Below are 230,686 nucleotides of genomic sequence, written 5' to 3'. Positions count from 1 at the left end.
ACGCGGAGCCGAACCTGGCCGTCCTCGGTCGAGCCCAGTGAAACCGTGATCGCCCCGTGAGCTGTAAACTTGACGGCGTTGCCAATGAGATTGGTGACTATTTGCGTGAACCGGTACCCGTCGCAAATCCACGTGCCGCGTAGCGCCGGGTCGATCAGGCAGAGAAGCCGCACGCCGTTTTTCTGCGCGTCAACCGCAAACGTCCGGCTGGCCTGCTCGACGAGTTGATCAATGTGTTGTGGCTGTTCCTGTAGCAGGAACTCGCCTGCCTCGATTCTGGACAGATCAAGCACGCCATTGATCAGCGAAAGGAGTGAGCCAAACGAGTCCTGCGCGATCAATAACCGCGAGCGCTGCTCCTGAGTCAATCCCATCCGCGAAAGCAATTCAAGATTCCCTAATGCCCCGTGCAACGGCGTCCTGATTTCATGGCTCATCGTCGCCAAAAACATTCCCTTCTCATGACTTTCGGCCTGAGCACGCGCTCGAGACTCTCGCAGTCGCCGTTCGATTTCCTTTCGCTTCGCCAAATCGACCATCCCGATCACGAAAACGTCGTCTCCGCGATACTTTGCCTGCGCATAGGCAACCTCGAGATCAGGCTCCATCTCAAACCGGCTTACCACGCCGGAGCGCTCAGCACTTCCCGCGTGAAATCTAACCAGTGCGCCAGCACGTGCAAGTACGTTGTCGGGGCTGGAGTCCTTTTCCCCTTGGTTGGCAAAGGCCATCTGGAGGCTCTGCGCTTCCGCATTCTGCAACAGGATGGCACCGGTCCTCCTGGCCACGACGGTCAAGCTCACTGGCGCGACCTGGATGATGGACCGACTGAACGCCTCGCCCTCTAAAAGGCTATGCAGGCGCTCCCTGGATGGCCGGATCACCTCACGATTCATCCAGAACGCGCCGCCAATGACCAGACCGCACCCGCTCAGCGCAGCGAGTACAACAAGCAGCAGTTGCTGTCTTATTGCGCCCAGAAGGTCGCTCCAGGTATATGCATATACCGCAACCCACTGCGGGCCCGGGACGCGCTGAATAACGAAGAAGCTGCCCTCCCGCCAGATGCGTTGGGGCCGTCCGTTCGCCACCCGATATACCCACGGGTTTCTCGATAGAATTTCCGCCCAATGTGCCTCTTGCGGATTCGTTTCGTCGATACCCAATAGCCGCTGCACCGCGCACGAGACGACAAAAAAATGCGGATCGCCTTCGTTGTGCAGAAAATACTGATTGAATCGATTACATGGAATTGACAATGCGATCGTCGCCTTGCGTTGCTCACCGTCGTAGACGGATGTCGCAAAATACGTGGTCGTCATGTCGTTGAGTGGATCCTTGGATCCGGTCACCCACACAACCTTGCCCTGAACTCCGTTCAAGGCATCGCGCTGCATCTCCCCTTCCACAGCCTCCATGCGTTTGCCAATGAAGTCTTCCGCAGCCTGTTCAGTATTCAGGCGAGCAATCTGGTCCGGTGCGAGCGGCGGAATCGTAGCCAGAAATCGCTTATCTGGCGTATAGATGAAGCCCTCCGATAGCGGAGGCGAGCGGTCCTGATGGGAAAGCGAAAATGTCGACGCATATCTTGCAAGATCGATCAAATTTGACTGGCGACCTGCGTCCATGGGTGAAGTCAGCGTTGACACGACCGAGAATGCACGGGTTGCCGCAGAACCGGGCACTGTCTGAGCTAATTGGTTCGTTCTGGGCAACAGAACCTTCCGCGCCTGCGAGTCACCTGACTCCAGGTATTCCTTTGCAATCTGGTACGTCACTACCAACTGCCGAATGCGGGCCTCGCGCCTGTCGACTTCCTCCTTCAATGCCTCTCGATGCGCCGAAAATTGCTGCGCAAATTCCTCGTGCTGATGTGATATCAGGAGTTCGGTCACGCCTGCGGCGCATACAACGATAAGGCACGTCAGCGTGATGGTCGAAACAATTAGCAGACGCCTTGAAAACGTCAACCTGAGCGGGACGTAAGCTTGGGCCGCCGGCACGATCCCGTCGTCGGCTCCACCCGAAGCTTCTTGTGCGTTGCCGCGCGACTGGCCCATCATCCGAAATGTTCCGCGTAGATGCGGTAAAGGTCTGCTTCGGACCTCGCCCCCAGCTTGTGCATGGCCCTCATCTTCTGGTGGCTGATCGTCTTGATGCTGCGATTCGTATGCATGGCGATTTCCGTAACCGACATCCCGCGCCCCAGCATTCGGAATATTTCGAGCTCGCGCTCGCTAAGCGATTCGATCGAGGTCTGCGCCGCCTGTCCGACCTCAAGCAGGTCGACAGCCACGGCCGGATCAACGAACGTCTGCCCTGCATGCACTCGGCGCACGATTGCAGCCAAGCGTGCGAAATCTTGGCTCGATTTTCTCAGGAAGCCTGCAACGCCCGTATTCATGACGCGAGAGACGAGCAGCGCGATATCTTGATGTGCGGTCAGCACGACGATCGCAACATGTGGATGATTACGCCTTAGCCGCTTGAACAGTGCCACCCCATCCGGCTGCTGATCGCCGCTGAATGAATAGTCGCAGATCAGGACATCGCAAGGCTGCTGTTGCAACAAAAGCAGCAACTCCGAAATTGTCGATGCAACACCGACGACATTGATATCCATCTCGGCCGTCAGGATCGCGGCGACGCCGGTAGAAACTACCGGATGATCATCGGCCACTACGACATTGATGCGACGACGCGCGTTGCCACTATCAGTGGATGCATTCATCAACGTTTTCCTAAAAAACAGCTGTCTGTCCTTTCGGCGCCTAGTTACAACCCTCGTGCTCGCCCTAAGGCCGTCTGTCAATATTAATCGACTTTCTATTCGGATACCGACCGAGTCAAAATACTTGAATATATCTCTTCGAACGTCGCGCCTGTGACCATTGGTATTCACGTTTCCTATGGTAGCTTGCGGAGCGACGGCGTACCGCCATGTGACGGCATTCGCCAGTCAACCTTCTCGGTGTCTCGCCCTAATCATGGAATTTTTGCAATGCACAATAGGCGTGAGTCGCTTTCACGTAGGATACTTGGTCCCAATTTTTACGGAAGTTCGTTCCAGGTACTGAAATCCGACGCAATCCATTGATCGTCACAGCATGTCTGTGACCAATGCCCGAATCAGCGATCGAGGTTCTGCGTGGAGCTCAGTTTGACGCTCCGGAACGTGTCAGTGCATACACATAAGTCGGAAGCCAATCACGTTCGTCGTGGCCTAGGACACCTTGCTCGCCTATTGCAGCCTACCGAAGCGCTCGTTGACCGCGGTCGACATTGCACACGCACTCGCGACGATTGCCAAGGAAAGCTCTTCACCCGATTACTCCTTAGCTGATTTCAGTCTCAAACACCAGGGGCACTGTGCCCGTGTACTTACCCGCCACCGGGACGGCCTTGATTTTGTCGCTCGCCTCCCCGGGCATAATCACCAGCTCGATCGGCGTGCCGCTCTTCGCCTCCTCCTTCGTCGCAACCTCGACAGGATCAGTGCCGATGTCCATGCCGCCGACCTTGGCACCCACCTTGAAGTAGGCTTCCGTGTCGGCTTCGTGGACGAGGCGCGGCCCCGCGGCGTCTGCAAACTTGACCCGCACCTTGCCCACCCCGCTTTTCGCGGTCACCTTCAGCTTCAGAGACTCGAACTTTTTCTGGTCGTCGCCCCACTTGATCGGCTGCTGTTTGGTAAGGTCCCAACCATCCGCCTTGATCTCGATGCTGCTTGCCACCGGTACCTCAGCGGTCAGCTTGATCTCCAATTCCTGCAGCATCAGCGGCGCTGCGTGCGCGGCACCGGCGGTTGCGACCGCACCCAGCAGAAACACGCGGATGATAGATTGATGCATACATATTCCGAGAGTGATTAATAGGGCAGCACATCAGACTGGTGCTGCCAACCACATTTTCGGCACCGAGCCAGTCTGACCCAATCAGACAACTCTTACTTGTGCACTCCCGATTAAGAAAGGGGCACTCATCGGGGTGATCGGTGCCACGCCTCGTGGAGTGCACGGCGGTCGTCGACCAACTGCCCTATCTCTCTGAGTACACCGCTCGCAAGTGGGTGGGTCAGGTCACCGCGCCCTTGCCGGCAACGTTGCGGGGGCATGGAAGATCCCCTTTACGCCCCTGACGCGGCTTGTCCGGCCTCGACATGCATCCTCGTTCGCTTTTCACCTTCGCGCAGTTCGAACTCGCAACGCGAGCCGGCTTCGCACGGCAGCTCCTTCGTTTTCCCCGGGCGGATGTAGTACGCCGTCGGTTCACCGCATGCACCGTTCTTCTCCTTGCACACGCGATAGGCCTCGAGCGTCACCATCGAACTTCCCTTGTTCTCGACGATGCTCTTGCCTCCCTCCGCTTTGAACTCCGTTTGATAGTGCTCATCGCCCGGACGCACGATCACCATGGCCCCGTATCCAGTGAGGACGTTGATGCCCGCGGACAACGATTCCTTGTATTGCTCGATTTCATCGTTGCTCAGCACAAAGTCGTCTTTCGCCTTCGGCACGACAGGTACAAAGCGCACGCGATAGTAGCGCTCCGCGTCGCGCTTGCCGCGATAGAGCAGACGCACCGATTGGGCGCCCTCGGCCGGCACGATCAGGCGAGAGGGACTCGCGATCAGCCCTTGGCCGTCTCGTTGGGTCAGCAGCGCGGAGTCGAGCGGCACCTCTTCCTGCTTGCCGTCTTCGTTGAACACCACCTCGCTCACCTCGACCCGTACGAATGCAGTCGCATCCCCCTTATTCCGGATCCGCTTGAGGATCGATGACTGCTTTCCGCCCATGTACTCAAACATGGGGCCAATGTTGATCGACGGCGTGCCCGCACTGACCGAAAGCGAGCACATGGCCAGTAGGCCAGCAAACATACACTTCGCGAGATTGACTTTCATTCGATACTCCTTTTATCGGCACTGAATGCGATCTCGCCCGATGCTTCCAGGGCCCGTCTTTCGCTCATTGCGTGTGTGCCAGTTCAAAAATATGCAGCGATTGCGTGGACCGGCTGCATGTCAGAGATTCCATTTTCCGCACTCCAGGTTGCGGCGAATATCGGAATAATCTGAAAGCGGCGGCCGCGGCCCTGCTCGCCGCGTCAGTCGGCAATCGCATCAAATACAACAGAGGCCCTTCCCGTATAGGTCGTCCCCGGATGCTGGCCCATCTCTGAGACCCCCTCGCCATCAATGGCGACATGGGCCGTTGCCACGGCATTGTCCAGATACCGGTCGACATCGAGCGAGGCGGGTGCCCGCGTGGTCAGTGGAATCCGACTGAATGGCGCTTTACGGTCAGTGGTCGCGCCGACCACCGTCAACGAAAGGTCTACCGGTACGACCGAGCCATGGGGGTTGCGCATTACGCAGCGGCCTGCTGCGTCTTCACCGTCCTCGCACCGCAGGCTTACCCGCAGCGGCTCGCCCGTAGACAGTCCGTACATGACGTCACGCTCGATCCTGGTTAAGGGCTTGCCTTCGGCTATCCAGTTCAACCAGCCCTGAGCAGGGGCGAGCTTGACATCGTTACCCGCGCCCGAGTCCGTGATCATGAATTTGTGGCGCACCTTCAGGACGAACGCGACATCAACGCTCGATCGCGCCACGTGACCATGCGCGCCGAAGTCGAAATCCTTTCCCGGCCCAACCGTGAAGGTGTGCACCCCTTGGTAAGTGCCGTTGGGCAGCGATACGGGATCCGGCGTGACGAGCTCGTAGGCCACGGCAAGTGAACTTCCATCGAGGACGACCGCGCCTGCGGGAAGCGACTGGCGAGGGGTCTTGAAACAGCCCCCGCCGTCGCGAGGCAACCGCCAGCCGAACCGGTAGGCATTTGCCGTGGCCATAGGCTGGACGGAGAGCGCCGTACATCCTGCCGGCGGCTGTAGCCAACTGCCTCCATTCCAAAGGGCCGCATGTGCCGTTTCAGCGCTTCCTGCCGGCGTACCGGTCAGTTGGTACACATCCGGCCGGAGCGTGTATTGCCCGATCATGCCCGCGACCCGGAAGGTGACTGCAGTGACCCGGTTCGTGCGTTCGTCCCTGAGTTCGACGCGAATCGGATTAGCCGGCGCCCGAAGATATACGCCGTCCTGCCCATTCGCACCGCTATCGAGTGCACCGTAGCTCACATCGCCCACCGGCAGGTCGACAGTCGTCACCCCTGCACAGCCACCGGGATCGGCCGCACAAAAGCCTGCCGGCCTCGTGATATTGCGAAAACCGTTTTCGCCTTGGGTCTGCGCCCCAGGCAGGTATTCAGCCTCGATCGACACATCGGCGGCACACGCGACAGTTGCGCCAGCTAGCACCAAAACCGAACCGGCCAGCCATCGCATGAGCACGATGAGCGCTCGGGCGGTGGATGCGCGCGCGCCTCGATTGGCGCTTCCCTTCTGATTACCCCTGTTCATCACGGCTTTCCCCTGAATCGGCATTGGTCTGCTCCTGTTCACACTCCAACTCCCCGACAATCAGAGAGTCACCTTCCATTTGATGGTCCTGCGGCTTCAGGTGAAGCGTGCAGAGCGGCTTGCCTCCTTGCTCGACCTTTACGACCGGCTTGGCATGACTTACTTCGAGCGCAAAAAATCCGTCGGTCTCGGTGACCGACCGACCCGCGGGGCTGGACAGGTGAGCTGCCCGTACCGGCTTGCCCGAATGGTCGACCAGTCGACCTATCACCGTCATCGTTTTCATGACGTGTACCTTCTCGTACCCGACGCCGCCCTTGTTCAGGTGGTAATGGGTCGCGGCCGGCTGCAGCGTCGCCGCCGGAGCCTGCGATCGATCGAAGAAATACTGGAGTCGACCCGCGCGATAAGCCGAGACGGGAACCAGATTGCGACCCGGGCGCAGTTCAATGCTGCCCCCCGCGGTGTCCTGGGCACGCACCTTGACGTCCTCGAAATCGGATGCCAGGTCCACAATCACCGCGGACTCGCCGTTGAAGGCGTTGCCTTTGCCGGATACGGCAGCGGACTTGCCGTTCGTGCCAACGGTACTGGACAGGTTCATCCCGCCGGCAATGCCACCTTCCTTGGACGAGCGCTGGAGGAACGCATCGCCGCGAGCCACCGAATGTTCGAACTGCGTGGTGGCCCCCATGCTCAGGCCATACCGGTCGACGGTTCCGTTCGCCCCCACCGACTTGAAGAAGCCACCGTCGAGCTCCTGCCGTACGCCCAGCGACGCATAATGATCACGTTGGCCATCCGTGCCGCTTCGCGTTCCGAGGTTCACGTTGTAACTGCGTTTTTCCTTACCGAGCGCAATACTCAAGCCAAGATCGACGCCTCTGTTGCGAGTTCTCGCTAACGTCCCGGTGGGACGATCGAAGCCGGACACACGCCAGGTGAGATCGTTGCCGAACAACCTATGTCGATGCGAAACCGACAGGTCGACACCGAGGCCGCTCGTCGCGCCGCTGGCGTATGAAGCGCGCGACATGATGCTCGTTTGCGGCGTGAAGCGATGGCTCCACGTAATCGCCGAGTCCTGCACCTTGCCGCTGCGCACGGCCGAGCGCACATTCCGATGGCGCCGGTCGCTGCGTTGCCAGCGCTGGCTGTGGCTCAGCGATACGCTCCCGTCCCGGTACGGCATCAGGATCTGCACATCGCCGCCCACTCCGTGTTTCGACGAGTGGTACACATTCCAATAAGTTCGCGCACGATCCGTAAACTGCCAATCAAGCGACGCGCCGAATACGTTTGCGTCGGCCACATGCTGCGCCGACGCACCGAGCACGACCCGAGGGTGCGCGAGGTAGTTGATCGCGCCGCCCGCGGTGAACGCGTGCGAGCGATCCTCGCCGATCAGGTTGCGTTCCTGTCCAGCAAAAAATACGTACTTCCACCGTTGTGTGGGATCGCTCCAAGCCGTGGGTTTGTAGACGAGCTCGTTCTGCGTGGACGTAACCTGACCATCTTCAACGAGCCGGACCTCCACTTCGTAAATGCCGCTGGGTAGCGGGCGCGTATCGACAACCTGCAGCCCCGGTTGCACCGATTGACTGTGGATCAACGCGCCATTGCGGTAGATTTCCACCATGCCCTGGCGATTCGCGGTCACATAAACGGGATAGAGGCTCGGGCGCGCGCCTTCGACCTCGCGTGCCTCGGAGGTACCAAACATCACTCCGAGCGTCGTCGCCGCGCCTCCGCCTGGCATGCGGGGAGGCCGGATACCCGTTGCCAGGTCCGGCGTAAAGAAGCCTGCGCGCGCGAATTTTCCCTCGAATTCGCGCTGCGCGTACAGGCGGGGCACCGAGTATTCAATCTCGCTGGCTCGCCGCATGCCGCGATTCTGCGTCGCCTGCAATCCGGTCGTGATGGACCAGTTTCCCACGCTGCCGACGGCGTCGAACGAATACCGCCCGCCGATTTCACGACCTTGGCCACCCGTGAGATTCAGGTAGTTGTATGTAATCAGGCCGGTGCTTCCACTGGCCGGCAGCGGGTGATACTTCTTCTGCTCACCATCCTGTTCCGCACGGCGCGTCACGATGGATAAAACGGAGTCCTGTAGGTTGTAGTGAAGTGCGAGCACACCGTCGCAGTTGGTCTCGCAGGCGCCGAGCGCACGCGGCTCCCGGAGAAATTTTTCGATCAGCTCGCGATCGGCCTGTTCGACGTCGTTGCGCCGCTCATCCGAGAGCGCAACCAACTGGACCTTTCCATCGCGACTCAACGTGATCGTGCCCTCTCCTGCCGACTGGCCATCAAAATCGATGCGCACAACCAGCGGCGAATCGAACAGTTGCTCGAGAAAATCCGCCGGAAGCTGCTCCGCCTGCTCGAACAGGTCCGTTCCCGAGCCGGCAACCTCCGCACGCGCGAACGCGCCCTGTTGGCACAGCGCACCAATGGCAAGAAAAATTGCAACGTTGATCTTGCTCATTTTTGGCATAGCTGCTCCAACATTGGTTAAATTTCGTTAAATGGATAACCCGGCAGATGCGCGAGACAACCGAAACCGGACACGCCGTATTGGCGAAATGCGCCACAAAGCCGCGCGAGCAAAATCACCCAGCGGACGCGGAGATCTATCGGTATGGACGACCTGGAAGCACAACGCCGACGGGATGCGGTCGGTGTCGACAGATGAAATTATGAGAAATTGAATGGTCGAAACGAATCAGAGAATTCTGATTTAGGAGGCCGGGACATCGATGAAGCAGCTTGAGAAAGCGGCGGATTATTAAATAATGAAAAGCGTCGCCGGCTTGCTTGGACAGGCTAGCGCCATACTGGTATGCAATGGCCATTGAACCGGCGCCTGCAGAAAGACGGATAGGCCTCTATTAAAGAGGCCTATCCATCGTCGTGCGCTGGCAGCGAGGGCAGCATACGCACGCGCGGAACCCCCCCCCTTAAGACGCGACTTCAGTCTCGAAAATCGCAGTCATCGTGCCAGTGTAGGCACCGCTACGCGGGACGCCGTTCGGAGCGTGAAGGCTCAATCGGACACCTGCCCAGTTGCCTTTGGCGGCCGCCTCGGCCGTCAAAGCAAGCTGCCCCTCGCTGCGATTCATCATCCCCCAACCAATCCATCCCCCAGTCGCCTTGGTCACATTCGCTCGGACCTCGATAAAGTCGTCGCCATTATCGTGTAAGAGCACTCCGCGAGTGTCCTTCGACGGGGTTTTCCCCTGCAGAGGAGACCGGAGCTTAATACGAACCGGTCCATAGGTACTCTTTACGTCCCACTGAACCTCCACCAGTGTAGGCGTCTCCTCGCCGCCCCAGGCGTCTGGCGCGGTCAACTTTACGTTGGCGCCATCCCAGTCGCCCCTGTGCTTTACTTCAAAGACATCTTGCGTCGGAACTTCACCAGCGATCTGGACCTTGAGCTCGATCGGGTCCAGGTTCGCCGCATACGCGGACATCGCGCACGCACTGGCAGCAATTGCCAAAATCAGCTTCTTCACCCCAACACTCCTTACTCGACTTCCGTCTCAAACATCAGCGGCACCGTACCCGCATAGTTGCCCGCCAGCACGTCCTTCTTGATCTTGTCGCTCGCAACCCCGGGCGTGATCACCAGATCGATCGACTTGCCGTTCTTCGCCTCGTCCTTCGTCACAACCTCGACGGGTTCAGTGCCGACGTCCTTATCGCCGACCTTGGCACCCACCTCGAAGTAGGCTTCCTCGTCGCCTGTGTGGACGAGGCGCGGCACATCGGCGTTGGAGAACTTGACCTGCACCTTGCCCACGCCGCTTTTCGCCGTCACCTTCAGCGTCAACGGGTTGAACTTCTTGTCGTCGTCGCTCCACGCGAGCTTCTGCTGCTCAGCATGGTTCCAGCCCTCCTCCGTGATCTCGAAGCCGCCCACCACCGGCACCTCGGCGCTCAGCTTGATATCAAAGGTCTTCTGCTTGACTTCCGCGTGCGCGGCACCGGCGATTGCAACCGCGCCCAGCAGACACGCACGAATGATAGATTGATGCATACATACTCCAAGAATGATTAATAGGGGCTGCGCAATAGAGTGCGCCCTGCCAACCACATTTTCAGCCCCTGGCCAGCCGGACCCAATCAGACAACTCTTATTTTGTGCACTGCCAGTAGGATAGGATTGCTAATAGATATTAACGAAGCCGCCCCTTGTGGATCTCACGACGGCCGTCGACTTGCGGCTACGCATATCGATTGACTGGCCAGTTCCCAGTCTCAACCCGAACTGCCGCCTAGAGCCGAGGTTAGTATTTATGCTTCGCGTCGTGTGCCAGCACGAATTGCGGAGGCGTCAGAAAGTAGCCTTGCCAGCGAGCAAGCTTTACACAAAATACTCAGGCGCACCGCAAATACAACACCCTTTAGGACAAGCCAGCGCCGTGCTGGTACGCAATGGCCATTGAACTGGGGCCTGCGGAAAGACGGATTCGCCTCGACTTATGGGGACGAATCCGTCGTCGTGTGCTAGCGGGGAGCGCCGCACAGGCACGTGCGAAAGCATCACCTGAACCCTAGACCCCGGTCTCGAAGATCGCAGTCATCGTGCCAATGCAGGTACCGCTACGCAGAGTGCCGCCAGGACCGCTAAGACGCAAACGAAGCCTGGCCTTCAACGCAAAGAACCACGAGTTTCATAGAAAATCCCTCTGCGCCACAAATTTGCGCCGAAGAATACGAGTCTAGCCCACGCCAAGGCACGGACCAAACTCACTCCTCAAACCCGGTCTCGAAGACCACGGGAAACGTTCCACTGTATGCTCCGGGCCGCGGCGCTTTAGGCGTTGCCCACAGTGACACCCTGGCCAGCCCCCCCGTCTTCGCTACCTCTGCATCAACAACGTTGCGCCACTCCCCCCGATAATAGGGGCCTACCATGCCCCCATTGTTGAGCATCGAGACGTTCCAGCCGACCTGCATAGCGTCGCCACTAGCGTTTTTAATATATACGCCCTCACCCAAATTACCGGCCAGCATGCGGACTGCACCATAGCTGCTGCGCACCTTCCAGCCCAGGGTCACCTTTGACGAGCTGCCCTTCGCCCACCCTTCCGAATGCGTAAAAACAACGTTATCCAAATCCCCGCTGTTCACCGTAACCTCAAAGAAATCCTGCGAGGGCACCTCGCCTTTGATCTCAACATTGAGATTGATCGGGCCCGGATTTCCCGCATACACTGCCACTGCATATGCGCTCGCAGCAATTGGCAAAATCAGCTTCTTCACCCCAACACTCCTTACTCGACCTCAGTCTCAAACATCAGCGGCACCGTACCCGCATAGTTGCCCGCCAGCACGTCCTTCTTGATCTTGTCGCTCGCAACCCCGGGCGTGATCACCAGATCGATCGACTTGCCGTTCTTCGCCTCGTCCTTCGTCACAACCTCGACGGGTTCAGTGCCGACGTTCTTATCGCCGACCTTGGCACCCACCTCGAAGTACGCGTCCACGTCCTGTTCGTGGACGAGGCGCGGCACATCGGCGTTCGAGAACTTGACCTGCACCTTGCCCACGCCGCTTTTCGCCGTCACCTTCAGCGTCAGCGGGTTGAACTTCTTGTCGTCGTCGCTCCACGCGAGCTTCTGCTGCTCAGCATGGTTCCAGCCCTCCTCCGTGATCTCGAAGCCGCCCACCACCGGCACCTCGGCGCTCAGCTTGATATCAAAGGTCTTCTGCTTGACTTCCGCGTGCGCGGCACCGGCGATTGCAACCGCGCCCAGCAGACACGCACGAATGATAGATTGATGCATACATACTCCAAGAATAATTAATAGGGGCTGCGCAATAGGATGCGCCCTGCCGACCACATTTTCAGCTCCCGGTCAGCCTGACCCAATCAGACAACTCTTATTTTGTGCACTGCCAGAAGGATAGGATGGCTAATGGAGATCATCGAAGCCGTGCCCAACCGAGCGCCGGTGTTCGCCGACTAACGGCTACGCATTGCAATTGATCACCAGGACGTCGAGCGAGCGTCACCGCCTGGGGTACGGCCCGACGCCTAGCGTCATCGAGACAAAAGATCAGTGCAATCGCGCAATGCGGCCGGTGTCTTTAGTGCATCGTCGCCGTTCGCGATGGCAGACGCCACGAGAGAGGCACTCAACATCACAAACTCCGAGGTGCCGTAGCCCAACCTCTCTGCGGCCCGCTCGACATGATGATAGTCACCGGGATGGACCTCCAAAACGACTACCTTGTTTTCGCATCGATTGTTATTCACCGAAGCCCTCTCCTTTCATTTCCAGTGGGCAAGTTTTTGAACCCTGTCGGCGGAGTCCAATGAGGAAGATGATGGTACCGACAGTGGCAAGCCAGATCGATCAGAAATGTCTCAAAAGAGCGTCGGATTGGTGTCGGCGCAGGCTTCGAGCCAGCGGCGTTGAAGAACTGTCGGGATGACGTGAGCAGCCCGGCGACCGTCATCGATGAGCGCCGCCCCGGTGCCAGGCCGCTCGGTTCCAACTTCTGCCGGAGGTATCCGGAATTCCGTGTGTGAGGCGCGTTGAGATTCGGGCCCCAATGTTGAATTATTCAGGGTAGAGCAGCGCGAAATAGGTCATCGCGCTCTTCCAATCGGGCCGGGAATCCGCGGGGCCGCGCTGGCGGCCGCCGTGGCGATTTCTAACCTGGATGTGCGGATGGCACTCGGAGTGACCAGGCCGCGGCCGCTGAATGTCTACCACTGCGAGGTACGGGTGGCGATCGACGACCTGATTGCCAAGTGAGCACTGCGTGGTATCGCAATCTGGAAGCGTAACCACTTGCTCGCCGGCTCGGACCCTCGCGTCGAACGCGGCAACAATGGATAGTCTGATTGGCACGGCGCCATTGAGCGACCTCGATCCCGGGACCGACTTCACATACGTGCCTGCCCGCGTCGGACCTATCCGGCAGCACCGCGGAAATATCGATACGAGGTCCCACGGCGACTGAGATCGAGCAACTGCTCCTGCTGCTCGATCACGTCGATGATTGTCGTCGTTAAGGTCAAGCACGAGATGAGGCAAACCTCAAGCCTTTCCTCGCCTCACACCGTCAATGCCTAAGTAGTGCTTCGACTCTCCCGCGGCTCAGACCAAACAACGTCGACGTGACGACGGACAGCACTTTGAAGTCTGCCGACTCAGCCAGCGCATCCGATACCGACTGAATGTCCGTCGCCGCCTGCGCGACTGCGGGCCCGTCCTTGCCGCCTTGCAGGGCTTGTCCCGCGGTATCGAGTTGTGCGCGTAGCGTGCGGTCCGCTTGCGTCAGCCCGTCGAGCGCGTGCACCACGTCGCGCAATGCCGCGCGCTGCGACACGCGGTCGGTAACTTTCCAGCGCGCTGGATCAACGACTTCCGGCGCCGCGTCGACTTGCGCGCGGCTGGGACGGCCTCCGGGGAACCGCCGGCCCTCACCCTGCACCATAAGGTGATCGCGCACGGTGGGCCAGCGCAATTCCGCCACCGTGAAATCGATCTGGCCGTCGACTGCCAGCGTTGCGCGAACACCCGTGCACGCCAGTGCATGGTCCAGCTTGCGCGACAAGGCGGCTGCGTCGAGCGGCGCATCTCCAAAGCTGACCGATACCGGCTGCTTGCCCAAGCCGGCCGGGTGGAAAACGAGCGTTTCCGCGCCGCCGCTTCGCCATTGCTCGACATCGAGCGCGCGCATGCGGAACGTACATACTGCATCGGCAGCCGGACGCACCACCAACTGCGCATCCAGTACGCCGCCCGCCCGCACCGCGCGGTCGCGCCAGAGCGCACCGAATTTCGCGATAAGCGCTGCAGCACCGTCGCCTCTGTTTTCCGCACCGCTCAAGGCCACGCTGATCGCCCGCTTCAACCCGCGCAACTGCCCAGCGGCCGTCTCGACAAACGCCAGCGCGCGCTGCGCGACAGTCACGTCGGCGTTCAGTTGCGCGTGGTGCGCGGTGAAGGCGGCCGACACGTCCTGGAAGCGCGGTGCCACGGCGGAAATGCCCGAGGTCGGTAGGTGGACAATCGGAACCGCAGTAGCTGCGGCCGCTTCCTTCGCATGAGCACCACGCTGCGCGCGGCTGGCCCCATGCACATCGTCACGCCGGGAAACCCGCTGACCGCGAACGGGTGTGGTAGACCCCATCTTCATGAACGAGGCCTCATATTGCGTCGAACAGCGACAACTGCGTCATGCGCGTGTAAATCGCGTACGAACCTTTCACGGCTGCGACGTAGTTGTTCAACTGGTCGATCGCCTCGGCAAAGTCCAGTTCTCCTACCAGACTAACGGCTTGCCCGTTGGCGACAAGCTGCGCTGAATGATTCTCGCTCATCAGATCCAGCGTGTTCTGGGCACCGCCTAGATCAGTAATCTTTACGCTCAATGCATCGATACCGTTGCGCTTGACCGCGTCCAATGCCGCCGTCACGACGCCTCGCACCGCCGGTGCACTCGGATTGACTTCAGGATCCTCCATCGCCTCAATCGCCGCTTCCAGCTTGTTCATCACATCGGCCAGAGGCTCGACCGTGACGTTGGCGCGCTGCGTGACACCGTGGCCGATCACCACTTGCTGCAGTTCACCATTGCCGGCGTATGAGTAGCGGCTACCGACAGGCGCGGTCGCGTCATACGCTATCGGCGCCGTATTTGTTTGCGAGCCGGAGAAAAGAAAGTTGCCATCGCCATCCTTGGCATTGGCGGCCTGCTTGAGATTGTTGAGCCGCATGCGCAGCGGCCCGGCGAGCGCATTCAGATCGGCCGCGCTGCGACTCCCGTCGGCGGCAGACAGCAATGAATCGTGTACGGCCATCACTGTGTCAAGCATGCCGTCGAGATGCACCTCATTCTTTTGCAAGCGCACCGACAGCGTGTCGATGTTCTTTTGATAACGCTGAAGCATCGAGGTGTCGCGCTCAATCAGCAGCAACCGCGCGGCCGCAATCGGATCGTCCGATGCGCGCTGCACTCGCTGGCCCGTTGATATCTTGGACGTGAGATCGGCGGCTTTGCTGTTCGACGCGCGCAGCGTCGCGAGCATGGTGTTGCCGAAGTGTTGACTGGCGATACGCATGGTGCTCTGTTCAGAACGAATCCCGACTGCAATAGCTTTCCTGTGATCGCACCTAGGCTCCGATCAAACGGTCTACGCGCGACGGCCTCCCGATAGAATGCGCCGACTCGCACCTGTTTCTCCGAACGAACCCGAAACCCGTAGCACCATTCAGATTGAGTGAATCCGGAGCTACCCAGCCTTCAACCACATGCGATTACTTTGCAATCTTTCGACGTTCTCCCTGTGTTAAATGTTAGTCATCGACGCGCCGTGCCGCCGCTTGCGCCGACTTCACGGTCACGCAGCCATTCCGGCATGGGCGACCACACGCCGTCATGCCGATCGCACCGGATTCCCCCAATGCAGCGACAATTGCGATCGCCGAACCGGGGCCTTTGACGCCGCTCGCCTTAGAGAGAACGGCTTCCTAGCGACCCTTCATGGCTCGCACCGCTCGCAGGTGCGAGCCATCCATACCATTCCTCTTAGAAAGCGCGCATCGTCGCGTCGAACAGTTCCTTTGCGACGGAAATCACTTTCATGTTGGCCGAGTAAACCTGAAGGGCCTCGGAAAAATTGACGGCTTCCTCGTCCATGCTGACCCCGGACAGCGACTGCCACGCTTCTTCCGCTCGCTGCCGGACACTAACGGCAATTGCCAAGCTAGACTGGTTCTGCTCACTCTGCGCACCGAGCTTCCCGACCAGCAGCACGTACGCGTCGCCCAACGAGGCCTCCCCGAAGCCCGGCAGGTCGACACGGCGGGAACGCAGTTCGATCAGCTTGAGAAGATTGTCACTGTTGCCAGGGGCCTTTGGATCGCCCGAAAAGCCGAGTTCCTCGGGCTTCATCTCGTTAGCTGTAAGGTGGCCCGTTACCGGATTGAACGTGAACAGCGCCTTGCCCGGCGAACCTCCCATGCCGAAGCCTGCGGTGACCTGCTCGTTAAAGCTGCCTGCAAGTTCGGCCGCCAGCGAGCGAATAGCCTCCATCTGTGGCAGCAGCGTGTCCTTTGCAAAAGACGACAGGCCACCCAGCTCACCGCCGACCTTCGCACCGTCCACCGGATACTGCGTGCCGGCCAGTTCCAGCTTGAGCTCGAACGTGCCGCCGGACAGCGTTTCCACCCTCATCTTTGCGACCTGATGGCCCGCAATTAGCGGTGTACCGCCCACAAGACTCACGTCGACGGTGCCGTCGGGCTGACGAACGGTGCGGATATCGACCAGCGCCGACAACTGGTCGATGGCCTGGTCGCGCTGATCGATGAGCTCGGATGGTGCGCGACCGTTGGCTTCCGCTTCGGCTACGAGACGGTTCAGCTCGGCGGCAGTTCGGGAAAGACCGTTGATCTGCTCCACGGTGGCCGCGCTCTGTTGGCGCAGCGTATCGAGCTGGCCACGCATCATCTGCTGCACACCGTTGAAACTCTTCGCCATGCCACCGGCGGCCAGTAGCACCTGCTGCCGCAGCGCAGAGTTAGCCACATCGGCGCTGGCCGCATCCAGCGCGCCAAAAAACTTGCCCATCGAGACTTTGATGCTGCCGTCTTTGAGCCCCATCACTTCCTCGAGCTGACGGAAGTACGATTCCACCGCACGGTGCTCGCCGACCGATCCGTGCGAGGCCCACTTCTGTTGAGTGTTGGTGTGATCGCCGAACCGGATCACCGAACTCGCATCGACACCGCCACTCACGCGCGGGGTTCGCAGCACACCCTGGCGCGTGTATCCGGCGGTCTGCTGGTTTGCCGTGTTGCGTGCCGATCTATCCATTGCTGCTCGCGCTCCGAGCGCGCCTGACAAGCCAATTCCGGTAATGTTCATAGTGAGGTAAGTGCAAAATGTGTGGCTGCGAACGTGTCAATGCGTCAGTCTTTCGACGGCATCGCGTCAGGCGGAAGCATCTGCGCAACCAGCGTGTCCGCGATGCCAAAGCCACGTTGCTTCGCGATAGCATCGGCCACCGCACGGTTCGCATAGTCAATCATTGCTTCGCTGGAATGGTCGGCAAAGCCATTGTCTGCCTTGAGCTGGTCGGTCGCCTTCTTCATTTCGCTCAACATCTGTGCGATGAAAAGGCCTTCGAATTTCACGGCCGCATCTTCCACGCGCGCGCAGTAATCTGCATCCGTTGCCTTGACAGCCGCGGTCTCGATCGAAGCGTACTGGGCGTGTGGCAGGTATCTGGGTTCAAGCGTCATAGTCGTATCCTTCGTCAGATCACCACTAGGTCCCCCGTCAGCGCGCCAGCTTCGGAGAGGGCTTGTAGGATCGCCATTAGGTCATCTGGCGTGGCACCGGTGCGGGTGATCGTGTCGACGATCGCTTGCAGGCTAGCGCCCGATGTCCACTGAAACGCATTGCCGCCCGCCTGCGTCACCCCGATCTCGCTAACGGGCGCCGTCACGGTGCTGCCGTTGGCGAATGCGTTCGGCTGGCTGACCATCGTGCCTTCGGCGATCGTTACCTTCAGCGAACCGTGCGAGACGACCGCCGGTTTGACCGTCACTCCCTGACTGATAACGACCGTACCGGTGCGCGAGTTAAAGACAACGCGCGGCACCTCTGCGCCTTTACTCACCTTCAGCGCGTTCAGGCGGGCAACGAACGCCACGCGCTGGCTCGGCACCTGGGGGGCAACGACATCCACCGAGGTAGCGTCCACGGTGCTGGCGACTTCGCTGCCGAGTGCGTTGTTGATTACTTCGGCGATACTGGAGGCTGTCTGGAAATCCGGACGTTTCAGGTTCAAGCGTACGGTAGGCGTATCGGCGAAATCGGTGGCAATCTCCCGCTCGATCGTTGCGCCCTTAGGAATCCGGCCCGCGGTGGGCGTATTGATGGTGACACTAGTGCCGCTGCGCCCTTGCACATTCAGACCTGGAATCACCAGGTTGCCCTGTGCTAGCGCATAAACGTCGCCGTCCGCTGCACGCATGGGGGTCATCAGCAGTGTTCCGCCGCGCAAGCTCTTCGCATCACCGAGCGATGAAACAGTCACGTCCACTTTCTGGCCGCGGCGATAGCCAGGCGGGAAAGTCGCACTCACTATCACCGCGGCCGCGTTGCGCGAACGCAGGTTGATATTTTCCGGCAGTCGCGTGCCAAATTGCTTGAGCATATTCGTCAGCGATTGGGCGGTGTACTTGGCTTGCGTGCCGTCACCCGATCCGGCCAAGCCCACCACGATACCGTAGCCGACAAGCGCATTCTCACGCACCCCCTCTACGTCGACCAGGTTACCGACGGTCTGAGCGTGCGCTTCAATTGTGCTACTTAGCGCGATGCCGATTACGATAGCCAGGGCGGCGGCACGGATTGCTAGTCGGGTTGGTTTCATCGTTTCATCCTGTGGTCGATCGCGCGTCGACCTGGTTCGGTCCGTTCGTCGTCGCCGACTCAGAACGGCATCCACGGGCTATTGAAGAATCGGGTCAAAATGCCGGGCTGGCTCGCATCCGCCAGCGACCCACGGCCCGCGTAGGTGATGCGCGCATTCGCCACGCGTTGAGATGACACACGATTGTTCGAATCGATGTCGGCAGCACGCACGTACCCAGCCAAACGTACGTTCTCTTCACCCTGGTTCAGCACGAGGCGCTTCTCGCCCCGCACTTGCAGCAGGCCGTTGGGCATCACGCGCTGCACCACCACCGTCACCGAGCCGCGCAGTGTGTTTTGCTGCGAGCTGGAACCCGCGCCGTTGAACCCGCTCTTCGTGCCTAGTTCGGCCTCGACTGGCAGCGCCTTGCCGAACAGCGACGGCTTTTTTGCACTGAGACTACTGTCCTTGCCGACCTGCGTGCCACTCTTCTTGCTCGCCTGGGTCGACTCTTCGAGCTCCACCGTCAACACGTCGCCGGCGCGGAAAGCGCGCACGTCAGACGTGAGCGACCACGCCTGATCAGGAACCAGCACGCCACCCGCCGTGCCTCGACGGACATCGAAAGCGGTATCGGGCATGCTGTCGTCGAAGTCCGGCAGCAAACGATCGAACGGGCCGGTCGCACAACCACCCAGCAAGGCCAGCACACCGCCCATGGCAACGAAGCGCGTAACCGTCATCAGCGTGCAGCCTGCGACAGGTACTGCATCATGTTGTCGGCAGCCGACAGCACCTTGGTGTTCATCTCGTAGGTGCGTTGGGCAGCGATCATTTCGACCATTTCTTCCACGGCCAATACGTTGGAACCCTCGAGTGCACCTTGCTTGATCGTTCCAATCCCATTCTGACCGGGCTCGCTTTCGGTGGGCGCACCGCTGGCAACGGTTTCTGCATACAGGTTGCCACCCAATGCGAGTAGGCCAGCCGGATTCACGAATTGGACAAGCTGAAGTTGGCCGACTTCGGCCAGCATCTTGCCTGCGCCCGTCGAAACCGATACCGTCCCGTTATCGCTGATAGTGATACCCACCGCCTCAGGCGGAATGTCGATACCCGGCACGAGGGGCAGGCCCTGTGCATTGGTCAGACGGCCCTGGTCGTTCAGACGCAACTGCCCGGCGCGCGTGTAGCCCACTTCGCCGTTCGGCATTTCCACCTGCAAAAAGCCATTGCCGACAATGGCCACGTCAAGCGGCTGGCCGGTCTCCTGGAGCGCGCCAGTGGTGAACACCTTTTGCGTACCGGCAATCCGCGTGCCGTTGCCCAGTTGCACACCCGGCCCCGTTGCGTTGTCCGATACCTGAGCGCCGGGCTGGCGCTCGGCACGGTAGAACAGGTCTTCGAAAACGGCACGATCGCGCTTGAAGCCGACCGTGTTGACGTTCGCAAGGTTGTTGGCAATCGCCTGCAGCTTCGCGTCCTGGGCCTGGATGCCCGTCTTGCTGATCCACATTGCGTGATTCATCGTTGCCCTTTAGTGTTGGTTGATTCGTTTGACGCAGGCCCACCCGACCGCTTACCCGCGGATAAGCCGGTTGCCGGCATCGGCCATTTCATCGGCCACCTTGTATAGCTTCATCTGCATCTCGAATGAGCGCGTAAGCGACATCGTTTGCATCATTTCTTCGACGGCCGACACGTTACTGGCTTCCAAATGACCGCCCTTGACGGCCACACTGTCGTCGGCCGCATAGTCGGTACCGGTGCTCGAGACGATGAGGCCCTGCGCGTTCTTCACCAAGTCAGTCGGCTCCGGGTTCACCAGCAGCAGGCGACCCGCGTCCTGGATATCCTTCTCGCCTGCCGTCACTACGGAGATCGTGCCGTCCGCGCCGATCGTCAACGCGTCGTGCTCGGGCAGCACGATCGGGCCGCCTTCCCCCAATACGGCGTTACCGTTCAGCGTAAGTGCGCCGTCACCGTCGAGCGTGAGCGCGCCAGCTCGCGTGTATGCCACGCCCTGAGCGGTTTCCACCGCAAGATAGCCGGCTCCGTCGATGGCCACGTCCAGCGTGCGACCCGTTTCGCTGATCTTGCCCGGCTCGTGATTCACATGCGTTGATGTGAGCGTTGCGTGGTAACGCGAGTCGTAGCCATAACCCCTGGCCGCCTGACTCGTCACACTGGCCAGATCGGCGCGAAAGCCACTGGTCTGCGCGTTGGCAAGGTTGTTGGCTCGCACGTCGAGCGCGCGCAGCGAATGCTCAGCGCCCGTCATCGCGGTGTAGAGGAAATTGTCCATCGCGTTACAGCGCCTGCATCAACGCGCGCATCATTTCGTTTTCGGTCGACAGCACCTTCGAGTTGGCCTGGTAGTTCTGCTGCGCGCCCATCAGGCTCACGAGCTCCGCGGTCATGTCGACGTTCGACTGCTCGACTGCGCGCACGGCGAGCTTACCGGCCATGCCGGTGCCCGGCTTGCCGACCAGCGGTTCACCGGTAGAAGAACTGGCCTGCCAGCCGGAACCGTCCACCGGAACCAAGCCGTTTTCGTTCTGGAACGTCGCGATGGCCAATTGGCCGGCCGACAGCTTCTTGCCGTTGCTGTACTGCACCTCGATCGAGCCGTCCTCGGCCAGCGACACACCGGTCACGGCGCCTGCCTTGTAGCCGTCCACACGATTCTTGTCGGTGGTCTGTTTGCCGCCAAACATCGTCGTGCCGGCGTAGTTGATTGCAATCGACATCGGTGCGGCATCGGTGGGCGTGCCGAGGTCAAGTTGAACGGTGGCAGTCGGCGTTACCAACTTGCCCGTGTTGTCGAAGCTCAGCTCCGCGGGGTTGCCGACATTCTGACCGTCCATCGCGTAATAGACCTGCATCTTGTTGCCCGCATCCTTCACGAAATACTGGGTGACGGTGTGCTCGCGACCGAGAGAATCCGTCACAGTGGCGGCCGATATGCCGTTGTACGACTTCGGATCGTCCTTGTTGAATGGCGAAACCGTCGGCTTGGTCCAATCGGCAGACATATTGCCGACGTATTCCAGCGAACTGCTCGCCTGTGCGGGAATCGAGCCCGTTGGAATCGTCAGGCTGCCCAGGGCCCCGTCAGCACCGTACCCCTGCACGACGCGGCTCATGAAATCGGTCACGTTGCCGTTCTTATCAATGTTGAACACACCGGCGCGTGAATACACCATCGAGCCGTCGGTGTCGCGAGAGATGAAGAACCCTTTGCCTGCGATCGCGGCGTCCAGGCCGCGACCCGTCGCGGAGAAATTCCCGGTGACGTCCATCGACTGCGAGGTCGAACCGATCGATACCCCGGACGGCATCGCATTGATGTAACTCGACGCGAAGTTGGCACGGCCCGATTTAAAGCCCAGCGTGCCACTGTTGGCGATGTTGTTACTGATTTGGTTGAGCTGCCCGTTGATGGCGTTGATGCCGGCGAGCGCGATGTTGAAACTCATGACTGGAACCTCTTTGAAATGGGGAGACTCTGGGGAGGCGCGGTTTCCGAAGACATACGCTGCGGGTTTGAGCGGCCGAGAAAGCGGGTGATATCAGCGGCCTCCGCATCACCAATGCCCGCGATCGTCAAGATCACGCGGCCATCCGTTCCGAGACGCACGCTTTGCAGATCGCCATTGAGTTCGACGGGAGGCTTCTCGCCGGAGTCGGAAACCACACGGAGCTTGTAATTGCCTGGTGGCAGGCCATGCTCTGCGGGGTCGATGTTGAAGTCGACGTCGCCCGCCTGTTTTGCGCCGAGCGAAACCGTGTACTCGGTGCCGCCCCCATCGGTCAGGATCACGTCGACCTCCGACGCCGATGATTCGAGCTTGAAGCTCCCTTTGACCACCGCCTCGCCCAACTCGACTTTTTCCGATCTCACACGCACTTGTGATCCGACTTGTGACCCGAGCGTCACGACCAGCATGCTTTCCTGCGTCCTGGCGGTGGCGGCGCTGAGGTTGGCAAGCGTCCGCATCGCTTCCACCTGGCTCATCTGCGCGAACTGCGTCACGAACTGGTTGGCTTCCATTGGCGCCAGCGGATCCTGATTCTTGACCTGCGCCACCAACAGCCGGGTGAACAGGTCCGACACATCGCCTCCGCCATTGCTCGCGGTCGGCGTGGCGACCGAGCCGCCTATGCCAGTTACGTTGTTGACATTGCTCTGGAGATCCACCGTGTTCAGCCCTCACCCATGCGCAGCAGGTCATGCTGCATACCCTTGATGCGCGTGAGCACCTCTACGTTGGTGGAAAAAGCGCGCGATGCGGCCATCATGTCGGCCATTTCTTCGACGGCGCTGACGTTCGAGTAAAACACCATGCCGTTTTCATCTGCCAGCGGATGGCCCGGCTCATGTCGAGCAGCGAGCGCATCGTCGGTGGCAATCACATCCAGCACCTGCACGCGCGCACCACCGTTCTGGAACACCGACGCGAATACCGGTTTGCGCGCGCGGTACGCGGTTTCCTCGGTGCCGGAAGTACCTGCATTGGCAAGGTTGCTGGCAATGGTGTTGAGTCGCACGGTTTGTGCGAACAACGCCGAACCCGCGATCTGCGAAATTTCCTTGAAGCTCATCAGATATTCCCCGTGATGGCGGATCTCAGACCCTTGATTTTCATGTTGACGAACGTCAGGCTAGCCTGGAAATCCGCCGCGTTTTGTGAAAACGCCGCCTGTTCAACACCCAGTTCGACGGTGTTGCCATCTTGCGAGGGACTGCTGGGCACGCGGTACATCGGTTCATCGCCATCGAATTGCAGCGCGGCACCGAACGCATCGTTGCCGAGCACATAGCCGAGGCTCGTACGGAAGTCCAGATCGCGTGCCCGGTAGCCCGGCGTCGATTCGTTGGCCAAGTTCGATGCAAGGAGCTTGGTGCGTTCGGCGCGCACTTTGAGCGCAGCCGAATGTACGCCAAGTGCTTGTTCGAGATTCAATCCCATAGTGGCGGCTTGCCTCCGGAAAGTGCCACGCGGTTGATACCGGGCAGCGGTTGAGTCATAGACCGGGTGGAGGTTACGGGCTAGCGAACGTTGCAACGAAGAGGTTTTACAGAACTTGAACACGGCGCTCGAGAGTTCGCTACAGCCGCGCGGCACCCTATAATCGAGCGACATTCAGTTCAAGAAAAGGATGCGATGCCTCCGACACACTCCCTCAGGCAGCCGATCGAGCATGTGGTGCTGGCAGCAGTAATCGCAGGGTTGGCGATGCCGCTTGCGGCAATTGCGCAGGCGCCGACTCCCGCCACGGCGCACCGAGGCGATCCGGCCGTCCCGCAGGTCGAGAAAGCGGCCCTGACGTGGCTTGCGCGCTATGTTGCCAATCACGCATTGACCGCCCCCCATGTTTCAGTCGCCGTGTCGTCCCCGCGCCGACCCGCCCCGCCGTGCAGCGAGCCCTATGAAATCGCCGCGACCGACACCAAGGCGCTGACGCGCATGCGTTTTTCCGTGCGCTGCAAGGGGGAACCGCGCGCCACGACCTATCTGGTGAAGGCTCGCATCGACACGCCAGTGCTGGTAGCGGCAACAGCGTTGCGCTCCGGCCACACGCTCAACGAAGCGGATTTCAAGCAGGATGTCCGTGACTTTGCACTCACCCCCGATGCGTTGACCGTTCCCGCCCTTGCTGTTGGGCGCGTGCTGCGTCGCACGGTAAAGGCCGGTCAGGTGATCCAGGCGCGGCTACTGAATGGCGCGGAAACCATCCGCCGCGGCCAAACGGTACAAATAGAGGCTAATTCCGGGCCGATACGAGTGTCCGTGCCCGGCACCGCCATGCAGAATGGTGCGGTCGACGAGGTTATCCGCGTGAAAAACGCGAGCACTGGCAAGGTGATCTTCGCGCGGGTGACCGGTGCCGCCACTGTCGAGCCGGTCGGCGTTACGAAGTAGAGGTAATTCGGCCGCCGGCACCCGGCCACGAGGAACGTCAGCGAACCATCCGCTTGACCTGCCCTACCATTTCCACAAGCTTGGTCGCGTAGGCAGGATCGGTCGCGTAACCACCGCGCTTGAGTGCGCTGGCGAATGTGCTTGCGTCGTCGCCTACGTTGCGCACGCCGGCATAGCGGGGCGAATCGCGCAGCAGCTTGGCGTAATCGTGGAACGCGCCGCTATAGCTCTCGTACGCGCGGAAGTGGTCGACCATCTTCACAGCCGAACCGTTCACATACTCGGTGGTGACGGCAGGAGCCGACTCGCCCACCCATCCGCCAGCCGATTTGATACCGAACAGGTTATGCGTGGTCTCGCCGCGTACGTTCTTCAGCGGTTTGCTGCCCCAGCCGGATTCAAGCGCTGCGTGCGCGGCAATCAGTTCCGGTGCCGCACCAATCATCGCACCTGCACGACGAGCGTGCGGCATGATCTCGGCCAGAAAGGCCTGCTGATCCGACTCGGCGAAGTTCGGCCCCGTCGCAGGAGCGCCGTCTCTCAAGACACCCTGCTGCGGCTTCGCGAGCGCTTCCGCGCGGGCTCGCATCATATTGGTCCACGTTGCCGCCTGCGACGAAAGGTGCGGCTCGATCGAGCGGCCAAAACCGTTGCGGATATTGCCGCAGATATCGCGATTCAGCGACGCGTACAACGAACCAAAGCCCGCCGCAGTCTCGTGTGCGGACGCAACGGGGGAGGGAGTGCGGGCAATCGGTCCCGGCGCGGCGGGCACGAATGCGACGTTAGGTCGGAACATAGTTGTGGCGTTCTCCGTACATCAGGCGCTGCATCACCTCATACTGCGCGACCAAGAGGCCGCTGTTGCGCCGAGTGAGGGCTTGGCAGCGCGCAGCAAGCAGCTTCACTTCCTCACACCGCTCGACGAACGATGCCCGTTGCATTGCGTGCCTGTCGTCGGCCAATAGCCGCCCGCCAAGTGCCAGCACCGCACCCCGCACCTGGCCGAGCCGCTCAATGCGGTAGCGATGCCGCATGTCGATCGCATCGGCCTCCGCTGCGATCACACCAGCGAGCACGCCAAGCCTCACGGTATCGAGTTGCAGCGCCGCCGCAAACTGATCCTCCAGAAGTTGCACAAGCCTGCGGTAGCCGACGCAGTCGGCGATAACATCCACGAGCAGTTGGTGAAGGGAACCCGTTCCCGTCATTCACCACCTCCGTGATAGCGTTGAATCGTCCCCGCAAGCTTGCAGGCATCGAACCGAATTTTTCCGGCAGCCAGTGCGGCCCGAACGCGAGTCACGCGAGCCAGATCGATTTCCGGCGTCTCGTCCAGCGCGGCGCGTGCTGCGTCCAGCACCATCCGATCACGGGTCTTTTCGTGCACCAACTCAGTTGACGCCACAGTACGCTTGTGGCGCGCCCCCTCGGAACGCTGTACGCTTTCCGCTCCATTGACTGCGGCGTGTGCCGCCAGATTAGCAATTCGCATGATGTCACCCTAGGGCCGCGCGGCCCTGAAAATTGTTACCATCCTCACTCCTTCAGAACGAGCAAGCGGATCGATCTGTTAAGTCCTTTTTTTGTCGAGCTTGACACCGACTTCCGCACCGACTCGGCCCGCGTCAGGATCGCCGGCCGACGTGGCGTTAATGCCCGGCGTCAGCGGTACTACTTGGCCGGTTGGGCCGAACATTGCGCAGATAGCGCGGGCGCGCTCCGGTGTCAGCACCAAAAATTCAATTCGTCGATTGATCGCGGCGCGAGGATTGTTCACCAGCGGCGCCCGGTCGGCCATGCCGATCACTTGCATCACTTGCTCGGAGTTCACGCCTCCCTGCAACACCCACGACCGCGCGGACATCGCGCGATCCACCGACAGATCCCAGTTCGAACGCGAGCCGGAGTCCGAGTTGCGATACGGCACCGAATCAGTGTGCCCCATTACGAACAGCGGATTGCCGATCGAGCCCATGAGCGCACCCAGCTTGATCAGCATCGGCCGAAACGGCTCGGAAGGTACCGCACCACCGGTGACGAACACGCCGCGCTCTTCGGTATCGTGCAGCATGACCCGGAGGCCCATTGGCGTAACAATCGCTTGAACGTTGTCGAGCACCCCTGCGTCCTTGCCGAGCTTGCGCACACGCTCGGCAAGCGCGGCCATCGCCTCGCGGCTGTCCGCCATCGGCTGGTCGCGCTTTACGTCGCTGGACCCCTCGTCCGCGATGTGCGAAGCCAAAGTGTCCTGCGACACGCGAGTATTCAGTCCCAACGGAGCACCGGCCGACATGTCCGAGTCGTCGTCGTACAGCGCACTGTCGACCATTGCGTCCATTTTTCGGCGCGTCTCCTCGTCGCGCGCACTGAGCGCCCACAACAACATGAACACACACAGCAGTGCGAGGCAGAAATCAGCGAACGCGACTTTCCAGCCACCGCCATGATCGTCGTCATAGTCGCGCCGCAGCGGGCGTTTGACGACCAAGTCGACCGGGGCCGTGCGGCGTTCACCTCGCTTGGCAGGATTAGCCGTCGCGGGGGCGACGGGCGCGTCTTCAGTTGGGACGCTTACGTGGGTGCTATCAAAGCTCATTCACGCCCCGCGTCCAATTGCCCGATCCAGCCCTCGAGCTGCGCGAAGCTTGGCTTGCAGGCCGGTTGCATCATGCGACGGCCTGCATCGATCGCCAGCAGCGGTGGCTTGCCGCCAGCAAAGGCCACCAGTATCACTTTCATGCATTCCATTTCCGACATCTCAGCCTTCATCGCCTGCTTGATCAGGTTCGACAGCGGATCCAAAACGCCATAACAGAAGAAAATGCCGATAAGAGTCCCAATCATGGCGGCTGCGACATTCTCGGCCAGTTCGGCCGCGCTGGCGCCATCTCCAAGTCTGCCCATGGCAATCACCACGCCCAGTACTGCAGCCACAATGCCAAAGCCGGGCATGGCTTCCGAAATCTTTTTGAGCGAGCGCGATGGCAACTCAATGTTCTCTTGAATGGCAACCAGCTCCTGCTCGAGCACACTTTCCAGCTCGTGTGAGCTGATCTTCCCCATCGCCATCAAGCGAAGGTTGTCGACGATAAAGGTAAGCAGCTCGGGGCCCTGTAGCACCAGCGGGTAGCGCTGGAACAGCCGGCTTTCGTGCGGGTTCTCAACGTGGTTGTCGAGCGCCTTGAGGTCTCTGCCAATGTTCAATAGCTCATACATCAGCAGCAGCTGCTGGCGCTGGAGTTCCTTGTTGGCCGTGCGCTTGCGCCTGCCCATTACCTTGCGCAATTGCTTGCCCATCTCGACTAGCACGTGGCGCGAATTGCCAAGCACCAACGCACCAACCGCCGAGCCGACGACGATCAACAATTCGACAGGCTGCCAGAGCTTGCGGAAATCGCCCCCCATGAATATGAAGCCGCCGAATACGCAGCCAAGCACGATCAAAATTCCAAATATCTGTTGCATGATTCCTTCCCGACCTGGGCGCCGTCCGATGGGAGCGGCACAATATTCTTCAATGTCAATGCTGAGCGAGGCGCTTGCGCATCTTGACCAGAGCGCTCTTGTTGATCTGACAGACTCGAGCCCGCGTCAGGCCCAGCACCGCCCCGATCTCCGCTTGACTCAGATCGAATTCGTAATAAAGCTGGATAATCTGCTGCTCGCGCGCATCGAGCACGCCTAGCGCCTGTTCAAGCGAGTGGCGCAGCATGGCCCGGTGTTCAAGGCCGTCGCTGCCGCCGCACTCGTACCGTTCCGCGTCTTCTTCCAGCAAGGCGTCAAAACTGACAAACTCTTGTGCGCAGTCGTCCAGTTGCAACTGTTCGTATTCGTCGTCGCCGATTTTCAGCGCGTTGCACACTTCTTCTTTCGTAGGATCGCGGCGCAGTTCCCGGCGTAGTGCGCGCTCAGTGCTGCGCAGACGGTGAGCACCTTGGCGTGCTGAGCGCGGCCGCCAGTCCTGGCGCCGCAGTTCGTCCAGAATCGCGCCCCGCACGCGAAATAGAGCAAAATGCTCGAATTCATCATCGGGCTCACCATAGCGACGCAGCGCTTCGAGCAGGCCCATCAGCCCGAGTTGCTCAAGGTCGCAGGCCTCCATCGCCCCGCCTGCCTGCGACGCGAGCTTGCGCACGATGCGCTTCACCAGCGGCGCATACTGCGTCATCCAGCGCGCCTCATCAGCGGGGGACAACGTCTGGTTTTCGCGCTGTACACTTTGGTATTCGGTGTAGATCGTTGCAGTCATCGTATTCGGTCCATCATGACCCTCGTTACTGTCACGTTACGAGAGCGTGCGATCGGTGCCGCAGCCCAATGCTCGTATTCCCAATTGAGCAATGCCGCTGATTCGAGCAATTCCATGCGTTGCACATCGACCTGCGTTCGCGGGGCCGATACGCTTCGGACCGTCGCGCACAGCGCCGGAAAGAATTCGCGCGACTTGCGTCGCGTCGCTGGCCGAAAGCTGTAGATCCGGCATCAGATTGGACGGCCGCGTATTGCTCTCGTTGCCGTGCATTCCGGTTCATGTCGTCACCCTCGTCAAGTACGCTCATTCGCGATCCGCCAATTCGAATGACGAATCGCCGCCTGCGGAAGCCAACCCGCCACCAGGCCCTCGCGTGGACACATCGTCACCTGGGTGACGCTCGCGGCCGCCCGAGCCGCTCGCCTCCCCATAGCCTTGCCGACCCGCCGAGACCTGCACGGTCACTTCGCCACCATGTCGCGCGCAGAGATCCTGGCGCAAGCTTTCTCCGATCGCCTGCAACTGGAAAACGACCTCGGGATGAGTGGCTGACAAGTGAACTGCCATGCCGTTGGCGGCCTGGCGTAATTCGATGCGTATCGATCCGTTCGAACCCGGCTCGAGTCGGATCACGGCTTGGCGCATGCCCTGAGCCATTTGCACGCTCAGGCGCTCTCCCAGCGCGTCGATCAGCCTCTGCTGAGGCGCGGTCGGCGTACCCGTTGCCGGTACCGATGCCGCTTCCGTCAATCGTTCGGCTTGGGTTGCGCCGGTGGCTACCTCGAAGTCGAGCGTGACCGCAGATGGCCCGGTTGGAGCGGTTGCGTCGCCGTCCGCGAGCAGGCCGAAGATCTGCGAAACGTGTGTCGTCGAGAGATTCATGCATTGGTTCAACAGCGCCCCAGGTACCGCACTCGACCGCCGGTCGAACAGACGCGCGGCCAGCATGGGCGCGATCGGCTCCTTCGCATCAACTTGCCGCAAAGGCACCTGCTCGACCGCACCACGCCGGTACAAGTCCGTTGGCTTCAACATCCTATGCGTATGTGCCGGCAACGAAACGATCGTGGAAAGGCGTTGCATTACCATGATGGCAACCGGTGTGTCGCTTGTGGTCGGGTCCGGTGCGACAGCGTCGACTGCACGTGCGTCCAGCGCCTGCATAAGGTCAGGTGCGGCCGCCGCGCCCTCCCGCACCGACGTCATGTCGCTAGCCGGCAGTTCGAATTCAGGCGCTCGCGCCAGTGCCGACCCCGCATTCAGCACCGCCACCGGCTCCGCCGCGGCGTCTGTGCCGTCGTCCAATCCGGAGCCCTCCACCAGCAAGGACTCGAATTCATCCGCTAACACGGGACGCTGCACGCTGAGCGCTGAAGCCAGCACGGCACTACCGTCGGTTGCTGCTGCAGGTGCAAGGTCGGCTATTGCCGAAAGACCTCTCATCATGGCTGGCTCCCTTGAGCGGCATAGGCCTGCCAGACTCCGCGGCGATCATTCAGATCGTTCATCGCCTCGATCAGCCGTTCAGATTCAATTTCCAATAACGAAATTGCGACGCGATGCGCAATCGTCAGAAGTCGCAGTGCTTCCAGCTCAGCAACGGTCAACGCGGCTCCGGTTGCCATGTTGCTCACGATATCGTGTACTTCAACGTTCAAGCACACCAGCGCGTCGAAATCGCACTTCGCAATCGCTTGTCGTACGCGCATCGCAAGTCGTAGCACATAGTCGCTCTGGTCCATGGTCTATCATCCGAATCGTTGATCGACGCCTTCCCAAGCCGCACGCAGCGTGCGGATCAGCATCGCGACTTCATCGATGAGGCGTGGATTTAGAGAGAGGCCGGCTTCATTCAAGCGTACCGTGCAGTACTCGTACAGTCGGGCAAGGTTGGCGACGACCTCGCTGCCGGCGTCGAAATCGAGTGCACTGGTCAGACCATGCAGCATGCCGATGCACTTATTCAGGCTGTTACCCTTCTCTTCGTAGCGTTCAGCTTCGATATGGGCGCGCGCGCGCGCCATCTCGTCGAGCAGGCCATCCATCAGCACAATCACCAACCGCACCGGCGACGCACTTGCCGCCTCGCTCGCCAGGTTCGTCGTCTGATAATCGCCATAACCATGTCGAGTCATCATTTCTTGTTTCCGCTAAGGAGGTCGTCAAGCAACTGCTTCGTGTATTCCATCCGCTTCTGCAGTTCCGCCACGCGCGTGAACTGGGTCAGATACCGGCCATATACCTGACGGTATTGGACTTCGAGCGAGCGCTCCTTTTTCTTTAACGATTGCTCAATATGCTCAGCGGACTCCTGACGGCGCTTGACCTGACCATCGACGGACGAGGTCCATGTCTTCAGATAGGCATCCATGCGCGCAACGACACCCTTCTCAGCATCGGCAAACAGAGCGTCGAGGCCGTTTGGATTCTTGGCCACCGCGGCGTTCAGCTTGCCCGTATCGAGCGACAGCTTGCCGGCACGGTCCGCTGAGATGCCATAGTCCAACATCCGACTCTCGCCCACTGTGGAGCGCAACAGGGCGTTCATCCGCTGCTGGAGGTTGCGCACACCGGCATCGCCGACGAACGGCCCTGCGCTGGACGGATCGTCAGGGTTGACCTTCGTCAACTCGGCCAGTACGCCCATTGCTTTGTTGTATGCATCGACAAACGCCTGCACGGCGTCGGTCGTGCCGCCCTGATCAAGCTTGATATCGACCAACAATGGTGCATCGCCTTGGGCCATCGACTGCTTGAACGTGACGGACACGCCCTGAATGCCGGTGAAAGTGTTGCCGGATTGCTTGATGTCGACGCCGCTCTCCCCGCCAAGCTTAAATATGGCGTCTCGTGCAATCGACAGTTCGTCCGGCGGACCCGCCAGGACAGCGGACAGCGCTGAATCTCTGATGCCGCTCGTGTCGAGTGAAATAGCACCGGCCTCGCCGGTCCCGCCTGAGGTAAGTACGAGACGCTGCTCGCCTTCGATCGTTACGATCGACGCGGATACCTTGCCCTTGTTGTCGACGGCCTGATTGATCGCACGAGCCAGTTCGGCCGGCGACACGTTGCCGCTCGCGTCGGCGTTCGCCGCCGATAGGTCAATCCTGAACGATTCGCCGTTCGCAAGTGCTATCCCGAGTGTGCCCGCGTCCTTGGCACCGTATGACGAGAGACCCTTGAAGGCCACCTGATGCGCAGACGCGAGCTGCTTGACGAAGAACGTGTAACGACCGGGCTGCGCACTAGCCGCCGCTGTGGCTTCGCCCAGCGCCGAGTTCGACAGCAAGGCCTTTTGTTTGACGATGCCATCAACACCGGACAAGCCCTTCAACGCGGTCTGAAACGAACTCAATGCGCCTTGTAACCGGGTGAGCCCCGCCTGGGCAATCGCGTTGCCCGCTTTCTGGCTCTTCAGGCGCTGAACTGCATTCAGCATGTACTTTTCGGTAAGCTCCTTGGCGCTTACCACTGGGTCTCCAATACTGCCGAACATGGCGTCCTCGCTTGATCAGAATGGGTTGAATATCGAACGTCGCTGCGACAGCCGCCTGCGCAGCCATGCCTGGGACGCCTGTTGGTCTTCGAGTTTGCGATCGCGTGCGCGCTTCTCAAGTTCGAGCCCATCGAGCTTCTTGCTGCGAACCCGATCGATCTGCTCGTACCGCAGGCGTGCGCGGCACAGATCCGCGCGCAGGCCCGCGAGCAATGCTTCGTGCTTTGCCAATTGATGCTGATGTAGACGAATCAGATTCGCGATCGCGGAGCGATAGCGCGCACCGTTCATTGCGTGCTCGGGATGTACTTGCGTACCGGTGTCAACGCTTTGCATCAGCAAAGTCATCTGCGAAATATGATGGCGATAGCGAGCGCCTTCCGCGTCGCGTGCGGCGACATCGACTTTCAGCCGATCCACTTCCTTCGCGCGCATCGAAACGAGGTGCGATAGTCCGGCAACGACATGGCGGGCGTTCATGCGGCAATCTCCGTCAGAATATCCAGCGTCGCCTGGCGCGATGCGGCCTCGTCCTGCGCCTGACACAGGAAAGCTTCGATCCGGTCGTGCATCTTCACGGCGTGATCGGTAACAAGATCCGCGCCGGCAACGTAGCCCCCCAGCGGGATCAGCTCACGAACATTGGCGTAGCGCGACATCATTTGCTTCACCTTGCGTACCGCATCGATCTGCTCGCGCGGCGCCACGAGTGACATGCAGCGACTGACCGAGCGCAGCACGTCGATCGCCGGGTAATGGCCCTCGGAGGCGAGGTCGCGCGATAGCATGATGTGGCCATCAAGAATCGCACGCGCCGTGTCGACCACCGGATCCTGCTCGTCGTCGCCTTCAGCCAACACGGTGTAGATGGCACTCATGCTGCCTGCACCTTCGCCGTTGCCCGCGCGCTCCACCAAGCGCGGCAACATGCCGAACACCGAGGGCGGATAGCCACGTGTGGCAGGCGGCTCGCCCAGCGCCAGCGCGATTTCTCGCTGCGCCATCGCGTAACGGGTGAGGGAATCGATCATCAGCAGCACATCATTACCGGCATCGCGAAAGTGTGCGGCAATGGCGTGACACAGCTCCGTCGCCATCAAACGCATCAGCGGGGATTCGTCCGCCGGTGCGACCACGACGATGGCTTTGGACAAGCCTTCGGGGCCAAGCGAGTGCTCGATAAACTCCCGCACCTCGCGGCCACGCTCGCCGATCATGCCAACCACCACCACATCGGCCGCGGTCTGACGCGCGATCATGCCCAGTAGCACGCTCTTGCCAACGCCACTGCCAGCAAAAAGGCCAACGCGCTGCCCTCGGCCCAACGTCAGCATGCCGTCAATCGCGCGCACGCCTACGTCCATTACGCCCTCCACCGGCTGCTTGCGCAGCGGGTTCACGCGCGGGGCAGCCAGATCGAGCACGGCGTCGCCGACGAGCGGCCCGCGGTCATCGATCGGTTCTCCTAGACCATCGACGATGCGGCCCCGCCATGCAGCGCCGATCGACAGCATGCGCGCGCCGTTATCGCCAAACACGCGCGCGCCCGCAGCCAAACCCTCCGCGGGCCTGAAGGGCATCAGATACGACACGCCTTCCCGAAAGCCGACCACTCGGGCGTCGAGCCAGTCATTCGAAGCGGTTTCGATACGTGCTAGCTGACCGGTTTCGAATGCATAGCCGGTCACTTCAAGCAAGAGGCCAGAGACGGCGGACAAGCGTCCTACCGGCCTTGCGACGGGCACATCGCCAAGGTCGAGCTTGCCGAGTACGGAATTGTTCATGCTGGCGCTCCGTCCGATTCCTCGGCATGGGCATACGCGAGCTGCGAGGCAATCCGTTCGATGCAGGCGACAAGGCGCTGACCGCAGCCCGCGTCCATTTCGATGTCATCGGCCCGCACGCGGCATTCGCCAGGCTCGAGCCGGTCGTCCGGCACCAGTTGCCAGCCATGCACTCGGTCCGGTGCCGCTTGAGCCAGGCGCGCGTAATCGGCCGGGTTCAGCCGCACGCTGACGGATTCGGGCGATTTAGTCAGCGTGCCGACGGCCTCATCCACAAACGCGAGGATCCGCTCGGGACGGGTTTCAAGCTCCGCACGCACGACCTGACGGGCAACATCGCCAACAAGCTCAGCCACTTCGCTGCGCACCTTGGCTCGATACGCTTGCTGCACACGCTGGAAGCCACGCACCAGCGCGTCGACCGGTGCTACCAGCGCATCGAACCCGGAACGGACATCGCGGCGTGCGCCTTCGGCGCCGACTCGTTCGCCCGCGGCAAAGCCGTCCGCATAGCCCGCTTGTCGAGCTTCGTCGAGCAACTCTCCGGTCGGAGGCGCGTGCAGTTGCTCAGAGAGCAGGTCTACCTCTTCGGGTGCGGCGAATTCGCCGCACCGCTCGCTTGCCGCGCGGATGCGCGCTAACGAGGGAAATGCATAGCGTCGGTACGTCCTCATCGAAGTTCTTCCTCCGCCACGAGCCGAAGTTCGATGGCGCCGTCGTCGGCGAGTCCTCGGATGATGTCCATGATTTCGCGGCGAGCCGATTCAACTTTGCTCGGGAGTGCGGGTTCCGTCCGGCGCAACATTTCCTCGAAAGCCTGCACTGCACGCCGCGGCATCGAGCGCAACAATGCGTCGCGCACAGCTGGGTCGGCGCCCTTAAGCGCCACCCCCCACAGCGCCGTGTCGACATGTTCGAGAATGACGGAGATCACCTCGTCATTCTGGTTCGCGATTACCGCAAAATCGTAGATGAGGTCTTCCACCGCAGCCACCAACTCCGGGTCTCGAGCACGCAGGATTTCAACCATCTGAGTGCGGTCCCTCGGCATACGGTTAATGATGTCGGCGGCCTGCCGCACACCTTCGACGGCCGTGCTCTGTGTACCAAGGTTGGCGACGCAAGAGTCGACCACGTCTTCCAGGTCTCGCAGCAGGTCATGATCAATCTCGGTCAGACGCGCGATATCGAGCAAGACTTGCTCGCGCCGCGCTTCGGGCAATGCCTGAATCACCCGGCTCGCCTGCTCAGGCGGCAAGAAGGCAAGGAACATGGCTTGCATGCGTACGTGCTCATCGCGCAGGCGGTCGGCAAGCCATTGCGGCTGTGCCCACTGCAGGCGCGCCATTTTTGGGCCTATCGCGTCACCGTAAATCTTGTTGAGCACGCTGTTAGCCACCACACCGCCGAGCGCCATCTCCAGGGAGCGCTGCAAGAACGAGCGCGAAGCACCGCGTACGCCGCTCTGCTCGCGAAAATTTGCGAAAAAGCGCTCGATGGTGTTCTGCACAGCGTCCACCTTGACGCCCTGCATACGTGACATGGCGAGTGTCACGTCCAGCAACTCCTCGCGCGACAGGCATCGCAGCACGCCTGCCGCAGCTTCCTCGCCGATGCTGAGCAGGATGATGGCAGCACGCTCCACCGCCGCAAGACTCTGGGCTGGCGGGTCTCCCGTTATGGCGGTGTCCACGGTCGCTGGTACGTCAATTGGTGTGCTCATCGTCTCGAATCCAGGGTTTGATGACTTCGGCAACGCGCTCAGGATCCTGAGCTGCCAGATGCTTCAGGTGTGCGATCAGCACGTCCGCGCCGGAGCCAATCGGCGGGAGATTCGCGTCGGCCAGCAGCAGGGGCTGCGTGTCGGCGGCTGCCTCAAGAGCCGGTGCTTCCGGGCCGCCAGATATAGTGTTGGCGCCCTGTGACTGCGGATCGCGCCCGCCGTTAGCCCAAATGCGAAGCACCTTAAGCAACGGTCGAAAGATGAATACGAACGCGAGCAGCGCACCCACTGCCCATGCTGCCCAAGTACCAATCGTCGCGAGGTTGTCGGGCTGCTTCCACCACGGCTGCAATTCGGTCACCCGCGTGCCGCGGAAGTCCAGCGACGATACCGTCAGCGCATCGTCCCGGTCGGCATCGATGCCCAAGCCGTTGCGCAGGATTGTGTCCACCTGCGCAAGTTGCGCTGGTGCCCACGCTTTTCCACCTCCGGGCGCGGCGGCATTGTTCAGAACCACCGCAACGTTCAGGCGCTTGACGCGCACGGGACTGCGCTTGATCTGCACGACATTGCGGTCGTAAGCGTATTGGCGTGTCTGCGCGTTCTTGGCCGAGTGTGGCGCTTCGGGCATGCTGGCAGTCGACGGCGGTGCCGGGCGGTTCGACAACGAACCTGGTACACCTAACGCGGCCTGACCGATGTCCTTCTCGTCGCGAATCGCTTCCTGTGTAACCTTCGGGGCCTCGCCGTATTGCTCGCGGGTTTCTTCCACGCGATCGTGGTCCAACTCGACAGCAACGCTCGCGCGAAAGTTGCCGTCACCCAACACAGGCGTGAGCAACTCGCGAATATTGCGCAATACCTGTTCACGCATTTGCGCACCCAATTCGCTGTCGAGTGTGGAATGTCCCAACACGGCATCGATTTGCGCGGACAGATGATTGCCGGACTGGTCTATCACCGTCACGCGGGCCGCGTCTAGGTTTGCCACGCTGCCCGCTACCAGCGCGACTATCGAGGCAATCTGCTCCTTATTCAGCTTACGGTTGGGTTTGAGCGTGAGCACTACCGATGCCGAACTCTTGTCGCCATCGCCAAGAATGAACGAAGCCGACTTGGCAATCGACAGATGCACACGAGCCGACGACACCGGCTCAAGCGCCATAATGCTCTGCGTCAGTTCGCCCTCGAGGCCACGCCGAAAGCGGACGTCCTGCACGAACTGACTGACGCCCAGCGGATCGCTCTTGTCCACCTGCTCCAGCCCCTCCGGCAATTTGCCTACCACGCCCTTGGCGGCCAGCATCATGCGCGCAGCACCGAGCTTCTGCTCCGGCACCAGCACCTGGCCACTGTCCGGGTGGATACGGTACGGAATGCCTTCGGCGTCCAGCGCGGCCATCATGTCGGCGGCAAGCACTGCTTCTTGGGAGCCAAAAAGCGGTTTGTAGCGCGAGTCCTGACGATGCATCAGCATCATGGTCAGCGCGGCCAAGCTAATCGCCAGGATGACGATAGGCGCCAGTTTGGAAAGCGCCGCGGGGGACGGCAACCGGAAATGGCCACGAGGCGCGAAGCGCGCAATGTGAGCCTTGACTTGAGCAAGCACGTTTGCGGTCCTCATCAAACCTGCATCTTGATGATGTCGTCAAACGCACTCATGACCTTGTTGCGCACCTGGATCATCGTGGAGAAGGACAGGCTTGCCTGCTGGCTGGCAAGCATCGCACCTACGAGGTCATCGCTGAGGCCCGTCTCCACGGCGGTGACAAGGTCGTCGGCATGATGTTGTTGCGCATCCGTGCTACGCACGGCCCGCTTGAGTAAATCGGCGAAGCCTCCTGCGATGTCGGAAGAGGGGGCTTCGTTTATCGGGTCATCGTTGTTTGGGATGGCGGATTGGCGAATCGAATCGAGCATCGCGCTCGAGAGGTCGACATTCATGACGGCTCCAGATTGGCTATGGGCGCAGATTCTGGGACGTCATCCGTCGTAGAACGAGAATGTTCAACGAAACATTGATTGGCCCGCTAACGGCGGCCTGTCACTGCTGCTCACGCTCAACGGGACCGAGAACGCCCATACCGCAAATGAGCAGGTACAAAATGTAGGAACGTGGTTCGCGGCGAGCCCGCGCCCGTGCGCCCGCGCCGTCGGCTGTCAGGCCCTTGCAGTCAAAAATATGACGCGCGGCTCACGTGCGCCCCAGGCGTCGGGCTATATCGCGAACCGGCAGTCACGCGCTGGCGCTGCAGTCATCGCCAGCGCCGCAGGTCGGGTTACGTCGACCATTTCCGTCATTCGAGCGCCTCCCTCCTTCGCCGAGATGCAAGGCAGGATCAGCTCGAACACGGTACCGCTCCCAGGTGCACTGTGCACGGCAACCGTGCCGCCGTGTCTTTCGATCACGGCCTTGACGAAAGGTAACCCCAACCCGACGCTGGCGCTGCCGTCGGCCTTGCGCTCGGCCTGAAAGAACGGCTCGAACAGGCGACGAACCGTGTCGTCAGTCATCCCGACCCCGCTGTCGGTCACCTTCAGTACCAGTTCGCCGTTGCCGGCCGAGCCAACGGTGAGCGACACTACGGCACCGGGCGGCGAATACTTGATCGCGTTGTCCAACACGTTGACGACCGCACGCATGAGCATGTCACCATTTCCGCTAACGAGGGTGTCTTCGACCAAGAATACCGGTGCGCGCAACACGACACCCTTTTGCTCGGCTGCGAGCCAGTTCTGGTCGATCGCCTCCTCGACCACCTCGCTCAACGCCACTGGCTCGAATTCGGTCCGATCGAGTCGCTCGGCGCGGCTCAACTGCATGAAGTCCTTCGCGATACGCAACGAGTATGAAGCCTGCTGCCGTAGATCGCTCAGGAAAGCGCGATCCGACTCCACGTCCGGATTGCTGCCAACGGACGCGCCCCGGCGGTCGATCAACGACAGGATGGCCGTCAGTGGACTGCGCAGGTCATGGGCGATATGGCGCAATGTCCACTTGTCGTGCGAGACAAATCCCTTCAGATCGCAAAGGTCGATCAGACAAACCAGGTGGGACATCTGCGTGTCGCCGTCGGAAGGATTGTCCACGCTCAGCCCACTCGACAACCGCTCACACATCAGCATATAGGTGCGCCCGCCCCATTCGATTTCACGACTGGCGTCTCCGCTCCCGCATACGCTCTCGGCCACGAGCCGCTCGACTTGCATGAATGGCAATCGTGCGTCAGCCAGGCCACCTGCGGAGTCCTCGCGCATTAAAGTGGCAGCCTTCGCGTTCCACACGGCAACGTGGCCACCCATCGTGAGAAAGACCGGATACGGAAACTGGTTGACCATGTCAACGTAGAGCTTTTGCCAGCCACGTACCTGCAGCAACGCTGCTTTGATGCCGACCAACTCATCGGACCGCTCGGAGGGAGAAGCGAGCGCGGCTGCACCCTCCCGTGGTTGGATGGCGGCCGCGATCGCTTCCCATTCGCGTAATTCGCCTCGCAACATCGAGAGCACGCGGGCGTGTCGCTCCCACGCAAAAAAGCCATAGATCAGCAGGCAAACAACCGGAAGCAACCCCAGCGGCAACCAGATATGGAAGACCAACATTCCCAGTGGAACGGCGAAGATCAACGCACCCCAGCCGAGCGCCGCCAGATGCACCGCCCGACCGGGCACAAACACGCAGATCAGCACGACGCCGAACGCGAGGACCAGATAGATCGACACCCCGACGGCCGTGGGTGCTTTGCGCGCAAGATTGCCTGAAGCCACGGCGTCAGCCATGAGCGCGTCGAGGTGTGAGCGCGTGACCTCGTGCGAATTGAGCGACGAGATTTGGAACATCCCTCCGGCGCCCCACGCCTGGCTACCGACGAATACCACCTTCCCATCGAACGCATCCGCGGGTACGCGTTGCTGCAGCACGTCAGTATCCGAATACCGTGCCAGGTGCATCGATGCCGGCAGCATTGTCATCACCGCCGGCGTGCGTGCGACCCCAATGGACTGCGCGTACGGCCTGACGAAATCAACGACCGGCAACGGCGGTTCGATGCCCGCCACCCGCAGCGCGTCGAGCGCAACGTGCGCATAACGGACGCCCGCAGACTGACGGTAAGGTACGAAACCACTCACCACACCGTAGTGGCCCATCGTAACGACTCGCTGGCTGTGCGCGGCAGCAAGCGAACTGAGCGCCGGCGGCAGCAAGCTTGAGCAGCTTCCTGCCTGCCCATTGAGGCTTGGCTCGACCAACACGGTATGCGAACACGCTCGCATGCCGGCGCGCAGACTCGAATAATCGAACCCGGGCCACAGCGGCAAATCGAGCGTGACGCTGCGCGCCTTACCAAGCGCGCCGAGCAATTGCGCCAAATATGCGTCCATGCTATGCGGGTCCAGTTGCGCGACCACCTCTTCATCGATGTCGACGACCACCACCTGTCGCGTCGACCGATGCGCAACCAACTGCGCCATCATATCGAACAGCACACGATCCAACGCGCCCGACACCATGCCGCTGCCGGGGTTCCCGCTCAACGCAGCCAGTGCCAGCATCGCAAGGACTACAAGGCCGCGCAAGGGACCGATCGCCATCAAGCGGGAAATGAGTTTACGCATAGAGCCGTCAGCTTGCTGCAAACTCAATCCAAGTCGTTGTCGGCACCACCCGCCAACCGCTCGAGGCGATACCCGTAGCGATACACGCTCGATATTCCGAGCCCGTTCGGTCGCAACCGAAGGCCGGTTCGCACCCGTGTGATATAGGTTGCCAACGTGCCGACATTCGACGAATCTGCAGCCCCCCAAACCTGCTTGAGCAGCACCTCGCGACTCACCACGCGTCCGGCGTGCGCGAACAGGTACAGCGCAATGGAAAATTCGCGCCCAGGCAGCACGACTTGCTCGCCGTCGGGCAACGTCGCCGTGCGCGTGGTCTCGTCCAGTATGAAGCCAGAGAATTTGATTTGCTTATTGCGCTGAACCCCTGGGTACCATTTGCGCAACTGTGCGATAACGCGAGCAATCAACATTCGCTCGCTGATAGGTTTGATCAGATAGTCATCTGCACCACAGCTCAAGCCGTGCAGGATATCGCGCTCGTCGTCATGCTGAGTGAGCAACACAATGGGAATCAGATAGTCGACCCGCTTGCGCATGTCTATCAGTACGTCGATGCCGGTCATGCCGGGCACATCCCAATCGAGTAAAAGCAAATCGACCTTCTCTCGTGCGACGCGGTCGATAAAGCGGTTTCCGTCGTACTCGACAATAGCATCGTAGCCCGCCGCCTCCAGCCAGTGTCGAACGGTTCGCGCATGTGCGACGTTGTCTTCTAGGAGCGCAATGCGCGGCTTTTTTGCATCTTCGGGCGGGACTGTCGACATGATTTCGAGACTGATGAGGATTTTGGGAGGCACCCACTGTCGCGTCCTGTCAATAAGAGATCGAACAGAATTCGTGGAGCCCACGTTAAGCGGCTGAGTTTCCCGTGCGAGTGTGGACAGAATGCTTTCACTAAATTTCGTAATCCTAGATACTAGAAAATATTGCGAGGTCGTAGGACATTTCAGCCGCATCACTGGGCTGCCATCCTTGCAATAAGCGATCACGATAGTTAGCCATGCGGCCATTCCGATGTGCCGCGGAGCGGAGCCGAAACGCTCGACACCGCATCATCAGCCCGCGCATGCGCATGGCACGAGAAAAGGGCCAGAGATTGAAGATCAGACATCAGTCACACGGCAACTCGTACGCTTCTCAACTTGCGTTATGCGTAACGCTCGCCACAGGCGGCGAATCGCCAGCAACCTAACGGACTGGCAACTCAAGTTCGAACCAGCATCAAGGGAAAATGCCGAGTCTGAAGTTCGCACGGCGAGACTCGAAGCCCACACCAGCTCCTTTTTGACCAGAGATACAGATCCCAATGTAGAGCTAAAGTGTGATCGAAATCAGTTGCGCCCAATATCAGACAACTCTTATTTTCCAGAGTTGCCACGTTAGACGAGCCAGATCGACGGCATGTCGCTACGTGCAGGAATGCCAGCACATCTGCAATCACTGACGCCCCCTCCCGTGATGGTCTTGCCCACTGAACGCACGAACAAACGCGAGATCAGCTCGCTGCACAAAGCCGCGGCCAGTTCGCTCTGACGCTCTTGCAGTTGTTCATAGCGCCATCGCCCAGCACCGTTGAGATGGCAAGAATTCTCTCGTCAGTGGAGAAGCAATCTTGACGTTTGCACATCCGCCGAACCGCATCTCCAGTGTGGCCGACTCGATTCGATTTAACGTCTTCGGATCGCCTGCCGTCTTGAACAGGCGTCGCCCCCTGACGAGTGGGACGCGACTAAAAAACACTTCCCACCCTCGCTTAGACTTAAGGAATACATACCATGCTGAGCCTGCACACCAACGCCGCCGCCATGAACATCAAGAAGGCCATCGGCAGCACAAGCAACAGCCTTAACACCACGATGACCCGTCTGGGCACCGGCTTGCGCATCAACTCCGCGAAGGACGACGCCGCCGGCCTGCAGATCGCCGTGCGCCTGCAAGCGCAGACTCGCGGCATGGGTATGGCCATGCAGAACACGCAGAATGCGTCGTCGATGCTCCAAACTGCGGACGGCGCGATGAAGGAAGTCACCAACATTCTGTACCGCATGAAGGATCTGGCTACACAAGCCGCTGATGGATCGTCCTCGGCAAACGAAAAGACTGCCATGCAGGCCGAGTACGATGCATTGGGTAAGGAACTGTCGAACATCATGAAAAACACGTCGTATGGCGGCGCCAAGCTTCTGCAGAAGGAAGTCAAAAATAAGGATGACGGCAAGGTAGTGAGCGAGGGCGGACGCCTGACGAAGGAAATCACCTTCCAGATCGGCGCCACCAAGGACGAAACGATGGCAGCCGATTTCTCCAAGCACGTCGCCAACGCCCACGACAAGTTCGAAGGCCTGTCGGCGAGTTACACGGGCACGGAAGCAGGCAAGACTGAAGAGGCCGGCAAGGAGCTGACTGACAACGCCAACGCGACGATCGATCTGATCAACAACGTACTTGACGACGTGGGCGCGTTGCGCTCGGCCATCGGTGCAGCAGAAAACCGCCTCGCGCACACCCACAACAACCTGGCAAACATGTCGACGAACACGGCTGACGCCGAAGGCCGCATCATGGACGCCGACATGGCATCGGAATCTGCCAAGATGAGCTCGCAGCAAGTACTTCTGCAAGCCAGTATGTCGATGCTCAAGCAAACCAGCAGCATGAACCAGATGGTCTTGTCGCTGCTCCAGTAAGCACTGCCACGCGATTCAGTTGAGTCCAAAAGCGGCCCGCCACAAGCGGGTCGTTTTTTTTGGAAGGTGTTCAAACTCTGTTCAACTTTCTCCGCTCCGTGCCGCACGCTACAGACAATGGCGCCAATTCTTCTTCCAAACGACCCTTTGACCGTGTCAGCATCTCCCCCCCACTCCCGCATCAGCCGAGCCGCATCGCCGGTGGTGCTTGATCCGTGCACACTAGGGCGTCCATACCATTTGCTTGAGGATGTTCTACAAGATATCAAGCGCAGAATCGACCACTCCCTGCATGAACGATTCAATTTGCGCCGAGGCACGAGCTTCGTCGTCACTGAGATCTCTATCGCCGCGATGCGGTCGCGCCATGCGGCCGTCTGGCGCACTTATGCCTGCAACCATGGACAGATTTCAGTGCGCTGCGACCGCGAGCTACTGCTGGCGCTGCTGGCCTGTCATTACGGCACTTCGCTTGACGAGGCCGTGCCGGCCGCCCCGGCGCGAGAAACGGGGGCGGAACGGCGCTTTTCGACACAACAACACACCGCGCTGCTAACCGCGTTTGCCTCAGCGATGCTCGGTGACCAGGCAGAGCCCTTTTCGCCAAATGGGGACATACTGCCCGGTCCGGGAGTCCGCGTCCTCCGCATGACGATCTCGGACCGCTTGCGCAAAGTTGGTGGGGACGTCGAATTCGCATTGGACGACATGTGGCTCGACCACTTGTTTGCGCGCCTCGATGCTCAGTACCTGCGTCCTGCCCCCGATAGCGCTCCGGCCAACTTGAGCATCCCCGTCACGATGTCGGTGCACGTCCTGTCCAAGAACATGCGCCTAGACGAACTGCTTCGTATGCAGCCGGGCGACGTGCTTCCTGTTCGCTTGCCCGATGCCGTCGACGTGCTCGTCAACAACGTTCACCTCTACCGCGCGGCCTTAGCCGAACATCAAGGCGCGCTGTGGATTACTTCTTTCGAACCCGTGGAGTAACCCCCAACATGACCTCGACCACCGACCTTGATCTCTCCGCGTTGGGTGACCTGGATCTGGGAGACGATCCGAAATCCATCACCGAAACCACTTCGGCGCGCGACCCGATGCGTATGCTGCGCCGCATTCCCGTGCGTTTGACGTTGGAGGTAGGGGAGGCCACCGTACCGCTAGCCGATCTGCTGTCGTACGAAACCGGATCGACGGTAGAGCTCAATCGCCTTGCCGGCGAACCCCTGATCATCAAGGTAAATGGTACGCCGGTGGGCTTGGGCGAAGTCGTCGTCTCTGGAGAACACTATGGCCTCCGCATCATCGAACTCGACGACCTCAACGCTCTTACGCCATGAAGAATCGCGACCTCCTGTCCCCCCTGTGTGTAGCGTTAGCAGCTTTCGCTACGCCCGTGCTCGTGCAAGCCGACACGCTGACGCTCGCGTCCGATGCCGTCGGCGGCCAAGGCTTCACAGTCAAAACGCAGATCCTCGTTCTAATGACGCTGCTCGGGCTACTGCCCGCGCTACTGATGACGATGACGAGCTTCCTGCGCTATGTGATCGTACTCTCGCTGGTCAAGCAGGCGCTAGGCCTGCAGCAAGGATTGCCAGGGCGCATCGTTACTGGTGTCGCGTTGGTGCTGACCATGCTTACGATGCGCCCGGTCGGTGAGGAAATCTGGCAAAAGGCCTTCGTGCCGTACGACCAAGGCAAGATCAGCATGCAAGCCGCACTCGCGACATCAGAACAACCGCTGGGGCGCTATATGCTTGCGCAGACGAACAAGGCCACGCTCGCGCAGATGGCCAAACTCTCCGGCACCGAGAAAGTCACGGATCCGGAGAAGCAACCGTTTCTGGTTAAATTGTCGGCGTTCGTGCTGAGCGAACTGAAGACTGCATTCCAGATGGGCGCCACGCTGTTCATCCCGTTCCTGATCGTCGACATCATAGTCGCGTCCGTACTGATGGCAATGGGAATGATGATGCTGTCGCCACTAGTCATCTCGCTGCCGCTGAAGCTGCTCCTGTTCGTACTCGTGGACGGATGGTCACTCACCGTCAACACCCTCATTACCAGCGTAAAGGCCTATTGATGCTGACTCCCGATCTGGCCGCCAGCTTCGCCGTCGATGCGTTGCGTCTGGTGCTCGTCATCATTCTCGTGCTGATTACACCAGGCCTGATAACCGGTTTGCTGGTCGCCATATTCCAGGCCGCGACACAAATCAATGAGCAGACGATGAGCTTTCTTCCGCGCCTGCTCACGACGCTGGTCGCACTCGCGCTGGCTGGCCCATGGATGACCGGGCGCGTAATGCACTACACGGTTGAGATCTTCAGCCGCGCCGCACAATTGACCGGGTGATTCGGCAATGGAAATTTTCCTTGCCCAGCTCCTGCCGCTCGCGAACACAATTTTCTGGCCTTTCTGCCGAATCGCTGCCGCTTTGGCCGCATCACCGATCTTGGGTGAAGTGATGGTTCCCGTGCGCCTTCGGCTGCTGGTCGCCCTCTTCCTCGCATTAGCCATACAGCCCGGTATTCCTACGATGCCAGTGATCGACCTGCTGCAGCTCGAAGGTGTAGCTGCCATGGCCGAACAGGTACTGATAGGCGGCCTGCTCGGCTTCGTGTTCCACCTTGTGCTGTGCGCGCTACAGATTTTCAGTACCATCGCGTCGTCGCAATTGGGCCTGTCAATGGCGCAGATCAATGACCCGATGAATGGTCAAATGGCCGACGTGCTCACCAGCGTTATGTATGTGGTGTTCATCCTGCTGTTCTTCGCAGTTGACGGCCACCTGATCCTCACGAGTGTCATCGCACGCAGCTTTGCAGTTTGGCCGGTCGGTCAATTTGCCTTCGACCTCGACGCGCTCAAGCATCTCGCATTCGCAGTAGGCTGGATCTTCTCCGCCGCCGTGGCGTTGGCACTCCCCGTGATGTTCGCCACGCTGGTAGTACAAGTCGGCCTAGGCCTCCTCAATCGCGTAGCCCCAACACTGAATATCTTCGCGTTGGGCTTTTCGATTACGACCATGTTCGGTCTGTTACTGCTGACGCTGCTGTTGCCGTCACTGCCGGATCACTATGGCCGCATGGTGGAGCACGTTCTAGAACTCTACGACCGACTCGCGACGCGGCCCATCGGCAACGGGGGAATGCAATGAGCGAGCAACAAACCGGCGACAAGACCGAAAAGGCCACCCCGCAAAAACTTCGCAAAGCCAGAATGGAAGGCCAAGTTGCACGTTCGCGAGACATCGGCACGTGTGTGGGAATTCTGGTTGCTCTCAAGCTCATCGTCGTACTCACGCCGGCGTGGCTGGTTGAACTCAAGCACATTTTCGCGCTGTCGTTTGCCGACCTATCCGGCGACGACAGGATCTGCAATGCGATCTCGATGCTATTTCCTGCAGTGGTGCAGCTACTGTGCAAGATGCTTGCCCCGCTGGCCGCAGTGCCCGCCGGTATCATCGTCGCGTCGCTGGTACCCGGAGGCTGGACCATAAGCCACAAGAACGTCATGCCAAAGCTGAACCGCTTGAACCCGATTTCAGGGCTCAAGCGGCTGGTGTCAGGCAAGCATTACGTGCAGTTCGGTACGACTGTGCTCAAGGCCCTCATATTGATGGCTACGCTCTTCATCGTCTGCCGCGCTAACTTGAGCGGCTTCATCCGCCTGCAAGGCGCGCCGTTAGCGAACGCACTGATCGGTGGGACGAACCTGTTTCTATCCTCTGCCCTCACGCTGTCGTGCATCATCACCGTGTTCGCACTAGCCGACATACCGGTGCAACAAATCATCTTCAAGCGCGGCCAGCGGATGAGCAAGCGTGACATCAAAGAGGAGATGAAGCAGTCCGAAGGAAGGCCCGAGGTCAAGAGCCGCATCCGCCAAATTCAGCGCCAGCTCGCGCGCCAGGGGATCCGCAAGACCGTTCCAACCGCCGATCTGGTGGTGATGAACCCGACCCACTACGCAGTCGCACTCAAGTACGACGTAACGCGTGCACAAGCGCCGTACGTAGTAGCCAAGGGGGTCGATGAGGTTGCGCTGTTCATTCGCGACGTCGCCCGAGGGCACAACGTCGAGGTGCTCGAGCTGCCGCCGCTGGCCCGTGCGATCTACCACACCAGCCAAGTCAACCAGCAAATTCCGGCAGAGCTGTATCGCGCGGTAGCGCAGGTGCTGTCCTACGTGCTCCAGATTAAGGCATTCCGAAGCGGCAAGCGCGACGTTTCTCCATCGCTGCCCACTGGCATCACCATTCCCGAACACTTGCAAAAATCACAGTCCCGATGAACGTGATCGACCTACTCAAGCGCCTGAAGTTTGCAGCCCCTCTCGCCCTGTTCACCATCTTGGCGATGGTAATTCTGCCGCTTCCACCGGCCGCATTGGACGTCATGTTCACGTTCAACATCGTGCTATCCATTGTGGTGGTAATGGTGGCGGTGACCGTTAGGCGACCGCTTGACTTCTCGGCCTTCCCGACCATTATCCTGGCCGCCACGCTGATGCGCTTGACGTTGAACGTCGCATCAACACGCGTAGTTTTGCTTAACGGCTATACGGGCGCGAGCGCAGCCGGCCAAGTGATCGAATCGTTCGCCAATGTAGTGATCGGCAGTAATTTCGTGGTCGGCCTGGTCGTCTTCGTGATCCTTATGATCATCAACTTCGTAGTGGTCACCAAGGGCGCGGAACGCATTTCGGAAGTGTCCGCGCGGTTCACGCTCGACGCGCTGCCCGGCAAGCAGATGGCCATCGACGCCGATCTGAATGCTGGCGTCATCACGCAGACACAAGCCCAGCAACGCCGCAAAGACGTTACGACCGAAGCTGACTTTTACGGCGCCATGGATGGCGCATCGAAGTTTGTGCGCGGCGACGCCATCGCCGGCATTCTGATTCTCATCACCAACTTGATTGGCGGTGTGATCATCGGTGTAATCATGCACGGCTTGCCTGCAAGCGAGGCATTCCACAAGTATGCGCTACTGGCCATCGGGGACGGCCTGGTCGCGCAAATACCCGCCCTACTGCTGTCCGCCGCCGCCGCGGTAATTGTCACCCGCATCGACGACGCACGCGACTTCGAGGAACAGGTCGGCCAGCAGTTGCTGGCCTCGCCGATGGTGCTGTTCAGCGCCGCTGCATTGATGGCCGCATTGGGCCTGATCCCGGGCATGCCGACGTTGGTGTTTCTGTGCTTTGCCGCAGTACTCGTTTACGTCGGCTATCGGATGACGCGGCGTACTTCGCCCTCCGCTGCTGTCGAGGCGGAAGAAACCGCACGCGTCATGCAAGCCGCGCTAGCCGCGCCCGGCAACGAATCACTCGACTGGAGCAGCCTACCGTATGTGGACGCGCTTTCGGTATCCCTCGGCTACAAGCTGGTGGAGATGTTGGATCGCGCTCAAGGCGCGCCCCTGGTGCGCCGCCTGCACGGCACCAGACAAACCCTTTCAGAACAACTAGGCTTCCTGCTACCGCCAATCGGCGCGCGCGACGACATGAGTCTGCCCCCTTCCGGTTACACCGTCATCCTCAACGGCACCGCGCTGGCCCAGGCCCAAGTGCAACCAGGTAAGCTGATGGCCATTCCGTCACCTACCGTCTACGGCGAATTGGATGGCACACCAGACATCGACCCTGCCTACGGCATGCCGGTCACGTGGATCGAGCCCGACCAGAAGGCCCAGGCACTCGGCCTCGGCTACCAGGTGGTAGATTGCGCGACGGTAATCGCCACGCATACGGCCAAGTTAATTCGCGAAACGATCCCCGAGCTGTTCAGCTACGATAATGTAAGCGCCATCATCGAACGCCTGACGGTCATTGCGCCAGTGCTGGCCGATGCGCTGGGGAAATGCCTCACGCACAGTCAGTTGCGCAAGGTATTCCGTACGTTGTTGGCCGAGAACGTGTCAATCAAGGACATCGAAACCGTGTCCGCCACCCTGGTCGAGGCCGCAGAAACCACCAAGGACCCGCTACTGCTCGTGGCCGAAGTCCGCTGCGCACTGCGTCGCCAGATCGTGGCAGGACTTGGCGCCCAGCACGAGGCGCTCAAGGGTTTCAGCCTTACAGTGGAACTTGAGAACATTCTGCTGAATGCCCTAAGTCTCGCGGAGCAATCGGGCACGCGTGTGCCGCTGGACAACTTCCCAGTCGAACCGAACGTCCTATCACAGTTGCAGACCCATATGCCCGCGGTGGTCGAACAATTGAAACAAATGGGTGTCGCCCCGGTACTGATCGTCGTGCCACGCATTCGCCCGATGCTCGCGCGGTACGCCAAACTGTTCTCACCGGACCTAACCGTCCTGTCATACAACGAAGTTCCCGACAATACGGAAGTCAGCATTGTCGGCACGCTCGGATGACGCCCGGGAGAGGGCTCAACTGAATCGACGATATAGACGCTGATAGGAGGAATGGAGAGCTACTTATGACGAGTGCTGATCGTAGCGGCATCCCAAAATAAGGAGAGCACAAACGCAGCATCTGCCACGATCGCTACGACAACCTTCCCGGCTCTTCTATTCCAACCTGTGACAGGCAATCTATTTTTAGTCGTTTGACCCAACCTCGTCACGCTTTTCGTTTTAACCACCACCTGAAGGACTCGAAATTTTCATGTTTCTTCCTTTTCTGTTGTCACTAGCATCGTTCGTCTCAATAATATACTGCAAACGTTCGCGTACGACGACCTACTTTTTCATCGCCGCGCTGATCTCGACTCTTTTCTCATTCGCTCATCATGCGACGGATTCGCTCAATCTATATCTCTAAATGACATCGCGATAATGAAAATGAAGACCCTTCGAAACGAGATCAACGGCAACGCCGCGACAAACAATACGCTAGATATTCTTGCATTAATTTCAATTAGTGCAGCATTGCTCGTCGCATTCTATTATCAACTTGTATTCAATGAGCTGCCCTGTCCATTTTGCTTACTACAGCGCGTCGGATTGATTCTCGCCGGGATCGGATTCGCAATGAACATCAGATACGGTGTACGTGGCACACATTATTGCTGCGTGCTCGTCAGCGCTGTCGCAACCGGAGTCATCGCAGGTCGTCAGGTACTGCTACACATTTCACCTGATTCAGGAGCGTATGGTTCGACTCTGTGGGGACTGCATTTCTACACATGGTGCTTTATCGCGTCGGTATTGATCATTTTGTATGTTTCCTTGCTGCTCGCTGTCCGCCGCACAAGTGACTCTATGCAACCTCCGTCGATGAGTACCAACGGACGAATCGCGATGGCAGTCTTCGGGCTTATGATCATCGCCAATCTCGTATCGACGTTACTCGAATGCGGTGGTGGTCAGTGCGCGAGCGATCCGGTCGAGTACGAACTGCTCGAACGTTTACGCAATCACTGAGCATCCCGTAAACGGGCAGTATTTCAATTATAAAAGATATAATTTTTAAACAAGCGATAGCGCACGCGATATGCATGGCCAAACACCTGAGGAACTCCGGCACACCCACCCATTCGATCCCGTGCATTTGAAATTTCGGTCAGTAACTTGCTCAAAGTAAGTGAAGTGGCATCGAAATCGATGCCACACATACCGGCCGTGCGGCGCAACGCGTGCGGGGTGTCGAGTCCTGGTGTAGGTTGACAGTATCGAGTCGCTAGAACGCCTGATGCACTGCGTCGGGCGTTTGTATTTCAGGGTTGCATGTGGTCGTTCATGGTTGTAGAGGGTAAGCGGCCAGCCAGCGGCTACCGCTATGGGCCCGGAATCTCGACCCTACCCCGCGTCATCGTTAATACCATCACCAACAAAGCATTGGATCCCAAAGCCGCGCCGTAGCAATCAAAATTCGAATTGCCACCGCCCTCACAAATCTTCAGTACGAAAATTACAAAACGCCAGGTGCGATCAAACAGCAATACAAAGTGATGCACGCAATTGAGAAATCAGATAATTCTGATATTTACGCGAGACGCACAGGCGTAATCTGGTTTTCTTTGGTTGACGAACATCGATCCCATATCATTTGACAAACTCGATCGATACTCATTAATGGGGATTCTGGAATGGCATGCCGCGTTGTACTCGCAGACGACCATCCGATCATGCTGCTCGGCTGCCGCATTCTGATCGAGCAGAACGGCCTGGAGGTCGTGGGGGAAGCTCGCGACTCCAGGGAATTGATGTCGATTTTGGCACGCGTCGCGTGCGATGTCGTGATTACGGATTTCTCGATGCCTAACACTGGACGTGTCGACGGCTTGCCTATGCTGTCGTCGATTCGACGAGAACACGTAGCTTTACCGATCATCGTGCTTACAAACATGGCAAATGCCGGGCTGTTACGTGCGATGTTGAACGAAGGTGTCCTGGGTATCGTTGAGAAAGGAGCGGAAAGGAACGAACTGTTCGCTGCCGTCCGTTCCGCCCTAAGAGGTGCAGTCTACATCAGCGCCAAGTTGCAGCTCGAACTGTCGAAGCTTGGGCTGACAGAAACAGAAAGCCGGCGTGCCGCTAATTTGACTCCTCGAGAGCTCGAAGTATTGCGCCTTCTCGGCAGTGGCAAATCACCGGCCGAAGTCAGCCAAGTTCTCCATCGGACAATTAAAACGGTCAGTTGGGCCAAAACATCGGCAAAACGCAAGCTCGGTCTCAAAAGCGATGCCGAACTCTACGAGTACGTCACCAATCTCGGGCTCAACGGTTGACGCTGTCCTCCTCATTGCGAGTGCTATTGGACGTCACGGCCCTCTCGGCTCGGGCTCCAGGCCTCAAAGCGATGAGGTGCAAGGCGAATTGAAACGCTGTATACGGCGCACATTGCAACGTACTCCACATAATCCGTTACTTTGAAGAATACCTTTTGGGTAAGTGTCCGGTTGAGCAGCATCATGGCCATAGTCGTCCTGACTATGAATCCGATCGATTCGGCAACGGTTGAAAATCTCGAAACATCAGCGCTTCGGTTGACGCAACCTTCGCCGACAAACCCGGTGTTGCCGCCGCAGATTCCTAACGAGGCCCATGGTTTGGCGCTCACGGCAGACGAGCGACGCTGGCTGGCTTCGCTGCCTCCGATCAAGCTTGGCGTCGATCCTGACTGGGCGCCGATCGCCTACATTGATGCCAGTGGTCGCCCGAGCGGCATCGTCGCCGACTATCTGACGTATATCTCGGAATCCCTTGGCATCAGCTTTATACTGGTGAAAACGAATTCGTGGTCAGAAACCTTGTCCTTGGCGCAATCAGGTCACGTGGATGTGGCAGCGCCTGTCAATTCGCCGACCGGGCACGGCGAAGACTTGCTCTACAGTACGCCGTTTATTACCCTTCCCGACGTCATCGTTACCCGTCCCCACGCGCTGCCGCAAGGCATCGTCGATCTCGCGGGTCGTCGAATAGTTATTTCGGATCCAAGCGAGCTTCCCGCAAAGGTATTGCGCCAACTGCCAGACGCTGAAATTGCCGTGGCCACCAACGCCTATCACGCGATGCAAGAGGTAGCGGAGGGGCGTGCCGACGCTTATCTCGGCAACGCAGCGATCGTCGATTTCAACATCAGGAGCTATTTCCCGGGTGCTCTCAAGATTGCATCGCCAGCCAATATAGAGAGTCGGTTGAGTATTTCGATACACCGCCGCTATGAAAGACTGTTGCCCCTAATCAATAACGCGATTGCCGCGATGCCAAAAATGGAGCAACAACGGATTCGAAGCCGATGGCTTTGGCCCCGCTATTCAGCCGGGCTGCCATGGAAAACCTTCGAGCTTACGTTACTAGGCGCTGCGATCATATTGGCGACCGTTATCATCGCGTACGTCCGGCTTCGTCACGAGGTCCGTCAGCGACTGGCGGCCGAACACGAGTTGGCAGACCAGCTTAGCTTTCGTGAAGCGCTAATGGAGTCACTCCCGTATCCGCTGGCTGCCAAAGATAGTTCGAACCGATATATCGCGCTCAACCATGCCTATGAAACCGCATTCTCGGTGAAGCGTGAGGACCTGATAGGTAGAACAACGCTGGAAGCTTTACCGGTGGAACCCGCATGGAGTATGCAAATCCACACGATGAGCGAGCAAGTCCAAGATCAGAATCGAGCCCATCATGCCGAGATCAACCTGATGGACGGCGACCATAAGTTGCGATCCTGGTTGTACTGGATGCATCCATTTCAATTACCAAGCGGAAAGCCAGGCGGCCTTCTGGTGACGTTGGTCGATGTGTCGACCATTCGCGACGCGGAACAACGTGCGCGTGCTTTGGATCAACGTTTAAGACGCGTGACTTCTCACCTTCCAGTCGTCGTCTTCGAATTTCGTCGTACACCGGATGGCGCACTAAGGTTTCCTTATGTAGGTGGCGATACGCGGGCCATGTGGGATCTGGACGCGCTGACGATGGAAGCCGATGCGCTTACGGCGCTCTCGCGGGTCCATCCCGATGACAGGCCTCTCATTAAATCGGCCGTCAAGTACTCGGCGCTTACCATGACGCCGATCTCCATCGATTTTCGATGTGTGTCACATGGCCGCGAGCGATGGATCCACACCGAAGCGACGCCACAAACGGAGCTAAATGGGACGATGTTCTGGAGCGGAGTCTGGTCGGACGTCACTCACGCCAAGGCGCAGGCGGAAGAGCTCGCCCGCGCGAAAGAAGCGGCTGAAATTGCGGCAGCATCAAAGTCTCGATTTCTCGCCACCATGAGCCACGAGATCCGCACGCCAATGAACGGGATCATAGGGATGTTGGAACTATTGCGCCACGAATCGTTGAGCACAAGGCAGCAACGGATGCTTCACATGGTCGGGGATGCTGCGATGACCTTGATGCAGATTCTTGACGACGTTCTGGATTTCTCGAAGATAGATGCCGGACACCTGGAGATCCTGACGGAGCCGACTGATCTACGCGCGCTCGTGGACGGCGTCAGCGCCATAGCCGCTACATTGGCTCACGACAAGGGCCTTGTCGTTCGCAATGCCGTCAGTAACCAACTTGCCGCCGAATTGAAAGTCGACGGCCTGCGCCTTCGCCAAATTCTCATTAATCTGATAAGCAACGCAATCAAGTTCACGGAAAACGGCGAGGTCGGCATCAGCATCTCCGTCTTCGACCAACGGGAAGCGTGCCAACGTGTGCACTTTACGGTACATGACACGGGCATCGGCATCGCGCCCGCGCAACTGCAATGCCTGTTCGCGCCTTTCACGCAGGCCGACACTTCGATCGTACGCCGCTTCGGCGGCACTGGATTGGGTTTGGCCATTTGCAAACGCCTGGTCGAGCTGATGCATGGATCCATTCACGTTGACAGCACTCCGGGTTTAGGCACTCGGATCACGGTTGAACTAGACCTGGACGTACAGCTCCAGATCCGTTCCACGCCGCTAGCGGGAAAGCATGCATATATCGCGTCGTCCGACTCGGCGCTAGCCGCAGCGTTACGCGAGCTCTTGATACCGCTCGGTATCATCCCCATGGGAGCTGCCTCACAGGCGGACATACACTTTGTCGACGAAAGTCGACTCGAGGAAATTGATAACGACAGGCCAGCTATCGGACTAACGGTCGACCCGATTCCAACGGGCTACGAGATCTCGGCTGAGGGCACGTGTCGGCTCAGCCACAATCCGTTGATGTACTCCGCGGTCGAAGCACTTTGCCTACATGTCGTCGGTGCAACTCGATCTGCCGAGACCGATATCCAGCATCTGCATGTTGAATATCAAACTTCGGGGCTTCAGATTCTTGTCGTCGACGACCATCCGGTCAATCGCCTTGTCACCAAGGCGCAACTTGAACGACTCGGTTATACCGCTGTTGCGGTATCCAACGGCTTGGACGCGCTCCGAGTACTGGATAATTCCGATTTCGCATTGATACTCAGCGATTGCGCGATGCCGGAGATGGACGGCTATGAATTGACGAGACGCATCCGCTCCCGGGAACATCAATCACGGGATACCCCCATTCTCGCCTTAACTGCAAACGCATTGCCCGACGAAGCAATTCGATGCGCGGAAGCCGGCATGGACGGCTTGCTCGTCAAACCGACCACCTTAGCCGTGCTGCGTGACCAACTCGCGCATTGGATCGGGATTTCGCGGTGCCGGACACGGACAGACTCCATGAGCAGTCTCGTCGGGCATCGCTTGCCCGAAGAAGGCGCATACCCGACGATATTGATTCAAGGATTCGTGACGGAGACCTTGAAGGATATTGCTTTCCTTCATGCAGCAGTAGGCGACAAAAACGCGGCAGCCGCTGCCGATCGCATCCATCGGATAGCTGGCGCAAGCAAATTATTCGGCTCAGGTGTTTTGGGCGATTATGGTGAAAAATTGGCCACCCAACTTCGGCTGGGTGGCCTCTCGGGTCAAGAGGCGGCATTGGCGGTCTTTTGCACCAAGGTCGAACAACTCATCACACGGCTCAACACATTGATGAAGGGAACCACGTGACTTGTGAGTAGCACTGACCTGCGGCGGAGTTCTTTGACCAATCAAGCAGTGAGTCTCGCGTCGATATTATCGGAATCCAGCCAGGCTCGGCGGACCGTGGCCGGAGGTTGGTAGCGATGAGCACCGTGGCCTCGGCGCGGCTACTGAACCATTCGCAGTTTGGCAATTCGTCTCGCAGTTTGCGATTGAAGCTTTCGACGAGTCGGCTTTGCCATGGATTACCACGCGCGGTGAAGGACAAACGTCTCAGGTCAAGGTCAGCTCATTGCACATATGTGCTGAATTCGAATGCGCACACGTGTGCGCCTCGGGCGGCGAGCTCGAGCACGACATACACATATGGTGCAGCTCGATCGCGTGCCAGATGCACGCATCGGTGGCGGATGATCCGCCGTGTCGAAAAATGCCGGATTTCCAGATCATTTGCATCGCTGCGACGAGCACGAGCAGCAGGACGACCTTCCTGAAAATTTCGGGGGACATCTGGTCCCGCAGCGGACGAACCAGCCACATGCCGGCAATCGCTGGCAGCGTGGCGGCCGTCGAGATCACGAGATCCGCACCGCTCGCCTGCGCCGCACCGCTGAGCGTAGTGAGCAGCGTAACGACCGATACCACGAGGATGATCGCGATCTGCTTCGTAAACGCCCGGCCACTCGCTCCGGACGAAATCAAGTAAGTGGCGAGCAATGGGCCGGGAACCGATGCAATGCTTTCCGTCACTGCCGCACCGAAGCCGAGCACGAAACCAACAGGTTTGCGCCATGCGGGTGCCAAATTGAGCTTCGGTGCCGCGAGCATCAGCGTCGCGACCACAATCAGTAGTGCGCCAGAGGCTGCTTGTGCGTGACCCGAGTTCAACGAAAGCAGGATCGCCACGCCGGCGATATTACCGAACACCGTCCCCGCGATCGGCGCGGCGATCTTCCGCGCCGTTGCAAGCACCTGACCACCTTCCAGCGCCTGCGGAATGTTGCCGAGAATGATCGGCATGGACAGCAGCAATACTGCATCTCGAATCGGCATGAACTGGCTGACGATCGGCATCGCAACCAGCGGCACACCAATGCCAGTGATGCCCTTGGCCATTCCGCCCAGTACAAGCGCAGCAACGATCCAGATTAGATCGAATGTCGTAAGCACCTGCAGGCTGGAAGCCAGCCCCCCTTCCGTAACGTTGAGTTGCATCATTGAATGGTATGTCTCGGCACATCTGTCAACAATTGATGTCGATCGCACTGTGACGATCAACCACGCCCCCGGCTGCCACGAAATAACAGGTTAATTCCGCCGTCCGGATGAGCGAACCGAGCACGACTCAAAATCTCGCCTCAGCACGGTCAAATCAGTCTTGATGCTCCAATACCGCATCACACGCAAGCCAAAGGTCTGCGCAACGTCATCGCTCAACAAATCATCTCGTCGGATATATTGCCACGCATACGATCTGTCATCCAACTCAATCACATACAACAAAACACCATCACCCCCGCGAACCACAAAATCGAAAATCTTTTTATCATATAATCCTAAAATAAATTTATCGTTACCCTCATAATTAACCATATCTTTCAAAGCAACCTTCTGGAAAATGTTCGCCTCCGGCAATGCAGTGCACAATCGATCATAAAACTCCGACTTCTCTGCAGCGGTAAGTGCCAAATGTCCAGAAGGAGCTGCGCTCGCAAGCAAAGACTTCGGCTCGCCTTTTACTAATGGACCGCACCTCGCGGTGAGCTTATCCGCGCAGTCTGGATGGCTTCCGACATCGGGCGCTGCCGTTCCGGTCGCTCGCCCACGCTCCGCAAGCAACTCGCCCTCGTACTGTGCGCGCCCCTGCGCTAGCGCCCCCCCCTTCGCAAGACTTTGACCCTCGGCTCCCGAACCACTATCTGATTGCCGTCTATATTTTCGCGAATGCCTTACCCCGTTCACACCAAGAGTGACAAAAGCCATACCAACAATCGTAAGAAAAATCATCGACGGAACCATCATGGTTTTAATTATATTTTGAAGGTATGAATTTTCTTCAAACCTCGAAAACCGATCAAGCCTCCCGTGACAACCTACAACACTTCACCACGAATTTCCTTAATTAGATTATTCCAGTTGCAAAAACAAGGGTTGCGTTGCCATTCGCGCGGGAGCATGGCTTATAACAAAAATCAATATTTCAGTTACGCAATATCCCCTTATTTCCTGATGTCGGAGAAAAAATAACCGTTTGATCCCCTCCCGCGCTTAGCACGGTGACGGTTTAGAGTCCGTCCCAGAGAGGATCGGCAATGGAAACCCGTTCATGCAGCGCTTCCGTCTGAATCAGAGCGCTACTTAGCCCGTTGGCCTCTACGAATTCCGTCCGACCTCACATGCAGCGCGTACATAAAAAAGACCCGCGCGAGGCGGGTCCGGAAATGCTGGAGCGGGTTTCCCCGCGCCGTCAGTCAGGCAGTTACCACTGATACGATGCGCCCAAGCCGACAGTGTTGCCACCGCTCGACAAGCCCACACCGGCCTTCATTTTCAGGTTCTTGTTAATGCGGGCTTCGCCGCCAAACGCAACCGCCTGATAGCCCTTGTAGCTCGCACTGCCGATACCGAACGACAGCGTCTTGCCAGGGTCGACCCCCGGGATCATCGTCAACGCCGTTGCCGCCGCGATGCCCGAATAGGCGTTGCGCGATACGCCGTTGATCTGGCCTTGCAGCCCGCCAACTGCCCGGTCGAGCTGCCCCTTGGTCGCCGCATCCGACGCATTCACGCCGTCCGCGATATTGACGATCCGGCGCTTGCCCTGGTCGGAGCCGTCACCGAACGAGACCGTGTTGTCCTCGTTCGCGACGGAGCCCGCACCAATCGCAACGCTGTTGTCGCCGCGGGCTTTCGAACCCTGACCGATCGCCGTGCTGTTCTCGCCGCGAGCCGACGAGTCCTGCCCGATCGCGGTGCTATTGGCCGCGTGTGCATCAGCACCCGCGCCGATCGCCGTGCCGCCCGCGGCGCGAACCGTCGAGTTCGCGCCGACTGCCGTGGCGTTGCCAATGTCGTCACTGATCGTCGAGCCCGAGCCGATCGCAACGTTGTTGCTGCCGTTGCCCGATTTGGCCGCCGTCACTGTCTGGCCCGCGTCACCCGAACCGCTGATCAGGTCATCGCTGACCGTACGGCGAGCATCACCGCCCGAACCACCGCCAGTGGTTTCGATCTTGCTGACGCGATCATCCATCGAGCCCAGGCGGTTTTCGAAGTCGCTTTGCAGCGACGACAGCTGGCCGTAGTTCACTGCGTCGTACTGGCTCTTGCCATCTGCAACGTTGGTCAGCATCACCGGCGCCGCCGCAGGCCCGCCCAGCGTCACCGAGCCGTAGTTCGGGTCGCCGTGTGAATCGACGTCGTAGCGCACCGCCAGAGAATCCGTGGCGCCATATGCAGCAGCAGCCTGCACGGCCTGCGAGATCGTCGCGTACTTGTGACCGCCCACTTCGATCGAGTTAACTGCAACCTGCCCGTTTTCGTCGACCGTCGTGTCGCCTCCAATCGCGTTAGCAACGCTTGTAGCCATGCCATGCAGTTGCGAGCCGTTCACCGCATCGGTGCTCGTCGCGCTTACCGCTCCGGTCGCTACGTTGTGCAGGCCGACAGCTGTATCGGCATCTCCTAGCGTGACCGACGCACGATTCGGCGAACCGTCTTCGTTGCGATCGTAGCGCACCGCTGCGACCGCGTGCCCGGTTGTCGGATCGATCAGACCGCTGTTCGCGATCGTATCCTTCAAGGTCGAGATGTCGCCTGTGTTGGCCGTCACTCGCCCGTCGAGATTTCCGATCGCCGCACCGACACTGTTCACCGTCGTCGTGCCACCCGCTAGCGAATAGCTGGGTGCTGAGACTGTGCCGTCGGTGCCTGCCTCCGAGCCACCGCCGAGTGCAGCGGCCAGACTCTGCGACGCACTGTACAGTTGCGAGCCGTTCACCGCTTCCATGCTCGTCGCATTCACCGCGCCGGCTGCAACGTTCTTCAGCGTTGAGCCCTTCTCGCCAGACAGCGTGATCGTGCTCTTGGTCGCATCGTCGTACGCCACCGCGTTCGCATCCGTACCGCCGCCACCGCCACTCTCCGCCGCGGCCGCAATCGCGTCACCGACGTTGCCGTAGGTCTTGTCGCCCACGTGATACTTCGGTGCCGTCACACTGCCGTCAGCACCGATGCCCGCACCGCCGCCCAGCGCCGTCGCTACACCGCTCAGCTGTGCCACGTTCACCGCGTCGGTGCCTTGCGTACCCGCCGCAACGTTCACGATCTGGCGCTCGCTTCCGGCGCTACCCACCGAAATGGTATTGGCGCGCGTCGCCTTGGAGCCTGCGCCCAGCGCCACGGCTCCGTTCGCTTTGTCGTCCACGATGGAATTGGCACCCAACGCCATCGCGTCCGTTACGTTCGGCTCAACGCTCGCACCCGTACCCAGCGCAATGCCATTGGTCGCTCCTACAGAAGCTTCTGCTGCATTGCCGATCGCAATCGAGCTTGCTCCGATCGCCTTGATACCGTTACTGCCGACCGCAACCGCGTACTCGCCGTTCGCTTTCGCGTGCGAGCCGATCGCCAGCGCATGCGCGCCATTGGTCGTCACCCATGAGCCGATGGCCACCGAGAACGGTTGGTCCGAACCTGTTTGCGCCATATTACCGATCGCAACCGCTTCGTTCGACAGCGCCCCGGTATTCAGACCGAGCGCGATCGCATTCGCCCCCGCCGCATGAGCCTCCACGCCAATCGCGGCGGCTGTCGTGGTCTCCGGATCACCTCCGCTGAGGCTCGCCGTGTTTGTCCCTCCCAGACCTTCGACTACAACCAAGGAGTTCTGCTCGCCGGAATCAGCAAGCGCATTGACTCGAGACAGCAGGTGAGACTGCTCAGCTGCGACGCGCGATTTCAATTGGCCGAGCGCGTCAAACAACTGCGACCCGTTGATTGCATCCGTACTCTTGGCCGTGACATCCCCTGCTTTCACGTGGATGATCTTGCGTTCTGTCCCGTCATCACCAACGGACACCGTCATCGGCTCGGTAGCGATGGAATTGGAACCCAGCGCTACCGAGCCATTCCCCAGCGCACGCGCGCCGGCACCCAGCGCCAACGAATTCGGACCACCTGCCAGGGCCTTTGAACCGATCGCGACAGACTGAGCGCCAGTGGCGGTCGCGGGCGCGCCGTCGGCCCGGACCTTGATGTACTTCAGGTCGATATTGCCTTCAGCCAGCTCGCGCTTCATATCGGACAAACCGGTGTTCAACTGGCCGACGTTTACCGCGTCAGTATCATCCACGCCTGCTGCAACGTTCTTCAGCGCCACCGGCGCTGTTGCGCCCGCACCACCCAGCGTCACCGAACCGCGATCCGCCGTGCCGTCTGCCTTACGGTCGTACGTCACCGCCGCAATCACCTTACCCGTGTCTTTGTCCACCAGACCGGATTCGGTAACATCGTCTTGTAACTTCTCGACGTTCGTTGCGTTCGTCGTCACACGGCCATCCAGATCCGACACCGCGTCGCCAACGTTGTGCGCAGTCGTCTTGCCGCCGTCCAGCGTGTATGCCGGTGCCGTCAGCTTACCCGCTGCGTCCACCGTCGAACTGCCGCCCAGCGCGCTTGCCACACTTTGCGACGTGCCGTACAGCTGCGAACCATTCACCGCTTCCATGCTCGTCGCATTCACGGCGCCCGCTGCAACGTTCTTCAGCGTCGTGCCCTTCTCGCCAGCCAGCGTGACCGCACTCTTGGCTTCATCGTCGTATGCAACAGCGTTCGGATCCGTCCCGCCGCCGGTTTCCCCCGCGGCCGTAATCGCATCACCGACGTTACCGTAGGTCTTGTCGCCGACGTGGTACTTCGGTGCCGTCACCTTGCCGGCTGCGTCCACCGTCGAACCTCCGCCCAGCGCGCTTGCCACGCTTTGCGACGTGCCGTACAGCTGCGAGCCGTTCACCGCTTCCGTGCTCGTCGCGTTCACCGCGCCGGCTGCAACGTTCTTCAACGCCACCGGCGTTGCTGCACCTGCACCGCCCAACGTCACCGAACCGCGATCCGCCGTGCCGTCTGCCTTACGGTCGTACGTCACCGCCGCAATCACCTTACCCGTGTCTTTGTCCACCAGACCGGATTCGGTAATATCGTCTTGTAACTTCTCGACGTTCGTTGCGTTCGTCGTCACACGGCCATCCAGATCCGACACCGCGTCGCCAACGTTGTGCGCAGTCGTCTTGCCGCCGTCCAGCGTGTATGCCGGTGCCGTCAGCTTACCCGCTGCGTCCACCGTCGAACTGCCGCCCAGCGCGCTTGCCACACTTTGCGACGTGCCGTACAGCTGCGAACCATTCACCGCTTCCATGCTCGTCGCATTCACGGCGCCCGCTGCAACGTTCTTCAGCGTCGTGCCCTTCTCGCCAGCCAGCGTGACCGCACTCTTGGCTTCATCGTCGTATGCAACCGCATTCGGATCCGTACTGCTACCCATCTCCGCCGCAGCCGTAATCGCGTCACCGACGTTGCCGTAGGTCTTGTCGCCCACGTGATACTTCGGGGCCGTCACGCTACCGTCAGCACCGATGCCCGCACCGCCGCCCAGCACAGTCGTTACCCCGCTCAGCTGTGCCACGTTCACGGCGTCGGTGCCTTGCGTACCTGCCGCAACGTTCACGATCTGGCGCTCGCTTCCGGCGCTACCCACCGAAATGGTATTGGCGCGCGTCGCCTTGGAGCCTGCACCCAGCGCCACGGCTCCGTTCGCTTTGTCGTCCACGATGGAATTGGCACCCAACGCCATCGCGTCCGTTACGTTCGGCTCAACGCTCGCACCCGTACCCAGCGCAATGCCATTGGTCGCTCCTACTGAGGCTTCTGCTGCATTGCCGATCGCAATCGAGCTTGCTCCGATTGCCTTGATACCGTTGCTGCCGACCGCGACCGCGTTCTCGCCGTTCGCCTTCACGTGCGAGCCGATCGCCAGCGCATACGCGCCATTGGTCGTCGCCCATGAACCGATCGCAACCGAGAACGGTTGGTCCGAACCTGTTTGCGCCATATTGCCGATCGCAACCGCTTCGTTCGACAACGCCCCGGTATTCAGACCGAGCGCAATCGCGTTCGCCCCCGCCGCATGAGCATCGACACCGATCGCGGCGGCTGTCGTGGTCTCCGGATCGCCCGTCGTGATGCTCGCGGTGTTGAACCGACTACCGTCCGAGCCCATTCCGTCGATCGTGACAAAGCTCAGGCCTTTACCGCCACCACCGCTACCGCTGGCTGCCGCGGCCGTAATCGCGTCACTGACGTTACCGTAGGTCTTGTTGCCGACGTGGAACGTCGGCGCCGTCACCTTGCCGGCCGCGTCCACCGTCGAACCACCGCCCAGCGCATTCGCCACACTTTGCGACGTACCGTACAGCTGCGAACCGTTCATCGCTTCCATGCTCGTCGCATTCACGGCGCCGGCTGCAACGTTCTTCAACGTCGTGCCTTTCTCGCCGTACAGCGTGAGCGTGCTCTTCGTCGCATCGTCGTATGCGACCGTGTTCGGATTCGTACCGCCACCGCCGCCGCTTTCCGCCGCGGCCGTGATCGCGTCACCGACGTTGCCGTAGGTCTTGTCGCCGACGTGGTACTTCGGGGCCGTCACGCTACCGTCGGCGCCGATGCCCGCACCGCCGCCCAGCGCCGTGGTAATGCCTTTCACCTGACCCACGTTCGCCGCATCGGTGTCACCAATGCCCATGGCAACGTTCTTCAATGCCACCGGCGCTGCTGCGCCTGCACCGCCCAGCGTCACCGAGCCGCGATCCGCCGTGCCGTCTGCCTTGCGATCGTACGTCACCGCCGCAGTCACCTTGCCCGTGTCCATGTCCACCAGACCCGAATCGGCAATATCGCCTTGCAGTTTCTCGACGTTCGTCGCGTTCGTCGTTACACGGCCGTCCAGGTTCGACACCGCGTCGCCAACGTTTTTCGCTATGGTCTTGCCACCGTCCAACGTGTACGTCGGCGCCGTCATCGTACCGCCTGCGTCCACAGTCGAATCACCGCCCAGCGCACTCGCCACACTCTGCGACGCGCCGTACAGCTGCGAGCCGTTCAGCGCATCCGTGCTCGCCTGGGTCACCGCGCCATCTGCAACGTTCTTCAACGCTACCGGCGCTGCCGCGCCCGTGCCGCCCAGCGTCACCGAGCTGCCATGCACCGTGCCGTCGTTACGGTCGTACGTCACCGCCGCGATTACCTTGCCCGTGTCCTTGTCCACCAGACCCGAATCGGCAATATCGCCTTGCAGTTTCTCCACGTTCGTCGCAACCGTCGTCACGCGGCCGTCCAGGTTCGAGAATGCGTCGCCAGCGTTGTGCGCGGTGTTTTTGCCCCCGTCCAGCGTGTACGTCGGCGCCGTCAGCTTGCCTGCTGCATCCACCGTCGAACCGCCGCCCAACGCGCTTGCCACGCTCTGCGACGCGCCGTACAACTGCGCACCGTTCATCGCTTCCATGCTCGTCGCGTTCACGGCGCCCGCTGCAACGTTCTTCAGCGTCGTGCCTTGCTCGCCAGCCAGCGTGAGCGTGCTCTTCGTCGCATCGTCGTATGCGACCGCGTTCGGATTCGTACCACCCCCGCCGCCACTTTCCGCGGCGGCCGTAATCGCGTCACCAACGTTACCGTAGGTCTTGTCGCCGACGTGATACTTCGGTGCCGTCACGCTGCCATCGACGCCAATGCCGGCGCCGCCACCCAGCGCCGTCGTGACGCCGCTCAGCTGCGCCACGTTCACCGCGTCGGTGCCTTGCGTACCTGCCGCAACGTTTACGATCTGGCGCTCCGTACCGGTGTTACCCACCGACACTGTATTGGCTCGAGTTGCTTTGGAACCTGTACCCAGTGCCACGGCACCATTGGCGCCTTTTTCAACGCTGGTTTTTGCGCCCAGCGCCATCGAATCTGCCACGCTCCGCGCAACGTTCGCACCCGCGCCCAGCGCAATACCGTTGGTCGTACCTGCCGCGGAGACGGCCTTGTTACCGATCGCGATAGAATCCTCGCCGACTGCCATCACGTTGTTATTACCCAGCGCGATCGCGTTGTCACCGTTTGCCTTCGCCTGCGAACCAACAGCAAGTGCACTTGCTCCGTTGGTCGTCACATTCGACCCGATCGCTACCGAGTTCGGTTGGCTGGCACCCGTTTGAGCCATATTACCGATGGCCACTGCTCCGTCAGAGTTCGCGTAGCTGCGCACACCGATTGCGACCGTATTTGCGCCCGAGGCAATCGTGCCCACACCGATCGCGGCGGCCGTGTCGCTACCCGGATCGCCTCCGACGATGTTCGCGGTATTCTCCTGACTCCCGTCCGCACCCGCACCGGCAACCTGCAAGAACTTCGACGGATCCACCGATGACGAGTCTGTCTTGGCAGCGAGGACGTTAGCCATCAACGAGCTATGTCCCGACTTGAGTTCCGACGACAGCTTGTCGGTCCGGGCGGACATCTTTTCGATCGCTTCAGTCAGTTGATTCACGTTGACTGCGTCGGTATCTTCCGTGCCGTCCGCCACGTTGGAAATGCGACGTTCGCTCCCGATGTCGCCAACCGATACTTGGTTCGCATCCGTCGCGACCGAATTGAAACCGATCGCGACCGAGTTGAGCCCATTCGCGCGTGAACCGGTACCCAAGGCCAGCGAGCCATTTCCGGTCGCGTTGGCGCCCGCACCGATCGCGACGGTGTTGGTTCCCATCGCGTTTGCGGCTTGCCCTGTTGCCTTGACCTTGATGTAGCGCATCGACAGGCTGCCGTCCGAGAGCGAATCGCGAATCGACTTCGTTGCATCCGACAATTGGCCGACGTTCACGGCGTCGGTCTCAGCAACGCCGGCTGCGACGTTCTTCAGCGTCGTGCCTTTTTCGCCGGACAGCGTGATCGCCTCTTTGGTCTTGTCGTCGTATGAGACCGCGTTCGGATTCGTACCGCCACCGCCGCCGGTTTCCGCCGCGGCCGTGATCGCGTCACCAACGTTACCGTAGGTCTTGTCACCGACGTGGTACTTCGGTGCCGTCACGCTGCCATCGGCACCGATGCCCGCACCGCCGCCCAGTGCCGTGGTAATGCCTTTCACCTGGCCCACGTTCACTGCATCGGTGTCACCAATGCCCGTCGCAACGTTCTTCAACGTCACCGGCGCTGCCGCACCCGCACCGCCCAGCGTCACCGAGCCGCGGTCCGCCGTGCCGTCTTCCTTGCGGTCGTACGTCACCGCCGCGATCGACTGGTTCTTGTCCTTGTCGAACAGACCGGATTCAACAAGGTTGTCTTGCAGTTTCTCCACGTTCGTCGCGTTCGTCGTCACGCGGCCGTCCAGGTTCGACACCGCTTCGCCTACGTTATTCGCCGTGGTCTTGCCACCGTCCAGCGTGTACGTCGGCGCCGTCAGCTTGCCTTCCGCGTCAACGGTCGAACCACCGCCCAGCGCGCTCGCCACGCTCTGCGACGCACCGTACAGTTGCGAACCGTTCACCGCGTCGGTGCTATCCGAACTCACCGCGCCGGCCGCAACGTTCTTCAGCGTCGTGCCTTGCTCGCCAGCCAGCGTGATCGTGCTCTTCGTCGCATCGTCGTATGCAACCGCGTTCGGATCCGTACCGCCACCGGTTTCCGCCGCGGCCGTAATCGCGTCGCCGACGTTACCGTAGGTCTTGTCGCCGACGTGGTACTTCGGGGCCGTCACGCTGCCATCGGCACCGATGCCCGCACCGCCGCCCAGCGCCGTGGCAATGCCTTTCACCTGGCCCACGTTCACGGCGTCAGTGTCACCGATGCCCATCGCAACGTTCTTCAACGCTACCGGCGCTGCCGCGCCCGCACCGCCCAGCGTCACCGAGCCGTGATCGGCCGTGCCGTCCTCCTTTCGGTCGTACGTCACCGCCGCGATCGACTGGCTCTTGTCCTTATCAAACAGACCGGATTCAGCAAGGTTGTCTTGCAGTTTCTCGACGTTCGTCGCGTTCGTCGTTACGCGGCCGTCGAGATTCGACACCGCGTCGCCAACATTGTGCGCAGCGGTTTTGCCGCCATCCAGCGTGTACGTCGGCGCCGTCAGCTTGCCTTCGGCGTCAACGGTCGAACCGCCGCCCAGCGTGCTCGCCACGCTCTGCGACGCACCGTGCAGCTGCGAGCCGTTCATCGCTTCCATGCTCATCGCGTTCACCGCGCCGGCCGCAACGTTCTTCAGCGTCGTGCCCTTCTCGCCGGACAGCGTGACCGCGGTCTTGGCTGCATCGTCGTACAACACCGCATTTGAATCTGTACCGCCGCCGCCACTCGCTGCCGCAGCTGCGAGCGCGTCGCCGACGGTACCGTAGGTTTTGTCACCGATGTGATACTTCGGTGCCGTCACACTGCCGTCGGCGCCGATGCCCGCACCACCGCCCAGCGCAGTCGTGACGCCCTTCAACTGCGTCACGTTCACGACATCGGTGTCCTGCGTACCCGCTGCAACGTTCACGATCTGACGCTGGGATGCGGCGTTCCCCACCGAGACCGTATCGGCTCGATCGGCTGACGAGCCGGTTCCAAGCGCCACGGCCCACGTGGCATCCGCGCCTACGCTGGCTTGATGCCCTAACGCGACCCCATTACCTGGACTGGACTGAGCGTCGGGTCCAATGGCAACAGAAACCCCTTGCGCCTGCGCGCCCGCTCCGATTGCTACTGGACGCAGATAGCCGCCTTGCGTGCCATCGACCGCGCGTGCACCGTAGCCAATCGCAATAGCACCCGAATACCCGGGCCGACCGGCTGCTGCCCCCTCGCCAATAGCAATCACGCCCGTTCCCGCTCCCCCGGTATCCGCCTTCGCGCCCATGCCTACCGCGATATTGTTACCGGTCGCGTACGCATCCTGCCCGATCGTGACCCGACCGGCATCGAGCCGGTCACTACTGGCCTTCGCTACCGCAGCATTCAACTGGTCCGACGTCACAGCCGCAGTCACTTTGCCGGTTTTCGCGTCCAGCAGGCCAGTATCAGCAAAGTTGCCTTGCAGTTTCTCGACGTTCGTCGCGTTCGTCGTCATGCGGCCGTCCAGATTCGACAACGCTTCGCCGACGTTTGTCGCACTGGTCTTACCGCCGTCCAGCGTGTACGCCGGTGCCTTTACGCTGCCATCTGCAGCGATGCCTGCACCGCCGCCCAGAGCCGTTGCTACGCCATTTAGTTGCCCGACGTTCACAACGTCGGTGTCTTGCGTACCGGCTGCCACGTTCACTATCTGGCGCTGAAGCGGCCCCCATTTTCCGCCCCCGACCGAAACGGTATTGACACGGTCAGCCTTCGCCTCGCCGCCGATAGCCACCGAACCACTCACTGCCTTTGCTCCAGCGCCGATAGCTACACCATCGTCCTGAGCCTCCGCTGACGACCCGATAGCCACAGCAGACTCGTGTGCGCTCGCGTAAGGCCCAACCGCCACCCCGTATTGGTCTGCCCCATTTGCATGCAAGCCGATTGCAACAGCGTAGTCTTCCGAAGCACTCGCCCCATCGCCAATTACGACTTGGGAGAATCTCCCGGCAACCGCATTCAGTCCGATCGCAACACTGCGAACCGCATAACCGTTGTACTTGTCAGCACGCGCGCCCTTACCAATCACGACACTCTCATCGTCGAGTTGCGCCGCGAGCGCCGCATTCATCTGTTTGACGTTCACTGCATCGGCACCTGCCCCCCCTGCTGCGACAGAGGTAACCTTCGAGTTAGCAACGTCAATGCCATTAGCCAACGACGACGCTACTTTTTTTCCATAAATATCGTCGCCACTGTCACATTCCGTTGACTTACCATTCTCCGATTGGCAATACTGGCCACCCTCAACGTTGGACGCATAAGCATGGCCTGCCCCCCCGGCCATCCCAACCCCTATAGCGGTTGCCAACATAACAGGAGTTTTTCGCAAAACATCTTTCGACGATGCCCCGCGGGAATGAGATTTCGCAGTTTCAGAAACCGCTGCCCATGTGCCGTTGGATGCGTTCCAAACCACCTTATACGATTTATTCATAAAACACTCTCTATCTCAACACAAATTAGCGACCATTCATCGGCGTGGAGAGTCACTACAATCGAACGCCAAACCGCCAAAATCCACGCTCCGCATAGCTTTAACTGTGGATGCAACGCTCACGAAAACTCACAACCGCGTCAACCGCCTTGCGCTTATGAAGCGTCGCAACTACCCAGTTCCAAAACCCATCGAATTATCCGCCCGGCCAATTCCGAGAAATATAGGAGCTGGCGCGAAATACACTCCCCCGCGTCTTATTTTTTATAGAAAATTTAGGCCGCGGCCTATGTCTAGCCGGATAACCATTTCGATACAAATCGATTTTTAATATCCATTTCAAATATCGACAGTGTGGATATATAAATTCGATCTTCGCGGGTACCCGACATGCTGCTTCGAGTCCTAGAGTCGACGTCAGAAGTGGCTTCGCAAAATCGGACGGCTGGATAAGTGGGAATCCCGGGTCTGAGCCAGCGGTGATGCAGGCAAAGGAACCGGGAAATGACGACGAGAATCCGACGGACGCACTCAGCGGCGTTCCAAGCGAAGGTGGCGCTGGCCCCAGTCAAGGGCGAGCGGACGCGTGCCGAATTGGCGCAGTAATACGACGTCCATCCGAATCAGTTCACGGAATGGAAGCGGCAATTGCAGGAGCGCGCGGCCGATGTGTTCGGTACGGCTGGGTCGCCGTCAACGGCGCCGCGGTGGACGTAAAAACGCTGCATGCGAAGATCGGCCAGTTGACGCTGGAGGATGATTTTTTGTCTGGAGCGCTCGGCAAGGCCGGACTGCTAAGCGTAAAGCGATGATCGACCGTGCGCATGCGCTGCCGGTTTCACGACAGACGAAACTGCTCGGCATCGCGAGATCGAGCACGTATTACCTGACTCAACCGGTCAGCCACGCCGACCAACTGCTGATGCGCCGCATCGACGAACTACACATGGAGTTTCTATCTGCCGAGGCACGGATGCGGGCGCGCCCGCTGCGTCGGGACACCGATCACGGAAGCCAGGGCGGATTCAACCGGTCGTCGCGTGCGGCTGTCGACGGACGGCACGAGTGCCTGGCGTGCCAACGTATTCGTGGAACGGGTCTGACGCAACATCAAATATGAGGAAGCCTACGTAAAAGCATACGAGTCGGTCAGCCGTGCCCGACGCTCCATCAGCGACTACATTGAGTTGTATAACCGGAAACGGCCCCATTCAAACGTGGCTAATCGCAAGGCAGATGAGGCATATTTCGCGTCGCTGCCTGCGATCAAACCGGCAACATGATCCCCGGACGTTTCACTTAAAAATCTCAGAATACTGTCCGAGCGAGCGAGGCCACCTCTCCCTGGGGGCTGGCAATCAAACTACACGCCAAAACGCGACATCTGAACCTGTGATCTACACACGTCGGTCATATCGATACGAGATCATGGATGGACCGATTTGCCTTTAATTTGATCGCAGCGCTAGCCGAGTTCGAGCGCACCTCGATATTCGAACGCCCAAGAGCAGACGTGGCCATCGCCAGACGGCAAGGTCACTTACTGGAACGTCTGCTGGCACTCAACCATGCCCAAACCATACAAGCACGCGTGCTATTGCAGACCAGATCGTTTGCCACAGTTGCCCGCTTGCTCAACTTCAGCGTTCGACACGTCGGCATCTACGGCAACTCGATCACACATGATTGGACAGAAAGTAGATGATTGCGTTGCTCTCCGCTATCGAAGCGATGGCATGCTGCGACGCCGAGCATCTCTGACGGTAACAACATAAGCGGGCACCCTCTCATCATCCGAACGCCACCTCAATGGCGTTCCGCTGCGATCGCGAATCGCTCCCTTCGCTTTCCCTTGATCCACGAAGGCTCACGACCGCGGCCGGACCAAGTCGCCCCAGTCTTGGGATCCCGATATTTAGGCGCGACGGCATCGCCCAAACGTCGCCCCTGCGCGCGCCGCTTGCGCCCAAAAATCTGCTCCGCGGTCAAACCGTATTCGGCCACACGTGCGCGCACCTCTGCCAACACCGTTTCGAGTTCAGCCTCGCGCGCTGCTTCGGCTTGACGAAGCAGATCCTCGGCCTTCGCTTTCAATTCTTGATACGTTGCCATACTTATCCTCCCAAAAATTGCATAGTATACCGAAGTCTAGAGTCTTCGCAATTTACAAGACACGCCGAACATGATTCACAAAAATAATCTCAAATGTTTCAATTTCAACAAATAACTTTAAAAGATATGATTCTTAGATAGAATTTTCTCAACCCCAACACAACACCAAGAAACCACCAATATCACACTCACGAAAGCGGAAGCGGAAGCGATTTAATTGCCGAAGACGGATGCCAAAATATCCAGCGCATCAATCGCATCCCAGCATTGCATTCTTGCAAGTGCACACTCGCCCCCAACACACCGAAAGTCGACGGCATGCTATCACCGTCAATTCGACTCAACCAATAATTTAACTCCCGCACCTCCGCGTCAATCTGCCATATCGCAGCAGCATCCAACGCACCGATAACAGACGCATCGACCTCCCAAGTATAATTACCCAATAGATCATTTAATCGCTCAAAATATTCCTCTCGATTTGCCGCTCGATCGCTTTTTAATTTAACAAGTTTGAAATCACGAAGATCTTGAGCGATAGCAATGAGCCTACCAATCTCTTGCTTTACACGACGCTCCCCATCAACTTCTCGCCAATTCCCCCATCGCCCGTCCAGCTCTGCAAGCGCGATTTCGTAAGGACATCGCTCCCCGATTTTTCGCCCACTCGAACCACAAATTCGCCACGAAATCCGGCCATTAGCTGAAGTCTCGCCAACCCATTTACAACGACATATCTCGTGCTCATTTCGTAATTTTCTTACCGCATCCCTATACCGCACAACAAACATCGGCGGAGTCGGCGACAACGCCTGAGTTCTTACATAAAAATCGAATAATATTGACAACACCGTTCTTGTATAATCTTTCGAGCATTTAAAAAACAACGGGTTCGAAAGCATCGTATATTCCCTACTCCACTCGCCCTCCACATTCTTCATATACGCTTTTACTGCAACCGAGGGCGGACTAATTTCACAGAGTTGCCCTAGTCGCCTCAAAAATGAGGAACGATTGTAGGACGCGTTATAATTAAAAACAAAAAAGTCCATTTCAGAAAATCTCCGCCCCGCTGCATTTGTGCACTCGGCCCAGTCCAGAATGGATTTGGCGATATTGTCATTTCCGCGATCAATCGGTCCAGCCGTAACAAGCGGCCAATTTGCACAGTGTGCTCGCATAACGCGCCGTATCGCCGAAATTCTCATATCTAGAATTCGACCATAGTCAGTAGGCGGGGCAACTTGCAATGGCATGGCATGAAATGGGCACATCTCCAGCCATGCGGCTTCATGAAAAACGCTATGGTAGCCACACCTTGCACACTCAGGACAAAAACGAATAACTTCCTTTAATTTCTCTTTCAAATTAAAAGTTATACTGTAGCCTCCGGCGCAACCCAAATTGAGACATGGGAGAAACATTGTGCGAACAACAGAAATTGGCTCATCCAATACGCCAGCCAGGCGCTCCGCCTCTTCGTCCGGCGATCGATACGGCTGATGCGGGCGAATCGGCAAAATGCCTTCAGCACGCTTAACGCTTATGCGGTTGAGCTCGCAAAACCGCAGAAACACACTGAGCGAAGACTCGTAGCGTCTCACGCATCCACGCCACCAGTTGAATGTGGGGTACTCCATATCACGATGGCGGGCAAATGATGCGCATGTGATCTGAGAAATTTGTTCTGGCCAGGCGCTTCAACCAGTTTTCGTACGTCGTCACTTCATTCCAGTCTCCGCCTCGCGCCAGCTCAAATAGTGTTGCCTCTACCGTTCTGGCCACATGCTGCATAGGAAACTCGCAAAATCGGCGAACATTAGCGGGCGAGAGTTCTTCTAGCGCCCTCCAGAGATCGGCGTCGCAGTCGGCCAGTCGCTTGCCGTGTGCAAACCACTCCGGGGCAAAGTATTCGAGGAATGAAACATCGCTGTCCTCCGGCCATCGTGAGTCGATATCGTAGCCGTTCAAAACATAGTTCAACTCATCTATCGTCCTCAAGCCGTGACATTGTTCGTGTGCAGCCATGAATCTGGCAGACACATGGGCATTCCCTGTGTTAGCAAAGTAGTCGAATTTGTAATTCAGTTGATGAGAACCGATGGAAAAGACGCTCAGCAGATAGCCCATTTCATCGAGATCATTCTGCAATCCCATCAGCCACTGCCATTCGAGTAGCGTCATGCTCTGCGCTTCATCAATCAGCAAGATCACATAATTTCGTCCCGCCCACTCGGCGATCGCAACAAATCGCTGCAAACACAAATGCCGCCCGATGTCCCGCTTCACAGACTTCGTCGGATCGACTAAGGCAAATCGTGAAGCATGCAATAGCTTCTGCCAAAAGCCCGCTTCGCTGACGTGACTGTTCGCCGGGCGGATCCATACAATCAGAGGAAGGTCGATTTCGAATCGCTCGCGCAACACGCGAGCAAGGAAGTATCTGACGCATCGCGTCTTTCCCAGCCGGGAAGCGCCCCAGAGGTAGCCGCCTGGTCGCTGCTGGTCGATCCAGTCACCGATATGGGCAATCATCTCGCTCATCGGTGGCGTATAAACCGCGTACTGCTGCGTCACGACGCAGTGTCGTGGATCAATGCGCTTGGGGAGCGAAAACGTCATCACGACCTCGTGGAGGCAATTCTGCGTGGTGGGAGCGGCATGGAGGAGCGGGGTGGCTTCGTGTCGTTCGGTTTGGCGGCGGCTCGGCCTTTATATTGATGCGAATCACCTGGCAGATCGACAACTTCGCTTGCATGGACAAGGGCCGTTTCCAGCATCGCATCACCGACTGATTGCGCCGCGGCCGCTGTCAGGATTCGGCGAGCGGCCAGATAGGCGGGATGAACAGGGAGCTTTTTATCCGCTTGCGATTCGGAATAGTGCACCAGCGCTTCGACCGGATCCGCCCCCGGAGGAATCTGGAATTTTCCAATCCTGTTGGCCTGACAAATGGCCGTGCGAACGGCCACGCTATGCGGCAATCCATTCCACGGCGGAGCCGCCCTCAGGACGCCCAATGGCGCACCGCCCATCGTGACGCCCATTGCAGTCCTGGCATCATCTTCATGGTGGGCGATGACCCAAATTTTCGATCCGACGAGGTCGTGCCGTACGCCGAGCGTTTCGTTTGAATAGCTCGCGTTGAAAAATGCGACATAAGGTCGGCGCCCGGAACTGGCGCCGCCTCTGACGGTACATAGTTTCCGGACACTGAACATGGAATCGACCATCGTGGAGTCGACATGCCGAAGTGCCGACGCCATATGGCGATACAGGAATTTCGCATACTCGAGCGGCGTGCGGTTGCCGATGCCGCTGTGGGGCTGAACGTTGTAGTTTGCGATCAGAGCATCGAGCAGTTCTTCCGCATATTCGTACTGAAAGCGGCTCGTCAACGCTATGGCCTCGGGATCCCTGCCCTTGCGCCCCTCGGGCTTCGAGCCAGTCGTGTTGGATAGCCGCTGGAAACCCTTTCCGCCCAAATTCCGAAAGAAGGTCTCAATAAAGGGCCTGTCGTCCTTGCTGCGCCGCTTCGAGAATGAGTTCGTCGGCTCAAGAAGCTTCGCACCCACGACATCTTGGAGCGCACCTCGAACCTGGAGGCATGTCCCGGCAAGTGCGCCATCCACACTGGTTTCATCCCAGCACAGACCGATATATTCAGGGCCCAATGATGACAAAAGCCCGGCACCAGGCAGGTACGCTTCGTCGCAAAACGTCACCGGCTTCGGCTCCCAGGGAGTCAGCGCGCACTTAATTGCCCGCAATACGTCTTCCTTGGATACTTCTCGTGCAAGGCTCACGTAGTAGCCGATCACTGCTCGAGAAACCACCTCCAGCAACACGACGACCCAGAGCCGGTGAACGATCTTCTCCAGAAAGCCACCGCCAATCTGCGGAAGCAATACACAAAACCGGCCATCGGTCTTGTGTGCGTCCATCTCCACACGCTGCATAAACCGTGAAACCGGACGGTTGGTCCCATCACCGGTCGCCAGTTTCTTGACCAGGTCCGGACCGCCGGCTTCGTGCGCCATGGCCTTGGGATTCGCCAACAATACCTTCTCGACGTACCGTCTGATCGAGAAATACCCGCGGCTAACTGTATTGAAAGGCCATTCCTCTCGCACTTCATAGCCGAGAACGCGAAGCTGGTCGAGAAACCAGCTTTGATGGCGTGTTCTCGCACGCTTGATTTCGGTGAGGTGGCCGGCGCGCGGAATCGTCAGAATTCGGGCATCGAACGCCGCCCTGAGCTCTGGATGCGCATCGAGAAGAGTCTGCATCGCCCCAACTGCGCCCCCACCATAATTGTCTACCCGAATCCGATGGATCCGGCGGTACGGTTTCATTCGCTCGTAGGGAATCAAACCTCGCCAACCGAACTCGCGCCCATCCTCATGTGTCTCCAGGCAACGCTCGCTGATCAGGCGATACGCTTGCTTGGCGCTCAGCGCTGTCGCTTGCTTGATCGACTCTGACGAAGCGTTGGACAGATACATCTCTACTGCTCGCTTTCTTGCGAAGTAGAGTGCTCGACGCGAGTCCGTCATCGCACCGACATCAGGCGTTGCCCATTGAGACACATCAATCGACCGTCCTCGCACGATGCGCTCTGAAAACAGCGGGTGCTCAGCTGATTCCTCATCTGCCATTTTGCTCTCCAGCCTGTCGAGGTAACGATGTATTCGGTGGACCGGCGACCATCGTTGTCACATCTGTTGCAAGACTAATTGATCGTAGGAGGAAGGGGATGATTTTTCAAAAATTTCAAACCCGAAATCGTGTCGATACCAAATAATCCCGAATAACGCTGAATTTCGATATACGACCTTTTCGGTCGATTCGACCAATAACGGTCGATCGCCACAAATCCGCATGAACTCGGCGCGTGCCCGCTATCACATCAACTTGATGTTGATAAAGACCACCACTCTTCTTCAGAAATATTAATTTTATTGAATACAATGCTCCGCACCTTCTCCGGGTCATTTTATGAAATCGATGCCGAATGGCATCGCTATCACCCGTCGATTGGAGTCTCTCGATCTATGTCGCCGACATCGAAGCCGATCGCCATTTCGTCCGCTCTTGCCGCCCAAATTAGACAGGCAACGTCTCGCTGAATACGGTTACCCGTTCGAGGACAACAGGATCGGAGCATAAAAGTCTGGAATAGTTACAAAATTGCCAAGATTGCTTGGAAAAAGCACAATTTCTTGCAAAACCTCCTTCTGCGAATTTGTTCTCAAAATCCTGGAATCGCCCTATTGACGGGGCAGCGGCAAGAACAAATTTATGCAACCCAACGGGCGGCGTCGGGTTGCATGAATGTGCTCCTTGCCTGATACGTCCGCCCATGTTCGCGTCGAGCCGATCGGCCCGTATCGGCGAGTGTCATTCGGGCCGCTCTCCCGGGCGAAGGCGAAAGCCGGGAGAACAACCGCTGGCAGGACATGCCCGCGTGCGATCCCTGGCGTAGCCATTGACACACGCTTCTGGCGCCGTCAGGTTGCTCCGATATGCTCGACGGCGCGCCAGGGGTGCGGGTACCGCGTATCTCCTTGCCGCACGCTTGCCCCGCTTTTCCGATGCTTTGAAAATTCCGCTCGCGAGCATTAAGATCCCTGGGTGCTCGAGGCCGGGCTATTCCGTTCTTGTTAACCTTTCGTCATCGGTTATGTATTCCGCTCGACTTGCCGTTTCGGCGCTCGCCGGTATCTGCGCGCTTTTCTCTGCGAACGCCCTGGCGGAGGCCACTCTGCATCTTGAAGTCGAGGCAGTTCACGTCGACGAAAATTCGCCGCGCGTGTCCTTGCTTGTGAAGATGACGGACACCGACGCCGACAAGGACAGCTACGGTCGAGTGACCAGGACGTCGCTACCTGCTCCCGGCAGTTGCGTTGCGCGGTTCGACGGTGACGAACAGCACGTGGTAGGGCCTTGTGCCGCGTTTCATGTCTGGGAAAACGGAAGCCCGGTAAAGGCGGTCAAAGTGCGCATTCTGGATACGCGTGGAGATCATGACTGGGTGGTATTGACGTGGAATTCCATATTCGTACTTCCACCTTCGCAGCGATCGGTCAAAATGCTCGCGGGAGTCGCCAACGGTTGGTTCTCCAACAACCCGGACGAAATTTTCACGCTCGCCGACCCTCCTTCATTTGATCCCGCGCGCCCCTACAACTGGCTCTATCAGCGCGCCGATCGGGCTCTCAACGATAACTACCGGCGCATTCTCTCCCGCTACGCAAAAAATAACGATGAGAATCGGGCTCGGGGTTTGCGTATCGAGGAGCGAGTTTGGGTCGACCACAAGGTGAGCGAGTGTCGCGACTCGGGCGAGCCCGAGCGATGCCGCTGGCTTACGACTGAAGAACGTCTGGACACGATTCTCGAAGTCAACGACAACTAGAAATCTCGCCGCCACACAAAGACGTCCACTCGCGACCCAGGGGAGATTCCCAGGTCTCCCGGAGGCTGTCGCGAAATCGATCGGGCGGCGCCTTGCATTGTTTCCAGCCAATCACGCGGCACGCGAGCGGGACGAACGCCTGATGCACGTGTGCGTGCCGTTCATCGCGAATCTCGAGACAGGGAATCGCGCCGGGCTGCCCGGCGCGGCACGATGTAAAACGGCCGGCAACAGAGGTGCCGGCCGCTGGTGTGAAACGCATGATTCCCGCATTGCGCGGCCGCCATCCTCGCAGACGGCGCACCGCCACGGGATGCCTTCCTACGACTGCCGCTCGGCTGCCACGACCGGCTCTGCCCGGCTTTCGCGCGCGCCGCTCGCCGCCGCCGGCTTCTCCCAGAACGTCGCGTTCGCGATCCCGAGCGCGGCGGGATCGAACGACGGCTCGCGTCCTGCGCGCTTCTGCGCTTCGTAGTCGCGCAGCGCCTTGAGCGCCGGTTTCTGCAGCAGCAGGATCGCGACGATGTTGAGCCACGCCATCAACCCGACGCCGATGTCGCCCAGCGCCCACGCGACGCTCGCGCTCTTCACCGCGCCGTACAGCGTCGCGAGCAGGATCACCGCGCGCAGCACGAACGTGCCGGCGGCGCTGCTGCGCGCGCGGCTCAGGTACGCGACGTTGGTTTCCGCGATGTAGTAATACGCGAGGATCGTGGTGAACGCGAAGAAGAACAGCGCCATCGCGACGAACGCCGCGCCGAAACCGGGCAGCACCGATTCGACGGCCATCTGCGTGTAGCCGGGGCCGGCCTCGACGCCGGCCGCGCCCGAGAACAGCGTACGGCCGCCCGGCGCGACCACGTTGTACGCGCCGGTGATCAGGATCATGAAGCCCGTCGCCGAGCAGACGAACAGCGTATCGACGTAGACGGAGAACGCCTGCACGAGCCCCTGCTGCGCCGGGTGCGTGACTTCGGCGGCAGCCGACGCGTGCGGGCCCGTGCCCTGCCCCGCTTCGTTCGAATAGACGCCGCGCTTCACGCCCCACTGGATCGCCATGCCGAGCACCGCGCCGAAGCCGGCCTCGAAGCCGAACGCACTTTCGAACACCAGCTTGACGACGCCCGGCAGGCGCTCGATGTCGAGTGCGATCACGACGCACGCGATCAGGATGTAGCCGAGCGCCATGAACGGCACGACGATTTCCGCGACGCGCGCGATCCGCTTCACGCCACCGAAGATGATGAGCCCGAGCAGCAGCACGAGCACCGCGCCCGTGACGGGCTTCGCGATGCCGAAGGAATTCTCGATCGCGGACGAGATCCCGTTCGCCTGCACGCCCGGGAGCAGCAGCCCGCACGCGAGCACGGTGGCAATCGCGAACGCCACCGCATACCAGCGGACGCCGAGCCCCTTCTCGATGTAATACGCGGGGCCGCCGCGATACTGCCCTTCGCGCCGCACCTTGTAGATCTGCGACAGCGTCGATTCGACGAACGCGGTGCTCGCGCCGAGGAACGCGACGAGCCACATCCAGAACATCGCCCCGGGCCCGCCGAACGTGATGGCCGTCGCGACGCCCGCGATGTTGCCCGTGCCGACGCGCCCCGACAGCGACATCGCCAGCGCCTGGAACGACGACACGCCTTCCGCCGAAGCCTTGCTGCCGCGCATCAGGCGCAGCATCTCGACGAAATGGCGAACCTGCGCGAAGCGCGTGCGCAGCGAAAAGTACAGCCCCGCGGCAAGGCAGAGAAAGATGAGCGCGGGGCTCCAGATGACACCGTTGAGCGATTCGACGAGTTGTTCCATGAGGCGATTCTGTTGAAGGCGAGGATGGCGCGCGGCGGAGGGTCGGATCCGTTGCGTGACCGCGCGGCGTCACGACTACAGACAAATCCGAATTTATCTTTCATTTATATTACATGTCTTACGATCAGCTTCGGCATTGGGGTGTCCCCCAAGTAGCGCGTGACGAACCCGGGCGGCGTTGCAACGACGGGATCGGCAATCGGGCGGCGCGGCGTGCGCCGGGCGCCGCGAATCTCACGGCGCGGCATGGCCCCGCGCCCGAACCGCCTTGATCCCGGCCCGCGCGCACCGTACAGTGATCGCCTGCCTCGATACCGGAACCGCCATGCCGATCGGATTTCAGAAAATGCACGCGAACGGCGACGACTTCGCAATCGTCGACCTGCGCGGTCAGGATCGAGCGCACGCGATCGATGGCGACCTCGTGCGGCGCATGGGCGACCGCCATCGCGGCATCGGCTTCAACCAGCTCGCGGTCGTGTCGGACTGCGACGACGCAGCGGCCCGCGTCGCGTTCTGGAACGCCGACGGCTCGCCGCTCGACACCTGCGGCAGCGCGACACGCGGCGTCGCGTGGCGATTGATGCGGGAAACCGGCCTGTCGTCGCTCGTGCTGCGGACTCCCCGCGGGTATCTCGTGTGCTCGACGGAGGCGAGCGGCCTCATCACCGTCGAGATGGGCAGGCCGCTCACCGGCTGGCGGGACGTGCCGCTCGCCGAGGCGCTCGACACCCTCGCGCTGCCGCTGCCCGGCGCACCGGCCGCGTGCAACATGGGCAATCCGCATTGCACGTTCTTCGTCGACGACCTCCGCGCGATCGATGTCGCGGCGCTCGGCCCGGCCATCGAAACGCATTCGCTGTTTCCGCGGCAGACCAACGTGCATTTCGTTCAGGTCATCGATCGCACGCACATTCGCCTGCGCATCTGGGAGCGCGGCGGCGGCGTGCCGCTCGGTTCGGGATCGTGTTCGTGCGGGGCGGTGGTCAACGGCATCCGGCGCGGGCTGCTCGACGAAATCGTGCGGGTCGAGTGCGACGGCGGCGACGTCACCGTTCAATGGGACGGCACTGACAGCGTGTTCCTGAGCGGGCCGGTCGCGTTCGGGTTCGACGGGTTGTGGGTGGGCGGGGAGGTGACGGCAAGCTGATCGCAGGCATTCGCGGTGCGGCGTGAATCACGATACCGATTCGCGCCGGATGCGCAGCGGCAATGCAGCCACATCGTCATCGATCGTCAACGTAGTCCGTTCGCCGCCATGATGTGGCGCCCGGCCTCCAACGATCGCGCCGACGCGCGGGCCATTCATCGCCCGCGGTCGGCGTGGCCCGGCACGTGCCGGGCCGCATGCATCAGTGCTTGTCGTCGAGCTTCTTCGGCTTCGGCGGCGACGGCACCTTCGCGTACTGGAACGCGGGCGTCGCCTTGAGCGCATCCTTCGTCGCGCCCGGCAGGTAGATGTTGCCGTTGCGCACGTCGAGCGACGCGATCGGCACCGCGACGTCGTGCGCGGCCACGCCGAGGAAGCCGCCGGCCGACACGATCGCCGCCGACACCGAGCCGTCCGGTGCGACGATCAGGTCGCGCACGGTACCGACCTTCTGGTTGTCGTCGTTGTAGACGGCCTTGCCGAGCACGCTCTTCTTCACGCTCCAGCCTTCGAGCAGCGCCTGCGATTGCTCGACGGTCACGCTGATCGGCTGCGCACCCGCGATCTGCGCGTGCGCGCTGACGCTCGATGCGAGGACGGTTGCTGCGATGAGGGTCTTGTAGAAAGCCATGCTGTCATGTACTCCGGTGAATTGTTGTCGGTGTCGGCGGCCGGCCAAGCCGCCTCCATGCCTGCGCCGCGTGAAGCACGGCGCATCGCACCGGCCCATGTTAGCGCCACTCGCGCAACGCTGCATCGGACGCGATGACGCAGCCCCCGCCACGCGCGCCGCGCGACGGCGACATTACGGACACCGCAACGAATCGCGAACGCGGTCAAACTCCGGCAGGTAACGCGCGTAGTTTTCCTCGCGCGCGGTGTAGATCAGCGCACAGGTCTTCGTGTCGCCGGACGTCACCACGGCCGCCTGGTGCACGATTTCATCGTTGAACGCCCCCTTGTGCTCGCACGTCATTGCGGGCCGGCCCGCTATCGTGCCGTTCTCCGCGTGCGACCATTCGATCGCGCTGCCACCGTCCTTGACCGCATCGACCATCTCGTCGCAGAAGCTCGACAGCGTATCGTCGCTCCTGTCGCCGATGACGAACTCGATCCCCGCCGACATCAGCCCGAACCTGAAACGCCGGATCCGGTAGGTCGCGTCGCCGCGATCCTCCGGCTGGTTCGCGACCCGCCATCCTGCCGGCAGATGCAGCTCCGCCGGCGCCGGATAGTCGCGCACGAGCCGCAGGTCGTTGTCGAAGTTCAACACGCCCGCGATACCCAGCGCCACGATCGCCACGGCAATCGACAGCCAGACGCCGAGCAGCGTCAGCAGGCCGATGCCCGCCGCACGCCAGTTCGATTGCAGCGCGCCGCCGGCGGCCCGGTGCGCGTCCACGGCCGCGCGTTGCGCGTGCCGTGCATGGAAAATCGTCCCGGCGAGACCGGCAACGACGACCGCATGCACGAGCGCGTGCGGCACCACCGAGGTTTCCGGTATCGCCACCGCCGCGTACAGCACGATCGACACGAGCGTGACGAGTGCCGTGACGAGAATCTGCCGCCGTGCGAGCGCGCGGTGGCCGAGACGCCGCGCGTTCGCCGCGAGCAGGATGCCGCCGGCGAGCGGCGAGCCGAGCAATGCCGCCCAGCCGACGCCCGCCATCGTGTACAGCTTGCCGGGCGGTACCGGTGCCGTCGATGCCGTCATACCGGAAGCAGCGGGTTCGCCCGGAATGGCCGGTGCGTCGTCGGACGGGAAATCGCTCATGTCGGCATCGCCTGCGTCACGCGTTGCACGACCGCGCGCGCCGTTGCCGCACGGCGTCGGCCAGCACGTCGAGCACCGGTTCCGTCTGGGTCCAGCTCAGGCATGCATCCGTGATCGATACGCCGTACTTCAGCGGCACGCCCGGCTTCAGGTCCTGGCGCCCGGCCTCGAGATGGCTCTCGACCATCACGCCGACGATTCGCTGCTCGCCCTGCGACAGTTGCCGCGCGAGATCCTGCGCAACGTCGATCTGACGATCGTGCGACTTGTTCGAGTTCGCATGCGAGCAGTCGACCATCACCTGCTCGCGCAAGCCGGCCTTGCGCAGCACCGCGCAGCTCGCCTCGACATGTTCGGCGTCGTAGTTCGGGCCGTTCTTGCCGCCGCGCAGGATCACGTGCGCGTCGTCGTTGCCGCGCGTCTCGAAGATCGCGGCCATCCCCATCTTCGTCATCCCCATGAACGCATGGCTCGCCGCCGCGGCGACGATCGCGTCGGACGCGACCTGCACGCCGCCGTCGGTGCCGTTCTTGAAGCCGATCGGGCAGCTCAGGCCCGACGCGAGCTGGCGATGGCTCTGGCTCTCGGTCGTGCGCGCGCCGATCGCACCCCACGCGATCAGGTCGGCGATGTATTGCGGGCTCAGCAGGTCGAGGAATTCGGTCGACGCCGGCAGGCCCAGCGCGTTGATGTCGAGCAGCAATTGCCGCGCGGCGCGCAGCCCTTCGTTGATGCGGAAGCTGTCGTCGAGACGCGGATCGTTGATGTAGCCCTTCCAGCCGACCGTCGTGCGCGGCTTCTCGAAGTAGACGCGCATCGTGATCAGCAGGTCGTCCTTCAGCGCATCGGCGGCGATCTTCAGGCGGCGCGCATAGTCGAGCGCCTGGTCGTGATCGTGGATCGAGCACGGGCCGACGACAAGCAGCAGCCGGTCATCGCGGCCGTGCAGGATGTCGCCGATTGCGCGGCGCGTATCCTCGACGAGCGTCTGCGTGGCGGGCGGCACCGGCAGCTCGTCCAGCAGCAGCGCCGGCGAGATCAGCGGGCGCACGGCGCCGATGCGGACGTCGTCGATGCGCGTGGTGTCCTGCGTCGCGTCGGCGCTGCCTACCTCGCGATCGTGGGAAGGATTGTCGAGGTTCTGCATGGTGATTCTCCGGGGACGTCTGGAATGATGGGCAGGCTCGATTATGGCACCCGGGCGGGACGACGGCGGGTTGCGGCGGGGGAGCGAGCGCGGCTGCATGACGGCCGCGCGACGGAGATCAAAAGGCGAAAGAAAAAAGCGACCCGCGCAGGGTCGCCCGGCCATGCGCCGCGTCGCATGCGGCGCTCCTTGCTTCTTGCACTGCAGCCTGCAAGGCTCGTTCGCAAGCCCGTTATCGGCGTGAACAGGCCCTAATGCAGCGTTTCGGGCGCCAGCGAATTGCTCGGCAGCAGCGACGTCAGCCAGCAATTGCTCGGCGCGGCTTTCCCGTTGAAACGGTCGTAGAGCCACGGCAGCATGCCGGCCACCCACGGCACGATCGCACCCGCATGTTCGAGCGGATACTCGTTGTACGTGACCGGCGTGCCGCTCGCGCAGAACTTCTGCGCCAGTGCGCGCACGTCGTACGCCATCATCACGCCGTCGCCCACCTGGCTGCTGAACGTGCCATCCAGCGCGCCTGCCGTGCCCTGGCCGATGAACATAGGGATCGTCGGCGATGCAGCCAGCCCCGCATTCACCTTGTTCGCATACGTCACGTACACGGGAATGCTGTTGATGTCGTTCGCGTATTGCGGCTTGAACAGCGTGCCCCAGTGCAGCCCCGTGTACTTCGGCAGGATGTACGCGAGCGACTGGCTCTGGATGTCCTTGAACACGGCGACGCCGGTATCGCTGAGATAGGGCGTCAGGTCGAAGCCGTAGCCGCGCGACAGCCCGGCCAGCGCGGCCGCGGCTACGCCGCCCCAGACGATGCTGCCGTCGACGTAGCGCAGGTTGTGAGCGGGATCGACCAGCACGCCGCCTTCCGCCGCGCCGACGAGCTGCCGGTTGATCTCGGGCGCATAGCTCGGTGCGAGCTGCGCGGCCCAGTTCGTCGCGATCGCACCGCCGGAATAGCCGATCATCGCCACCTTGCTAGACGGGGTCAGGCCGGTCGACGGCGTATTGAGCGCCGCGCGAATCGAATCGAGCGTGGTCATCCCGTATTCGGGGCCGGCGGCGAAGTCGGCGGTCTGGCCTTCCGTATCGGGCACGATGATGTTGTAGCCGAGTAGCAGCAGCGTCGACAGCGGAATCGATTCCGCGCTGTAGAGCAGCGTGCCGACGTTGATGACCTTCGTGACGTCGCGGTCGCCGGCGATCACCTGCGACGGCTCGTCGTACGGGTTCAGCGAATCGTAGGCCGACTGGTACGAGATCGCCTGGCCGTTGCTGACCTGGCTCCGGATCACGGACGTCACGTTGACGACCGGCTGGTTCAGCGCGTTTTGGGTGCGGTACAGCAACTGCTGCGCGGTCAGCGCGGTGGGGATGCCGGCCACGTGATAGGTGACGCTGCGCGTCTTGAGCACCGTGCCCGGTGGAATCGATGCCAACGGCGTGGCGCCGGTGTACGTGTAGAACGGGTCGGACACGGTCTGCGCGGCGGCGCTGGCCGGCGGTGCGGCGACGGCCAGCGCGGCGGACACGGCCGCCGCGGCCATCATGAAACGTCTGGAGGACATGGTTGGAGCCCCTGGGATAACCTGCTTGCATCGAAGGAAGTTCGGCGGTGTTGCAGACCATCATGCGTACCGCTTCAAGACCGTTTCCGAGCCATCGACTGTCTCCTGTGAATGAGTAATCCGGCTTGTTCTGAATCTGTCGTTTTAGTAGGAGTACAAACCGCATCAATTGAAGCACAACGCGCACGTACTCGATGGGCGTTTTCCCTTGTTTGAAGGTAAACGTCTAGACCCGCCGCCCCGCGATGCGGGGCGCGCCGGCCGTTCGGCCGACTGTCCGTGTCTTGTCGAAGTGCCGTACGATCACGGCTGTCCGGTACCGAAGGCCGCGCCGTGCACCGCTTGCCTGTAACCGATCGCTCCCTGCCCAACCGACACGCCACGATGACCGTCTCCGAACTGCTCCGCGCCATCCGCCAACCGTATGCCGACCTGCTCGCGAAAGCCGCTGCACAACCGGCCGTGATCGTCGAACCGGCCTACCGGCGTGCCGACGGTACGCTCGCCGCCGAAGGGCCGCTCGCGTTGCCGTGCCGGGCCGACATCATCGCGACCGAAGGCGAATCGGCCGGCCATCCGGCGAGGGTCGATTCCGCCACGCAGCTGGCGTTCGAGCCGTTGGCATTCGACCTCGAAACAGCGGCCGTGTCGATTCGCCCGTTCGTGTGGGACTGGGCCGCGATCGAGGCCGGCGGTCTCGACGAAGGCGCGGCCGTCGACGCGTTCAAGACGTGGTTCTTTGCGTGGTTCGATGGCGACGACGAAAACACGCCGGCCGAAGATGGCCTGCACGGGATCGTTCACTACCTGTCGGAACCGGTTCGCACGGAACAGGGGTGGCGCGTCGATACGGATCTCGGCTCCGCGCCCGAGACGGCCGTCGAAGATCTGCTGTTCCGGCTCGTCGATGCGGGCGCCACGCGGATCGTGCTCGGATAATGCCGTACTTCATTCTTCACCGGCCCATCATGAAAAAAACCTTTGCCGCCCTGCTGCTCTGCGCGTCGCTGCCCGCGTTCGCCACGGTCTCCACCGAGGTGTACTGCTTCAAATCGGACGGCGACAAACCCGTGCGCTTCGAGATGCGCACCTACTACGACGACGCCGTCAATTGGTCGGGTGGCATGGTCCGCTATGCGAAAGCAAAAACGGCCCTGCCGCTGGTGGTCGAGCACGTGGACGAGGAAGTGCTCGCCGAGGACCGACCGCACCAGTTCACGACGACCTGGGTCGAGATGGTCGACGGCAGGATCAATGGGCGGTACGAGATGATGTCGCAGGGCGCGATGATCTATTCGATGACCTATACCAGCGCGCGTACCGGCAAGCAGACCGCGTTCGGCAGGGCACTGGACGTCGACGCCTCCGAACAAACCGGGTGCCGCTGGTGATGCACCCGCTGATCAGGATGGTGCTGGCGCTGATCGCGCTGCGCGCGGGCTTCGCGGACGCCGCGCCGCGCACGGTCTACGAAGGAACGCTGCAAGGCGCCGGCGCCGTCGTGATGGAACTCGACGATCGCCCGGCTGCGGATGGTTCAATCTCGGGCCGCTACTTCTATGCGCAGTACGGCGTCGATATTCCACTGCACGGCACGCCCGCGGAATTGATCGAACCGCTCGTGCGAACGCAGTTGCCGGACGATGCGCGCGTTCCATTGGGATTCAGCGAGCAAGCCAATTTCGATCATGCCGCCGCCACCTGGCAGGGTACGCGGGACAAGGCCGGCTATCGCGGCCGTTGGACCGACGCGCGCACCGGCAAGACGCGCAATTTCGCGCTGCGGCGCATCGCCGAATACGATCCCGGCGCGGTTGCGCCCGGCTCCGTCGAAGCGATCACCAACCGCATCGCCGGCGGCGTCGGCAGCGGCATCGCAAGCGGCGTGGCCATCGACATGCGGCAGGCGCCCTATGCAACGCTGAAGCTCGCCGGGCACGCGCAGCCGGCCGGCCCCGAGGTCGGAGACGGCACCGTCGCGTACCGGATGTGGCGCGATCCGCGCACGGAGCTCATGTATCCGCGTCTGAGCCGTCATCCCGATCCGGCGGTCATGGCGCGAGTCAACCGCCTGCTCGAGCAGCAGCACTGGCAGAAGAATCTCGCCGCGCTCGAATGCGCGTCGACCCGCTATACCGACGACGAGCCGGCGGCCGGTTCGCTCGGCGGCTACGACGACGAACAGGTGACGGTCACGTGGCTGTCGCCTGCGGTACTCGGCATCGTGGAATCGGGCAGTACGTACTGCGGCGGCGCCCATCCGAACAATCACTACGATCCGGTCACGTTCGACCTGCTGCGCGGCACGTACCTCGACTGGAATCGCGTGATCGACGCGACTACGGCAGGCAAGGATGGCGACCCGGCAACGAGCCCCGCACTGGTGAGTTTCATCACGCGGCTGCGCGATAAGGGCGAATCCGGCACTCGCGCGACGGATGGAAGCGGCGATTCGATCGCGTGCGCCGACGTGTTCCCGGAATATCTGGCGTTCGAGTTCGATGCGCCCGGCAAGCTGTCGTTCAGCGTCTCCGGCATCGGGCACGCGATGGGTGCGTGCCTCGGGCCGCAACTCGACGCTTCGTTTGCGGCGCTCGCGCCGATCCTGAAGCCGGGCGGTTCGCGCTATCTCGTACCGGGCGTCAAGCTGAAGTAACGCGGGGGTGCGTGCGATATCCGCATCGCGCCCCGGCCCGGCCGCGTGGCGGCGGGGCCGGGCAATGCTCACGCACCGCAACCGCTCATGTCAGGACGCGTCGCGTTGCGCGTCGACGTCGATGCCCAGCTCGCTGGCCATCCGCTGAACCAGCGCACTTAGCCGCGCCACTTCATCCGCGAGGCGCTTCTGTTCGGCCTTCAGCGCTTCGAATTCCGAAGGCGGCACGGAATCGGCGCCGCCGGCATCCGCGCTCGCGAAGTCGGCCATGTTCACTTCGCCGCACATCAGGTGCATCCAGCGGTTCTCGCGCGCCCCCGGCGCACGCGGCAGCCGGACGACGAGCGGCTGCGCGCGTGCCGCGAGCTCGTCGAGGAACGCCTCGACCGACGAAATATCCGCGAAACCGTGCAGGCGCGCGCTGTTCAGGCGCAGTTCGGCGGCCGTCTGCGGGCCGCGCAGCAGCAGGATCGTCAGCAGCGCGATCGCCTGGCTCGGGATGCCGAGCACGCGGTTCATGTTGTGCTCGAAACGCGGCACACGGCTGCTGCTGCCTTCCATCACGAGGCTCAGGTGCTTCAGCCCGTCGAGCGCGGTCGTGACTTCATCCTCGCTGACGTTCATCACCGGCGCGCGCGCGGTTTTCTGGTTGCAGCCCGCGGTCAGCGCATTCAGCGACAGCGGATAGGTGTCCGGCACCGTGTGCTGTTTCTCGACGAGCACACCGAGAATGCGGGCCTCGAGGGGCGTGAGTTCGCGAAGGGCGCGTGGCGTGGGCATATCCGGCGTGGTGTTCATGAGTGGCGTCGCAGCGTGCAGCAGGTGAAGGGAAACGGTCGCGGCCCGTCCGGCATCGCGCACGGGCGAGCCATATGATAGCTCGCGTCGCGTAGCCGGCGCCGCGCAGCGTGCGGGCGCGCGCACTTGCCGCAGCAGGCGTTCGTCCAACCTATCGGCCGGCCTGTGCCGTGCGGCGGATTCCGCTTCCCTGCACGCGGCGGCGTTTGCGCGACGCGCAGGCGGGCGCTACGATATGCGTCACCCTGACGCCCGCGGCGGCGCGCGAGCGCATTCGCACGCCACACCACGCATCGCTTGTCCCGCACGCGTTGCCGCCACGCCTGTGCACCGCTCGTCGACGCCGCTCATCCCGTTCACCCCTTCGAACCACTCACCGCCATGACCGCATCCTCTTCCGCTCCGCACGTGCGCGCCATCGTCACCGGACACACGCGCGGCCTCGGCGCGTCGCTCGCCGAACAACTGCTGCTGGAAGGCGTCGCCGTGCTCGGCGTGTCGCGCAGCCGCCATCCATCGCTCGGATCGCAAGCGGGCGACCGGTTCGCCGAAATCGAACTCGACCTGTCGGACACGTCGTCCGTCGCGGCCTGGCTGGCGGGCGACACGCTACGCCGCTTCGTCGACGGCGCGTCGCTCGTGCTGCTGTTCAACAACGCGGGCATCGTCGATCCGATCGGCCCGCTCGCTGCGCAAGACCCGGCAATCGTCGCGCGCGCGGTCGGCGTGAACGTCGCGGCACCGCTGATGCTGTCGGCCGCGCTCACGCAAGCGGCATCGGCCACGACGGAATGCCGGATCCTGCATGTGTCGAGCGGCGCGGCACGCAATGCGTACGCGGGCTGGAGCATCTATTGCGCAACCAAGGCGGCACTCGATCACCATGCGCGCGCCGTCGCGCTCGACGCGAACCGCGCGCTGCGGATCTGCAGCGTGGCGCCGGGCGTCGTCGATACGGACATGCAGGCGACGATCCGCTCGACCAGCGAAGACAACTTCCCGATGCGCGAGAAATTCGACCAGCTGAAGTCGAGCGGCGCACTCGCGACGCCCGAGGCGGCCGCGCGACAACTGATCGGCTATGCGCTGAGCGATGCGTTCGGCTCGGCGCCGACGGCGGACGTGCGGGAACTGCCGAGCCACTGAGCCAAGGCCTGTTCACGCTGAAAACGGGCTTGGGCTGTCCCTGGCCGCCACGCGGCCCGTCAACGCCCTTCGAGCCGCTTCGTCCAGTCTTCGACCTGCCGCTCCGCCCGGCGCTTGTCGAGCATCTTGCGCCAGCCGGGCGGCAGTATCGGCACGTCGCACAGCGCATCGAGCGCGGCCATGTCGAGCGTGCGCCGGTACAGCACGTCGAGCACGGTCGACAGCGGCCATTGCGGATAGCCGCGCCGATGCAACGCCAGCACGTCGCCCGGCGCCACCCAGCCTTCCTGCAGCACGCGGTAGTACCAGCCCGTCCGGCCGCTCTGCTGCACGAGCGCGGCCATCCGCGGATGATCGAAACGCGTGTTCAGTTTCCAGCACGGTTGCCGCGACTGCGACACCTGAAGCACGGCGCCGCCCAGCGTGAATTCGTCGCCGAGACACACGTCGCGCTCTGTCACGCCGTGCGTCGACAGGTTCTCGCCGAACGCGCCCGGTTGCGCAAACACGTCGCGCGCGCCGATCTGTGCCGACCACCACGCATAGTGATCGTGCGCATAGTGGTGGACCGCCTTGTCGGGGCCGCCGTGGTGCCGCGCATCGGCCTGGTCGTCGCCGGCAAAGCCGAGCGTGCCCAGCCACACACGCGAGGCGACCGGCTGCTTGTCGATCGCGCTGGCGTGCGGCGTGCCGGCCAGCGGCCGGCTCTTGCCGATCCGCACCGCGCCGATGGCGGCCGAGATCGTCGGCCGTGCCGCATCGGTCATGTCGTCACCCCGTCGGGCAGCGCTGCGAGCAAGCGTTCGAGTTCACGCGTGCGCGCGTCGCCGAGCGGCATCAGCGGCTTCCTCGGTTCGCCCGCATCGAAGCCGCGCAGGCGCAACCCGGCCTTCACGGTCACCGGCAACCCGCCGTTCACGATGAACTGCAGCAGCGGCAGCTGCGCATGAAAGACCGTCCTGGCGCGCGCCAGGTCGCCCACGCGCATTGCGTCGAACAGCGCCAGCGGCAACGCCGCGTTCAGGTTCGGCGCGGCCGTGCACCATCCGGCTGCGCCCGCTGCAAGCGCGGCGAGCGCCATCGGATTGCTGCCGTTGTAGAACGGAATCGCGCCGTCGCTCAGCTGCGCGAGCCGGTGCATCCGCCCGATGTCGCCGGTGCTCTCCTTCACCATCGTCACGTTGTCGACGCTCCGGCAGATCGTCGCGATCAGGTCCGGCGACATGTCGACGCCGCTGGTCGCGGGGTTGTTGTACAGCATGATCGGGATGCCGATGGCGTCGCCGATCGCGCGATAGTGCGCGACGATCTCGTCGTTGGCGAGCTTCCAGTACGACACCGGCAGCACCATCACCGCATCGGCGCCGGCCTGTTCGGCGAAGCGCGCGCGGCGCACCGCGCCCGCCGTGGTGAGATCGGAAATGCCGACGACGGTCGGCACGCGCCGGCGCACCGCACGAATCGACGCGGTGGCGACGGCCTCCCATTCGGCATCGGACAGGTACGCGCTTTCGCCGGTACTGCCCAGCGGCGCGATCGCGTGGACGCCGTCGGCAATCAGGCGCTCGATCAGCGCTTCGAGCGTTTTCAGGTCGATGGCGCCGTCGGCGGAGAACGGTGTAACCGGGTAGGCAATGATGCCTTTCAACAGGATGGACACGATAGGTATTCCTCAATGATGATCTGACATGACCGTGGCGAATCGCCCGCTCATTCGATGCAGTCCTGGTGCGTACGCAACGCCCTGCGCGCGTAGTAGTCGAACGTCACCGCATCGCGCTTCGGCTTCGAAATCCAGTCGTGCGCTTCGCGCGCCAGCGCCGGCGGCACCGGCTTGATCTCGCCGGCCGACATCGCGAGCAACTGCAGCTTCGCGGCCCGCTCGATCAGCAGCGCGAGAATGCATGCTTCCTCGATCGTCTTGCCGACCACGAGCTGGCCGTGGTGCGACAGCAGGATCGCGCGCTTGCCGCCGAGCGCCTTCGAAATGATCTCGCCCTCCTCGTTGCCGACCGGCACACCGGGCCAGTCCTTCAGGAACGCGCAATCGTCGTACAGCGGGCAGGTATCCATGTGCGACACGACGAGCGGCTGCTCGAGCATCGAGAGCGCCGCGACGTGCGCCGGATGCGTATGGATGATGCAGTTCACGTCCGGGCGCTCGCGGTAGATCCACGTATGGAACCGGTTGGCCGGATTCGGAATGCCTTCGCCATCGACGACGTCGAGATCCTCGTTCACGCGCAGCAGGTTCGCCGCCGAAATCTCGTCGAAACCGAGCCCGAGCCGCTGCGTGTAGTACGTGCCGGCGTCACCCGCGCGGCAGGTGATCTGCCCGGCCAGGCCCGAATCGTGGCCGGCGTCGAACAGGATCCGGCACGTGAGCGCGAGCTTCTGCCGCGCGGACCAGCCGCTGTCGCCCACCGCGTTGTCCAGGCGCCGCTCCGCCAGCGCGACCAGTGCCTCCTTCGTCAGATTCAGCGTTTCCGCCATGTTCACCTCCTGATTGGATCGGGTCGGTCGCGCCGTCCGCGGCCGCTTTCCCGGAGAAACATGACACACAATACACCACATGACACTGTGTGTCATGCGCTACAATCGGTTTTTCGAAGGACACCTGGCGCCCCATGACGATTCGCCTGAAACTGCTCAGAAAACAGAAGGGCTGGACACTCGACGTGCTGGCCGACGAGACGGGCCTCACCAAGAGCTACCTGTCGAAGGTCGAGCGCGGCCTGAGCGTGCCGTCGATCGCGGTCGCGCTGAAGCTGTCGAAAGCGCTGAACGTCGACGTCGAGCAGCTGTTCTCGGAAAGCCACAACCGCGAGCTGATCACGGTCACGCGCGCGGGCGAGCGCACGGCGATGGGCGCGGCAGCGGACAGCCACGCACATCGCTTCGAGAGCATCGCGGCCGGCGTCGCGCCGAAGAAGATGCTGCCGTTCGTCGTGCATCCGCCGCACGCATTCGTCGCGTCGACGTTCCGCGAGCACGAAGGCGAGGAGTTCCTGTTCGTGCACAAGGGGCGCGTCGAAATCGAATTCCCGAACGAGACGGTGCAACTCAAGACCGGCGATTCAGTCTATTTCAACGCACTCATCCCGCACCGCACGCGCAGCCTCGGCACCGCGCAGGCGGAGATCCTGGTCATCGTCAGTCACGACGACTAGCATCGTCACCTTTTCGCGCAAGGATCCCCGATGGTCACGAAGGCCACCGCACCGTTCCAGCAGATCAAGACACTCGTTCGCCAGAACGTCGAATCGGGCGACTGGCGCCCCGGCGATCGCATCCCGTCCGAGCTCGATCTCGCCGCGCAGTTCGGCGTCGCACGCATGACGGTCAACCGCGCGCTGCGCGAGCTGACCGAGGAAGGCGTGCTGAAGCGCATCGCGGGCGTCGGCACCTTCGTCGCCGAGGTGAAGCCGCAGTCGAACCTGCTGATGATCGCGCACATCCGCGACGAAATCCGCGCGCGCGGGCACGAATATCGCTGCCGCGTGTTGAGCCGGTCGAGCGAACCCGCGTCTTTCGACGTCGCGGCCGCGTTCGGCCTGCCGGTCAACACGCCGGTGTTTCATGTGGTGTGCGTGCATGAGGAAAACGGCCGCCCGATCCAGCTCGAGGATCGCTACGTGAACCCGGCCGCCGCACCCGGCTTCATCGACCAGGATTTCCAGGTCGAGCCGCCGTCCGAGTACCTGTACAACAACGTGTCGCACGACGAACTGGAGATCGAGCACGTGGTCGATGCGTCGTTGCCGACCGGCGAACAGGCGCGGCTGCTCGACATGCGCGCCGACGAGCCGTGCCTCACGCTCACGCGCCGCACCTGGACGAACGGGCAACCCGTCACGTTCGTGCACTTCCTGCATCCGGGCAACCGCTACCGGCTCGGCTCGCGCTTCAAGCCGGGCGCCGGACGCCACCCGACCTGATCCTGTTCCCACGCATGCAAACACCCGGCGGCCGTTTCGTCAGCAAACGGCCGCCGCGCCCGTCATGCACGCCCGCCGGCGTCAGATCGCGCCGGCCTGCCCCGCGCCACGCGACCATACGACCGGAAACAGCGGGTGATCGAGCGGCGCGCCGTCGGGCAACTGCTCGGCGAGCCCCGGGAAATCGGGCGACGTCTTCCAGCGGCGCGGCGCATGACGGATATCGTCGCCGACGAACCTGATCGAGAACGCGCGGCGGCGGTTCTGCGTACCGCCCGACGCATGCAGCGTGAGCATCCGGAAGCACACCATGTCGCCGGGCTCGAGCGCCCAGCGACGGATAGGAAATGCCGCGCGATCGCCTTCGATGTCCGGCAGATCCGCGAGGCTGCCTTCCGGGAACCACTTCGCTTCCTTGTCCATGAACGTGCGCGGCATCAGCCACGGGCCGAGATGCGAGCCCGCGACGAATTCCAGCGTCGATTCGAGCGGCACCGGATCGACCGGAATCCACATGCTGACGTTGTCGTCGCCTTCGATGTTGTAGTACGGCTGGTCCTGATGCCACGGCGTGCGCTGCCGCGTGCCGGGCTCCTTCACGAGCAGGTGGTCGTGATGGAGCCGCACGTGTTCGGTGCCCATCAGCGCGGCGGCCACCGACGGCGCCGGTGAGCGCACGATGAAGTCGCGATACGCGTCGTTGTGCTGCCAGTTGCAGAAATCCTCGAAGAACCAGCCCGGATCGTCGGGCCGGCTCGCGACTTTCGCTCGCGTGCTCGGCCGTGCGAGATTCGCGTCGATGCCGGCGCGCAGCACGCCGACTTCGTCGGGCGAGAAGATGCCCTTGATGCAGACCGCCCCTTCCTCGCGGAACGCGGCGATCAGGTCGGGGGTCACGGCTTGCGCGACGCGGTCCTGGATACTCGTCATGGTGTGCCTGTCGATTGAATGAATCACGGGATCACGGAATCACGGTGCGGAAGTCAGCTGCTGCTTCGCGCCGTAGATGTCGAAGTCGAAATATTTCGCGGCGATCTTCTGGTACGTGCCGTTCGCGCGGATCGCGACGATCGCGTCGTTCAGCCGCTTCTTCATCGCTTCATCGCCCTTGCGCACGCCCATTGCGACGCCGTAGCCGGTGATCCGCACGTCGGTCACGTCGGGGCCCGCGAACGCGTAGCCCTTGCCGCGCGGCGTCTTCAGGAACGAGTAGCCGGCCTGCGTCTTGTCCTGGAAGGTCGCGTCGAGGCGACCGTTGACGAGATCCTGGTACACCTGGTCCTGGTTCTGGTACGAGACGATCGTCACGCCCTTGGTCGCCCATTCGGCCTTCGCGTACGCCTCCTGCGTCGTGCCCTGGTCGATCCCGACGCGCTTGCCCGCGAGCGATGCGGCGTTCGGCAGCAGCTTCGAGCCAACCGGCGCGACGAGCGCGCCCGGCGACGCATACAGCTTGTTCGAGAAGTCGATCTGCTTGAGCCGCTCGTCGGTGGCCGTCATCGCGGACATGATCACGTCGAACTTGCGCGCGCGCAGCGCCGGAATCATCCCGTCGAAGCCCTGCTCGACCCACACGCACTTCGCATGCAGTTGCTCGCAGATCGCGTTGCGCAGGTCGATGTCGAAGCCGGCGAGCGAACCGTCGGGCTGCTTCGCCTCGAACGGCGGATACGTGGGGTCGATGCCCCAGCGGATCGTCGACGTGTCCTGCGCGAACGACACGAGCGGCGCGAACGCCAGCGCGGTAACGAGGAGCTTTGCAGTGCGGTTCATGGCGTGTCCTTGAAGGTCTCGACGCGGCGGGCAAGCGCCGGCGTCCGGTGGGGGGCGGTGCGCCGGAACGCGCGGCGCGGTGCGCGAAAGACGGGGACTTCGATGGAACTGCGATGCAGTCTAGACCGCTCAATTTCTGAGCGCAAGCGGGAACACGCGGGGACGAGGTGGAGTGAGGCCGGGGGGGCGAAAAGGAAGGGATGGTGTTTGAAATACGGCCACGTGGCAGGATTTTCGTGGTTTTTCGGTGTTTACCCTGCGCGACGCACGCCTGACACAGAGCGTGTTTTTCAGATATCCGCGGTGTAACGACCCTATACAGGCGATCGATGGAGAGTCTCCTCCGACGCGGCTTCGGCGGTATTGTCCATGCGACCTATACCGCATAAGCAATGACTCGGAGCCAATAGCTCATCCTGAAATGTAAGATATACTTTACATCAAAGGGCGCTAAACGTGCGCCGGGAGGTCGACATGCAACTCTATGAAATCGGTCAGGCCGTTGCAAAACGAAGGGCGGAACTCGACCTCACACAGGCCCAGCTTGCCAAGCTCGCCGGGCTGTCTCGGTTCACCGTCAACCAGCTCGAAGCCGGCAAGGTCAAGGATCTCGGGATCAACAAGCTGATCCCGTTGCTCAGCGTGCTCGGCATCGAACTCCTGGCGCTGCCGCGACAGGCTCACAACGGCCTCCACAAAGCCGTTGTGAGCGCGAACGTCAGCTACAAGGGCGAATTGACCGAGCGCTTGCTGGCCGACGCGTTGACCACCGGACACATTCCGGCAGGATACGAATCGCAGTTCTCCGTCATCCTCGACGAGGTGCCGCTGCCTGTCGTGGTGAAGGCGGCCGAGGAAGCCGCCGAACGCTCGGGCACCCCGCTCCGGACCATCTGGAAAAACCTCGCGGCTTGGTCGAAGGATCTTCACCTGTATCGGGAGGTATGGGCATGACCGCACCATCCGCCTTGCCCGACGGCCCGTGGCAAGGCCTTTTTCGTCACGCGCTGACGCTGGTCGACGAGATACGGAAGCACGGCACGTCGAAGCCGTTCTGGACGTTCGGGGGAGGCACGGTTCTCATGCTGCGCCACGGCCATCGCGTCAGCAAGGACGTCGACATCTTCGTACCCGACCCGCAGTATCTCGGGTACGTGAACCCCCGCATCAGCGACGCAGCATCCGACATCACGACGGACTATGAGGAACACGCCGGTTTCGTGAAGCTGGTGCTGCCCGACGGCGAAATCGACTTCGTGGTCTCCCGAAATCTGACGTCTCCCGGCTACGACGAATGGATGCTGATGGATCACGTCGTCAAGGTCGAGACTTCAGCGGAAATCGTCGCCAAGAAAATGTGGCACCGTGGCGATCGCCCGACAGCGCGAGACCTGTTCGATCTGTGTCTGGTCATCGAGCGAGAACCGGAGAGCCTGAAGGAAGCAGGTGCGTTCCTCGTTCGGCATCGCGATACGTTTTTGCGTCTGCTCAACGAGCATCGTGCCTTCGTACAGCCGCGCTTCGACGACATCCGGACACTCGGCTACACGCCGTCGTTCGACTACTGTGTGGCACTGGCCGACGCGTTTCTCCGGCAGCTTCCCGACAGTACCCCCGAACGCAAATCGCGCCCACGCTGAAACCTGCCGCGCCCCCCGCCGCCGCCAGCACTCGCTCGATCTGCCCATACCCGCATCGCCACGATCGGCCGCGCTGCGCAACCGGCCTTCGCGCGCGCCGCCGTCGGCGGCCGCCACCGCCGACGCGAGCGAGGTCAACGCAAACGAGCCGATGATCGCGATCCGTTTGAACAACATCGCGTTTCCTCCTTGCGTGCCGCGCGCGCCGAAGCGCGGCCGATGCAATGCGTCCGGCACCCCGTGGCGCCGCAAAACGCCGCGCCGCGTCCGGCGAAACCGCGATTGCCCGCGGCCTCCGGCCATGTTAAAAGTCGTCGCACGCATTTGGAAATGAAATGCTCGAATCCACAGAAGTGCAGAAATGAATAGACCCCTGTTCGACCTCGACCTGCTGCGTGCGCTCGTGATGGTCGCCGACTGCGGCAGCTTCACGACGGCGTCCGCGCGCCTGCATTCGACGCAGTCGACGGTCAGCCAGAAGGTGCGCCGGCTCGAGGAAATCGCCGGGCACCGCCTGCTCGACCGCGGCACGCGCGACGTGCGGCCGACCGACGCGGGCGTGACGGTGCTCAGCTACGCGCGGCGCATGATCGCGCTGAACGACGAGATGCTGGAGGCGCTGTCGGGCGCCACGGTCGCGTTGACGATCCGGCTCGGCGTGCCCGACGATTTCGCGGCAGGCCGCACGACGCATGCGCTCGCGGCATTCAAGCGCGCGCATCCGCAGGTGAAGCTCGAAGTGACGTGCGGGCTGAGCCGCGACGTCAGCGCCGCGTACGACCGTGGCGAGCTCGACCTCGTGCTGATCAAGCAGCGTCGCGACAGCCGCGAGGCCGTCGTGCGCTGGCCCGAGAAACTGCGCTGGATCGACAGCGCAAAGCATCCGTCGATCGGTCTCGACCCGGTGCCGATCGTCGTGTTTCCGCCGCGCGGGCTCTATCGCGACGACATGATCAAGACGATCGAGGAGCGCGGCCGCCGCTGGCGGATCAGCTTCACGACGTCGAGCCTGAGCGGCATCCAGGCCGCCGTCGCGGACGGGCTCGGCATCAGCGTGCTGCCCGCGCGCGTGGTGACGGACGAGCACGTCGTGCTGACCGCGAAACAGGGCTTCGCGCCGATCGAGCACATGGACATCGCGATCCTGCATCGGCCGACGGCCGACCCGATGGTCAGCGAACTGACGAAGGCACTCGCGACGATGCTGGAACACGAGGAGTAGCAAGCAGGCCGGATGCGGCGGCACTGCGAAGGACGCCGCGGCACCGCCGGCACCGCCGATGCGGCGCGATCGCGGGCGCATCGAAACGCCGGCGCCCCCCATCCCCGTCAGAACATCGTGTTCCCGTTCGCGGCCTGCTCGGGCACGGGTTGATTGACGTCCCAGTGCTCGACGATCTTGCCGTTCTCGAGCTTGAAGATGTCCACGATCGCGCTGCCGCGTGTGCCGGGTTCGCGCACCGCATGCACGTGCAGGATCACGTAGTCGCCGTCGACGAACGAGCGCTTGATCTCGCTGTGCGACCGCGGATATTTGTCACGCAGGAATGCAACGAATTGGCGGAAGCCGTCGCGGCCGTCGGCCGCGTTCGGGTTGTGCTGCACGTAGCGATCGCCGACGTACGCGAGCGCGGCGTCCGCATCTTTCTCGTTCAGGCCTCTTTCGTAGAACGCGAGCACCGTCCGCCGGTTGGCTTCCTGCTGCGCGTCGGTCGGCCCGGCCGCCACCGCATGCGCGGCGTTCACGGCGAACAGGCCCGCCGCCATCCATCGTGCGGCCCGTGCCGCTGTCGTGCGTCGCATCGTCGTCTCCCGGGAAATCCGGCTGAAAACCGGATCATACCGGGCGACGCCGCGCTCACGCTTCGATCAGGGCAGCGCGCCGTTGCGCGCGACGATCTTCCCCGACGACACGACGAGCCGCCGCAGCGGCCGCGAGACGACAGCCTCGGCGAACGTCAGTGCATCGACGAGCACGACGTCCGCGCGGCTGCCCGGCCGCAGCCCGTAGTCGGCGAAACCGCACCCGCGCGCCGCGCTGTGCGTCACGCAGTCGAGCGCGACTTCCAGCGCATCGTCGCGACGGAAATCGTTGCGCATGCCGATCAGCATCGCGCGTTCGAGCATGTCGGGCGACCCGTATGGGGTCCACGTATCGCGCACGCCGTCGTTGCCGCCGATGACCGTCACGCCCGCCGCGCGGCACGCGGCCACCGGCGGCACGGGCACCGCCGCCGGCGCGGTCGTGACGAGCCCGACGCCGAGTTCGGCCATCCGCGCGAGCAGCGCATCGCGCTCGCGTTCGGCGATATCGCCGAGACAGAACCCGTGGCTGATCGTCACCTTGCCCTGCATGCCGTGCGTGGCCGTGCGCTGCAGGATCAGGTCGAGCGAGTACGCGCCCATCGATCCGCGCTCGTGCAGATGAAGGTCGAGCCCGCGGCCGTGGCGCTCGGCGATCGCGAACAGCGCGTCCACCGCCTCGACCGGATCGCCTTCGATCGCGCACGGGTCTAGCCCGCCGAGCAGATCGGCGCCGGCGGCGAGGGCTTCGGACAACAGCACATCGGTGCCCGGCCGCTTGAGCACGCCCGACTGCGGAAACGCGACGATCTGGATTTCAACTTCCCCGCGCAGCGTCTCGCGCGTCGCGAGCACGCCGTGCAGATGCCGCAGCCCGGCTTCGGTATCGATGTCGACGTGCGTGCGGATGCGCGTCGTGCCGGCCGCGAGGAACGCGCGCGCCAGCGCGAGCGACGCGGCGCCGGCGTCATGCCCGCTCGTCGCGCGATAGTGGCGTTCGTTCTCGATCCGGTCGACGAGGCGCGGCCCGACCTGGTTGCGATACCACGGCATTCCCCAGTGCGTCTTGTCGAGGTGCGTGTGGCCTTCGACGAGGCCGGGCAGCGCGAGCGCGCCCGCGCCGTCCTCGATCGCGCAGCCGGCGGGCGCGTCGAGCGACGGGCCGATGCGCGCGATCCGGTCGCCTTCGATCAGGATGTCGAGCGCGGCGTCGGCGCTCGGGCGGACGTTGCGGATCAGCAGGTTCGTCATGTCGGTTCCGGTGTGGTCGGTTGGTGCGGTCAGTGCAGTCAGTGCGAGGAGGGCACGGCGCGTACCGTGCCGCCGGTCGGGTGAGTCAGCGCGCCACGCGCAGCGCGGGCGCGAACGGCGCGCCCGTGTCGCTTTCGCCACGCCGGAACACCCAGCGCTCGGCGGGCACGCCCGCGACGGCCGCCGCCGCGTTCGGCGCACGCACCGCGACGAACGTCGCATCGCAGCCGACCGCGATTCCGTAGTTGTCCTTTCCGATCGCGCGCGCGCCGGCGTGCGTCGCCATGTCCAGCGCGATACCGAGCGCTTCATCGGTGTAGCAGCCTGACCGATAGCCGACCATCATCGCGCGCTGCAGCATGTCGCCGTTACCGTACGGCCACCATGCGTCACGGATGTTGTCGTTGCCCGCGAACACGTGCACGCCTGCATCGCGCAGCGGCAGCACCGGCGGAAACGCGCAGTCGCCGGGCGCATTCGTCAGGATCGACACGCCGGCTTCGGCCAGCGCCGCCGCGGTGCGTTGCACGTCGTCGTCGCCCACCTGGCCGAGCGCGTAAGCGTGGCTCACGTTCACGCGACCGCCGAGCCCCGCCGCGCGCGTGCGCGCCGCGATCCGCAGCAGCTGCGCGATGCCCGTTTCACCGGGCTCGTGCAGGTGAATGTCGATCTTCGCGCCGCGCTTCTCGGCGATGCCGAACACGATGTCGAGCTGGCCGTCCGCATCGCCGTCGAGCGTCGTCGGGTCGATCCCGCCGACCACGTCCGCGCCTTCGCGCACGGCTGCGTCGAGGATCCCGGCGGTGCCGGGGCACGACACGACGCCCGCCTGCGGGAACGCAACCAGTTCGATATCGACGATGCCGCGCCATTGCTCGCGCGCGGCCATCACGGCCTGCAGGTTCGACAGGCCCGTGGTCGCATCGACGTCGACGTGACTGCGCATCGCGACCGTACCGAATGCCGCGGCCTGCGCGATCAGCGCATTCGCGCGCTCGACGATCGGCCGCGCCGCCGCGAGCTGGCGCTTCTCGACCGCGAGCCGCTCGCGCAGCGTGCCGACCGGTTCGTGCGGCACCCAGCGATCGCCGACGAAGCTCTTGTCGAGGTGGAGGTGGCCGTCGACGAAGCCGGGCAGCACGACGCGGCCGTCGAGGTCGATCGTTTCCGCGCCGGGCGCGGCGGCGCAATCGGCGCCGATCGCGGCAAAGCGGCCGTCACGGACGACGAGGTTGATGGGCTGGCCGCCGGCATCGACAGCGTTGATGAAGAGACGATCGGTCATGGCTCGGAATGTGGGGCGGTCGCGGCGCGACACCGGCGCGGACAGGGGAAGGAACCGCAGCCGGCGCGGCGCGACCGTTGGCAGGGAATCGGGCCACGATATCGGACGCCGCCGCCCGAGGCCAATTAAATGTCGCGATGCCGCGCATTCGATTTCGCGATGCGCGTCGCGCGAGACCGCCGGGCCGGGCCTGGCGATGGGGCGGGATCGCGGTGAAGACCGCGGAAAAGCCGATGGCCGCGCAGCGGCGGCCTCACCGGAAAGCGGGCGTCCGGAAGCCGCGTCGCGCCCTTGTCGGGCGTCGCTTCGGCGCCCCGCCGGGACGGCGATTTACGCGGCAACAGACTTTACACGTTGTTACCCGGCCGCACCGGACGCGCTTCCCCCCCATTCCTTATACTCACGCCGAGTTCGCCACCCGTCCCAGCATTCGTCGGCGAACCCGTTGCCGATGCAGGAAACACCATGATGCGCATGCCTTCCACGAAGACCGTTCTGTTCGCCTCGCTCGTCGCCGTCGCGGCGCTTCCGCTGACCGCCTGCGTCGCACCGGGTTACTACGGCGCGCAGCCGGGCTATCCGCAGCAGCAATACGCGACGCCCGGCTACGCGCAGCCCGCATATTCGCAACCGGGCTACGTGCAGCAGCAACAACCCTATCCGAACCAGGCGCCGCAGCCGTACGACCAGTACGACAACCCGCAGCAATACGGGTCGCAGCAGCCGTATGACCAGTACGGGAATCAGCAGCAATACGGCAACGGCTACGGCACGCAGTACGGCACGGTCGCGAACATCCAGCCGGTCAACGGCTCGGTCGGCCCGTCGGGCGTGGCCGGCACCGTCGTCGGCGCGCTGGTCGGCGGCCTGGTGGGCAACCAGTTCGGCCGCGGCCACGGCCGCGATGCGGCGACCGTGATCGGTGCGCTCGGCGGTGCGGTGGCCGGCAACCAGATCGGCCAGCAGATGGGCGCCGCGCAAGGCCCGAGCAGCTACCGGATCGACGTGCAGGTCAGCGACGGCACGATGCGTTCGTTCGACGTGCAATCGCCGGGCAATCTGCGGCCGGGCGATCGCGTGCAGATCAACGGCAATCAGCTGGCGCGGTATTGATGCCGATACGGCGCGCCTGACCTGATCGGGCGCATCGTCGCGCGTTTGGCGTCGTGCGCCGGTTCGGCGCGACGATACGCCTGCTTCACGTCATCCTCATCCTTTGTGCCGACGCGACGCGCATGACGCGCCGCCGGTACCTCCGCAGTCCCTCCACCTTCGAGTCAGCCTCCAGCGCGACGCGTCGCACGGCCGTTTCGCCGCTCGTCTGCACGGACCGAGCGCGTTGCCGTCACACGCGACGCGCACCGAGCGCGATGCGCGTCGACCGCGCGGCCGCCCGCGGATGCCCCGAACGCCGCCACGCGTCATCCGGATTCCGATTAGCATAGGTACGATGCAATCCGCAGCCGCAGCAGCCTGCGCCGACGTGCACAACCCTCTACCAGAATCCCCTCGATGACGATCACGACCCGCCTGCTCGATGCGGCCGACGCCGCCCGTTTCCAGACCGTCCGCCTGCGTGCAGTCGATACCGCGCCCACCTCGTTCCTGCCGACGCTCGACGAAGAATCGCAGGTGCCCGTCGACGAATTCGCGACGCGCATCACGCCGACCCACGAACGTGCCGTGTTCGGCGCGTTCGACGGCGATACGCTCGTCGGCATCACCGGCGTGCGCCGCGATGCGCGCATGAAGATCGCGCACAAGGCGACGATCTGGGGCGTGTTCGTCGATCCCGCGTATCGCGGGCAAGGCATCGCGCAGACGCTGCTCGAAAGCGCGACCGCGCACGCGGCGCAGGCGTGGGGCTGCAAGCAGCTGATGCTGTGCGTGAACGAGGTCAACGGCACCGCCGAGCGGCTGTATGCGTCGCAGGGGTTCGTCCGGTTCGGCACGGAACCGCGCTCGCTGTTCGTCGACGGCCGCTTCTACGACGAGCATCACATGGTCAAGACGCTGGCGTAACGCGTTCAATCAGGTTGGCGCTCGCGCGCATCGACCAACCGCGCCCTTCACCTTCACCTTCACCTTCACCTCACGTCCCCGCTAGTCGGTGATCGTCGTATTGACGGCCTGCCCGGCGATCGTCACGTTCATCAGCGTCGTCGCGCTCACGTTGAACGCATGGATTGGCCCCGGCGACGTGACCGTCGGCGTGCCCGACGCGACCGGCGTGCCGACGTCGCAGTTGCCGATCGTCACGCCGGCAATCGGCTGCACGGCCGGCACGGGCGGCGCGCGCCGCCCGTGCGTCACGTCGACATCGCGCCCGCGCAGCGCGAGCCGCGACACGTACGCGAGCGACGCGGCGATGCGCGCAACCGCGCCATGCTCGCCCCAGACGAGGTCGACCGCCGACGCATTGGGCATGTGGCCTCCCGCGAAGGCGCGGGTCGCCGCGAGCGATCCGCCGAGCACGGCGCCGCCGGCGAGCGCGCCGGTCCAGCCGATGAAAGCGCGACGCAACGCGCGCTTCGCCGAGAGCGATCGGGCAGGCGAAGACGAACGGAGGTTGTTTGCGGCCGTGGGAGCTCCTTCAGTGCATGGGTATCGACGCGCCTGACGGCGGATCGCTATTTGTACGTTGTCGTATCACAATGCGCAGTCCGAACGCGACCGCAGCCGAGCCGGTATTTGTCGCATATCCTTTTTAACCGGGATAATGCCTCGAATGTATGTGCTCACTCACATCGCAAAAGAGTAATTTCAGAGATGTGTTGTCGTACATTTATGCGCACAAACTTCAACTGAAACGCCCCGACCGACACCGTCCGCCGGGGCAACGACCTACTCGCCAGCAGCCGCTACCGCACCCGTTGCCGGCTCGCGTCCCGCCGAAGCGGCCGGTTCGAACATCAGCACCAGATCGCCGTGGTAACTCCCATTGGTCGAGGTCGCGCCACTGACGGCCGGCGCATGGGCGCTGACTGTCAGGTTGCGCGTTTCGTCGTAGCCGTCAAAGCCGTCGTGACCGGGCTTGACCAGCGTGATCGTGCGAGCGGCGCCGGATGCGATTTCCGCGTCGCCCGCCTTGCCCATCAGCACGACCTTCGCGTTGGCCATGTCGTCGCGACCGTTCGTCAGCCGCAGCGGCTGCAACAGCGCGACGTTGATATCGGGGTTCGTCGTGCGCACGCGGATCGGCAGCGTCGCGGCGAACGCCTGCTGCGCACGGTCCGTCGCGTTCAGTTCGACTACGTCGTACCACGCGGAATTGTCCGGCTTCGACACGAACAGGCTGTCGCCGATATGCGCCGTCAGCGTGATCTTCTTGACGACCGCTTGCGGCGACGTCGGGCCTGCATGAGCGATGCCGGCCAATGCGCCGCACACGGCGAGTGCGGCAAGCTGTTTTCCGATCTTCATTGTGTTGCCCCGCATTCTGGATGGATGGATGAAATCCGATCGCCGAAAAGCCGGCCCGCTTCGAGCCCACGATCCCGCCATTTCCGGAAAATCCGGTATTCCATTATCTCGAAATTAACATGCAAATCCCCGCGGAATTCGAAATGCCAGGCCGCATGCACGAGCGATCGAATCGTCCGGATGCATTCGTAACCGCGTATCGGATTCCCCCGTCAGCCAGCAACGAAAGACTCGGACGAATACCTCACACCACGGCGTGCATTAACGATAGGCCACGAGAACCCGAATAAATATCCATGGAAACCTTCACGGTTTTTTCGGTTTCCATTCACCAGTGCTATCCCCAAATCAAATAAAACATGCACGGGAAACACCTGCCCTCACGCTCGACAACGTCATCGTCAATCGCAACGGATATTCGCGCGCCGCCATTCGCTTCGGTAATTCCGCCCCTGTTCAGCCCCCCGCCGCCCGCGCTATCGTTTCCCCATCTTCACAGCCCAGGAGCCCCTCTTGTCTTCCCGCCACGGAGTCGACCTCATCCGCGCCCGCGCGCTGTTCGATCGCGAGCGCCGCGCATTCACCGAAGCCATGCCGGTCTCCCGCGCCCTGTCCGCGGAAGCATCCGAGCATCTGCTGTTCGGCGTGCCGTTGCACTGGATGCAGGACTGGTCGACGCCGTTCTCGCTGTACGTGAAGGAAGCGCGCGGCGCGACGTTCACCGACGTCGACGGCCATCGCTACGTGGACTTCTGCCTCGGCGACACCGGCGCGATGTTCGGCCATGCGCCCGAACCGGTCGCGCGCGCGCTCGCCGAGCAGGCCACGCGCGGCTACACGACGATGCTGCCGAGCGAGGACGCCGCGTGGGTCGCACGCGAACTCGCGCGCCGCTTCAGGCTGCCGGTCTGGCAGTTCGCGCTGAGCGCGAGCGACGCGAACCGCTTCGTGCTGCGCTGGGCGCGCGCGGCCACCGGCCACAATACGATCGTGGTGTTCAACGGCTGCTATCACGGCACGGTCGACGACGTGTTCGTCGATCTCGTCGATGGCCGCCCCGTGCAGCGCGACAGCCTGCTCGGGCAGTCCTACGACCTGCTCGCGAACACGCGCGTCGTCGAATTCAACGATCTGGCTGCACTCGAAGCGGCGCTGAAAAGCGGTGATGTCGCCTGCGTGCTCGCCGAGCCCGCGATGACGAACATCGGGATGGTGCTGCCCGATCCGGGCTTCTGGGAGGCGGCACGCGAACTGACGCGCCGCTACGGCACGCTGCTCGTGATCGACGAAACGCACACGATCAGCAGCGGCCCGGGCGGCTACGCGGTCGCGCACGATCTCGAGCCGGACATGCTGGTGGTCGGCAAGCCGATCGCGGGCGGCGTGCCGTGCGCGGTGTACGGGTTCAGCGCGGAATTTGCCGAACGCGCGAAGCAGGCGAAGCTGAACGCGCCGCCCGGCCATTCGGGGATCGGCACGACACTCACCGCGAACATGCTCGCGATGCATGCGATGCGTGCGACGCTGGCCGAGGTCGCGACCGACGCGGCCTATGCGCATATGTTCGAACTCGCCGCGCGGCTGGCGACGGGGCTCGAACAGGCGATCGCGAAGCACGGGCTGCCGTGGTGCGTCACGCGCATCGGCGCGCGTACCGAATTCCAGTTCGCGCCCGTGCCGCCACGTAACGGCACGCTCGCCGGCGCGCACCTCGACAGCGAACTCGAACACATCGTGCACCTGTACCTGCTGAATCGCGGCGTGCTGATCACGCCGTTCCACAACATGATGCTCGTGTGCCCGCAGACGACGGCCGACGATGTCGACCGGCTCGTGACGCAGTTCGACGCGTGTCTCGGCGAGCTGGTTTGATGCAGCGACATTCGCGGCAGGCAACGCATCGCGCGCGTGCGGCCGCGATGCGTTGCCTGCGGCGTCGCTCGTGTCGCCCGTGTGGCCTGACAGTGAAACGGACCGCCGCACGGCGAGCCGTTTCCCGTCGCATACGCATCACGCAGCGGCGCGCTACGCCGCCTTCAACGCCCGCCGCGCCACTTCCGCGAAATACCGCGCCCCCACCGGCAGGATCTCGTCGTTGAAATCGTAGCCCGCGTTATGCAGCGGCACGCCGCCGCGCCCGGCCGCCTCGCCGTTGCCGATGAACATGAAATTGCCGGGCACGGCCTGCAGGAATGCGCCGAAATCCTCCGAGATCATCATCGGCTGCACGTCGGCGTTCACCGCATCCACGCCCGCGACCTGCGCCGCCGCCTGCACCGCCGTATCGACCCACTCCGGCGAATTCACCGTCGGCGCGAACTCGTGCGTGTACTCGAACGTGCAGGTCGCGCCGTGCATGCGGCAAACCCCTTCGCCGATCTCGCGCATTCTCGTTTCGAGCAGCGCCTGCACGTCGCGCGAATAGCTGCGCGTGTCGCCCTTGATCGTCACGGTCGACGGCAGCACGTTGCGCAGCCCGTCGGTGATGAACTCCGTGCACGAGATCACGGCCTGCTGGCCCGGATCGAGATTGCGCGACACGATCGTCTGCAGCGCGAGCACGACCTGCGCGCCGATCACGATCGGATCGATGCCCATGTGCGGGCGCGCCGCATGCGTGCCGCGTCCGTCGATCCGGATCACGAAGTTGTCTTCGCTCGCCATGATGCCGCCCGCACGCGTCGAGAACGTGCCCGCGCGCATGCCCGGCATGTTGTGCACGCCGAAGATCGCGTCGACCGGAAAGCGCTCGAGCAGCCCGTCGGCCATCATCGCCTTCGCGCCGCGCCCATGCTCCTCGGCCGGCTGAAAAATGAAACGCACGGTGCCGTCGAAATCCTTGCGCTCGGCCAGCAGTTGCGCGGCGCCGAGCACCATCGACATGTGGCCGTCGTGCCCGCACGCATGCATCTTGCCGGGCGTGCGCGACGCATGTTCGCGGCCCGGCGCGTGCTCGGCGATGTTCAGCGCGTCCATGTCCGCGCGGATGCCGATCGCGCGACGGCCGGTGCCTGCCGTCAGGTTCGCGACGAGCCCCGTGCCGCCGATCCCGCGATGCACGTCGAGCCCGAGCGTCGTCAGGATGCGCGCGACGTAGTCCGACGTATTCACTTCTTCGAAACCCGTTTCCGGGTGCTGGTGCAGATGGTGGCGCCAGGTCTTCAGTTGTCCCTGCAGCGTGCGTTCTTCGGTTGCGTCCATGGTGTTGGCCTCGTCAGTCGGAGTCGATCGGGATCGGTCGTGATGTCGTTCAGGCCGCCACTGCCGCGCGGTCCAGCCAGTCGCGCTGCCGCGCGAGCACGGCGTCGGCCGCCTCGCCCACGCAGCTCCGGTACACGGACGGCGCCGTCGCGCCTTCGGTATTGATCGCCAGCACGCGCGAATCCGCATCCAGCCCCACCTGTCGCACGAGCGCGGGGTCGCGCATCAGCACTGCCAGCCCCGCGACGCCGGCCGCGCCCGATTCGCCGGCCACGAGCGGCGCATCGCGTTCGCTGCCGGCCGCGAGGCCGCGCATCGCCTGCACCGCGTCCTCGTCGTCGATCAGCATGAAGTGGTCGATGCACAGCTCGAGGAAATCCCATGCGAGCGGCGACGCCTCGCCGCACGCCAGGCCGGCCATCACGGAATCGACGCTGCCGGTCGCCTTCGCCGCCCGCCCCGCGAGCGCGCTCTGGTACAGGCAGTCCGCCTGGCGCGGCTCGACCACGATGAAATGCGGCCGCTGCGCGCCATCGCGCTCCCACAGGTAACTCGCCACGCCCGCGGCGAGGCCGCCCACGCCGCCCTGCAGCAACACATGCGTGAACGGCCGCCCGTCGTCCTGCGCTGCCTGCGCGGCCGCCTCGGCGGCGATCACGCCATAGCCCTGCATCACGTCGCGCGGAATCGCCTCGTAGCCGTCGTACGACGTATCCGACACGACATACCAGCCGTTCGCCTGCGCAAGCTGCGCCGCGCAGACGACCGACTCGTCGTAGTTCCCCGCGATGCGCACGATCCGTGCGCCGTACGCCGAGATCGCGCGTTCGCGCTCGGCGTCGACGTTCGCATGCAGCACGATCACGCACCCGCAGCCGATCGCACGCGCGGCGGCGGCGAGCGCGCGGCCGTGATTGCCATCGGTCGCGCTGATCACCGTCAGGTCGGCCAGCTCCGCCGCGTAGCGGCCGGTGACGAGCCCTTGCGGATCGAGATCCTGCGTGCGCCGCAGGCGCTTCACGAGCCGCACCAGTGCGATCGGCGCACCGAGCGCCTTGAAGCTGCCGAGCGGCGAGCGGCACGACTCGTCCTTCACGCTGACGCTCGCGACGCCAAGCCGCGCGGCGAGATCCGGCAGCGCGCGCAGCGGCGTGCGCGCGTGGCCGACGAGCGGCCAGTGCGACAGCCACGCGCCGCTTTCGTCGGCCGACGCGATGTTCATCACGCGGCGCAGCGCGTTCGGATAGGCGGCGCGCGACGCGCGGGGGTTGGCGATCAGCATGGGGAAAGGCTCCGGTGCGGGACCGCGCAGGCGGTCCGTCGGGTGGTTCGGATCGGGCAAGCGCGGGTTGCGTTCGCCGTCGGTCCGAAAAATAATATTGCGCATGCCGGTCAACAAAATCGCCAAATCGGTTGCCTGGACGCAAAAATTTCTCATTCTTTCGAGGTTTCGCGCACCATCATGACGACCCCACTCGATGCGTTCGATCGCAAGCTGTTGATGGAAGTGCAGCGCGACGCGCAGACGCCGCAAAGCGAACTCGGCGCACGCGTGAACCTGTCGACGGCGGCGGTGAACCGGCGTTTGAAGCGTCTCGCGGAAAGCGGGGTGATCGAGCGCTACACCGCCGTCGTCGCGCCGGACAAGGTCGATCATCCGCTGACGATCGTCGTCAACGTCGAGGTCGAAAGCGAGCAGATCGACCAGCTCGACGCGATGAAGCGCACCTTCGAGCGCTGCCCGCAGATCCAGCAGTGCTACTACGTGACCGGGGAATGGGATTTCGTGCTGATCCTGGCCGTGCGCAACATGGATCAGTACAACGCGCTCACGCGCGAGCTGTTCTTCGCGAACAACAACGTGAAGCGCTTCAAGACGCTGGTGAGCATGAGCCGCGTGAAGGTCGGGCTCGAGGTGCCGGTGGCTCTGGACACGTAGCGCTTAATCCAGGATATCAAAAGCAGCTAATCCACGTTATTGTGAATAAATTCACTCACGCGCTCCATCAATTCCGAGCATGGGTTGCTTCGGAAGATCCGTGTCGCCATATTCACTGGATCGCCGAAGAAGAATCGCTCGTAGAGGACCTGACGACCAGCGAATGCAGAAATTGAAGCGTCCCACGCTAGTCGGTACAGATCAATCTTGTCTGCCGCCTCCAGTCTCATGCCTTGAAAATATTTATCGATCTCGCTGCGCATCGGCCCATCCAAATCCTGGCTCGTCGGCAATGCCACTAAACCGCTAGCACCAATCTGCTGCACGACTTCCACGATCCGGGGGTATATGCGAGGAAACAAGAACCGAGCAGCCTCTAGCGGCTCCCAATCAGGAACCAGAACACCAAAATCGTTTGGCCTTGCCCCGGCCTCGGAAGCTGCCTTGAACGCCTTCATAGTTTGCCAGCCAGCCCAGACATCGGCCATCTTATCGTGAATATGCTGAAATAACTCAAGCCCGGAACCGCGAATCATCAGGGAAATAAGTCCGAGAAAGAACTCCAATTTGACAATATTCTTGCACACCACTTGATAGGTGATGTGTGCGGTTGCTCCAGTCGCGTCGTAGAAACGATTGCATATATCTATATCACGATAACAAAATACCCTCTCCCATGGAACGAATACGTTGTCAAACAGTGCTACGGCATCCATTTCCTCGTATCGTGCACCAAGAGGATGATTTTTGCGTCCCATCCCATAATCAAGGGACTCGCGACAGATGAACTTTAATCCTGGGGTACAGGTCGGCAGAACGAACGCAAATGCATACGCTTTCGACGCATCCGAGACGTCCAGCAACCTTGCCGGAAAGACCGCAATCTCATCGGCAAAAGGAAGTGTAGCAATCAACCTAGCACCTGTTATATAGATGCCAGCATCTGTTTCTCTTGTAACATGGGCGGATACAGTCGGATCATCTTGAAATGCCGGGCCGACGCGACGATTTGCTCGCGGATTCAAGAGGGTGTGTGTGAGAGCAAGATCATTGTCCCGCACAAACCGAAAATACTCCCTGACATTACCGGAAAATCCCCGCCCCCCGATGTCAAAAAAATCCGCGCATCCTGCGAACGAAGCAATTGATCTATTTAGGTAAGCCGGATCACGGCCGAGCATACCTTGACTAAACTCAGCGCCAGTAAGCAGCGCCTTACCAACGGCCAACAAATCACTTCGACTCTTCGTGATGGAAAAGGACCTGCTTACCCTCCTACCATCAATAGTCTCCAACATAAATTCGCTGTGATCCCATTGGTAGTCGTAGAGCGCAGCGAGTGTCTCCACGCCATTTCTGAGCCCTGCGGTATCTCGAATGCTTGTGACCCGCTCACCCTGATACCAAAGCTCTGGAGGATAGTTCTCGAGACGCCGCAAGAAATTCACCCCTTTTCTTGCACCTTGGTATTCATCGTCAAAAGCGAGCGACATGGACATAGTTTCCTTATTTCTACAAGCATCGATCATCATCAAGACTCCTGCTTATGATCGATATCTTCAATGCACAGCTTTGCGATCTGCCAACGATTGTCGACGACCAACCACAATTCAAAGAAATAAAATTGACTGGCTATCGCGCCATTTTTTTTGATTTTCATCGAACCGGATACTGTGCCCCAGTACTTACGCTCCTGCACCTGGTCGACCACTTCGGTATATTCGACATTATCCGCGCGTCTGTTTGGAAATTTTCTTCGACTTCGCTCTATGAACTCAATTTCTTCAGACTTCGATATGCTCCGCCCATTTCTAATCACGAAAAATAAAGGAATCTCAAGATAGTCAAGCCAATCCACCTCTCCATGCAGGTAAGCATTAATCCAAACCTCCCGAATCTGCATTATCGAGTATTTATTTTTCACACCAAAAACAATATAGAAATCCTAATTGATACTGATCGACCCGCTCGTTCGCGCGCGCTTTGCGTCACACATGCGCTCGCCTTCAATCTGGGTAAGCACCAATTTCTATAGCTTCTCTACAAGCGGCACCCGCGGTTGCCGACCGAAACACGTATTCATCATCCAATACATCGCTGCCATGAGGCATAGCGTAATCCGACCTTCATTATCGTTGTACGTGATGCACGCATCAAAGCGTCGGAAAATTAAACTCGGCTTTTCTTTCGCGCCACTGCCCACGCAACTCGTCAAGTAACATTTCCATATCCAGCTCTCCTATCGCATCGACTATCCTCTCCTTCAGCTCACGCGCCTCGGCTGTAGTCGTCGAATAGTTCACCTTGTCGCGAAAAAAGCGATTCTTAGCCAGCTCGTCGATGAATAGCTTCAGCACGTCCGCCCTTCTGACGAAATCGAGACCAATTGTTACGTGCATCGAAATATCGCTAATAGCCTCGACGTCGTGCCAATATCCGAAAGGCAAGTACAAGCCATCACCCGTGGATAGCGTGTATTCTTTAAGTGGCTCCCCCTTAGGGAGCGGAAAATGAAAACTCTTATCCCCTCGATTCGGCGAGTGGTATGTAGGTGCATATACTACCCATCGTTTGACACCATGAATCTGTATGGCAAAAACATCATGATCATCGAAGTGACAACCAAATCCGCCTGGCCCCTTGGGTGAAACATACAAGTTGGCCCACGTTCGGCAGCAAAACGAATCGCTGATTTCCTCTGTCAGCGCACTAACACCCGGGAAGAATGCTTCACAGTTGTCAATGATGATTGCGCAACCATCGGTCAGTACCTTGCGCAGCACGCCAGGAACCACTCTTGGTCGTCGCTCCCCCCGTTCCGAGATCGAATAGCGTAGGAATCCGTTATAGCCGCGGCTGTAGTCATTGCCTGCAGCAGCAATCCGGATCCTCGGATAATCGATCAGCCCACTCGATAAGAGCGAATTGACTTCATCCCAAGTGGCGATTCGATCGACGTTTATCGAGTCGAATGCATAGGGCCGCAAATTAAGCCCCTCAGACAAGAAATCTCCGGAACTAAGCATGCTACCTCCCACGCTTAATATGAATCTCGCCGCCAAACTCCTCCATGACGTGCGAGTTAATCGTTGAACTAGAATTAAAAACTGCCTCTGGACGCTGATGCATAATCACGAACATGACGGTGCTATCCGCGAGGCGCACTATAGTACCTGCAAGATCGGAGGCTCTCTTTTCGTCCAACCCAGAAAATGGCTCGTCAAGTATCAAGATGTCACATTCTTGCAGCAATCCCCTGGCGATAACCAGTCTCTGGCGCTCCCCGCCAGAAAGTCGACCACCCTTTTCGCCCACGACATATTCGAGATCGCCCGTAAATTTGTGAAGCCCAACCTTTGTAAGCGCATCGATGATTTCTTCTAGCGTAGCACTGGGTTTACCATAGCGAAGATTTTCGACGATAGACTCATTGAAGATGATATTGTCTTGAGAAACATAACCCATCTTTTTCAACAACAAATCCGAATCCAGACTAATTACATCAGTATCATTTATAAGCAATTGCTCTGCCGAAGAGCGAATTTCTCCACGCATTGCACGTGCAACAGTACTTTTTCCAATTCCACTTGGGCCACGCAGTATGTTCAATGAACCCAGTTCGATCGTGATATCCCCGTTGATTGGCGGCATGTTTCTGTTCGATGAGTCTGCCATTCTGAAATCTCGAAAGGAAAATTTATATCGGCCTCCATCCAACACCGGACAACCCGCATCACAATTTAAATCCCCCTCAATTCTCAATCCTTCCGAAATCCTCAATATATCAATCTTCGCACCGAGAACATTACGATAATTAAATCCAAGCGCATTGATCTGAGAAATCAATTGCGCCAACCCGGTCGCAAGCATGACAACGACTCCAATCGAATCCCCCCCCTGTCTGTAGTACAGCATGAGACTCGCGAAACACACCACCAGACATATAACAGAGGAAACAAGACTGTCAACAAATAGCCTATTGGAATTCCCATCCTTTCTAATTTCCAGCTTTGCCAGCAATGCATGGTGGCGATTTATTCTTTCCACCATAACAGCGGGGGAAATGAAATCAGAATTGATAAAGCTGTCGTGCATGAATGCCGAACATTCAGCATCCAATTTTACGATATCCCTCATCAACGGCACTCGCCTCTTCGTGACATAGATGACAAAAGCAGAGTAAACCACCGCAAACGAAATCAAAATCGCGCCCGCTCGCCACCCCACAAGCCAAACCGAAAATAGCGTGACGGACACAATTTCAAGCGCGATCGAAAGTAGTGATCTTAAAGTGTTATTTAGCAGAGCTCGTACTGAAGCAACCGCCTCCTGGATTTTCTTTTGATATTCTCCGGAATTCTTATGCCTAGCACTACGGTAATCCATTCGCACAACGTGCTCATACCACCTGTCGCGAACGTCGCTTTCGATTCGATTCGCGAGTTTATTCGAAACCAATGTCCCGCCAGCACCCGCGATTGGGAGCAAGAATCTTTGCAATGAAAATAGTGCAATGAAATAAAAAATCACATCCTGCCTTCCGTGTTGCAGGCCGTCCGTCAACCACTTCAACATCGCGCCAAACGACGTATTTAGCACCGCACTCAAACACGCAAGGACCAGCACGGCACTAAAATACCACCTATAAAGGACCAGCAATTTATAAATATACTTAGACACACGCCACCCTTTATTTCATTTCACCCAAACTGCTGCCCCAAGCTTGATTGCGCACACCATTCATTCAGGGCAGCTGATCTTATAGGTCACTCAACATCATGCATAAAGATCACGTGAAGAGTTGCAGGTGCAATACATACCGCATCCTCGTCTACCACAGCCCATCGTAATTTCCGATTTTTTAACGATTTCCGATATTAATTCACCACTTGTCATTCCCAAGATCGACTGCAAATTCATTGACACCCCTGATTTATCAGGCGCACCATGATTGATCGATCTTTTCAATACATTCATTTTCTTTAACGAATATTTCTCCCCGTACTCCACATACCACTTCCTGAGCGTCTCATCTCCAAATGTTGAGCCAATGAAATTGAGCTGCTGCTCCAGACGAGCTCGATTATGATCCTTCAGAGTTGTGCCACTCTGAACTAGCTTCTTTATTTTCTGGGCCAAATGCGCCGAACAGAATGGTATGTGATGAAGCGTCTTACCAAAAAAATGATGGCAAAATTTCTCATAGTCCTTTGTGAAAAGAATAAAGTGATGCCACATCTTATCTATCATCAGAATCGGCTCATCAACCTCAAACTCAACGCATTGCTTTTGCGCATACTCCGATACAAAAAGAAATTTCTTTGTTTCAGAGAAGATATCGATCGCCTCCACTTCCTCGACATCCCACTCATCTCTGAATTTCCCAATCACACCCTCATGCTCGTATCGAGCCAATGCTTCCGGATACAAAAAATCGACAACGTTATAATTGCAATCCACGACGGCACTCATAGGTTCTCCAATCTAAATAATCATCCGAATAGATACGAAGCCACAATTACCACAACGTCACAATGCATTCTTGCGAGAGTGCCGCCTCGAAAAACACAAGTCCATAAGACAAGTTCGAAATCCTCATTAATAATTTCCAAATTTAATTAAAAATGGAATTATTGGTTGAATTATTCAAGAACAGTAAATATATGGCTTGACTGGCCGGTGTGTCAGGGCTATGAGTTCGTTCGGAGGAAAGCCGGCGCAGTAACCTATCTATCGTGCAACACGAACAACATACGTTGGAGAAACGTCGGGATGCGCAATTGATCGATATTCGCTGCACGATTTGTGCAAATCCCTGAATATAGAAACCCTGTCAAGCGCCGCCGGACGGTTGTACGCCGCTATTGCCTCCTGCTCTGAGACGTTAAGAGCAGAACCGCGCGCGTAGTTCAATCGTGAGAGTTAGCCCGGCGGATATCTCTTCCCGGCATAGATGGGTCAATTGAGTACGTTGCCGAACGCGGTACTGTGAGGAATGAGGTCAAACCACTCACACACGACTCGGCGTGCGATTTCCTCGGGGGACCGATCACTATCGGTCAATGATAGGAAGCGCTGACGCTAGATTGACGAACGCCTCTTTGGGCTAGATAGCGACTCGATGCTGGCACTCGAGCAGAATCATCAGCAGAATTGAGTTGGATTCTTCGTGTTCGACGCAATTGGACGTATTCTGGCTTCAGACCGGACTACGCCATCGAGCATGAGCCGCGTGAAAGTCGGGCTCGAGGTGCCGGTCGAACCCGGCGAATGAGTGCGGCAACGAAGCGGCCGGCGCGCAACCGCGCACGCCGGCCGCCTCCCATCGACGGCTACGTCAGCGGCAACTGAAGCTCGCCGCCGAATTCACGTCGCCGGAGCCGTTGTAGCGCGCCACCTGCGGATACGGGCACAGCGGCCGCGTACGCCCCGCCCCCCACGATGCGGGCACGTCCGCATTCGGCACTACGTTCGTCGCATCGCGCGCAGTGGCCACCACCGCACCGGGCGCTTGCCCCTGCTCGACCCACGCGACGAGCGGCGTCAGCAGGTCGAACTGGTCGGCCGCCGGCCCGCCCGAGCAGTGATTCATCCCCGGCACCGGATAGAAGCGCGCGAAATCCGACGCATCGCCGCCGTTCGCCTGCGCGACCCGCGCATACCAGTCGCGCGTGTCGTCGAACGAGAACACCGGGTCGCCCGTGCCGTGATAGACCAGCAGCTTCGCACCGCGCGCCTTCAGCGCGGACAGGTTGGTCTCGTCGGGCGGCGTCATGAACGACCACGCGGATTGCGTGTACACGCCGCTCGTCGCGAAAATGGCCGGCGCGTCGTTGTCCATGTCGAAACCGAGTGCGAAGCCGGGCACGTTCGCGAGCACCGCCGCGGTTTTCGGCGGCGACATGAACGTGAACGCCATCGCGACCGGATCGAGCGCGATCGAATTCGACTGCTTCCACGCGGCCCAGCCGCTGCCGGCGATGCCCGGATCGTACGGAAAGCCCGCGTAGAGCGCCGTGCCCGCGCTGTTGCGTGCGCCCGTGAACACGTTCTCGAGCGCGGTCTTCTGCGCGGGCGTCAGGCACGCGCCCGTGCGTGTGCCGTTCGCACAGGTCGGGATATCCGCATCGACGCTGAAATGCGCCTGGCACGCGGCGACGTCCTGCACCATCCCGTCGGCCGCGCCGTCGAGCGCATCGCATTTCTCGAGGATCTTCGCGCCGACGAACTGCCGCTCCGCATCGGTGAAGCCGCTGCGGATATCCGGCAGCCCGTTCGATCCGGTCGCCGAGGCGATCTTCGCGAACTGCTGCGCGCCATACATCTCGCCGATCGCCGCCTTCGGCAGGTGAAAGCCCGGATCGCCCGCGATGATGCCGTCGTAGTCGGCCGGGTTGCGCACCGCCGTGACCATCGCGTGACGGCCGCCGTTCGAGCAGCCGCCGAAATAGCTGCGGTCGGGCGCCTTGCCGTACGCGAGACGGATCACCTGCTTCGCCATCGGCGTCAGCGCGTCGACCGCGCCGTAGCCGTAGTCGATGCGTGCCTGCGGATCGAGGCCGAACAGCGGGTTCTGCGCGCCGCTGTGCCCGGAATCCGAGCTGATCACCGCGAAGCCCTGGTTCAGCGCATCGGTCAGCGGCCCGCCGCCGCCGATCTCGCCCGTTGCCGTCACGACATTGCCGTCGAGCCCGCCGTTCGCCTGGTAGAAGAAGCGGCCGTTCCACGCCTTCGGCAAGCGCATTTCGAAGCCGATCGCATAGGTGTTGCCGTCCACCGCGCTCACGCGCTCGTTCATCTTCCCTTCGATCACGCAGTGCTCGGCAATCGGCTTGCCGGCCACCGTGAGCGCGCCGGCGGCTGCGGTCGCAACCGACGTGAACGACGTGTTCGCATACGCCAGCTTCGCGGCGAGCGCGTCGCAGGTCTGCGCCATCGCGGCCGGTGTCGCGGCGCTCAGGTGCGTCGGCACGGAATTCACCGAATCGTCGCCGCCGCAACCGGCGAGCATCGCGGCGGTGAGCGGCGCAATGCAGAGGAATGCAGATTGTCTGTTCAAGATAGCTCCCGTTCGTCAGACTGCCGGATCAGAACATGTGCCGGACGCCGACCATCGCGCCGAGCTGCCCCATCCCTTCGCCGGGCGTCGTGCCCGGGCCGCCGCCGCTGACCGCGTAGCGCGCATGCGCGCTGTTCCACAGGTACGACGATTGCGCGTAGACGGCCGTGCGCTTGGTCAGCAGATAGGTCGCGCGCAGCGTCGCCATCGTCGCGCGCGTGTCGTGCGCGCTGTTGACGATCCGGTAGCCTTCGCCGTCGACGACGAAATCGGGCTTCACCGCGTACGACGCACCGACGAAGAACAGGTCCGAATGCGCGCCGGGCGCGGCCGGCGAACCGGTCGACACGCTCCGGCCGATCCAACCCGCGCCGATCTTCGCGCCCGCCGCCTGCGCGTAGGCGCTCACGTGCGTGCGCGCGTCCTTGCCGCCGCTGCTCGTGAAGGCGACCGGCGCGACGCCGTCGAAGAAATTCGCGGCCGCGCCGGTGCCGCCGCGCTGCTCCTCGTACGACGCCGCCGCGCCGAAATACGCGCTGTCGTACTTGAGCATCACCGACCAGTTGCGGCACTGGAGCGCATCGCCCGGCACCTGCCCCGCGCACGTGCCCTGCCCCGGCGAGTTGCCGGTGCCCGCGCCGTCGCGGCCGAACGAATACGCGGCGCCGAGCGTCACGCCGCGGTACGTGCCGATGTAGGTCGCCGCGTTGTCGGCGCGCCCGTTCGGCACGTATGCGTCGAACGAGCCGAGCCCGTAGATGTCGGGGCCGATGATGTCCGCGCCCTGCAGCGCGAGGTAGGTCATCGTGTACTGGCGGCCGAACGCGAGCGTGCCGAAGCCGCCCTTCAGCCCGACGAACGCCTGCCGCCCGAACAGCCGGCCGCCCTGCCCGAGGTCGCCGCCGCGCACGTTGAAGCCGCTCTCGAGCGTGAAGACCGCCTGGTAGCCGCCGCCGAGATCCTCCGCGCCGCGCAGCCCCCAGCGCGACGGCAGTTCGCCGGTCACGGCCGGCATCCGCACCACGTGGTCGCCGGCCGCGTTCGCGTGCGACACGAACTCGACGCCCGTGTCGATGATCCCGTACAGCGTCACGCTCGATTGCGCGTGCGCGCCGGTCGAGGCCAGCGCGCATGCGCCGGCCGCCAGCAAGGCTTTGGTGTGCTTCATTGTTAGTGTCTCCAGACCTGTGTCGATATCGCGCTCTGCCGGCGCTCGTGGGTGAAAGTAAAGAAACTCAGTCGTGTGCCTGCGGCCTGCGGATCAGCACCAGCGCCGCGACGGCGGCGACCAGCGTGACGGGGATGCTCGCGCCGATCACGACCGACGCGCTGCGGCCCATCGCGAGCAGCTCGGCGGCCGCGAGCGGGCCGACCACGGAGCCGAGCCGGCCCACCGCGACCGCCGAGCCGACGCCGGTGCCGCGCATCGCGGTCGGGTAGTAGATCGCGGCGAGCGCATACAGCACCGACTGGCCGCCGACGACGAACATCCCGGCCGCGAACGCGGCGGCGGACAGCCATACGAGGCCCGGCGCGATGGCGAGCGCGGCGAGCGACAGCACGATCCCCGCGTACATGCCGCCGACGACCCGCGACGGCCGCATCCGGTCCATCGACATGCCGATGCCGAGCACGCCGAGGCCGCTGCCGATGTTGAAGAAGATCTGCACGATGCCCGCCTGGCTGCGTGCGAGCCCCTTCGCGGCCATCAGCGACGGCAGCCAGTTCAGCAGGAAATACAGCACGATCAGCGTGCAGAAATAGCTGAGCCAGAGCGCCAGCGTCGTGCCGGTGCGCGAGCCGCCGAACAGCGTGTGCGCGACGCCCGGACGCGCGCCGCCCGATGCGCTGACGTCGAGGAACGCGCGCGATTCCGGCAGCAGCGCGAGCAGCAGCGGGGCAAGCAGCAGCGGCCCGATGCCGCCGACGTAGAAGATGTGCCGCCACTCGGTGTCGCCGGCCAGCAGCACGCCGATCAACGACGCGATCACGCCGCCGAACGGAATCCCGCAGTACATCACGGCCACCGCGCTGCTGCGCGAGCGCGAGTCGACCGCTTCGGACGACAGCGCAATGAGGTTCGGCATCGCACCGCCGAGGCCGAGGCCGGTCAGCGCGCGCACGGCGACCAGCATCGCGAAGCTCGACACCTGCGCGGTCGCGATCGACAGCAGCCCGAACAGGCAGACCGACGCGATCAGCACGTGCTTGCGGCCGATCCGGTCGGCGAGCCAGCCGCCGAGCATCGCGCCCGGCAGCAGGCCGAACGTGCCGGCGCTGAACGCGAGCCCCATCTGCGAAACCGTGAGGCCGAACTCGTGAGCCATGCGCGGCGCGGCAACGCCGACCGACTGCAGGTCGAGCCCCTCGAGCAGCGCGATCGCGAAACACAAACCGAGCGTCGTCGCGACGGCCGGCCTCTCGGCAACGGAAGTGTCCATGTCGTCTCCAAACCTTGTACTGCGCGTCATGCCGGGACGCATGCGCGGCGTCTTTGTCGTGATCGGACCATGCATCAGCAATTATCAGGTAGCCTGATTCATTGTCCGAAATAAAATCCGCTCGACCAGCCGGTCATGCGGACCGTCATCCCATCGAAGGACGGGACGATTTAATAACAGGTAACCTGATATTTCAAGTGTGCGGTGCGCCGGTGTTAACCCGCAACGCGCGCGGAAGCCGCGCCGGGCAAGGCCGTGCGGAACGACGAAGGAAGCGAACGTGCGGTTCAGTCGCGCAGGTTGCGCACGAACAGTTCGAGCGTGCGCTGGACCTGCGCGGCGTCGGCGGCGGTGAGGTCGTCGCCGAGCATCCGGCGCTCGAGCGGCCGCAGCACCCGTTCGCATTCGCGCAGGATCGCCGAACCTTCGTCGGTCAGGCGCAGCAGGATCACGCGGCCATGGTTCGGATCGGCCTCGCGCGTGACGAAACCTCGCGCCGCCATCGCGACCATCACCTCGTTGGCGGATTGCGGCGTGATGAACGAGCGCACCGCGAGCTGCGCATTGGACAGCGCGCCGCGCGCCTCGAGCACCGACAGCGCCGTGTATTGCGCGAGCGTCACGCCGAGCGGGGCGAGCGCATCGCTCATCTGGCGGCGCAGCAGCCGATCGAGATTGCCGATCAGGTAGGTCAGCCGCTGCTGGGCACGCATGGGCGGCCTGGCCTCGGTGGTACGGGCAGCGCGTTTCGCGCCGGCCGGTTTGACGGGAGTCGAACTCATGAAGGTGTCGGGAGGAATATCGCGGGCCATCTTACCTCACGCGGCCCGCATGGCGGACAGGCTCGCATCGCCCGCTTCGTGGCGGCCGGCGCACTGTATACAACATGAGTCCGACCAACCGGTTTCGCTCGTGGTTTACCCGCTGATCTGCACGATTCCGCTTGAACGCACGGCAGCAATGTATACAATTTTATCAAGTAACCTGATAACCACGCACGCCTGCCCCGGCAATGCGGCACCGCCCCCCGATATCCGCCATGACCGACCTCGACGCTCCGACTTCCGACACCCGCGCCGCTTCCCCGTCGCAAACGGTCCGCACGCTGCTCGGCCTGCGCGAACTCATCGTCGGCGGAGAACTCGCGCCCGGCGCACGCATTTCCGAACTGTGGGTCGTCGAGCGGCTCGGCGTATCGCGCACGCCGGTTCGTGCGGCGCTGATCCGGCTCCAGGAGGAAGGGCTGGTCGAGCCGATTTCGACCGGCGGGTTTGCGGTGCGCGCGTTTTCGGCGCGCGAGATCGGCGACGCGATCGAACTGCGCGGCACGCTCGAAGGGCTCGCCGCGCGGTTCGCGGCCGAACGCGGCGTGCCGCCGTCGATGCTGCACGGCCTGCACGCGTGCGCCGACGAGATCGACGTGCTGCTCGCCGGCCCGCTGACCGACGACACGTTCTCGCGCTATGTCGACGCGAATGCCCGCTTTCACGGGCTGCTCGCGGCCGCGGCCGGCAGCGACGTCGTCGCGCGGCAGATCGACAAGGTCGCGACGTTGCCGTTCGCGTCCGCGAGTGCGTTCGTCGTCGTGCAGTCGCTCGATCCGCGTGCGCGCGAAACGCTGATCGTCGCGCAAGCCCAGCATCGCGCGGTGCTCGACGCGATCGAACGCCGCCAGGGCGCGCGCGCCGAAGCGCTGATGCGCGAACACGCGCAGATCGCGCACGACAACCTGCGGCGCGTGCTCGACAGCCAGCGCGCGATGACGAAGCTCAAGGGCGGCAACCTGATTCGCCGCGACGCCGGCTGACCGGCGCGCGGCACCTTCGCGCGGCGCACGACGCGCCGCTCATCCGACGATCGACACGGCGTGAGGACACGCCATGGAGGAGACGCATGTTCCTGAAAAACGCGTGGTATGTAGCCTGCACGCCGGACGAATTCGCCGGCAAGCCGCTGGGGCGGCAGATTTGCGGCGAACGCATGGTGTTCTTTCGCGACGCGGACGGCGCGGTCGCCGCGCTCGAGGATTTCTGCCCGCACCGCGGCGCGCCGCTGTCGCTCGGCACCGTGCGCGACGGCCGGCTCGTATGCGGCTATCACGGGCTGACGATGGGCGCGGACGGCAAGTGCACGAGCATGCCGTGCCAGCGCGTCGGCGGCATTCCGGCGATCCGCCGCTATCCGGCCGTCGAGCGGCACGGCTTCGTGTGGGTGTGGCCGGGCGACCCGGCCCAGGCCGATCCGGCGACGATCCACCCGCTCCACTGGGCCGACGATCCGGGCTGGGCGTATGGCGGCGGTCTCTATCACATCGACTGCGATTACCGGCTGATGATCGACAACCTGATGGACCTCACGCACGAGACCTACGTGCATGCATCGAGCATCGGGCAGCCGGAGATCGAGGAAGCGCCGCCCGCGACCAAGGTGAACGGCGACACGGTCACGACCAGCCGCTTCATGGAAGGCATCGTGCCGCCGCCGTTCTGGGCCGCCGCGCTGCGCGGCAACGGGCTCGCCGACGACGTGCGCTGCGATCGCTGGCAGATCTGCCATTTCACGCCGCCGAGCCACGTGATGATCGAAGTGGGCGTCGCGCATGCGGGCAAGGGCGGCTATCACGCGGACCCGCGCGACAAGGTGTCGAGCATCGTCGTCGATTTCATCACGCCGGAAACCGAGACGTCGATCTGGTACTTCTGGGGGATGGCGCGCAGCTTCGCGGTGGACGACCGCGCGTTGACGGACACGATCCGCAACGGACAGGGCGCGATCTTCGCCGAGGATCTCGACATGCTCGAAGCGCAGCAGCGCAACCTGCTGCGCTGGCCGGACCGGCCGCTGCTGAAGCTGAACATCGACGCCGGCGGCGTGCAGTCGCGACGCGTGCTCGACCGGCTGATCGACCAGGAGCGCGCCGCCGCGCTGCCGTGCTGACCGCATGCCGCACCGCCGCCGCATGGCGGCGCGGCACGCCTACTTCGCCCTTCCCCATGAAAGTCACGCTCATCCGCAAGCTTCCCGTCGCGACCGACATCTGCGCGTTCGAACTCGCGCCCGCAGACGGCACGGCGCTGCCGCCATTTACGGCCGGCGCGCATATCGACGTCCACGTCGGCGGCTTCGTCCGCCAGTATTCGCTGTGCAACAGCCCGTCGGAGACGGGCGTCTACCGGCTCGGCGTGCTGCGCGAGCCCGCATCGCGCGGCGGCTCGCTCGCGATGCACGCATGCGAGCCCGGCACGACGCTCGACATCAGCGCGCCGCGCAACCACTTCCCGCTCGACCCGCGTGCCGCGCACACCGTGCTGCTCGCGGGCGGCATCGGGATCACGCCGCTGCTCAGCATGGCCGCGCACCTGATCGAGACCGGCCAGTCGTTCGAACTGCATTACTGCGCGCGCGAGCCGGCGCGCGCAGCGTTCCTCGACCGGCTCGACGCGCCCGGGCTCAAGGCCCGCACGCGGCTCTGGTTCGACGACGCGCCGGACGGCCGGCGCATCGATTTCGCGCAGGTGCTCGCGAAGCCCGATGCGGGGACGCACCTGTACGTGTGCGGCCCCGGCGGGTTCATCGGCGCCGTGCTCGCGGCGGCCGCGCAGGCCGGCTGGGATTCGTCGAACGTGCATCGGGAGTATTTCGGCGCGGCCGGCTTAGGTGCGGCCGGCGTAGGCACGGCCGGGACAGGTGCAGTCGGCGTGGACGCCGCAGCCGCCCCGGGCGAAGACGGAGGCGACCGCGCGTTCCAGGTATCGCTCGCGCAATCGGGCCGCGTCGTCGACGTGCCTGCCGGCACGACGATCGTCGAAGCGCTGCGCGGCTGCGGAATCGAGGTGCCGGTGTCGTGCGAGCAAGGCGTGTGCGGCACCTGTCTCACGCGCGTGCTGTCCGGCACGCCCGATCATCGCGACGTCTACCTGACCGACGACGAGCGCGCGGCCAACGATCAGATGCTGCCGTGCTGTTCGCGTGCGGCCACGCCGCTGCTGGTGCTGGATCTGTGAAAGTGCGTGCGGCGCGATGGACGCGCCGCACGCCGCCCGTTCACGCCGGTTGCCGGCTTTGAGCCCCGGCAACCGGCAACGACGCCCGGCACCCGGCCTCGACGAGCGCGAGCCGATGCGCGAACGACGCCAGCGGATAGTCGAAGAAGGAAGCGCCGACCGTGCGCTTGTCCGTGCGGAACGGATCGTCGCACGGCGCGTCGCCACTGTCGAACCGGCAGCCGTCGAGATCGCCGCTCGCGTCGAGCGGCGCGACGCGCCCGGTCACGAAGCGCGTGGCCTCGTCGAGCACCTGTTGCGCGATCGACGCATCGAGGTCCGTCCATTCGGGCACACGGCGCCACAGCGCCGGTGCGTCGAGCCATTCGTCGATCACGAACAGCATGTCGCGCAGCGGCGCGCGATATCCGGTACTCATCGTGCGCGCCTTACGCGCCGCGCCCCGCGCCGGCGACGATCACGCCCGAGTCGGCCGCATCGTGCGCATACATCGCTTCGACCACCGCCGCGCGCTGCGTCAGCACCGCGCGCTGGTTGATCGACCCCTTGTCGGTGATTTCGCCGAGATCGAGCGACGGCGGCGTGTCGAGCAGGCACAGCCGCGTGATGAATGTCGCGCTGCCGGTCGCATCGCGGTTCAACCGCTGCAACAGGTCCGCAAAGAACGCGCGCACGGCCGGCGCCCGCAGCACGGCGCGCACGTCGGCGTCCGGCCCCGCGCCCGCGAGGCGGCGGCAATCGTCGACGCGCGGGAAGATCATCGCGCCGACGTCGTCGCGGTTCATCCCGGTCACGACCGCGTCCTGCACGTACGGCGCGCCGTTCGACACGATCCGCGCGCGCATCGGCCCGACGCTCACGAAGGTCCCCGTCGACAGCTTGAAATCCTCGGCGATCCGGCCGTCGAACATCAGCCCGATCTCCGGACGCTGCGGGTCGACGAAGCGCACCGCGTCGCCGCTGCGGTAGTAGCCTTCGTCGTCGAACACCTCGCGCGCGTCGTCGCCGCTCGCGCGCCAGTAGCCGGCCATCACGTTCGGGCCGCGAAAGCGCGCCTCGAGCTTGCCGTCGACCGGCACCAGCTTCGCGTCGCAGCCGGGCGCGGGCAGGCCGATGTAGCCGGCGCCCGACATCGGCCCGGTGGTGAACATGCACGACGGCGCGGCCTCGGTCATCCCGAGGCCCGCCATGATCCGGATGCGCTCGCCGCAGTGCGCGAGCGTCACGCGCTCGAGCCGGTCCCACGCGGCCTGCGACAGCCCCGCGCCCGCGAAGAAATACATCTTCACCCGCGAGAAGAAGGTCGCGCGCAGCGCCGCGTCCGTTTCGAGCGCGACGGTCAGCTCCTCCCAGCCTTTCGGCACGTTGAAATACACCGTCGGCGCGATCTCGCGCAGGTTGCGCAGCGTCTCGTCGAACTTGCCGGCGACCGGCTTGCCGTCGTCGATGTACAGCGTGCCGCCGTTGTACAGCGCAATCCCGACGTTGTGGCTGCCGCCGAACGTGTGGTTCCACGGCAGCCAGTCGACCAGTACCGGCGGCTCGATGCCGAATTGCGGAAACGTCTCGAGCAGCATCTGCTGGTTGCTGCACAGCATCCGGTGCGTGGTCGGCACCGCCTTCGGCAGCCGCGTCGACCCGGACGTGAACAGGAACTTGGCGATCGTATCGCCCGTGATCGCCTCGTGCGCGGCATCGACGCTGCCCGGCACGGTGTCGAGCAGCGACGCGAAGCGCGTGACGCCGCGCATCCCGTCCGGCGCCGACACGACCACGCGCTCGACGTCGGGCGGCACCGTCGCATCGAGCGCGGCGCGGAACGCCTCGCCATCGGTGGCGAACACGAGCCCCGGCGTCAGCAGCGCCAGCGCGTGGCGCAGCTTGCCGTAGTCGCTCGACACGAGCGAATACGCGGGCGACAGCGGCGCATACGGAATGCCGGCCCACATCGCGCCGAACGCAACCTGCAGGTGTTCGAGATCGTTGCCGGACAGGATCGCGACCGGCCGCTCGGCCGACAGCCCGCGATCGAGCAGCGCCTGGCCGATCGCGCGCGCGCGTTCGAGCATCTGCGCATAGCTGATGCCGATCCACGCGCCGTCGGGGCCGCGCCGCGCGACGAGCCAGCGGTCCGGGTGCGCTTGCGCACCGCTGACGAGCCGGTCGGTCAGCCGGCGCGGATACGCGCCGAGCGCGGTCGATGCGCGCAGGGTCCAGCAGCCGTCGCGTTGCGCGATGTCGGGCGGTGCCGCACCGATCGCGACGGGGCGGTAGCCGGCGGGGGCGGGCTGCACGGCGGCAGCGCCGTGCAGTTGGGTCGGATCCGCATCCAAGGTCTGTCTCCAGTCGGTTCCGCCGGCGCGCTGGCGGCGCGCGGCGGGAACTTCGTTATGTCGTTGTCGGTGCCGCGGCGCGGCTGCCCGCTCAGATCGGGTAGTGGCGCGGCGCGGTCTGCACGGTGATCCAGCGCAGGTCGGTGAATTCGGCAATCGACGCCTTGCTGCCGAACCGGCCGTAGCCGCTCGCCTTCACGCCGCCGAACGGCATCTGCGCCTCGTCGTGCACGGTCGGGCCGTTGATGTGGCAGATGCCCGACTCGATCCGTTTCGCGACCTGCATCGCGCGTGCGATGTCGCGGCTGAACACCGCGGCCGACAGCCCGTATTCGCTGTCGTTCGCGGCCGCAAGCGCCGCTTCGTCGCCGTCGACGCGCTGCACGGTCACGACCGGCCCGAACGATTCGTCCGCGTAGAGCTTCATGTCGCGCGTGACGCCGTCGACGATCGTCGGCTGCATCACCGCGCCGTCGACTTCGCAGCCGAGCGGCAACGCCGCGCCGTGCGCGCGCGCGTCGGCGACCAGCGCCGCGATGCGCTGCGCGGCCGCCGCGCTTTCCAGCGTACCGAGCACGACACCCGGTGCGGCCGGGTTGCCCGCCTTCAGCGTACGCGCCTTCGCCACGAGCCGTTCGACGAATGCATCGGCGACTGTCCGGTCGACGATCACGCGCTCGGTCGACATGCAGATCTGGCCCTGGTTGAAGAACGCGCCGAACGCGACCGCGTCGACCGCCGCATCGAGATCCGCGTCGTCGAGCACGAGCACCGGCGCCTTGCCGCCGAGTTCGAGCAGCGCCGGCTTCAGGTGCTGCGCGGCGAGCGTCGCGACGATCCGGCCGACGCGCGTCGACCCGGTAAAGTTGACGCGCCGCACCGCCGGGTTCGCAATCAACCGTTCGACGATCGCGGGGGCGTCCTGCGGCGCATGCGTGATCACGTTGACGACACCGTCGCCGAGCCCCGCGTCATGCAGCACGCTGCCGATCAGCCGGTGCACGCCCGGGCAGCCCTCGGACGCCTTCAGCACGACCGTGTTGCCGCACGCGAGCGGCATCGCGAGCGCGCGGGTTGCAAGAATCACCGGTGCGTTCCACGGCGCGATGCCGAGCACGACGCCGCACGGCTGGCGCACCGCCATCGCGAGGCTGCCCGGCACGTCGGACGGGATCACCGCGCCGTCGATCTGCGTCGTCATCGCGGCGGCCTCGCGCAGCATGTTGGCCGCGAGCATCACGTTGAAGCCGTACCAGTTCGCCATCGCGCCGGTTTCGGCACGGCCGATCTCGATGAATTCGCCGGCGCGCGCATCCATCCGGTCGGCCGCCGCGAGCAGCCGCCGGCGGCGCTCGGTCGGCGCGAGCGCCGCCCATGCGGGAAACGCGCGCGCGGCCGCCGCGACCGCGGCATCCGCATCGGCGAGCGTCGCCGCGGCGGCGCGCGACGCCACCTGTCCCGTCGCCGGATCGATCCGGTCGAACGTACCGCCATCCGACGCGCCGCGCGACACGCCGTCGATCAACAAACTCACTTCGTGCATTTCGCTGTCTCCGCTCAGTCCGGTTGCGTGCCGCGTCGCGCGTCAGCGCTTGTATGCCTGCAGGCCCGGCTTGATGCTCTTGTCGTCAAGGAACTGCTTGAGGCCCTGCTCGCGGCCGCCTTCCGGATCGCGATAGTTCGCCTGGTCGAGCTTCGCGTACAGGTAGTCCTCGTTCTGCTCCCACGTCAGTTCGCGGCAGCGCTTGAAGCCGTGCTTCGCGTTGCGGATCACGACCGGATTCTTGTCGAGCAGCTTCGCGGCGAGCGCCAGCACTTCATCGCGCAGTTGCGCACGCGGCACGCTCTTGTTGACGAGCCCCATCTTCGCGGCCTGCTGCCCGGTGAAGGTATCGCCGGTCATGATGTAGTACAGCGCCTCGCGATGCCCGACGGTATCCGCCATCGCCTTGCTGACGAGGTTGCCCGGCGGGATGCCCCAGTTGATCTCCGACAGCCCGAACACGGCTTCGTCGGCCGCGATCGCGAGATCGCACGCGACGAGCGGCGAGAAACCGCCGCCGAAACACCAGCCGTTGACCATCGCGATCGTCGGCTTCGCATACATGCGCAGCAGCTGCCACTGCCAGCGGCTCGCGTCGCGGCGGATCTTTTCCTGCAGGATTTCCGGGCCCGCGTCCACTTCGCGGAAATACTCCTTCAGGTCCATCCCGGCCGTCCAGGCATCGCCCTCGCCGGTCAGCACGAGCACCTGCGCCTCGGCGTCGAGTTCGACCGCTTCCAGCACGTCGATCATCTCCGTGTTCAGCGTCGGGCTCATCGCGTTGCGCTTGTCCGGGCGATTCAGCGACACCCACGCGATCCCGCCTTCGACCGTAACTTTCACCGTTTTCCAGCGACCTTCGTAACTCATCTTCGTTCTCCAATAACCGTGCCGCCCCGTGCGACTCGACGCCAATTTACTATCAGGTAACCTGATATGTAAAGTAGAATGGAAGCGGCTCGGGACAAACCCCTAAACGGGCACGAACGCACGGTTTCGCGCCGCGCGGCGCCTGCCCTTCACGACATGAGGAGACACGCTTGGACGTCCGCAACCTGATCGCCATCGACACGCACGTGCATGCCGAAGTGTCGTGCTGCCAGCCGCCCGACCTGTTCGCGAAGGCATTCGACGACGCGGCCGACAAGTACTTCGGCACGGTGCTGAAGCAGGGCCGCCGGCCGACGATTCCGGAGACAATCGCGTACTACCGCGAGCGCCGCATCGGCTTCGTGATGTTCACCGTCGACTGCGAGACGAACATCGGCCGGCGCCGCATTCCGAACGAGGAAATTGCACAGTTCGCGCAGGAGAACGCCGACGTGATGATCGCGTTCGCGAGCATCGACCCGCACAAGGGCCGCTTCGGCGCGCGCGAGGCGCGCCGCCTGATCGAAGAACACGGCGTGAAGGGTTTCAAGTTCCACCCGACGATGCAGGGGTGCTTTCCGAACGACCGGCTCGCGTATCCGATCTACGAGGTGATCGCCGAATACGGGCTGCCGGCCGTGTTTCACAGCGGCCATTCGGGGATGGGGTCGGGCATGCGCGGCGGCGGCGGGCTGCGTCTGAAGTACTCCGAACCGATCCATCTCGACGACATCGCCGCCGACTTTCCGGACATGAAGATCGTGATCGCGCACCCGTCGTGGCCGTGGCAGGAGCAGGCGCTGTCGATCGCGCTGCACAAGCCGAACGTCTACATCGATCTGTCGGGATGGTCGCCGAAGTATTTCTCGCCGGAGCTGGTCAAGTATGCAAACACGCTGCTCAAGCACAAGGTGCTGTTCGCGTCGGATTTTCCGCTGATCCGGCCGGATCGCTGGCTGGAGGATTTCCACGGCGCCGGGTTCCGGCCCGACGTGCATCCGCTGATCCTGAAGGACAACGCGGTGGCGTTGCTGGGGTTGGGGCTCGACGCGCCGCACGAGTGACGCGCCGAGTGGCGAATGCGCCGATCGTGGCGCGGCGGCAGGCGCGGCTGGCGCGGTCGTGCGACGATGCCGCGCCCGCCGGTCGCTGGCCGCGCCGTGGCGCTCAGGTGGCGCGCTTCGGCGTGAACCGCGCGGTCGGCAGCCCCGCGTGCCGCGTCTGCGCGACGAACACGCCGCCCGCATGCGCATCGCTTGCCAGCGCGTCGTCGCTCAACCCGACGCGCGCGCTCGTCACGTACAGGCGGCCTTCGCCATCGAGCGCCGCGCAACTCGGCTGCGCGGTCGGCACGTCGACGCGCGCCGTCTCGATGCCGTCCGGCCCGTAGCGCACGACCCGCCGCCCGCCCCACTGCGCGTTCCACAGGCCGCCGTCGCGATCGATCGTCGAGCCGTCGGGGTCGCCGTCCGGGTCGGTCAGGCGCGCGAACGGCCGCACGTTCGCGACGTCGCCGCCCGCGCGGTAGTCGCAGACGAAAATCTCGCGCACGAGCGAATCGCAGAAATACATCCTCGAACCGTCCGGCGAGAACGCGATGCTGTTCGCGATCGCCGCCGGCGGCAGCGCGAGCCGTTCGAGCGTGAGATCCGGATTGAGCCGGTAGAACCCGCCGACCGCGCGCGGCGGCTCGCCGCCTTCGTCCTTCATCCCGAACACGAACGCGCCGAACGGGTCGCAGCGCCCGTCGTTCAGCCGCGTCGGCAGATCGGGTTCGACGTCGACGATCCGCGTAAACGCGCCGCTGCGCAGGTCGAAGAACGCGAGGTGCGTCGCGAGCCCGACGAGCAGCACGTCCGGATCGTCGGTCAGCGCGAAACACGCGAGCCGCTCGGGCATCGGCCACGGCGTCAGGCCGGAACCGTCCGCGCGGCATCGCCACAACTGCGCGCCTTCGATGTCCGTCCAGTACAGCGCGTGCGTCGCATCGCACCACGTCGCGCCTTCGCCGAGCGTGTTGCGGCTGTCGGCCAGCAGCATTGCCTGCCCGGTCGGATGAATCTGTTGCATGCCGTCTCCCGATATCTGTCGTGTCCGCAGGCGGCCGCGCTGTCGTCAGATCTTCATCGCGCGCCGCTGGTTGCGACGATACTGGTCGAACAGCACCGCGAGCAACAGAATTCCGCCGCGTATCAGATATTGGTAAAACGTCGGCACGTTCAGCAGGCTCATCGCGTCCTGCACCGCGCCCATGATCAGCACGCCGACCAGCACGCCGGAAATCGTCGCGACGCCGCCCGTCAGCGACACGCCGCCGAGCACGCACGCGGAGATCACGCCGAGTTCGAGCCCGACCGACGTCTTCGGATCGCCGAGGCTCATCCGCGACGCGAGCATCACGCCGGCGAAACCCGTCACGAGCCCCTGCAGCACGAACACGGTGATCTTGATGCGCATCACCGGCAGCCCCGCGAGCAGCGCGGCCTCGCCGTTGCCGCCGACGGCGAGCACGTTCTTGCCGAACACCGTCTTGCGCAGCAGGAAACCGAACACGACGAAGCCGACGATGTTGCTCCAGATCGGATACGAGATGCCGAGGAACGAGCCGGCGCCGAGGTCGAAGAAGCGTTCCTCGGAGATCATCACCGCGTCGCCGTTCGACGTGATGAACGCGAGCCCGCGCACGACTTCCATCATCGCGAGCGTGACGATCAGCGAATTGATCCGGTAGCGCGCGATCAGCACGCCGTTCACGAGCCCGACCGCGCCGCCCGCGAGCACGCCGGCCGCGGCGCCGAACAGCACGCTGTGCGTCGCGGTGATCAGCGTCGACGCGACGACGCCCGAGAACGCGACAATCGACGCGACCGACAGGTCGACCTCGCCGAGCGCGAGCACGAACATCATCGTCACCGCGATCGAGCCGATCAGCGTGACCGACAGCAGCAGGCCCTGGATGTTGCGCGGCGTGAGGAAGTCCGGCACCGTCAGCGACAGCGTCGCGAACAGCACGAGGAACACCATCACGATGCCGGAGCGGTTGATCAGTTGCCACACGCCGCCGCGCGCCCTCATGGGCGCGGCGGCGGCATCGGGGGACGCAGAGGTACGTTGGGGTTGCATTGCCTGGCTCATGTCATTTGCATTCCGGTTGATCGTTGCGGGGCGCTAGCGCGGCAGCGCGAGCTTGATCAGCGCGTCGGGCGTCGCCTGCGCCTTCGCCACCTCGCCCGCGATCCGTCCTTCCTTCATCACGATGATCCGGTCCGACACGCCGATCACCTCGGCGAGGTCGCTTGACACGAGGATCACCGTGCGGCCCGCTTCCGCGAGTTCGTAGAACAGGTTGTAGATTTCCGCACGCGCGCCGACGTCGATGCCGCGCGTCGGCTCGTCCATCAGGAACACGTCGATGCGTTCGGCCAGCCAGCGCGCGAGCACGACCTTCTGCTGGTTGCCGCCCGACAGCGCGCCGATCGGCGTGTCGCCGTCGCGGGTCTTGATCGCGAGCCGCTCGATGTAGCGTTGCGCGAGCTCGCGTTCGCGCCGCGTGTCGAGCAGCATCCGCGCCGGGCTGAAATGCCGGCGCGCGCTGATATTCAGGTTGTCGGCCACCGACGCGATCGCGACGATGCCCTCCTGCTTGCGGTCTTCCGGACACAGCGCGAGGCCGGCGCGTACCGCGTCGCGCGGGCTCCCGAACGCCACCCGCTTCCCGTTCAGCTCGACATGCCCCGCGCTCGGACGCGCGGCGCCGTACAGCAGCTTCATCAGCTCCGAGCGGCCCGCGCCGACGAGCCCGAAGAAGCCGACGATCTCGCCGCGCCGCGCGGTGAACGACACGGGCTCGGACAACCCGGGCCCCGCCAGCCCCTTCGCCTCGATCAGCACATCGCCGGCCGCGCGCGGCCGGTAGCCGTACACGTCCTCGATCGAGCGGCCGACCATGCAGCCGATCAAGCGGTCGCGGTCGAGATCGGCGACCGAATCGAACGTGTCGATGCGGCGGCCGTCGCGAAACACGGTCACGCGGTCGCACAGTTCGTAGACTTCCTCCATCCGGTGCGTGACGTAGATGATCGCGCGGCCTTCGGCGCGCAGCGCGCGGATGATCCGAAACAGCTGCGTGGTCTCGCGCGCCGACAGCGAGCTCGTCGGCTCGTCGAACGCGATCACGCGCGCGTCGCGCATCAACGCCTTGCCGATCTCGATCATCTGGCGCTGGCCGATCGACAGATACTTCACCGGGGTGCCCGGATCGATGTGCTCGCCGAGCCGCTCCAGCGCATCGAGTGCGCGCGCGGCGAGCGTGCGTTCGTCGACCACGCCGAGCCGGCTCGGCAGTTGCCCGAGCATCAGATTCTCCGCGACCGTCAGCTCCGGCACCAGATGCAGCTCCTGGTAGATGATCGCGATGCCGGCCTCGAGCGCCGCACGCGTCGACGCGAAACGCTGCACCGTGCCGTTCAGCGTCAGCGTGCCGGCCTGCGGCTGGTTTACGCCGGACAGCACCTTCAGCAGCGTCGATTTCCCCGCGCCGTTCTCGCCCATCAGCCCGTGCACTTCGCCTGCACGCACCGACAGCGACACGGCGTCGAGCGCGCGCACGCCCGGGAACGTCACCGTGATGCCGTCGAGCGCGAGCAGCGGGGCGCCGCCCGGTGGCGGGGCGTGGGCACCGGCGTCGGCGTTTGCGTGCGTGACGGCCGTCATCGTCTGCATCGTCATCGTTTCCTCGCTCGGCGCCCGCTCAGATGCCAAGCTCGGCGCGCACCGCCTGCCAGTTCGCGCGCGTCATCAGCTTGCCGCTCGTCTGCGTGTCGGGCGGCGGCGTCTTGCCGTTGCGGATCCAGTCGATGAGGTTCTGCGTGCTGTCCTTGCCGTGGTTCGTCGAGCTGACGGCGATCGTCCCGTAGAAGCCGGTCGGCTCCTTCTTCTGGAATTCGGCGAACGCCTCGCCCGCGCCGTTGATGCCGACGCCGATCACGTCCGCCGCCGGGATGTGCAGCTGCTCCGTCGCGCGCACCGCGCCGAGCACGGTTTCCTCGTTCAGCGCGTAGACCACCCACTTCTTCACGTTCGGATGGCGCGCGAGCACGGGTGCTGCCGCGCTGAAGCCGCCTTCGTCGTCGGTCGTCTTCTGCGGCGCATCGAAGATGTTCTCCTTGCGGAAGCCGTTCGCGAGCAGCGCCTGCGTCGCGCCGTCGGTGCGCAGCTTCGCGGTCGGCAGCTCGTAGTTCGTGATCCGCAGCGCGCCGACTTCCTCGGGCTTCCAGCCGCGCCGCTTCATCTCGTCGGCAATGGCCTGGCCGACCTGGTTGCCGATCTTGGTCGCCGACATCCCGAGGTGCGGCACGTTCGGCAGCGGCTTGCCGGTCGAATCGACGAGCTGGTCGTCGACGGTCACGAACTTCATGTTGTAGCGCTTCGCGCGTGCGGCGATCGCCGGGCCGAGGCGCACGTCGGGCGCGCAGATCACGAAGCCCTGTGCGCCTTGCGAGCCGAGGTTGTCGATCGCGGCCAGCACCTTCTCGCCGTCGGGCGTGCCGATCTTCACGACCGAGAAATTCTCCTTCTGGCCGAGCGCGGACGCCGCGTTCTGCTCGTTGATGAACCAGGCCTGCTCGGGCATCTTCACCAGGAAGCCGATCTTCAGCGGCGCGTCGGCGCGCGCGGCGCCCTGCATGCCGAGCGGCGCGATGCAAAGCGCGGCCAGCAGCGCGCGCAGGGTATGGCGGCGAATCGTGCGATTCATGTCGTGTCTCCTTGTATCGACTGGGGTCTTCATCATTCGTCGTGCGCGGCCGCGGCGAAGCGCGCCGGCACGTTCATCGGCCGAACGCGTCGGTCTGGACGCGCCGCCCGAACAGAAACGCATCGGCGACGAGCCGCAGCGGCCGCACGTCGACATCGCTTGCACCGCGCGCGATCAGCGCGCGGAAGTGCGCGTACAGCGCCGGATACTCGCGTTCCGGCCCGAGCTCGACCGGCTCGCCCGCGATCGACAATTGCGCGCCGCCGCGGCTGATCGCGAGCACGCCGTCGGCCGTATCGACCGCGATCTCCCATTGCTCGACCGGGCCGTGCCGCCAGTCGAATTCCGCGCGCACCGGCACGCCGTCGGTATCCGCGCAATCGAGTTCGGCCGCGATCGGCGTCTGCACGTCGCTCGGCACGATGAGCGTCGCCTCGCGCAGCACGAGCTCGCGCGGCAGGATCCGCGTAACGATCGACAGCGCGTTGATGCCCGGATCGAACACGCCGAGGCCGCCCGGCTCCCAGATCCACTGCTGCCCCGGATGCCAGCGCCGCACGTCCTCTTTCCAGCGCACCTGCACCGCGCGGATCGTGCGCGTCGCGAGCCACGCGCGGGCGGGCTCCACCGCGCTCGCGCAGCGCGAATGCCAGGTCGCGAACAGCGTGAGGCCGCGTTCGTGCGCGAGCGCCTCCAGCGCGGCCACTTCGCCGAGCGTCGCGCCGGGCGGCTTCTCGAGCATCACGTGCTTGCCGGCTTCGAGTGCGGCACGCGCCTGCGCGTAGCGCACCTGCGGCGGCGCGCACAGCGACACGGCGTCGAGCTCGCGCTCGGCGGCCAGCAACGCGCGGAGGTCGCGATAGTTGCGCACGCCGGTGACTTCCGCATGGCGGCTCGCGCAGGCCGTCAACGCGAAGCCCGGTTCGGCGGCGATCGCCGGAAGATGCTGGTCGCGCGCGATCTTGCCGATCCCGACGACGCCCAGCGAAACCTGATCATTCATCGTGCATGTCTCCTTCGCGTATCGCTCAGTGCGCCCAGCGCAGCACGAGCGGATCGAGCCGGCGCGCGATCGCGAGCAGCTCCGCGCGCGTGTCCGGATGCAGTTCCGGCATCGGATGCCGCGGCCGCTCGCACGCGATCACGCCGCCTGCGCGCATCAGCGCCTTCGCGGTGAGGATCCCGGACTGGCGGTTCTCGTGATTGATCAGCGGCAGCCATGCCTGGTAGCGCGCGTACGCATCGTCGTGGCGCCCGTCGCGCCATGCTTCGAGGATCGGCCGGATGCCGTCCGGATACGCGCCGCCCGTCATCGCGCCGGTCGCGCCCGCATGGAGGTCGGCGAGCAGCGTGATCGCCTCCTCGCCGTCCCACGGCCCCTCGATCGCGTCGCCGCCGAGCCGGATCAGCTCGCGCAGCTTGTTCGCGGCGCCGGGCGTCTCGATCTTGAAGTACGCGACCTGCTCGATCTCGCGCGCCATCCGCGCGAGGAACGGCGCGGCGAGCGCGGTGCCGCTCGCGGGGGCGTCCTGGATCATGATCGGGATGGCGATCGCGTCGGACACGCGCGCGTAGAACTCGAAGATCTGCGCTTCGGGCACGCGGAACGTCGCGCCGTGATACGGCGGCATCGCCATCACCATCGCCGCGCCGAGCTGCTGCGCGCGCAGGCTGCGCGCCGCGCACACCTGCGTGCTGTAGTGCGACGTCGTGACGATCACCGGCACGCGGCCCGCCACGTGTTCGAGAATCGTGCGCGTGAGCATGTCGCGTTCGTCGTCGGTGATCGCGAACTGCTCGGAGAAGTTCGCGAGGAGGCACAGCCCGTCCGAGCCCGCGTCGATCATGAAATCGACCGCGCGCTTCTGGCTCGCGAGGTCGAGCTCGCCGGTGTCGGTAAACGTCGTCGGGACGACGGGGAAGATGCCGCGATAGCGCGGCGTGCTGCTCGAGGTCATGGTTCGGTCCTGCGTCGGTCGATGCGGCATTCAGCCGGAAAACAATGCGTTCAGGATTCGCGGGCGAGCGCGCCCGCGGCCGGCTGCGGCGCGCGCAGCGTCGCGCGGACCACGAACGTGATCAGCACCGCGAACAAAAGCGTCGCCGCGAGGAAATACAGGCCGGCCGCGAGGCTGCCGGTCGCCTGCTTGATCAGGCCGATGCCGTACGGCCCGACATAGCCGCCGAGATTCGCGAGCGAATTGATCGCGGCGATGCCGACCGCCGCGCTCGTCCCGGTCAGGAACTCGCCGGGCAGCGCCCAGACGACGGCCTGGATCGAGTAAAGCGAGAACGCGGTGAGGCAGATGAACAGGAACTGCAGCGCGGGCTGACGCGCCCATGCGCTGGCGGCCATCGTCAGCGCCGCGGCGGCCGACACGACGACGATGTGCCAGTAGCGTTCGCGCGTGCGATCCGAATGACGCGGCACGACCAGCAGCCCGACCACCGCGAACAGGTACGGCACGGCGGACAGCAGGCCGGTGGCCGTGTCGCCCGCGCCGAACGCGTGAATGATCGTCGGCAGCCACAGCGACAGCCCGTAGATGCACAGCGGGAACGGCAGGAACAGCGCCGCGAGCAGCAGCACGCGCCGGTCGGCCAGCGTGGCGAGCGGGTTGCGGTGCGCGTCGGGGCGGTACGTGTCGCGATCGGCGGCGAGCTGGCGCGCGATCCAGCGCCGCTCGTCATCGTTCAGCCAGCGCGCGCGATCCGGCGATTCGGGCAGCAGCCGCAGCGTCGGCCACACGAGCAGCACGGCCGGCAGGCCGCTGGCGACGAACAGCGCCTGCCAGTTCGACAGCCCGAACAGCCCGTGCGTCGACAGCAGCCAGCCCGCGAGCGGCCCCGTCACGATGCCGGCGATCGGCTGCGCGAGCACCAGCAGCCCGATCACGCGCGCGCGGCCGCGCATCGGAAACCACTGCGTGAGGAAATACAGGATGCCCGGATACAGGCCGGCTTCGGCCGCGCCGAGCAGGAAGCGCAGCACGTAGAAGCTGGCCGGCCCCTGCACGAGCGCCATCGCCATCGTGATCACGCCCCACGTCGCGAGAATCCGCGCGAACCACACGCGCGCGCCGAAGCGGCCGAGCGCGAGATTGCTCGGCACCTCGCACAGGAAATAGCCGATGAAGAACAGCCCCGCGCCGAACCCGTACGCCGCGTCGCCCAGGCCGACGGCCGCATTCATGTGCAGCTTCGCGAAGCCGACGACCGTGCGGTCGACGTAGGCCACCACGTAGATCAGCGCGAGAAACGGCACCAGCCTGCGCGTGAGCGTGCGCATCAACCGCCGTTCGTCGACGGCGGCCGACGGGCCGGATTGAGCCGCGGCCGGTGTCGCGGACGGGTGCTGCGTCGTCGTCATCGTGTCTCCATGGGTGGGCTGTGCCGGCGTCGTCGCCGGTCTGTCCTGCTTCACCTGTGCCGCGTTTCGCGCACGCCGCTCAATGCGAGTGGCTCGGCACGTCCGCGCCGCGCGTGCCGACCAGGAAGTCGAGGTCGCACCCCTCGTCGGCCTGCAGCACGTGATCGACATACAGCCGCGCGTAGCCGCCCTTGCCGAGCTGGCCGGCCACGCCCGGCGCCGCGTTTGGATCGACGTCCGACAGGCGGCGCTGCAGTTCGTCATCCGTGATGTCGAGATGCAGCGTGCCGGCCTCGCAGTCGAGCTCGATCCAGTCGCCGTTGCGCACGGCCGCGAGCGGCCCGCCGGCGGCGGCCTCCGGCGCGACGTGCAGCACGACCGTGCCGTATGCGGTGCCGCTCATCCGCGCGTCGGAAATCCGCACCATGTCCTTCACGCCCTGGCGCAGCAGCTTCGGCGGCAGCCCCATGTTGCCGACCTCGGCCATCCCCGGATAACCGCGCGGCCCGCAGTTCTTCAGCACGAGCACCGAGCTTGCGTCGACGTCGAGCGCCTCGTCGTTGATCGTCGCCTTGTAGTGGTCGAAGTTCTCGAACACCACCGCGCGGCCGCGATGCCTCAACAGCTCGGGGCTCGCCGCCGACGGCTTCAGCACCGCGCCGCGCGGCGCGAGATTGCCGCGCAGGATGCGGATGCCGCCGTCCGCGATCAGCGGCCGGTCGAGCGGGCGGATCACCTCGTCGTCGTAGTTCGGCGCTTCGCGCACGTTGTCCCACAGCGACTTGCCGTTCACCGTCAGCGCATCCGGGTTCGGCAGCAGCCCGGCTTCGCCGAGCCGGCGCAGCACCGCCGGCAGCCCGCCCGCGTAATAGAACTCTTCCATCAGGAAGCGGCCCGACGGCATCAGGTCGACGATCGTCGGCGTGTCGCGGCCGATGCGCATCCAGTCTTCCAGTTCGAGCGGCACGCCGATGCGGCCCGCGATCGCCTTCAGGTGGATCACCGCATTCGTCGAACCACCGATCGCCGCGTTCGCGCGGATCGCGTTCTCGAACGCGGCGCGCGTCAGGATCTTCGACAGCACGAGCCCTTCGAGCGCCATCTCGACGATGCGGATGCCGGACATGTGCGCGAGCACGTAGCGGCGCGAATCGACGGCCGGAATCGCCGCGTTGTGCGGCAGCGTGACGCCGAGCGCCTCGGCCATGCAGGCCATCGTCGACGCGGTGCCCATCGTGTTGCAGGTGCCGGCCGAGCGCGACATCCCGGCTTCCGCCGACAGGAAGTGATGCAGGTCGATCTCGCCGGCCTTCAGCGCTTCGTGCAGCTGCCACACGGCCGTGCCCGAGCCGATGTTCTTGCCTTCGAGCTTGCCGTTCAGCATCGGGCCGCCCGACACGACGATCGCCGGCACGTCGCAGCTTGCCGCGCCCATCAACAGCGCGGGCGTGGTCTTGTCACAGCCGGCGAGCAGCACGACCGCGTCGATCGGGTTGCCGCGGATCGCTTCCTCGACGTCCATCGACGCGAGGTTGCGCGTGAGCATCGCCGACGGCCGCAGGTTCGATTCGCCGTTCGAGAACACCGGGAACTCGACCGGGAAACCGCCCGCCTCGAAGATCCCGCGCTTCACGTGCTCGGCGAGCTTGCGGAAGTGCGCGTTGCACGGCGTCAGTTCGGACCACGTATTGCAGATGCCGATGATCGGCCGGCCATCGAACTCGTGATCGGGGATGCCCTGGTTCTTCATCCAGCTCCGATACATGAAGCCGTTCTTGTCGTTCGTGCCGAACCATTGGGCGGAGCGCAGCCTGGGTTTTGTTGCCGACATCGTCAGTCCTGTGGTGACGGGATACCGGCGCAGTCTAGGCAGAATTTTGATAACTCGCTAATGACGTTTTGGTCGATTACGATATCCAATTCGATATCGATATAAACCCGTACGATGCCCGAAGCCAGCCCGTGGGGAAACCGTGGCCGCCTGAAGACGCGCCAGCTTCTGCTGGTCGTCGCGCTTGCCGACGAAGGCAGCATTCACCGCGCGGCGGCCGCGCTGAACATGACGCAGCCGGCCGCGTCGAAGCTGCTGCGCGAACTCGAGGAATCGATCGGCGCGGTGCTGTTCGAACGCCTGCCGCGCGGGATGCGGCCGACGCTGTACGGCGACGCGCTGATCCGCCACGCACGCGCGGCGCTCGGCAGCCTCGACCAGGCGCACGAGGAACTGGCCGCGCTGAAGGCCGGCCATCTCGGCCATGTGGCGGTGGGCGCGATCACGTCGCCGGGCCTGCGGCTCGTGCCGCCGGCCGTCGCCGCGGTGAAGGACACGCACGCGAACGTGCGCGTGTCCGTCGCGATCGACACGAGCAATGCGCTGCTCGAACACCTCGCACAGGACAAGCTCGACATCGTGCTCGGCCGGCTGTCAGCCGAACACGACAAGCTGCACCTGCGCTACGAGCCGCTGACCGGCGAGCCGGTCGCGGCCGTCGTGCGGCCCGGCCATCCGCTGCTCGCGCAAGCGCCGCTGTCGCTCGCCGACGTGCAGCGCGCCGCGTGGGTCATGCCGCCGGCCGGCAGCGTGCTGCGCCACCGCTTCGAGCTGGTGTTCCAGCGCGCGAGCCTCGCGCCGCCCGCGAACGTCGTCGAGACGGCCGCGCTGCTGTTCATCACGCAGGTGCTCGAACAGAGCGACATGATCGCGGTGCTCGCGGAGGACGTCGCGCTGTACTACGCGCGACATGGCATCGTGTCGGTGCTGCCGCTGGAAATGGATTGCCGGATGGACGATTTCGGGATCATCACCCGCACCGACCGGCTGCATTCACCGGCCGTCGTGGTGATGGCCGACGCGATCCGCGCGGCCGCGCGGGAGGTGTACGGGATCGCGTTGTAACGTCACGCGGCCGCGCACTCGACGCGCGGCTCGCACCGGATCGGAAAGTTCACGGAGTTCGCGATATAGCACTTCGCATGCGCATCGTGATGCAGCCGCTCGGCCAGCGCGCGATCGTCGCCCGCGCGGATCGTCACGCGCGGGTGCAGCACGATTTCGGTGAAGCGCCCCTGCTCCGGGGTGTCGAGCATCGTCCCTTCGGCGTCGTCGACGTACGCGAGCACGCGGATGCCGGCTTCCGAGCAAAGATGCAGATACCACAGCTTGTGGCACGCCGAGGCCGACGCGAGTAGCAGGTCCTCCGGATTCCAGCGTGCCGCGTCGCCGCGAAACGCCGCGTCCGACGAGCCCGGGATGTCCGGCTTCGAACCGGCGCGGATCACATAATCGCGGCCATATTCGCGATACCCCGACGTGCCGGTTCCGCGGTTGCCGGTCCACTCGACTGCCACGCGGTACGTGTGTTCGCCATGCGCCATCTCGGTCTCCTTCGGTATCGGAACGTGAGGTCGTCATTGTGGCATCGGAAACCTGTTTGGTATACCATTATTCCAAAATGGGGAATCACGGAATGGAAGCCAGACTCGATTCGACGGCGGACGCGGTAGCCGCATCGCTGCGGGAAATGATCGTCAACGGCGAGCTGCAGGCCGGCGAGCGGCTCGTTGAACGCGACCTCGCCGAGCGCTTCGGGATCAGCCGGATTCCGATGCGCGAAGCCATCCAGCGGCTGGAGCGCGAAGGGCTGCTGGAGATCTTCCGCAATCGCGGTGCGGTCGTGCGGATGCTGAGCGCGTCCGACGTGCAGGAGATCTACGACATGCGTGCGCTGCTCGAAGGCGACGCGATCCATCGCAGCGTGAAGCGGCTCGACGACGAGACGCTCGCTCGCGCCGAACTCGTGCATCGGCTGCTCGGCGAATCGAACGTGCCGCGCCGGCAAGGCGAGTTGAACCGTGAATTCCATGCGTTGCTGTATTCGTGCTGCGGCAACGAGCGGCAGTTGAAGGCGATCGCGGAGCTGCGCAGCCAGGTCGAACGATATGAGCGCCTGCAAGCCACGCTGCTCGCGGACACGCCGTCGTTCCAGGTCGAGCACGAAGAGATCCTGCAAGCGTGCCGCGAGCGCAATGCGCGCGGCGCCCGGGCGATGACCGTCGCGCATCTCGAGTCGGCCCGGCGCATCGTGTTGCGGCTCGTCGAAGGCGGGTGACGCCGGCACGTGTTCGGGCACGGTCATGCGCGCAATCGCGCCGACCGGTGCGGGCAGCCCGGTTTTTCGCACGTCCGGGGCGTGGTGCGCCCGCATGAACGGCGCAGCGCGCGTGTCCACCGCTACCGTGAATCGCGCCAGTCGGTGAGCCGTCATTCGGCTTTCCACCCATCGTTGCCGAATTCGCACGGCGCAAACAATAGCCGCCGGCGACTTCCCCGAATCCCATCGCTGTCCCGAGGCTCCCCGACAAATCCGACCGTCCCGCCGCTCCCTCCGACGCCCTTTGGCACCCAAGCAACAAGGTCAGCTTACGATTGCAAATAACTCTCATTTGCATTAGATTTCGGCGCGCAAATGAACTGTTTGGAACACGGATGCCGGCGCAAGACGGCCCGCGGTGCCCGAACGCGGACCAATCTCTGAAGGACGGGGTATGAGCAAAAAGAACTGGGCGGCCGCACCGCTGGCCATCGTCGTCGGCACGGCCGGCCTGGGCGCCGCCGACGCTCAGGAACTGTCGCTGCCCGCGATCGAAGTCTCCGGGCAGCGCACGACGGCGCCGTTTCGCGCGCCGGAATCGACGAGCGCGACGCGCACCGAGACGGACGTGATGGAGATTCCGTTCGCGGTCAGCAGCGTCGACAAGAAACTGATCCAGACCGTGGCCGCCACACGCGGCGAAGACCTGTACGACTGGGTCGCCGGCGTCGCGCGGCAAAACAACTTCGGCGGGCTGTGGGACAACTACGCGGTGCGCGGCTTCGCCGGCGACGGCAACACATCCGGCACCGACTACCTCGTCAACGGCTTCTCGTGGAATCGCGGCATCGGCGTGCCGCGCGACACCGCCACGCTCGAGCGCATGGAAGTCCTCAAGGGGCCCGCGTCCGCGCTGTACGGCCGCGGCGACCCCGGCGGCCTCATCAGCTACACGACGAAGCAGCCGCAGTTCGCGCGCTCGAACACCGTCGGCGTGTCGGCCGGCAGTTACGGCGCGCTGCGCGAGACGCTCGATTCGACCGGCCCCGTCACGCAGTCGCTCGCGTACCGCTTCGTCGCGATGAACGAGAACAACGGCAGCTTCCGCGATACCGTGTCGAGCAAGCGCTACCTGTTCGCGCCGTCGTTCACGTGGGACATCGGCGCGGACACGACGCTGCACTATGAATTCGAGACCGTCCGGCAGCGCGCGCCGCTCGATCGCGGCGTGGTCGCGGTCAACGGGCAGCTCGGTGCGGTGCCGGCGTCGAGGTTCCTGGGCGAGCCGCGCGACGGCGACTTCGACGTGCGCAACTCGGGCCACCAGTTCACGCTCGAACACCGCTTCAATGCCGACTGGTCGGTCAACGCCGGCTTCGCGCAGCGCGACACCGACCTGTCCGGCCGCTCGTCCGAGGCGTTCGCGCTGCAGCCGGACGGGCGCACGCTATGGCGCCGCTACCGGCAGGTCGCGTTTCATTCGAACGACGTGCAAGGGCGTGTCGAGGTGGCCGGCAAGGCCCGCACCGCCGGCATCGGCCACACGTTCGTGATGGGCGTCGACGCCTATCGCTTCAACTACGACCAGTTCGTCGCGCGCTCGACGCCGACGGCCGCGGCGCCGTATGCGATCGACATCTTCGATCCGGTTTACGGCCAGCCGGCGCCCGTGCCGCGCACCGCGACGAACCTGCTCGAGCGCGACGACGGCCAAGGCCTGTACGCGCAGGACACGCTCGCGTTCGGGCCGCACTGGAAAGTGCTCGCCGGGCTGCGCTGGGACCGCTTTCACCAGTCGGTCGAGAATCGCCTGACGGGTGTGACCACGACCCAGCTGCAAACGGCGCTGAGCCCGAGGCTCGGCATCGTGTACGAAGCCAGCCCCGCGCTGTCGCTCTACGCGAACACCGCGTATTCGTTCCGGCCGAACAACGGCGCCGACGCGAACGGCCGCGCGTTCGATCCGGAGAAGGGGCGCGGCTACGAGGCCGGTGTGAAATGGGCCGGCACGCGCTGGCTCGCGACCGTCGCCGCGTTCTACGTGAACAAGCGCAACGTGCTGACCGCCGATCCGGCGAATGCCGGGTTCTCGCGTGCGGCCGGCGAAGTACGCAGCCGCGGCGTCGAATTCGAATGGAACGGCGAACTGGGCCACGGGTTGCGCGGCCTCGTCAATCTCGCCTACGTCGATGCGCAGGTCACGCACGACAGCGTGCTGACGCCCGGCGCACGCCTCGTCGACATTCCGCGGCTGAGCGGGAGCGCGCTGCTGATGTACGAGACCGCGCTGCCGCTCGTCGACAAGGCCGGCGCGGGCGCGGGCGTGATCTACGTCGGACGCCGCGCGGGCAACACGGCGAACACGCAGGACGGCTTCGACCTGCCCGCTTACGCGACCGTGCAGCTCAACGGCTACGTGCAGGTCAACAAGCATCTGCGCGCGTCGGTCGTGCTGAACAACCTGTTCAATCGCACGTACTACGTCAGCTCGTACAACAGCCTGTGGGTCACGCCGGGCGCGCCGCGCAGCCTGTTCGCCTCCCTCGCGTACTCGTTCTAGAACGGCCGGCCGACGTGCATCGCGCGCCGGACGCAAACCGTGCGTGCGGTGCGCGACAAGCAATCACATCGCAGACGTCACGGGCCTCTCCACCCATTGCCCGCAACGTGAAAACGCCGCGCACGTCGCCCCCCGCTACATGGCGGCGCGTCGCCCGGACACCGCCGCCGTCGTACCGCGCACCACCAACCGCGGCAACGACGCGATCCGCACGCGCGACGCATCGTCGATCCGGCCGCCCGCCTCGCGCAGCGCGTTGAGCAGTTCGACCGCGAGCCCGGCGGCCTCGGCGGTCGGGATCGCCACCGTCGTCAACGTGGGACGCGTGTCGCTCGCCAGATGAATATCGGTAATGCCGACGATCGACAGGTCGTCGGGCACGCGTCGGCCGCGATCCGCCGCCGCGTGCAGGGCGCCGATCGCGGGCAGGTCGTTGGTCGCGACCAGCGCGGTCAGCCCGGAATGTGCGTCGAGCAACCGCCCCGCCGCGCGCACGCCGCCTTCGATCGAATCGGGCTCCGCCGCGACAATCGTCGCATCGAGCCCCGCTTCGCGCATCACGTCGACGAAGCCGTCGTAGCGCGCCGCCTGCACGCCGCTCGCCGATCCGCCGACGATCACGCCGATCGTCCGGTGCCCGAGTTCGAGCAGATGCCGCGTCGCAATCCGCCCGGCTTCGCGGAAATCCACCGCCACGCACGGCAACCCTTCGGGCGGCGCATCGGGCCGCTCCCACAGACACAGCACGACCGGCACGCCGCGCGCCGCCACATCGAGCAGATCCGGCAGATGCAGGTTCGCGTTGGTCACGAGAATGCCTTCGGAGATCGTGCCGGCGATCTGGTCGAGATACGCTCGGCCCTGCAACGGATCTTCGTTCGTATTGCAGACGATCAGGAACTGCCCGTTGCGGCGCACCGCGCGCTCGACCGCCAGCGCGAACTCCGGATAGAACGGGTTCGCGATGCTCGACACCATCAGCGCGACCGTTGGCGCGCGCCCTTCCGCCAGCGCCCGCGCGGCGAGATGCGGCCGGTACCCGAGCGCCTCCACGGCTTCCAGCACCCGCGCACGCGTCGCCTCGCCCACCCGGCCGCGGTCGCGCAGCACGTTCGAGACCGTCGCGGCCGTCACGCCGGCGCGGCGCGCCACTTCATCCAGGGTTGCCATCGCTTGCCCACTATATGAGATGTCTATCCAGTATTTGCTTCGCTCACCGAAGCGGCGCACTATCGCCGCACACCCTGCCGCCCGACCGACGGGCGCGACTCGGCCGCGATCGCATCGCCTCTTTTTTTGATCGCGATGATTAAGCGCTTAATCACCGATGAAAGCGCATTAGAACATGGAGCGGAGACAATGGCGAGCATCTCGATGCGGCGCGTGCAGAAAGCCTACGGCGATCACGCGCCGGTCATTCGCGACGTCGATCTGGAGATCGGCGCGCACGAGTTCTGCGTGTTCCTCGGGCCGTCCGGATGCGGCAAGTCGACGTTGCTGCGCATGATCGCCGGGCTCGAGGACCTGAGCGCGGGCGAGCTGTCGATCGACGGCCGCCGCGTCGACGACGTGCCGGCCGCCGAGCGCGGTGTCGCGATGGTGTTCCAGAGCTACGCGCTGTTTCCGCACATGACGGTCTACGAGAACATGGCGTTCGGGCTGAAGCTCGCGCGCGTGCCGAAGGCCGAGATCGACCGGAAAGTGCGCGATGCCGCGCGCATCCTGCAGCTCGACACGCTGCTCGATCGCAAGCCGAAGGCGCTGTCGGGCGGCCAGCGCCAGCGCGTCGCGATCGGCCGCGCAATCGTGCGCGAGCCCGGCGTGTTCCTGTTCGACGAACCGCTGTCCAATCTCGACGCGGCGCTGCGCGGCCAGACCCGCATCGAGATCGCGAAGCTGCACCGGCAGTTCGAACGCGCGAGCGTCGTCTACGTGACGCACGACCAGACCGAAGCGATGACGCTCGCCGACAAGATCGTGCTGCTGCACGCCGGCGCCGATACCGCGCAGCACGGCAGCATCGCGCAGGTCGGCGCGCCGCTCGACCTCTACCACCACCCGGCCAGCCGCTTCGTCGCGGGCTTCATCGGTTCGCCGCGCATGAACTTCCTGCCGGCCGTCGTGACCGCCTGCGATGCGCATCGCACGGCCGTCACGCTCACGCCGTCCGGCGAAACCTTCGTGCTGCCGCGCAACGGCGCGGCGCTTGGTGCGGGCGCCGCCGTGACGCTCGGCATTCGCCCCGAACACCTGACGCTCGGCGCCGCGCACGACGCGACGGCACTCGCCCGCGACGTCGCGCTCGTCGAACGCCTGGGCGAGCAGACCTACGTGCATCTCGACCAGCCCGGCGGCCACTCGCTCATCGCGAAGGTGCCCGGCGACGCGCAGGTGCGCAGCGGCGAACGCGTGCTCGTGCATGCGCCGGCCGCGGCCTGCCATCTCTTCACCGAAGACGGCCGCGCGGTGCCCGCGTGCGCCGATGTCCACGTTCACCACTACGCATAAGGATCGGGCATGCGCCTCGGAGTCTGTTACTACCCGGAACACTGGCCGGAAACGATGTGGGCCGACGATGCCCGCCGGATGAAAGCGCTCGGCATCGAGCAGGTGCGGATCGCCGAATTCGCGTGGAGCCGCATCGAGCCGTCGCCGGGCGAATACGACTGGGGCTGGCTCGATCGCGCGGTCGACGTGCTCGGCGCAGCGGGCCTCGAGATCGTGATGTGCACGCCGACGGCCACGCCACCGAAATGGCTGGTCGATCGTCATCCCGACATCCTCGCGATCGGCGCGGACGGCCGGCCGCGCGCGTTCGGCTCGCGCCGCCACTACGACTTCTCGTCGCCGACCTATCTCGAAGCGTCGCGCCAGATCTGCACGGCGGTCGCCGAGCGCTACGGTCGCCACCCGGCCGTGCGCTACTGGCAGACCGACAACGAGCTGGGTTGCCACCAGACCGTCGTCAGCTACTCGCCGGCCGCGCTCGTGCGCTTCCGTGCGTGGCTGAAGGCGCGCTACGGCACGATCGACGCGCTGAACCGCGCGTGGGGCACCGTGTTCTGGAGCATGGAGTATCGCCACTTCGACGAGGTCGACGCGCCCGTCGGCACCGTGACCGAGGCCCACCCGTCGCATCGCCTCGACTATCGGCGCTTCGCGTCGGACGAAGTCGCGCGCTATCACCGGATGCAGGTCGACGTGATTCGCGCACATTCGCCGGGCCGCCCGGTCGCGCACAATTTCATGCAGCTGTTCACCGAGTTCGACCATTACGAGGTGGCGCGCGACCTCGACATCGCGACCTGGGACAGCTATCCGCTCGGCGCGCTCGAGGAGCAATGGTTCGCGCCTCACGTGAAGGCGCGCTGGCTGCGCACCGGCCACCCCGACTTCGCGTCGTTCAATCACGACCTCTATCGCGGCATGTCGAAGCTGCCGTTCTGGGTGATGGAGCAGCAGCCGGGCCCCGTGAACTGGGCGCAGTGGAACCCCGCGCCGCTGCCGGGCATGGTGCGCCTGTGGAGCTGGGAAGCGTTCGCGCACGGCGCCGGCTGCGTGTCGTACTTCCGCTGGCGGCAGGCGCCGTTCGCGCAGGAACAGATGCATGCGGGCCTGCATACCCCCGATAACCAGCTCGACGAAGGCGGCCGCGAGGCGCAACGCGTCGCGCGCGAGATCGCGGCCCTGCACGACGCCGGCGCGGACGCGGACGGCGCCGTGCGTGCCCCCGTCGCGCTGGTCTTCGACTACGACGCGAAGTGGCTGTTCGAAGTGCAGCCGCAGGGCGCCGATTTCCACTACCCGCGCTTCGCGTTCGAGTACTACTCGGCGCTGCGCTCGCTCGGCCTCGACGTCGACATCGTTTCCGCGCACGCGCCGCTCGACGGCTACCGCCTCATCGTCGTGCCGCCGCTGCCGGTCGTGCCGGACGATTTCGCCGCGCGGCTCGCGGCCTCGGGCGCGCATGCGGTGTTCGGGCCGCGCACCGGCTCGAAGACCGTCGACCTGCAGATCCCGCCGACGCTGCCGCCCGGCCCGCTCGTGTCGATCCTGCCGGTGCGCGTGTGGCGCGTCGAATCGCTGCGGCCGAACGTGACCGAGCGGATCGACGGCACGCTGCGCGACGGCGCGCCGCTCGCGGGCGACGCACGCCACTGGCGCGACTTCGTCGAGCTTCATGACAGCACGCGCAGCGTCGTACGCGCACGCTTTGCCGACGGTCACCCGGCCTGCGTGTCGCACGGCACGCTGCACTACTGGGCCGCGCTGTTCGACGATGCGACCACCGTCCGGCTGTTCGCCGATGTCGCGGCCGAAGCGGGCCTCGCGCCGACGCCGCTCGGCGACGGCGTGCGCGTGAGCCGGCGCGGCGGCCTGACCTACGTTTTCAACTATGGCGACAAACCGCACACGATCGACGCGGTGCCGCCGTCCGCGTTCGTGCTCGGCACGTCGCAAGTCGAGCCGCAGGACGTGGCCGCGTATCGAAGCCGTTCGTAGCAACCGCCACCGGCGCCACGATGCGCCGGTGACGTACAACGACACCCAGAACTGGAGACACGTATGACACATCGCCCCCTTCGCGTCGCTGCCCGGCTCGCCACGGCCGCCGCTGTCGCACTGGCATCGCTCGGCATGACGGCGCCCGCCGATGCCGGCACGCTGACGATCAACATCGCGTTCAAGGGCGCGAGCCAGCGCGCGGTCTGGCAGTCGACGCTCGACGCGTTCCGCAAGGCGCATCCCGACATCGACGTGAAGGCCACCTTCGTCGACGAGGAAGCGTACAAGGTGCAGCTCCCCGCGTGGCTCACCACCATCGCGCCGGACGTCGTGAACTGGCACGCCGGAGAGCGGATGGCGTACTACGCGAAGCGCGGGCTGTTCGAGGACCTGAGCGGCGACTGGGCGAAGAACGGCTGGGGCGCGATGTACGCGTCGACGCGCGACGCATCGTCGTACAACGGCAAGCAGTACGCGGCGCCGACCGTCTACTACTCGTGGGGGCTGTTCTACCGCAAGGACCTGTTCCACAAGGTCGGCATCGCCGACGAGCCGAAGACCTGGGACCAGTTTCTCGACGCGTGCAAGAAGCTGAAGGCGGCCGGCATCACGCCGATCGCGGTCGGCGGCCGCGACGCATGGACCCTCGCCGGCTGGTTCGACTATCTCGACCTGCGCCTGAACGGCAACGCGTTCCACCAGCAGCTGATGGCCGGCGACGTGCCGTACACCGACCCGCGCGTGAAGAAGGTCTACACGACGTGGAAATCGCTGATCGACGCGGGCTACTTCATCGACAACGCGCTGTCCTACGATCTCGACGGCGCGCAGCCGTTCCTGTTCCAGGGCAAGGCCGCGATGATGCTGATGGGCACGTTCATCGCAGCGGGCTTCCCGCCGAACGTGAAGCAGGAAATGGGCTACTACCGCTTCCCGATCATCGACCCGAAGGTGCCGACCGCCGAGGACGGCCCGGTCGAATCGCTGCATATCCCGACGAAGGCGAAGAACAAGGCCGACGCGCACACGTTCCTCGCGTTCGTCGAAACGCCCGAGATGGGCGCGAAACTCGCGGAAGGGCTCGGCTCGCTGTCGGCCAACAGCAAGTCGCCCGAGCCGGCCGATCCGATCTCGCGCATCGGCTTCCGGATCCTCGCCGACACGAAGGGCGGCGTCGCGCAGTTCTACGACCGCGACATGACGAAGGAAATGGCCGACGAGGGGATGAAGGGGATGCAGCAGTTCCTGGCCAATCCCGCGCAGCTCGATACGGTGCTCGCGCAGCTCGAACAGACCCGCAAGCGCATCTACAAGAAGTGACCGCGTGACCCAACCGGCGGCCCCGCGCCGCCGCGCCCGTTCAGGAGGCTTGCCGTGTCCAGTCCGATCACGTCCACCCCGCCCGCCGGCACCGCGCCGCCGCCGCGCGGGCCGTCCGCCACGGTGCTGACCGCGCGCCGCCCGTCGCCCGCCGTGCGGCGGCAACGGCGCGCCGCGTGGCTCTTTCTCGCGCCGGCCTGCGCGATGGTTGCCGTCTATGTGATCTGGCCGATCCTGTCGACGCTGTGGCTGAGCCTGTACAACTGGGACGGGATGACCGAGCGCACCTTCGTCGGTCTCGCGAACTACGTCGAACTGCTGCATGCGCCGACGTTCTACACCGCGCTGCGCAACAACGTGATCTGGCTCGCGCTGTTCATGCTCGCGCCGCCGCTCGGCCTCGCGCTCGCGTTGTACCTGAACCAGGCGGTCAGCGGCATCCGGCTCGTGAAGTCGCTGTTCTTCGCGCCGTTCGTGCTGTCGGGCGTGGTGGTCGGGCTGATCTTCTCGTGGTTCTACGATCCGACCTTCGGGCTGCTCGCGCTGATCGCCGGCCACGGCATCCCGGTGCTCGGCGACGCGCGCTATGCGACGTTCGGCATCGTATTCGCCGCGCTGTGGCCGCAGACCGCGTACTGCATGATCCTGTACCTCACCGGCCTCACGTCGCTCAACCCGGAACAGATCGAAGCCGCGCGGATGGAAGGCGCGCGCGGCTTCGCGCTCCTGTGGCACGTGGTGCTGCCGCAGTTGCGGCCGACCACCTTCATGGCGATCGTCGTCACGGTAATCGGCGCGCTGCGCAGCTTCGACCTGATCTCGGTGATGACGAGCGGCGGCCCGTTCGAGAGCTCGACCGTGCTCGCGTATTACATGTACGACCAGGCGATCAAGTACTACCGGCTCGGCTATTCCGCGTCGATTGCGGTCGTGCTGTTCGCGATCATGCTCGTCTACATCGTGTTCCAGTTGCGCCGCCTGCTGCGCAACGAGCAATAACCTGACCGGTGGCCATCATGTTTCCGACGCCCGTTGCTCAATGGAAGCCTGTCTCGCGCAGGCTGTACAAGTTGTCGCTGCCCGTCGCGCTGCTGATCTGGCTGCTGCCGATGATCGCGGTGTTCGTCACGTCGGTGCGCTCGACCGAGGAGTTGGTCGAAGGCCACTACTGGGGCTGGCCACGGCACTTCTCGATGATCGAGAACTATCGCGACGCGCTGACGACGTCGCCGATGCTGCATTACTTCTGGAACAGCGTGCAGATCACGGTGCCGTCTGTTGTCGGGTCGATCGCGCTGGCGGCGATGGCGGGTTTTGCGCTGGCGACCTACAAGTTTCGCGGAAGTACGGCGCTGTTCGGCACGTTCGTCGCCGGCAACTTCGTGCCGGTGCAAGTGTTGATGATTCCGGTGCGGGATTTGTCGCTCAGGCTGGGGGTGTTCAATACGGTCGAGGCGCTGATCCTGTTTCATGTCGCGTTCCAGACGGGGTTCTGCACGCTGTTTCTGCGCAACTTCATCAAGCAGTTGCCGTTCGAGTTGATCGAGGCCGCGCGGATCGAAGGGGCGGGGGAATGGACGGTGTTCTGGAAGATCGTGCTGCCGTTGATCCGGCCTGCGCTGGCTGCGCTGGCGATTCTCGTTTTTACGTTCGTGTGGAATGACTACTTCTGGGCGCTGTGTCTCACGCAGGGCGATGAAGCCGCGCCGATCACCGCGGGCGTGGCCGCGTTGAAGGGGCAGTGGACGACGTCGTGGAATCTTGTTTCGGCCGGGTCGATTCTGGCCGCGTTGCCGTCGGTCGCGATGTTCTTCGCGATGCAGAAGCATTTTGTGGCGGGGCTGACGTTTGGTGCGACCAAAGGTTGAACGCACGCGGCCCCGCGTATTCGTATCTCCCCCTCCGCATCGTGAGGTTGCCCGCTTCGGCGGGCTTTTTTTTGATTGTCGGGGATTGGCCCGAGGGAGATACAGGTCGTCTGTGCTCGGCCAGTTCGGACACTCGACCATAAGGGCTGAATCGCAGACAATCTTGAACACACGCTTGCCTTTGGTCAATAACGATGAAAGTTTCGAGAGATTTCGGGATCGTTGTCCGACGTGCTGCGCTAGCGGCCAAGAATGTCGACCTATCCGCGGTTATGGTCGAGTTCAATTTTCGGAAATATTTTGACGAATCCGATAGCCTTATATCACTTGGCCCGTTCTTTGGGGGCGATGCGGCCGACGAGTGTACGAGGTCATTGGAGCGGCTTGGGCTGACATACATCGACGACTTTTTTGTCTTCGAGGGGTTTGTGCCCGACTGGTGTTCGTTCGAAGTATTTTGACGTGCGTGCCGATATCGAGCTTCCGAAGACTGCTGTCGGCCACGAACGGTCATTGGACTGCTGCCCGTAGATTGGCGACAATCTGGGCCATCAAAACTATAGGTACTTCGAAATGGCTGCTTCCCTCACGGCGTTGGCGTCGCGTGGTATTCGACTCGAACTGGACATCTATGGATCAGCGGACGGCGAAGCCGATGTTCAGCAATGAAGCAGATAGACCACCTCGAGGAGATCATTCGAGATTCATTCGGCCTTTGGATCACAGGCCTCTTTGACTCAATTAGGCACTGGAATCCAACCTTTTCATTTGACGAATATAAGGCTGCGTTCTTTGACGTAGTCAGGCAATTGTTAGATGACGGTAAGATCATGTTCATCGCTCCAGGAGCAGACTGCTATACATCTCCTGCGAATCCACGTCCTCGATACACCATCTACGATCGAGATGCCCAGTGGCACGAGACGCACGAAGAAATTATTCGCCAGCTCCGGGTTCAATGGCCGAGTCACGTGTGTGATGCAAACGATGCAGAGCTATCTGTCTATTTCTACATGATCCCAGGCGTAATCTGGGTTGGCGAGGGCGGAAAACTATACGCCTCATAGAGAGCCAATAGACGGTTGAATGACTGCTCCCAGAAAACACGAAGGTCTGTTCCGGGTCGAGAAGCAACATCCACGGAAATCTGCGATGAACGCTTCCCTTGGCCGCTACTGCGACGCTGAGCTCGGTCCGCCGCCTTTGATCCGCAACAGCGCATCAACCGACCCAATATTCTTCTCATGCGCCACCAGCATCTGCGTGAGCGCATGATGCATGTCCGGCTGCGCAAGCGTCGGCAGCAACGCCTGCAGCTTCCGCACGACCCACCGCTGACCACGATTCAAAAACGCCAGCCGCCCCGCCAGATCATCGATCGCTATCGCCCTCTCATAGAACGCCCCGGTAGCATGCGTCGGCGTCGCATCGAGCGACCGAATCGCGTCGACCAGTACCGCGCACCAGTGCGCTTCGTCCTGGCGAATGCTCGCCACAAGCCTGTGAAGTTCGGGATCGTCGATTTCGGCCGCCGTCTCCGATGCAACACGCGCATCAGCGGATTCGTCCGCTGCTTTGGCGAGGCGGTGCCCGTCGTCGCGGGTTCGGTTCGACATGCGATGTCCTCCATTTCAGGAAGGGTGGCGCACCGGTTCGTCCGACGTGGTTCCGTCAGGCATAGCTCACACGACAGCGTCCACGTATCAAGGCAGACGGCAGCGGGCCACAAGAAAAATGCCTCGCAGTCTGACATCGCCATGTGACACGCGTCGCCAGGCGGCCCGTTGCGCGTGATACGCGTCAAGTCAGGCCGCAATGCACAGCCGACTTCACGTCCACCCTTCAAGCCTCAGCGTCGACCGCACGAGCCGCTGCTCCTCCTGCTCGATCTCGCGCAGATACTCGACGCACAGGCGGATATGTTCGCTCGCGGCCTTGCGCGCCTGCTCGGGCAGCCGCCCAGTGACCGCGTTGTAGAGCCGCGCATGCTGGCGGTCGATCTGCTTCTTCAGCGGTTCGCGGTGATAGAGGTTGTTCACCGACGCGAACACCGAACTGAGCAGCAGATCCGTCAACGACTGCAGCGTGTTGACGAGCACGGGGTTATGCGACGCCTCGCAGATCGCGAGATGAAACGCATGATCGAGCTTCGCCCGCGCGGCGGGATCGAGATCCTGCGTGTCGGCCGCGGTCATCTCCTCATAGCGACGCCTGATCAGGATGAAATCCGCCGGCGTACCACGCAGCGCCGCGAGCCGCGCGGCCTCCGTCTCGAGCATCCCGCGCACCTCGAACAGGTCGTACAGCGTGCGCGGCTGCGAGCCGAGCAGATGCATCATCGGCGTGATCTCGCGCTGCGGGGTCAGGCTCGCGACGAACGAGCCCTTGCCGTGCAGGGTGTCGATGATCCCGCGCGCACGCAGCAGCTTCATCCCTTCACGCACGGCCGTGCGCGACACGCCGAGCTTCTCGGTCAGCCGCCGTTCGGACGGCAATGCCTGCCCGGCCTTCAGCACGCCGTCGACGATCAGCTTCTCGATGCGCTCGGCGACGACGTCGGCCACGTTCCGCGCCGGGCCCGCCTGTTCCTGAATTTCCATACTGGTATAACCACTTCGGAAGGATATCGGCGATTTTCCCACAAACCCTTGTAGCCATTCAGTTTCACGGCGATCCAAACGGCTGCTTTCAGGCCACCCGATAAAAACTGGTATGACCACATCCGCCGCATCTGGACACGCGTGCGCCGCCCGCCAAGAATCCATCCCTTCCGGCGTGCCGCGCGTCGCGCTGCCGCCTGCATGGTGGAGACAACCCCGATGAGTTTCACCTACGACGAACGGATCGACGGCCCGCTGGCGACCGTCGGCCGCGACACACTCGTCGCCGCACTGCACGCGGCGGCGCCCGGCCTCGACGTGCTGCACGAACGCGAGGCGCTCAAGCCGTTCGAATGCGACGGCCTCGCCGCCTATCGCACGGTGCCGCTCGCGGTCGTGCTGCCCGACACGGTCGACGAGGTGCGCGCGGTGCTGCGCGTCGCGGCCGCGCTCGGCGTGCCGGTGGTCGCGCGCGGCGCGGGCACGGGCCTGTCGGGCGGCGCGATGCCGCTCGAAAAGGGCCTCCTGCTCGTGATGGCGAAGTTCAACAGGATTCTCGACATCGACCCCGATGCCGGCATCGCGCGCGTACAGCCCGGCGTGCGCAACCTTGCGATCTCGCAAGCGGCGGCGCCGTACGGCCTCTACTACGCCCCTGATCCGTCGTCGCAGATCGCCTGCTCGATCGGCGGCAACGTCGCTGAAAACGCGGGCGGCGTGCATTGCCTGAAATACGGCCTCACCGTGCACAACATCCTGAAGGTCGAGATCCTGACGATCGACGGCGACACGCTCACGCTCGGCGCCGACGCGCTCGACGCACCCGGCTTCGACCTGCTCGCGTTGTTCACCGGCTCGGAAGGGATGCTCGGCATCGTCACGGAAGTCACCGTGAAGCTGCTGCCGAAGCCGCCGAGCGTGAAGGTGCTGATGGCGAGCTTCGACGATGTCGCGGAAGCCGGCGCGGCGGTCGCGACAATCATCGGCGCGGGGGTGATCCCCGGCGGCCTCGAAATGATGGACAACCTCGCGATCCGCGCGGCGGAGGATTTCATTCACGCGGGCTACCCGGTCGACGCGCAGGCGATCCTGCTGTGCGAACTCGACGGCTCGCCGACCGACGTCGACGAAGACGCCGAGCGCGTGGCCGCGCTGCTGCGCGACGCGGGCGCAACCGAGATCCGCGTCGCGCGCGACGAAGCCGAACGCCAGCGCTTCTGGGCCGGCCGCAAGAACGCATTCCCCGCGGTCGGCCGCATGTCGCCCGACTACTACTGCATGGACGGCACGATCCCGCGCCGCGCGCTGCCGCGCGTGCTCGAAGGCATCGCCGCGCTGTCCGCCGAATACGGGCTGCCGGTCGCGAACGTGTTCCACGCGGGCGACGGCAACATGCACCCGCTGATCCTGTTCGATGCGAACCGGCCCGGCGAACTCGACCGCGCGGAAGCGCTCGGCGGAAGGATCCTCGAGCTGTGCGTCGCGGCGGGCGGCAGCATCACCGGCGAGCACGGCGTCGGGCGCGAGAAGATCAACCAGATGTGCGTGCAGTTCAACGCCGACGAGATCACGTTCTTCCACGCGGTGAAGGCCGCATTCGATCCGCAGGGCCTGCTCAATCCCGGCAAGAACATCCCGACGCTGCACCGCTGCGCCGAATTCGGCGCGATGCACGTCCATCACGGCAAGCTGCCGTTTCCCGAACTGGAGCGCTTCTGATGCGACCTGACATCGAATCGATCGACGACAGCGCGGCGCTGGTAGCCCAGGTCGACGCGGCGATCCACGAGCGCCAGCCGCTGCACATCCGCGGCGCCGGCACGAAGGCGTTCCTCGGCCGCCCCGTCGAAGGCCGCACGCTCGACGTGCGCACGCATCGCGGCGTCGTGTCGTACGACCCGACCGAACTCGTCGTCACCGCACGCGCGGGCACGCCGCTCGCCGCACTCGAGGCGATGCTCGACGCGGCCGGCCAGATGCTGCCGTGCGAGCCGCCGTCGTTCGGCGGCGCGGCAACGGTCGGCGGCATGTTCGCGGCGGCGCTGTCGGGCCCGCGCCGCCCGTGGGCCGGCGCGGTGCGCGACTTCGTGCTCGGCTGCCGCGTGATCACCGGCCACGCGAAGCACCTGCGCTTCGGCGGGGAGGTGATGAAGAACGTCGCGGGCTACGACGTGTCGCGATTGCTCGCGGGCAGCTTCGGCTGTCTCGGCGTCGTGACCGAGGTGTCGCTGAAGGTGCTGCCGAAGCCGCGTGCGACGTGCGATCTTGCGTTGCCGCTTGCCATGGACGAAGCCGTGCAGCGCATCGCCGCGTGGCGGCGGGCGGGGCTGCCGCTCGCGGGCGCATGCCACGCGGACGGCGTGCTGCGCGTGCGGATCGAAGGCGGCGAGGGCTCGGTGAAGGCCGCGCGCGACTCGATCGGCGGCGAGCGCATGGACGATCGCGACGATGCGTTCTGGGCACGGCTGCGCGACCTCGCGCTGCCGTTCTTCGACGATCCGCGCCCGCTGTGGCGCGTGTCGGCGCCGGCCGCCGCGCCGCTCGACGCATTGCCCGGCGCGCTGCTCGCCGACTGGGGCGGCGCACAGCGCTGGCTGAAAAGCGACGCCGCACCGGCCGACGTGCAGCGGCTCGCCGCGCAATGGGGCGGTCACGCGAGCTGCTTCACCCCGGGCCCGACGCGCGAGCCGTTCCAGCCGCTGCCGCCCGCGTTGTTGCGCGTGCACCGGCAGCTCAAGGCGCAGCTCGACCCGCACGCGATTTTCAATCCAGGCCGGCTGTACGCCGACTTCTGACGCGAACCCGACCCCGATCCGCCGATGCAAACCAATCTCAGCGAAGCAAGCAAGGCCCTCGCCCGGGCCGACGAAGCGGAAGCGATCCTGCGTGCGTGCGTGCACTGCGGCTTCTGCAATGCGACCTGCCCGACCTACCAGGTGCTCGGCAACGAGCTCGACGGGCCGCGCGGGCGCATCTACCTGATCAAGCAGCTGCTCGAAGGCGAGCCGTGCGGCGAGCGCACGCAGCAGCATCTCGACCGCTGCCTGACGTGCCGCAACTGCGAGACGACCTGCCCGTCCGGCGTGCGCTATCACGCGCTGCTCGACATCGGCCGCGCGGAAGCCGAGAAGCGCGTGCAGCGGCCCGCGCGCGAACGCCTGCTGCGCGCGGGGCTGCGTCATGTCGTGCCGCGCCCGGCGACGTTCGCCGCATTGCTGAAGGCCGGCCGCGCGCTGCGCCCGCTGCTGCCCGGCACGCTGCGGGACAAGATCCCGGCCGCCGCGCCCGCGGCCGCACCGCGCCCGCCCGTGCGCCACGCACGGCGCGTGCTGATGCTTGAAGGCTGCGTGCAGCCGTCGCTGTCGCCGAACACCAACGCGGCCGCCGCGCGCGTGCTCGACCGGCTCGGCATCGGCGTGAGCCCGGCGCGCGAAGCCGGCTGCTGCGGCGCGACCGAATATCACCTGAACGCGCAAGATGCCGGTCTGGCCCGCGCGCGCCGCAATATCGACGCCTGGTGGCCCGCGATCGAAGCGGGCGCGGAAGCGATCGTGCTGACGGCGAGCGGCTGCGGCGCGTTCGTCAAGGAATACGGCGACCTGCTGCGCTCCGACCCCGTCTATGCGGAAAAGGCGCAACGGGTCAGCGCGCTCGCACGCGATCTCGCCGAGGTCATCGCGGCCGAGCCGCTCGACGCGCTGGCCGGGTCGACGCCACGCCGCATCGCGGTGCACTGCCCGTGCACGCTGCAGCACGCACAGCGCCTCGGCGGCGCGGTCGAACGCATCCTGACGCGGCTCGGCTTCGATCTGACGAATGTCGCCGACGGCCATCTGTGCTGCGGCTCGGCCGGCACATATTCGCTGACGCAGCCCGAACTCGCGACGACACTGCGCGACAACCGGCTCGACGCGCTCGAAGCCGCGCGGCCGGACCTGATTGTCACGGCGAACGTCGGCTGCCAGACTCACCTGAACGGCGCGGGCCGCACGCCTGTGCGCCACTGGATCGAGCTCGTCGACAACCCCCTCGTCAACTGACCTGATTCCGGAGGAATGCCATGCAGACGAAACCCGAACTCGAACTCGCCGATGCGGACCGCATGCTCGCCGCCGCCCGCGCGGAAGCGGAACGCCACGGCTGGGCCGTGTCGATCGCCGTCGTCGACGACGGCGGCCACCTGCTCGCGTTCGCGCGGCTAAACGGCGCATCGCCGGCCAGCACCTACCTCGCGCAGGACAAGGCGCGCGCGGCGGCGCTCGGCCGTCGCGAGACGAAGGCGTATGAGGATATGATCAACGGTGGCCGCACCGCGTTTCTCAGCGCGCCGCTGACGGGGTTGCTCGAAGGCGGCGTGCCGGTCACGGTCGGCGGCCGGATCGCGGGCGCGATCGGCGTGTCTGGCGTAAAGTCCGAACAGGACGCGCAGATCGCCCGCGCCGGCACACAAAGCGTCGTGGCATAGGAGAGGGCCTGTTCACGCTAATAATGGGCTTGCGCTGGCCACCAGAAGGGCCGAGCGCAAGGATTGTGACGAAGCGAATACTCGACGTATTCGCAAGGAGCATGACGCAGCGATCGGCCCTTCTGGTGGCCAGCCCCACAAATGATTTTTTCCGATCAGGGGAGCAAGCCCGTTATTAGCGTGAACAGGCCCTCTAGCCGCGCGCGATTTTTTCCCCGGGAGGATTAACGATGATCGACCAAGCAGGACTGCAAGTCGCGCCAGCGCTGAGCCAGTTCATTGAAAACGAAGCGTTGCCGGGCACCGGCATCGACAAGGCCGCGTTCTGGAGCGGTTTCTCGGCCCTGGTGCACGACCTGGCGCCGCGCAACCGCGAGCTGCTCGCGGAACGCGACCGTCTGCAGCAGGAACTCGACACCTGGCACCGTGCGCACCCCGGCCCCGTGCGCGACCACGCCGCGTATCGCGCCTTCCTCGAACACATCGGCTACCTCGTGCCGGTCCCGTCGAACGTCGCGGCAGCCACCGCGAACGTCGACAGCGAGATCGCCACGCAGGCCGGCCCGCAGCTCGTCGTGCCGCTGTCGAACGCGCGCTACGCGCTGAACGCCGCGAACGCCCGCTGGGGCAGCCTGTACGACGCGCTGTACGGCACCGATGCGCTGCCTGAAGACGGCGGCGCCGAGCGCACCGCGACCTACAACCCGACGCGCGGCCAGCGCGTGATCGACTACGCGCGCAACGTGCTCGACAACGCGGCGCCGCTCGCGAGCGGGTCGCACCGCGACGCGCTGCGCTACCGCGTGCAGGATGGCCAGCTCGCCGTCGAAACCGCCAAGGGCATCGTGGGCCTCGCGCAGCCGGCGCAGTTCGTCGGCTACCAGGGCGCGGCCGGCGCGCCGTCCGCGATCCTGCTGAAGCACAACGGCCTGCACCTCGAGATCCAGATCGACGCGTCGACGCCGATCGGCCGCGCCGATCTCGCGAACGTGAAGGACGTCGTGCTCGAAGCCGCGGTCAGCACGATCATCGACTGCGAGGATTCGGTCGCGGCGGTGGACGCCGACGACAAGGTCCAGCTCTACCGCAACTGGCTCGGCCTGATGCAGGGCACGCTGGTCGAGGAAGTCGCGAAGGGCGGCAAGACCTTCACGCGCCGCCTGAACGCCGATCGCGAGTACACCACGCCCGCCGGCGGCACGCTGTCGCTGCACGGCCGCTCGCTGCTGTTCGTGCGCAACGTCGGCCACCTGATGACCAACGGCGCGGTGCTCGACCGCGACGGCAACGAGATTCCGGAAGGGATTCTCGACGGCGTCGTCACGGTGCTGTGCTCGCTGCACGACCTGAAGGCGAAGCGCAACTCGCGCACCGGCTCGATCTACATCGTGAAGCCGAAGATGCACGGCCCGGTCGAAGTCGCGTTCGCCGATACGCTGTTCGCGCGCATCGAGGATCTGTACAACCTGCCGCGCAACACGCTGAAGATGGGCATCATGGACGAGGAGCGCCGCACCAGCGTGAACCTCGCCGCGTGCATCGCCGCGGCCGCCGCCCGCGTCGCGTTCATCAACACCGGCTTCCTCGATCGCACCGGCGACGAGATGCACACCGCGATGGAAGCGGGCCCGATGATCCGCAAGGGCGACATGAAATCGTCCGCGTGGATCCAGTCGTACGAGCGCAACAACGTGCTCGCGGGCCTGTCGGCCGGCCTGCGCGGCCGCGCGCAGATCGGCAAGGGCATGTGGGCGATGCCGGACCTGATGCACGCGATGCTCGAGCAGAAGATCGCGCATCCGCGCGCCGGCGCGAACACCGCATGGGTGCCGTCGCCGACCGCCGCGACGCTGCACGCGCTGCACTACCACCTCGTCGACGTGCAGGCCGTCCAGCAGGAACTCGAGAAGACGCCGTATGCGAGCGAACGCGACGCGCTGCTCGAAGGCCTGCTGACCGTGCCGGTCGTCGAGCGCGCCGAGTGGAGCGAGGCCGAGATCCTGAGCGAAGTCGAGAACAACGCGCAGGGCATCCTCGGCTACGTCGTGCGCTGGGTCGAACAGGGCGTCGGCTGCTCGAAGGTGCCCGACATCCACGACGTCGGCCTGATGGAAGACCGCGCGACGCTGCGCATTTCGAGCCAGCACATCGCGAACTGGCTGCGCCACGGCGTGATCACCGAGGCGTTCGTGCTCGACGTGTTCAAGCGGATGGCGCGCGTCGTCGACCAGCAGAACGCCGGCGACCCGAACTATCGCCCGATGGCGCCCGACTACGACCAGTCGACCGCGTTCAAGGCCGCGTGCGCGCTCGCGCTTCAGGGCACGTCGCAGCCGAGCGGCTATACCGAGCCGCTGCTGCACCGGTTCCGCCTCGCGTTCAAGGCGCAACAGCACGGCGGTTAAGCGCAGGCGTGCTTCACGAAACGGGCGGCCGCAACGGCCGCCCGTTTTCATTTTCGGGTTCGCCCGGCCGTTGAAAAGGATAATCGGCGCATATCGTCTGCCTTCGTTTTTCGCGGGCGCGTGCCGCTCACCGGATGGACTCGGCGGCCGCATGCCGCGCGCTACGGCCCTTTATGCCGCGCAGCCTTGCGCCACAACGCTCTGCCCGGAATTCGCAAGCCCGGGATTACACGGTAATTTGATCGGGATCAACCGTCCGCAACATTTCTCGCGCGTGCGAACGCGCGCGTTATACTCCGTTGAATTCGCGTTGCCCGATTCATCGGATCGTTGAATCGGCGCAGATGTCACCAGTGAACGTTTGATTTACCGGTATATCTGGCCGCGATTACCGATAATCGGCGTCCATTTTCTGCGCCGGGCGGCAGAAGGCGTCGAAATGGCCGCGTCACGGATCGCCGCCCGCACGTCATACGAACAATCGCATCGGCCCGCCTCCCGGCGGCAATGCCCACCGATCCACGGGACCATGGCAGAAACCGACTACGCAATGCCCAGCGAATCCGGCCTGACGAGCCGTGTCGCCGCTCATCTGCGCCGGTTCCTGCTGCCGCACCTGATCTTCTATACCGGGCTGCTGATCGTGCTGGTCCTGCTGCTCCTGTGCGGGATCGTGCTGTACGAGGGCCGCATCGACGCGCGCGACCGCTCGGCCGCGATGCAGCAGAATCTCGCGCTGATGGCGTCGTGGGATATCGAGCGCAACATCGAGATCTATTCACTGTCACTGCAGGCCGTCGTGGAAGGCGAGAACGACCCCGACGTCGTCAAGTTGCCGATGCCGCTGCGCCGCCAGGTGCTGTTCGACCGTGCGACGACCGCCAAGTACCTCGGCGGCATCTACGTGCTCGACGCGAAGGGCGACATCGCGGTCGATGGCAAGAGCGACGTGCCGCGCACGGCCAACTTCGGCAACGAACCGTACTTCACCGTGCACCGCGACCACCCCGACGCCGGCCTGTACGTCAGCCCCCCGTATCACTCGCGGCTGCGCGGCGGCTCGCCGAGCATCGCACTCAGCCGGCGGATCACGAAGCCCGACGGTTCGTTCGGCGGCGTCGCCGTCATGTCGATCCGGCTCGAATATTTCCAGAACCTGTTCTCGCGCCTGTCGCTTGGCGATCGCGGCTCGATCGCGCTGATCAACACGGACGGCAAGATGCTCGCGCGCGAGCCGTACGACCCGAAGATCGTCGGCCGCGACATCAGCCACGCCAGCACGTTCCGGCATTTCATGACCGCCAGCGAAGGCAGCTTCGCCGATACCGCGTCGATCGACGGCGTGCGACGCCTGTACGTGTTCCGGCACCTCGATCACCTGCCGCTCATCGTCATGGTCGCGCGCTCGGAAGCGGACACCTACGCCGCGTGGTACGACCGTGCGATTCCGATCGGCTCCGCGATGGTCGCGCTCGCGATCGGCTTCGTCGGCCTGTCGCTGCTGCTCGACGTGCAGCTGCGCAAGCGCCACCGCGCGGAAACCGAGCTGCAGGCGCTCGCGCGCACCGACGGCCTCACGGGTCTCGACAACCGCCGGATGCTCGACGTCACGCTCGCGCGCGAATGGCGCCGCGCCGCGCGCTCGCAGCATGCGCTGTCGCTGCTGTTCATCGACGTCGATTACTTCAAGCGCTACAACGACACGCAGGGCCACCAGGCCGGCGACGACGCGCTCGCCGCGGTCGGCCACTGCATCGCCGGCTGCCTGCGCCGCCCGGCCGATTACGCGGCGCGCTACGGCGGCGAGGAGTTCGTCGTGGTGCTGCCCGACATCGACACGGACGGCGCGGCGACGATCGCCGAGACGATCCGCACCGGCGTCCTCGATCTCGGCATCCGGCACGACGCCGGCGCCTCCGGCCGCCTGACGGTGAGCATCGGCGTGACGACCAGCTATCCCGAACGCGACGACGACATGCAGGCCGCGCTGAAGCTCGCCGACGACGCGCTGTATCGCGCAAAGGAAGGCGGGCGCAACCGCATCGTCGTGCACGCGGCCGCCTCCGGCGGCCTCGCGGCGCGGCAGGCCTGAACGGGCCGGGATCCACGGCACGCCGCCGAGCGAAGGCAGGGCGGCCACCGGCCGCTGTCGCCGCCCGTGCACAAAATCGCCGACAATGTCGCCTCGACACACCGCCGCACGCCGCCGCACGGCTGACGCGCCCGGCCGGTCCGCGCCGGTGCGCGGCCGCTTCGCACCACCATGAGACTCAAGGCAAAGATCTTCCTCCTGGCCATCGTGCCGTTCCTGCTCGCGATCGCCGGCATCGGCTTCGGCGTGCGCCAGCAGGCGACGTCCCTCGCGCGCACGCAGCACGCGACGATCCAGGCCGCGTACCTGTCGAGCAAGGAAGTCGAGCTGAAGCACTACGTCGAGCTCGCGACGAGCGCGATCATGCCGCTCTACGACGCGAGCGGCCGCAACGCGCGCGACGACGCGCTACTGCGCATGCAGGCGCTCGCGATGCTGCAGAAGATGGATTTCGGCCCCGACGGCTATTTCTTCGTATACGACCTGCACGGCAATTCGCTGATGCATCCGCGCGAGCCCGAGCGGGTCGGCCACAACTACTGGTCGATGCGCGACCCGCAGGGCGCGCTGACGATCCAGAAGCTGATCGGCGCGGCGTCGAGCGGCGGCGGCTACGTGCGCTACGCATGGCAGCGGCCGTCGACGGGCCGCGTCGCGCCGAAGCTCGGCTACGTCGTCGCGCTCGAGCGCTGGGGCTGGATGGTCGGCACCGGCATCTATCTCGACGACGTCGACACCGCGCTGCAGCGCATCGACGCGCGCGCTTCCGCGAACATCGAGCGCACGATGAGCTGGCTCACCACGATCGCGCTCACCGGCGCGGCGGCGATCGCCGTGTGCGCGCTGGTGCTGAACGTCAGCGAGTCGCGCAGCGCCGACGCGAAGCTCAAGCTGCTCGCGCAGCGTGTAGTCGAATCGCAGGAGCAGGAGCGGGCACGGCTGTCGCGCGAGTTGCATGACGGGATCAGCCAGATGATGGTGTCCGCGAAGCTGATGCTCGAATCCGCGCTCGCACGTTTCGAACGCGGCTCGGCGCGCGTGCCCGAGGCCGAGCAGGCGCTGGCTTCAGGCGTCGGGCGGCTCGGCGACACGCTGCGCGAAGTGCGCCGCATCTCGCATGCGCTGCGTCCGTCCATGCTCGACGACCTCGGCCTCGCAGCCGCGCTCGAACAGCTTGTCCGCGAACTCGGCGCCGAAAGCGGCATCGACATCGGCTACACGCAGGTTGCGCACAGCGGCGCCCGGCCGCTGCCCGAAGCCGTCAACACCGCGCTGTTCCGGATCGCCCAGGAAGCGCTCAGCAACATCGTGCATCATGCGCAGGCGTCGCGCGCGGCCGTCACGCTCGACGTCGGCGCGCAATCCGTCGTGCTGACCATCGCCGACAACGGCTGCGGCTTCGACGCCGAACGCTCGCAGGCCGACGCGCGCCGCGGCATCGGCCTGCGCAACATGCGCGAGCGCCTCGATGCGCTCGGCGGCATGCTGACGATCTCGTCGCAGGTCGGCCACACGATCGTCGCCGCGCGCGTGCCGCTGCCCGGCGCCGCATCATGATGCGCCCCATCACAGGAGACCTTTCACGCATGAGCGCCCCCGACACCGCCCGGCCCGCCGCCCGACTGCTGCTCGTCGACGATCACCCGCTCGTGCGCGACGGCCTGCGGATGCGGCTCGAAGCGGCCGACCTGTCCGTGGTCGGCGAAGCCGGCAATGCCGACGAGGCGCTCGCGCTCGCCGCGTCGCTCGAACCCGATCTCGCGCTGATGGACGTCGGCATGAACGGGATGAACGGCATCACGCTCGCGGGCGTCTTCCACGAGCGCTTTCCAGGCATCCGCGTGCTGATGCTGTCGATGCACGACAACATCGAATACGTGACGCAGGCCGTGCGTGCCGGCGCGAGCGGCTACCTGCTGAAGGATTCGCCCGCGAGCGAGATCGTGCGCGCGATCGGCACGGTGCTGGCCGGCCAGACGTTTTTCAGCGAAGGGCTCGCCGCGCGGATGATCCACGCGAGCGCGACCGCATCGCCGCTCGACCGGCTCACGCCGCGCGAACGCGACATCCTCGACGCGCTGGCGGAAGGGCTGTCGAGCAAGCAGATCGCGCAGCAGACGGGGCTGTCGGTGCGCACGGTCGAGACGCACCGGCTCAACCTGAAGCGCAAGCTGGAGATCGAAGGGCAGGCCGAGCTGATCAAGTTCGCGGTGGAGCATCGGCGCAGGTAGGACGCCATCCCGGTTGCGCACGTCACGCGCAAGTCAGCTTCCAATTTCAGAGTTGTCCAATCGGCTCCACCCCGAAGGCGACGGAATCCTTGCGCTTGCCGGAACGCGCGTCGTGCTCGCATTTCGCATGACGTCTGCATGACCGGCACATACCGCGTGCCCGCGCCGAAGCCGGCGCCCGAGAGCTAATGCCGTTCAGTCAAACTGAACAGCATTTTTTGCTGGTGGTATCGCGAAGTGACAATTGTTCATCTTACGAATCGTTGACGCCGGTAGGATTCGCTTCGTCCAAGTGTAACCGGGCCGAAAACACAATATCCGGCCGCGTGATGCCTTATCGGGTTGCCGTTGGATGTCGCGTCGCGCTATCGAACGGATATCGCGTCGGCGTCGTATCTCCTTCAGATCGCTTCTTTCAGAAACCAGAAACCATGCAAACCAAACTCATTACCGCCGTGTTGTTCGTGGCTGCAGCCACTGCGTCGCAAATCGCATCCGCAGCCGACGGCACGATCACGTTCAACGGCACCGTGCTCGCGCAAACCTGCACGATCAACGGCAACGGCAGCGGCTCGAACAACTTCAATGTCCCGCTGCAATCGGTGTCGACCAGCGCGCTGGCCGCCGCAGGCCAGTACGCCAACCGCACGCCCTTCAACATCTCGCTGACGGCCTGCACGCCGGCATCGGGCACCGTCCACGCCTACTTCGAGCCGGGTCCGACGGTCGACACCGCCACCGGCAACCTGGTCCTGGCCGCAGGCGGCGCGACCAACGTCGAGATCCAGCTGCTGAACGGCGACGGCAGCTATTCGCCGATCAAGATCGGTGCGGCCGACGCCTCGCAAAACTCGAAGACGGTCGCAATCAGCGCGGCCGGCGCCGCCACGCTGAACTACTACGCGCAGTACCTCGCGACCGGCGCTGCAACAGCGGGCGCGGCGACGTCGAGCGTGATGTACTCGCTCGTTTATCAGTAATCAATCATTTAGTTATACATAGCAGATGGGTGGGGCGGCACAGCGTCGCTCCCCCCTTGTGCTCGCTACCGGCATCGATCCCTATCATGAAGCTTCGAAAAACACTCCGGCGCGCGATCGCCACCGCGTGCGTCGCATGGCTCGGCTACCTGGCGACACCTGCCATCGCATCGGTGGTGATCGGCGGCACGCGCGTGATCTATGGCGCGAGCGAGTCCGAGGTCACGCTCAAGCTGTCGAACGCCGGCCAAGCGCCTGCGCTCGTGCAGTCGTGGGTCGATGCAGGTGACGTGCGCAGCGCGCCGTCCACGATCAAGGTGCCCTTCACCGTCACGCCGCCGATCGCGCGGATCGATCCGTCCAAGTCGCAGACGCTGCGCATCGTCTATACCGGCGAGCCCATGCCGCAGGATCGCGAGTCGGTGTTCTGGCTCAACGTGCTTGAGGTCCCCCCCAAACCGGGCGCGGCCGACGCGGACATGAACCATATCCAGCTCGCGTTCCGTTCGCGCATCAAGCTGTTCTATCGTCCGGAAAAACTCAAGGGTTCATCGGCCGATGCACCGGCGCAGCTCACCTGGCGGCTCACGCAGGCCGACGGAAAACCGGCCATCGAGGCGCACAACCCGACGCCGTTCCATGTGTCGTTGACCCTGATCAGCGTGCAGTCGGGCGAACGCAGCGCGATCTTCGACGATGGCGGCATGGTCGGGCCGGGCGAGACGCGCGCCTTCCCGCTGAAGGGCGACGTGCCCGGCGCGGCCGGCGCCACCGTGCGTTACACGGCGCTGAACGACTACGGCGGCTCGGTCAGCGGCGAGACGCCATTGCGGTCCGGCCCCGCGGCGCCATCGCGATGATGCGCGGCTGACCCCCTTCCATTGCGCGAGGCGCGGGTAGCGCGCCACGTCCTTTCCACGGCAAGACCCAGCATGCCCGCCCCGGGCAGGGCGCAGGCTTGCTCACGCTCGGGTGCCTATCGTGATCCAACGTCTTTCCAGTTTTCCGCCATTCATGCGCTGGCGCCCGCGCCCGTGCTTCCTGCTCGCGCTGTCGATGTTCGCATCGACCGGCACGATGGCGGAGACCACCGGCGCCACGCAAGTGGCGGAAGTCCAGTTCGACGACCTGTTCCTGCAGCGCCCGGGCGGCGCGCGGGTGGACGTCAGTCGCTTCGCAAAGGGCAATGTGGCGGCGCCGGGTTCGTATCGCGCCGACCTGTACGTCAATACGAACTGGATCGGCCGCGCCGAAATCACGCTGCGCCAGGTGGGCGACAGCCGGAACAACGTCCAGCCCTGCTTCGATCGCGAGCTGTTGCAGCAGGTCGGGGTGGATCTCGCGAAGCTGTCGCCCGAAGCGACGCAGAGGTTGACGGACTCGAACCATGCCTGCGCGACGATCGGCATGCTGGTGCCGGACGCCGTCGCCACCTTCGACAATGGCGAGCAGCGGCTCGACGTCAGCATCCCGCAGGCCTCGCTGAGCCGCGCGGCGCGCGGCTACGTGGATCCGCGCTACTGGGACGAAGGTGTGCCGGCCGCGCTGCTGTCGTACAACGGCAACCTCTACCGCGCCGACAACCAGGGCGCCTCGTCGACCCAGGCCTACCTGGGCCTGACCGCCGGCCTGAACGCCGGGCCCTGGCGCTTCCGCCACAACGGCAACACCACCTACGACACGCACGGCGGCACGCATTACCAAAGCGTGCAGACCAGCCTGCAGCGTTCGATCGCGCGCCTGAAGGCGCAGCTCGTGATCGGCGACGCGTTCACCGACGGCACGATGTTCGACAGCGTGGGCTTTCGCGGCGTGCGGATCGCCAGCGACGAGCGCATGTATCCGGAATCGCAACGCGGCTATGCGCCGACCATCCACGGCATCGCCAACAGCAATGCGCTGGTGCAGGTGCGCCAGAACGGCAACATCATCTACAGCGCCAACGTCGCGACCGGCCCATTCGAGATCGACGATCTCTACGCGACCGGTTATGGCGGCGACCTCGACGTCATCGTGACCGAAGCCGATGGCAGCATCCATACCTTCAAGGTGCCGTACGCGTCGGCCGTCAGTTCGCTGCGGCCCGGCATCACGCGTTTCAGCGTGACGGCCGGCCAGTACCGCAGCCCGCTGCTGTCGAGCAAGCCGGCGCTGTTCCAGGCGACCGTGCAGCACGGTTTCACCAACCTGATCACCGGCTACGGCGGCATGACCGCCGCGCCCGGCTACCTGGCAGGCCTGGTCGGCGCCGCACTCAACACCGGGCTGGGCTCGTTCGCGTTCGACATCACGCAGGCCAACACCGATCTGCCCGGCATGGGCACGCGCCACGGCCAGAGCATGAAGCTCTCGTACAGCAAGCTGATCAGTCCGACCAATACCAACATCGCGGTGGCCGCCTACCGCTATTCGAGCAGCGGCTACCTGGGCCTGCAGGACGCCATGCAGTTGCGCGGCCAGCAGACGGGCGGCGTGAACGGCCTGCTGTCCGGCGGCGTACGTCGCGGTCAGTTCCAGGTCATGCTGAACCAGGGCCTGCCGGAAGGCTGGGGCTCGCTCTACCTGTCGGGCTCGACCGTCAACTACTGGAATCGCGGCGGCAACGACACGCAGTTCCAGGCTGGCTACAACAACAATTTCCGGCGCATCAACTACGGCGTGTCGGCCGCGCGCCAATTCGACGCGACGCAAAACCGCTGGGACAACCGGTTCATGCTGAACGTGTCGATTCCGCTGAACCTCGGCTCGCGCACGTTGTACTCGTCGACCAGCCTTCAGCACGACAGCCGTGGCACGACCCTGGTCCAGCAGTCGCTGACGGGTTCGCTCGGCGTCGACAACGCGCTCAGCTACGGCGTGAACGTCGGCCGTACCAGCGGCGGCGGCGCCGGGGCGACCGTCAACATGGGCGGCAATGTGTCCTACATGTCGCCGTATGCAACCTTCTCGGGCAATGCATCGAAGGGCACCGGCTTTACGCAGTATGGCGGCGGCATCTCGGGCGGCATGGTGGCCTATGCCGGCGGTCTGGCCTTTGCGCCGGCCATGGGCGAGACGATGGCGATCGTCGAGGCCAAGGACGCGAACGGCGCACGCGTGACGGCCGGCAGCGGCCTGCGCATCGATTCGTTCGGTCATGCGCTGGTGCCGAGCCTGACACCGTTCTCGACCAACGAAGTGGAGATCGATCCGAAGGGCGTGCCGATGAGCGTCGAGCTGAAATCCAGCGCGCAGCACGTCGCGCCGACCGCGGGCGCGGTGGTGCGGCTGAAGTACGAAACCGAGGGCGGCGGGCGCGCGGTGATCATGCGCGCGCGCATGAGCGATGGCGAGCCGGTTCCGTTCGGCGCGGAGGTGAGCGATGCAACGGGGCAGAGCGTCGGCACCGTGGCGCAGGATGGCCGCATCGTGCTGCGCGGCTTGAAAGCGGATACCGGCACGCTGAAGGTGAAGTGGGGCGATACGGATGACGAAATCTGTTCGCTTTCCTACACGTTACCGGCGGCAAGCAAGACGAACAGGCAACGCTGGATCGATGCGGAGGCGGTATGCACGCAATGAGCGAAGCGGATGCGATGAACCTGGGAAAGAAGATGAACGAGAACGAAAAGCCGGCCGCAACGCGCAGGCAAACCAAAGCGGCGCACGGCGTGACCCGTCTGGCATTCTGGCTGCTGACGCTGCTGGCACTGATGCTCGGCTTGGGTACCCGTCCCGTGTTCGCCGCGGGAACCATCAGTTGCTCGGGAACGGCGCAGACGGTGACGCTGTCGATGCCGGCCTCGGTGACGATTCCGCGCGATGCAACGGTCGGCACCCTGCTAACCGGCTGGTTCAGTACCTCGAACGTTCCCAACTACTACACGTGCACGGTATCGGGTGTGGTTGTCGCCGGCATGGTCTTTGAACCGCAGTCGCTGACCAAGGCCGGCATGACCGTGGCCTCGTCGAATGGTGGAACCTATACGGTCTGGAAGACCAATGTGCCTGGCGTCGGTGTCGCGATCGGCGTGACGACGTACGCGAACCAATGCGGAACTCAGGCCTGGATCGATCTTTCCAGCTCGACTTCTTCGCAGATCCCGCTCCCATGGGCAGGCTGGGTCTGCAACACGAGCGGCACGGTTACTTCGATCACCAACGGCGGCCAGATCCAGGCGGCGCTGGTCAAGACCGGCCCCATCACGGCAGGCACGGTGACGGGCGGCGTGATGATCGTGGGAGCGTCAGCAACGGGCACCGGCGGTAGCGCCCCATATACGGTCGCCGCCTCGCCCCTCGTGTCGTTCTCGCTCACCCCGACCATCGTGAACGTCTCGGCGTGCACCACGCCGAACGTGACGGTCAACATGGGTTCTCCCCTGCAGTCGGAATTCACGGGCATCGGCTCGACCAACAAGCAGGCCGTCTCGCTCAACGTGGCGGTCAACGCCTGCCCGACCGGCCTGAACGCGATCCAGTATCAGTTCATCCCGGTCAATGCCGTGCTCGACGCCACCAACGGCGTGCTCGCGCTGTCGAGCGGTTCGACGGCCACCGGCATCGGCCTGCAACTGAAGGACGGCAACGGCAATGCGCTGAAATACAACACGCAGTACACGCTGACGAACTACAGCAGTACGACAGGCGGCTCCTACACGATCCCGCTCACGGCCCGGTACTACCAGACGGCCGCCAGCGTGACGCCCGGCAGCGCGAACGCGGTGCTGACCTTCACCATGACGTATCAGTAGGCCGCCCACAGCGGGCCTTGAAGTGTGCGGAGGCGGCCTGGACTTGCGCGCGCACGCCCGGACACGCGGTCACGCCGGCCGTTCGACTGCTCTCCGGGCACCCTGGGTAAAAGACAAAGGCGCCCGAGGGCGCCCTTCGTACTTCCGGATTCGGGACCGCGCAGCGCGCCGTCAGTTCGTCCGCGAATTGTGCTTCTGCAGATACGCGATCAGGCCGTCGATCCCGCCCGACGCGAGCTGGCTCTTGAACTGGCCCTGGTAGACCTGGATCAGCCACGCGCCCGACATGTCGATGTCGTAGATCTTCCAGTCGTTGCCGACCTTGCCGAGACGATAGCCGACCGACTGGCTGTCGCCCGGCGTCGTGACCGTCGACTGCACGAGCGCGTCGGCGCCCGACGCGCCGCCGGCCTTGAACGAGAACTTCGCGTCCTGGCTGCCGAGCTGCGCGAGCGACGCGGCGTAGGTGCGCGTCATCAGCAGCTTGAACTGCTTGTACAGCTCCTGTTGCTGTTGCGGCGTGGCCTGCTTCCATGCGTCACCGACCGCGATGCGGGTCGTGCGCTCGAAGTTGGTTGCGGGCAGGAAGCGCTGCTCGACGACCGCCGAGACCTTCGCCATGTCACCGCCGCGTGCGGCCGGGTCGGCCTTCATCGCGTTGACGGTGCCCTCGACCGCATTGCGGACGATATCGACCGGCGCGCTCTGCGCGAAAGCGGAAACCGACACGGCGGCCGCCGCGACGAAAGCAAACAGATGACGTTTCATACGGATATCGCTCGATGAGAAAAACGACCGGTTGATTGCACCGGCCGGTGGCGCAAAGTATACCGGGCCTGACGCCCGGTTGCCGCGCCGTGACCGACTGTTACCTTTCAGCTTCGTTTGTCACAGGTGCGCGCGGCGGCTCGGCGAGGCAGCGAAGCGCCGATTATGTAAACATCCCCTTACAAAACAGCCGGCCACCGGTATCGATTCCGCCACCGCGAACAAATCTCCTTCCCGCCCCCAAACCCGCAACGTCACGTCCTTCGCCACGCCGCGCCGGTATACTTGGCTACTTTGCCCTTGCCAGCCGCTCCCCACCGCCACATGGTGACATCTCTCATCGTCCGACTCGTTGCATGGTCGGTGCGCCGCCCCGTCTGGGTCGTCGTCCTGTCGCTCGTCATCGCCGCGCTCAGCGGCGTCTATGTCGCGCAGCATTTCAAGATCAACACCGACATCAGCAAGCTCGTCGATGCGGAACCGCAATTTGCCGCGCTCGGCCAGGCCGTCGATCAAGCGTTTCCGCAACGCAACGGCACGATCCTCGCGGTCGTCGAGGCGCCTGCGCCCGAATTCGCGAATGCCGCCGCGCATGCGCTGACCGAAGCGCTGCGGAAGGATGCCGAAGCCGGCCGCATCGGCCAGGTCGCCGAGCCCGGCGGCGGGGCGTTCTTCGAGCACAACGGGCTGCTGTTCCTGTCGCCGCAGGAAGTCGCCGATACGACCTCGCAGCTCGCAAGTGCGCGCCCGCTCGTCAACGAACTCGCGAAGAACCCGAGCCTGACCGGGCTCGCCACGACGCTCTCCACCACGCTCGGCCAGCCGCTGCTGACCGGCCAGGTGAAACTGCCCGCGATGGCGAAGCTGCTCGCACGCAGCGCCGCGACGGTCGACGACGTGCTGGCCGGCAAGCCGGCCGCGTTCTCGTGGCGTGCGCTGGTCGACAACGATGCCGCGCGGCAGCCCGCGCGCGCGTTCGTCACCGTGCAGCCCGTGGTCAACTACGGCGCACTGAAGGCCGGCGCGGAAACCAGCCAGGTGATCCGCGACGCGGCCCGTTCGCTCGACCTCGAGAAGCGCTTCGGCGCGGCCGTGCGCCTGACCGGCGAACAGCCGCTCGCCGACGACGAATTCGCGTCGGTCGAAGACGGTGCGGCGCTCAACGGCGTCTTCACGCTGCTCGCCGTGCTCGTGATCCTGTGGCTCGCGCTGCGCTCGAAGCGGATGATCGGCTCGGTGCTCGTCACGCTGTTCGTCGGCCTCGTCGTGACCGCCGCGCTCGGCCTCGCGATGGTCGGGTCGCTGAACATGATCTCGGTCGCGTTCATGGTGCTGTTCGTCGGCCTCGGCGTCGACTTCTCGATCCAGTACGGCGTGAAGTACCGCGAGGAACGCTTCCGCGACCCGCGCATCGACCACGCGCTGATCGGCGCCGCGCACTCGATGGGCATGCCGCTCGCGCTGGCCACCGCGGCCGTCGCGGCGAGCTTCTTCTCGTTCATCCCCACCGCCTATCGCGGCGTGTCCGAGCTCGGCCTGATCGCGGGCGTCGGGATGTTCGTCGCACTGCTCACCACGCTCACGCTGCTGCCCGCGCTGCTGCGCCTGTTCGCGCCGCCGGGCGAATCGAAGACGCCGGGCTTCCCGTGGCTCGCGCCGGTCGACGATTACCTCGATCGCCATCGCAAGCCGATCCTCATCGGCACGCTCGTGGTCGTGATCGGCGCGCTGCCGCTGCTCGCGTTCCTGCGCTTCGACTTCAACCCGCTGCACCTGAAGGACCCGAACAGCGAATCGATGGCGACGCTGCTCGCACTGAAGGATTCGCCGGAAGCCGCCGTCAACGACGTCACGCTGCTCGCGCCGTCGCTCGCGGATGCCGACGCGGCCGCGAAGCGCCTCGACGCACTGCCCGAAGTCGGCCGCACGACCACGCTGTCGACCTTCATCCCCGCCGACCAGCCGGCCAAGCGCGCGGCGATCGCCGCTGCCGCGAGCGACCTGCTGCCCGCGCTGACGCAGCCGCCCGCGCCGCCCGCAACCGATGCACAGCGCGTCGCCGCGCTCAAGCGCGTGTCGGACCTGCTGAGCTACGCGGCCGAAGATCACCCGGGCCCGGGCGCGGCCGCCGCGCAGCACCTGTCGGCGTCGCTCGCGAAGCTCGCCGCCGCGGACGCCGCGACGCGCGACCGCGCCGAGCGCGCGTTCTCCGATACGCTGCGCATCGCGCTCAACCAGCTCGCGTCGCTGCTGCAGCCGCAGGACATCACGCGCGAATCGCTGCCGCCGCAGCTCGTGCGCGACTGGGTCGCGCCGGACGGCCACGCGCTCGTGCAGATCTCGCCGAAGGTGCCGAAGGGCGTCGACCCGAACGACGACACGATGCTGCGCCGCTTCGCGAAAGCCGTGAAGGCCGCGGAGCCGGGCACGACCGGCGGGCCGATCTCGATCCTGCATTCGGCCGACACGATCATCAACGCGTTCCTGCATGCGGCGCTGTGGTCGATCATCTCGATCACGATCCTGCTGTGGGTCACGCTGCGCCGCTTCGGCGACGTGCTGCGCACGCTGGTGCCGCTGCTCGTGTCGGGCGTCGTGACGCTCGAGATGTGCGTCGTGCTCGGCATGCCGCTCAACTTCGCGAACATCATCGCGCTGCCGCTGATGCTCGGTGTCGGCGTCGCGTTCAAGGTGTATTTCGTGATGGCGTGGCGCGCGGGGCAAACCGGCCTGCTGCATTCGAGCCTCACGCATGCCGTCCTGTTCAGCGCCGCGACGACCGCGACCGCATTCGGCAGCCTGTGGCTGTCGCACCACCCGGGCACGTCGAGCATGGGCAAGCTACTCGCGCTGGCCCTGACCTGCACGCTGATCGGCGCCGTGGTGTTCCAGCCCGTCCTGATGGGCAAACCGCGCGTCAAACGCGCCAAGAACCAATCGCAAGGAATCAATGAATAAGGTGCGAATCATTGCGGCGACCGTTGCCGCCGGCGCGGTGCTGTCCGGCTGCGCGACGGGACCGAACCGCAACCCCAATGACCCGCTCGAGCCGATGAACCGGGCGATGTACAAGTTCAACGACACCGTCGACACGAACATCGCCCAGCCGATCGCGAAGGGGTACCAGAAGGTCACGCCGACGCCCGTGCGCACCGCGATCAGCAACTTCTTCTCGAACCTCGGCGATCTCGGCAACATCGCGAACAACCTGCTGCAGCTCCGCATCACCGATGCGACCGAGGACCTGATGCGCGTGGCGATGAACTCGGTGTTCGGCGTCGCCGGCCTGATCGACATCGCGACGCCGGCCGGGCTGCCGAAGCATCACCAGGACTTCGGCCTGACGATGGCGCGCTGGGGCGTGCCGTCGGGCCCGTATCTCGTGCTGCCCGTGTTCGGGCCGAGCACGATCCGCGACGGCGTCGGCCGCGCGGTGGACGTGCGCTTCAACCTGCTGAACTACATCGAACCGGCCGCACGCAACCCGATGTACATCGCGCAGTTCATCAGCGCGCGTTCGGACCTGCTCGGTGCGACCGACCTGCTGAAGCAGGCCGCGCTCGATCCGTATTCGTTCGTGCGCGACGCGTACCTGCAGCAGCGCAAGTCGCTGACGTATCGCAGCCAGTCGTCGTCGGGCACGCTGCCGACTTACAACGAACCGGGTGAATCGGGCAGCGCACCCGCATCGGCACCGGCCGCGCCGGGGTTGCCGAACTACGAGGATCCGGGCGAGTCGGGCGGGGCATCGGGCACCACGCCGAACAACGCGCCGGCCGCGCCGGGGTTGCCGCAGTACGACGATCCGGGTGCGGACAAGACGATGCCGGCGAGTGCGCCGGCTGCCGCGCCTGCCGTGGCATCGGCGGCCGCACCGGCGACGCCTGCAAGCACGCCGGCCGCGCAGTAACGTCGGCCGCCTCAAATCTACTCTCTCAAAACCCGCTCTTGCGAACTACCGGCAACGCGCCCCGGGGCAATCCCGGCGGCGGGCCGCTATCCGGCTGGTTAAGCACCACCATCGTGCTCGGACATCGGAGCGTCTTCAGCACATCGCTTGTCAGCGGGTTCGCAACACTTCTCGCGCTCGTGATATCGAGTGCTGCTTCTCGATCGTCAAAAAGGTCATGCCGGGCGGGATCGCGTATGTCGGCGCGGGAAATCCGGTTGCAGGAAAACTGACCGGCGGTGGAAGAGCGGAGGCGTCGCATGAGTTGTGTGCGGCGCGTCCTGATCGTTATGGCAAGACGATATGCTTTATCCAGAACGGCGCCAAATAACCGATACATGTTCCGCTCAATATTGCGAGCAAATAACCTTCCGCGCCAGACTCCAGCATCAGGGCCACAAGCAAACTCCCTGCGACCGAACAGGAAATTTGCCAGAGAGTCGGATACCGAAATGCGCTCGGTTCCAGTTCCGGTACTGCTATGGCACCGAACAAGGCACCCATGACGCCAAGAACAGCAATTGTGGCCATCGAATACCCCACCGATATTCCTCCAAACACAACAAATACAACAGAGGAAACACCAACAATGGCAGCAATCGTTTTGATATGACTGACTTTTCGCCGGATCATCGATTACCTTTGGCTTGCCAACGAAGCTGTTGTTGAAGCCATCGCAGCGCGCTCCCCTTTCTGAACGACCGGAATCGAACCGCGCGGCAGCCCCACCGGAGGGCCACTGTCCGGTAGATTGAACATAGGCATCGTGCTCGGACAGCGGAACGTCTTCAGCACATCGCTTGTCAGCGGATTCGCGACACTTCCGTCGCTCGTAATGTCGAGTGCTGCTTCTCGGCCGTCAAAACTGAACGCGACTCGCATGCGGCCCGGTGTGGCCGCCTCGACCACACGACCTTTCCGGAGCAACCGCATCAGCGCCCACGGCCCGTCCGTTGCGATCGTCGAAGTGTCCGGACGAACGCGCGGGCTCGCAGTGATCTGAGCATGGACACCACCACGCGGTCCCGGCCATGTGACCGTGAAAGGCGCAACCGGGCCATGTCGGTAGAGCGTCATCTGTCCGTCGATGTCGAGCGACAGGCTCATGATCGTCGGGTCGAGTTCAGGAATTCGGATGTCGGCCTTCCAGCTCGGCTGCTGACGATCAGGATCGTTGAAGAAAATGTCGCGGATCGCCTTCGCGTGCTCGAATGGCTCGAGGTCCGGCCCCTGCACGGGTTCGGTCGCGCCCGGCAGCGTCCGATAGCGCCACGGCTTCGCGGCCGTGTCGACGAACGGTGCAAGTGTTTTCGTGAAGAAGTCATCGATCACGCCACCCTGCGCAAACACCCGAGTGAAATCGTCAATGCTGACGTCGCGCTTGCTATCGGGCGAAAACGGATAGTTTCCCTCGATCGTCATTCGACAGGCGTCTCCGACTGCCGCCTGCATCTGCCGCGACAGTAGCTGGCCGATACCCTGATTCACGCCACGTGAACCGTCGACAGCGAGTTGACGCAAGACTGCCCGGAACGGCGCAGGCATCGTGTCAGCCGTCATCTTGAGCTTTGCAGCATTCTCGCTTTCCGGCGGCATGCTGTTGTTCAACAGCGCATTGTCGGAAATCGTGAGCGTTTTGTGGTAGTCGTTCAACAAATCGGTGACGCCATCCAGACCGGTTTTGTCCGCCGGAGTCCTGGACAACCGCGTATCCGACAGCGCATCGGCATGACCCGTCACCACTTCACGCAGCGCCGCGAAATGGTTATCGACCAATTCGCGTTCAATCTGCTCCGACGCACGAGGCCCCAGTATCTTCTCGGCTTTTTGGTTGACCGCGTCAGTCGCCTTTTCCAGAAAGGAGCCATCTGATCTCTCCATCGACTGCGTCAACGTCGTTTCATTGACCGCCGCCCGCACAAGACGAATCAGCGGTGAATCAGGTGCAGCGAAAGTCCGTAGCACCTTCAAGTTAAAGGCAAGACTCGTTCCGCTCACGACACGAATGTCGTCAAGAAACGCATCCCATTGTTGGGCATACTCCGTCAGGTACTGACGTCTGATTGCCATCGACAACGCGTCCTCACCTCGACTCGATACGTTCAACGCGCTAGCCGAATTTTCTGGGGAACTACCCAACGTCCGACGCCCCATTACCCAAGCATCATCGTCACTTGCCTTTTGAAGAAACTCCGGCAAGCGTTTGTCGAACATCGCCCGATACCCCTCCAGCGTAAAGAGTCCTGGCACGCCGATGGACAGCGGCACCCCGCTGGCTCGCGTAAATATCATGCCTGCCTGTGGCCCAACCACGCGCAGCAGCGAAAACTCGTCGGGCGCGTCTTTCAACATCGCCGCTTTCGCGCGCTGGTAAAGACGATCGGTTGGATTGCTGCCATCGAGAAATGCACGCGCCTGCTGGATCAGTCCTTCGTTACGGGACAGTGGCGACTGCACGACATGTCCTTCAGAAAGCATCCGCTGCACATGACCGATCATGGCAGCACGCCCACCGAACATCGCTGCACTGTCGTGACGTGCCCAATCCTCCAGTACCCACGTCTTGACGTCATTCGGGGTGAGCCTTGCCCTGTCATAGAGCATCAAGTACACGCGCAATGCATCGTAAGCGGATTTGGCATCACCACTCGCCACAGCATCTTTGATCACGTCCTCCATCCGGTAGACGATTTGCGGCAACACAACCTGCTCCGACAGAGACTCGTACACGTGACGACAGTCGGATTCGATCATATCGAGGCGGTCCGATCCGAAACGAAACGCGATATCGGGATCGGCGACGAGACGTGTCGTGTCGCGCAACAATTCGTTTGCACTGTCCAACACCATCGGCACACGCTCAGGACTAGCGGCAAGGTCACTTCGTGCAAGCAAACCAGTCAATGAGCGTGCCTTTTGTCCCAGCGTGGTCAGGGATGTCCGTTCCGCAACGAAGCTATTCCAAAGATTCGCGCTCAACCCCACGCCGATCAGCCACACGAGCGAGTGTCCCAGCCACCGCTGCAATCTCGCACGATGCTCCCGGTTCCGGTTCGGGCATGCGAGATGTCCCTCGCGAAATACGATCGCAAACAACAGATCGCGCAGGAAGTAGCTGGTTTCGCTAGACTCCCGTCGCCGGGTATTCGACTGCGCACCGGCTGCGCCGATCATGCGTTGCAACAGCGTTTGACGATCCGCGACGATCTGCCGGCCGGTCTGACTTGCGCTCGTCAGATAAACACCTCGGAACATTGCATATGGTACCGCCCGTGCACCGTTATCGCCCCTGGCGAACACTTGTCCGATCAGGTCGACCAACGGGTTCCTGAGTGCCGAAAACGCTTCTGGCAGCATCGCCAGACGGCGACGACGGGCCACATCGGTTTCGTTGCGAAGCAGGCCACTTACGCCGTCGGCAAGACACGTGGCCAGCAGGTTCAGTTCTGCCCTGATCGCCTCGTCCGTCCACGCCTCCGAGTCGGGCCGCAACGTCACGCCCCATATCTGCGCACGCTCCGGCTCCCCGAGCGATGCGAAATAGTCCGTGAAGCCCGGCAGCCGGTCTATCTTCGTGACAATCAGCCAGACGGGAAATCCGGTTCCGAACTTGGCTTGCATCTCCTCGAGACGTGTCCGCAATGCGCGGCTCTCGGTTGCGCGTACGTTGGAATCCGCATGCATCAAGGCAGCGACATTGATCGTCAACAGCACGCCATTCAGCGGCACGCGGGGCCGGATAAGGCGAAGCAACCGAAGGAATCCTTTCCATTCCGCGGCATCAGCCTGCTCGCGAACAGTGCTTATGTCGGTCGGTCGCTGATCCAGTTTTCCTTCATTCGACGTATCCAGCGGTTCCACCGTCAGCGGGTAGCGCGACGTGCCGTGCCGGACGTAGTGGCCCGGCGTATCAATCAGCACCGCGTCATTGGTCAACCTCCAACCCGGCAAAGCCCTGGCGTCATCGGGCGCGAGCGAATGTTGAAGTTGTGCGTCGAGCGGAAAAGCCAGGCCCGCGTTTAACAGCGCCGTGGTCTTGCCCGAACCCTTCGAGCCCAGCACGGCATACCACGGCACATCGTAGAGATACGCTGGCCCTCGAAACAGCCGCACCAGCCCGCAGGCACCCTCACGCCGGGCTTTCAACTGCTTGACCGCTGCGCGGGCCATGTCTTCGATCTCTGCCAGACGCGATGCGGCTAGCGGCAGGGCGCTACGCTTACCGAGTCGAAGCAAACGCCTGAGGTGACTCGGATGCCGGCGCATGCGCCTCCACCATCGAACCAACATCGAAACGGCATACACGAGTACAACGCCGGCCATTGCCAGAATGCGAACTATCACGGACGCAAACAGCGACTTGCCAGCCAACGTCATGAGTGGAAAGGCATGCCAGATCGCGAGACAAAGCAGCGCGACGATCACGATGCCCGTCGACCAGTCGATCAGCCACAGGACCCATGCAGCAAGAATCACGGCGATCAAAGTCAACCGAATGCCGATCGATGCGCACGGGTTCAACCCACCGAGACTCACCAGCGGGCCCGCAAACCAGATCACGGCAGCAACAACGATCACCGTCACGACTGCCCATAGATAACGCGAGCGTAGAAACGAGAGAATCTTCTTCATGTGTACGGTGAATGGCGTCCAACTCGCACTACCGTGCCGAACTGGCCCTCGGTGGATCGATCGCGCTACCTGTCGTCGCTATACGCGCAATGCTCAAGAGTTGTCGCTGCAAGTCGTCCGCTTGCGCGCCCAACTCGATACGGCAGAAGGCATACAGCGCGCAGAGCGTCACTGACAGCAAGGCCATCGACATCCACACCGGGATTTCGAAATGGAATGTTTGTCGAATCGTTACGTTAGATTGCGCATGAGGTGAGAGCGCGTCTGGAACAGGTGGCAGATACACGGCAATCGCGTTGTAAATTCGCTCTCGTACGCGGTCGTGCACGCCAAACGTCCTGCCATGTGGATACCGACCTTCAAACCCCAGGCTGAAAATCCGGTAGATCACTTCGAGCAATGGCCAGTGATCGGCGTCGTCTTTCAACAAACGCAGCGACAGCGCGTAGATCTTCGACCCGCCCTGATTGTCTTCTCCAATACGCTGAGTCAGCGCTCCGGCAGCCCATGCGGCACTCCCCGACGTATCACCCCGCGACGCAAGTACACGCATTGCGGCCTCGTCCAGCGCCGTACATAGGCAATATCGTGCGCCGATCATGTGTTCGTTGCGGACGTTGGCCCGCACACATAGGCGCTCGAACACGCGAACTTCGTCCATCAACAGGTCGCGCAAGCGTTCGTCATGACCGATGCCGATTAGCTCCGGCATATCCACAAACGCTCGAAGCAGCACCCTGCTCGCCTCCAGCAAGGCATTACGGTGGCCAAGTACCGGAGCCAGCCTCGTCTGCTCGTCCTCGGGCGGCGAAAGCGGTCCCAATGGACGACTACGGCGCGAGTTGGGTCGCTGCCTTGTACTCTTGCCAGAGAGAAAGATACCGTTCGGTTGTCGCGATGGTGCGAGCGCGCATCGAGCCGATACGATCTTGGGCGGGCTACTGGACTGGGTCATGCTCGGGTGAATTCAAAATTCGACTCATCACGCTCAACGTAAATAAGGTCAAACCGTAGGACCACCATCGGACACGATCAGCGTTCCACCGCAACTCGTGTCACTGCCATGATGAGCAATTTGACGGCCGTTGATCGTGCCGAAACCGCCTTTGGTAATGACACCCGGGCCATGCAATGGACACGACACGGAATCGCCTACGCATGCTGCGGGACGTCCGTTGATCGCGACGCCCGCGCTGGCTGACGTGACTACGCCGCCATGGGTGGTCAATGTTCCGAGAGTTGCGACGGAAGCTGGCATTCAGGGACACCTCAAAAATAATTTTCCAATTTCACTTCTTGAAAAGCATGACACTATTTGCCCCCTCGGGGTTTTCCAAAAAAAATAGCCAAAGCAGAACAGACACACAGATAAATCACGGAGCACACAAAAAATAACACACCTCCGCCCAGATATTTCTTCAATGGCTCATAAAATAACGCAAGCGGAATAAAGAATAAAATGTAAAGCCAAGTCCTATCTACTCTTCGCACTTTTTCTCCTCACCAAAAACACACTTCCCACCTTGCTTCACTCCCTGCCACGCCCCCTGCACAATCAATTCTCGCTTGATTGACGCCTTTTTTATATCTATTCGAGATTTCAATTTTGCAGCACGATTTGCTGTATTAGCCGCCTGACCCGATAGATTTTTGATGGCCTTTACGGATCCAGTCACACTCTTTCTGGTTGCGCCTAAACCAGGCGCCACTGTCCCGACCGCAGCCGAAACACCTACATCAGACCAATCAATCTTTACGCAATCCCAGTCAATATCGGTCAATGGACGCCCATCAACCCAATTGCCTTTCATTTGCCAAAATATTTGTTTCGCCCCCTGCATGCTAATTTCCACAACCCCACCCAGCACGCCTCTTCCCAAAAATGCCGCAGCAGAAATCAAGGGAACAAATAGGCCTTTTGGGTCGTAAGCAATGTTAGGTGCGTTGTATGCATAACTGTAAAAATTGATCCCACCATCAAACCCAATCAGATCCTGATTGATATACCGCCCCACCAGAGGATCGTAGTACCGGAACCGGTTGTAGTGCAGCCCTGATTCCTTATCGTAGTACTGCCCCGGAAACCGTATCGGATTGTCAACGGCATGTGCCAGCCTCCGGGCCGTCCGTCCATACGCGCTCAGATCCGCTGCCCACACCACTTCGCGCTGTTCGTCGTACAGTTCCTGCGGCGTCCCCAGGTGATCCGTCACGTAATGCCACGCCTGCCCATCCGCCAGCCGCGTCAACGGGCCTTCATGATCCGGATGCGGCACGTATGTCACGGCGTTGTCCTCATGTGACGTTCGCCCCGTCCGCACCTCCTGCATCATCCAGTCACCGTCCCACATGAACAGCGTCGTCTGTCCCGAGCCGCCTGCCGGTGTGTGGTGCTTCGCTACCCGCCGACCGAGCGCGTCGTATTCGTACTCGCTTCTCGTGCCGTCCGCGTGCTCGATTGCAACGAGTTGATGGCTGCCGTCGTACCGATACCGCGTCACCTCCGGCTCTTCTGTCGGCTCCTCGTATTTCGGCGTCCCCGTCAGTACTTCCATCACACGTAGCAGGTTGTCCGTCCCGCGCTGGCTGCGCTGCTCTGCCGCCGTCAGTTCCGGCGTCGGCGGTAACGGCACCGTCCGCCCAATACGGTTGCCGTGCCCGTCGTACGTAAAATCCACCGGGCGATCCGGGCGCGCCTGCGGCGCAAACCGCAGCAAGCGATCGCCACTCGCCTTCCACGCCTGCACGTCGTTCAGGCTTGGCGCAGCGCCCAGCAGGTTGCCCGCCGGATCGTAATGAAACGCTTCCGCGCCACTTGCCGCTGTGACGTGCGTCAACCGGGATAGTGCGTCGTACCGATACGTCTTCTTGTCCCGCCACGCGTCGTCCAATGTCGTCAGCTGGCCTGCCGCGTCGTACGCCCACGCCCGCCAAGGCCGTGGCCTCTCCAGCGACCGCCCCTGTTCATCGAGGTTCTGCCAGCGATGCGCCGCCAGTAAGCCGTTCGCGCCATACCCGAAGTGATGTGATGCAGGGCCTTGCGTGCGCTTGATCTCGCGATGCAGTCCATCCCGCTCGAAGCTCGCCAGTGGATGCTCATCCAGCAGGACACCATGCACATGTCCCGAGCCGTAGCGCTGCCACACCAGCGAACCGACGTCCGGTACGTTCGTCCAGTCGCGATTCCCGATCGCATCCACCCCATGCGTCAGCCGCCAGACGCGTCCGTGATGCGCCTGCACCTCTGCCGTGCGGCGCCCAGCCGCGTCGTATTCGTAAGTCACCTGCACCGGGGCTCGCCCCGGCGAGACCGCCTGTGCCTGCGTGAGCAGCCCGCGCGCGTCATAACGATAGCTGGCTTGACTGCCGTCGCTCGATCGTCGCTCCACCGGTCGGCCGAGCACGTCGTACGTCACGTGCGTAGTGATCTGCCCATCCTGGCCGTGATCGATGCGCTCGACCAGTTCCCCCGCTGGGTTGTATCGGTAGCTTTGCCGACGGCCATCGAAGCCGGTCTGTTCGATCAACCGGTTTCGGCTGTCGTAGCGGAACGTCGTCGCCTCCCGGTTCGCATTGGTCAGCTTCGTCAGGCGGCCAATGGCGTCATAGCGGAACTGCTGCGTGCCCTCCGCTGGGTCGACGATTTGCGTTCGCTGCCCGTATCCGTCCCAGTCCACCCGCGTCACGCGCTTGAGCGGATCCGTATGCGCGATCGCCCTGCCTGCGTCGTCGTAGTCGACCTTCCACCAGCCCATGCCGGCCGGCTGCACCGCCGTCATACGAGCCGACAGGCTGCCGCTGTGGCGGCTGACCTGGCCCAGCGCGTCCGTGGTCTCGGTCAACTGGCCGAACTGATCGTATTGATAGGTCGTCGTGTGCCCGGAGCAATCGGTGCGCTCCACGAGTTGCCCCGCGTCGTCCCATCGCATCTTCGTTACATTGCCCAGCGCATCGGTGCGGGCAACCGGCAAGCCGTTCTCGTAGGCATAACCCGTCACATTCCCGAGTGGATCGGTTTCGCTCGTCAGGTGGCCTTGCACATCGTAGCCGCGCTGCCAGACCTGCCCGACCGGGTCGGTGATCTGTTCCGGTAAGTTCTGGTCGGTGTAGCCGATGCGCGTGATCTGACCGGCCGGGTCGATGATCGACGTCGGGTTGCCGCGCGCGTCGTTCACCATCCGCGTCGTGCGGCCCAAGCCATCCGTGTAGGCCGCCACGCTCCCTGTTTCGTCGAAATGCGTCTGCTCGACGCTGCCGTCCGGATGCACGATCTTCTCGACCGCCCACAAGCCGTTGTAGTGGTATTCGGTCGTATGTCCTAATCCATCCGTCACCCGTGTCACACGCAGTGACGGCAGGTAATCGAAGCGTGTCTCGCGCGTGATGGCGCGCTGCCCATCAGCGGTTTCGGTATACGCGTAGGTCCGCAGGCAGTACGCGTTCGGCGTGTCGTCGCTCCACTCCGAGACGTGCGTTGCGCCCGCCGGCGTGCGGTACGTTGTCAGCAGATGGTGGTCGTAGCCGTAGCGCCACGTCAGGTTCTCGCGGTCGGTGGCTTCGATCAGGTCGCCGTATTCGTCGTAGACATAGCTTGTCAGGTGCAGCGGCGAATTCCCGAAACCCTGGTCGAGCAATACGCTCGTGATCCGGCCAGTCTCATCCAGTTCACAGCGCACGGTATGCCGATTGTTGCGAACCGTTTCCAGCCAACCCTGTGCCGTATAGCCGAGCGTCAGACTCTGCTCATCGCGTGTCGTGACGCACTGCAACTGCCACCGGATCTCGTCGACGGGATGACGACCATAGTGTTCTTCGACACCGTTGCCGAAGCGCAGCACGTAGGTCGCGCCCGAAGCGTTGTCGTCACTACGCGCCAGCGTGAACTTCTCAATCGGATGGAAGTGCTCGTCACCGGGGTTCAGCGCCGGAAACTGCAACTGCCGCCCGTCCGCATCAAAATAGATCAGTCCAGCCGAACTCATACGCACTTCGGTCGCATACGGCAGCTTCCATGCGACACCCAAACTGCCTTGACGCTGGTCCGCGCTGCGGTAGCTCCGGCTCCAGTGAATCGATACCCGGCCCGGCAACGTAAAGTCCGTGTGCGACAGCACTTTCTGCCCCGTCGCCAGATCGACCGGATTCGCGCTGACGGTCTTCTTCGCGCATTCCGCACAATCGGCTTCGGTTACCGGTGCAAGGCCACCTGCATCGCCTTGCGTCATGCTGATCGTCGGCGCCTGCAGGTAAATGGCCGTGCCTTTCAGGTGAATGCCGGACTCGTCGATCGTTACCGTCCCGCCCGGGCCCGTCAGTTGCGCCTGCTTCGCACCTGACAGGCTGCTTTCACCCGTATCCGCGATGCGCAACTGGTTGGCGTTCGAACTCGATACCGGCGCGGGCAGTTGCGGCGCGAAGTCGGGTGACAGTTCGATCGGGTTCGCCTGATCCGCGCTCACCGCATCGCCCACCGCCTTGCCGCGCACGGTCACCGTGTAGGTGTGCCCGACATCCGTCGTCCAGTCCTGCACGACGCGGTCGGTCCGGCTCTGGCCGACCGTACTGGCCATGTGCAGTCCGACGTTGCGCAGGTACAGCCCGCCGACGTTCACGTTGTAGGCCATCCCGACGTTGAGCATCGCCCCCATGCCCACGCTCTTCACCGACGCGAGCGTCACCGTCTCGAACTTGTAGCCGCCGGTCGACAGTGTCCAGTGACGTCCGATCTGGTCGGTTTCATCGTGGCCGATCTGCTTCGTCCGGTCATGTCCCACCGCGTGGGTTTCATCGGCTTCGATCACCGCATCCAGATTGCGCTCGGCCTGGATCCAGACCTGCTCCGCGCCTTTTTTGTCCTCGAAGCGGATCGCATTGGCGTTGCCATATCCGCCGCCTTTGGTCGAGCGCGTCAGGATCCCGCTTTGCGTCGCGTGGGCCGGCAGCGTCCACGGTGGCATCGTCATCGCGTTATAGACGCGCCCCGTCACGATTGGTCGATCCGGATCCCCGTTCTCGAAATCGACGATGACCTCGGTGCCCACCCGCGGAATATGGATGCCACCGAAGTTGCTGCCAGCCCACGGATACGACACCCGCACCCAGCAGGACGAGTTCTGGTCCTTCACGTCGGAGCGGTCCCAGTGGAACTTGAGCGTCACCGCACCGTTCTTGTTGGTCCAGATCTCCGCGCCTGCCGGACCGGTCACGATCGCCGTCTGCGGGCCGCGCGTGCGGGGTTTCGTGATCGTACGCGGCGGGCGGAATACCGTGGTCGAGGGCTGGACAATAAACTTGCTGCGAATCGCGTAGGCCGAGAACCCGGTCGTTTCCCCGGTTTCCTTCACATCGAGTTCCGACGCGATCACCAGATATTCGCGATTGGCGCTCGCCATCGGATGGCCTGCCAGCGCAAACGTGGTGCCGCACACCACGTTGCGCAAGTTGCCTTCGCCTTTCGCCCGCTCGCCCTGTGCGTGAATCTCTTCCATTCGCACGCGTGCGAATGCGTGACCGTCATCCGTTTCGGTATAGTCGCCCGGCCACTCGTAACGTTCGAGCTGGTTGTGCGCCGTGTCGCGCGGCTGGCTGTTCTGCGCGGTCAGCATCGCGCCCGGTTTCTCGAAGTCGAAATCGTCGGTGGTCCAGACGCCCGACTGCAGACACTCCGTTGCTTCGAAGCGGTCGACGTGTTCCCGGTCGATCTTCTGGCCCGGTGGGTAGTACGCGAGCGTTTGGTACGCGACGCTTTCCACCATCCGGTGAGCGCCAGGACCGTCGACCAGCACCAAGCGATGCACACCTTGCGAATGCTCGAAGAACCACGTGATGCCGTGTTCTTCCATCAACCGCTGGGCAAACGCGAAATCCGACTCGCCGTACTGGACTTGATAGCGCAAATGCTTGTAGGTCCGGCCGACCCGCATTTCAAACGAGTACAGGTACGGACCGAACACCTCGCGCAGAATGTCCAGCACGCCCTTGCGCTGGAAGATGCGGTAGTCGGTGCGCTCCCGCGCCAGTGCAAACCACGGTTCCAGCACGACCCGGTAACGCGACTGCCGATTCAGTTGGTCCACGTAGCTGGCCGCCGTCACGACGCCGCTGATTTCTCGCGTGCCGGCCCCCAGATTGGCTGCGCCCGCTCGCCCAGCCATCCCCGCGACAAAGCTTCCCATCCCGTCCAGCTGGATCGTGACGGTCAGCTCCTTGCCGAGCATCGCCCTGAGATCGAGGTTGGCCAGCAGGTCGATCGGCAGCAGCGGATCGGCGGGCGTCGTCAGCCACAGTTCGTATGCATACAGCGTGGAGAGCTGCTCGGTGCCCCGGATCGCGCTCAGGTGCAGCACCGACGCGATGCCTTCCAGCTCCGGCAGCGCCGGGCCGCTGACCGAAAACGTTCGGTTCGTCTTGAAACTCAACATGCGTGCTGGCCCTCGTGCGCTCGATTGTTGTTCTGTGTCACCGACTGCATGAACCGCTTTCCTCCGTGATTCAGAGTGCGCTGCGCGTCCCCGTTCGAACCGGCCAGCGCATCAACTCGCCGCGCTGCGGCGAGCGCAACACAGACTGAGTAAAAGAATGTGTCGAAACGTGACGTGCCACGTAATGCTCGAGGATCACCCCAAAGAGATAAGGGCTCATTCCATCAAATCCGGTTTCATCCACGGTCAGCACGCATTCGATACCTCGACCGAATCGCAACTGGCTCTGGCCGGGCAGTTTCTTCGTCACGGGGCGCGCATCAACATGGAGCAGACTGTCGACCTGTCGTTGGAAGCGCACATCATCGGCAGCAGCGAACAAAGCCAGAATGTCGCGTAGCCCGCTCCCGTCCTGAGCCTCCAAGGTGCTGTATTCGAGATTCAGCTGGCCGATCAACCGCCAGGCAGCGTCCCGTTGGGCAAACGGCGCACGTGCAGGGCTCGGCGCACGAATGAGTCCCGCGCTCCTTACCGGCGCACTGATCCCGACAGTCAGATCCGTCATGCCATCGGGTTCCAACAAGCTCGGCAGATCGCAGTTCGTCAACCAGGCGTCCACCGACAGATATTTCATTGGATGTGGATAGGACTGCTCATTTTTATCGACCAACAAAGCGAAAACATCCGTACCTGCGTACGTGGCACGCGCACCATAGCGACGATATGACGTCTTCGCCACTCCATGCTCGCGGCGCGTCGTGAAGTAGCGTCCGTGATTGGCTTCATCGTTCAGCAGCGCCTGGTACAGCGGCCGAAACTCGAGCGACGCCACGCCTTTGCTCACAAAACCATGCAATGCTTCTACCGCGAATACCTCGTAGTCCGAGCCGTTCTGCCTGTCGGGTCTCAGCGGAATTTCAGCACCCATGTGCGGGATCTCGGCGGGATCGGTCTTACGACGAAACAGGTTGATGACCGGTGTACAGAAGAGTACAAAGCGGGATGCGTCGACGTGCTCGACCAATGCACTGTCGAAGCGATCCAGCAGTATGACGATTTCGGCTTCACGACCGCTCACGTGTCGCAATCCCGCACTCAGGCCGGCCAGCGTGAAAAACCAGAAGCGCGCGGGACACGCCGCATATTCGTGCAGCAGGTTATGGCCGTGAAACTTCGATCGGGCCAGCGGCAGCAAACTCTCGTCGGTAGCCAGACCCGCGTGTTCGATCGCCTGATCGGAAACAATTCCGAGCGATTGATTCGGGTCAGCGAAGCGGTTCGGCACCCCAGTCACGGATACCACGGCGCCAGCGTGGATCAGTTCGAACAGCCGCGACGCGACGCGCTCGTCACCTGCCAGATACACGGGCAATTGATCCAGGCCGCGCAACTCATCGAATAGCGCTTCGCCCGTGGTACGGAGCCTGAGGCGCAGCGCACCGCGAACCGGCTTATCTGCAGCGCTATAACGCTCTATCGACGGGATGTCCGGTGGAACCCCTGTCAGCCTCGCCGAAACAATCTCCAACGGATACAACATCACATCCAGACCGCTACGAAACGTGCAGGACGTGCGTTCGCCATCCGACACGCGGCTCGTGAACTCCGTGCCACGCGGTACGCAAAAACCCTCGAGCAAATTGCCTTCCTGCTCATCAGGATAGAGGCGAGCTACCGCAATCGAGGGCGTCGGGGCGACGTAATTCGGATAGACAGTTTCCAGGAGCCGACTGGTCAGCAGCGGGAATTCGGCATCCAGTTTCAATTGCAGCCGAGCGGTTGTAAAACTCGCCGCCTGCACCAGACGCTCCACAAAGGGGTCGGCAATCTCACCGGCATGCATGCCCAGCCGACGCGCAATTTTTGGATGCGCCTGAGCGAACTCTTCCATCAACTCGTTGAAATAGAGCAATTCCCGATTGTAGGCATCAAGGAGATGAGGGTTCATGGCAAGCGCAAATTCGGATTCCACACAGAGAATTCGACAGCATCGCTGTCAGCAATGCGTTGGATGCTAGCCTCAAAAACCATCTCGATAAATACCTGACAGAATTGAGAGGTCAGGCTTTGATACTGGAGCTGAGAGCCTTATTTTGAGATATGAGCCGGCATCCTGACTATTTTTAACGTGATCCACCGCTGCAATTCTGCGCTGACGCTCGTTGCTGCTATGCAGCCTCAAGTGTGCTGCATCGACGGGTTGAATCCGCAGTCAAGAGTGCCGCGTCATGCAGCGGTTTTCTTGCGAGTGCGAAGAAGAGGGCGGAGGAGGGGAATGCGCAGCGGCGCGTGCCGCTCAGGCGATCCGCATCGCGCCGGCACGCTCGAATGCGTGCCGCGCCTGGATCAAGGTCGTACGCGCCGCACGAGCATCGCTGGCGACCTGCAGCAGCGGGCCGAGCTGCGACGGCTGCTTCAGCAGCTCGCGCAGGATCGGCAGGATCGCCGTACTGCCGTCGTCGCGCAAACCGGCCGTCGCCGCGCGCGGCAGCGTGCGCCACGCCGGATCGACGATCGCGCGGCACACCGCGAACGGCACGCCGCGCGCGGCCGCGAAGGCCGCCGCGATATGCGACTCCATATCGACGGCGAGCGCGCCCTTCGCGTGGTGCAGCGACGCCTTTTCCTCTTCGCTGACGACCGGGGCGCCAACGGCCGCGATCGTACCGCGCGTGACGCGCGCCCAGACGGGCGTGTCGTGCAGCGCGGCGACGAGCCGTGCGCTCCAGCCCGTATCGGTCTCGACACGACCGAACGGCCCGTCGATAGCGTTCGCGATCACGAGTGCGCCGGGCGCGAGGTCGGGCGCGAGCCCGCCCGCCGTGCCGAAGCTCACGATGCCCGTGCAACCGCGTGCGGTCGCCTCGGTCAGCGCGCGTTCGAGCCGGTCGGCCCGCGCGGCAAAGACGGCTTCGACGCCATTGCCGCGCGCGATGCGCGCCTCGAATGCCATCCCCGTCACGGCGATGACGGGCAACGTGCCGGTGGGTTGCGGCGCCACGCTTACAGCCCGAACGTCACGCGCGTCGTGTTGTCGCGCTTCAGGTTGCGATAGCGGGCGAGCGCCCACAGCGGGAAGAACTTGCGATAGCCGTGGTAGCGCAGATAGAACACGCGCGGGAAGCCCGTCGCCGTGAAGCGCGCCTCGTCCCACAGGCCCGCTTCGTTCTGGTTGGCGATCAGGTAGTCGATGCCGCGCGCCACCGCCGGGTTGTTCACCTCGCCGGCCGCCATCAGGCCGAGCAGCGCCCACGCGGTTTGCGACGCCGTGCTCGGCGCCTGCTCGAAGCCGCGATAGTTCAGCTTGTAGCTGTCGCCGTCCTCGCCCCAGCCGCCGTCCTTGTTCTGGATCGACAGCAGCCACTGCGCGCCGCGCTTCATGCGCGGATCGTCCGGCGTCAGGCCGGCCGCGTTCAGCGAGCACAGTGCCGTCCACGTGCCGTACACGTAGTTCATCCCCCAGCGGCCGTACCAGCTGCCGTCCGGCTCCTGCTCCTTCAACATGTAGTCGAGCGCACGGCGCGCCGGCTCGCTGTTCAGCGGCGTCTCGCCGAGCTGCGACAGCATCGACAGGCAGCGGCCCGACACGTCGGCCGTCGGCGGATCGAGCAGTGCGCCGTGATCCGAGAACGGGATGTTGTTCAGGTAGTACTGCGTGTTTTCCGGTTCGAACGCGCCCCAGCCGCCGTCGCTGCTCTGCATCCCGACGACCCACTCGCGCGCACGCGCGATCGAATCGCGATAGGCGTCGTTCTGCTTGAGTTTCTGCGCGCGATCCATCGCCACCGCGACCACCGCCGTATCGTCGACGTCGGGGTAGTGTGCGTTCGCGTACTGGAATGCCCAGCCGCCGGGCCGCACGTGCGGGCGGCGCGAGATCCAGTCGCCGCGCACGTCGAGGATCTGCAGCGGGCGCAGCCACTCGAGGCCGCGGATCGCGGCGTCCTCGGCACGCGCGTCGCCCGTTTCGAGCAGCGCATGCGCGGCGAGCGACGTATCCCACACCGGCGACAGGCACGGCTGGCAATACGCTTCGTCGTCGTGCACGACGAGCAGCTTCTCGATCGACTTGCGCGCGATCGCGCGGTTCGGGTGATCTTCCGCGTAGCCGAGCACGTCGTACATCATCACCGCGTTGGCCATCGCCGGATAGATCGCGCCGAGGCCGTCCTCGCCGTTCAGGCGCTCGTCGACGAACGACACGGCCTGGCGGATCGCGCGCTCGCGCGTGTAGTTCGGGAACAGGCCGTCGACTGCGCGCAGCGCATGGTCGACCACGCGGAAGAACGCGAACCAGCCGGGGCTCTGGTGACCCTGGCGCGGCAGCAGCCCTGCGTTGACCGGCGGGTCGATGAACAGTTCGTCGATGCGCACGCCGCGCGGGTTCTTCGCGAGCGGGCGCTTCGCGTTCAGCACGAGCAGCGGCACGATCACGGTACGCGCCCAGTACGACACCTTCGACAGATGGAACGGGAACCACTGCGGCAGCAGCATGATCTCGACCGGCATCATCGGCACCGCGCGCCACGGAATCGCACCATACAGCGCGAGCTGGATGCGCGTGAACACGTTCGACATCTCGGCGCCGCCCATCGCGTGAATGGCACGGCGCGCACGCTGCATGTGCTCGGCGTTCTCGTCGTCGCCGATCACCTTCAGCGCGAAATACGCCTTCACGCTCGCGCTGATGTTCGGCGCGCCGTCGGTGAACAGCGGCCAGCCGCCGTCGGCCTGCTGGATGCGGCGCAGGTACTTGCCGATCTTCCGCTCGAGCTCGAGGTTCGGCGTCTCGCCGAGATAGTGGACGAGCAGCACGTATTCGGCGGGAATCGTCGAATCGGCTTCGAGTTCGTAGACCCAGTGTCCGTCCGCGTTCTGCGCGGCCAGCAGCGCGTCGGTCGCGCGCGAGACGGCCGTGTCGACGCCGGCCGGCACGGCGCCGGCCGACAGGGTAGCCATTTCGGTGAGATCGTTCATCGGTCCCTCTCTTATTGGGTCTGGAGCACGTCCGCGGCCAGCTGGCCGGAGCGGATCGCGCCCTCGATCGTGGCGGGCAAGCCGGTGGCAGTCCAGTCGCCCGCCAGCACAAGATTGGTCCAGCGCGTACGCACGGCCGGACGTTTCATTTCCTGCGACGGCACCGCCGCAAAGCCCGCGCGCGGCTCGACGACGAGCTGCCACGCGGGAATGGTTTCCGGGTTCGCGCCGGTCACGCGCGCGACGTCTTCCCAGATGCGCCGCGCGAGCGTGTCGCGTGGCGTGTCGAGCCAGCGGCCCGCGTCGCGGATCGTCGCCGCGAGCTGGCCGCCGCCGGTGCGCACCGCATCGACGACACCGTTCACGACGGACGTCTGCTGCGGATTGCCGGCCGGCGCTTCGACCGCGAAATACGCGGTCACGACCGCGCTGAACGTGTCGGGCGCGGTAAGTTCGGGCACGAGCGGCTGCGCGACCTCGGGCGGCACGGCCAGCACGACGGCGTCGCCCGGCGCGAGATCGATCCGCTCACCGCCGACCGAGATCGCATCGACCGCATTCCCGTGCGCGCCGAATTCGAACGCATCGAGCCGCGCGTTCAGCCGGATCTGCGCGCCGCCGTGCTGCAGCATCCGCAGCGCCGGTTCGACGAAGGCGCTGCCGAGGCCGTGGCGCGCGACGAGCGGACGGCAGCCGGGGCCGCCCGCGGCAAACGTGCCGTACAGCGCCGCGCGCGCGAGTTCGGCACTCGCGTGGCGCGGCTCGACGTTCAGCACACCGAGGAAATACGGCCGCAGCCAACGTTCCCACAGCATGCCGTCGCATCGCATCGTCTGTGCGAGTGAGCGGCCCATGCGCGCGAACGCGAGCGGGGCGAGCGCGAGGTAGTCGAGCGGCGTCGTGCCCGGCGCGCGCGACGCGGCATCGAACAGCCACGACGGCCAGCGCCCGTTGCCGAAGCGCAGCGTCCAGCGCTGCTGCGACGCGACGTCGACGACCTGAAATTCAGGCAGTGCGGGCCCCGCGAGCTGGTCGGCCGCGCCGATCGCGCGCAGGTAGCGCTGTGTCGCGGGCTGTCCCGCGAACACCGTGTGCAGCCCGCTGTCGAGCGTCGTGTTCAGCGTCCCGTCGAACCACGAGCGGCAGCGGCCGCCCGCATGCGCGTGCGCGTCGTGCAGCACGATGCGGCGCCCGCGACGTTGCAGCTCGACCGCGGCCGACAGGCCGGCAAGGCCGGCACCGATCACGTGGACGGTCCTGGGCATCGACTCGGTCGGCTCAGAACAGCGCGTAGCGCGCGGCGATCATCAGCATGCGCGCTTTCGGCTTGCGCAGCGGTGCGCGCGGGAAGGCAAAGCCGCGTGCGATCGCGGCTTCGAGAATGCAGCGATACGCGCCCGACATGATGCGCGGCGCCTTCACCTGCGCACGCGAGCAGGTATCCATCACCGCGTCGGCCTGGCGGAAATGCTCGAGCGCACGCTCGACGAGCGTCGCGCACACGCGCGGCAGCGCCGGATCGCGCACGATCGTCGCCGGTTCGGTGATCGCGATGCCTTCGCGCGCAAGCAGCTCGCGCGGCAGATAGCAACGGTTGATCGCCGCATCGTCGTCGATGTCGCGCAGGATGTTGGTCAGTTGCAGCGCACGGCCGAGGTGATGCGACAGCTTGATCCCTTCGGCTTCCGGCATCCCGAAGATCCTCACCGACAGCCGGCCGGCCGCGCTCGCCACGCGATCGCAGAAGAGGTCGAGCGTCGGTTCGTCGGGCGCGCAGATGTCTTCAGCCGCATCCATTGCCATCCCGTCGATCATCGCGTGGAAATCCTCGCGCTGCAGGTTGAAGGCGCGGATCTCGCGGTCGAGCGCGGCCAGGTGGCGCGGCGGGCGGCCGGCGAAGCACGCGTCGATGTCCGCGCGCCAGCGGTCGAGGCCCGCGTTGCGCTCGGCGCGCGGCAGGTCGCTGTCGGCGATGTCGTCGACCGCACGGCAAAACGCGTAGACCTGGAACATCGCATCGCGCTGCACGGCCGGCAGGATGCGCATCGCAAGATAGAAAGAACTGCCCGATGTGACGGCAGCGGCGTCGGTTTCTTGTTCGTCCACGACGGAATGGGAAACGGCCAAGGCGAGCTCCACGGAGACACCCACGCGGGGCGATTGAAGAAGCCATGCCCGGCTGGGATGGTCAGGGTGTCATGCGTGCGAGATATGCGAACGATCGACGCAGACAGGCACAAATTACCGGCCGGAAGCCGGAATTGGGCGAAAGTATAGCAATCTTTGAAGTTCGATGGCGGACACGCGCCGTGTGCGGCGGCGTGCCGGAAGCGGTTGGCCGGCAAGCGCGGCCGGCCCGGGCGGAACCCGGCGCCGGCGGCGCGTCAGCCGTAAACGATGTCGCGCTGCAGGTCGAGCGCAATGAGCCCCATTTCGGAGGTGAGCTGCAGCATCGAGCGGCGTTCGAGACGCGAGCCCATGAAGCTCGTCACGCGGCCGTCAGGCTCCGCGGTGAACTGGAACACCGCGCCGCCCGTGCCGAACCACGCGCCCGGCACATCGGGCGATTCCTGCCAGTCGATCTGCGCGAACACGCGCGCGATGCCCGCGCGCACCAGGTCGCCCGGGCCGATCGGCGGCGCGACGTCGCCCAGGTCGTCGAGCGAATAGGGACCGGGTTTGTCCGGCTTCCGGTAGAAGAGGTAGTCGACGTTCATGGGGCGCAACCGCAGGCAAAGCAACAAATTAGCGTGCTTCGGGATAAATTCAAATCAGATACGGACGAAATGTGGCCTGTACGAGACAAGGGGGACAGGTCGAATCCGGCCCGTCTGGGCGCACGCGGGTTCGTCTAAGATGACACCTTTCGCAAAATCTGAAGACCCGGACATCATGGAGACGAACGCAAGCGCCACCCCGCAGTCCGATCATCCCGTTTTCGTGCTCGTGCACGGCGCCTGGCACGGCGCGTGGTGCTACGCGCACGTCGCGGCCGCGCTGGCCGCGCGCGGCCACCTGTCGATCACGCGTGACCTGCCCGCGCACGGCATCAATGCCCGCTTTCCCGCTTCCTACTTCGCACGCCCGCTCGACAAGGACGCGTTCGGCGCCGAGCCGTCGCCGGTCGCGAACACGACGCTCGACGACTACGCCACGCAGGTGATGCAGGCGGTCGACGACGCCTACGCGCTCGGCCACGGCAAGGTCGTGCTCGTCGGCCACAGCATGGGCGGCCTCGCGATCACGGCGGCCGCCGAACGCGCGCCGGAAAAGATCGCGAAGATCGTCTATCTCGCGGCCTTCATGCCCGCGTCGGGCGTGCCGGGCCTCGACTACGTGCGCGCACCTGAAAACAGCGGTGAAATGCTCGGCCCGCTGATGCTGGCAAGCCCACGCGTCGCCGGTGCGCTGCGCATCGATCCGCGCAGCGGCGACGCCGCGTATCGCGAACTCACGAAGCGCGCGCTGTACGACGACGTGCCGCAGGCCGACTTCGAGGCCGTCGCGAACCTGATGACCTGCGACGTGCCGGCCGCGCCGTTCGCGACCGCGATCCCGACGACGGCCGCACGCTGGGGCGCGATCGACCGCCACTACATCAAGTGCCTGCAGGATCGCGTGATCCTGCCCGCGCTGCAGCAGCGCTTCATCGACGAAGCCGACGCGTTTGCGCCCGGCAACCCGACCCACGTGCACCAGCTCGACAGCAGCCATTCGCCGTTCATGTCGCAGCCGGCCGTACTGGCCGGCGTGCTGGCCGACATCGCGAAAAGCTGAGCGCGGCACGCGCCCAGGGCATCCGCTCCGCGCACGGCGGGGCGGAAGCGCCGCCTATGCGTATGCGACCGACCGGTCGCGCCCGAGCCGCTTCGCGCGATAGAGCGCGGCATCGGCCTCGTTGACGAGCACGTCGCAGGTCGGCGCCCCCGTCCTCGCACACGCGCCGCCGACGCTCGCCGTCACCGGCACGCTGACCCCCTCGGCGTCGACCGGCGTGCTGCCGATCGCATCGCGCACCTTGTCGGCCACCCGCATCGCCTCGTCGAGATTCGTGCACGGCAGCAGCAGCGCGAATTCCTCGCCGCCGAAGCGGCCGAACGTATCCTGCGCGCGCACGATCGACGCAACGCGACGCGCGGTCTCGCGCAGCACGGCATCGCCGACCGCATGCCCGAAACGGTCGTTGATCGTCTTGAAGTGGTCGAGGTCGAACAGCAGCACCGACATGTCGCCGCCGTAGCGCTGCCAGCGCGCGAATTCGTCACCGAGCCGCGCCTCGAAGAAGCGCCGGTTCGCGATGCCGGTCAGGCCGTCGCGATTCGCGTGCTCGCGCAGCTTCGCGACCGCTTCCTCGCGCTCGCGCTGCATCACGCTCACATGCGTGACGTCCGAGATCGTCACGCACACGGCCTCGACCTCGCGGCCGCGCGTGAGCGGCATGAACGTGCAGTCCTGCTGCATGTAGTCGACGCCGCCCGTGATCGGCCGGTCGTGCTCGAAGCGGAACAGATAAGGCCGCTGCTCCCACGAGCTGAACGCAAAGCTGCCGAGCTGGAACACGCTCTCGAGCTTGCGCGACAGCCATGCGCGCGGCAGGTCGGGAAAGCAGTCGAACAGGTTGCGGCCGATCACATCGGCGGCCGGGATGCCACTGTGGTCCTGCATGAAGCGATTCCACATCAGCACGGTCATCGCGCGGTCGAGCACGAACAGGCCGAAGCCCACCCGCTCGATCACGAGGTCGCTCAGCGACGGGGTGGCGGCCGTCATAGCGCGGACAGCAACGCGTCGAGCGCGTCGCCCATCAACCGGATCGAATCCTCGGCCATCAGCATCACGAAGTGGGCCCGGAACGCGTGGTCCTCGAGCCCGAAGTTCACTTCCAGCAGCAATGCCACGCTCCATGCCAGCTCGGTCGGCTGGAATACGTCGTCGAACGACACGTTCGCGCCGAGCAGCCCCGGCGGAAAAAACACAGGCTTGCGGCCGAGCTCGTCGAGGATCGACGCGACGCACGCGCCCATCAGCACGTTCGCGACGTCGAACACGACTTCGTCGGGCGTCGCCATCCCGCCGTACACGCCGTCGCCGAACGTGCGGTCGACGACCGACATGAGCCGCGCGATGCTCGCGGTGCGGCACAGCACGATCGCTTCGCCCTTGATGTCGGAACGGAAGCCCTGGCGCACGGCGGTCACGTTGTCGTGAATGCCCGTCATCTCGCGCAGCGCATCCCCCGCGTCGGTCGCTTTCACGACCCGCACGCGCGGCACCGACAGCTCGATGAAATGCCCGAGCAACAACGCGAGCCGTGCGGCGGCGCGGCCCATTGCGAGGTTGGCGATCTCCTGCAACGCGTCGCGTTGCTCCGCCGTGAACACCGAGTCAGGCATACAACCCATACTCCTTGAGAATGGGCAGCAATGCCTCCGACGTCACGGGTTTGGCTACGAATGCGATCGCGCCCAATTCGCGCACGCGTGCTTGCGCCTGCGGCTGGATATCGGCGGATACCACGATCACGAACGTGTTCAGATCTTCGTGGCGCAGTGTCTCAAGAACCTGATATCCACTCATGTCGGGCATCGTCAGGTCCAGAAACATTACGGAAGCTTTGCCGTCACGATAGAGCGCCAAGGCCTCTCGACCATTCGCGGCATACGCGACTTCGACGTCCCAGCCTCCCGGCAGCGCCTTTGTCAGAAGTTTGCGAGCGAGCAGCGAATCGTCGGCAATTACAATCGGCAAAGGCATGGAGCGATGCGGTATACGGAATGGTCTCTCTCGCGTTAACGACCGCGCGGCGCACTTCTTTAGGCGCCATGCGTTCGGGTGCGGGCAACCGCCTTGCGGCCACGCGCGGGCGCCGCGACGCGGATGCGCGCGACGCACCGCGCGGCGAACGCCGGCGGGCGCATATATCTGTCATTGGGAAAGCAAGGCGCGATTCTCTGAGTAAAACGGAGGCGATGCAACTCGCCATTTTCACCATTTCGAACAGAATCGGTCCGAACCAGCGCCATTCCGAAAACAAGCGCGACCATTTTCGAGATAAGCACGCAAAATTTTTCCTTGTGTACGTTTGCGCTGCCGGATTCGTCGCGTTTTCAATCTGACAATTTCCCCTGTCGAAATCGACAGGATTGCGGGCGTCCGGGGCCGTGCGGCGGCCCGTCGCAACTCGTTTATGATGGCAGGCACCTCTGCCTCACCCGCCTTTTCGATGACGTCCGACCGGCCCGCCGACTCCCACGCTCCCGCCTCCCCACCCGCCGACGACTGGCAGGACGACGGCAACTATGCGTCCGGTGCGCCCGAGCACGATTTCGCGGTGCGTCGCGTGACGCTGATCGTGCTGCTCGTCGCGGCGATCGTGCTGCCGTGCATCTACGTCGTGGTGATGGCGTACAACGACCTGAAGACGCGCGAGGCCGCCGCGAGCGACGTGACGATGCGCACGGTGCGGGTGGCCGAGGAGCACGCGCTCAAGGTGTTCGACCTGAGCGAGACGCTCGATGCGCGCATCGTCGATCTCGTGCAGGACATGGACGACGCGACCGTGCGCAACCGGGAATCCGACATCCACGAAGCGCTGAACACGATCGGCGGCGGCTATCCGCAGGTGGCCGCCGTGTCGATCTTCGGCGCGAGCGGGATGCTGCTCGCGAACAGCCTCTACTATCCGGCGCCCTATGCGTCGATCGCGAACCGCGACGACTTCGCCGGCATCCGCGACGGCAAGGTCATCGAACACATCTCGCGGCTGATGATGGGGCCGCTCAAGCTCGAGAACATTCCCGTGTTCAACACGGGCGTCGCGCGTCGCCATAGCGACGGTTCGTTCGCCGGGATGGTGTCGATCGCGCTGAAGTCGTCGTATTTCAACGCGTTCTACCGCGACCTGCTCGGCGGTGCGAGCACGCCGATGACGATGGCGCTCGCGCGCTCGGACGGCGCGGTGATCGCGTCGTATCCGCCGCCGCCGGCGCTCGCGCACACCGATCGCGCCGTCACGTTCGGCGACGCGCGCAACGATCCGCGCGCCGGTGTCGTGCGCGTGCGTCACGACGGCGCGAGCAGCGAGATCGTCGCGTATCGCCAGGTCGGCAGCTATCCCGTCTACGTGACGTGCGCGTACCGTACGTCGGCGATCTGGCATGAATGGTACGAACACCTGAGCGTGCTGTTCATCTCGATGTTCGCACCGTCGGTCGCGCTGTGGTCCGTGATCTGGCTGTCGCTCAAGCGGCTGAAGGCGGAAGAGGAAGCGTGGGATCGCTGGCAGGCCGAAGCGTCGATGCGGCGCTCGATCGAATCGGCGTACCGGCAGTCGCGCAAGATGCAGGCGCTCGGCAACCTCGTCGGCAGCGTCGCGCACGACTTCAACAACCTGCTGATGATCATCTCGAGCAACGTGCAGATCGTGCGGCGGCGCGGGATCCAGCACCTCGACAAGGAGCTCGGCGCGATCGAACGCGCGCTGAAGAACGGGCAGTCGCTCACGCGCCAGCTCCTCGGTGTCGCGCGCAAGCAGCCGCTGCACAACGAGACGATCGACGTCGGGCAATGGCTCGGCACGTGCCACGAATTACTGAAGACATCGCTCGGTTCGAAATCGTCGCTGGTCGTCGCGATCGAGCCCGGTGTGTGGCCGATCCGCGTCGACGTCGCGGAGCTCGAGCTCGCGGTGATCAACCTCGCGGTCAACGCGCGCGACGCGATGGTGACCGGCGGCCGCTTCACGGTCGGCGCGCGCAACGTGACGCTGCGTCGCGAGGACGGCTTTCCGCTGACCGGGGATTTCGTGCAGATCTCGCTCGACGATACGGGTTCGGGCATGGCGCCCGATGTGCTCGCGCGCGCGTTCGAACCGCTGTTCACGACGAAGGCGCAGGGGATGGGGACGGGGCTCGGCCTGCCGCAGGTGTTCGCGTTCTGCGAACGCTCGGGCGGCCTCGCGACGATCGACAGCGCGGTCGGCGCCGGCACGTCGGTGCGCCTCTACCTGCCACGCGCGCGCGCCGAGGATGTCGTCGCGCGGCCACCGGCGATCGTGCACGACGCGGGGGCAGGCGCGCTCGCCGGCCTGCACGTGCTGCTCGTCGAGGACAACAGCGAAGTCGCGGCCGGCACCGAAGCGCTGCTGTCGCTGCTCGGGCACCGCGTGACCTACGCGCCCACCGCCGACGACGCGTTGCGCCTGATCGAAGGCGCAGCCGCGAACGACGTGTTCGACCTCGTGATTTCGGATATCCACATGCCGGGCCGCCTGAACGGCATCGACCTCGCCGAAGCAGTCGAGCAGCGGCCGGAGAAACTGCCCGTGATACTCGTCACGGGTTACGCGGAGGAGCTCGACCGCACGCGCACCGTCAACGTCCGCGTGCTGTCGAAGCCGTTCGACATCGCGCTGCTCGACGAGATCCTGCTGGGCATCCGCGAAGCGCGCGATGCACGACAAGCGCGGCACGCCGGCACGTGACCCGCTGCGTGCGGGCCGGCGCCGCCGGCGTGAACGGGTGTGCCGCTCAGGCCGACTTCAGCAGGCGCACCCAGCCCGTGTAGCGATCGACGAAGCCTTGCAGGAACTTGCGGGTGTCTTCGCTGACGATCTGGCCCTGGTCGTCGATGCGCGCCGGATCGTGCTTGATGAACATCTCGGGCTGCCCGAGCGTCTTCACGTCGAGATACGCGAGCACGTTGCGCAGGTGCTGTTGCGCGAGCGCGGTGCCGGTCGCGCCCGGCGACGTGCCGAGCACCGCGCCCGGCTTGCCCGACCACGAGTTGGAACCCCACGGGCGCGAGCCCCAGTCCAGCGCATTCTTCAGCACGCCCGGAATCGAGCGGTTGTATTCGGGCGTGACGAACAACAGCGCGTCGGCGGCCTCGATCGACTGCTTGAAGCGCTTCGCGACTTCCGGGAAATCCGCGTCGTAGTCCTGGCTGTACAACGGCAGCTCGCCGATCTCGACGAACTCGAACGAGAAATCGGCGGGGGCGAGCGAGATCACGGCGTGTGCGAGCGCGCGGTTCCACGACGCGCGACGCAGGCTGCCGACGACCACAGCGATGCGATAGGACATGGCATTCTCCTTCCGGTGGGTGAGGAATCGGATCGATTGCTTCCGAACGAGCGACAAAGGTCTGTTTATAGGCAAGCCAGCCCGCGAACCGCCCCACGGGGCCGTCCGGCCGACTTTCCACAAGGTTTTCCACAGAAATTGTGGATAACTCCGCCGTGATGTTCCGACGTTGCAGATTGCCCGCCGCGTGCCGTCGCCGACACGCGACACAGGGTTCGGCAAGCATAGCGCAGCGCGCCGGCCGGTTTCGTGAATTCGTGACGGAACATGCATTGCAGGCCGGGACCGCGCCCAGTAAGCTGCTCGCACCGCGACGCGCCCGCTTGGGCAAGTGCGCTTGCCTCGAGACACCGCAACCCAGACATGCCGGCTGCTTACGACGATCCCGCCTATCTCGCGCAACTGCGGCGCGACCTGCTGCGCTTCGCGCGACTCCAGCTCCGCGATACCGACGCGGCCGAAGACGCCGTGCAGGAAGCGCTCGCCGCCGCGTGGTCGCACGCGGGCGATTTCGCCGGACTGTCGGCACACAAGACCTGGGTGTTCGGCATCCTGCGCAACAAGCTGATCGACGTGCTGCGCGCGCGGCAGCGGACGGTCAACCTGTCCGCGCTCGATGCCGAACTCGACGGCGAATCGGTGCTCGATCGCGAACTGTTCAAGGAAAACGGGCACTGGGCCGCACATGCGAAGCCGCGACCGTGGCCGCGCCCCGAGACGCTGTTGCAGCAGCAGCAGTTCTGGACGCTGTTCCAGGCCTGCCTCGATCACCTGCCGGAGCAGATCGGGCGCGTGTTCATGATGCGCGAATTCCTCGACGTGGAAATAACGGACATCTGCAGCGAATTGACGCTGACGACAAATCATTGCAGCGTGCTGCTGTATCGGGCGCGCACGCGCCTGCGAACCTGCCTGAGCGAACAAGGACTGACGACCGAAGATGCTGCCGGGGAAATGTACTGACGTGACGCGACTGCTGTCGGATGCTCTTGATCGGCATCTGACCCTGCATGAACGCCTGCAGGTGCGCATACACCTGCCGACCTGCAGTGGCTGCAGGGCCTATCGCGGCCAGATCACGCTGCTGCGGACGGCCGCGAAAGCGGCGGGGCGGGAGCCTGCCCCGGATGATGACGGTGGGTCGTCCGGGAAAGGCTAGGCCGGATCGCGTGATGGCGATCGTTAGGGCGGTGGCGGGTGGGTGGTGGCGTGCTGCCCGGCGATCGTGCGGGCTTCGATTGCCGGCGCTTGGGCTAATGCTTGCGCCGGGCTGACGCAATCAGAAAAATACGGTGGGCAAGAATTATTCGAACAGTACCCGCACCGATTCGGGCGGCCGGCCGATGGCAGCCTTGCCGCGATAAACGACGATGGGCCGCTGCAGCAGGATCGGATGAGCGGCAATTGCCGCATAGGCTTCCGCATCGGTCAGATCGGCGCGAGCAAGATTCAGCTCCTTGTACGGCTCCTCACCGTCGCGCAGCATGTCGCGAACCGGACGGCCAAGCTGCCGATGCAGCGCTTCCAGTTCCTCGACCGTCGGCGGCGTCTTCAGATACTCGACGACTTTCAACGGCGCACCGGTGGTATTCAACGACTCGACCAACGCAAGCGTCTCGCGCGACTTCGAGCATCGGGGGTTGTGGTAGATCGTGATCATCATTCAGGCCTGGAAGGTAGAGCCTTGTATTGTAGCTAGTCTGCATCGGGGGCTCGGTGGGGCGGTGGACGTGGGATCTCGGGTGCGGATTCGCTGCTTCGTAGAGGCAGGTGGTGAAGCCGTGCGACGGCCCGCGAGTGGGGAGTACGGCTCGGGATGCGCTTTAATGAATTGGTGGGTTTATGCGCATAAAGGCGAGCGGAGTTCTATCGCGGGAGGATGAATTAAGGTCTCGCACGCCTGATCAATACGAAGAGGGGCAATCTGCAAAGGGCGTAGCCAGTAGCATCGCAGGCCGGTGTTTATGCGCATAAAGCGGGCGATTGCCGGGTAGGGTACCTCGCGATCCACTGCGTGGTGAGTACTGAAATTTCGGCGCGTCGGTGTGCTGCCTGCTCGGTGTGAATGCGGCGGCGGTATGCTGCCTCGCAAGTAGGTCGTCGCGCGCGGATTCCGGCGCGGTCGGGATGTGAGCCTTCGTCGCTCGCGGTTTATGCGAGCGCTTTATGCGCATAAACGTAGTGTCCGGATAGCGTATCGTGTCGACGTACGCTGGCTCAGTGGCGTACCTCGACGCTGCATAACCAGCCAGGCGCACCACTCACAACCCACGCCCAGAAGCACCGACCCTCCCGGCGCACAATCTAGCGCCCCGGTTTCCGCGGAGTTTATGCGCACAAACTCTCCGGCTCTCAGGCAAGACGACCCCATCCGAGAGAAAGGGCAGTGCACCGGGATCCTGCGGCAACTCGCTACGCCACGCGTGATGACTCAACCACCGCGGTCACTCATCGACGTCTCAGGCATCCGCCACGCCATCCAATCGAGCCACAAGCCATCGTCGCTTCGTTTATGCGCATAAACCGATAGCCCGAATGGCCAATGCGTCGTTGCAGAACGACAATTTCATTGAAATTAAAATATCGTCCTGTAGAATTCCAACGACCAAAATAGGAGTGAAAATTGGCCGCGGAAATCATTGCAGTCACTCAACAAAAAGGTGGCGTCGGCAAAAGCACGATTGCCATGCACCTCGGTGCCGCGTTCCATGAAAAAGGGAAGCGCGTCCTCGTCATCGACGCAGACCGTCAAAACACACTGGTTCACTGGTCAAGCGCATCCGGCGACAGCGACACCGGCATTCCGTTTCCGGTCGTCAACCTGGCCGAAGCCGATGGCCAGATCCATCGCGAGATCAAGAAGTTCATCAACGACTACGACATCATCGTCGTAGACTGCCCGCCGTCGATCACCGAGAAGGTATCGGGCGTGGTCCTGCTGGCCGCATCGATTGCCGTGATTCCGACGTCGTCGTCGCCGGCCGATTACTGGTCGAGTGTCGGGCTGGTCAAACTGATCCAGCAGGCGCAGGTCATGAACGAAGACCTCCGCGCCGTCTTCCTGCTGAACAAGACCGAAGAGAAACGCATGCTGACCCGCGAGCTCAAGCGCGCGCTCGAGGAACTCGGCTTCCCGTTGCTGAAAACGCAGATCCCGACCCGGGAGGCGTACAAACAGGCGATGGCGCTCGGTCAGACCGTGCTGCAGATGAACGATCGTGGCGGCAAGCTGGCCGCTTCAGAAATTCGCGCATGCGCCGACGAAATCGTCGCCATGCTGCCCTGACTTTATGCGCACAAAGGAGTCACATGAAACCCTCCCAATTTGCCAAAGGATTCCAAGCGCGCCCGGATATCACGACGAGCGAGAAGCGCACGGCGCTCGATCGACTCAATGCGATCGACGGCATCGTCAAGTCCGAGACGCCCACTCCGGCACCGGCCCGATCCGCGAAAAAAGACATCGCGCCGCCGCCCGCTCCCGAGCTCACGCTCGATCCGTCGATCGATGAATCGGCACAATATCGCGCGTGGCGTCTCGAGAACCGCTATGCGCCGGGGCAGGTGATCGAACTGCCGCTGAAGGCAATCAAGCATAGTCCGTTCAATCCGCGGCACTTCTATCTGAAATCGTCGATTGCCGAACTCGCGGTCAACCTCGCGAAGCAAGGGCAGCAGCAGGCGATCCACGTGATTCCGGACTACGAGAACCCGGGCACGTATTTCGTCAGCGACGGCGGCCGCCGCGTGCGGGCACTGAAGGAAGCGAACAAGGAATCGGTCAAGGCGATCGTGATCGACGTGCCGATCGGCATCCAGAGCTACAAGCTCGGCTACGACCTCAACGTCCAGCGCGATTCGCAAACGGTGTTCGACAACGCCGTCGTGTGGCGCCGCTTCCTCGACGACAAGCATTTCCAGAGCCAGAAGGAGCTCTCCGAGCACCTCGGCCTCGATGAATCGACGGTGGCCGTCGCGCTGTCGATCGGCAAGCTGCCGGAAGCGATCATGCAGGAAATGGTCGCGCGCCCCGATCGCTTCGGTTCGAACATGGCGTATCAGGTCGGCCGCTATCACAATGCGCGCGGCACCGAGGCCACGCTGCGGTTGATCAACAAGATCGTGTCGGACGATCTCAGCACGCGTCAGGTGTCGGACATCGTCAAGGGGCGCGTTGCGGCGCAGGAAACGCCGAAGGCTGCAGGCCGTCAGCGCTATGCGCAGCGTCACGAGATCAAGCTCGGCGGCAAGTCGGTCGGCGACCTGAAGTCGTATGGCGAAGATCGCATCGAATTGCGCCTGCGCGGTCTCCCCAAGGACAAGCGCGACGCGATCCTCGAGCAGCTCGAGCGGATGCTGTTGTCGGAGTGATGGAAACGGCCGGCAGGACCGGTGAGGACGCCGGGCCCGCCAACTGAAGGCGGGGCCGGCGGCGGCCCGTCAGCGGGCCTGAGCGGGCCTCAGGCGGCCCGCGACTGGTTCAGCGTGAACGACAGCAGGTCGCCGTCCGTCGGCTCGCCCCAGGTCCTCTGGGCCAGCCAGTCGAAAAAGGCCGTCTCGGCCAGCTTGGAATCGAGGCCGCGCTTGCGCCAGTCATCGCGCAGATGCGTGCCCATCGTCGGCAGCGCCTCCGATTCGAACGACTCGCGCGCCACTTCGCGCTCGGCGTCGCCCTGCTCTTCGTACAGCACCTTTGCTTCCTTGCGGCGGAACGCCGCGAACTCGCTCAGCAGGCGTGCCTTCAGATCGTCCGGCTGGGCCGCTGCAATCTTCGGGGACGGCGTGCCGGCAGGCAGCGTGTCGACCGACTCGACCGGCGGCGCATAACCCTTCTTCAGCGCATCCTTGAACAACGCCGGCGCGCTGCGCACCGGCGGCAGCGTCGTGCTGCGCATCCGCTGCTCGGTCATCTGCAGCGCGGCACGAATGCGGTTCTCCTCGCTATCCGCATAGAGCGTCTGCGCTTCCTTCAGCGGGATCCCGAGCTTCACCATCCGGTCGACCAGCGTGCTGTCGAACACGTTCGGGTGTTCGTCGAGCGCGAGCATCGGCTGCTTGCGTTCGGTCACGCGGAACTGGATCTCCGCGACCCGGCGCCCTTCACGGTGCTCGATCAGTTCGACGAAGATGTTGGTAACCGCGTTGACTTCCGCGATCGCGGGGCGCAGATAGTCGCGCTTGAAGTACTTGTACTCGCGCTTTGCCTCGTCGCCGGCTTCCGTATCGGGCGTGCCCGACAGGATCGGCCGCCACCACTCCCACGGCTCGCGCATCGTCAGGTGGCTCGGGTTCGTCAGGTAGCGCACGCAGATCTCGTACAGCGCGAGGCCGGCGCTGCTACGCAGCTGGCTCTGGAACTGCAGGCTCAGGCGCGCATACTGAACCGGGTCGAGCAGTTTCTTCTTGATCTTCGGCGCGAACGAGAATTCGACCCACACGCGGCGGGTTGCCGGATCCTCGAGAATTTCCGCGTCCGCGATCAGCGTCGAGATCCCCCACTTGCGGCCCGGCTTCTGGCTCGAGGTCCCCGTGCTCCATTCAACCTGCACCGACACCATGCGGCGCAGGTGTTCCTTCACCAGCGCGGTGTCGTTCGAATCGAAGGCGGAGTTGGCGACGATGTCCGACAGCAGTGCGCGATACGTATCGCCCGAGTCGTCGGCCTGCTGCGCCACGGCCAGCAGGACATTGAACAGCTTGCGAGTGAGGAGCGTGATCTTGCCGCTCTTCGGCTGAATCGCGATCGCCTCGACGGCCTTCCGCAATTCGGCTGAACTGGCACTCACCACATCCACATCGGTTTTCTTGGCGCGCTTCGTCGTGGCCATACGTCGGGTCGGAGGAGAAGTTTTCCGGAAGGATAGCGCCTGCGGTGAAGTGCGTCCAGAACGACATGCTCACCATAGCGGGTGAAGCGCGCGTGCAAAACGGCACTCACCCCAGACGCTCCCGAAAACCCTCACCGCTGCGGATTTGCAGCGTTCCTGACTCGTCCAGACGTGCTGCGGGATGCGCCGATTCACAGAATTTCACCTGTGCGCGACACGTGCAAAATGTGCTCCCGTATCGGCTCACCTTTCGATTTGTCGTAATTTTACGACTGCGCGGCTGTGCATTCGGCACAGGGTTGCGATCCCGGGTCACCGCGCTTCTCCGAAAGCCCTCATCGGCCTGTATGCATGTACAGGCCTGACTCCCCGGGAAATCGGGATCGGGCCCGGCGTCCCGAAAGACGCCTGCGAAACCGGCCCGCGCGACCCGATCGGGCCTGCTTTGGCGGCCCGGGCGCGCATTGTACAGTGCACAAACCGTATCGGGCCCCGAAAATACTCACCTTGAGCACAGTGTGTTCATTTGTCCGGATATCGACGAATGCCCGACACGCGGGGGATTCACTACCCAAGCCTCCCGAAAACGCTCACCTTACGGAAAAAACGCTGTGCTCCCACAGGCATGCGAGAGGCTCCCGAAAAACCTCACCGTAACTGCCTCGGTATCAAAAATCCCAATGCCTTCCGATACTTATGCACAGAAGGCATTAGGCTGTGCGCCCCCGACGTCCCCCGAAAAGCCTCACCTTTCGCTGGAAATCCTTCATACGACAACCGCATGGCAGCCCCCGAAAAATCTCACCTGTACCAAAAAGGGGCACAGCGAAAACCAGATTTCTTCCAGTCCTGGCGGGCTTTTCGGCGAATTCAACCGTACATGGGTCCCGAAAAGCCTCACCTGTGACCATTTTTCGGGCAAACGCCGTTCCCGAAAAGGCTCACCTGTAGCCGGAATCACAGCCTGTGATCCGGGCCCCGAAAAATCTCACCTTAACGGGATCCAGCCAGGAAAACCCGGATTTCCCTCCCGAAAAGCCTCACCTTTAGGGCTTCACAGGTCCCCAAGAACGCTTTTGCTGTGCAAAATGGCGTTCGTTTCCCGGAAATCCTCACACCAAACTCCCGTGGAGTCCCGTGAAACCTCACCTTTCACGAAAACTGCCTAAAAGATGGGCAGAATCGGGGCGCGAAGAAGGTCCTGCAAATTCTCACCTATGTCTGCACAGGCAGAAAACTGTGCAGTCAGGCACCGCGAGGGTTCCGTGGCTGTGAGGCCCCGAAAAGCCTCACCTTTGGGAAATCTCGTGTTTCACTGTGATCCCGAATCCGCTCACGACCTTTCCCGCAACGGCTCACGCAGCTCCCTGAACCCAATCACGTCAGCTCCCGCAGAAGATCACCTTGGCTCCCGTAAAACTTCACCTTGTCGGCCGGAAAGCCTTGCAGCATAAGGCTGTGCCGTGGCGTTAACGTTTTTAACTAAGGGTTCAAGGGTGTTTACTTCTAATACTCTCAAGACATCGGCTGACGAGTTTTCCACAGACACCCCAACCCCTGAACACCGCCCGGTCATCGGATCCGCGTACATGTGAAACAAATGCCAAAATTCGGGGCCTGCAGGAAAATGCTTGCAACACAAGGACTTGGCTGATTTTCTTCGCTTTGTTTCACGGAAAATTGAGCCGCAGTCGTCCAGATTGGCTCACAGACCCGACTTCTGTGCACAGCGACGTAAATTCGCAACGTCACGCCGAAACGAGTATCAATAAATACGTATTTCGTTATGATTAACACATTTCAATCTCTGTGAGCACAGCGATGACCCTGGACGAAATACGCCAAGCCATTCGGGACGAACTGGAATCGCTGCGCGCGAACGGTGCACGGCGACAAGAATTGTCGCTGCACGCGTGCAAGCGATTGTTTTTCGATCTCGGCATCAGGCCGTCGGCTGCCAACGTCCGCGATCTCACCCAGACCGGCAGCGCCAGCGATATTCCGAAAGACATCGACCATTTCTGGGAGCGCATCCGTTCCGCCTCGAAGGTCAGGCTCGACGGTGCCGCAATCCCGAAAGCCGTCGAGGAAAAGGCGGGGGCGTTGCTCGGCGCTCTCTATGAAGAAGCGTTGAAAGCCGCGCGGGACAGCCTGGATGGCGATCGCGAGCAGGTTCGCGCCGGCATTGCCGACGCCGAACAGCGGTTGCGCGACGCAACCGTCCGCCAGGAGACGCTCGAAGGCGCGCTCGCACGTGGCGAAGCGAAAAACGAGCAGTTGCAGGCTCGCGTAACCGAACTCGAGGTCCAGCTCGCGTCGCAAACGACGCACGGTTCGGCCAGCGAAGCGACGTTGCTCACCACAGTCGCGCGACTGGAAAAGGAACTGGCTGCAGCCGCCGGCCGCATCGAAGCCGAGCAGGCGCAGAACGCGACGCTGCGTGATCGCATCGATGCGCTGCAGGCCGAACTGCAGCAGCGCACCGAACACTATGCGCAACAAATCAAGGACGCCGTGGCCGAAGCCGAGCGCCGCGTCAAGCCGATGCTGGTCGAGCTGGATTCGCTACGCAGCATGGCGTCGTCTTATCAGAGCGGTTTGCGCGACGTTCAGCGCAAGGAGTTCGACTTCCTGCAGCAACTGAGTTCGGCCAAGGCGCGTGCCGATCGGCTCGAAGAACAGCTGCGCAGCCAGGCCGATGAACTGGAACGTGCAACGCGCGATGTGAGTTCGTTGCGCGCGAGCCGCGGCGTGAATCCGGAAATCGCCGCGCTGATCCGCCGCCTGGCCGATGCCGGGCAACTGGATGCGGAGGCGTTTGCCGCGATCGGTACCTCGCTGGATCAGGAGATCTCGGTGCCGGCCCATTGTCCGCATTGCGACGGTGAGCCGGAGCTGTCACACAGCGAAGAAGGTTTCGAAGTGGCCTGTCCCGAGTGCGAGCACGCCTCGGGCGCATGGCCATCCCGATTCGAAGCCGTCGCGCGCTTTGCGCACACGTGACGCCAGGATCGGCTGCGCCGCACAGGTGAGACGATCCTGAGAGCTTGAGGTGAGGTTTTTCGGGAGCTGTGAAACGGTGAGGCTGCACCACACAAGGCTGCTCACGGGTCGCTTTGCGTGAGCAGCCGTTTGGCGATCAGTGAGTTTCGTCGCTGTCGGACGCGTCACCATTGTTGTAGGCCAAACCGTCGCGCCAGGTTTTCCATGCGCGATGCAGGCGGTTCGACGAGATCGGTCGCATGAAGCCCAGCCATTTGCCGACCCGTTCGGGCGGCACGTCGTGCTCGAACAGTTCAGCCGCATAGGTATTGCGCAGCGTTTGCGGGCTCGCGCGCGCGGTGCGCGACGACGTGAGCCCGGCGGATTCGACGATCGCGTCGATCGCGCGCAGCATCGTCGCCTTGTGCATCGGCCGCCCGGCATGGGATGCCGGAAACACGAGTTCCCCCGGAATGTCCTGGCGCTTGCGCTCGGTGAGCCAGGCTTCCAGCAGGGCGATCGCGAACGATGCGAGGTGGGCTTCGCGGGCGAAATCCGGATGCGTCGACGCGATCTGCAGCGATGTTCCACTCGTATTGATGCAACTAATCGTGAGCGCTCGAGCTTCGCCGGTTTTAATGCCGGCACCGAGAAACGCGGCGACGAGCGCGCGGTCGCGCCGCTCTTTCCAGTAAGCGGAACCGGATACGCCGATCGGTGAAAACAGGTACGCGAGCAACGCGGCGCGCTCGGCAGGCGTGAGGAAACCGGTCGGTTCGTTGTCGCGCGCCTTGCGCCAGTTCGCTTCGCCATCCTGAGCAATGAACCGGGCCGGGTTGGTCGACGCATATTCGGTGCGCCGGATGTGATCGAGCACGCGCTCGATCAGCCGCAAGTAGCGCATCCGCTGGGTTTTCCGGATCGGTAGCTCGCCGACGAAATTCGCGATGGTTGCGGTATCGACCGTTGCCAGATTCTTCTGGTGCGCGCGCATCCATGTGAGGAACGCGCCCCATTGCGCGCGATAGACGTCGGCCGACGAGCGGCGATAGTCCTGCATGGCAAGCCATGCATCGAATGCGGCTTCCGGCGAGATGATCCAGTCGGATGCGCCACGGTCGAACAGATCTGTTTCTTCCGGGCGTGCGAGGGTGTCGGGCGAGACGGGAAGAGACATGTGACTTACTCCGTTAGTTGCGTATATGGTAGCCCTTTCCGCAACGTCTCGGGCAGCAAGAGGCTGGATGAGGCCGCCACAACGCGGCGGCCCGGGCTGGGAGTCAGTCGCCCCATGCCTTGGACGGGCGGTGAACGTGCTCGTGCGGCGCCATGTCGTTCGACGCCGTTGACGCGGCTTCATATGCGAGAACCGCGAACGAAAAAACGGCGGGCAGCGCATTCGAGCGCCCGAAGTCGATCGGATCGTCCGTTTCGGGAAACGTCATGTCCAACTGCCGTTCGAACAATTGACGCATGCCGGCCTCGTGCCGGCTGGCAAAGCCGAGATCGGCGAGTGCCTCGGCCTCGATGGCGTGCAGCAGGCGCCACGTCAGCGGGACACGCTGGTGGATGTAGCGCCCGGCGATATGCCGGACGATCTGCTCGAGGTCGTGCGCGGCAGCCTTGAAGCTGAGCGCGGCCAAATTTTGTTCTTCTGTCATTGCAGGCTCCTGTCGACCGGGCGGGCGCCTCGGTGCGCCGGCTCCAGCCCATGCATGGCGGAATGTCCGTATACTGTACAAACATACAGTGTTTTCCGCAACTGGCCTGCAATTGGCCGTTTGGCCAGCTATTCGCGCCGTCAGCGATGTATCACGATCAGCAGTGCCCGCGCTTCGGCCTTGCCGGGATTGCGGATTGCGTGCGGCTCATCGGCTGGATAGCGCGCGGTGTCGCCTACCTTCAGGCGCCGGCTGGCTGCGGCGGCTTCGATTTCCATCGCGCCCTGCAGCACGGTGAGGTGCTCGCGCGTGCCGGGCTCGTGTGCGTTCGATATCAATGCGCCGCCGCCCGGCAGCGTCAGCTCGTACCACTCGAACTTGCCGGCGAGGTCGATCGGGCCCCACACGCGCAACTGGTAGCGGCCGTCATGGCCGGCGAGCGTCGGGATGTCGTGCGGGCCGTCTACGCGAATGGTTTCGGGCGCCTTCGGCTGCGAGAACAGCTCGTCGAGCGTGATGCCGAGCGCGTTCGTCAGCCGCCACGCAACGGCGATCGTCGGGTTGGCCTTGTCGCGTTCGATCTCGGAGAGCATCGATTTCGATACGCCGGCCGCGCGCGACAGGTCGTCTAGCGTCAGCTTGCGTTCGTTGCGCAGCCGCTGGATCTGCTCGCCGACACGCGGCGGCGTGGCGGCCGGCGGTGGCGGTGCGGCGCTGGCAGGCGTGCGCCGCGAACCGGAGGAACTTGCCATTTGGATTCCGTTCGCTTAGAGTTGTTCGGTATTTCGAATTCTAGTTCGGAATATCGGATAAATGCGGTCAACCGAACGACCGACTATAACAGTAGCAGGCCGTTGCGCCGCCGCCACGAGTGGCGCGTTGCGGAATGCGAAACCTTGTCAGGAGCTTTGCGATGCGTGATGCCTTTCTCGCCCAGGTGCGCGGGACGCTGGACCAGATCCGCGCGGACGGTTTTTACAAGACCGAGCGCGAGATCGCGAGTCCCCAGGCGGCGGACGTGCGGCTCGCCGGTGGTGCCGGCGTGCTCAATTTCTGCGCGAACAACTATCTGGGTCTGGCGAACGATTCGCGCCTGATCGACGCGGCGAAGGCCGGCCTCGACCAGGACGGCTTCGGCATGGCATCGGTGCGCTTCATCTGCGGCACGCAAACCGTCCACAAGCAACTGGAAAGCGCGCTGGCCGCGTTTCTCGGCACCGAGGACAGCATCCTCTATTCGAGCTGCTTCGACGCGAACGGCGGCCTGTTCGAGACGCTGCTCGACGAGAACGACGCGGTGATCAGCGACGAGCTGAACCACGCGAGCATCATCGACGGCGTTCGCCTCTGCAAGGCGAAGCGCTTCCGCTACAAAAACAACGACCTGTCCGACCTCGAGGCGAAGCTCAAGGAAGCCGACGCAGCGGGCGCGCGCCACAAGCTGATCGCGACCGACGGCGTATTCTCGATGGACGGCATCATCGCCGACCTCAAAGGCATCTGCGATCTCGCCGATCGTTACGGCGCGATCGTGATGGTCGACGATTCGCACGCGGTCGGCTTCATTGGCACGCACGGCCGAGGCACGCCCGAGCACTGCGGCGTCGAAGGCCGCGTGGACATCATCACGGGCACGCTCGGCAAGGCGCTCGGCGGCGCATCGGGCGGCTATGTCGCCGCGCGTCGCGAGGTCATCGAACTGCTGCGCCAGCGCTCGCGTCCGTATCTGTTCTCGAACACGCTTACGCCGAGCATCGCCGCGGCTTCGCTGAAGGTGCTGGAACTGCTCGGCAGCGACGAAGGTGCGAAGCTGCGCGAGCGCGTGCGCGAAAACGGCGCGCGGTTCCGCAAGCAGATGACCGAAGCCGGCTTCACGCTCGTGCCGGGCGCGCATCCGATCATCCCGGTGATGCTCGGCGACGCGCAACTCGCGACGAACATGGCCGACAAGCTGCTCGACGAAGGCGTCTATGTGATCGGCTTCTCGTTCCCCGTCGTACCGCGTGGTCGCGCGCGCATCCGTACGCAGATGAGCGCCGCGCATACGCCCGAGCAGATCGACCGGACGGTCGCCGCGTTCGTGCGCGTCGGCAAGTCGCTCGGCATCATCTGACGGAGGCGCGACCATGAAAGCACTGGCAAAGCTCGAACGCGGCCCCGGCCTTACGCTCACGCGCGTGAAGCGCCCCGAAGTCGGTCACAACGACGTGCTGATCAAGATCCGCCGCACGGCGATCTGCGGCACCGACATCCATATCTGGAAGTGGGACGACTGGGCGCAGAAGACGATTCCCGTGCCGATGCACGTCGGTCACGAGTATGTCGGCGAGATCGTCGAGATGGGGCAGGAAGTGCGCGGCTTCGCGATCGGCGATCGCGTGTCCGGCGAAGGCCACATCACGTGCGGTTTCTGCCGCAACTGCCGCGCGGGGCGCCGGCATCTGTGCCGCAACACGGTCGGCGTCGGCGTGAACCGCGAAGGCGCGTTCGCCGAGTATCTGGCGATTCCTGCGTTCAACGCGTTCAAGATTCCGCCGGAGATCTCCGACGATCTCGCCTCGATCTTCGATCCGTTCGGCAACGCGACGCACACGGCGCTGTCGTTCAACCTCGTCGGCGAGGATGTCCTGATCACCGGTGCGGGCCCGATCGGCATCATGGCCGTCGCGATCGCGAAGCACGTCGGCGCGCGCAACGTCGTCATCACCGACATCAACGACTACCGGCTGGAACTCGCGCGCAAGATGGGCGCGACGCGTGCGGTCAACGTCGCGCGCGAGTCGCTGCGCGACGTGATGGCTGACCTGCATATGACCGAAGGCTTCGACGTCGGCCTCGAAATGTCGGGCGTGCCGAGCGCGTTCACGAGCATGCTCGAGGCGATGAACCACGGCGGCAAGGTCGCGCTGCTCGGCATTCCGCCCGCGCAGACGGCGATCGACTGGAACCAGGTGATCTTCAAGGGGCTCGAGATCAAGGGCATCTACGGTCGCGAGATGTTCGAGACCTGGTACAAGATGGTCGCGATGCTGCAGAGCGGCCTCGACCTGTCGCCGATCATCACGCATCGCTTTGCGGCCGACGATTACGAGAAAGGCTTCGCCGCGATGCTGTCCGGTGAAAGCGGCAAGGTGATTCTCGACTGGACAGCCTGAGTGCCGAAGGGGCGGTGCGGCGTGTTTGCCGCCTGCCCCGTTTTGGTTTTACGTCTGCATCCTCGAGTCGAAACACGTGAATCCGGGCTCAAGGTGAGACTATTCGGGAGCTGTGTTTGTGCGCCGAAACGCGACACGATCGCACCTCGGTCACCTGCAATCGCACGTTCACTTCACCTGTCGGCAGTCGCCCGGCTATCCGACAACACGCCGTTCGGCACCTGCTCCCTCTCTTCAGGACACTTCCTCCCTGGCTTGCCGCGTGACCGTCCGCGACGCACGCCATGCGATGCCGTGCCGAGCCGCGCCATCAAGCGTGAGCCTTCACGCCTCTTTGCGACTCACTCCTGCGAGAAGCGATCGACATCAATAGACATCAATAGACATCGATCGGTGCGCAGGCCGCTACTTGATCCGTTCACCATTCAACCCGCGCGGGTCGAGTTGAAGACTCAACACGACGAGCCAGCGCTTCGGGCACTGCGGCGCGATGTCGGCCGGATCGCCCTGCGCGCCGGGAGCGGTGACGAACCCGTGCTGCGCCGCGTATTGATACGCGCGCAACGCATCCGCTTGCAGCCAGAAGCTGACGAGCGCGCACGTCACGAAGCGGAACAGCAACACCGTCGCGGCATCCGGCGCGAAGCCGGCCATGACCAGCAGGCTTTCGAACGCGAACGCCAGCGCCTGGGCGACCGCGATCGTGAGAATCGTCAGCTTCAAGACACCGCGCAGTCGCCGCGCCGCGCGCAAGCGTGCCTGCCGCACGTCGAGCCGGGTGTGATCGTCGCCGCCATCGCGCTTTGGCACCTCTTGTTTCATGATGCCGCACCCGCATGCCGCGCAACGTCGAACTGTGTCGTATTGCCGGCAACGATGCGCTCGTTCGCGACGCTGACGGATTTGCACAGGATCGCGCTGTCGTAGTTATGTCCCGGAAAGCGCATCACGTCGAGTGGCTGAAATCCTTCGCGACGATAGAAGTCGATGAGCCGGACCGCCGCGTACGGCGCGTCGAGTGCGAGATGCGTCGCGCCGCGCGCGGCGGCCCGCCGTTGCGCGAACGCGAGCAGCGAACGGCCGATGCCGCGATCCTGCCAGACGGGATCGACGGCCAGTTGGCCGAGTGTCGCGACGTGCCGGCTGCGGTACGGATCGCAGCGGGAATCCGGATCGTGCGAACGCATCGTCATCGTCGCGACCAGGTGTGCATTGCCGAGCGCGACGAAGCACTCGCCGGTGAGCACGTGTTCGCGTGTCGCCGAGGCCGGCTGATCGACGCACGGGCAGTTGAAGCCCAATGCGCCGAGCGGCGCAAACGCGCGATGCAGCAGCGCGGTCAACGTGTCGTACGAATCGTTGCGCGGGTCGAAGCGCCGCACGACGACGCGGCCGTCGAGCCGCTTCGCATAAGCCGCATAGGCGCGCGCAGGGCGCGCGGATTCCGGTCGCTGCATGATGTCCTTTCGCCCAGACAGGGTGACCGAAGTGTAGTGAGCGTCGCGCGTCCGCTTCAAGAAAAAATGTCGTAAACGCGGCGGGCCGCGGCGCGCGGCCAGCGCGCGATTCATCCCTCTCGCCGACAGGGCTTTTCCATGCGGGTGTTGACGATGGAGAACGATCGTTCTACCGTAAACCCATGAACACACCTCACGACTCCTCCGGCGAACCGGGCGTTCGCGACCGGCTGCTCGATGCAGCCGAAGCGCTGATCTATTCGGGCGGCATCCATGCAACCGGCGTCGATGCGATCGTCAAGCGATCCGGCGCGGCACGAAAGAGCTTTTATTCGCATTTCGAATCGAAAGAGGCGCTGGTGGTCGCCGCGCTCGAACGCCGCGACGCGCGCTGGATGCGCTGGTTTGTCGATGCAACGCTGGCGCTCGGCAAGGCGCCGCGCGCGCAGTTGCTCGGCATGTTCGACGTGCTGCGCGACTGGTTCCGGCAGCCCGACTTTCACGGCTGCGCATTCCTGAACGCGTCGGGCGAGATTCCCGACGCCGACGATCCCGTGCGCGTCGTCGCGCGTATGCACAAGGCGCGTCTGCTGGCATTCGTGCGCGAGCGGTTCGATGCGTATGCCGACGAAACGGGCATCGAGCGCCGCGGGCTCGCGCGCATTGCGCGTCAGTGGCTCGTGCTGATCGACGGCGCGATCGGCGTGGCGCTCGTCAGCGGCGATGCAAACGCCGCGCGCGATGCGCGCGCGACAGCCGAACTGCTGCTCGACACCGTTTCGCGATAGTCGAAGCAGCGAATCCGAACCGGCAGCGGTTGTCCGCGGCCACAACCTGAACAGGAGCCACTCATGTCCGTTTCCCCCGAAGTCCGTCCGCCCGTTCCGCCCTTCACGCTCGAAACGGCACGCCAGAAGGTGCGCGCCGCCGAGGACGGGTGGAATACGCGCGACCCGCAGCGCGTGTCGCTCGCCTATACGCCGCACAGCCGATGGCGCAACCGTGCGGAATTCGTGACCGGCCGCGACGAGATCGTCGGGCTGCTGCAACGCAAGTGGACGCGCGAGCTCGACTACCGGCTGATCAAGGAGCTGTGGGCGTTCGACGGCAATCGCATCGCGGTGCGCTTCGCATACGAGTGGCGCGACGACGCCGGCAACTGGTTCCGCTCGTACGGCAACGAAAACTGGGAGTTCGACGAAAACGGCCTGATGGCGCATCGTCACGCGAGCATCAACGACCTGCCCATTCGCGAACAGGATCGTCTCTTTCACTGGCCGCTCGGCCGTCGTCCGGACGATCACCCGGGGCTGTCCGATCTCGGGCTGTGACGCGCGCGTCGACTCGACGCATCGGTGAACGCATCACCGGGATTCAACGGTGAGGAAATTCGGGAGTCGGTGTGCCGAAGGTGAGATTTTTCGGGATGAGGTGAAACGTCGCGTCGGACTGTGTGCTTCGAGCCGTTCGATGCGGCTTCGCATCGGGCCACGCGGACAGGCCGCACACGTCGACGTCGTGCGATGCACGTATCGGCGTGCAACGGTGTGCTTCACCGCGTGATGCATGTCACCGATCGCACAGGGCCGGCAGTGGATTGACGATCGGTGTGCGTGCGAGCGATGTGCAACTCACCGATCGTATCGACGTCAACGACGGATAGCGCGAGTCGTGTGCGTGGCGGTGCGACGTTGCCCACCGCTCGACTTCACCGTGCGGGCGCCGGAATTCGCGCGGGTGCGTCAACGCATGACATGTTGCTCACCGCTGACCGTTCACTCGTCACGGATTCGTGCGGTCGCTGCCCAGCGCGCGCAATCGCGCCGGGCGTGATCGTTAGCCCGCGATCCGCGCGGCGATCGCCTCACCCACTTCCTGCGTCCCCGCGTTGCCGCCGAGGTCGCGTGTATGTGGCCCGGCGCGCAGCACGTCCTCGATTGCGGCGACGATTGCATCGTGCGCTTCGCGCTCGCGGCCCGCGCCGTTGCCGAGGAAGTCGAGCATCAAGGCCGCCGACCAGATCATCGCGACCGGGTTCGCGATGTGCTGCCCCGCGATGTCGGGCGCGGAGCCGTGCACGGGTTCGAACAGCGACGGAAATTTGCGATCGGGGTTCAGGTTCGCCGATGGCGCGATGCCGATCGTGCCCGTACAGGCCGGCCCGAGATCCGACAGGATGTCGCCGAACAGGTTCGACGCGACGACGACGTCGAAGCGGTCAGGCTGCAGCACGAAGCGCGCGCACAGGATGTCGATGTGCTGCTTGTCGACGGCGATGTCGGGATAGCGCTCGGCCATCTCGGCCGTGCGCGCGTCCCACCACGGCATGCTGATCGCGATGCCGTTGCTCTTCGTCGCGACGGTGAGGCGCTTCGCGCGCCGCTGTGCGAGGTCGAACGCGAATTTCAGCACGCGCTCGGTGCCGTGGCGCGTGAAGATCGACTGCTGCATCACGATCTCGCGCTCGGTGCCTTCGAACATCGTGCCGCCGACCGACGAATATTCGCCCTCGGTGTTCTCGCGCACGATCATGAAGTCGATGTCGCCCGCGCGGCGGCCGGCGAGCGGCGACGGTACGCCGTCGAACAGGCGTGCGGGCCGCAGGTTGATGTACTGGTCGAATTCGCGGCGGAATTTCAGCAGCGAGCCCCACAGCGAAATGTGATCGGGCACCGTCGCCGGCCAGCCGACCGCGCCGAACAGGATTGCGTCCATGCCCGACAACTGCGCCTTCCAGTCGTCCGGCATCATCTTGCCGTGCTGCGCGTAGTAGTCGCAGCTCGCCCAGTCGACCTGGACGAAGTCGAAGCGGATGCCGAAGCGCGCGGTCACGGCATCGAGCGCGCGCAGGCCCTCGGGCATCACTTCACGGCCGATGCCGTCGCCGGGGATCACGGCAATTCTGTAGGTCTTGTCGGTCATGCAAAGCTCCTTGGCTGGTGGGCCGGCCGCAGGGTGAGGCAGCGGCGCGTCACGTCATTCTATTTATTTCCATTCGGATTAAAATCGCGCTAAAGGTTAATCGACTTTCCACGAATCGTGAACAAATCGCCGAATCTCGACGACCTGCGCGTGTTCAGCCTGGTCGTCCGCCTGACCAGCTTCAGCGCGGCCGCCGAGCAGCTCGCGGTATCGCCCGCCTACGTCAGCAAGCGCATCGCGTTGCTCGAGGCGCAGCTCGGCACGCGCCTGCTGCATCGTTCGACGCGCCGCGTGACGGTCACGGAAGCCGGCGAACGCGTGTACGCGCGCGCCGAGAAGATCCTCGACGACGTCGATCATCTCGTCGAGGACGTATCGACCACGCGCACGGTGCCGCGCGGCACGCTGCGCATATCGAGCAGCTTCGGCTTCGGCCGGCACGTCGTCGCGCCGGCGTTGCTCGACTTCACCTCGCGCTATCCGCAGTTGAACGTGCGGCTCGATCTGTTCGACCGGCTCGTCGATGTCGCGGGCGAAGGCTACGACCTCGACGTGCGCATCGGCGATGAGATCGCCGATCACCTGATCGCGCGCCGCCTCGCCGCGAATTACCGCGTGCTGTGTGCATCGCCCGACTATCTGGCACGGCGCGGCACGCCGCGCTCGCTCGCGGATCTCGCGTCGCACGACTGTCTTGCGATCAAGGAGCGCGATCACCCGCTCGGCGTGTGGCGGCTGAACGTGCGCGGCGAAACGGCCACCGTGAAGGTGGGCGGCGCGCTGTCGACGAACCATGGCGAGGTGGCCGTGCAGTGGGCGCTGGCCGGCCGCGGAATCGTGTTGCGCTCGATCTGGGAAGCCGCGCCGCTGATCGAACGCGGCGCATTGTGTCGCGTGCTGCCGGATGCAATCCAGCCCGCGAACATCTGGGCCGTGTATCCGGAGCGCGTTGCGGCGTCGGCGAAGGTGCGCGTCTGCGTGGATTTTCTGGTGGAGACGCTGGCCGGCTTGAATGCCGCCGCGGGTGACGAGACGGCCTGAAACCGGCTAAAGGTGAGCTTTTACGGGAGCATGCGCGGAACGTCGGCAGGCACCCGTTTCCGGCTCGCAATCGCGTCGCGCGCCGGTAGCGACCACCTTGCACCGACGCCTCGGCCGCCGCACTGTGCCGGTCCGGCCGACGAGGGTGCTCGCACGTGGCTTATGCCGCTTTCGCCGCGTCTGCCGCGCCGAGCATCAGGTCGAGATTCTGCACGGCAGCCCCGGATGCCCCTTTGCCCAGATTGTCGAACACGGCGGACAGCAGCACCTGGCCGTGCTCGGCATTGACGAACACGCCGAGCCGCAGGTCATTGGTGCCGTTCAACGCTTGCGGATCGAGATGCGTGATCGCTTGCGTGTCCGCGAGCGGCGTGACGTCGACATGACGCGCGTCGGCGTAATGGTGCGCGAGACACGCATGCAACTGCTCACCGGTCACGCCGGCAGGGAGCAGCCGCAAGTCGATCGGCACGGTGAGCACGATGCCTTGCCGATAGGCACCGTAGGCCGGCACGAACATCGGGCGATGCGTCAGGCCGGCATGCAGCTGGATCTCGGGCACATGCTTGTGTGCGAGTGCGAGGCCGTAGACCTGCAGCGGTTTCGTGTGCGTGGCGTCGCCTGATTCGAACGCGTCGACGGCAGCCCGCCCGCCGCCCGAGTATCCGGACACGGCATGGATGCTCACCGGGTAGTCACGTGGCAGCAGGCCGGCCTGCTGCAGGGGCCGCAGCAACCCGATCGCACCGGTCGGGTAGCAGCCCGGATTGGTGACACGCCGCGCGTGCGCAATCGTCTGCGCGTGCCCGTTCGCCATCTCGGGAAAGCCGTAGACCCAATCCGGCTGCGTGCGATGGGCCGAACTCGCGTCGATCACGCGTACCGCTGGATTCCGGATGAAGCCGACCGCTTCGCGCGCGGCCGCGTCGGGCAGGCACAGGATCGCGATGTCGGCTGCGTTGATCGCTTCGGCGCGCCGCGCGGGATCCTTGCGCTCGGCATCCGGCAGCGTAACGAGCTGCAGGTCGTCGCGCCCGCGCAGGCGTTCGTGGATCAGCAATCCGGTCGTGCCTTGATCGCCGTCGATGTAGACAGTGGGCTGGCTCATGATGGTCGCGTTCCTTCGGTTCGGTCGTCGGGAAAGCCGTATCGTCCGCCGAACGCCTAGAATAGGAAAAGTTGAATTTACTGACTACCAGATTCAGTTTTATTGAATGAGAGGTGGGGGAATGCGCGAGATCAGCCTGGACCGCCTGCGCACGCTGGTCGCCATCGCCGACCAAGGGTCCTTTGTCGCCGCGGCGCAATGGCTTCATCTCGCGCCGCCGACCGTCAGTCTTCACATTGCCGAACTGGAAAGCCGCATCGGTGCGCCGTTGCTGTCCCGCACGCGGGGAAACGTGCGGCCGTCGGCCATCGGCGAAGTGCTGGTGGAGCGGGCGCGTCGCCTGCTGGCCGAGGTCGAATCCACGCTGGACGATGTGCAGCGGCAGGTGCAGGGGTTGACCGGGCGCGTGCGCCTCGGCGCATCGACCGGCGCGATCGCGCACCTGCTGCCGCAGGCGGTGGCCCGGTTGCGCGAGCAGCATCCGGACATCGATGTCCAGATCGCGGTGCTGACGTCGCACGACACGCTCGCGCGCATTGCGCAGGGCACGCTCGATATCGGACTGGTGGCGCTGCCGCAGACGGCGGTCGCCGGGTTGTCGATCCGCGCGTGGCGGCGCGATCCGGTGATGGCGTTTCTGCCGGCGGACTGGCCGCTCCCGGCGCGCGTCACGCCCGGCTATCTGGCCGCCCGCCCGTTGATACTCAACGATGCGACCACCCGCCTGTCGCGGCTCACGACCGAATGGTTCGCGCTCGGCGGCCACCGGCCGGAGCCGCGGATCGAACTCAACTACAACGATGCGATCAAGAGCCTGGTCGCGGCGGGTTACGGCGCGACGCTGCTTCCGCACGAGGCGGGCGCCCCGCTACCCGACGCACGCATCGTCATGCGGGCGTTGCGCCCGGCGTTGTGGCGGGAACTGGGTATTGCGCATCGGGCGGGGCCGGTCGAACGGGCGACGCAGCATGTGCTCGATGCGTTGTGGGCGCTGAAGGCGCGATAGCGCGTGGAATGCGGGACAGCCGGCGCGGCGGCTCGTGCCGCGCGCCGATACGCATCCACCGCGCGCCGTTTCAGAGCCGGTTGTCCTTCGCGAGCGTCAGCACGCGTGCCCAACGCTGCGCATCGCGCTTGTCCATCATCGGCAGCTTCCATTCGCCGCGCACGGCATCGCGCACGCGCACGACGAGATGCCAGCGGCCGCCGATCGGTGCGGCCTGACAGCCGTCGAGTTGCGACAGCGTATAGCGGCCGTCCGCGCCGTCGTGCGACAGCCACAGCAGCCCCTGCGTCGCGGATACACGGAGCTCGCCCCACGCGCGATGCACGACGTGGGTCCAGCCTTCTTCCTTCGTATTCGGTGCGATGTCGCGGCGGCGCTTGATCCACCACGCGACCAGCGCGATCAGGATCGCGGCGGCGAGCACGGCGGCCGCGATCGCGACCGGCTGGCCGAACTGCGCGGCGATGACGTGAAACAGGTGAACCGCGCCCCATCCGGCAGCGATGAGCGCGAACAGTGCAATGAAAATCGGCATGGCTGATCGGAGAAGAGGACGGACCGGCGCATGCATCGCGCCGATCCGTCGCACACGGCATTACCGTTTGCGGTGAACGTCGTGCGTCACGAAGCCCGAGTCGTTGTTGGGCAGCGCGAGGCCGTCCTTGACCGCGAGCGTCTTGCGGATGTCGTCGAGACCCGCGGACCAGTGGTCACGCATCGTCGACAGACCGAACTGATAGTCCTTGTAATGATGCTCGTACGCCTTCTGCTGGTAGATCAGGTGCTGGATGTTGTACTTCTTGCTGCACGACATCGCATCGGCCTCGATGCACCACGGATCCGCCTTGCGCTGCTCTTCCGGCACCTGGTCGAGCACGTGGCGCAGCACGTTGCGGTAGCGCTGCTCCCGCTGCAGCGTGTCGGTGACGAAACGCGTGCGGCTCGAATACTGCACGTCCTTCGTGCGTTCGGCGACGTCGGCCATCGTGCGCGGCAGCGGCCCGCGCGCACTCCACAGATCGACCTGGAACGCGAGCGTGTCGCGACGCGGCCGAGCGCGGAGCACTTCCATCAGCGGCGTGTTCGACACGACACCGCCGTCCCAGTAGTACTCGCCGTCGATCTCGACCGGCGGGAACGCGGGCGGCAGCGCGCCGGACGCCATGAAATGCTCGGGCGCGAGACGGATGCGCGAGTTGTCGAAGTACACGAAGTTGCCGGTCCCGACGTTGACCGCGCCGACCGACACGCGCGTTTCGCCCGAATTGATCCGGTCGAAATCGCACAGCTTCAGCAGCGTCGCGCGCAGTTGCGACGTGTCGTACCAGCTGATCTTCTCCGGATGATCCGACACGCCCGGCAGCGGCGGCGGGAAGCGCGGCACGAAGAAGCCCTGCTGGCCCTGCATCATCGCGCTTGCGGCCTGCGACGCGGTGAAGAACGTGCGGATCTGGTCGATGCTGTTGAACAGCGCGAACTCGAATGCGGCCGGAATCGTCGGGAAGAACGCCGGCTTGCAGATCGTCTCCCAGAACTCGCGCAGCCGCTCGACACGGTGCTCGGGCGCATTGCCCGCGATCAGCGCGGTGTTGAGCGCGCCGATCGAGATGCCCGCGATCCAGTCGAGCGGAATGCCCGCCTCGTGCAGCCCTTCGAACACGCCGGCCTGGTACGCGCCGAGCGCGCCGCCGCCTTGCAGCACGAGTGCGATCGTCTCGTACGGCAGCGTGCGCGCGGCGGCCGGTGCGCCGGCCTCGTGATGCAGGTCCGCCGCATCGACGGCCTGCTTTTCGGTGCGGGCGTGCGGCTTCATTGCATGAACCAGCCGTGGCTGACGATGAACGACTGGCCCGTGAGCGCGGCGCTCGGGAAGGCCGACAGGAACAGCACCGTCTGCGCGACGTCCTGAACGGTCGTGAACACGCCGTCGACCGTATTGCCGAGCATCACCTTCTTCACCACTTCCTCCTCGCTGATCCCGAGCTCCTTCGCCTGCTCCGGAATCTGCTTGTCGACCAGCGGCGTGCGCACGAAGCCCGGGCACACGACGTGCGAGCGCACGTTGTGCTTCGCGCCTTCCTTCGCCAGCACGCGCGCCAGGCCGAGCAGGCCGTGCTTGGCAGTCACGTACGCCGACTTCAGCGGCGACGCTTCGTGCGAGTGCACCGAACCCATGTAGATCACGACACCGCCGCGATCGTCCTTGTACATATGCTTGAGCGCGGCCTTGGTCGTCAGGAACGCGCCGTCGACGTGGATCGCCTGCATCTTCTTCCAGTCGGAGAACGAGTAGTTCTCGATCGGATTGACGATCTGGATGCCCGCGTTCGACACGAGGATGTCGACCGAGCCGAACGTTTCGGCCACCTTGTCGATACCGCTGTTCACGGCGTCCTCGTTCGTCACGTCCATCGCGACGCCGATCGCCTTGCCACCCGCCTTGACGATCTCGTCGGCAACGGCGTTCGCGCCGTCCTGGTTCAGGTCGGCGATCGCGACGGCCGCGCCCGCCTTCGCGAGCTCGAGTGCGATTTCCTTGCCGATGCCGCTCGCGGCGCCCGTGACGACTGCGGTCTTGCCATTCAGGTTGCTCATGTTCGAATTCCCGTGGTGAAAGGATTGTCAGGGAGAAAGGACTGCGGACGTGTTACTGAGCCAGGTAATCGTAGACGACTTCGCCGAGGCCCAGTGTCAAATCTGCGACCAGGTGGCGGGCTTCAACGATTTCGAGCACGGGCAGGTCGGCCACGGGCGCGAGCGCGTGCGGCGCCAGCTCGAGCGATGCGGGGCCCGTCCATGCGCCCTTCATCTTGATGTCCTGCATGTAGTAGCGCACGAGTTCGCAGACGCGCGCGGTGCCGTCGACGTGCGGGATGATCTTCAGCAGGAAATTGGGGCCGGCGAGACGCTTGGTCTGCTCGTCGATGTCGAGTTCCTTGTGCTTGTAGCCCATCGTGCCGGTGGCGACGCGCACCTTGCCGTAATCGAGCGTGCCGAGGAGGTGGTCGGTGTTCACGTGCAGCGTGGGCGACGCGAGCTTCTTCGGGAAGCCCCACAGTTCGCGGCCGCCGGCGATCGGCGGGTGATCGTCGAGATACATCGCGAGCGTATAGCCGCCCGGCTGGCCGTTGTATTCGACGGGAATCACCTGGCCGCTTTCGGTGTAGTCGCCGAAGCCGGTCGAATCGGCCATGCGGATGAATTCGTAGTGGACGAGCGGCTCGGTGACCTGCAGCGGCTCGGGGACGATTTCGCGGAGGCGATCCGGATCGGTGCGATACGTGATGATCAGAAACTCACGATCGACGAAACGGTAAGGGCCCATCGGGAAGGCGGGGCTGGTCAACGGCATCGCAAACGCTTTCGATCGGACATCGCTGGGTTTCATGCGGACTCCTTGTTGTTGATCGCTTCGTGGGTGAGTGCTCGTAAGCTCGTAATCCTATGCCTGTGCGTTGCCGTTGTGCGATGCCGCATTTGGAATTAATTGTTGCCGATTTCGAAGCATTCGCAGCGTAAATATTGAGATGAATGACGCAACCGGCCTGGACGGCGGCGGGCGTCCCGATGTTTCCATACGTCGATGACGCCACGATGTGAAAAAGGTGAGCCTTTGCGGGATGCTGGGTGAGCTTTTACGGGAGACGGTCGCGCGGGAATATGACAATTATGTGAACTTGTGTTGCAGCGCAGGCTCTAAGTGCGTTCGCCGCGGCGGGCTTCGTCGCGTGCGGCCACCCCCGTGCGGCCACCCCATTAAGCATCGCTTAAGCGCGTGCGCCTTAGCATCGTTCGTATCAGGCCGGGCAACCGGCCGATTTTTTACGCCTCACGCAACCGGATTCATGCAGACCCTCAATCTCACCCTCTTTTCCGCCATCAACGCCGGGGTTGCGCCGCAGCCGGGCGTTGCCCGCCTCGCCATCTTCGCCGCCGACTGGCTCGTGTACGCGTTGCCCGCGATGCTGCTGCTGACCTGGCTCTTCGGCGCGCGCCCGACGCGGCGCCAGGCGATCGAAGCCGGTGTCGGCGTGTGCGTGGCGCTCGCGCTCGCGCAGGTCATCGGACATTTCTGGTTCTCGCCGCGCCCGTTCATGGCCGGCGTCGGCACGCAACTGATTCCGCACGCGCCGGACAGCTCGTTTCCGAGCGATCACATGACGTTCGCGTGGAGCATGGCGGTCGGGCTGATGCTCGCCGGCACGACCCGGCTCACCGGGTTCGTGATGGCCGCGATGGCCGTGGCGATTGCATGGGGACGTATCTATGCGGGCGTGCACTGGCCGTTCGACATGGCGGGCGGCGTGCTGGTCGGCTCGGCCGGCGCGCTGGCCGCGCACCTGTTCGGGCAGCGCGTGACCGCACGGCTCGAACGGCTCGGCGATTCGGTACATGCAGTCGTGATGGGCCGCCGGCACGCGCCGTAAGCGGCAGGAGATCGGGCAGGACGCCGTCACCCGGGTGTCTTGGCCGATTCGGCCGATGCGGACGGGCCGCCGCCCGCATCGTGCAGTTCAGGCGTATCAGCCGGGTGTTGCGCGGCGTCGCGGTCGAGTGCGCTTTCCTTCAGGATCGCGCACATCGCGACGAACAGCGCGAGTACCACCGCGGCAAGGCCGCAATAGCCGGCGATCTTCAGGTTGCGAAGGAACGGCGACGCGTGGCTTTCTTTTGTCATGACCGGGCGCTCCTGGGCGGGCTGCGGCGGCTGTCGCCCGACAGCGGCGTCGCACACACAGATATATACCAGCCGCAATAGCGGTGCCAAGCCCGCTGGTGCGCCGACGCCACGATTGTGTCATCGGCCGGTCAACTTCAATCGGGTACCCCTTTCCCGGGTACTCGCATCCATCAGTCTTCCAGCGTTTCGTGCACGGCCGCCGCGCCGCGCTTCCAGTAGGCCGCCGCGCGGATGCGCGACTTGTCGACGCCGCGCTCGCCGGTCAGGTGCTGGCGTACCGCGCGCATCGACAGCGCTTCGCCCGCCGCCCACACGTAGCCGTCGCCGGACGGCGGCAGCGGCAGGTCGCGCACGGCATTCAGCAGCACGTCGCCGCCTGGCGCGTCGGCTTCGGCGCGGAAACGCCAGATTTCATGCACGTCGGCGCGCGTGTCGAAGCCGATCTGCGCGGTGCGATCCGCGACTTCCAGCACGACGGCAACGCGCGCACCGGCCGGCAGCTCCTCGAGACGCCGCGCGACCGCCGGCAGCGCCGTATCGTCGCCGATCAGCAGGTGCCAGTCGAAACCGGTCGGGACGACGAACGAACCGCGCGGACCGCCGATGCCGAGCCATTGGCCGACGCGTGCCTGTGCGGCCCACTGCGACGCGGGGCCCGGGTGGTTCAGCACGAATTCCAGATCGAGTTCGCAGGCGGCCCGGTCGAAGCGGCGCGGCGTGAAGTCGCGCGCGACCGGCTTCGGTTCGCCTTCCGGGAACTCGGGACCGTTCGCGCCGAGCGTCGGCAGCACGGGCCGTTCGGCGCCGGGCGGCGGGAAAAATACCTTCACGTGATCGTCGAACGACGCGGATTCGAAATCCGCGAGATCGGGGCCGCCGAGCGTGACGCGCAGCAGGTGCGGTGTCACGGCGTGCACGCGCAGGACCTGCAGCAAGCGGAACTTAAGGGGGTGGCGCACGCGGGTCACGGTGCGCTCGGATGGGTTCTGCATCAATCCGTTCTCCTGATGGTTTGACGGGGCGGCGCGGCTTACGCGCCGGCGCTGCCTTCGATTTCGGCCGTCGCGCGGCGCATGATGGCCGCGATGCGGCGCTGTTCGTCGGCGTCGGCGGCGCTCTTGTGCAGCAGCGCGCGCTTGAGCGCGAGGCGCGCCTCGACGAACTCCGGCAGCCAGCCTGCTTGCGCGTCGTCCTGCGTTTCGTTGCCCGCCGATTCCCCGGCGAACGCGCGGCGCATGAACTCCATCTTGCGCGCGAGGTGCGTGAGGCGGGCGAACAGCGTGTCGACGCGTTCGCGCTGGGCGTCGAGATGGGCGCGGCCGGCGTCGGTCAGCGCATAGCGCTTGCGGTTGCCTTCCGCCTGCGACGCGACGAAACCGACTTCTTCGAGATACGTGAGCGCCGGATACACCATGCCGGGGCTCGGACTGTAGAAACCGTTCGAACGCGTGTCGAGCGCCTTGATCAGCTCGTAGCCGTGGCTCGGTTGTTCGGCGACCAGCGCAAGCAACAGCAGCTGGAGATCGTCGGAGCTGAACTGGCGGCCGCGCGGCATGCCGTCGTCGCCGAAATCGCCAAAGCCGCCGCGCCCGCCACGGCCACCGAACGGGCTGCCACCGAATGGATCGTGGCCGCGACGGTGGCGGCCGATCGCGTACCAGAGACCGGCGAACCAGTCAGGGCGAGCATGCGCACCATGACCGTCGCATCGGGCATGGCCGCGGGAGGAGTTGTGTCGCATGATCGAGTCCTATATGTCGTAAAACATATCTAAAGATATATATCGAAAGATAGGTCGTCAAGGGGATTTATTGGGGTGAGATGGTGGGGCGGGGGGCAGGTGGCAAATTGTCGGTTTGCAGAAAAGGTGGCCTTTTTTGCAGCATTTGAACAAAACTATTGATTTTATGTTTGAATAGTTTTCATTGTGCATCCCAATATTTTTGTCTGGTCGGGATGACCAGTCAGGCTTAGAAACGCTAACAGAATGATTTTTGAAGGTGTCGCCAGCAAATGACGCAGGCGGCGATTTTCATGAACGCCTCGTGTATGGCGGCGAGGCGCTCGAACCGAATGCGCAGGCGTCTGAAGTTGTGCAG

191 protein-coding genes and 7 pseudogenes (1 of these 198 cut by a window edge) are annotated in these 230,686 nt (G+C 63.5%); 71 read left to right on the top strand and 127 right to left on the bottom strand.

Translation table 11 applies throughout. The features are described 5' to 3' along the window. From LGN17_RS13895 to flgB, 23 genes are all read right to left on the bottom strand, one after another. Nucleotides 1-2,063: the 5' portion of an ATP-binding protein gene (locus LGN17_RS13895; RefSeq protein ID WP_226197319.1), read on the bottom strand. 1,300 nt of this gene lie to the left of the window's left edge; 2,063 of the gene's 3,363 nt are visible here — the first part of the coding sequence; the start codon lies at nt 2,061-2,063; its stop codon lies off the left edge, out of view. Next, a complete protein-coding gene (locus tag LGN17_RS13890) occupies nt 2,060-2,731 on the bottom strand; it encodes a response regulator transcription factor (RefSeq protein WP_012339195.1) in 672 nt (223 codons plus the stop codon). The genes LGN17_RS13895 and LGN17_RS13890 overlap by 4 nt, the downstream gene beginning before the upstream one ends. 604 nt (nt 2,732-3,335) lie before the next feature. Then, entirely contained in the window at nt 3,336-3,851 is a 516-nt protein-coding gene (locus LGN17_RS13885; protein WP_226197318.1) for a CS1 type fimbrial major subunit, read from the bottom strand. 275 nt (nt 3,852-4,126) lie between these two features. Next, nucleotides 4,127-4,903, bottom strand: coding sequence for a hypothetical protein (locus LGN17_RS13880; protein ID WP_226197317.1), 777 nt, complete (start codon nt 4,901-4,903; stop codon nt 4,127-4,129). Between the two features lie 203 nt (nt 4,904-5,106). Further along, nucleotides 5,107-6,444: a hypothetical protein gene (locus tag LGN17_RS13875; RefSeq protein WP_226197316.1), complete on the bottom strand. Its 1,338-nt coding sequence runs from the start codon at nt 6,442-6,444 to the stop codon at nt 5,107-5,109. Then, on the bottom strand, nt 6,407-8,908 hold the full coding sequence (locus tag LGN17_RS13870; RefSeq protein ID WP_226197315.1) for a TcfC E-set like domain-containing protein: 2,502 nt from the start codon (nt 8,906-8,908) through the stop codon (nt 6,407-6,409). Before LGN17_RS13870 ends, LGN17_RS13875 begins: the two co-directional genes overlap by 38 nt. Before the next feature lie 472 nt (nt 8,909-9,380). Continuing rightward, complete coding sequence (locus tag LGN17_RS13865) at nt 9,381-9,938, bottom strand: hypothetical protein (protein ID WP_226197314.1); 558 nt, start codon at nt 9,936-9,938, stop codon at nt 9,381-9,383. Nucleotides 9,939-9,949: 11 nt separating this feature from the next. Further along, on the bottom strand, nt 9,950-10,462 hold the full coding sequence (locus LGN17_RS13860) for a CS1 type fimbrial major subunit (RefSeq protein WP_226197313.1): 513 nt from the start codon (nt 10,460-10,462) through the stop codon (nt 9,950-9,952). A 713-nt stretch (nt 10,463-11,175) separates the two neighbouring features. Beyond that, nucleotides 11,176-11,691, bottom strand: coding sequence for a hypothetical protein (locus tag LGN17_RS13855; protein WP_226197312.1), 516 nt, complete (start codon nt 11,689-11,691; stop codon nt 11,176-11,178). Between the two features lie 11 nt (nt 11,692-11,702). After that, nucleotides 11,703-12,215, bottom strand: a complete 513-nt coding sequence (locus tag LGN17_RS13850) for a CS1 type fimbrial major subunit (RefSeq protein ID WP_226197311.1) — start codon at nt 12,213-12,215, stop codon at nt 11,703-11,705. Between the two features lie 257 nt (nt 12,216-12,472). Then, the gene (locus LGN17_RS13845) at nt 12,473-12,688 is read right to left on the bottom strand and encodes a hypothetical protein (protein ID WP_226197310.1); all 216 of its coding nucleotides are present in this window, start codon (nt 12,686-12,688) and stop codon (nt 12,473-12,475) included. Between the two features lie 815 nt (nt 12,689-13,503). Next, entirely contained in the window at nt 13,504-14,583 is a 1,080-nt protein-coding gene (locus tag LGN17_RS13840; RefSeq protein WP_226197309.1) for a hypothetical protein, read from the bottom strand. Nucleotides 14,584-14,593: 10 nt separating this feature from the next. Continuing rightward, nucleotides 14,594-15,508, bottom strand: a complete 915-nt coding sequence (flgL, locus tag LGN17_RS13835; RefSeq protein ID WP_226197308.1) for a flagellar hook-associated protein FlgL — start codon at nt 15,506-15,508, stop codon at nt 14,594-14,596. Between the two features lie 467 nt (nt 15,509-15,975). After that, nucleotides 15,976-17,316, bottom strand: coding sequence for a flagellar hook-associated protein FlgK (gene flgK, locus LGN17_RS13830; RefSeq protein WP_226197307.1), 1,341 nt, complete (start codon nt 17,314-17,316; stop codon nt 15,976-15,978). 44 nt (nt 17,317-17,360) lie between these two features. Next, a complete protein-coding gene (locus tag LGN17_RS13825) occupies nt 17,361-17,693 on the bottom strand; it encodes a hypothetical protein (RefSeq protein ID WP_226197306.1) in 333 nt (110 codons plus the stop codon). 14 nt (nt 17,694-17,707) lie between these two features. Continuing rightward, nucleotides 17,708-18,832: a flagellar basal body P-ring protein FlgI gene (locus tag LGN17_RS13820; protein WP_226197305.1), complete on the bottom strand. Its 1,125-nt coding sequence runs from the start codon at nt 18,830-18,832 to the stop codon at nt 17,708-17,710. A gap of 59 nt (nt 18,833-18,891) precedes the next feature. Further along, on the bottom strand, nt 18,892-19,557 hold the full coding sequence (flgH, locus tag LGN17_RS13815; RefSeq protein ID WP_226197304.1) for a flagellar basal body L-ring protein FlgH: 666 nt from the start codon (nt 19,555-19,557) through the stop codon (nt 18,892-18,894). Beyond that, nucleotides 19,557-20,342 carry a flagellar basal-body rod protein FlgG gene (gene flgG / locus LGN17_RS13810; protein WP_226197303.1) on the bottom strand — a complete coding sequence of 262 codons (786 nt, stop codon included), beginning with the start codon at nt 20,340-20,342 and terminating at the stop codon, nt 19,557-19,559. Before flgG ends, flgH begins: the two co-directional genes overlap by 1 nt. Nucleotides 20,343-20,393: 51 nt before the next feature. Continuing rightward, nucleotides 20,394-21,119, bottom strand: a complete 726-nt coding sequence (locus LGN17_RS13805; RefSeq protein ID WP_226197302.1) for a flagellar basal body rod protein FlgF — start codon at nt 21,117-21,119, stop codon at nt 20,394-20,396. A gap of 4 nt (nt 21,120-21,123) precedes the next feature. Further along, on the bottom strand, nt 21,124-22,293 hold the full coding sequence (locus tag LGN17_RS13800) for a flagellar hook protein FlgE (protein ID WP_226197301.1): 1,170 nt from the start codon (nt 22,291-22,293) through the stop codon (nt 21,124-21,126). Beyond that, on the bottom strand, nt 22,290-23,015 hold the full coding sequence (locus LGN17_RS13795) for a flagellar hook assembly protein FlgD (RefSeq protein ID WP_226197300.1): 726 nt from the start codon (nt 23,013-23,015) through the stop codon (nt 22,290-22,292). Before LGN17_RS13795 ends, LGN17_RS13800 begins: the two co-directional genes overlap by 4 nt. 5 nt (nt 23,016-23,020) lie before the next feature. Further along, nucleotides 23,021-23,419, bottom strand: a complete 399-nt coding sequence (flgC, locus tag LGN17_RS13790) for a flagellar basal body rod protein FlgC (RefSeq protein WP_226197299.1) — start codon at nt 23,417-23,419, stop codon at nt 23,021-23,023. Next, nucleotides 23,419-23,787 (bottom strand): flagellar basal body rod protein FlgB, encoded by a 369-nt coding sequence (gene flgB / locus LGN17_RS13785; protein ID WP_226197298.1) that lies wholly within the window; start codon nt 23,785-23,787, stop codon nt 23,419-23,421. Before flgB ends, flgC begins: the two co-directional genes overlap by 1 nt. 195 nt (nt 23,788-23,982) lie before the next feature. On the opposite strand from flgB, the gene flgA reads away from it, so the two are divergent. Beyond that, complete coding sequence (gene flgA / locus LGN17_RS13780) at nt 23,983-24,741, top strand: flagellar basal body P-ring formation chaperone FlgA (protein WP_226197297.1); 759 nt, start codon at nt 23,983-23,985, stop codon at nt 24,739-24,741. Between the two features lie 37 nt (nt 24,742-24,778). Here flgA and LGN17_RS13775 read toward each other — a convergent pair whose 3' ends face one another. From LGN17_RS13775 to LGN17_RS13690, 18 genes are all read right to left on the bottom strand, one after another. Then, entirely contained in the window at nt 24,779-25,540 is a 762-nt protein-coding gene (locus LGN17_RS13775; protein WP_226197296.1) for a glucosaminidase domain-containing protein, read from the bottom strand. Beyond that, nucleotides 25,527-25,952, bottom strand: a complete 426-nt coding sequence (locus tag LGN17_RS13770) for a hypothetical protein (RefSeq protein ID WP_226197295.1) — start codon at nt 25,950-25,952, stop codon at nt 25,527-25,529. Before LGN17_RS13770 ends, LGN17_RS13775 begins: the two co-directional genes overlap by 14 nt. Further along, nucleotides 25,949-26,236 (bottom strand): flagellar biosynthesis anti-sigma factor FlgM, encoded by a 288-nt coding sequence (locus tag LGN17_RS13765; RefSeq protein WP_226197294.1) that lies wholly within the window; start codon nt 26,234-26,236, stop codon nt 25,949-25,951. The genes LGN17_RS13770 and LGN17_RS13765 overlap by 4 nt, the downstream gene beginning before the upstream one ends. A 78-nt stretch (nt 26,237-26,314) precedes the next feature. Next, nucleotides 26,315-27,340 carry a flagellar motor protein MotB gene (locus tag LGN17_RS13760; RefSeq protein WP_226197293.1) on the bottom strand — a complete coding sequence of 342 codons (1,026 nt, stop codon included), beginning with the start codon at nt 27,338-27,340 and terminating at the stop codon, nt 26,315-26,317. Further along, nucleotides 27,337-28,209 (bottom strand): flagellar motor stator protein MotA, encoded by an 873-nt coding sequence (gene motA, locus LGN17_RS13755; protein ID WP_226197292.1) that lies wholly within the window; start codon nt 28,207-28,209, stop codon nt 27,337-27,339. Before motA ends, LGN17_RS13760 begins: the two co-directional genes overlap by 4 nt. A gap of 55 nt (nt 28,210-28,264) precedes the next feature. Beyond that, complete coding sequence (locus LGN17_RS13750) at nt 28,265-28,993, bottom strand: FliA/WhiG family RNA polymerase sigma factor (protein ID WP_226197291.1); 729 nt, start codon at nt 28,991-28,993, stop codon at nt 28,265-28,267. Between the two features lie 306 nt (nt 28,994-29,299). After that, the gene (locus LGN17_RS13745) at nt 29,300-30,442 is read right to left on the bottom strand and encodes a flagellar hook-length control protein FliK (RefSeq protein WP_226197290.1); all 1,143 of its coding nucleotides are present in this window, start codon (nt 30,440-30,442) and stop codon (nt 29,300-29,302) included. Continuing rightward, nucleotides 30,439-30,738, bottom strand: coding sequence for a hypothetical protein (locus tag LGN17_RS13740; protein ID WP_226197289.1), 300 nt, complete (start codon nt 30,736-30,738; stop codon nt 30,439-30,441). The genes LGN17_RS13745 and LGN17_RS13740 overlap by 4 nt, the downstream gene beginning before the upstream one ends. A gap of 6 nt (nt 30,739-30,744) precedes the next feature. Then, nucleotides 30,745-31,131 carry a flagellar export chaperone FliS gene (gene fliS, locus LGN17_RS13735; RefSeq protein ID WP_226197507.1) on the bottom strand — a complete coding sequence of 129 codons (387 nt, stop codon included), beginning with the start codon at nt 31,129-31,131 and terminating at the stop codon, nt 30,745-30,747. Further along, complete coding sequence (gene fliD / locus LGN17_RS13730; protein ID WP_226197288.1) at nt 31,131-32,435, bottom strand: flagellar filament capping protein FliD; 1,305 nt, start codon at nt 32,433-32,435, stop codon at nt 31,131-31,133. Before fliD ends, fliS begins: the two co-directional genes overlap by 1 nt. 72 nt (nt 32,436-32,507) lie before the next feature. Next, entirely contained in the window at nt 32,508-32,972 is a 465-nt protein-coding gene (locus LGN17_RS13725; protein ID WP_226197287.1) for a hypothetical protein, read from the bottom strand. Further along, complete coding sequence (locus LGN17_RS13720; protein WP_226197286.1) at nt 32,969-34,276, bottom strand: FliI/YscN family ATPase; 1,308 nt, start codon at nt 34,274-34,276, stop codon at nt 32,969-32,971. Before LGN17_RS13720 ends, LGN17_RS13725 begins: the two co-directional genes overlap by 4 nt. Next, nucleotides 34,273-34,950 (bottom strand): FliH/SctL family protein, encoded by a 678-nt coding sequence (locus LGN17_RS13715; RefSeq protein ID WP_226197285.1) that lies wholly within the window; start codon nt 34,948-34,950, stop codon nt 34,273-34,275. Before LGN17_RS13715 ends, LGN17_RS13720 begins: the two co-directional genes overlap by 4 nt. Further along, the gene (locus LGN17_RS13710; protein ID WP_226197284.1) at nt 34,947-35,999 is read right to left on the bottom strand and encodes a flagellar motor switch protein FliG; all 1,053 of its coding nucleotides are present in this window, start codon (nt 35,997-35,999) and stop codon (nt 34,947-34,949) included. Before LGN17_RS13710 ends, LGN17_RS13715 begins: the two co-directional genes overlap by 4 nt. Next, the gene (fliF, locus tag LGN17_RS13705) at nt 35,983-37,623 is read right to left on the bottom strand and encodes a flagellar basal-body MS-ring/collar protein FliF (RefSeq protein ID WP_226197283.1); all 1,641 of its coding nucleotides are present in this window, start codon (nt 37,621-37,623) and stop codon (nt 35,983-35,985) included. Before fliF ends, LGN17_RS13710 begins: the two co-directional genes overlap by 17 nt. Then, nucleotides 37,623-37,943, bottom strand: a complete 321-nt coding sequence (fliE, locus tag LGN17_RS36495) for a flagellar hook-basal body complex protein FliE (protein WP_319000824.1) — start codon at nt 37,941-37,943, stop codon at nt 37,623-37,625. Before fliE ends, fliF begins: the two co-directional genes overlap by 1 nt. 273 nt (nt 37,944-38,216) lie before the next feature. Next, the gene (locus tag LGN17_RS13695) at nt 38,217-40,616 is read right to left on the bottom strand and encodes an ATP-binding protein (RefSeq protein ID WP_226197282.1); all 2,400 of its coding nucleotides are present in this window, start codon (nt 40,614-40,616) and stop codon (nt 38,217-38,219) included. A 23-nt stretch (nt 40,617-40,639) separates the two neighbouring features. Continuing rightward, nucleotides 40,640-41,416 (bottom strand): response regulator transcription factor, encoded by a 777-nt coding sequence (locus LGN17_RS13690; protein ID WP_226197281.1) that lies wholly within the window; start codon nt 41,414-41,416, stop codon nt 40,640-40,642. A 978-nt stretch (nt 41,417-42,394) separates the two neighbouring features. Between LGN17_RS13690 and LGN17_RS13685 the strand changes: the two genes are divergently transcribed. The 12 genes from LGN17_RS13685 to LGN17_RS13630 all read left to right on the top strand — a co-directional run bounded on the left by LGN17_RS13685 (nt 42,395) and on the right by LGN17_RS13630 (nt 55,763). Continuing rightward, nucleotides 42,395-43,306 (top strand): flagellin, encoded by a 912-nt coding sequence (locus LGN17_RS13685; RefSeq protein WP_226197280.1) that lies wholly within the window; start codon nt 42,395-42,397, stop codon nt 43,304-43,306. A 240-nt stretch (nt 43,307-43,546) separates the two neighbouring features. Beyond that, nucleotides 43,547-44,296 (top strand): FliM/FliN family flagellar motor switch protein, encoded by a 750-nt coding sequence (locus LGN17_RS13680; RefSeq protein ID WP_226197279.1) that lies wholly within the window; start codon nt 43,547-43,549, stop codon nt 44,294-44,296. Between the two features lie 8 nt (nt 44,297-44,304). Continuing rightward, nucleotides 44,305-44,646 carry a flagellar motor switch protein FliN gene (fliN, locus tag LGN17_RS13675; RefSeq protein WP_226197278.1) on the top strand — a complete coding sequence of 114 codons (342 nt, stop codon included), beginning with the start codon at nt 44,305-44,307 and terminating at the stop codon, nt 44,644-44,646. After that, the gene (fliP, locus tag LGN17_RS13670; RefSeq protein WP_226197277.1) at nt 44,643-45,389 is read left to right on the top strand and encodes a flagellar type III secretion system pore protein FliP; all 747 of its coding nucleotides are present in this window, start codon (nt 44,643-44,645) and stop codon (nt 45,387-45,389) included. Before fliN ends, fliP begins: the two co-directional genes overlap by 4 nt. Then, entirely contained in the window at nt 45,389-45,661 is a 273-nt protein-coding gene (locus LGN17_RS13665) for a flagellar biosynthetic protein FliQ (protein WP_226197276.1), read from the top strand. Before fliP ends, LGN17_RS13665 begins: the two co-directional genes overlap by 1 nt. A gap of 7 nt (nt 45,662-45,668) precedes the next feature. Then, complete coding sequence (gene fliR / locus LGN17_RS13660) at nt 45,669-46,466, top strand: flagellar biosynthetic protein FliR (RefSeq protein WP_226197275.1); 798 nt, start codon at nt 45,669-45,671, stop codon at nt 46,464-46,466. Continuing rightward, the gene (flhB, locus tag LGN17_RS13655; RefSeq protein WP_226197274.1) at nt 46,463-47,602 is read left to right on the top strand and encodes a flagellar type III secretion system protein FlhB; all 1,140 of its coding nucleotides are present in this window, start codon (nt 46,463-46,465) and stop codon (nt 47,600-47,602) included. The genes fliR and flhB overlap by 4 nt, the downstream gene beginning before the upstream one ends. Continuing rightward, nucleotides 47,599-49,689, top strand: coding sequence for a flagellar biosynthesis protein FlhA (locus LGN17_RS13650; RefSeq protein WP_226197273.1), 2,091 nt, complete (start codon nt 47,599-47,601; stop codon nt 49,687-49,689). Before flhB ends, LGN17_RS13650 begins: the two co-directional genes overlap by 4 nt. 253 nt (nt 49,690-49,942) lie before the next feature. Then, entirely contained in the window at nt 49,943-50,098 is a 156-nt protein-coding gene (locus LGN17_RS36865; protein WP_226197272.1) for a DUF5993 family protein, read from the top strand. 14 nt (nt 50,099-50,112) lie between these two features. Next, complete coding sequence (locus LGN17_RS13640) at nt 50,113-50,700, top strand: disulfide bond formation protein B (RefSeq protein ID WP_226197271.1); 588 nt, start codon at nt 50,113-50,115, stop codon at nt 50,698-50,700. Between the two features lie 665 nt (nt 50,701-51,365). Beyond that, nucleotides 51,366-52,007: a response regulator transcription factor gene (locus LGN17_RS13635; protein WP_226197270.1), complete on the top strand. Its 642-nt coding sequence runs from the start codon at nt 51,366-51,368 to the stop codon at nt 52,005-52,007. 183 nt (nt 52,008-52,190) lie between these two features. After that, nucleotides 52,191-55,763, top strand: a complete 3,573-nt coding sequence (locus tag LGN17_RS13630; protein ID WP_226197269.1) for an ATP-binding protein — start codon at nt 52,191-52,193, stop codon at nt 55,761-55,763. A gap of 41 nt (nt 55,764-55,804) precedes the next feature. Here LGN17_RS13630 and LGN17_RS13625 read toward each other — a convergent pair. The 5 genes and pseudogenes from LGN17_RS13625 to LGN17_RS36860 all read right to left on the bottom strand — a co-directional run. Then, nucleotides 55,805-56,001 (bottom strand): annotated as a pseudogene (locus tag LGN17_RS13625) (integrase core domain-containing protein); the annotation flags it as partial. A gap of 8 nt (nt 56,002-56,009) precedes the next feature. Next, the gene (locus LGN17_RS13620) at nt 56,010-56,954 is read right to left on the bottom strand and encodes a sulfite exporter TauE/SafE family protein (RefSeq protein ID WP_226197268.1); all 945 of its coding nucleotides are present in this window, start codon (nt 56,952-56,954) and stop codon (nt 56,010-56,012) included. Nucleotides 56,955-57,044: 90 nt separating this feature from the next. Then, nucleotides 57,045-57,719, bottom strand: coding sequence for a DUF2726 domain-containing protein (locus LGN17_RS13615; RefSeq protein ID WP_226197267.1), 675 nt, complete (start codon nt 57,717-57,719; stop codon nt 57,045-57,047). A gap of 496 nt (nt 57,720-58,215) precedes the next feature. Further along, nucleotides 58,216-68,706: a YadA-like family protein gene (locus LGN17_RS13610; protein ID WP_226197506.1), complete on the bottom strand. Its 10,491-nt coding sequence runs from the start codon at nt 68,704-68,706 to the stop codon at nt 58,216-58,218. Nucleotides 68,707-68,736: 30 nt separating this feature from the next. Then, nucleotides 68,737-68,856 (bottom strand): annotated as a pseudogene (locus LGN17_RS36860) (ESPR domain-containing protein); the annotation flags it as partial. 504 nt (nt 68,857-69,360) lie between these two features. Between LGN17_RS36860 and LGN17_RS13600 the strand changes: the two are divergent. After that, nucleotides 69,361-70,139, top strand: a pseudogene (locus LGN17_RS13600) (integrase core domain-containing protein). Between the two features lie 149 nt (nt 70,140-70,288). Beyond that, complete coding sequence (locus LGN17_RS13595; RefSeq protein WP_226197266.1) at nt 70,289-70,561, top strand: hypothetical protein; 273 nt, start codon at nt 70,289-70,291, stop codon at nt 70,559-70,561. A 101-nt stretch (nt 70,562-70,662) separates the two neighbouring features. Here the strand turns inward: LGN17_RS13595 and LGN17_RS13590 are convergent, their stop codons facing one another. The 4 genes from LGN17_RS13590 to LGN17_RS13575 form a co-directional block, all read right to left on the bottom strand. After that, nucleotides 70,663-70,968, bottom strand: a complete 306-nt coding sequence (locus LGN17_RS13590) for an H-NS family nucleoid-associated regulatory protein (RefSeq protein WP_012339141.1) — start codon at nt 70,966-70,968, stop codon at nt 70,663-70,665. 188 nt (nt 70,969-71,156) lie between these two features. Beyond that, nucleotides 71,157-72,572 (bottom strand): TniQ family protein, encoded by a 1,416-nt coding sequence (locus tag LGN17_RS13585; protein WP_226197265.1) that lies wholly within the window; start codon nt 72,570-72,572, stop codon nt 71,157-71,159. Between the two features lie 37 nt (nt 72,573-72,609). Next, nucleotides 72,610-73,590 (bottom strand): ATP-binding protein, encoded by a 981-nt coding sequence (locus tag LGN17_RS13580; RefSeq protein ID WP_226197264.1) that lies wholly within the window; start codon nt 73,588-73,590, stop codon nt 72,610-72,612. Beyond that, nucleotides 73,590-75,626: a transposase gene (locus LGN17_RS13575; RefSeq protein ID WP_226197263.1), complete on the bottom strand. Its 2,037-nt coding sequence runs from the start codon at nt 75,624-75,626 to the stop codon at nt 73,590-73,592. Before LGN17_RS13575 ends, LGN17_RS13580 begins: the two co-directional genes overlap by 1 nt. Nucleotides 75,627-76,651: 1,025 nt before the next feature. Here LGN17_RS13575 and LGN17_RS13570 point away from each other — a divergent pair. Further along, entirely contained in the window at nt 76,652-77,386 is a 735-nt protein-coding gene (locus LGN17_RS13570; RefSeq protein ID WP_226197262.1) for a DUF1311 domain-containing protein, read from the top strand. A 321-nt stretch (nt 77,387-77,707) separates the two neighbouring features. On the opposite strand, the gene LGN17_RS13565 is transcribed toward LGN17_RS13570, so the two are convergent. Beyond that, complete coding sequence (locus tag LGN17_RS13565; protein ID WP_226197261.1) at nt 77,708-79,198, bottom strand: alanine/glycine:cation symporter family protein; 1,491 nt, start codon at nt 79,196-79,198, stop codon at nt 77,708-77,710. A gap of 325 nt (nt 79,199-79,523) precedes the next feature. Here LGN17_RS13565 and dapF point away from each other — a divergent pair, with 325 nt between their 5' ends. Continuing rightward, entirely contained in the window at nt 79,524-80,348 is an 825-nt protein-coding gene (gene dapF / locus LGN17_RS13560; RefSeq protein ID WP_226197260.1) for a diaminopimelate epimerase, read from the top strand. Nucleotides 80,349-80,550: 202 nt separating this feature from the next. On the opposite strand, the gene LGN17_RS13555 is transcribed toward dapF, so the two are convergent. The 4 genes from LGN17_RS13555 to LGN17_RS13540 all read right to left on the bottom strand — a co-directional run bounded on the left by LGN17_RS13555 (nt 80,551) and on the right by LGN17_RS13540 (nt 84,837). Further along, entirely contained in the window at nt 80,551-80,979 is a 429-nt protein-coding gene (locus tag LGN17_RS13555; RefSeq protein WP_174917872.1) for a PRC-barrel domain-containing protein, read from the bottom strand. A 174-nt stretch (nt 80,980-81,153) separates the two neighbouring features. Continuing rightward, a complete protein-coding gene (locus tag LGN17_RS13550; protein ID WP_226197259.1) occupies nt 81,154-82,122 on the bottom strand; it encodes a hypothetical protein in 969 nt (322 codons plus the stop codon). Nucleotides 82,123-82,138: 16 nt separating this feature from the next. Beyond that, complete coding sequence (locus LGN17_RS13545) at nt 82,139-83,269, bottom strand: 3-deoxy-7-phosphoheptulonate synthase (RefSeq protein ID WP_226197258.1); 1,131 nt, start codon at nt 83,267-83,269, stop codon at nt 82,139-82,141. A 251-nt stretch (nt 83,270-83,520) separates the two neighbouring features. After that, complete coding sequence (locus tag LGN17_RS13540) at nt 83,521-84,837, bottom strand: lipase family protein (protein WP_226197257.1); 1,317 nt, start codon at nt 84,835-84,837, stop codon at nt 83,521-83,523. A 384-nt stretch (nt 84,838-85,221) separates the two neighbouring features. On the opposite strand from LGN17_RS13540, the gene LGN17_RS13535 reads away from it, so the two are divergent. The 3 genes from LGN17_RS13535 to LGN17_RS13525 are packed head-to-tail and all read left to right on the top strand — an operon-like array spanning nt 85,222 to nt 87,493. Beyond that, the gene (locus LGN17_RS13535) at nt 85,222-85,776 is read left to right on the top strand and encodes a hypothetical protein (protein ID WP_226197256.1); all 555 of its coding nucleotides are present in this window, start codon (nt 85,222-85,224) and stop codon (nt 85,774-85,776) included. Further along, nucleotides 85,776-86,228 carry a hypothetical protein gene (locus LGN17_RS13530; protein ID WP_226197255.1) on the top strand — a complete coding sequence of 151 codons (453 nt, stop codon included), beginning with the start codon at nt 85,776-85,778 and terminating at the stop codon, nt 86,226-86,228. Before LGN17_RS13535 ends, LGN17_RS13530 begins: the two co-directional genes overlap by 1 nt. Further along, nucleotides 86,228-87,493: a DUF4163 domain-containing protein gene (locus LGN17_RS13525; protein ID WP_226197505.1), complete on the top strand. Its 1,266-nt coding sequence runs from the start codon at nt 86,228-86,230 to the stop codon at nt 87,491-87,493. Before LGN17_RS13530 ends, LGN17_RS13525 begins: the two co-directional genes overlap by 1 nt. Nucleotides 87,494-87,583: 90 nt before the next feature. Here the strand turns inward: LGN17_RS13525 and LGN17_RS13520 are convergent, their stop codons facing one another. Continuing rightward, a complete protein-coding gene (locus LGN17_RS13520; RefSeq protein ID WP_226197504.1) occupies nt 87,584-88,291 on the bottom strand; it encodes a YceH family protein in 708 nt (235 codons plus the stop codon). 381 nt (nt 88,292-88,672) lie between these two features. On the opposite strand from LGN17_RS13520, the gene LGN17_RS13515 reads away from it, so the two are divergent. Continuing rightward, a complete protein-coding gene (locus tag LGN17_RS13515; RefSeq protein WP_226197254.1) occupies nt 88,673-89,437 on the top strand; it encodes an SDR family oxidoreductase in 765 nt (254 codons plus the stop codon). A 59-nt stretch (nt 89,438-89,496) separates the two neighbouring features. On the opposite strand, the gene LGN17_RS13510 is transcribed toward LGN17_RS13515, so the two are convergent. From LGN17_RS13510 to LGN17_RS13500, 3 genes are read right to left on the bottom strand one after another with little or no spacing between them, the layout of a single operon-like run. After that, complete coding sequence (locus tag LGN17_RS13510) at nt 89,497-90,204, bottom strand: MOSC domain-containing protein (protein WP_226197253.1); 708 nt, start codon at nt 90,202-90,204, stop codon at nt 89,497-89,499. Further along, on the bottom strand, nt 90,201-91,097 hold the full coding sequence (locus LGN17_RS13505) for a dihydrodipicolinate synthase family protein (protein ID WP_226197252.1): 897 nt from the start codon (nt 91,095-91,097) through the stop codon (nt 90,201-90,203). Before LGN17_RS13505 ends, LGN17_RS13510 begins: the two co-directional genes overlap by 4 nt. A gap of 50 nt (nt 91,098-91,147) precedes the next feature. Then, nucleotides 91,148-91,930, bottom strand: coding sequence for an aldolase (locus LGN17_RS13500; protein WP_226197251.1), 783 nt, complete (start codon nt 91,928-91,930; stop codon nt 91,148-91,150). Between the two features lie 134 nt (nt 91,931-92,064). Between LGN17_RS13500 and LGN17_RS13495 the strand changes: the two genes are divergently transcribed. Together LGN17_RS13495 and hutC are read left to right on the top strand one after the other, a co-directional pair. Beyond that, complete coding sequence (locus LGN17_RS13495) at nt 92,065-92,607, top strand: helix-turn-helix domain-containing protein (RefSeq protein ID WP_175952713.1); 543 nt, start codon at nt 92,065-92,067, stop codon at nt 92,605-92,607. A 30-nt stretch (nt 92,608-92,637) separates the two neighbouring features. Further along, nucleotides 92,638-93,375, top strand: a complete 738-nt coding sequence (gene hutC, locus LGN17_RS13490) for a histidine utilization repressor (RefSeq protein WP_175952714.1) — start codon at nt 92,638-92,640, stop codon at nt 93,373-93,375. Nucleotides 93,376-93,456: 81 nt separating this feature from the next. Here the strand turns inward: hutC and LGN17_RS13485 are convergent, their stop codons facing one another. Both LGN17_RS13485 and LGN17_RS13480 read right to left on the bottom strand, forming a co-directional pair. Continuing rightward, the gene (locus LGN17_RS13485; RefSeq protein WP_175952715.1) at nt 93,457-94,305 is read right to left on the bottom strand and encodes a phytanoyl-CoA dioxygenase family protein; all 849 of its coding nucleotides are present in this window, start codon (nt 94,303-94,305) and stop codon (nt 93,457-93,459) included. A gap of 39 nt (nt 94,306-94,344) precedes the next feature. Continuing rightward, nucleotides 94,345-95,148, bottom strand: coding sequence for an ABC transporter substrate-binding protein (locus LGN17_RS13480; protein ID WP_175965197.1), 804 nt, complete (start codon nt 95,146-95,148; stop codon nt 94,345-94,347). A 474-nt stretch (nt 95,149-95,622) separates the two neighbouring features. Between LGN17_RS13480 and LGN17_RS13475 the strand changes: the two genes are divergently transcribed. The 3 genes from LGN17_RS13475 (at nt 95,623) to LGN17_RS13465 (ending at nt 98,010) form a co-directional block, all read left to right on the top strand. After that, nucleotides 95,623-96,102, top strand: coding sequence for a helix-turn-helix domain-containing protein (locus LGN17_RS13475; protein ID WP_226197250.1), 480 nt, complete (start codon nt 95,623-95,625; stop codon nt 96,100-96,102). Beyond that, nucleotides 96,099-96,788, top strand: coding sequence for a nucleotidyl transferase AbiEii/AbiGii toxin family protein (locus LGN17_RS13470; RefSeq protein WP_226197249.1), 690 nt, complete (start codon nt 96,099-96,101; stop codon nt 96,786-96,788). Before LGN17_RS13475 ends, LGN17_RS13470 begins: the two co-directional genes overlap by 4 nt. A gap of 361 nt (nt 96,789-97,149) precedes the next feature. Beyond that, nucleotides 97,150-98,010, top strand: a complete 861-nt coding sequence (locus LGN17_RS13465; RefSeq protein ID WP_226197248.1) for a LysR family transcriptional regulator — start codon at nt 97,150-97,152, stop codon at nt 98,008-98,010. Nucleotides 98,011-98,117: 107 nt separating this feature from the next. Here LGN17_RS13465 and LGN17_RS13460 read toward each other — a convergent pair whose 3' ends face one another. The 3 genes from LGN17_RS13460 to LGN17_RS13450 form a co-directional block, all read right to left on the bottom strand. Continuing rightward, nucleotides 98,118-98,591, bottom strand: coding sequence for a nuclear transport factor 2 family protein (locus LGN17_RS13460; RefSeq protein ID WP_226197247.1), 474 nt, complete (start codon nt 98,589-98,591; stop codon nt 98,118-98,120). Between the two features lie 66 nt (nt 98,592-98,657). Next, nucleotides 98,658-99,842, bottom strand: coding sequence for an amidohydrolase family protein (locus LGN17_RS13455; protein ID WP_226197246.1), 1,185 nt, complete (start codon nt 99,840-99,842; stop codon nt 98,658-98,660). An 85-nt stretch (nt 99,843-99,927) separates the two neighbouring features. After that, the gene (locus LGN17_RS13450; protein ID WP_226197245.1) at nt 99,928-101,127 is read right to left on the bottom strand and encodes an amidohydrolase family protein; all 1,200 of its coding nucleotides are present in this window, start codon (nt 101,125-101,127) and stop codon (nt 99,928-99,930) included. 465 nt (nt 101,128-101,592) lie between these two features. Between LGN17_RS13450 and LGN17_RS13445 the strand changes: the two genes are divergently transcribed. Both LGN17_RS13445 and LGN17_RS13440 read left to right on the top strand, forming a co-directional pair. Next, on the top strand, nt 101,593-102,240 hold the full coding sequence (locus LGN17_RS13445; protein WP_226197244.1) for a glycine zipper 2TM domain-containing protein: 648 nt from the start codon (nt 101,593-101,595) through the stop codon (nt 102,238-102,240). A 399-nt stretch (nt 102,241-102,639) separates the two neighbouring features. Next, nucleotides 102,640-103,149, top strand: coding sequence for a GNAT family N-acetyltransferase (locus tag LGN17_RS13440; protein ID WP_226197243.1), 510 nt, complete (start codon nt 102,640-102,642; stop codon nt 103,147-103,149). Between the two features lie 168 nt (nt 103,150-103,317). Here LGN17_RS13440 and LGN17_RS13435 read toward each other — a convergent pair. Further along, nucleotides 103,318-103,755: pseudogene (locus tag LGN17_RS13435) on the bottom strand (hypothetical protein); the annotation flags it as partial. 216 nt (nt 103,756-103,971) lie between these two features. Next, complete coding sequence (locus tag LGN17_RS13430) at nt 103,972-104,550, bottom strand: CS1 type fimbrial major subunit (RefSeq protein ID WP_226197242.1); 579 nt, start codon at nt 104,548-104,550, stop codon at nt 103,972-103,974. Between the two features lie 513 nt (nt 104,551-105,063). Between LGN17_RS13430 and LGN17_RS13425 the strand changes: the two genes are divergently transcribed. Continuing rightward, entirely contained in the window at nt 105,064-106,422 is a 1,359-nt protein-coding gene (locus tag LGN17_RS13425; RefSeq protein WP_226197241.1) for an aspartate aminotransferase family protein, read from the top strand. Between the two features lie 153 nt (nt 106,423-106,575). Here LGN17_RS13425 and LGN17_RS13420 read toward each other — a convergent pair whose 3' ends face one another. Beyond that, nucleotides 106,576-107,751 carry a M20 aminoacylase family protein gene (locus tag LGN17_RS13420; RefSeq protein ID WP_226197240.1) on the bottom strand — a complete coding sequence of 392 codons (1,176 nt, stop codon included), beginning with the start codon at nt 107,749-107,751 and terminating at the stop codon, nt 106,576-106,578. A 49-nt stretch (nt 107,752-107,800) separates the two neighbouring features. Further along, on the bottom strand, nt 107,801-109,033 hold the full coding sequence (locus LGN17_RS13415) for a diaminopropionate ammonia-lyase (protein ID WP_226197239.1): 1,233 nt from the start codon (nt 109,031-109,033) through the stop codon (nt 107,801-107,803). Between the two features lie 180 nt (nt 109,034-109,213). Between LGN17_RS13415 and LGN17_RS13410 the strand changes: the two genes are divergently transcribed. Then, on the top strand, nt 109,214-109,690 hold the full coding sequence (locus LGN17_RS13410; protein ID WP_226197238.1) for an Lrp/AsnC family transcriptional regulator: 477 nt from the start codon (nt 109,214-109,216) through the stop codon (nt 109,688-109,690). 26 nt (nt 109,691-109,716) lie between these two features. On the opposite strand, the gene hpaB is transcribed toward LGN17_RS13410, so the two are convergent. The 9 genes from hpaB to LGN17_RS13365 all read right to left on the bottom strand — a co-directional run bounded on the left by hpaB (nt 109,717) and on the right by LGN17_RS13365 (nt 120,972). Further along, nucleotides 109,717-111,222, bottom strand: coding sequence for a 4-hydroxyphenylacetate 3-monooxygenase, oxygenase component (gene hpaB, locus LGN17_RS13405; RefSeq protein WP_226197237.1), 1,506 nt, complete (start codon nt 111,220-111,222; stop codon nt 109,717-109,719). Continuing rightward, nucleotides 111,222-111,593: a hypothetical protein gene (locus LGN17_RS13400; protein WP_226197236.1), complete on the bottom strand. Its 372-nt coding sequence runs from the start codon at nt 111,591-111,593 to the stop codon at nt 111,222-111,224. Before LGN17_RS13400 ends, hpaB begins: the two co-directional genes overlap by 1 nt. 250 nt (nt 111,594-111,843) lie before the next feature. Continuing rightward, on the bottom strand, nt 111,844-112,716 hold the full coding sequence (locus LGN17_RS13395; protein ID WP_226197235.1) for a cupin domain-containing protein: 873 nt from the start codon (nt 112,714-112,716) through the stop codon (nt 111,844-111,846). A gap of 1 nt (nt 112,717) precedes the next feature. After that, the gene (locus LGN17_RS13390; RefSeq protein WP_226197234.1) at nt 112,718-114,370 is read right to left on the bottom strand and encodes an ATP-binding cassette domain-containing protein; all 1,653 of its coding nucleotides are present in this window, start codon (nt 114,368-114,370) and stop codon (nt 112,718-112,720) included. 96 nt (nt 114,371-114,466) lie between these two features. Continuing rightward, on the bottom strand, nt 114,467-115,162 hold the full coding sequence (locus LGN17_RS13385; protein ID WP_226197233.1) for a hypothetical protein: 696 nt from the start codon (nt 115,160-115,162) through the stop codon (nt 114,467-114,469). 865 nt (nt 115,163-116,027) lie between these two features. Continuing rightward, nucleotides 116,028-117,749 carry a tannase/feruloyl esterase family alpha/beta hydrolase gene (locus tag LGN17_RS13380; protein ID WP_226197232.1) on the bottom strand — a complete coding sequence of 574 codons (1,722 nt, stop codon included), beginning with the start codon at nt 117,747-117,749 and terminating at the stop codon, nt 116,028-116,030. 28 nt (nt 117,750-117,777) lie between these two features. Then, nucleotides 117,778-118,917, bottom strand: coding sequence for a porin (locus LGN17_RS13375; protein WP_226197231.1), 1,140 nt, complete (start codon nt 118,915-118,917; stop codon nt 117,778-117,780). Nucleotides 118,918-118,984: 67 nt separating this feature from the next. After that, nucleotides 118,985-120,190 carry a 3-(3-hydroxy-phenyl)propionate transporter MhpT gene (gene mhpT, locus LGN17_RS13370; protein ID WP_226197230.1) on the bottom strand — a complete coding sequence of 402 codons (1,206 nt, stop codon included), beginning with the start codon at nt 120,188-120,190 and terminating at the stop codon, nt 118,985-118,987. Nucleotides 120,191-120,477: 287 nt separating this feature from the next. Then, a complete protein-coding gene (locus LGN17_RS13365; RefSeq protein ID WP_226197229.1) occupies nt 120,478-120,972 on the bottom strand; it encodes a MarR family winged helix-turn-helix transcriptional regulator in 495 nt (164 codons plus the stop codon). Between the two features lie 257 nt (nt 120,973-121,229). Between LGN17_RS13365 and LGN17_RS13360 the strand changes: the two genes are divergently transcribed. The 3 genes from LGN17_RS13360 (at nt 121,230) to LGN17_RS13350 (ending at nt 124,194) form a co-directional block, all read left to right on the top strand. After that, nucleotides 121,230-121,997 carry a GntR family transcriptional regulator gene (locus LGN17_RS13360; RefSeq protein WP_226197228.1) on the top strand — a complete coding sequence of 256 codons (768 nt, stop codon included), beginning with the start codon at nt 121,230-121,232 and terminating at the stop codon, nt 121,995-121,997. 86 nt (nt 121,998-122,083) lie between these two features. After that, on the top strand, nt 122,084-123,127 hold the full coding sequence (locus tag LGN17_RS13355; RefSeq protein ID WP_226197227.1) for an aromatic ring-hydroxylating oxygenase subunit alpha: 1,044 nt from the start codon (nt 122,084-122,086) through the stop codon (nt 123,125-123,127). Nucleotides 123,128-123,183: 56 nt separating this feature from the next. After that, entirely contained in the window at nt 123,184-124,194 is a 1,011-nt protein-coding gene (locus LGN17_RS13350; RefSeq protein WP_226197226.1) for a PDR/VanB family oxidoreductase, read from the top strand. Nucleotides 124,195-124,234: 40 nt separating this feature from the next. Here the strand turns inward: LGN17_RS13350 and LGN17_RS13345 are convergent, their stop codons facing one another. The 4 genes from LGN17_RS13345 to LGN17_RS13330 form a co-directional block, all read right to left on the bottom strand. After that, nucleotides 124,235-124,612 (bottom strand): acyl-CoA dehydrogenase, encoded by a 378-nt coding sequence (locus LGN17_RS13345; protein ID WP_226197225.1) that lies wholly within the window; start codon nt 124,610-124,612, stop codon nt 124,235-124,237. 10 nt (nt 124,613-124,622) lie between these two features. After that, nucleotides 124,623-126,527: a feruloyl-CoA synthase gene (locus tag LGN17_RS13340; RefSeq protein ID WP_226197224.1), complete on the bottom strand. Its 1,905-nt coding sequence runs from the start codon at nt 126,525-126,527 to the stop codon at nt 124,623-124,625. Between the two features lie 91 nt (nt 126,528-126,618). After that, nucleotides 126,619-128,070, bottom strand: a complete 1,452-nt coding sequence (locus tag LGN17_RS13335) for an aldehyde dehydrogenase (protein ID WP_065503348.1) — start codon at nt 128,068-128,070, stop codon at nt 126,619-126,621. Between the two features lie 42 nt (nt 128,071-128,112). Next, on the bottom strand, nt 128,113-128,940 hold the full coding sequence (locus LGN17_RS13330; protein WP_226197223.1) for a p-hydroxycinnamoyl CoA hydratase/lyase: 828 nt from the start codon (nt 128,938-128,940) through the stop codon (nt 128,113-128,115). A 170-nt stretch (nt 128,941-129,110) separates the two neighbouring features. Here LGN17_RS13330 and LGN17_RS13325 point away from each other — a divergent pair, with 170 nt between their 5' ends. Continuing rightward, nucleotides 129,111-130,004 carry an amidohydrolase family protein gene (locus LGN17_RS13325; RefSeq protein WP_226197222.1) on the top strand — a complete coding sequence of 298 codons (894 nt, stop codon included), beginning with the start codon at nt 129,111-129,113 and terminating at the stop codon, nt 130,002-130,004. A 103-nt stretch (nt 130,005-130,107) separates the two neighbouring features. On the opposite strand, the gene LGN17_RS13320 is transcribed toward LGN17_RS13325, so the two are convergent. The 8 genes from LGN17_RS13320 to LGN17_RS13285 all read right to left on the bottom strand — a co-directional run bounded on the left by LGN17_RS13320 (nt 130,108) and on the right by LGN17_RS13285 (nt 139,896). Continuing rightward, nucleotides 130,108-131,010 (bottom strand): SMP-30/gluconolactonase/LRE family protein, encoded by a 903-nt coding sequence (locus tag LGN17_RS13320; RefSeq protein ID WP_226197221.1) that lies wholly within the window; start codon nt 131,008-131,010, stop codon nt 130,108-130,110. 45 nt (nt 131,011-131,055) lie between these two features. Continuing rightward, nucleotides 131,056-132,075 (bottom strand): L-arabinose ABC transporter permease AraH, encoded by a 1,020-nt coding sequence (gene araH, locus LGN17_RS13315; RefSeq protein WP_226197220.1) that lies wholly within the window; start codon nt 132,073-132,075, stop codon nt 131,056-131,058. A gap of 33 nt (nt 132,076-132,108) precedes the next feature. Then, on the bottom strand, nt 132,109-133,668 hold the full coding sequence (araG, locus tag LGN17_RS13310; protein WP_226197219.1) for an L-arabinose ABC transporter ATP-binding protein AraG: 1,560 nt from the start codon (nt 133,666-133,668) through the stop codon (nt 132,109-132,111). Nucleotides 133,669-133,690: 22 nt separating this feature from the next. Further along, nucleotides 133,691-134,695, bottom strand: a complete 1,005-nt coding sequence (locus tag LGN17_RS13305) for an arabinose ABC transporter substrate-binding protein (RefSeq protein ID WP_226197218.1) — start codon at nt 134,693-134,695, stop codon at nt 133,691-133,693. A gap of 73 nt (nt 134,696-134,768) precedes the next feature. Beyond that, nucleotides 134,769-135,698, bottom strand: coding sequence for a Gfo/Idh/MocA family protein (locus LGN17_RS13300; RefSeq protein WP_226197217.1), 930 nt, complete (start codon nt 135,696-135,698; stop codon nt 134,769-134,771). 25 nt (nt 135,699-135,723) lie between these two features. Continuing rightward, the gene (locus tag LGN17_RS13295) at nt 135,724-136,653 is read right to left on the bottom strand and encodes a dihydrodipicolinate synthase family protein (protein ID WP_226197216.1); all 930 of its coding nucleotides are present in this window, start codon (nt 136,651-136,653) and stop codon (nt 135,724-135,726) included. Between the two features lie 50 nt (nt 136,654-136,703). Next, entirely contained in the window at nt 136,704-138,065 is a 1,362-nt protein-coding gene (locus LGN17_RS13290) for an MFS transporter (RefSeq protein WP_226197215.1), read from the bottom strand. Nucleotides 138,066-138,144: 79 nt separating this feature from the next. Further along, nucleotides 138,145-139,896 carry an IlvD/Edd family dehydratase gene (locus LGN17_RS13285; RefSeq protein ID WP_226197214.1) on the bottom strand — a complete coding sequence of 584 codons (1,752 nt, stop codon included), beginning with the start codon at nt 139,894-139,896 and terminating at the stop codon, nt 138,145-138,147. 114 nt (nt 139,897-140,010) lie between these two features. Here LGN17_RS13285 and LGN17_RS13280 point away from each other — a divergent pair, with 114 nt between their 5' ends. Next, nucleotides 140,011-140,961, top strand: a complete 951-nt coding sequence (locus tag LGN17_RS13280) for a LysR substrate-binding domain-containing protein (protein WP_226197213.1) — start codon at nt 140,011-140,013, stop codon at nt 140,959-140,961. 2 nt (nt 140,962-140,963) lie between these two features. Here LGN17_RS13280 and LGN17_RS13275 read toward each other — a convergent pair whose 3' ends face one another. After that, the gene (locus LGN17_RS13275) at nt 140,964-141,440 is read right to left on the bottom strand and encodes an OsmC family protein (protein WP_226197212.1); all 477 of its coding nucleotides are present in this window, start codon (nt 141,438-141,440) and stop codon (nt 140,964-140,966) included. Nucleotides 141,441-141,532: 92 nt separating this feature from the next. Between LGN17_RS13275 and LGN17_RS13270 the strand changes: the two genes are divergently transcribed. Beyond that, nucleotides 141,533-142,174, top strand: coding sequence for a GntR family transcriptional regulator (locus LGN17_RS13270; protein ID WP_226197211.1), 642 nt, complete (start codon nt 141,533-141,535; stop codon nt 142,172-142,174). A 436-nt stretch (nt 142,175-142,610) separates the two neighbouring features. Further along, nucleotides 142,611-144,716 (top strand): TonB-dependent siderophore receptor, encoded by a 2,106-nt coding sequence (locus LGN17_RS13265; protein WP_226197210.1) that lies wholly within the window; start codon nt 142,611-142,613, stop codon nt 144,714-144,716. 135 nt (nt 144,717-144,851) lie between these two features. Here LGN17_RS13265 and LGN17_RS13260 read toward each other — a convergent pair whose 3' ends face one another. After that, entirely contained in the window at nt 144,852-145,886 is a 1,035-nt protein-coding gene (locus LGN17_RS13260; RefSeq protein ID WP_226197209.1) for a LacI family DNA-binding transcriptional regulator, read from the bottom strand. A 189-nt stretch (nt 145,887-146,075) separates the two neighbouring features. Between LGN17_RS13260 and LGN17_RS13255 the strand changes: the two genes are divergently transcribed. From LGN17_RS13255 to LGN17_RS13235, 5 genes are all read left to right on the top strand, one after another. Next, nucleotides 146,076-147,224 (top strand): ABC transporter ATP-binding protein, encoded by a 1,149-nt coding sequence (locus LGN17_RS13255; protein ID WP_226197208.1) that lies wholly within the window; start codon nt 146,076-146,078, stop codon nt 147,222-147,224. 9 nt (nt 147,225-147,233) lie between these two features. Beyond that, the gene (locus tag LGN17_RS13250) at nt 147,234-149,219 is read left to right on the top strand and encodes a beta-galactosidase (protein WP_226197207.1); all 1,986 of its coding nucleotides are present in this window, start codon (nt 147,234-147,236) and stop codon (nt 149,217-149,219) included. Nucleotides 149,220-149,282: 63 nt separating this feature from the next. Further along, nucleotides 149,283-150,542 carry an ABC transporter substrate-binding protein gene (locus tag LGN17_RS13245; protein ID WP_226197206.1) on the top strand — a complete coding sequence of 420 codons (1,260 nt, stop codon included), beginning with the start codon at nt 149,283-149,285 and terminating at the stop codon, nt 150,540-150,542. A gap of 54 nt (nt 150,543-150,596) precedes the next feature. Further along, complete coding sequence (locus tag LGN17_RS13240) at nt 150,597-151,541, top strand: carbohydrate ABC transporter permease (protein ID WP_226197205.1); 945 nt, start codon at nt 150,597-150,599, stop codon at nt 151,539-151,541. Between the two features lie 17 nt (nt 151,542-151,558). Beyond that, nucleotides 151,559-152,410 carry a carbohydrate ABC transporter permease gene (locus tag LGN17_RS13235; RefSeq protein ID WP_175965238.1) on the top strand — a complete coding sequence of 284 codons (852 nt, stop codon included), beginning with the start codon at nt 151,559-151,561 and terminating at the stop codon, nt 152,408-152,410. A gap of 1,172 nt (nt 152,411-153,582) precedes the next feature. Here the strand turns inward: LGN17_RS13235 and LGN17_RS13230 are convergent. Both LGN17_RS13230 and glcC read right to left on the bottom strand, forming a co-directional pair. Then, a pseudogene (locus LGN17_RS13230) lies at nt 153,583-153,975 on the bottom strand (DUF6306 domain-containing protein); the annotation flags it as partial. Nucleotides 153,976-154,239: 264 nt separating this feature from the next. Further along, nucleotides 154,240-155,010: a transcriptional regulator GlcC gene (gene glcC / locus LGN17_RS13225; protein WP_226197203.1), complete on the bottom strand. Its 771-nt coding sequence runs from the start codon at nt 155,008-155,010 to the stop codon at nt 154,240-154,242. Nucleotides 155,011-155,229: 219 nt separating this feature from the next. Between glcC and glcD the strand changes: the two genes are divergently transcribed. The 12 genes from glcD to LGN17_RS13165 all read left to right on the top strand — a co-directional run bounded on the left by glcD (nt 155,230) and on the right by LGN17_RS13165 (nt 171,916). After that, entirely contained in the window at nt 155,230-156,729 is a 1,500-nt protein-coding gene (gene glcD, locus LGN17_RS13220; RefSeq protein WP_226197202.1) for a glycolate oxidase subunit GlcD, read from the top strand. Next, nucleotides 156,729-157,805 carry a glycolate oxidase subunit GlcE gene (glcE, locus tag LGN17_RS13215; protein ID WP_226197201.1) on the top strand — a complete coding sequence of 359 codons (1,077 nt, stop codon included), beginning with the start codon at nt 156,729-156,731 and terminating at the stop codon, nt 157,803-157,805. Before glcD ends, glcE begins: the two co-directional genes overlap by 1 nt. Nucleotides 157,806-157,829: 24 nt before the next feature. After that, a complete protein-coding gene (gene glcF, locus LGN17_RS13210; protein ID WP_226197200.1) occupies nt 157,830-159,050 on the top strand; it encodes a glycolate oxidase subunit GlcF in 1,221 nt (406 codons plus the stop codon). Between the two features lie 20 nt (nt 159,051-159,070). Next, the gene (locus tag LGN17_RS13205; protein ID WP_175952762.1) at nt 159,071-159,475 is read left to right on the top strand and encodes a GlcG/HbpS family heme-binding protein; all 405 of its coding nucleotides are present in this window, start codon (nt 159,071-159,073) and stop codon (nt 159,473-159,475) included. 230 nt (nt 159,476-159,705) lie between these two features. Then, on the top strand, nt 159,706-161,880 hold the full coding sequence (locus tag LGN17_RS13200) for a malate synthase G (protein ID WP_226197199.1): 2,175 nt from the start codon (nt 159,706-159,708) through the stop codon (nt 161,878-161,880). Between the two features lie 529 nt (nt 161,881-162,409). Beyond that, nucleotides 162,410-163,972, top strand: coding sequence for a sensor domain-containing diguanylate cyclase (locus tag LGN17_RS13195; protein WP_226197198.1), 1,563 nt, complete (start codon nt 162,410-162,412; stop codon nt 163,970-163,972). A gap of 171 nt (nt 163,973-164,143) precedes the next feature. Then, on the top strand, nt 164,144-165,529 hold the full coding sequence (locus LGN17_RS13190; protein ID WP_226197197.1) for a cache domain-containing protein: 1,386 nt from the start codon (nt 164,144-164,146) through the stop codon (nt 165,527-165,529). Between the two features lie 29 nt (nt 165,530-165,558). Beyond that, nucleotides 165,559-166,203 carry a response regulator gene (locus tag LGN17_RS13185; RefSeq protein WP_226197196.1) on the top strand — a complete coding sequence of 215 codons (645 nt, stop codon included), beginning with the start codon at nt 165,559-165,561 and terminating at the stop codon, nt 166,201-166,203. A gap of 431 nt (nt 166,204-166,634) precedes the next feature. After that, nucleotides 166,635-167,183 carry a fimbrial protein gene (locus LGN17_RS13180; protein ID WP_226197503.1) on the top strand — a complete coding sequence of 183 codons (549 nt, stop codon included), beginning with the start codon at nt 166,635-166,637 and terminating at the stop codon, nt 167,181-167,183. Between the two features lie 86 nt (nt 167,184-167,269). Next, nucleotides 167,270-168,043, top strand: coding sequence for a fimbria/pilus periplasmic chaperone (locus LGN17_RS13175; protein WP_226197195.1), 774 nt, complete (start codon nt 167,270-167,272; stop codon nt 168,041-168,043). 154 nt (nt 168,044-168,197) lie between these two features. After that, nucleotides 168,198-170,744, top strand: a complete 2,547-nt coding sequence (locus LGN17_RS13170; protein ID WP_413227025.1) for a fimbria/pilus outer membrane usher protein — start codon at nt 168,198-168,200, stop codon at nt 170,742-170,744. Next, nucleotides 170,741-171,916 (top strand): fimbrial protein, encoded by a 1,176-nt coding sequence (locus tag LGN17_RS13165; protein ID WP_226197194.1) that lies wholly within the window; start codon nt 170,741-170,743, stop codon nt 171,914-171,916. Before LGN17_RS13170 ends, LGN17_RS13165 begins: the two co-directional genes overlap by 4 nt. 171 nt (nt 171,917-172,087) lie before the next feature. On the opposite strand, the gene LGN17_RS13160 is transcribed toward LGN17_RS13165, so the two are convergent. After that, complete coding sequence (locus LGN17_RS13160; RefSeq protein ID WP_027790211.1) at nt 172,088-172,684, bottom strand: phospholipid-binding protein MlaC; 597 nt, start codon at nt 172,682-172,684, stop codon at nt 172,088-172,090. 324 nt (nt 172,685-173,008) lie between these two features. On the opposite strand from LGN17_RS13160, the gene LGN17_RS13155 reads away from it, so the two are divergent. Together LGN17_RS13155 and LGN17_RS13150 are read left to right on the top strand one after the other, a co-directional pair. Next, complete coding sequence (locus LGN17_RS13155) at nt 173,009-175,642, top strand: MMPL family transporter (protein ID WP_226197193.1); 2,634 nt, start codon at nt 173,009-173,011, stop codon at nt 175,640-175,642. Then, on the top strand, nt 175,635-176,594 hold the full coding sequence (locus tag LGN17_RS13150) for a VacJ family lipoprotein (RefSeq protein WP_226197192.1): 960 nt from the start codon (nt 175,635-175,637) through the stop codon (nt 176,592-176,594). Before LGN17_RS13155 ends, LGN17_RS13150 begins: the two co-directional genes overlap by 8 nt. A gap of 25 nt (nt 176,595-176,619) precedes the next feature. Here LGN17_RS13150 and LGN17_RS36855 read toward each other — a convergent pair. From LGN17_RS36855 to LGN17_RS13095, 12 genes and pseudogenes are all read right to left on the bottom strand, one after another. Further along, nucleotides 176,620-176,805, bottom strand: a pseudogene (locus LGN17_RS36855) (hypothetical protein); the annotation flags it as partial. 116 nt (nt 176,806-176,921) lie between these two features. Next, complete coding sequence (locus tag LGN17_RS13145; protein WP_226197191.1) at nt 176,922-177,266, bottom strand: hypothetical protein; 345 nt, start codon at nt 177,264-177,266, stop codon at nt 176,922-176,924. A 3-nt stretch (nt 177,267-177,269) separates the two neighbouring features. Further along, nucleotides 177,270-181,265, bottom strand: coding sequence for a type VI secretion system membrane subunit TssM (gene tssM / locus LGN17_RS13140; protein ID WP_226197190.1), 3,996 nt, complete (start codon nt 181,263-181,265; stop codon nt 177,270-177,272). A 28-nt stretch (nt 181,266-181,293) separates the two neighbouring features. Next, a complete protein-coding gene (gene icmH / locus LGN17_RS13135) occupies nt 181,294-182,001 on the bottom strand; it encodes a type IVB secretion system protein IcmH/DotU (RefSeq protein WP_319000823.1) in 708 nt (235 codons plus the stop codon). Nucleotides 182,002-182,268: 267 nt separating this feature from the next. After that, nucleotides 182,269-182,523, bottom strand: a complete 255-nt coding sequence (locus tag LGN17_RS13130; RefSeq protein ID WP_175959881.1) for a PAAR domain-containing protein — start codon at nt 182,521-182,523, stop codon at nt 182,269-182,271. A gap of 220 nt (nt 182,524-182,743) precedes the next feature. Further along, a complete protein-coding gene (gene tssI / locus LGN17_RS13125; protein ID WP_226197188.1) occupies nt 182,744-188,686 on the bottom strand; it encodes a type VI secretion system tip protein TssI/VgrG in 5,943 nt (1,980 codons plus the stop codon). A gap of 70 nt (nt 188,687-188,756) precedes the next feature. Continuing rightward, on the bottom strand, nt 188,757-190,634 hold the full coding sequence (tssF, locus tag LGN17_RS13120; protein WP_226197501.1) for a type VI secretion system baseplate subunit TssF: 1,878 nt from the start codon (nt 190,632-190,634) through the stop codon (nt 188,757-188,759). A 348-nt stretch (nt 190,635-190,982) separates the two neighbouring features. Further along, complete coding sequence (locus tag LGN17_RS13115) at nt 190,983-191,639, bottom strand: phosphorylase (RefSeq protein WP_264165939.1); 657 nt, start codon at nt 191,637-191,639, stop codon at nt 190,983-190,985. Nucleotides 191,640-191,689: 50 nt separating this feature from the next. Then, nucleotides 191,690-193,663, bottom strand: coding sequence for a squalene--hopene cyclase (shc, locus tag LGN17_RS13110; protein ID WP_226197186.1), 1,974 nt, complete (start codon nt 193,661-193,663; stop codon nt 191,690-191,692). A gap of 11 nt (nt 193,664-193,674) precedes the next feature. Continuing rightward, complete coding sequence (hpnE, locus tag LGN17_RS13105) at nt 193,675-194,928, bottom strand: hydroxysqualene dehydroxylase HpnE (RefSeq protein WP_226197185.1); 1,254 nt, start codon at nt 194,926-194,928, stop codon at nt 193,675-193,677. A 13-nt stretch (nt 194,929-194,941) separates the two neighbouring features. Continuing rightward, on the bottom strand, nt 194,942-195,790 hold the full coding sequence (gene hpnD, locus LGN17_RS13100) for a presqualene diphosphate synthase HpnD (protein ID WP_226197184.1): 849 nt from the start codon (nt 195,788-195,790) through the stop codon (nt 194,942-194,944). Between the two features lie 257 nt (nt 195,791-196,047). Then, complete coding sequence (locus LGN17_RS13095) at nt 196,048-196,380, bottom strand: hypothetical protein (RefSeq protein WP_226197183.1); 333 nt, start codon at nt 196,378-196,380, stop codon at nt 196,048-196,050. A gap of 175 nt (nt 196,381-196,555) precedes the next feature. Here LGN17_RS13095 and LGN17_RS13090 point away from each other — a divergent pair, with 175 nt between their 5' ends. After that, nucleotides 196,556-197,440 carry an alpha/beta fold hydrolase gene (locus LGN17_RS13090; RefSeq protein WP_226197182.1) on the top strand — a complete coding sequence of 295 codons (885 nt, stop codon included), beginning with the start codon at nt 196,556-196,558 and terminating at the stop codon, nt 197,438-197,440. 54 nt (nt 197,441-197,494) lie between these two features. Here the strand turns inward: LGN17_RS13090 and LGN17_RS13085 are convergent, their stop codons facing one another. The 3 genes from LGN17_RS13085 to LGN17_RS13075 are packed head-to-tail and all read right to left on the bottom strand — an operon-like array spanning nt 197,495 to nt 199,417. Then, entirely contained in the window at nt 197,495-198,433 is a 939-nt protein-coding gene (locus LGN17_RS13085) for a GGDEF domain-containing protein (RefSeq protein WP_226197181.1), read from the bottom strand. Further along, nucleotides 198,430-199,056: a chemotaxis protein CheC gene (locus LGN17_RS13080; RefSeq protein WP_039344650.1), complete on the bottom strand. Its 627-nt coding sequence runs from the start codon at nt 199,054-199,056 to the stop codon at nt 198,430-198,432. Before LGN17_RS13080 ends, LGN17_RS13085 begins: the two co-directional genes overlap by 4 nt. Then, entirely contained in the window at nt 199,049-199,417 is a 369-nt protein-coding gene (locus LGN17_RS13075) for a response regulator (RefSeq protein WP_039344648.1), read from the bottom strand. Before LGN17_RS13075 ends, LGN17_RS13080 begins: the two co-directional genes overlap by 8 nt. Before the next feature lie 20 nt (nt 199,418-199,437). Here LGN17_RS13075 and LGN17_RS13070 point away from each other — a divergent pair, with 20 nt between their 5' ends. Both LGN17_RS13070 and LGN17_RS13065 read left to right on the top strand, forming a co-directional pair. Further along, on the top strand, nt 199,438-199,779 hold the full coding sequence (locus tag LGN17_RS13070) for a hypothetical protein (protein WP_226197180.1): 342 nt from the start codon (nt 199,438-199,440) through the stop codon (nt 199,777-199,779). A 107-nt stretch (nt 199,780-199,886) separates the two neighbouring features. After that, on the top strand, nt 199,887-202,145 hold the full coding sequence (locus LGN17_RS13065) for a hybrid sensor histidine kinase/response regulator (RefSeq protein WP_226197179.1): 2,259 nt from the start codon (nt 199,887-199,889) through the stop codon (nt 202,143-202,145). A 46-nt stretch (nt 202,146-202,191) separates the two neighbouring features. On the opposite strand, the gene LGN17_RS13060 is transcribed toward LGN17_RS13065, so the two are convergent. Beyond that, entirely contained in the window at nt 202,192-202,746 is a 555-nt protein-coding gene (locus LGN17_RS13060; protein WP_069252806.1) for an NADPH-dependent FMN reductase, read from the bottom strand. 363 nt (nt 202,747-203,109) lie between these two features. Between LGN17_RS13060 and LGN17_RS13055 the strand changes: the two genes are divergently transcribed. Beyond that, nucleotides 203,110-203,709 carry an RNA polymerase factor sigma-70 gene (locus LGN17_RS13055; protein WP_226197178.1) on the top strand — a complete coding sequence of 200 codons (600 nt, stop codon included), beginning with the start codon at nt 203,110-203,112 and terminating at the stop codon, nt 203,707-203,709. Continuing rightward, nucleotides 203,687-203,905, top strand: coding sequence for an anti-sigma factor family protein (locus LGN17_RS13050; RefSeq protein ID WP_226197177.1), 219 nt, complete (start codon nt 203,687-203,689; stop codon nt 203,903-203,905). Before LGN17_RS13055 ends, LGN17_RS13050 begins: the two co-directional genes overlap by 23 nt. Before the next feature lie 144 nt (nt 203,906-204,049). On the opposite strand, the gene arsC is transcribed toward LGN17_RS13050, so the two are convergent. Continuing rightward, nucleotides 204,050-204,409, bottom strand: coding sequence for an arsenate reductase (glutaredoxin) (arsC, locus tag LGN17_RS13045; RefSeq protein ID WP_226197176.1), 360 nt, complete (start codon nt 204,407-204,409; stop codon nt 204,050-204,052). Nucleotides 204,410-205,369: 960 nt separating this feature from the next. On the opposite strand from arsC, the gene parA reads away from it, so the two are divergent. Together parA and LGN17_RS13035 are read left to right on the top strand one after the other, a co-directional pair. Beyond that, nucleotides 205,370-206,032 carry a ParA family partition ATPase gene (gene parA / locus LGN17_RS13040; protein ID WP_175952785.1) on the top strand — a complete coding sequence of 221 codons (663 nt, stop codon included), beginning with the start codon at nt 205,370-205,372 and terminating at the stop codon, nt 206,030-206,032. A 23-nt stretch (nt 206,033-206,055) separates the two neighbouring features. Continuing rightward, complete coding sequence (locus LGN17_RS13035) at nt 206,056-207,117, top strand: ParB/RepB/Spo0J family partition protein (RefSeq protein WP_226197175.1); 1,062 nt, start codon at nt 206,056-206,058, stop codon at nt 207,115-207,117. A gap of 89 nt (nt 207,118-207,206) precedes the next feature. On the opposite strand, the gene LGN17_RS13030 is transcribed toward LGN17_RS13035, so the two are convergent. Then, nucleotides 207,207-208,574, bottom strand: a complete 1,368-nt coding sequence (locus LGN17_RS13030; protein WP_226197174.1) for a replication initiation protein — start codon at nt 208,572-208,574, stop codon at nt 207,207-207,209. Between the two features lie 1,821 nt (nt 208,575-210,395). Between LGN17_RS13030 and LGN17_RS13025 the strand changes: the two genes are divergently transcribed. After that, nucleotides 210,396-211,577 carry a DNA-binding protein gene (locus tag LGN17_RS13025; protein WP_226197173.1) on the top strand — a complete coding sequence of 394 codons (1,182 nt, stop codon included), beginning with the start codon at nt 210,396-210,398 and terminating at the stop codon, nt 211,575-211,577. Between the two features lie 136 nt (nt 211,578-211,713). On the opposite strand, the gene LGN17_RS13020 is transcribed toward LGN17_RS13025, so the two are convergent. The 3 genes from LGN17_RS13020 to LGN17_RS13010 all read right to left on the bottom strand — a co-directional run bounded on the left by LGN17_RS13020 (nt 211,714) and on the right by LGN17_RS13010 (nt 213,969). Next, on the bottom strand, nt 211,714-212,733 hold the full coding sequence (locus LGN17_RS13020; protein ID WP_226197172.1) for a tyrosine-type recombinase/integrase: 1,020 nt from the start codon (nt 212,731-212,733) through the stop codon (nt 211,714-211,716). Nucleotides 212,734-212,836: 103 nt separating this feature from the next. Then, the gene (locus LGN17_RS13015) at nt 212,837-213,217 is read right to left on the bottom strand and encodes a DUF2471 family protein (RefSeq protein ID WP_226197171.1); all 381 of its coding nucleotides are present in this window, start codon (nt 213,215-213,217) and stop codon (nt 212,837-212,839) included. 140 nt (nt 213,218-213,357) lie between these two features. Further along, on the bottom strand, nt 213,358-213,969 hold the full coding sequence (locus LGN17_RS13010) for a helix-turn-helix domain-containing protein (RefSeq protein WP_226197170.1): 612 nt from the start codon (nt 213,967-213,969) through the stop codon (nt 213,358-213,360). A gap of 161 nt (nt 213,970-214,130) precedes the next feature. Here LGN17_RS13010 and LGN17_RS13005 point away from each other — a divergent pair, with 161 nt between their 5' ends. Together LGN17_RS13005 and tdh are read left to right on the top strand one after the other, a co-directional pair. Then, entirely contained in the window at nt 214,131-215,330 is a 1,200-nt protein-coding gene (locus LGN17_RS13005) for a glycine C-acetyltransferase (RefSeq protein WP_175952790.1), read from the top strand. A 13-nt stretch (nt 215,331-215,343) separates the two neighbouring features. Next, complete coding sequence (gene tdh / locus LGN17_RS13000) at nt 215,344-216,372, top strand: L-threonine 3-dehydrogenase (RefSeq protein ID WP_047902093.1); 1,029 nt, start codon at nt 215,344-215,346, stop codon at nt 216,370-216,372. A gap of 405 nt (nt 216,373-216,777) precedes the next feature. Here tdh and LGN17_RS12995 read toward each other — a convergent pair whose 3' ends face one another. Both LGN17_RS12995 and LGN17_RS12990 read right to left on the bottom strand, forming a co-directional pair. Then, complete coding sequence (locus tag LGN17_RS12995; RefSeq protein ID WP_226197169.1) at nt 216,778-217,194, bottom strand: hypothetical protein; 417 nt, start codon at nt 217,192-217,194, stop codon at nt 216,778-216,780. Next, nucleotides 217,191-217,829: a GNAT family N-acetyltransferase gene (locus LGN17_RS12990; protein ID WP_226197168.1), complete on the bottom strand. Its 639-nt coding sequence runs from the start codon at nt 217,827-217,829 to the stop codon at nt 217,191-217,193. The genes LGN17_RS12995 and LGN17_RS12990 overlap by 4 nt, the downstream gene beginning before the upstream one ends. Nucleotides 217,830-218,011: 182 nt before the next feature. Between LGN17_RS12990 and LGN17_RS12985 the strand changes: the two genes are divergently transcribed. Both LGN17_RS12985 and LGN17_RS12980 read left to right on the top strand, forming a co-directional pair. Then, nucleotides 218,012-218,617: a TetR/AcrR family transcriptional regulator gene (locus tag LGN17_RS12985; RefSeq protein ID WP_175952793.1), complete on the top strand. Its 606-nt coding sequence runs from the start codon at nt 218,012-218,014 to the stop codon at nt 218,615-218,617. 63 nt (nt 218,618-218,680) lie between these two features. After that, nucleotides 218,681-219,160 carry a DUF1348 family protein gene (locus LGN17_RS12980; RefSeq protein ID WP_226197167.1) on the top strand — a complete coding sequence of 160 codons (480 nt, stop codon included), beginning with the start codon at nt 218,681-218,683 and terminating at the stop codon, nt 219,158-219,160. A gap of 505 nt (nt 219,161-219,665) precedes the next feature. On the opposite strand, the gene LGN17_RS12975 is transcribed toward LGN17_RS12980, so the two are convergent. Beyond that, entirely contained in the window at nt 219,666-220,751 is a 1,086-nt protein-coding gene (locus tag LGN17_RS12975; protein WP_226197166.1) for a tartrate dehydrogenase, read from the bottom strand. A gap of 117 nt (nt 220,752-220,868) precedes the next feature. Between LGN17_RS12975 and LGN17_RS12970 the strand changes: the two genes are divergently transcribed. Beyond that, nucleotides 220,869-221,792, top strand: a complete 924-nt coding sequence (locus tag LGN17_RS12970) for a LysR substrate-binding domain-containing protein (RefSeq protein ID WP_226197165.1) — start codon at nt 220,869-220,871, stop codon at nt 221,790-221,792. A 160-nt stretch (nt 221,793-221,952) separates the two neighbouring features. On the opposite strand, the gene argC is transcribed toward LGN17_RS12970, so the two are convergent. After that, on the bottom strand, nt 221,953-222,900 hold the full coding sequence (gene argC, locus LGN17_RS12965) for an N-acetyl-gamma-glutamyl-phosphate reductase (RefSeq protein ID WP_226197164.1): 948 nt from the start codon (nt 222,898-222,900) through the stop codon (nt 221,953-221,955). Nucleotides 222,901-223,021: 121 nt separating this feature from the next. Between argC and LGN17_RS12960 the strand changes: the two genes are divergently transcribed. Then, nucleotides 223,022-223,906: a LysR family transcriptional regulator gene (locus LGN17_RS12960; protein ID WP_226197163.1), complete on the top strand. Its 885-nt coding sequence runs from the start codon at nt 223,022-223,024 to the stop codon at nt 223,904-223,906. 70 nt (nt 223,907-223,976) lie between these two features. Here LGN17_RS12960 and LGN17_RS12955 read toward each other — a convergent pair whose 3' ends face one another. The 4 genes from LGN17_RS12955 to LGN17_RS12940 are packed head-to-tail and all read right to left on the bottom strand — an operon-like array spanning nt 223,977 to nt 227,294. Then, nucleotides 223,977-224,441 (bottom strand): hypothetical protein, encoded by a 465-nt coding sequence (locus LGN17_RS12955; protein ID WP_175965283.1) that lies wholly within the window; start codon nt 224,439-224,441, stop codon nt 223,977-223,979. A gap of 60 nt (nt 224,442-224,501) precedes the next feature. After that, nucleotides 224,502-225,719: a patatin-like phospholipase family protein gene (locus LGN17_RS12950; protein WP_226197162.1), complete on the bottom strand. Its 1,218-nt coding sequence runs from the start codon at nt 225,717-225,719 to the stop codon at nt 224,502-224,504. Further along, nucleotides 225,716-226,501 (bottom strand): 3-hydroxybutyrate dehydrogenase, encoded by a 786-nt coding sequence (locus tag LGN17_RS12945; protein WP_175952801.1) that lies wholly within the window; start codon nt 226,499-226,501, stop codon nt 225,716-225,718. Before LGN17_RS12945 ends, LGN17_RS12950 begins: the two co-directional genes overlap by 4 nt. Nucleotides 226,502-226,553: 52 nt before the next feature. Further along, nucleotides 226,554-227,294, bottom strand: coding sequence for an acetoacetate decarboxylase (locus LGN17_RS12940; protein WP_059238261.1), 741 nt, complete (start codon nt 227,292-227,294; stop codon nt 226,554-226,556). Nucleotides 227,295-227,751: 457 nt separating this feature from the next. Here LGN17_RS12940 and LGN17_RS12935 point away from each other — a divergent pair, with 457 nt between their 5' ends. Further along, on the top strand, nt 227,752-228,333 hold the full coding sequence (locus LGN17_RS12935; RefSeq protein ID WP_226197161.1) for an undecaprenyl-diphosphatase: 582 nt from the start codon (nt 227,752-227,754) through the stop codon (nt 228,331-228,333). Between the two features lie 26 nt (nt 228,334-228,359). Here the strand turns inward: LGN17_RS12935 and LGN17_RS12930 are convergent, their stop codons facing one another. The 4 genes and pseudogenes from LGN17_RS12930 to LGN17_RS12915 form a co-directional block, all read right to left on the bottom strand. Continuing rightward, nucleotides 228,360-228,584 carry a hypothetical protein gene (locus LGN17_RS12930; RefSeq protein ID WP_089446765.1) on the bottom strand — a complete coding sequence of 75 codons (225 nt, stop codon included), beginning with the start codon at nt 228,582-228,584 and terminating at the stop codon, nt 228,360-228,362. Nucleotides 228,585-228,757: 173 nt separating this feature from the next. Further along, complete coding sequence (locus LGN17_RS12925; protein ID WP_226197160.1) at nt 228,758-229,579, bottom strand: siderophore-interacting protein; 822 nt, start codon at nt 229,577-229,579, stop codon at nt 228,758-228,760. A 38-nt stretch (nt 229,580-229,617) separates the two neighbouring features. Beyond that, nucleotides 229,618-230,328, bottom strand: a complete 711-nt coding sequence (locus tag LGN17_RS12920; protein ID WP_226197159.1) for a PadR family transcriptional regulator — start codon at nt 230,326-230,328, stop codon at nt 229,618-229,620. 238 nt (nt 230,329-230,566) lie between these two features. After that, nucleotides 230,567-230,686, bottom strand: a pseudogene (locus LGN17_RS12915) (IS5/IS1182 family transposase); the annotation flags it as partial.

Source organism: Burkholderia sp. AU30280, assembly GCF_020420125.1.
Lineage (GTDB): Bacteria > Pseudomonadota > Gammaproteobacteria > Burkholderiales > Burkholderiaceae > Burkholderia.
This window is presented reverse-complemented; position numbering and strand designations above follow the sequence as displayed.

Coding starts and splice junctions, on each gene's coding strand:
- LGN17_RS13890 (WP_012339195.1), bottom strand. CDS start 2,731: ATGAATGCATCCACTGATAGTGGCAACGCGCGTCGTCGCATCAATGTC.
- LGN17_RS13885 (WP_226197318.1), bottom strand. CDS start 3,851: ATGCATCAATCTATCATCCGCGTGTTTCTGCTGGGTGCGGTCGCAACC.
- LGN17_RS13880 (WP_226197317.1), bottom strand. CDS start 4,903: ATGAAAGTCAATCTCGCGAAGTGTATGTTTGCTGGCCTACTGGCCATG.
- LGN17_RS13875 (WP_226197316.1), bottom strand. CDS start 6,444: ATGCCGATTCAGGGGAAAGCCGTGATGAACAGGGGTAATCAGAAGGGA.
- LGN17_RS13870 (WP_226197315.1), bottom strand. CDS start 8,908: ATGAGCAAGATCAACGTTGCAATTTTTCTTGCCATTGGTGCGCTGTGC.
- LGN17_RS13860 (WP_226197313.1), bottom strand. CDS start 10,462: ATGCATCAATCTATCATTCGTGCGTGTCTGCTGGGCGCGGTTGCAATC.
- LGN17_RS13850 (WP_226197311.1), bottom strand. CDS start 12,215: ATGCATCAATCTATCATTCGTGCGTGTCTGCTGGGCGCGGTTGCAATC.
- LGN17_RS13840 (WP_226197309.1), bottom strand. CDS start 14,583: ATGAAGATGGGGTCTACCACACCCGTTCGCGGTCAGCGGGTTTCCCGG.
- flgL (WP_226197308.1), bottom strand. CDS start 15,508: ATGCGTATCGCCAGTCAACACTTCGGCAACACCATGCTCGCGACGCTG.
- flgK (WP_226197307.1), bottom strand. CDS start 17,316: ATGAACATTACCGGAATTGGCTTGTCAGGCGCGCTCGGAGCGCGAGCA.
- LGN17_RS13825 (WP_226197306.1), bottom strand. CDS start 17,693: ATGACGCTTGAACCCAGATACCTGCCACACGCCCAGTACGCTTCGATC.
- LGN17_RS13820 (WP_226197305.1), bottom strand. CDS start 18,832: ATGAAACCAACCCGACTAGCAATCCGTGCCGCCGCCCTGGCTATCGTA.
- flgH (WP_226197304.1), bottom strand. CDS start 19,557: ATGACGGTTACGCGCTTCGTTGCCATGGGCGGTGTGCTGGCCTTGCTG.
- flgG (WP_226197303.1), bottom strand. CDS start 20,342: ATGAATCACGCAATGTGGATCAGCAAGACGGGCATCCAGGCCCAGGAC.
- LGN17_RS13805 (WP_226197302.1), bottom strand. CDS start 21,119: ATGGACAATTTCCTCTACACCGCGATGACGGGCGCTGAGCATTCGCTG.
- LGN17_RS13800 (WP_226197301.1), bottom strand. CDS start 22,293: ATGAGTTTCAACATCGCGCTCGCCGGCATCAACGCCATCAACGGGCAG.
- flgC (WP_226197299.1), bottom strand. CDS start 23,419: ATGAGCTTCAAGGAAATTTCGCAGATCGCGGGTTCGGCGTTGTTCGCA.
- flgB (WP_226197298.1), bottom strand. CDS start 23,787: ATGGGATTGAATCTCGAACAAGCACTTGGCGTACATTCGGCTGCGCTC.
- flgA (WP_226197297.1), top strand. CDS start 23,983: ATGCCTCCGACACACTCCCTCAGGCAGCCGATCGAGCATGTGGTGCTG.
- LGN17_RS13775 (WP_226197296.1), bottom strand. CDS start 25,540: ATGTTCCGACCTAACGTCGCATTCGTGCCCGCCGCGCCGGGACCGATT.
- LGN17_RS13770 (WP_226197295.1), bottom strand. CDS start 25,952: ATGACGGGAACGGGTTCCCTTCACCAACTGCTCGTGGATGTTATCGCC.
- LGN17_RS13765 (WP_226197294.1), bottom strand. CDS start 26,236: ATGCGAATTGCTAATCTGGCGGCACACGCCGCAGTCAATGGAGCGGAA.
- LGN17_RS13760 (WP_226197293.1), bottom strand. CDS start 27,340: ATGAGCTTTGATAGCACCCACGTAAGCGTCCCAACTGAAGACGCGCCC.
- motA (WP_226197292.1), bottom strand. CDS start 28,209: ATGCAACAGATATTTGGAATTTTGATCGTGCTTGGCTGCGTATTCGGC.
- LGN17_RS13750 (WP_226197291.1), bottom strand. CDS start 28,993: ATGACTGCAACGATCTACACCGAATACCAAAGTGTACAGCGCGAAAAC.
- LGN17_RS13745 (WP_226197290.1), bottom strand. CDS start 30,442: ATGATGAGAGGTCTTTCGGCAATAGCCGACCTTGCACCTGCAGCAGCA.
- LGN17_RS13740 (WP_226197289.1), bottom strand. CDS start 30,738: ATGGACCAGAGCGACTATGTGCTACGACTTGCGATGCGCGTACGACAA.
- fliS (WP_226197507.1), bottom strand. CDS start 31,131: ATGACTCGACATGGTTATGGCGATTATCAGACGACGAACCTGGCGAGC.
- fliD (WP_226197288.1), bottom strand. CDS start 32,435: ATGCTGAATGCAGTTCAGCGCCTGAAGAGCCAGAAAGCGGGCAACGCG.
- LGN17_RS13725 (WP_226197287.1), bottom strand. CDS start 32,972: ATGAACGCCCGCCATGTCGTTGCCGGACTATCGCACCTCGTTTCGATG.
- LGN17_RS13720 (WP_226197286.1), bottom strand. CDS start 34,276: ATGAACAATTCCGTACTCGGCAAGCTCGACCTTGGCGATGTGCCCGTC.
- LGN17_RS13715 (WP_226197285.1), bottom strand. CDS start 34,950: ATGAGGACGTACCGACGCTATGCATTTCCCTCGTTAGCGCGCATCCGC.
- LGN17_RS13710 (WP_226197284.1), bottom strand. CDS start 35,999: ATGAGCACACCAATTGACGTACCAGCGACCGTGGACACCGCCATAACG.
- fliF (WP_226197283.1), bottom strand. CDS start 37,623: ATGAGGACCGCAAACGTGCTTGCTCAAGTCAAGGCTCACATTGCGCGC.
- fliE (WP_319000824.1), bottom strand. CDS start 37,943: ATGAATGTCGACCTCTCGAGCGCGATGCTCGATTCGATTCGCCAATCC.
- LGN17_RS13695 (WP_226197282.1), bottom strand. CDS start 40,616: ATGCGTAAACTCATTTCCCGCTTGATGGCGATCGGTCCCTTGCGCGGC.
- LGN17_RS13685 (WP_226197280.1), top strand. CDS start 42,395: ATGCTGAGCCTGCACACCAACGCCGCCGCCATGAACATCAAGAAGGCC.
- fliN (WP_226197278.1), top strand. CDS start 44,305: ATGACCTCGACCACCGACCTTGATCTCTCCGCGTTGGGTGACCTGGAT.
- fliP (WP_226197277.1), top strand. CDS start 44,643: ATGAAGAATCGCGACCTCCTGTCCCCCCTGTGTGTAGCGTTAGCAGCT.
- LGN17_RS13665 (WP_226197276.1), top strand. CDS start 45,389: ATGCTGACTCCCGATCTGGCCGCCAGCTTCGCCGTCGATGCGTTGCGT.
- fliR (WP_226197275.1), top strand. CDS start 45,669: ATGGAAATTTTCCTTGCCCAGCTCCTGCCGCTCGCGAACACAATTTTC.
- flhB (WP_226197274.1), top strand. CDS start 46,463: ATGAGCGAGCAACAAACCGGCGACAAGACCGAAAAGGCCACCCCGCAA.
- LGN17_RS13650 (WP_226197273.1), top strand. CDS start 47,599: ATGAACGTGATCGACCTACTCAAGCGCCTGAAGTTTGCAGCCCCTCTC.
- LGN17_RS36865 (WP_226197272.1), top strand. CDS start 49,943: ATGTTTCTTCCTTTTCTGTTGTCACTAGCATCGTTCGTCTCAATAATA.
- LGN17_RS13640 (WP_226197271.1), top strand. CDS start 50,113: ATGAAAATGAAGACCCTTCGAAACGAGATCAACGGCAACGCCGCGACA.
- LGN17_RS13635 (WP_226197270.1), top strand. CDS start 51,366: ATGGCATGCCGCGTTGTACTCGCAGACGACCATCCGATCATGCTGCTC.
- LGN17_RS13630 (WP_226197269.1), top strand. CDS start 52,191: ATGGCCATAGTCGTCCTGACTATGAATCCGATCGATTCGGCAACGGTT.
- LGN17_RS13620 (WP_226197268.1), bottom strand. CDS start 56,954: ATGATGCAACTCAACGTTACGGAAGGGGGGCTGGCTTCCAGCCTGCAG.
- LGN17_RS13615 (WP_226197267.1), bottom strand. CDS start 57,719: ATGGCTTTTGTCACTCTTGGTGTGAACGGGGTAAGGCATTCGCGAAAA.
- LGN17_RS13610 (WP_226197506.1), bottom strand. CDS start 68,706: ATGGCCGGGGGGGCAGGCCATGCTTATGCGTCCAACGTTGAGGGTGGC.
- LGN17_RS13595 (WP_226197266.1), top strand. CDS start 70,289: ATGGACCGATTTGCCTTTAATTTGATCGCAGCGCTAGCCGAGTTCGAG.
- LGN17_RS13590 (WP_012339141.1), bottom strand. CDS start 70,968: ATGGCAACGTATCAAGAATTGAAAGCGAAGGCCGAGGATCTGCTTCGT.
- LGN17_RS13580 (WP_226197264.1), bottom strand. CDS start 73,590: ATGACGTTTTCGCTCCCCAAGCGCATTGATCCACGACACTGCGTCGTG.
- LGN17_RS13575 (WP_226197263.1), bottom strand. CDS start 75,626: ATGGCAGATGAGGAATCAGCTGAGCACCCGCTGTTTTCAGAGCGCATC.
- LGN17_RS13570 (WP_226197262.1), top strand. CDS start 76,652: ATGTATTCCGCTCGACTTGCCGTTTCGGCGCTCGCCGGTATCTGCGCG.
- LGN17_RS13565 (WP_226197261.1), bottom strand. CDS start 79,198: ATGGAACAACTCGTCGAATCGCTCAACGGTGTCATCTGGAGCCCCGCG.
- dapF (WP_226197260.1), top strand. CDS start 79,524: ATGCCGATCGGATTTCAGAAAATGCACGCGAACGGCGACGACTTCGCA.
- LGN17_RS13555 (WP_174917872.1), bottom strand. CDS start 80,979: ATGGCTTTCTACAAGACCCTCATCGCAGCAACCGTCCTCGCATCGAGC.
- LGN17_RS13550 (WP_226197259.1), bottom strand. CDS start 82,122: ATGAGCGATTTCCCGTCCGACGACGCACCGGCCATTCCGGGCGAACCC.
- LGN17_RS13545 (WP_226197258.1), bottom strand. CDS start 83,269: ATGCAGAACCTCGACAATCCTTCCCACGATCGCGAGGTAGGCAGCGCC.
- LGN17_RS13540 (WP_226197257.1), bottom strand. CDS start 84,837: ATGTCCTCCAGACGTTTCATGATGGCCGCGGCGGCCGTGTCCGCCGCG.
- LGN17_RS13535 (WP_226197256.1), top strand. CDS start 85,222: ATGACCGTCTCCGAACTGCTCCGCGCCATCCGCCAACCGTATGCCGAC.
- LGN17_RS13530 (WP_226197255.1), top strand. CDS start 85,776: ATGCCGTACTTCATTCTTCACCGGCCCATCATGAAAAAAACCTTTGCC.
- LGN17_RS13525 (WP_226197505.1), top strand. CDS start 86,228: ATGCACCCGCTGATCAGGATGGTGCTGGCGCTGATCGCGCTGCGCGCG.
- LGN17_RS13520 (WP_226197504.1), bottom strand. CDS start 88,291: ATGAACACCACGCCGGATATGCCCACGCCACGCGCCCTTCGCGAACTC.
- LGN17_RS13515 (WP_226197254.1), top strand. CDS start 88,673: ATGACCGCATCCTCTTCCGCTCCGCACGTGCGCGCCATCGTCACCGGA.
- LGN17_RS13510 (WP_226197253.1), bottom strand. CDS start 90,204: ATGACCGATGCGGCACGGCCGACGATCTCGGCCGCCATCGGCGCGGTG.
- LGN17_RS13500 (WP_226197251.1), bottom strand. CDS start 91,930: ATGGCGGAAACGCTGAATCTGACGAAGGAGGCACTGGTCGCGCTGGCG.
- LGN17_RS13495 (WP_175952713.1), top strand. CDS start 92,065: ATGACGATTCGCCTGAAACTGCTCAGAAAACAGAAGGGCTGGACACTC.
- hutC (WP_175952714.1), top strand. CDS start 92,638: ATGGTCACGAAGGCCACCGCACCGTTCCAGCAGATCAAGACACTCGTT.
- LGN17_RS13485 (WP_175952715.1), bottom strand. CDS start 94,305: ATGACGAGTATCCAGGACCGCGTCGCGCAAGCCGTGACCCCCGACCTG.
- LGN17_RS13480 (WP_175965197.1), bottom strand. CDS start 95,148: ATGAACCGCACTGCAAAGCTCCTCGTTACCGCGCTGGCGTTCGCGCCG.
- LGN17_RS13475 (WP_226197250.1), top strand. CDS start 95,623: ATGCAACTCTATGAAATCGGTCAGGCCGTTGCAAAACGAAGGGCGGAA.
- LGN17_RS13470 (WP_226197249.1), top strand. CDS start 96,099: ATGACCGCACCATCCGCCTTGCCCGACGGCCCGTGGCAAGGCCTTTTT.
- LGN17_RS13465 (WP_226197248.1), top strand. CDS start 97,150: ATGAATAGACCCCTGTTCGACCTCGACCTGCTGCGTGCGCTCGTGATG.
- LGN17_RS13460 (WP_226197247.1), bottom strand. CDS start 98,591: ATGCGACGCACGACAGCGGCACGGGCCGCACGATGGATGGCGGCGGGC.
- LGN17_RS13455 (WP_226197246.1), bottom strand. CDS start 99,842: ATGACGAACCTGCTGATCCGCAACGTCCGCCCGAGCGCCGACGCCGCG.
- LGN17_RS13450 (WP_226197245.1), bottom strand. CDS start 101,127: ATGACCGATCGTCTCTTCATCAACGCTGTCGATGCCGGCGGCCAGCCC.
- LGN17_RS13445 (WP_226197244.1), top strand. CDS start 101,593: ATGATGCGCATGCCTTCCACGAAGACCGTTCTGTTCGCCTCGCTCGTC.
- LGN17_RS13440 (WP_226197243.1), top strand. CDS start 102,640: ATGACGATCACGACCCGCCTGCTCGATGCGGCCGACGCCGCCCGTTTC.
- LGN17_RS13430 (WP_226197242.1), bottom strand. CDS start 104,550: ATGAAGATCGGAAAACAGCTTGCCGCACTCGCCGTGTGCGGCGCATTG.
- LGN17_RS13420 (WP_226197240.1), bottom strand. CDS start 107,751: ATGGACGCAACCGAAGAACGCACGCTGCAGGGACAACTGAAGACCTGG.
- LGN17_RS13415 (WP_226197239.1), bottom strand. CDS start 109,033: ATGCTGATCGCCAACCCCCGCGCGTCGCGCGCCGCCTATCCGAACGCG.
- LGN17_RS13410 (WP_226197238.1), top strand. CDS start 109,214: ATGACGACCCCACTCGATGCGTTCGATCGCAAGCTGTTGATGGAAGTG.
- hpaB (WP_226197237.1), bottom strand. CDS start 111,222: ATGATGATCGATGCTTGTAGAAATAAGGAAACTATGTCCATGTCGCTC.
- LGN17_RS13400 (WP_226197236.1), bottom strand. CDS start 111,593: ATGCAGATTCGGGAGGTTTGGATTAATGCTTACCTGCATGGAGAGGTG.
- LGN17_RS13395 (WP_226197235.1), bottom strand. CDS start 112,716: ATGCTTAGTTCCGGAGATTTCTTGTCTGAGGGGCTTAATTTGCGGCCC.
- LGN17_RS13385 (WP_226197233.1), bottom strand. CDS start 115,162: ATGAGTGCCGTCGTGGATTGCAATTATAACGTTGTCGATTTTTTGTAT.
- LGN17_RS13375 (WP_226197231.1), bottom strand. CDS start 118,917: ATGAAGCACACCAAAGCCTTGCTGGCGGCCGGCGCATGCGCGCTGGCC.
- mhpT (WP_226197230.1), bottom strand. CDS start 120,190: ATGGACACTTCCGTTGCCGAGAGGCCGGCCGTCGCGACGACGCTCGGT.
- LGN17_RS13365 (WP_226197229.1), bottom strand. CDS start 120,972: ATGAGTTCGACTCCCGTCAAACCGGCCGGCGCGAAACGCGCTGCCCGT.
- LGN17_RS13360 (WP_226197228.1), top strand. CDS start 121,230: ATGACCGACCTCGACGCTCCGACTTCCGACACCCGCGCCGCTTCCCCG.
- LGN17_RS13355 (WP_226197227.1), top strand. CDS start 122,084: ATGTTCCTGAAAAACGCGTGGTATGTAGCCTGCACGCCGGACGAATTC.
- LGN17_RS13350 (WP_226197226.1), top strand. CDS start 123,184: ATGAAAGTCACGCTCATCCGCAAGCTTCCCGTCGCGACCGACATCTGC.
- LGN17_RS13345 (WP_226197225.1), bottom strand. CDS start 124,612: ATGAGTACCGGATATCGCGCGCCGCTGCGCGACATGCTGTTCGTGATC.
- LGN17_RS13335 (WP_065503348.1), bottom strand. CDS start 128,070: ATGCACGAAGTGAGTTTGTTGATCGACGGCGTGTCGCGCGGCGCGTCG.
- LGN17_RS13330 (WP_226197223.1), bottom strand. CDS start 128,940: ATGAGTTACGAAGGTCGCTGGAAAACGGTGAAAGTTACGGTCGAAGGC.
- LGN17_RS13320 (WP_226197221.1), bottom strand. CDS start 131,010: ATGCAACAGATTCATCCGACCGGGCAGGCAATGCTGCTGGCCGACAGC.
- araH (WP_226197220.1), bottom strand. CDS start 132,075: ATGAGCCAGGCAATGCAACCCCAACGTACCTCTGCGTCCCCCGATGCC.
- araG (WP_226197219.1), bottom strand. CDS start 133,668: ATGACGATGCAGACGATGACGGCCGTCACGCACGCAAACGCCGACGCC.
- LGN17_RS13305 (WP_226197218.1), bottom strand. CDS start 134,695: ATGAATCGCACGATTCGCCGCCATACCCTGCGCGCGCTGCTGGCCGCG.
- LGN17_RS13300 (WP_226197217.1), bottom strand. CDS start 135,698: ATGAATGATCAGGTTTCGCTGGGCGTCGTCGGGATCGGCAAGATCGCG.
- LGN17_RS13295 (WP_226197216.1), bottom strand. CDS start 136,653: ATGACCTCGAGCAGCACGCCGCGCTATCGCGGCATCTTCCCCGTCGTC.
- LGN17_RS13290 (WP_226197215.1), bottom strand. CDS start 138,065: ATGACGACGACGCAGCACCCGTCCGCGACACCGGCCGCGGCTCAATCC.
- LGN17_RS13285 (WP_226197214.1), bottom strand. CDS start 139,896: ATGTCGGCAACAAAACCCAGGCTGCGCTCCGCCCAATGGTTCGGCACG.
- LGN17_RS13280 (WP_226197213.1), top strand. CDS start 140,011: ATGCCCGAAGCCAGCCCGTGGGGAAACCGTGGCCGCCTGAAGACGCGC.
- LGN17_RS13275 (WP_226197212.1), bottom strand. CDS start 141,440: ATGGCGCATGGCGAACACACGTACCGCGTGGCAGTCGAGTGGACCGGC.
- LGN17_RS13270 (WP_226197211.1), top strand. CDS start 141,533: ATGGAAGCCAGACTCGATTCGACGGCGGACGCGGTAGCCGCATCGCTG.
- LGN17_RS13265 (WP_226197210.1), top strand. CDS start 142,611: ATGAGCAAAAAGAACTGGGCGGCCGCACCGCTGGCCATCGTCGTCGGC.
- LGN17_RS13260 (WP_226197209.1), bottom strand. CDS start 145,886: ATGGCAACCCTGGATGAAGTGGCGCGCCGCGCCGGCGTGACGGCCGCG.
- LGN17_RS13255 (WP_226197208.1), top strand. CDS start 146,076: ATGGCGAGCATCTCGATGCGGCGCGTGCAGAAAGCCTACGGCGATCAC.
- LGN17_RS13250 (WP_226197207.1), top strand. CDS start 147,234: ATGCGCCTCGGAGTCTGTTACTACCCGGAACACTGGCCGGAAACGATG.
- LGN17_RS13245 (WP_226197206.1), top strand. CDS start 149,283: ATGACACATCGCCCCCTTCGCGTCGCTGCCCGGCTCGCCACGGCCGCC.
- LGN17_RS13235 (WP_175965238.1), top strand. CDS start 151,559: ATGTTTCCGACGCCCGTTGCTCAATGGAAGCCTGTCTCGCGCAGGCTG.
- glcC (WP_226197203.1), bottom strand. CDS start 155,010: ATGGAAATTCAGGAACAGGCGGGCCCGGCGCGGAACGTGGCCGACGTC.
- glcD (WP_226197202.1), top strand. CDS start 155,230: ATGAGTTTCACCTACGACGAACGGATCGACGGCCCGCTGGCGACCGTC.
- glcE (WP_226197201.1), top strand. CDS start 156,729: ATGCGACCTGACATCGAATCGATCGACGACAGCGCGGCGCTGGTAGCC.
- glcF (WP_226197200.1), top strand. CDS start 157,830: ATGCAAACCAATCTCAGCGAAGCAAGCAAGGCCCTCGCCCGGGCCGAC.
- LGN17_RS13205 (WP_175952762.1), top strand. CDS start 159,071: ATGCAGACGAAACCCGAACTCGAACTCGCCGATGCGGACCGCATGCTC.
- LGN17_RS13200 (WP_226197199.1), top strand. CDS start 159,706: ATGATCGACCAAGCAGGACTGCAAGTCGCGCCAGCGCTGAGCCAGTTC.
- LGN17_RS13195 (WP_226197198.1), top strand. CDS start 162,410: ATGGCAGAAACCGACTACGCAATGCCCAGCGAATCCGGCCTGACGAGC.
- LGN17_RS13190 (WP_226197197.1), top strand. CDS start 164,144: ATGAGACTCAAGGCAAAGATCTTCCTCCTGGCCATCGTGCCGTTCCTG.
- LGN17_RS13185 (WP_226197196.1), top strand. CDS start 165,559: ATGAGCGCCCCCGACACCGCCCGGCCCGCCGCCCGACTGCTGCTCGTC.
- LGN17_RS13180 (WP_226197503.1), top strand. CDS start 166,635: ATGCAAACCAAACTCATTACCGCCGTGTTGTTCGTGGCTGCAGCCACT.
- LGN17_RS13175 (WP_226197195.1), top strand. CDS start 167,270: ATGAAGCTTCGAAAAACACTCCGGCGCGCGATCGCCACCGCGTGCGTC.
- LGN17_RS13170 (WP_413227025.1), top strand. CDS start 168,198: ATGCGCTGGCGCCCGCGCCCGTGCTTCCTGCTCGCGCTGTCGATGTTC.
- LGN17_RS13165 (WP_226197194.1), top strand. CDS start 170,741: ATGAGCGAAGCGGATGCGATGAACCTGGGAAAGAAGATGAACGAGAAC.
- LGN17_RS13160 (WP_027790211.1), bottom strand. CDS start 172,684: ATGAAACGTCATCTGTTTGCTTTCGTCGCGGCGGCCGCCGTGTCGGTT.
- LGN17_RS13155 (WP_226197193.1), top strand. CDS start 173,009: ATGGTGACATCTCTCATCGTCCGACTCGTTGCATGGTCGGTGCGCCGC.
- LGN17_RS13150 (WP_226197192.1), top strand. CDS start 175,635: ATGAATAAGGTGCGAATCATTGCGGCGACCGTTGCCGCCGGCGCGGTG.
- LGN17_RS13145 (WP_226197191.1), bottom strand. CDS start 177,266: ATGATCCGGCGAAAAGTCAGTCATATCAAAACGATTGCTGCCATTGTT.
- tssM (WP_226197190.1), bottom strand. CDS start 181,265: ATGAAGAAGATTCTCTCGTTTCTACGCTCGCGTTATCTATGGGCAGTC.
- LGN17_RS13130 (WP_175959881.1), bottom strand. CDS start 182,523: ATGCCAGCTTCCGTCGCAACTCTCGGAACATTGACCACCCATGGCGGC.
- tssI (WP_226197188.1), bottom strand. CDS start 188,686: ATGTTGAGTTTCAAGACGAACCGAACGTTTTCGGTCAGCGGCCCGGCG.
- tssF (WP_226197501.1), bottom strand. CDS start 190,634: ATGAACCCTCATCTCCTTGATGCCTACAATCGGGAATTGCTCTATTTC.
- LGN17_RS13115 (WP_264165939.1), bottom strand. CDS start 191,639: ATGGCATTCGAGGCGCGCATCGCGCGCGGCAATGGCGTCGAAGCCGTC.
- shc (WP_226197186.1), bottom strand. CDS start 193,663: ATGAACGATCTCACCGAAATGGCTACCCTGTCGGCCGGCGCCGTGCCG.
- hpnE (WP_226197185.1), bottom strand. CDS start 194,928: ATGCCCAGGACCGTCCACGTGATCGGTGCCGGCCTTGCCGGCCTGTCG.
- LGN17_RS13095 (WP_226197183.1), bottom strand. CDS start 196,380: ATGAACGTCGACTACCTCTTCTACCGGAAGCCGGACAAACCCGGTCCC.
- LGN17_RS13090 (WP_226197182.1), top strand. CDS start 196,556: ATGGAGACGAACGCAAGCGCCACCCCGCAGTCCGATCATCCCGTTTTC.
- LGN17_RS13085 (WP_226197181.1), bottom strand. CDS start 198,433: ATGACGGCCGCCACCCCGTCGCTGAGCGACCTCGTGATCGAGCGGGTG.
- LGN17_RS13080 (WP_039344650.1), bottom strand. CDS start 199,056: ATGCCTGACTCGGTGTTCACGGCGGAGCAACGCGACGCGTTGCAGGAG.
- LGN17_RS13075 (WP_039344648.1), bottom strand. CDS start 199,417: ATGCCTTTGCCGATTGTAATTGCCGACGATTCGCTGCTCGCTCGCAAA.
- LGN17_RS13070 (WP_226197180.1), top strand. CDS start 199,438: ATGGTCTCTCTCGCGTTAACGACCGCGCGGCGCACTTCTTTAGGCGCC.
- LGN17_RS13065 (WP_226197179.1), top strand. CDS start 199,887: ATGACGTCCGACCGGCCCGCCGACTCCCACGCTCCCGCCTCCCCACCC.
- LGN17_RS13060 (WP_069252806.1), bottom strand. CDS start 202,746: ATGTCCTATCGCATCGCTGTGGTCGTCGGCAGCCTGCGTCGCGCGTCG.
- LGN17_RS13055 (WP_226197178.1), top strand. CDS start 203,110: ATGCCGGCTGCTTACGACGATCCCGCCTATCTCGCGCAACTGCGGCGC.
- LGN17_RS13050 (WP_226197177.1), top strand. CDS start 203,687: ATGCTGCCGGGGAAATGTACTGACGTGACGCGACTGCTGTCGGATGCT.
- arsC (WP_226197176.1), bottom strand. CDS start 204,409: ATGATGATCACGATCTACCACAACCCCCGATGCTCGAAGTCGCGCGAG.
- LGN17_RS13035 (WP_226197175.1), top strand. CDS start 206,056: ATGAAACCCTCCCAATTTGCCAAAGGATTCCAAGCGCGCCCGGATATC.
- LGN17_RS13030 (WP_226197174.1), bottom strand. CDS start 208,574: ATGGCCACGACGAAGCGCGCCAAGAAAACCGATGTGGATGTGGTGAGT.
- LGN17_RS13025 (WP_226197173.1), top strand. CDS start 210,396: ATGACCCTGGACGAAATACGCCAAGCCATTCGGGACGAACTGGAATCG.
- LGN17_RS13020 (WP_226197172.1), bottom strand. CDS start 212,733: ATGTCTCTTCCCGTCTCGCCCGACACCCTCGCACGCCCGGAAGAAACA.
- LGN17_RS13015 (WP_226197171.1), bottom strand. CDS start 213,217: ATGACAGAAGAACAAAATTTGGCCGCGCTCAGCTTCAAGGCTGCCGCG.
- LGN17_RS13010 (WP_226197170.1), bottom strand. CDS start 213,969: ATGGCAAGTTCCTCCGGTTCGCGGCGCACGCCTGCCAGCGCCGCACCG.
- LGN17_RS13005 (WP_175952790.1), top strand. CDS start 214,131: ATGCGTGATGCCTTTCTCGCCCAGGTGCGCGGGACGCTGGACCAGATC.
- tdh (WP_047902093.1), top strand. CDS start 215,344: ATGAAAGCACTGGCAAAGCTCGAACGCGGCCCCGGCCTTACGCTCACG.
- LGN17_RS12995 (WP_226197169.1), bottom strand. CDS start 217,194: ATGAAACAAGAGGTGCCAAAGCGCGATGGCGGCGACGATCACACCCGG.
- LGN17_RS12990 (WP_226197168.1), bottom strand. CDS start 217,829: ATGCAGCGACCGGAATCCGCGCGCCCTGCGCGCGCCTATGCGGCTTAT.
- LGN17_RS12985 (WP_175952793.1), top strand. CDS start 218,012: ATGAACACACCTCACGACTCCTCCGGCGAACCGGGCGTTCGCGACCGG.
- LGN17_RS12980 (WP_226197167.1), top strand. CDS start 218,681: ATGTCCGTTTCCCCCGAAGTCCGTCCGCCCGTTCCGCCCTTCACGCTC.
- LGN17_RS12975 (WP_226197166.1), bottom strand. CDS start 220,751: ATGACCGACAAGACCTACAGAATTGCCGTGATCCCCGGCGACGGCATC.
- argC (WP_226197164.1), bottom strand. CDS start 222,900: ATGAGCCAGCCCACTGTCTACATCGACGGCGATCAAGGCACGACCGGA.
- LGN17_RS12960 (WP_226197163.1), top strand. CDS start 223,022: ATGCGCGAGATCAGCCTGGACCGCCTGCGCACGCTGGTCGCCATCGCC.
- LGN17_RS12955 (WP_175965283.1), bottom strand. CDS start 224,441: ATGCCGATTTTCATTGCACTGTTCGCGCTCATCGCTGCCGGATGGGGC.
- LGN17_RS12950 (WP_226197162.1), bottom strand. CDS start 225,719: ATGAAGCCGCACGCCCGCACCGAAAAGCAGGCCGTCGATGCGGCGGAC.
- LGN17_RS12945 (WP_175952801.1), bottom strand. CDS start 226,501: ATGAGCAACCTGAATGGCAAGACCGCAGTCGTCACGGGCGCCGCGAGC.
- LGN17_RS12940 (WP_059238261.1), bottom strand. CDS start 227,294: ATGAAACCCAGCGATGTCCGATCGAAAGCGTTTGCGATGCCGTTGACC.
- LGN17_RS12935 (WP_226197161.1), top strand. CDS start 227,752: ATGCAGACCCTCAATCTCACCCTCTTTTCCGCCATCAACGCCGGGGTT.
- LGN17_RS12930 (WP_089446765.1), bottom strand. CDS start 228,584: ATGACAAAAGAAAGCCACGCGTCGCCGTTCCTTCGCAACCTGAAGATC.
- LGN17_RS12925 (WP_226197160.1), bottom strand. CDS start 229,579: ATGCAGAACCCATCCGAGCGCACCGTGACCCGCGTGCGCCACCCCCTT.
- LGN17_RS12920 (WP_226197159.1), bottom strand. CDS start 230,328: ATGCGACACAACTCCTCCCGCGGCCATGCCCGATGCGACGGTCATGGT.